A 223,672-nucleotide genomic window follows, 5' to 3' on the forward strand; every position below is an offset into this window, starting at 1 on the left:
TTCAAAAAATTAAAATTGAACGGTTTAGTTAAGTAATGCTTATTTTATTTGTAAATGCTTGACTAATCGTAGGAAAATGGGAGTAGGACAGAAATAATATTTTCTCAAAATTTATTTCGTTGTAACCCCAACTTGCATTGCTTGTAGAATTTCTTTAAAAAATTCTCTTTGTTGGGGCCCCGAACCCCAACTTGCTTTGCTTGTAGAATTTCTTTAAGGAATTCTCTTTGTTGGGGCCCCGCCTACCCCGGCAAGGATGACTAGGTTTGAAAAAAGCTTGATTCAATCGCATTTTCAAATCAGTCAGCTACTGACAAAATGATAAAGTAGGCTGAGACATTTTATTTTGTCCCAGCCTCTAGATAAAAATATTATTTATTTTTTAGCTTGGTAACTATGATATATATGCCTATCATCACTAAAATCACTTGGAAAAAGTTACCAATTAACAAGACGACAATGTAAAACGGGATGATAAAAAGCAGTGCTCCAAAGAATATAGAGAAAAATAGTATAACAAAAGACATGTTCTCAGAAACGTTGATATTCAAATTGTTCCCCAACAACCACCTGATTAAATCATTTACAAACCACACACATTTCCATATACAATACATAAACACTGCCAGCAAAAATATAGAATAAGGTACTACTACTAACATTTGAATAAATGCAATGATACCGTCCATCGATTATCTCCAATTACATATAATATTTTTATTACTGTATAGCGTAGGTTGAGTATTTATTCATGCACTATCTCATTAAAATAAGCACACTGCCATGCTTGTGTCTTAGCTGCAGTGTTATTTAATCCCGTCTCCCAAGGTGGATACACTCTCAATGCCATTTTCCCTTTAGAATCATCACTTTTTAAAATACCTTTCTTGATCAATATATCCTTTGGAAATATAAACTGGCCTCTCCGATTATCATCAACAATATTCACTATTAATTGATTCTCTAAATCATCCTCATTAAAAGGCACATTCGTATTATTTTCATCTTTCTTCCACATAGCGAAAAAGTAACCCTTTTTATTAGGTGTCCTTTGAGCAAATCTACTTTTGAATAGGCCATTTCGAGTTTTTATTTCTACCGCTTCATATTGTTGATTCCATTCTTCTAATACATAAGAAACATCAGAATTTGAAAATAACAATTCTAACAAATGGTAAGATTGCATCGTCTCAATGGATTTCATAAATATCTCCTTTTATGATATTAATTTCACTTACAGCCAATATTATTTGCATTAAATATACTCTGATTTATTAAAATTAATATATAGAACTGTAGTTAAAATTACTAAGTAGACAACCATCCATATATTAATTATAAGAAAATCCTTATTTAAGATAAGCATTATATCTTCATTTAACATCATCATAAAATCACTTATCGGTGGGAAGATCCAAAGAACATAGCTTGAAATAGAAAAAGCTTCAATTATAACAACTCTTAATATTGAAAACAGAAAAATCAACATCATTATTAACCAAACAAATTTATAAGATAGTTTTGGAATTGTTTTTAATAAGGTTGTAATAAGAACGCCCACGATTATTGTAATTATATGACTATAAATACCAATTACAATTTCTATTAGATTAGGTATATGCTCAAATCTAAAAGTAATTATAGGATAAATAATTGCGACTATACCCAACGGTAAAATAAGTAATATTGAAAATATTAATTTATTAGTCAAATATGTACTTTTAGATTTTAGTTGAGTAAATAATAATTGTTTTTTTTTGGAGAGATTCTGCGTCAATAATTGTTACAGTTATCCAACCAGTTACAAATAAAAGAACCATTGATGTGCTAGCAAAACTAGACATGATTGGTTGACCAGAATAAAAATATATAATAATTAGTAACGTAAAAAATGTCACAAAAGGTGCTATTAGCTTATAAGTTCTAATATAGTTTTTAAATTGATACTTAATTAACGCCATTTTTTGTATACCTTCTTACTTCTTCAATAAAATATCCATTATGGATTAATAATGCTATCACTTGATTACTTTGAGATGAATTTACAATAATACTTCCATCTTTGCTCATTTGAAAGTCATGTTCTTTTAAAATAATAGATAATTCTTTTTCTGACACTTGTATAATTTTAATCAACATCTTCATATCCGCATTAGTTGAACTATTATCTATTAGATGATTTTGTTCAATATTATATCGATGGGTAACAAACGTATAATCTACTATTTGTTCATGTGAAGTTAGTACGATTGTTGCAAATTGTTTGAATTGAATTAATAACGACTTTAACTCTGCGATGGCATTTTTATCAAGACCAGAAAATGGTTCATCCATAATATAAATATCTGCTTTTTTAATTAAACACTGGATTAGATTCACCTTTTGTTGAGTACCTTTAGAACATTCATGAATTCTTTTTTGCAAAAATAGTTCTAAGTTAAACAGATGCGTCAATTGACTTAATTTAATGTCAGATTGATTTTTAATACTTATACTATCAATAAAATCTAGATATTCTTTAACAGTTAAATTAATAGTCATTGGCAAATGATCTGGTGCGTAACTTATGTTACCTTTAACACTCATCAATCTACTAGAAGGTTTCATTATATTGGCTAGCATTTTTAAAGTAACACTTTTCCCTGAACCATTCTTACCTTCAATTAAAATAATAGAGTTATTTGGAAAGTTCATACTCATATTTTTAATAATTGCTTGATGATTAATTTCTTTTGAAATGTTCTTACCTTCTACAGAAAATGTTTGCATTTCAATACTCCTAAATCTAAAAGACGTTATGTTTATTGTATCTTTCTTACTTATAAAAACAAAATTTTACTATTCAAATACATTATATAATTATTCTACAATTTTCATATTTACATTTAATATCTAGACATTAAAAAGCCTATCAAAGTGTTCATACTCTGATAGGCTGCATTGTACTCACGCTATACCTCTATACTAATAACGCTTTACTTTCAATTTCATGTTTTAACTTTTCAATAAATGCTTGAATATCCATTGTTTCATTATCATCATGTGCATATTTTCTAACTGAAACAGTGTGATGTTGTTGTTCATCGTCTCCTAATACTAATGTGTATGGGATTTTATTCAACTGGCTTTCTCTAATTTTTTTGCCAAGCTTTTCTTCTCTATCATCTATAGCAACACGGATATTCTCATCTCTTAGTGCTTCTGCAACTGTACGGACGTATCCGTCATTATTATCTGATACGCCAATTAAATTCACTTGTACAGGTGCCATCCATAGTGGGAATGCACCTTTGAAGTGTTCAATTAAAATACCGAAGAAGCGGTCTAGTGAACCGAATACTGCTCTATGCAATACAACTGGTCGTTCTTTTTCATTTTGTTCGTTAATGTAAGTTAATTCGAATTTCTCTGGCATTTGGAAATCTAATTGCACTGTAGCACATTGATGGCTTCGATTTAATGCGTCTTTAATATGCACATCAATCTTAGGACCATAGAAGACTCCGTCCCCTTCATTAACAGAATAGTCTAATCCAAGGTCATCCAATACATGTGCCAATGATTGCTCCGCTTCATTCCATAAGTCTAATTCTCCTAAGTAATCATCAGGACGTGTTAATAATTCAATACTATATTCAAAGCCAAATACTGAATAAATATAATCAATTAATTTCAGAATTTCTTGCACTTCTGATTTGATTTGAGATTTCATAATAAAGATATGCGCGTCATCTTGGCAGAACGTTCTCACGCGTAGTAAACCATTCAACGCACCACTAAATTCATGACGGTGCACTTGACCAAATTCAGCAATTCGAAGCGGTAAATCTTTATAAGATCTAAGTTCATTTTTGAAAATTAACATATGTCCCGGGCAATTCATTGGTTTCAACGCGTAATCATTTTCATCCACTTTAGTGAAATACATATTCTCATGATAATGGTCCCAATGTCCTGATTCTTCCCAAAGTCGTTTGTTCATCATCAATGGTGTTCTTACTTCATCATAATCGTGTTTCAATTGAACTTCTCTCAAGAAACTTTCCATTTGATTGCGAATGAACTGACCATTAGATAGGTAGAATGGCATACCTGGTGCTTCTTCAGAGAACATGAATAATTTCAACTGTTTACCTAAGCGTCTATGATTTCGCTCTTCCGCTTCTCGTAAGAATTCAAAATAGTCATCAAGTTGATCTTTAGAACTAAACGCTACGCCGTAAATACGTTGCAACATCTTGTTATCACTATTTCCTCGCCAATAAGCACCTGATACTTTAGTTAATTTAAAGTGATTTACAAATTTAGTACTTGGTACATGTGGACCAACACATTCACGCGTTCATAAATATACAAAAGGACAGCTAGTAGAATTTAATCTGCTAGCTGCCTATTTTTAATAAATATTAATGATTATTTAGATTTACTATCTTTTTGTTTTCTTTTTTGCAAATAAACGCCAAATACAGGTGCCATTCCGACTATTATAAAGAATAGCGTATAAAATATAATATGAACCAATGTACTTAAAGACATTTGCAATGGCCTCCTCTAATGCTACATTTCATTATCACCATAACATTAATCCCTGCCTAATTCTATCTATTATCCATAGGGAGGTAAGACTTACCTCTTCCTCTAATAAATCAAGACCTCATGACTATCATCACGAGGCCTTGATATGAAACATTAATACCTTTTTTATTATATCGTATTATTCATTCTTAAGGGCTTTTTCAATCGCTTTAACGTTCTCTTTCATAAATGATTGATACGTATTTTTGTCATCATCTTGTTGTTTCGTATGTGAGCCCATATTATAGAATTTAATTGTTTTTGCGTCAGTTTCTTTTCTAACTGTGTCGGCAACTTTGTTAGATACATTTTCTTCAGCTAAGATATATTTCACTTTATCTTCTTTAATTTGTTTAACAATATTTGTTAAATCTTTTTGGCTAGGTTCTTCAGCATTCATATTTTCAATACCTTCTTGTTTGAAGTTATATCTATCAGCTAAGTAACCAATAGAGTCATGTGAAATATAAACCGTTTTACCTTCATTACCTTTAACTGCTTCTTTCATATCTTTATCGATGCCTTTTAAGTCTTTAACTAATTTATTATAGTTATCTTCATAGTAATCTTTATGTTTACTATCTTTCTTAACTAATTCATCTTTAATTTCTTTAGCGAATTTTTGACTAATCACAGGATCTAACCAGATATGAGGATCATATTTGCCATGGTGATGGTGCTCATGTTCTTCGCCGTGTTCATGCTCTTCACCATGTTCATGCTCATGTTCATGTTCTTCGCCTTTTAATAAGTCACTATTTTTATCTAATGTTGATTCTAAAGATAATGTTTTATCTTTATCATTAATGGCTTTGGCAATTTTCTTAGCTACGGGGTCTAAATTATCACCTGTGTATACGAATAAATCTGATTTGCCAATATCAACCATTTGTTTCTGACTTGGGTCATATGTATGTGGGTCTACTCCGTTTGGATAAACTGATTCAACATCAACATATTTACCACCGATTTGTTGCGCAAATGATTTAAGTGGATAAACTGTCGTCTTAACTTCTAACTTACCTTTATGATCAGATGATTTATCACTATCACCTTTGCCACATGCTGCAAGTGATAATGCTAAAACAGCTACAAATAATAAAATAATACTTCTCTTAAACATGTACACATCTCCTAAATCAAAATCATTACGTTTTATTATTTACATTAATCCGTCTAATTGTCAATGCTAATTTTTAAAATTATTAATGTTAGACATCAGAAATGCATTTAATCTCTCTTGATTTATTCATTTTTTGAAAATGTGTATCAATTTAGGTATACTTTTTTAAATAGTAATAATTACGATTTGTTTTTTGGTTTATTTCGCTACCTCAATAACACTGTAAAATCGTAACGTTGGTATCTCATTCAAAGTTAGGAGTTTATTATGGAAATCATTATTGTTGGAGGTTTCTTAGGCAGTGGCAAGACAACAACATTGAACCACCTAATTAAAGACGCATTGAATCATGATATAAAAACCGCATTAATTATAAATGAATTTGGAAAAATGAGTGTCGATAGTCATCTCATTGAGCCAACTATTCCTATCAGTGAGATTGTAGAAGGCTGCATTTGTTGTGCTATGAAATCAAACGTTTCACAACAATTGCATGAATTATATTTAGAACATCAACCAGATCTTGTGTTTATAGAATGTAGTGGTATAGCTGAACCATTGGCTGTTGTTGACGCCTGTCTAACACCTGTCCTAGCTCCAATTACCACTATTAGAAGTATGCTTGGCATCATTGATGCAAAGTTGTACGAGAAGATAGAAACATACCCTAGAGATATTCAAGCGTTATTTTATGAACAATTAAGTCATTGCTCTACGCTATTTGTAAATAAAATTGATATTGCTGATTTTAATCAAGTCGCTCGCTTATTAAGGCATCTAGAGGTCATTAATGGAGACGCAAACATACAAGTAGGACAATGGGGAGAATTAACGTTAAACACATTGTTAAACGTGAAACATTTAGATGCTAAACAAAGAGGTACACTCCATCACGCCATCAATCATCAGTTGATAGACACGCCTCGCTCACAACCAAAAGCAGCGTTCATTGAAAGGTTAACCCAACTCCCACAACAAGTTTACCGTGTAAAAGGATTTGTTCGTTTTACAGATAATGAATTGATACATCTAGTTCAGTATGCTGGAGGAGAAATCGAATTAACACCGATTCAATTCAAATCAGATGTTCCTTTATATTTGGTAGCTATTGGGAAACATTTAGATGATATCGAGTTAGACTTATAACAATAAAAAATCCAACACGAGATCGTGTTGGATTGTCATATAAGCTTTTACTAAACAAAAGTAAAGTAAGCACTATTGAATGATAATGCCTTTATCGGTTGTTTCAATGGTTGCGTCTTTCGGGGCTTTAATCATTTTACAAACCCAATAGAAATCACCAGCACAACATCCTGCATGAAATGTTGCAAAGAAGAAAAAGAGCCCCCGTGGAAACCATCCTAAAAATAACGTCACTATAAATAGCGTTGTAATAATGACAAACGGTGCGATACTACTAATTAAAAACGTAAGCGGTGTGAACGTCCCACCTGGTATCGCACAATAAATCATACCGCTGGCTGCCCCAAAGTAGACTTTATTCTTAGGTGAAAATAGTTTGAAAAATATCCCGTGAATACACTCATGAACAACAAACATAAGTACAATAAGAATAATCACGAATAATGCGTTAACTAACAAAGAATCAAAAAATTTAGGTGCATCCGAAAACTTCATAATAATATAAAAAATAATGCCGAAAACAACAAAGCTAATATAAGAATATATAGCTAACTTATTCGCCAATTTTTTATCTTCTAACAAGTTAATTTCTTCCAAACATAACGCTCCTTTTGAAAGTTTTGTTACTACAATCGTAATATGATTTCGTGAAGTTCACAATGCATCGTTGTTTCATTTTTGATTTATTTTACTTTTAACTTTAAAGAAGCACTCTTATTATTCGCTTTATCTTTGGCATACATAACGAGTGTTGTTCCTTTTTTCTGTGGTCTTATATTAATCGTATATGTTCCTTTAGAATTAACAGTAGCACTTCCTAATTTAGTAGAACCTTTGTAAATATAAACGATTGACCCTTTTTCACCTTTTCCAGAAATCGTTCTTGGTGCCATCTTGCTGACTGTCGGCTTTTTAGGTGCTGTTCTATCTAATACAGTTATTGTTACAACTTTACTTTTATTTTTATATTTATTAACTGTATAAAGTTGTATTTGGCTATTCGCCAATTGTTTAGGTATTTTCATAAAATATTTGCCATCTATTACGGACGCTTGCCCTATCTTTTTACCATTCACATAAGCATACATCGTCATTCCCGAAGATGCTTTACCTCTTATTTCAGTTGAAAAGTCTGCAACAGGATCTACTGAAAATGTTTGTACATTCTCCGTTCTTTCAACTTTAAACTGACAATTAAGTTGATTGTTAGCATACACAGGATCATATCTCATTTCATTACCATATTTATCAGCAGCTAATATTTGATCAATATTCACAACACCTGTCTTAATATAATCCGGAAGTTTAAACTGGAATTTAACTTGCCAGTTACCATTGTCCAATAATGTCAGTGTTCTTGTAGAATGTGTAAACTGCATTGGAATGTATTGGTGTGTGCCTCTTTCATAACCATCTGGTTCAACTGTAGACATATCCGCACTTGCAAACATCAAATCACTTTCATCTTCAATCTCAGCCGTAAGCGTCACAATATCATTAGGATTATACACTTTCTTATCTAAGCTAATGTTCACCACTTTCGGATCATCATATTCTGCTTTACGTGTTGATGAAGCATCAAATGCTGAACCATCATAACCACCTAACGGATCTGCTGTACTATCATTGATTACTTTAATTACAATATTATTGAAGTTACTTTCACAGTTACTATCATAATTATCATTCCAACACTTTATATCTAAATCAAATGCCTCATCCACCATTTTATCTGGTAACTTAATTTCGATTAATGATTCCCAGTTACCATTGGGTTTCTTGTAGAATCGAGTTGTACGTCCAATATAAGCAGTTCTATCGAAATAATAAGGCGGATCACTTATATACCAACCACCATAACGATGAGAAAAAAGTTTAGCTTCATTGTAGATTGGTTTAACAAAATCTTTATTATGTTCAGTATATATTCTTACTGTTTCGCCCGGTTTATATGTTACTTTATCTGTTTCAATACCTAATATACCTTGATAAGTGGTATCGTCACGACCATATTTGTATGTGCTATTTCCTCGTATATCACTCATTCTCTCATCATTATATTCTTTAATTCTTCTAATTTCTTTTTCTTGGTCACTTGTAGCATTAGATGAAACTGTATATTTTCTATTCACTTTAATTTGTGGTGTCGTCGCTTTTGGTGCAATAGTGTTGTGAAGTGTTTTGTTTGAATGACTACTATATTTAACTGCTGTGTTTACATGTTTAGTATTATTTGATGCAGTATTTAATTGTTCTTGCTTAACTAATTTTTTGTCATTTATTTCCTTAGTAGGTGCGGTTGTAACCTTTGTTGATTGTAAATTACTAGTGCTTTTTTGTATTTTTGAAGTGTTGACTTGTGGTGCATCACTCTTAGGAATGATTGATTGTTTTGAAGTCCCCACATCCGACTTAGTTAATGGTATATGCTGTTTTTGTTGTGTTGCATTTACATTTGTATATGTTTGTTGCTTATTTTTAACATTATTTAGACTGCCAGTAGTCTTATTAATGTTATTTTGAACTTTACTATTCGTTTGATTTTGTTGAACTGATTCTTTTGACGTCGCTTGTTGATTATTTATTTTATTCTCAGCTGCAAAAGCTTTCGCTTGATTACCGCTTAAATGATGTGAGAGTACGCCTACTGCAATCATTCCTTGGCAAGCAATGATTGTTTTAATTGTCATTTTAATTAGTCGTTTTTGAGTATTTTCTTTCATCTATCTATCCCCTTAAATTTTTATGTTGCCTTTAATAATCCCACTCTTCTCCATCCCATTCAGAGGTGCTACCATCACTTTTCTCTACTATAATTGCTCGATGGGCTTTATCTTCATTTTCTTTACCATAATTAACTCTATAACTGAATTCACCTTCATCGACTGAGTGTATCCAATCACTACTATCTAACACATCATTCGCAATGGCTCTTGCTTCACTTGTGCTTGCTACTTCATCGCTATCGCTATCATCTGAATTATTACTTGGCAATTGATCGACATTCTCTATAGCTAATACCATGCCATCTTTAATTGTTACTAAGACACTAAAATCATTATCTTTATACGTATCATAAATGAGCGTATTGCCTTCTCTATCGTCAGGTTCACCGTAATGTTCAATGTAGTCGTCTTCCGTTATATTACTTGGTGTGACGATGACTTGACTTACATCATCGTGCTCATCATATAAAACAGCTATATCCCCATACTTTTCATATGTACTACCTTGTAAATAGACTGTGCCATTCGATTGTCCGTATCTCGTTTCAACACCTGAGCGGCTCATACCGTTGTATATTTCTGCATATCCATCCGTTGAAGGAGACTTAGTATATGCCTGGTCAAATTCATCACTAAAAATATCAATTTGCGCTCCTTCAGAACTACTATCTGAAGTATCTGAACTTTGACTTTGTGTCGTATCATTAGAACTGTTATGACCAGTAAATTGGTTATAAGCAAAATAAAGACCATATAAGAGTAAGCTTAGAATGGCGACTATAAGTATTGCTAACAACACTTTCCCAAAACCAGAGCTTTTATGATGGTCATTATCTTGATAATGATATGTATATCGATCATTTACTTCTTTATCTCTGGCAATTCTATTGTGATTACTGTATTGGTTATTTGGTTGATTACTTTGTTGGTTACCTTGTTGATTACTTTGTGTATTACTTTGAGATTCATGTAGCTTAGTTCCACAGTTATTACAAAATGATTGATTGTCATTGATTTTACGCCCACAATTTGTACAATATCTCATTTAACGCTGTCTTCCTTCCATTTCTAGATAATCATTTTGAATTTGGTTTACTTGATTAAGCCCAGATTTCATTAATATAAACACAAAAATCCATGCAATAATAATTAAGAAAACCATTTTCAAATTACTACTTCCTAAAACTGTTATATCTGTATCCCAAATACAATGGAGAATCACAGATACAAAGAAGAAAAATAGAAAGCGCTTATCTAAAATATTAGCCCAGGTAAAATGACGCGCATCTTTAACAATAACTGCTGCTGCACCAATGATAGACGCCCATACTAAATGTCCACCAATTGCTGACCAACCTCTTAAAATAGTAATATCCATAATTTCAGTTAAATCTGGTGTACCAGTACTCAAAATCCCATAATTCAAGATATATCCTGCTGTTTCAAATACAGCAAAACCTGCACCTATAGAGGCACCAATCAATAGACCATTTAGTATCTTGTTTGTTTTAAGATAGTTAATAAATAAGATAACTATTATGGCTTTACCAAGTTCTTCAACTAATCCTATTAAGAACGCGTCAGTAATCGTCATGATTCCATAAGTTTCTAATTCATCACTAAAAGAGACAAAATTATACAAAATGATCGTACTTAGTAGCGAAAATACGCCACCTATAAAAAACATTTTCAATACTTCAAAGAAACTAATATTCTGAAACGCATTAGATTCATAAAAAAATATCAGACCAGAAATAGGAACAATGAGTGCACCTATAAAAATCAATCCAGGTAACGCATTCGTATTCGCAAATGTATTAACTAAAATTAATAAGACCATAAAAGTGATACCTAAAGCTAAAAACACACGTGAAAAGACCCATGGCTTAGCCCATTCTTGTGACACATCTTTAATGTGTGGTGTCGTATTTTTCGTACCAGCAATAAAAATGTCATCAGATTCATGCTTAGCATGAGATTTAAATACTTCTGAAAACATATCCTTCAAATTTAAGTTCAACACTTCCTCATTACCAGCAAGTCTACCAATTGATTTGGTTGTGTTATTGAATAAATTTTTCGCCTCATATGCTAAATTCATATTTTCAGTGATTTCTACTTGTTGATTATTATGAACAAAAGCACCTGGAATCGCTTGAGTATCAGTATTCGTTAAATCATAGCCACAATTAGTACAAAACTTGTCACTCTCATCTACAATTTCATGACAACTAGGACACGTTAAATTAGGTGAAATCTCCTCTTTGTCCACTGTTTTCAAATTATCAGCCATTAAGTCATGACCACAATATTGGCAGAATTTATCATCCCTCTTTACATTGCCACCACAAGCTAAACACTCCATTTAGTTGCACTCCTTATTTTTAATTATTACTAATACAAATATTTTAATTTATTTCAAGTAAAAATACTATTTAAATTTAAAGGATTTTTAAAAATTTTAAATAATTAATTAATAGGCGTTGCTATATAGAATTATTATTTATAATAACTAAATGAAGATGCTGCAACTACTTAATAAACCCTCTGAGTAATGATGCTATTTTTATTACAATAATTACTAGATTGTGACCTTTTCTAACTATTCTCTCACAATTTTTATTATTTCTATTGTTTGGAAATTCTACAATAATATTTCATATATTTGAGATTCAGAAAAAAATTGACATTGTAAACGATTAATAGTGCAAATATCGGTACTTTACTTTTAAATTAAAGCGAATTATTAGAAATCCCCATGTTCGTTAATCAGTGCTCGTTTTTATAGCTCTTATCGGCGTGTCATTATTATATATTTGTTATTTAATAGCCCTATCATACACCATTAAAATAGTTTTACAATTTGAGATAATCGATTTTTTTGAGATTTTTTATAAATACACATCGCTTCCCTAGATAATGATAAATTTTCAATTTAAAAAAACTCTATACTATCTAATTTTTCTATTAGCAACTCCGAAACAATCGACACACCTTGCTCATATTTAACACTTTCTAAAATATTTTTTTGGGGCCCTATTTCTAATATTTCTTCAAATTCAAAAGCACTTTGAATTTGTTTTAGTTCTTTTAAAATAAAGTGATATAAAGAAGATTGTTCTAATTTTATTTTAAAGGTTTCTTTAAGTCATTCCATGCAATGGGTGATTGTGACCAATATGCTTTTGATGCAACGAGTTGTAATTGATCTTTATAAATGACTTTCTTCATGAAATTGTGAGCATCGATTTTAATGTAGTTAGAAACAAAAGCAATATCTATTTGGTCTGATGCTAACTTACTCATAATTTCACTTGAACTTCCCATGATCAATTTAATTTTAAAATTATTATTTTTTTGATAAATATCATTAGTCAACTTTGGTAATAACCTTTTTCCGTACAATGGTGTTGCCCCAATAATAACTTTTGTAGTTTATTGTGTTTCATTTTGGTCTAGTACTTCAATTGCTTGATTATACAAAGTAACGATTTCTTTTGCATATTTATAAAACAACTCACCATCATGCGGGCACTGAACCCCTAAAGTGGGAACTTAATAAAAAAACAATATTCTAGGCTGCTAATTCCCTGTATTTTACAGGGGCTAAGTAGCCTAGCTTTTGTTGAATTCGATTATTATTATAGTTTTTAATGTAATTTTCAACAATATCAATTACAATTTGATTCAATGTATCATTTACTAAGCTTTGATCCTGTTTGTTATCTATTTTATATGCAACAATTTCTCCGTTATAAAGATCCATAATTGAAGATAAATACAACATGGGGTTACCGAAAGATAAATAAGTAATATTTGTTGTTAATACTTCCATTGGTTGACTTGCTTTAAATTGTCTTTGTAGTAAATTATCTGTTTTATAACAAGGTTTACCAATGCTTTTAGTCTTTTTAGGTCTAACTCGACAATTTAAATCATTCTTCTGCATGATTCTCTGAATTCTTTTATGATTAACTGCTACTGAAGACAATTGATTAATCAAGGTTGTAATTTTTCGATAACCATAGATGTATTGGTTGTCTTTACACAATTGAATGATTTTTTGCTTCAAGTCATCATTTTTATAGTTCTTGTGTTCCCATCTATAATATGTCAGTTCAGGTATTTCTAAAACATCAAGTATTATTTTTACTGAATACTTATGCTTTAATTGATCAACTAATTTTACGATTACTTTTGGTACCCCTTCCTTTCCAATTCTTTTTACTTTTTTAAAATATCTATTTCAATATCTTTTCTATTATTCTCTAATTTTAATTCTTCAACTTCTGAGAGCTCTTCAGGTTCTTTACCATAAGTATATTGCTTACCGACTTGTTGAGAAAATCTATAAGTTTCCCCATTTCGATACCATCTCCACCATGTTTCCACCTGTGTTCTATTTCTAATATTTAATGTTTCTATAATTTCTTTTATCGAATAACCAGATTTTTTCATCTCAATAGTTTTATACTTGTTTTTAATGAATAAGACACTCTTTTCATAGAAAAAACACCTCCGTATGATTCATTTTAAATGAATTCAACGAAAGTGTTTTTATATTATTCCCATTATTTGAGGGTCAGTGTCATATAATTAAAAATTATTTTTCCTTATTTGTAAGTGCCTAAGTATTCATAATAGGCACTAAACGAACTTCAATGTTTTGTTGTAAATTCTTTTTCATGGCTTGGTGGACAATATAAACGCCATTATCTCTTAACAATAAAAGTAGTAATTCTCCTTCATTAATCCAAGAGTTTAACGCGTGTTCAAAGAATTGACGTCGTTCCTCAAATTGAATTTGTGTCAATTGACGCTTCCCTTTTTTCATCATGACTTTTTGATATTGAAATAAAAAGTCATCTTTATCTCTATAGTGTTGATAAAATGTTCCCCTACTAATGCCACTTTCATCACAAATATCTTTAATACTAATGTCATCATAAGATTTAACATTTAGTAGTGTAATCATACTTTTTTTCAATTTTGGTTAATATTTTATACACACGTTTATCCATGGTTTCTTCGTTCATTTGTGTCGCCCCCATAACATTATTGAACATTTATATCTCATGTGTCTGATTATTTCAATTGATGCATGCAATTGTCGAAAATTGATTTATATTGAATATACAGTAATTAAACAGAGTGTCAAATAAGGAGGTACACAGCATGATGCAGACGATTGCTTCACTTAAAGACGCAGTAAAATCCTATGATAAACATAAAGTTTTAGACCAAATCAGTCTAGACATTAACGAAGGCGAACTTTTGGGACTAATAGGACCTAGTGGTTCAGGTAAGATGTTCTTATTCTTCTTATCTTTATTATTTTATTTATCATTTTAAATATCATCGGACTTAAGCGTTATCGCAAAGTTTAACAATCTATCATATGACTTATAAAAATTGTAGCCTGGGACATAAATTAATATCTCAGGCTACAATAAATTTTAAGGGGCTATTTAATGAACTAGTGTTTATTTACATTTACTCCTTTCTTAATTCTGTCCAACTTTCAAGCTATTATCTATCCTATAAATATATCTAATAGTCTACTTAAAAATTGGTCTTTTGTCAGTTGTTGATCGTGTTTGGCAAAGTAATAGAAATCTGATGAAAATGAGTTTAGCATCAACTTAATCTTAAACTCTAAATCTTGGGTCTGTTGTTGACTAGTGAACTGGTCTTTAATCAAATCTTTCAGTTGTTCATAAAATGGAATATTAATCATTGACTGATGTTGAGAATTTGATTTCTCAATAAAGTTTAGGACATTAAAGTTTGCCTCTTTTAAATCTAAATAAATAGATAAAATACCATATATTTTATCTCTCACAGTCGCATCTTGATGCTGATGTAGGAACGTATCCATTTCATCAAACATATCATGAACCTTTTCATCCATCATCGCTTGGCATAGTAACGATTTACTTTCAAAGTGACGATATAAAGTGCCTACACCCACACCCGCTTTCTTCGCGATTTCCGCCATATTCATCTCACTAATATCTTCACCCTGTGCTAATAGTTGAGTCGTTGTCTGTAAGATGATTGCTTTATTATGCGTTGCATCACTACGTTTTTTCCGTTGATTGATCATCTTATCCCCTTCCAAATGATGTGCTCTCTTTTATGGTTCTAGTCTATTAATTTTAACATCTAAATTGAATTCTTCTTTTAAAAATTGACGATAATTTTCACTTGTCATATCATATTTTTCTTTATCTCGTTGTTTCGTTAACGTTAAATTATTTTGAGACATTGTCGCACGACCATATGATTTAGGCATTGTAACTAGAAGACGTTTAACGAATGTAGAGTTAGGATTAATTTGATTGTATTCAATATTGTAATCAAAATCATGAATGTCTCTAGGTTCTAATTCCGCTTCGTATTCTGTATCCCACTCATTATCTTTCCATTTTTGAATGTAGAATAAGTGATCGTCTACATAAATCGCACGATATTCGCCGTTAATATCTTCAATGATAGCATCACTATCTTGATCAATAATTGGCATAGCACTGATTGGCAAGTCACCATAACCTACATCTGCGACATAATTGACACCATCAATCGGCACGATTAATGACATATGAGATCCTTTAAGACTACGTCCACCACCCGGTGTATGAATAGTTGCAGATACCATATTCGCTGTAAAGCCTTTTGCTTCTAAGTACGCTTTGAAGAAGTGATTCATTTCATAACAGAAACCACCTCGTTGATGATTAACGATTTTTTCATAAATATCGTCTACTTCTACTGATATTCTTACACCATTTTGAACATCGATATTTTCAAAAGGTACTGTTAACATATATCGTTTTAAATAATAATTTAATGCTTCTAAGCTTGGTTCATTATATTTATTTGAATCTATATTTAAATAATTTTCAAGATCTTCAATATTCATTACTAAGTATCTCCTTTTTCCTTTTTTCGTTTTTTAACACTATCTATATTATATTGAATTCATAAATTTGACAAACGGAACACATTCCGAATAAAATAAGTGATAGTTGATTCCACTTGAGAAAAGAGGTGAACTTATGACTCAGACACAACCAACACATTTAAATATAAAACAACGTAATTTAATGATAGCGGGCATGATGATTGGTGCTTTTATCGGCGTCTTAAACCAAACGTTACTTACGACGATATTGCCAGAGATTATGAAGGACTTTGCGATATCTAGTAGTACAGCACAGTGGTTAACGACCATCTTTATGTTAGTGAACGGTATTATGATTCCTGTCACAGCCTACTTAATAGAGAAGTTTTCATTACGTACATTATTCTTTACGGCTGCGACCTGTTTAATACTTGGTTCTTTAATCTGTATGTTAGGGGTTACATTCCCATTATTATTAGTTGGGCGTAGTATTCAAGCGTTAGGTGCAGGTATTTTAATGCCACTGTCTCAAACACTATTATTCATTATTTTTCCTGTTGAAAAGCGTGGTATGGCAATGGGAATCTTTGGACTTGTCATCGGCTTTGCACCTGCGATTGGTCCTACAGCAGCAGGTTGGTTCATCCATCTATTCGATTGGCGCTATCTATTTTTAGTCGTGCTCTTAATTAGTGTGGTTGACGCTATTTTCGGTTTCTTATATTTGAAAAATATTACCGAGACACAACAACCTTCGTTAGATATCTTGTCAGTCATCATGTCTACGTTAGGATTTGGTGGTTTACTTTATGGCTTTAGTTCAGCCGGTAATCTTGGTTGGTCGCATCCATCCGTTTACATGACGATTATCATTTCCATCATTATACTTGCGTTATTTATATGTCGTCAGTTGAAACTATCTTCACCGTTACTCGAATTTAGAGTATTTAAATACCGTAGTTTCACCATTTCGATGACTTTAATTGTATTAATGTTTGTACTCTTTATCGGTAATTTGACTATTTTACCTATTTACATGCAAACCATGATGCATTGGTCACCTTTAGAATCTGGTCTCATCTTATTACCCGGTGGACTCGTCATGGGCTTGTTGTCGCCTGTTACTGGTAGATTATATGACCGTGTTGGCGGCCGAAGTTTAAGTATCACTGGCATGTTATTAATTATGATAGGTGCCTTATTCATGGCACAGTTCAATCCACAGACATCCGCATGGTATGTCATTGTGACATTCTCCATCTTGATGTTAGGTAATTCCATGATTATGACACCAATGACTACACAAGCATTAAACGCTTTACCTGTATCATTGATTGCACATGGAACGGCAATGAATAATACAATTCGCCAAATTTCAGCAGCTATTGGTACGGGTATACTTGTAACACTGATGACTGGTTTCGGTCACCTTTCACCATTACACGGTGCAGCCGGCCTTATCCATGGTCTAGATATGACATTTTATATCGTTGCCTTTGTAGCACTGATAGGTGCATTCATTGCACTCTTCTCAGAAAAAAGACAATCAAATACAACTCACTAATCTTTAATATTATTTAATAGGAGGTGTTAAGCATGTTACTAAGACATGTTATTAACGCATATGTAGGAAAAGAAATTTTTAAAAGTAGTTTACCAAAAGTAAAAAATGACGATGCTATGGCACAACAATTTAAAGAAGGATTCGGATTATCACGTCGTTCAATGCGATTAGCAGGATTATTCGAATTTGTAGGTTCTATCTTTTTATTTAGTTCAATTTTAGGCAAACTTGGCCAAAAATTAGTCGTTGTGGGCACTCTAATGATTAACATAGTGATGGGTACAGCAATCTACAATCACTATAAAGCAGGACATGGTCACCAAGGTGCCAAAGCCGCTTCTAAATTCTTTATGTTAAATGTTCTTAGCTTAATCGAAGTTTTAAGTTTAAATCGTCGTCAATAAAAGATTATATTTTTTAAAACTGGATAAATATTTAATATAGTCATTTAATGAAAGGAGGACAATCATATGTCAAATGCAAAAGCGATTGATACACATGCACATTTATGGAGCGAAGACTATTTAGAGAAATTAGGCAAATTAGGTAGTCAAGGTACAGAGGTTGCTAAAGGAATTAATCAATCTGCCTCTAAAGAAGATCTAGACAAGCGCTTTAAAATGATGGACGATGCTGGCGTTGATATGCAAATCATCTCTGCCACACCACAATCACCACAATGGGGTACAAAAGAAGAAGCACATCAAAGTGCACAAGAGATTAACGATTTATATGAATCATTGATTCAACAATATCCAGACCGTTTCTTAGCATATGGTGCAGTATCTCTTCCATATGTCGATCAAGCTATTAAAGAAGCGCAAGAACTACTTAAAAAAGATGCCTTTGTAGGTATTGCGATTCCAACTATTGTGAAAGATAAAGTGTCAGTTGCCGACAAACAATTCGAACCTTTCTTCGAAGCTATGAACGAATTAAATGCAACACTTTATATTCATCCAACTGGTTGTGGTGCCCAAAGTCCACTCGTGAACGACTATCAATTAGAATGGGTGATTGGCGCACCATTAGAATCTACATTCATTACGTTACAATTAATTAAAAACGAGATTCCACAAAAATATCCAAATATCAAATTCCATATTTCACATTTAGGTGGTGCTTTACCATTCTTCATGACTCGTATTAAAGACAATTACGAAGACTGGAACGCCTTTAACATTGATCCATATGAAGTATTAAATCGTCAATTTTGGTATGATACTGCTAATTTCCATGAACCTTCTTTAATCAATACCATTGATACATTCGGTAAGGATAAGCTCATGATGGGGTCAGACTTCCCTTACTTCCAAGATGAGAAATATACACGTGGTGTAGACTATATTAAAAACAGTGATATTGATCCAGACACAATTGACGGTATTTTAAGAGGTAATGCAATTCAGCTCTTTAATATTTAATTTTATATTTCTACTACTACTTATTCATGTTAGCAATTTATAAGAAATGAAATTATTATTTGAGCTGTGTTAATTGTAGTTATGAGATTAAAAATGCTTGTTTTAATCTTATATACTTGATTAACAATAAAGGCTGTTGAAAAGACATATAGAACATAAACAATCTTTAAATTCCATGTAAATTAACTACGAAAATATACGAAAGTAAGTTCATAGAAAGTTGGGCTCATAAGAGGTAAAGATATATATAAGAGCAGAACGGATAACTAGTAATTAGCTATCTGTTCTGCTCTTTTTTGTAATCTTTAAATGCTTTTTATTTAGAAATCACATATAAAATTGAGAATCTAAGTATTGAATTTAAAAAGTTGGAATTACTTTGGATATAGATATTAATAATACCGGTTTAATAACTTTTCCAGAATTTGAATCTAAAATTGCTTGGTTAATATATTCGAAGTCATAAAATTTAACTAATTTATTAAAATCAAATTGTCCTTGCTTATATAATTCAATTAATTGAGATATTTCAAATTGAGCAATCGCATCACTCATCAATACACCTTAATGGACTTATTTTGGAGTACTAAATCTGTAAAGCTATTCATTTCTAATTTATTTTATGTTACAGCTATAGAGGCCATTACTCCTTGCGTACCAAGAACATCTATAGCAGACTACATAACAGTTGAAACTCCTATTTTGTCAACAGAAAAACTCACCCCTTTGCCATTAGTTATTTTATTTACTTCTTCAATTAAATCTTCATTAGAAATATTAATCACATGCGTGGCACCTAATTCCTTTGCAGTACTTAATCTGCGACCATGAATCTCTACAGCAATAACTTTTGTACAGCCTTGTGCTTTTGCTAACATTAATGCTGCTGAACTTACCGCACCAGTACCAAATACAACTATACTATCTCCAACTTTAGGTTTTAAGCCATTTACAATTGTTCAAGCTCCAGTTAAGAATCCACATCCTAAAGGGGCAACTAATCTTAAATCAATATCATTATCTATTTTAACTAAGTTTCTATAATTTGTAATTGTATGTGTAGAAAAAGAGCTTTACGTAAAGAAATTAGATACTGCTGTTCCATCTTGCTTTTTGAATGTGTATGATCCGTCTATTCTAGCCCCACTCATATTTAATGTAGTCCAATTTATACAAGAAGAAGGATTCTCTGAATTGCAGTTTTCACATTCTCCCCAAGTATTGTAAGCCATTAAAACTTGATCTCCAACTTTAAAATTTGTAGCTTGCTCACCTACCTTTTCGATAATTCCTGCTCCTTCATGTCCTAATAGTGCTGGAAAAGAAAATTCTGCATCACCAATTCTCATTGCTTCGTCAGAGTGACAAATATATGAAACTACCACTTTAACAATAACTTACTCACTTTGTATATCTTGAAGTTCTAAATCTCCGAATTCATAATCCCCTTTAACTTTGTTAATAACTGCTGATTGTATTAACATAATATCATCGCTTTATCAATTAATATACATATTTTTAGGTTCTATACTTAATTGGACTGATGAAAATCAGTTCAATTTTTTTATGTCTTTAAGAATATAAAAATGGCGCAAATATCTCTATAATTGTAAGTGCCTTAAACCAACAATGAGGAGAGATATTGCGCCTATGACTGATTGTATATCAAAAATACTTGGAATTAAAGATAAAAATATTAAATTTGAAGACACATTAGATGAAAAAGTCTATAAAGGAATGACCTGTTTATTCTTTTACGGTGAACTATCCTATACACCTCCAAGGTGGGCATTATGTGGGTATAAAAATAAGGATTATTCAATCGTTAAAAATGGCAAGAAACAATCATGCATTACGCTTAATAAAATGAATGAAAGACCAGCTTATTTAGTATTAGCGAAGCAACGCTTTTATTGTAAATGTTGTGAGTCTCACTTTACTGCTAAAACAAATGTTGTTGATATGTACTGCTATATTGCTAACTCGACCAAGCTAGCGATTGTCGATAAAGCCACAGAAGTCCGTTCAGAGAAAGCCATCGCCCGTGATACATCTGTATCACCTACCACGGTCTCTAGATACATTGATATGATTGCGAATCAAATACATCAAACGCCTTAATCAATCCTCGCCCGAACACCTTATGATGGATGAATTTAAAAGAGTTAAAAATGTATCAGGGAGTATGAATTTTATTTACGCCGATGCGTTGACGCATCCTATTGTAGATATCGTAGAAGATCACCGTTTATTTTCGTTAAAACGATATTTTAATCGGTTTCCTTTAAAAGAACGTCAAAAAGTAAAAACCATTACGATTGATATATATCCACCTTATATAAATTTGATTCGTAATATGTTTCCTAATGCACATATTATTATTGATCGCTTCCATATTGTACAATCTATTCATCGTGCGCTTAATATGGCACGTGTCAGTGCCATGAATGACCTAAAAAACGCACATCGCCCAGATTACAATAAGTGTAAACGTTATTGGAAACTGGTCTTAAAACCTACGGAAAACTTAGAATCCTTTGAATATAAAAAAATGAGATTGTTTAAAGAATGGAAGACCGAAAAAGGTGTCGTCAAGCATATTTTAGCTTTAAACTCAACATTAGAACGTACTTACCACTATGTAAATCAACTACGCACCTGTATTAAAACGAATGACTTCTCGGCATTAGTGACAACTTTATCTATGATTGACTTATCACTGACTCATAAAAAATTTAAGCCAGTTGTAGAGACTTTACTCAAGTACACTGATTTCATCAAAAACACCCTCACTTATACTAATCTGACCAACGGTCCAATTGAAGGCATTAACAATAAAATTAAATTAATTAAACGGGTATCTTATGGTTATAGAAATTACAATCACCTGCGCAATCGCATAATTTTGTGTTCTAAACTTTACGCATATAGACCAAAAAAGAGATTAAGCAATGTTTCGTTGCTTAATCTCTATAATTGAGGCCATCAGTCCAATTTGACAGAGAGCCATATTTTATCGCTTTTGTAATCGTTTTCGTAATTTTACTTCTTACTAAAAGTATTGTATTAGAAGAAATGAATAAAGCTAGTAATTATAACTTAGCAAAAATTGTTTTGTTTTAATAGATGATACTAATATCAAAGTAAATTAAAGAATAGTAATTGATTCACCCACTATCTTTAAAACCCACTTTTTTAAAAGTATATTAGAATAAATATTTTTTAGATTAAACGCTTGAAACGGGGACTCGTCTCACTTATAATGATTTTATTAAATATGTATGAAACAAATAATTTGAAGGTAAGGTTTATATGTCAAAGCGAAGTGATGCTATTAAAAATGAAAAGCTTATTATAAAAACAGCTAATGAACTTTTCAATATGTATGGTGTAGATTCGATAAGTATGAAAAAAATAGCGGAAGCCGCTCAAATTGGTAAAGGAACATTATATCGTCACTTTTCCAATAAGTCCGATATTTGTTCTGCACTGTTGAGTCAAGAAATTGAACACATGTTTAATCAGATTGATTATAAAAAGAAAATTCAAACTGATCAGCAAGAATTACTTCGTTTTATATTTTTATCTCTTATTGAAATTATGGAGAAAAATGTAAGTTTAATTAAAGAAATTGAACGTTCAGACAAAAAAAATCGTGTACTTATGCAGACACCCTTCTATGTAAAACTTAAATCAGAAGTTATGTCATGTATAACAAAAATGGATATTGTCAATGATCCTGATTTTCATGCTGATATTTTACTGAATTCTTTTTCAGCAGATGTATTTGAGTATCAACATTATGTTAAAAAGATTCCCTCCAAACAATTTGTAGATCGTATTTTGAAAATTTTTGTTCGAGGTATTCAGTCCTCAAAACTTTGATAACGAAAGGAAGATAAAAATGGATTTCAAGAATACAGCTTTAGTTTTAGTTGACTTACAAAAAGGTATTGCGAATACTGTTGAAACAGCTCCACATAGTGTCTCAACAATATTAAATAATGCTGCAAAAATGGTGGAATTATTTAGAAAGAATGAAGGTTTTATAGCATTTATTAGGGTTGATTTTATTGACGGTAAAGATGCTCTAAAGCCTAATGCGATGAAATCCTTGCCAGGAGGTAGTCCGAATCCTGATTTTGCTGAAATAGTTGATGAACTTGGGGTAAAATCAACGGATTATGTTGTAAGTAAACGAGGATTTAGTGGCTTTTTTGGCACAGACTTAGATTTACAACTACGACGTCGAGGTATTCAAAATATCGTCATTGGTGGCATTTCTACACATATGGGTGTTGACACTACTGCGCGTGATGCTTATCAAAATGCATATAATCAATATTTTGTTTCTGACATGATGTCTGCACCTGAAGCATCATTACATCAATTTTCAATTGAACAAACATTTCCATTTATGGGACAAGTTGTTACAACAGAAGATATGATTAAAATTTTAGACTCTAAAAAGTAGTAATCTTTAAAAGAACACGAAAGTCTTTATTTTGACTTTCGTGTTCTTTTATTGACAAATTCTTAAAATAGAACCAGAAAGGAAATTTATAATGAAGAAAAAAAATATATCCCCTTTATTTATTCTAATTATGGCTGGTCTGGCTGCGTTTGGTCCACTATCAATTGATATGTATCTACCAGCATTGCCTGAAGTTAAATCTATGCTAAATACAAGTACTGCTCAAGTTCAAATGACACTTACATTTTTTATGATTGGCCTGGCTTTTGGTAATATTACTATTGGAACACTATCTGATACGTTTGGTCGAAAAAATCCTTTAATATTTAGTTTAATTGTTTATATTTTATCTTCAATCGTTATTGCAATTGCACCGAATATTACAATCGTTCTTATATTTCGTTTCATACAAGGATTTGCTGGTGGAGCTGGTATCGTCTTATCAAGAGCTATTGCCACAGATTTATATAAAGGGAAAGAGCTCACGCAGTTTTTAGCAATGTTAATGCTTGTCAATGGAGCAGCACCAGTGTTAGCACCAATGTTTGGTGGTATAATTTTAAATTTTTTAAATTTCCGTATACTTTTCTGGATTTTAGCATTACTTAGTAGTTTAATGCTTATAGGTACACATTTAAAAATCAATGAAACTTTACCTCCTCAAAATCGTAGACAGGCTCATTTTAAAATTATAGCTGAAGATTTTAAATTATTATTAACACGTCAATCATTTGTCATTCCAATGATTATTCAAGGTTTTACATTTGCTATGTTCTTTGGATATATGGCAGCTTCTCCGTTTATTATGCAAAATATATACGGTCTCAGTGCCCAACAATATAGCTACATTTTTGCTTTGACGGGTCTAGGATTAATTTTCACTGCCCAAATAACAGGGCGTCTCGTTGAACACATGAATCAACATACACTCTTTCGTATATATTCAGCTATCCAATTAGTAGGGACAGTTATTACGATAATTGCGTTAACCAATCACCTTACTTTATGGATTTTATTACCATCATTTATTCTTATAGTTGCACCAGTCGCCGGTATAGGTACTTTAGGATACGCAATAGCAATAGAAGGTCAAACGAGAGGTATCGGAAGTGCTTCTAGCTTAGTAGGTTTAATGCAATATTTAATTGGTGCTATTACAACACCACTTGTAGGATTACAAGGAGAAAATAGTTATACACCGTATATCATTGTCATTTCAATTACAATGATAATTATTGTAATTTTTCAAATTTATCATAAAGTATTTATTGAAATACATTAGTATAATATATGATAATTTAGCACTAAGGTAATCAAGTATCTATAATTGTCTATTAGTTTTACTAAATTAATTTTTGTTTTTTCTCATTGTATACATTTTAATTCATTTGTATCGCTATTGTCTTTTCTAATTGGAGGAATTTCATTAATCGTCATTTTTTATATACTCTAAACGAAACATTGAAGTTTCTATTATATTATATATATATATATTAATTTAGGATCTCAGATTCAGAGCTTATTGAAAATTTTTTAAAATTATGATTATAATAAAAATTTAGAGGATGTTAGATAATAATCATTTGATTTTTCTAAAGGAGATATTTATTATTTTAAAATTAAAGTAAATAAACATTAATCCTGAACACCGTGAGACGTGTTCAAGATATTATTATGGCAAAGCAATAAAGCGCAGTCCGCCGCACCAGAGATCATCATATCACCTAACGTCAAAAAAAGAATACTGGGGCTATGATGATCCATCAAGAAAAGAATGGTCAGAATTCTAACGTGTTAGAGATGAAATTGGAAAAAGAATACAAGAATTCAAAGAAACGCTCGTTTAATGTGAGCGTTTCTTTATATTTAAGTCATACTTTTTATTAATAATGATTTCATTTCTATATCTTTGATATAATAGTATACCATTTTCCCATCCTTGTAAAAATTCAGCACGTCTCTTTTATAAAGGGCTCTCAAATGATACGATGTTGAAGCTATACTTAAACCTAATGTTATAGATAAGTCACAAACACATAATTCTTTCTCTTTAATTAGAGCTAATATAATTTTCAGCTTATTTTCATCACTTATCTTTAATAATGTATTGATAAGTCGTTGAGTTTTTTCTTCATTTAAAAATCTTAAAGCATAATTCACTTTTTCCTCATGAACACAAATAACGTCACAAATTTTATTGTTACTCATATTAAGTCACACCTTAATTTATAATATAAATCCTAATATTGTTTGTATGGTTTCATTTTCAATAATAATAAATAAGCCCAATGCTATGTATATAACAGCCATAATCCAACGACTGAATCTCTCAACAACCTCACCCACACTAGGAATTCTAGCTAGTTTTTGTGCTGTGAATACTAAAATGAAAAGTAAATGTCTGATATGAGCTTATTTAAACAAAGCGCACATAAGCGTTATCAAGAGAATCATTTGATATACGTCGATTTTAAGTGTAAATATTAAAAAATCGCCTGGAACAAAAGTAATGTTCCAGGCGTGGCTATGATAAGTCTTATAATAGTTTCGCAAGTGCGACCATGACAAATTGTAATGGTAAACGAATGACATGCTGCTTAACACTATCTGTTCCATCTCTTTCATCTTTATAAGAGATGTTCTTGCGTGCAGCGTAAATATTTGCAGGAAATACGAGCCAAAGGAATCCTTGTACTACTTTTCTTACGCGTGATCTATTTTTAGCACCGAGTACATAAAAAACAATTATAAATTCTAATATGCCCGAATACTTAACTATTGCGTGTTTGAAAGGTAAATAGGACGGCACGATTTTTAAAAACATATCTTTATTTTTAAAGTGTGCAACACCACTTTTATAAAACAGTAAACTAAATATGAATCTTACGATGATATTTTTCATAGTCTTCTCTATTCTTCAGCGACTTTGACAACTTGTTTACCAAAATTCTCTCCTGTGAATAACTTTCTAAATGCAGAAGGTAAATTGTCAAAACCTTCATCTATCGTCACTTCAAATTTAATTTTACCTTCAGACACCCATTGTGCGAGTTGTTCGCTTGCTTCTTTAAAATGATCAGCGAATTGTGCTACTACAAAACCTTGCATCAATGCTTGATTTTTAATCAACGTTCCTTGGATACGTGGTCCAATATCGTCTTTTTCATTATTATATGCTGAAATTGCACCACATACCGGAACGCGTGCAAATCGATTTAAGTATTTAAACACTTCATCAGAAATTGCGCCGCCAACATTTTCAAAATACACATCAATACCATCTGGTACAGCCGCTTCGAGTTGCTGTGCGAAATCATCTTGTTTATAGTCAATGGCCGCATCAAATCCTAATTCATCTGTTAAATATGTTGTTTTCTGCTTACCACCAGCAATACCGACAACTTTTGCGCCTTTAATCTTAGCAATTTGTCCTACGACAGAGCCTACTGCACCTGATGCAGCTGACACGACAACCGTCTCGCCAGATTGTGGCTGACCAATTTGAAGCAATCCTGTATAGGCTGTCATTCCCGGCATGCCTAAAACACCCAAATATAAATGTAATGGTACATCTTTTGATGGCACAGGGGTCACATCGTCTCCATTCACTGTATTTATCTTTTTCCATGGTAATATGCCTGTGACATAATCGCCGACAGATAGACGTTCATCGTTCGATTGTGTGACTTTTCCAACAATATGACCTTGTAATGGCTCATTCACTTGGAAAGGTTGAACATAACTTTTTGTATCATTCATTCTGCCTCTCATGTAAGGATCTACAGATACATAAATGGATTCTATTTGAACCTCACCTGCATGTGGTTCTCGAGTTTCTATTGTTTCAAATCTAAATACATCGTCTTGAGGGATACTTTGTGGTCGTTTTGCAAGTACAACTTGTTGATTATTCATTTATTATTCCTCCAGATATTTAGTCGTTGCGTCTAATAATGACAAATCACCATTGATGATTTGGAATTCGTGACCTTGTAATACTTCATCAGTTAATACAGAAACAAGCACTTCTGCTACATCTTCTCTTGTAATAGACGGATTTTGTACATTTTCAAATTGCGCACTCATATTGAATTGTTGCGTTTCATGTTCGTTTGTTAAAGCGCCTGGATGCACGATGGTATATTTTAAATTTGCATGTCTTAAGTAGTCATCCGCATAATGTTTAGCAATGGTGTATGGTTTCAAGTCGCCTGACGCATCAAACGCTTCTCGGCGTGAGTCGTACGTTGATACCATAATAAAGTGTTGATGATCGATCTGTTCACTTGCTTTAATTGCTTTCACTGCACCGTCTAAATCTACAATGATTGTTTGATCGTCACCTGTGCTCCCACCAGAACCGACGGAAAAAAGGATTTGATCATACGATTTAAATAATTCTATTAATTCATCAATAGATTGTTTTGCGACATCAATGTAAGTTGCATCGATACCATCTGCTTTTAAAGCTTCAACTTGTTCTTCTTTCCTAACACCGGCAGTAAAATCAACATCTCTTGCTTTCAGTTTACGTACGAGATGTTGACCGACGCCACCATTAGCACCGATAATTAATGATTTCATGTGTATCGCTCCTTTATAAAATTATTGATTAGCTAAGATTTTTAAAGCATTTTCAGCAACTGCATGTCCTGATTGGGGATTTTGACCAGTGACAATGCGACCATCTACGACTGCAAAATTACTCCAGTCAGCCTCTTTTTTAAAATGTGCACCGTTACTAATAAATTCGTCTTCTAATAAATATGGCATGTATTCAATTGTACCATTTGCTTGTTCTTCACTATTTGTAAAACCAGTCACATCTTTATGACGAACGAGATAATCGCCATTTTCTTTAATATCGAGTAGACCAGCCGCACCATGACATACAGAAGAGAGAACGCCTTGGTTATTGTAAATACTTAGCGCAATGTCGTTTAGTTCTTTGTTATTTCTTAAATCCCAAATCGCACCATGTCCACCTGCAAAGTAAATGGCTTGATAGTCGCTAGGATTAACCTCTTTTGGAGATAATGTTTGTCCAAATTTATTCATATAATCATGATCCGTGTAGTATTCCCAGTCCTCGGCTCCCATCATTTCAGGGCTAAGACTGATAGGATCAAGAGGCACATACCCACCGTTCGGACTTACAAAATCAACATCATAACCTGCGTCATAGAAATCTTTCGCAAAGTGCGTAACCTCTGAGAACCACGCACCTGTAGGTCTTTCTAAATTATCGTATTTCGCAATGTTTGTTACAACAATTAAAGCCTTTTTCATTGTCTTTCCTCCTCATTCATGTTTATATAGAATACAATATCAGTTAAACCTTGGTTTAAGATAAAGGATATGCTTACATGAAACAATATTACATTGAATACGTTTCAGATTATTGCAATATACCTAAAAGCAAACTGCGTTATTACGAGAAAAAGAATATCTTAAAACACATCGACAGAGATAGCAATAACAAGCGTTTATACACAGACGACGATATCGAAATGATTAAATTTATCCAGTGCTTAAGCAATTTGAATATGCCATTAAAAGAAATCCGAAAAAACACAGACATGCTTTATCAAAACCAAATAGATGTCCCAAGCGTGTTACGCGCACACCTAGAATTCTTGAATGAACAACGGAATTTGATCAGTACACATATCGACTTAATTGAACAAAAATTACAAACTGCCATGACTGAGTGACGAGGGAAAAGGGAGTGTGTGAATTAAAAGAACGATGAGAAGAGTATGGAGGAATAGTTAATGAATAAGCATAAGGAAATTTTAGATTTTAAAGATGAAGTGTGTATGTAAAGGCGATAGGTGGATAGGCAAAGCTGGAATGAGTCAGAAAATTGCGTCGGGTGGATAAGCTAGAATAGAATGAGTGGGCGATGGATGGATAGGCTAAAACGGTTATAATATACCTTATACCTAAAATTACAGAGTACTAAAACTATCTTATCTGACATCTCTTGACGAGTTCTGCTTATCGGTTGTTGATGGGGTTTTTTGTAATTGATTTTTCGTACAGCTAGATAAAACGATATATTACTACTATAAATACTTTACATCTAATATCAACTAGTAGCATAAATGCTTAATATATACAAAAAGCTCTCTCAAGTTGTGGGACTTGATAGAGTATATTATTTGTTATCTTTTTACATAAAATTACTTATTGGTACTTTTGTAATTTCAATTACTATCCCATTTCATAAAATATTCATATTCTTGAGTTTCTGCTTCAAATTTCTTAGATCGTATTTCAAATTGATGTTTTGTATAAAAACGAATGGCTCCTTCATTCTTCTCATTTACATGTAAATTAAGTACATTATAATCGCTTTTTAATCTTTCCAATAAAAACCTTCCTATACCTTTATTACGGTAATTATCTGTAATAAAAAGACCTGCAATATATTGTTCAATCCACTTTATAACGAAATTACTTAATACAAATAATTATAACAAATCAAGAACCTATGTTCTCTCTATATATTCACAATTCTTAAGATATAATTATTTAAAAATTAGAAATGAGTGATTTAATGTATAGCAATTGGGGACATGAGTTACAATCAATAATTGAAAATATGGATACAAAGGAAGTAAAAGAAGCGATGAGTCAAACAAGTAAATCTTATGAGGAATTAAATAATAATCGCAACACTCGTAACAAGGTAAAATATCCAATGATTTTAACTGACATAGTTAAATATGAATTATATCTTCTTGATGGATGCAATAATGCAAATGAAGAAAATAAGCAAAAAAAGTGAGAAGATCATGATTTATTTGTGCCAACTAAAACTAACTTTTCAGCAAATTTCAAAAAGTTTTGCCTTGCACTTGGTATTGATTCTGAAAATTTTAAAATTGGAAAATTCTATGCATTTAAATGTGATAGTAAATTTGTTATACATGATATATTGTCGAATAACTCTGATTATATCCATTTTTTAAAAAATGGCGTTAATAAAAAAGATATAGAATAGACAAATAAAATTAATGATAACTTATATTATTTTATAAAAAATGAAATTACTAATCCTATTGATTATAAAACTGCTATGACAAATTACTATTTATATTTCTTAATCGATTCAAATATCGAAGTTGGTATAAAATCTAAGGTTATAGATATAATAACAGCTCCAAATGTTAGCAGTGCTCAAAAAATAGATATAATTAATTACTATATGGATGAATTAGATGAACTCAAGGACGAAGTTAATGCAAAATTAGCTGCAACCCAATCTTATAGCTATAGTGACTATTTAGAACAAGAATGCCGTGTTCAAATTGACGTAAACCTTGCAAAGTATTTAACTAAAAAAGAAACTCAAGCATCTGCCCCTAAATCCTTAGTAACTAGATTATTAAGTCAAAGCGAGCTAGTAGATCCACCAGAGTACACCAAAGAAAATCGCAATAAACTTATCTCTGAATTAAAAAAAACTTTAAATTATCATTTAAAGAAGAACATCAACGATAAAAATAACCTTGATGATTCTGAATATTTTTATATCACGTCAAAATAGTAACCATCATTATAGAAGTGCCGATGAAAAATCGGCACTTCTTTTTGTCAATATATTTCTTCATAATTTTTGTCTGGAATTTTAAAGGTTATTTTACAGACTTACTCTTCACACTATTACCTATATAGTTATATATGTATTCGGCCGATACACAAATTAATACATTCGGAGGTAAATAATTGTGAAGTACGAAGGTGAATATTTTGTAAAGCACGCACCAAGTGTTCCATTTATGATTATTGGTGAGAATAGTAAAGGGAACTTAGTTTATCTGAAAACAGGCCCGAATCCAAAGCGTCAAAAGCGTAATTGGAAAGGAGGTAACAACTAATGCCTAACAACATCTTCGAGCAATATCCACACTGGTTAGATTCAACTGCATGGTATGAACTTATTCGAGCAAAAAACAAAAATGACGAAGATAAGATAATTCGTTTATCTAGTCCCATCATCATAGAAAACAAATTTCTCGACCCTACTACAGGAGTTGAGAAATTGACTATCACGGATGGCAAAAATATTGAACGTATTGAAACGTCAGATATTCTAACGACACAAAAGTTACCTAGACTGGTTATGTTTGGGTTCAGCATCAATGAAAAGTACATTAAATCGCTAGGTAATGCACTACAATTAATGCGTCAATCACTACCCATTTCTACATTGTATACAGGTGTAGGTGTCTTAAGTACTGATGAAGGTACTGTCATTTCATTAGATGAACCATATCTTTCAAAAGACATCGAGCAGTCTCAGGCTGATGAAATTATTTGTGAAACAAAGTATGACTTACAACCTAAAGGTACATTTGAAGGTTGGTGGCAAATGTATCTTGATGAAGTAAAAGGAAACTTGTTACTGGAGCTTGCTGTGATATTTGGTGTTTCTTCATTAGTGACTGCGTTTTTAAAAACAAAGCATGAAGTCGAATATTTCGGCACGATATTTTCATTTATGGGGAACTCTAGTACGGGTAAATCGACTGCAGCGGCATTAGCAGTTTCAATAGCAGGTAATCCATCTAAAGGTGACCAAACATTATTCAGAGGTTGGAACGGCACCCGTAATGCAATTGAAGGATACTTAAGTAACAACTTTGGTGTTCCTATTGCCTTAGATGAATTATCAGCAGCTACCTTTAAAGATACAAATGGTTTACTTTATTCCCTAGCAGAGGGGCAAGGTCGTCTACGTGCTAATCGAGAAGGAAATGTAAAAAATCCTCACCACTTTGGATCTAGTGTGATTAGTACAGCAGAACACACAATATTCAAAGATGCTAGTGCAAATGACGGTCTGAGAGCAAGATGCATAGAAATTTCTGATGTCTTTACAACAAGTGCTGACAATGCAGACGCCATTAAAAAAGGAACATCCAAAAACTATGGACACGTAATGCCGTTAGTAGCTGAATATCTTCTAAATCGTGAATCTAAAGTAGTCAAGTGGTTTCATAGAGAACACGATTGGTTCAAAACGCAGCTTAACAATGAAACAAACAATGTAGGCATACGTATGTTTAAGCGCTACGCCACTATTACGACATCAGCAAGAATATTGGCACGTGTAATTGCGACACCCATAGATTTGGATGCAGTAAGAGAGTACCTAATTAATTATCACGCTGATTCCGTAAGTGAAAGGTCCCTGGGGGATAAGGCCATCGATGTAATTGTGCAGTTCGTTATGAGAAATCGTGGGAAATTTGCTGAAAATGGAAAACTCTCAACAATGTTTGAAAATTATGGCCTTATTGAGCTGAAAGACGACCACATTCAAGTCAAAATGCTTAAAGATGTTTTTAAACACATGTTAGAAGAAAACCAATACCAAGATGTACAAAATGTCGTCAATGCGCTACGAGATAAAGGACATATTCAATCCGACCGAGGTCGTCAGACAACAAAGCGAAGTGTAAAAAATGCCCAAGGAAAATCCAAGACGATAGTATTCTATGTTCTTCAATTAAGTACTGAGCTTGCCCCTATTTTCGGCTTAAGCTCTAATACTGAAACTTTAATACCACCGCAATTTGATGGTAATACAAATCCAGATTTGCTTAATAACTTTATGAAACAAGCGAAAGAAAAAGAAGCAAATGATGATTTAGACCTATAAATTTGAATATTATACCGCTACAACGCGCTATGCGTTGTAGCTCATTAAATTAATCGGAGGCATAAAAATGAAAATAAACGTCAACTTATTAAATTACACAATTGATTCAGTAGAAGTCGATGATCATCAAAAACCTATTGTCGTTAATTATATCGACAGATACTACCATGTGCAACAATATGTATTAACTGAAACGGAACAGAAGCTACTAAAATTTTATCACTTGTCCCCTGAATTCATAAATGAAAAAGAGATAACAGAACATTTTGTCCCAAGTACACGGATAGAACGAATAACAATGCAACATGTTATCAATTCAATATAATTTGATATTTGGAGGTTGAACCATATGGACGAATTAATCACATTACTCGCTGATTTAGTGATTGAAGAAATTAATCATGCTGATGACTAATAATAACGCCCAACACCTGATTGGTGTTGGGGTTATGTGTAAATTCATTCATAAATATATATTATCAATTTGGAAGGAGGAAACAGAATGAAACAAGCCATTGGTTACTTACGACAGAGCACTACAAAGCAACAATCCTTAGCAGCACAAAAACAAACCATCAAAGCATTAGCCGAAAAGCATAATATTCAACACATTACCTTTTATAGCGATAAACAATCAGGTAGAACTGAAAATCGAACAGGCTACCAACAAATTACTGAACTGATTCAACAGGGACAATGTGACGTATTATGTTGCTACAGACTGAATCGACTTCATCGTAATCTAAAAAATGCATTAAAACTCATGAAATTGTGTCAAAAATACCATGTTCATATCTTAAGCGTTCATGATGGCTACTTCGACATGAATAAATCATTCGATCGGCTCAAACTCAATATTTTCATCAGCTTGGCCGAACTAGAATCTGATAATATCAGTGAACAGGTCAAAAATGGACTACGCGAAAAAGCACGCCAAGGTAAAATCATTACAACTCACGCCCCTTTTGGCTATCACTATCACGATGGGACATTTACTATAAATAAGGATGAAGCACCTACTGTAAAAGCCATATTCGACGACTACGTGGAAGGTTACGGATACAAGAAAATTTCTCAACGCTTAGAAAAATCCAATCACCTCATCAACCGAAAACCTTTCCAAGTGCGTTGTATTATCCTAAATCCTAATTACTGTGGCCGAGTGCTAAATCAATATGGCCAATACGATAATATGTTCCCCCCTATTGTTTCAGTCAGCTTGTATGAATACGCTCAAAAAGTCAGAAACCAAAGACAAGTTAATCGTAGATCTTCAGACAACCAACTCAAACAAAAAATCAAATGCCCTTGTTGTGGTTCAACGCTCACCAATCTGACCATTAGGAAAAAGAAGCACGCATTGCGTTATTATGTTTGTCCAAGAAATATGAATGCTTCACGTTTTGTCTGTGATTTCAAGGGCATCAATGCACAAATGCTAGAAACAAGGGTCTTAACAACTTGTAAGGACTTTTTTCAAAATCAACAGCTCTATTCAAAAATTAATCAAACAATCCAACAACAACTAAAAAACCAAAGAACTTTGGAAACGAAACATATACTCACCCAAGAACAACTAATAGAAAAGCTCGCTCAAGGGACGATTACTGCAGATACATTCAGAGAAAAATCTCTACTGTTACACCAACAATCAAAAACCAATTCATCCATTAGCTCGACTCAAATTCAAAGGGCTTTTCAAAATGTCATTCAACAATGTTTCACGTTAAACATGTTATACCCCTATATTGATGAAATTCATATTACAGAAAACAAAACGCTTACAGGAATCTATTTCAAAAATGAACCCTTAAACATCGTCAATCAAGATATGCAATCATCGATTGCTTAATCAGAAAGGATGAAAAATCATGCAACAACTCAAACAAAAACGTGTCGGTATCTATGTTCGTGTATCAACGGAGATGCAAAGTACAGAAGGTTATAGTATTGATGGCCAAATCAATCAGATTAGAGAATACTGTCAATTTCATCATTTTGAAGTCACAGATATTTACGCTGATCGTGGTATCTCAGGAAAATCTATGAACCGCCCTGAGCTCCAACGTATGTTGAAGGATGCGAATGAAGGCCATATCGATTGTGTGATGGTGTATAAAACAAATCGACTTGCACGTAACACCTCTGATTTATTAAAAATAGTCGAAGACTTACATCGCCAAAATGTCGAATTTTTCAGCCTATCTGAGCGGATGGAAGTCAATACGAGTAGTGGAAAATTAATGCTTCAAATCCTTGCGAGTTTTTCTGAATTCGAGCGTAATAACATTGTTGAGAACGTCTTCATGGGCCAAACCCGACGTGCCCAAGAAGGCTATTATCAAGGCAATTTGCCGTTAGGTTATGAAAAAATACCCGATAGTAAACATGAACTGATGATTAATCAACATGAAGCCAATATTGTGAAATATATATTTGAAGCTTACGCTAAAGGTCATGGTTACCGTAAAATTGCTAATGCGTTGAATCATAAAGGTTATGTCACTAAAAAAGGCAAACCCTTTAGTGTGAGTTCTATAACCTATATCCTGTCTAACCCCTTCTAAATTGGACAAATTCAGTTTGCGAAATACAAAGACTGGAATGAAAAGCGTCGTAAGGGGCTAAACGATAAACCTGTCATCGCTCAAGGAAAGCATTCTCCTATTATAAGCCAAGATTTGTGGGACAAAGTCCAAATGCGTAAGAAACAAATCAAAGAAAAGCCGCAAGTACATGGTAAAGGGACTAACCTACTCACGGGTATTATACGTTGTCCCCAGTGTGGCGCAGCCATGGCCGCTAGCAATACAACGAATACACTCAAAGATGGCACTAAGAAACGTATCCGTTACTATTCCTGTAGCAACTTTCGCAATAAAGGATCAAAGGTATGTTCAGCCAATAGTGTTAGAGCTGATGTTATCGAAAAGTATGTTATGGATCAAATACTCGAAATAGTCAAAAGTGATAAAGTTATCAAACAAGTTGTCGAACGTGTCAATCAAGAGAATAGAGTCGATGTAGCTGCGCTCAATCATGATATTGCTTATAAACAACAACAATTTGATGAAATTAACACTAAACTTAAAAATCTAGTTCAAACCATCGAAGACAATCCAGACTTAACATCTGCACTCAAACCAACCATTCATCAATATGAAACACAACTCAATGACATTACAAACCAAATGAATCAACTAAAGCAGCAACAAAATCAAGAGAAACCATCTTATGATACGAAACAAATCGCTGCCCTATTACAACAAATATTTCAAAACGTAGAATCAATGGATAAAGCACAACTCAAAGCATTATACCTTACGGTCATTGATCGTATCGATATTCGTAAAGACGGTAATCATAAAAAACAATTCTACGTTACACTCAAACTCAATAATGAAATTATTAAACAACTTTTCAATGATACCCCGCTCGACGAAGTGCTCCTCAGCACTTCGTCTTTATTTTTGCCTCAAACGCTCTTTCTTCAAATCTAATACAAATGTACTGTCCTTTCGTCATTCAATAACACCTATCTAACAAATATGTTCAACACGCTAACTACTCATGACTCAATGTGAAGCTTATATTGATATGACGAAAGAACATCCCAAAATAAAATACAAGCGGGATAGTAACGGGATTGGATAACTACATGTATAAGAAGGATTACGAAAGCGTAATCCCAAAATCCCGTTATTATTTATAAATAAATAATATAAAAAGAAAAAAGTAAATCGTAACCACACCTACAAATCCAAATGATATATAAATATATCGCTATATTTCTCGTAAAACGAGCGGGATAACGGGATTTCCTTGTCATACCAACAATTGTCATGACTTTCGATTGGGATATTTTCTATATTTCGGTGGGATTTCTAAGCGAAACAAATGGTATTTTAAACTTATATTATCAATAAGATGTATCACATGCACACATCCATCAAATACATTAGGAGGTCATAATAATGACACTAGAACAACAACTCAAGCACTATATAACCAACTTATTCAACCTGCCAAAGGACGAAGTGTGGCACTGCGAATCTATCGAGGAAATCGCTGATGATATCTTACCCAATCAATATGTAAGACTTGGCCCACTCAGTAATAAAATACTTCAGACTAATACCTACTACTCTGACACACTTCACGAAAGTAATATCTATCCTTTCATTCTCTACTATCAGAAACAACTCATAGCCATCGGTTATATCGACGAAAATCACGATATGGATTTCTTATACCTACACAACACTATCAAGCCTCGTTTGGATCAACGATACTTACTAACAGGAGGAGAATAATATGCATAAATACATCAAAATTACACAATTAGTCATTACAATACTAAGTGAAATCATCATTTGGATGAAAGAGTCAGAACGAAAGGAAGTCTCTTATGAATAGATATATCACCCGGGGTATCGCCAACAACTTACCTAATATCTTACAACACCAATTATGGCAACTCGTATCTGAGCGAGAACAAGAACAAACCAAAGATAATACTTCAGTAGATTATTTTCATATATTCCAGTTCAATAAACATCGCAATCAATTATATATCAAACACAAACAAGAACGACCAGCGTATGTGAAAACTCAAAAGGCAAATATCAATCAACCTATCAATATCAATAAGGTCTACATTATCCGTGAAGATGATGTAGGCCTTTCTTATTATGTCATGTTATTACCAAATGAATATTAAGGAGATAAAATCAATGGAAAATATCACAAATACACTTGTCACTACTGCAATATTTGACGAAAAGAGAACTCACCGCTACTTACTAACAAAGACATGGGACAGTGAAAAACAAACACTTACAATCATCACGATGTATCCGCACTATGATGGCATTATCAATATTGACCTAACAACCCAACTCATTATGAACAAAATTTCAGAAATGGATGCATTTGGGTCCATCTATTTTGTGAATCTATACTCTAATATTACAACACCTATCAATCTCAAACATTTAGAAGAAAATGCTTATGATAATCATACAAATATTCAAATTATGAAAACAGTGAAAGAATCAGATGAAGTGATATTAGCATGGGGTGCTTACGCTAAAAAGCCCGTTGTTGAAGCACGTGTTAATGAAGTATTAGAAATGTTAAAACCTCATAAAAAGAAAGTCAAAAAGCTCATAAATCCAGCAACAAATGAAATCATGCATCCACTCAATCCTAAAGCACGTCAAAAATGGACATTAAAATAAAAGGAGGATTATCTATGAACCATGAAACTAGACAATCAGATTGGCGAACAATTGCTAGTTGCTTAAAATCGCAAGATTACGTTTCAATAGTAAAAGGGTTAGTATATCATTTCACAGTAATTGAAGATGAAGAAATACTTGATAAAATCTATGAAGATTTTATGAATGATGACTCTATAACAACGGTACTTAACAATGATTTACAGATGATTATTAACCAATACCTATCAAAATGAATATCATACTACTTACAATAAAACTAGAGCATCCTTCACTTTTACGGTGAGGGATGCTCTTATTACTATTTTTTTCTATTTTCAATTAACATAATAGGTCGTTATCAGAATTACACAAACATCTTCTGTAAGAATCCTTGTTTGCGTTGTTTTAAAAATTCGACTTTTGAAGACTGTTTTTCAATTAATTTATCAAAACTATTCAAGAATCCTCCTATTTTCAGTTGCTCTACATATTTGAGCATTAATAGTTCAATTGAATTCATATTTTTTCTAGTAATTTGTGGCTGGCCTGAACCACTTATCACATTATTATAATTGATAATACGCAAATATTGGTATAAAAAATAAAACTCAGTTTCCTTTTTGTCTAATATATTAACTACCATAGCATTACTAGTGATCCATGATTTAGTCTCACTTACATTTAAACCTGATGATGAGGAAGAAGCGTTAAATCCATTAATTTTCAATGTTAAAGTAAGCGACTTTGACACTGTCGCATCTGCAACAACAACGTATCGTCCTGATGATGTGAAAAAAGTAGTTACTTTGAACACTGGTGCAGATGATTTAGAAGTTGAAAATATACATGGGTTTGTTTATGAAAGTGATCGCGGAATCGACAAACCTGTAGAAGGCGGTCAAGGCACTAGAATCATCAAAGGTAAAACTAAGTTTGCGAATGCAGTCGTAAACGTCACTTCAAGTCTCGGTGAAGGTAATGAATTCCCAGACTTACAAGTGAATGATAGAGGAGAATTTTCATTCAATGCATCTGAAGCAAGTTATCGCTTAAATAATGGAGAAAAACTTCATTTTACAGTTGTAAACCCATTGAATGGGAACATTTTAAGTAAATTAGTCACTAAAGAAGTTCAAGTCGCTGAGTCTGAAGAACAAAAGAAAGAAAGATTGTTCGATGAGTTACTTGAAGTGACACCCGCTTATTATCAGCTAGTAGGCGATGAAATCAGAGGCTATGACACCTTGGGCAATGTCCTCACATATTTCAATGCTTATGATAAAAAAGAACTAGCGCACAATATTTACAAAGGTCACTAAAGGCAACAACAGATGGCAGAATGATGGACCAATGAAAAAATGTATTTCACTACACTCCTTTATTTATAAATAAAAAACAGCGCGAGGGTTATTTCAGTTTCTCCCTTCTGAAATAACCCTCCGCTGTCTATATTTAATGGTTAAAGTTATAAAATTGAATAGCGTTACCTCTCAGTACACCTTCAACCGCTTCCATATCTAATCCGCTCTCTTTAATGTACTGTACCCCACGTGTATATTTTTCATCTTGGAAATATGGGAAATCAGAGCCCATCATAAATTTGTCTTCTCCGAACGTTTCAATCGCATTCACTAACGAAGACCCTTGGAAGTTCGCGGTATCGAACCAAAATTGACGATTTAAAAGTTCATATGGATCGGCATTAAACGCATGCCAATCTTCATAATTGTCTTTAATACGGGTCATGAAAAATGGAAGCGCACCTCCTAGATGAGAAATGTGAAATTGAATGTTTGGATATTTTTGAGGAATTTCATTTTTTATTAAATGTAATGTGATAAATGTGGATTCTAACGGTGCACCAATGACCCACTCTAGACCGTAGTCATTGATTAATGAACTTTGCGCACCACAACCGGTCGGATGAATGTACAATGTTGCGTGTAGCGCATTCATGGCTTTGAAAAAGTCTTCAAATTGATGGTCAGCAATGGACGCTTTATCTTTCACAAGCGTTGGAATCGCAATCCCTACAAAAGCTTCTTTATTCAATAGGGCTTTTGCTTCTTCAATCGCTTGATCCACGTAAGGAAGTGAGACTGCCCCGTAGGCTAAAAAGCGGTCAGGATGTTTTTCCACTAATGCTTCGTATAATGTATTAATCTCATTGGCGCTTTGATGCGCTTCTTCTTTTGTACCCCATTGTGGCGATTGCGGGGTTGCTGAAAGAATTTGTAAATCGACCCCGGCATCATCCATCATTTTAAATCGTTTGTTTAAGTCATCGTCACTTTCAGATTGATGTATCCCTTTGGCCACCTCTGTCCCTTGACTTCCTAACGCTCCTAGCTTTTCTAAATAAGCTTTACTCCATAAGTGCGCATGTGTATCAATCGCTTTAACTTCACTCATTACAACAACCTCCCACTATTTATTACATCTCATATATTAGTAGTATCACTCGTCGTTATTTTCAAACGTTGTTTCACAGTTATTTCGTTGATGGAACCTCGTTTTTTACAAAAAAGGCAAGTCCAACACCGATGAGTGCCACGAGCGCCACGATGTAATAGGTCATATTCAATCCAAACACCACACTTGCTGTTCCGCTTCGAGACGTTCCTTGCGCGAGGCTGGTCATCGCTGTCACAAGCAATCCTGTACCTATAGCCGCAGAAATTTGGCGCATCGTATTATTCATCGCTGTACCATGTGCAATATATTTCATCGGTAACGCATTGAGAGCTGCCGTCGTCATCGGTGTCATAATCATGGCGTTTCCTAGCATCATGACAGAAAAACTAAAGATGATGTAGAGTATCGGCGTTGACACATGAATTTGAGCCAACAATAAAGCGCCAATCAAAATAATACTCATCCCTAAAATACTCAAACTGCGACCGCCCATTTTATCAAAAACTTTTCCCATTACAGGAGAAAGCAAGCCCATGACAAGTCCCCCTGGTAAAAGAATTAAACCTGATAATAATGGCGACCAGTGAAGCGTATTTTGCATAAATATCGGTAAAATCGTCATACTGCCGATAAATAACATAAACATTAAAATAATCAACATCATAGAAATGGTGAAATTACGATATTTGAACACTCTAAATTCTAATAAAGGTGTTTCAAGACGCAGTTGTCGTAGCACAAATAATATTAAAATCACGATAGAAAGGATGAGCGTCACATAGACGACGGGGTGTGTCCATCCAAGTTGACCTGCCACACTAAATCCATATAACAATCCCCCAAATCCAAGCGTCGTTTCGATCACCGAGATGACATCGAAGTTCGGATGCGTTAGTTGTGTCATATTTTGAAGTGTGACATAACCGAAAATAAAATCAGCGACTGCGATAAGCAACACAATTAAGAATAAGTAACGCCAGTCGAAAAAGTTAACAAACCACCCTGACGCTGTCGGCCCTATCGCTGGGGCAAAACCGATGACCAACCCAAACATGCCCATCGCTAACCCACGTTTTTCTGGGGGGAAAATAATGAAAAGAAGCGTTTGTGTGAGTGGCATCAACATGCCTGCGCCTAACGCTTGAACCGCTCTACCGACTAATAATATTGAAAAGTTTGGCCCAATAAAACATAAAAAAGAACCGACTACTACAAACCCGGTTGCTGTAAAAAATAATTGTCGTAACGTAAAACGTTCTATTAAAAAGGCCGTGACAGGAATCATAATCCCATTCACTAACATAAAAATAGTCGTAAGCCATTGGACGGTATTACTTGAAATTTGAAAATCGTGCATTATTTCAGGCAAAATGGTCGCAAGCAACGTTTGATTGAGCACCCCAATAAACGCGCCAATCATCATGACGGCAACGACACGTTGACTGCCCTTTTTATCCATCACTGTCTGTTGTATACCTGATTCCACTTTGAATAACCTCTTTTCTATAAACGGAATCAACTCTCTTTTATTTTATTCGGAATCAATTCCGCTTGTCAACCAACTGAATTCCATAAAAAACACCCACTGTCCTCCGGGTTTTCCACCGAGTGACAGCGGGTGGTCTTTAGCATATTGGTGGTGCACTTATTTTCTTGTGAACTTTATTCAATGTAACTCAACGGCAAACCGCTTTCCAATGACTGTGGCACATCAATGACCCGTTGATTCAAAGAACCTTTGTAGGCTAAATTCGGCTGATACAAGGGCTGAATAAAAGGACCATCTACTAGTACATCAATCAGAGATAACAATTGATAGCGGAGACCTGTATCACGCGCCAAATATTCAAATAAAAATCCTGTCCAGACCCACAACGTTTTGCGAGGACCAAATCGTTTACGAAAGGCTTATGCCAATTTTAATGTGATATCAACATTACAAAAAGGTTCCCCACCTAAAATGCTTAACCCCGCAATATAGTCAGGTTCACATGCCTTTAAGATTTCAGAAAGGACCTCATCCGTGAACGGCTCCCCCAATGACCGGTCTTTGAACTGAATTTCCTAAATAGCCACACGTCCGCTTCACCACATCAATCGTTTTCGGATCATGATTCCCGCAATGTGGACACATATAGCCTTGCGCCGTCGTTTCAAAATCCCCTTCAAATCCACATTCATAACAGCGGTCTATCGGGAGATTTGTCCCTAAGTAGCCGACTTTGTCATAAGCATAATCCCATACCGCTTCAAGCGCCTTTAAATTATGATTTAATTTAGGATACTCACAATAATGAATAAATCCACCACTCGCGTAATGCGCATAGTCTTTTTCAAAATCAATCTTTTCAAAAGGCGTCACATCTTTACGGACGTCATAATGAAACGAATTAGTATAATACCCTTTATCTGTAATGTTTGGAATAGCTCCAAATTTTTCATAATCTAAACGGCAAAAACGATCCGTCAATGATTCACTCGATGTACTATAAATGCTAAACCAAATCTCCGTTTCTTCTGTCCATTGCTCTTGATAATCTTTCATTTCTTTTAATATCTCTAATGTGAACGCTTTGGCTTCATCATTCGTTTCCCAGGTAGGTCCATAAAATACAGTGGCAACTTCATATAAACCAATGTATCCCATAGACACTGTCGCCCGTTGGTGTTTAAACAGTTTAGCAACGGCCTCCTCAGCTTGAAGTTTATATTTAAATGCGCCGCTTTTATATAAAATCGGGGCGTTTTGAGGCGTCGCTTGAAGCACACGTTCTATTCGATACAGGAGCGCTTCATGTAGAATGTCCATACGTTCATGGAACAATTGCCAAAACGCGTGTTTGTCCCCGTGAGATTCAATCGCGATTCGAGGCAGATTGAGCGTGACCACACCTAAATTACAACGTCCATTGTTTTCAAAATGCCCCTCTACATCACGCCAAGCCGGCAAGAAAGAACGACATCCCATCGGCGCTTTAAAATCCCCTAAAATGTCTACGAGTGCATCATAATTTAGAATATCTGGATACATGCGTTTCGTCGAACATTCGAGTGCCAATTGCTTAATATCATAATTCGGATCATCTTTACTAAAATTAACGCCTTTTTTAATCGAAAAGACCAATTTTGGAAAAATGGCAGTCATCCGATTTTTACCGAGCCCTTTAATCCGTGTTTTTAAAATCGCCGTTTGAATTTTTCGGCTCAATGCATCAGTTCCGAGTCCGAAACCAAGAGTGACAAATGGCGTTTGTCCATTTGAAGTGTATAATGTGTTAATTTCATATTCTAAACTTTCAATCGCATCATGGATATCTTGAGTCACTTGTTGATCGATATAGGCTTCTTGCGCCTCAGCTTTCACAAATTGTTCAGCGACTTCACAGTGATGCGCCTCATTATGACGGGCATATGTACTCAGCAATTCGTCAACACGGTCTACTGTACATCCCCCGTATTGACTGCTAGATACGTTCGCAATAATTTGAACAAGTTGCGCCGTCGCCGTTTGAATCGATTTAGGGGAAGTCACATTCGCATTTCCAATTTCAAATCCATGGGAAAGCATGGACTCCGCATCAATGAGATAACAATTCGTCAACGGTTGAAACGGATGATAATCTAAATCGTGAAAGTGAATGTCACCATTTATATGCGCTTCTGCCACGCGTTGAGGTAATAAATGTTCTAACGCATAGGACTTTGAAACCACCCCTGCGGTTAAATCTCGCATTGTTGAAAACGTGTTGCTATCTTATTTGCATTCTCATTCACTACCGTTGGATCTTTTGTGATGAGACCTTGTAAGGCAACCTCAAGTTGTTTCATTTCACCACTCCATTCTATATATAGTATCTATCGTTAATTTAAAATACTATATATAGTAGTTCAAACAAAAATAGAAGTGTTAACATAACTGTCATAGCATTGTTGAGAAATTTTGAACTTTGAAGCGTAAACAATTCTAAAATGAATGAGATTATAAAAATTTCAAAAATCAACTCCACCGTTGGAGATATGAAAAAACAACGAACAAAGCCTCACGCAATGTTCGTTGTTCAATAGGAGAAAATTACTTATCAATTATTGATTTTTCACGTCAATCGTTGCTTTAATATACTTTTCTGGGTTCTGTTGCAAAGTTAGAAAGATAAGTATCTAACCTTATGTTTAAAATAATACTTCGTATTAACTAGCTAGCATGATGCTAATTACACGGCATGGCGAAAACCCGTAGATCTGAAGAGATCTGCGGTTCTTTTTATATAGTCCATAAATACATTCAATGCCTTTGATCGTATTCTTTGCCGTATTGATACTTTGATAACTTATTTTCTTTGATTTGATATGACGATGATCTTGTTCAATGAGATTATTTAAATATTTAGAGGTACAATGACAGTTGGGGGTAAGTTTAAAATCTTTAATCACTTTGGACATCGCCACCTTCGTTGAAGGTGCTTGGTCTGTAATTATCATTTGAGGTTTGCCAAATTGTTGAATAAGACGTTTAATAAACGTATATGCTGAGTGATTATCTCGTTTCTTACGTAACGAAATATCTAGTGTATGGCCATCTGCATCAATAGCGCGATATAAATAATGCCATTGCCCTTTAATTTTGATATACGTCTCGTCTATATGCCATTTATAATAGGCTTGCTTATTCTTTTTCTTCCAAATTTGATACAAAATAGGAGCATATTACTGTACCCATCGATAAATTGTTGAATGATGAACATAGATGCCTCGTTCTCTCAATATTTCAGATATATTTCGATAACTTAATGCATATCTTAGATAGTAGCCAACGGCTACAGTAATGACATCTTTGTCAAATTGTTTATATCTGAAATAATTCATCCTCTGCACCTCATTTTTGTTTACTATTTATTATACTATATTTCTAACTTTGCAACAGAACCTAACATATTCATAAATATTCCAACAAATCCTAGAAAAATGAATTTAACAGTACCATGAGTATGTGGAACGACGCACTGTTGTATCAAAAAAAGTACTATAAATGTGATGACACATTTTATAAATATACTTCTTTTATTTATACTTAATAGCAATAATAGAGAAAATAAAGTTAAACTTATCCTTAAAATACTTTGTGAACTTCCACTAGAAATTAGTATCGTACTAATTGTGATGGTTAATAATATCTTTGTTCTAGGATCTAATTTTGCAAATACGTTTCTATCATCATTCAAAGAATTGGCAACTAGCTTCACACTAGCCCCGCCTTTTTGAAATGTTTGCTAAACATTTTTTTACCTAACCATGCTCCTACGAGACCACCTAATATCGTTAGAATAAACATAACCGGCAAAGTCCATAGCGGTGTAATAGATTCTAAAACGTTAACATAATCTTGGCCATAAGACTGTCCTACTTCTTTGAAATACTGATCTCTAGCGATAAACATTCTTAATACAAATCCCATTATCCATAAAGAGAAACCAGCATATCCCCATGCAATATACTTCCAATTTTTATAGTTTCCAGCTTTCATTATGAGGTCTCCAAGTAAACCGCCGATAATTCCAGCAGGCAACATAATCAAACCACTACCCATAACTGTGAAAGCAAGTCCTAAGATAGTACCCGTTAGTGTTATCATGCCAAATTTTTCTATTTTCATTACGTATAAAATAAATGGAATACCGCACACAATTGGACAAATAAAGCCTAAAAAAGGTATTAAAAATGGAATGTAACCAATCATAAATGTTACAAAAGAGACTACTAAATAAATCGCTGTAAAAATACCGACATTAATTAAATCTTTAACTGATAATTTTTTCATACTCTATATCTCCTTTGAAAATTCTATTTCATATTATAAAGCGAAATAATTCCGTTTTAATATGTAAAATCTATTACCCTTTATGATGCTTAACGCTAAATAAACCTTATATTATGAAAATAGTTATTACTTCTCATATAGATTACACCTATCGCCAATGTTAATTTTCAAAAATAATAAAATATTACATCATTATAACAAACTATATGATAATGATTATCAATATCATATATATTGAAATAAGAAACTACGTTTACTAAGCAACGTTTTTAAATATACTTATATACTCATTTATTCATTGAAATGTCTCTTAAGAAGGATTATAATATTTAAATCGTAATGATTACGTTTTAAATACAGAACTTATAGAAAGGCAGTGTTAAGATGACTAACCATCATCGCGTTATTATTATTGGAGCTGGAGCGGCTGGTATTGGGATGGCAGTGACATTTAAGGATTTTAACATGAAAGACGTACTCGTCATCGAAAGTGGTACAATCGGTCAATCATTTAAACAATGGCCTAAATCTACTAAGACCATAACACCTTCCTTTACAACTAATGGTTTTGGGATGCCAGATATCAATGCGATTGCTAAGGAAACGTCTCCCGCGTTCACCTTCAATGAAGAACATGTATCTGGAGACACTTATGCAGAGTATTTATGTATTGTCGCTCAACACTACGATATCGAAGTTGCTACACAAACTAAGGTTTCAGACGTCGCCTACGTAGACGGTAAATATAAATTAACGACAAATAAAGGCGTCTATTCAGCCGATTATATCTATGTAGCTACCGGCGATTATGCATTTCCTAACCAACCTTTCGCCTATGGTCAGCATTATAGTGAGGTTGATGATTTTAACAATCTAAACGGTAATGACTTCGTTATTATCGGAGGCAATGAAAGTGCATTTGATGCAGCTATAAATCTCGGTAGTCGTGGTGCTTCTGTGTCAATTTACACAACATCTACAGGCTTTGATCATGATGATGCAGACCCTAGTGTTCGATTATCACCTTATACACATCAACGTCTACGTGAAGCCGTACGTCAAGGCGCTCATATAGAATTGAATGTAGGTTATAAGGCAACAGAAATTAATCTTCACAATGGTGTATATCAAGTTCAATTTGAAAATGGTCATACTGCAACTTCATCATGCGAACCTATCATTGCGACAGGTTTTGACGTCACACGTAATCCTTTAATCCAACAATTATTTACCGTTAAAGACAATGATGTACGATTAACCGAATTAGACGAGTCCACACGTTACCCTAACGTCTTCTTAATTGGAGCAACCGTACGTCATGAAGAAGCGGTACTATGCTATATTTACAAATTCAGAGTACGTTTTGCAGTATTAGCTAACATTTTAATGAGCCGGGAAGACTTACCCGTTGATGCATCGCTCATCGACACTTACAAGAAGAACAATATGTACCTAGACGATTACAGTTGCTGCGAAGTGGATTGCTCATGTTAGATGTGGCTTTTAATTTAAGAGATGGTAGTTATACTCCAATTCCTGATGAGCCACATACGTTATCTCTTGAAAATTATTCAAAATTAACAACACGACAACAACAATTACTCCGAAGCTATATCGTAAAACATCAACTAGAAGTTTCTTTAAACGAAAGTGTACCATCTTCACCACACCATAGCTCACAAATAATCGAACGACTAGAAGATTTCGTGAAGGAGAGTAAAGACTATCAACCTAAGAGCTACGAGACATTACTAGGATGGTTTATTATTCTAATGATGTTTGCCTTTCCCGTCTATCTGGCCTATCACTTTTCAGATTGGTTACAAACCAATTATGTTTCAGAGTGGATTACCATACTTTCTCAATATCCCGTCTTCCAAATTGAGTGGCTAAACAACATCTTATTTGGTGATTATGGTGTCTTATCTCTAGGAACATACTCACTCGTCTGGGCATTACCAGTCGTTATTATGATTAGCTTATCGACGGCCACAATCAATCAAAGTGGCTTAAAACAATATGTCATGTGGTCTATTGAACCCACGATGACACGTATTGGTTTGAATGGATCTGACATCGTTCCATTGCTAGAAGGATTTGGCTGTAACGCCGCAGCAATTACGCAAGCCGGTCATCAATGTAGCGTATGTACTAAAACTCAATGTATGAGTTTAATTAGCTTCGGGTCATCATGTAGCTATCAAATTGGCGCTACACTATCCGTGTTTAGCATTGCACACCAAACATGGTTATTTATACCTTATTTAGCTATGGTCTTTATCGGCGGTGTTTTACATAATAAACTGTGGATGAAGCAAGGGAGTTTAATGCCTACGCAAGTCGTCTATCAATCAACGGGGCTACACTGGCCCAAACTAAAAGCATTAGGCGCTCAAATGTGGGGCAATGTTCAAATGTTTGTAGTTCAAGCGTTACCTATTTTTATCGCTATTTGTCTAGTTGTCAGTATTTTATCTTTAACACCTATATTACATATCATTTCGTATGTTTTTACGCCGATGTTAGCTTTATTAGATATTCCAACACAACTATCGCCAGGGGTTTTATTTTCAATGATTAGAAAAGACGGCATGTTGTTATTTAACATGCATGACGGTCAATTGATTCAACAACTCTCTGCTTGGAAATTATTATTACTTGTATTCTTTAGTTCAACCTTTACGGCCTGTTCAGTAACTATCACGATGTTGATTCGCCAACTAGGCTGGCGGGAAGGTCTAAGAATCACTGTAAAACAAATGATTACATCCGTTTGTTGTGTCGGTTTACTAGGTGTCGTTACTATAGCCGTTAACTTGATGATTAGATAAGGAGGTTAACTATGCAAATTGTTATTATTGGAGGCTTTTTAAGCGGTGGAAAAACAACTACATTAAATCACTTAATTACCGACGCACTTGATAATAACTTGAAACCTGCCGTATTAATGAATGAATTTGGAAAAATGAGCGTCGATGGCCAGTTGATTAAACAAGACGTACCCATGGAAGAAATAGTAGATGGTTGTATCTGTTGTGCAATGAAAGCCGACGTCTCTGAACAATTACATCAACTGTATTTAGATTATCAACCTGATATCGTCTTTATTGAATGTAGTGGCGTAGCCGAACCATTAGCTGTTGTCGATGCATGCTTAACACCTGTCTTAGCACCTATTATTCAAATTAGAAGCATTGTAGGCATTGTTGATGCGACGATATATGAGCGATTTGATGCCTACCCTGAAGATATTCAGAAATTATTTCTAGAACAACTTCGTCATTGTTCGACACTTAATAAAATAGATTTGGTGGCCGTAGATAGTACGGCGGAACTTTTAAGAAAGCTTGAATCGATGAATAGCAATGCCAATATCCTGGTAGGTAGTTACGGTTCACTCTCTTTAAAATCATTGTTAGAAGTTATAAATGTTGGAGGTCACAAGAGTAAAATATTACATGGTGACATTGGGCATTGCTATATAGAACGTCCTCAGATGAAATCTAAATCTGAGTTTATTGATGAATTAAGTGCCTTACCTAACGACGTCTATCGCGTTAAAGGTTTTATACGTTTCATAGATGAACAACATATCTATCTCGTCCAATACGCTCAAGGAGAAATCGAACTCTCCCCCATCCAATTAACAGCAGACGTGCCTTTATATCTAGTAATTATTGGTAAAAACTTAGACAACATCGATATCCCATTGTAGTTTCATATTATAACTTAGTATTGTAAGGAGAAGACTCCTAAAAGAATCGGTGGAGCACCAAACCTAGAGCCGCATTAATATGAAAAAGCACTTTCTATTTTGAAATTTCAATAGAAAGTGCTTTTTATTTGCTAGAAAAGGTTATATTTTAGACTGCCTTCCCACTACTTTTATCTTTATCTGTTCCAATATCTGAAGCGTTCGAATGCATCTACAATCGCATCTGGTTTATCCGAAACAATCACACCTGGTGCATCAAATTGAATCTTACTATGATTTAATAATTTAGACGCTACTTCAGATACTACAACTGGTTTTTTATGTTTATAACTTAATTCAGCAAAATCAATCGCTTCTTCTAATAATTCATTGCCATCTGATAAGATAACCACACTATCAAAGATAGTTGAACTTGCTGTACTGTATGTTTCAGTAATACCCACTTCTTCAGTTAAATCTTTCGCATGCTGTCCTACGAAAGCGAAGTTCAGACGATTGTTTGAGAAGACTTCGGCATAGTCTTTCAATGTTTTTGCATCGATGTCACCATTAATTAATACGGCTACAGAGTGACCTAATAATGGGATATCGAATTTTTCTAATGTTAATTGGCTATCACTAGCGTCAGATTGTACTTCTTCATTATTTTCAGGAACATCAACACCAACGTTTTGGGCAACATATTCGGCTAATTGACGATCGACTTTGTTTAATTGATTGACGGCGTTTTGTTTTACCATCACTGATTTACATTTACCAATTTCAAATGAGAACCCATCAGCCATATGTTGTTGTTCCGCTTCAGTTAAGCTATTTTTATAAAGCTTAGCTTGAGAATAATAGTCTTTGAAACTTTCACTACGTTGACGTACTTTATGACCTTCAACTTTTTCTTGATAATGTTCATAGCCACCTTCTTCTTTAGGTGTGGTATGAGGTTCATTATTATTCAGACCATTTTTATGATAAGACGTTTGACCTTGGTGGATACTCATTTGATGCATCGCGTCACGTTGGTTATTGTGTACACCACTAACTGGTCTATTAATTGGAATTTGGTTAAAGTTTGGTCCACCCAATCTTGAAATTTGTGTATCTGTATATGAGAATAAACGACCTTGTAATAATGGGTCATTTGTAAAATCAATACCAGGTACGACATGTCCTGTATGGAAGGCTACTTGTTCAGTTTCCGCAAAGACATTATCCACGTTACGGTTTAACGTCATTTTACCTACACGTTTGACTGGAATTTGGTCTTCTGGCCAAATTTTCGTAGGATCTAAAATATCGAAATCAAAGTCAAATTCTTGATCAGGCGTAATCATTTGGAAACCTAATTCCCATTCAGGATAATCGCCTTTTTCAATTGATTCGTATAAATCTTTTCTATGGAAGTCGACATCTTTACCATGTAAGATTTGGGCTTCGTCCCATACTAAACTTTCTAAACCATGCAATGGCTTCCAGTGGAATTTAACAAAGTAAGATTGACCTTCTTTATTTACCAATCTAAATGTATGCACACCGAAACCTTCCATTTGACGATAGTTCTTTGGAATACCTCTATCGCTCATAGCCCAGAATACTGCGTGGGTAGATTCAGGATTTTGCACAAAGAAGTCCCAAAATGTGTCATGTGCTGAACCACCTTGGGGCATTTCATTATGAGGTTCTGGTTTTAATGCATGCACGAAGTCAGGGAATTTAATCGCATCTTGAATAAAGAATACTGGAGCATTATTACCCACTAAATCGAAATTACCTTCATCAGTGTAGAATTTAGTTGCGAAACCACGGATATCTCTTACTGTATCAGGAGATCCTTTTGATCCTTGTACTGTAGAGAAACGAACGAATACTGGCGTTGTCTTTTCAGGGTGAGTTAAAAAGTCTGCTTGTGTATACTCGCTCATATCTTCATATACTTTAAATTCACCATGTGCACCAAATCCACGCGCATGTACGACACGCTCAGGAATACGCTCATGGTCGAAGTGCATCATTTTTTCACGAAAATGGAAATCCTCTAGAAGTGTTGGACCTCTATCGCCCGCTGTAAGAGAATTCTCGTCTTCACTTACTTTCACACCATGGTTAGTTGTGATTGCTTGATTATCATTATTTTTCTTTTGTTCTTCTAATTGTTCAAGCTTTTTATTATTTGATTCTGTCATCTTTATCTCCCCCGATAAAATTATATTTTCCTGTGTCATCATTAAGTTTTTGCGTATGCCCTACGATTACTATCAAACATTTATACTATTCCCTTTACTCATTTTTTTAATCACACTTTAAACTTTATAATTTTAATATATTTTTTATTCGTATTTTTTGTTTTGTAAATTAATTTTCCTGAAAAGTGGATTACATATAGGTTAGCGAGGGAGATATTACGAATGCATGTCAGAAAAATGTAGTATATAATAGAGGTATCTTTAAAAAATAATAAAGCTACTAACTTGTATAGATAGACTCTTCTGTGAGCATTTCTCACTGTTACTTACATCCACAACGTTACACTGCATCATTATTTTTTTATCCAGTTTCACCGGTTCATATTAAACCCCTTATTACTATCGTCATATGAAATATAAAGAAAGGGATGAACGACTTTGAGTTTTTTATGGACTAAAAGAGTCAAACTGTTAGAGTTATTCGTGTTAAGCGTCTTAACCGTTTTAGGTATTGGCTCACAGTTTTTCTCCAATTTAGCATATAGTCTTAATCAAGGACTATTACAGACTGCATTTGGCTTAGGTTCCAAGCAGCTCATTATACCCTCTATTATAGGGAATTTTTCTTTTGCCCTAGGCATACCGTTGGGCCATGTCTTTACCCATAAGTTGGGTACCAAAAAGACATTTATCTTTTTCACCTCATGCTTCTTAGTAAGCTCGATTATCGGAATTGTCTCATTTGATATTTATTCACTATCTATTTCGAAAACAATCCAAGGATTTAGTACAGGAATCTTATTCTTTACGTTATTACCTAAACTATTCCAAGCATTTCCTAAACGCTATAAGAATGTATTCTTATTATTAGTTATAGTGGGATTATTTGGTGCGAATGCATTAGGTGGCATATCAGGTAGCTACTCATTAGAATTAGATAGATGGAAATGGATATTTGTCATTAACATTGTTTCAAGTATCTTATGTCTTATTCTTGGCCCAAGATTCTTAAATAATGCGGATAAAGCACCGGAGAAAGAAGAAAAAGGTATACCTTGGCATATCGTATTTTTAGTGCTAACTACAATCACCATTAGCGTACCGATGATTATGTTAACACAACAAAGCCATATCACGTTTCTAAGTTATATTTTCTTATTAATTGCCGTATTGTTTTTCGTTAATTTCGTGTACTTCAATATGAAATCTGATGCACCAATTATGTATTTTTCAACGCTATTTAAGAAGAAACCTATTGTCGGTTCAGTCATGGCAATTTCATCTCATTTAACACTCTTAGTGGGTATTGCCGGCATTAATGTTTTCCTTTTAAAAGCATTAAAATTACCGTTCGAAGTAACAGAGAAATTCTATCTTTACTTCTTTATCGGGGTTATCGTCACAGGATTTATTAAAATGTTGTTCTACAGTTCCATAGGTGCCGGTATATTAGGTACAGTCGGTGCTACTTCATTGATGTATGTCAGCATACACTGGATTGTATTAGAACATTCAGTCAACGTTAATCTACTCTACCTACACGGTTTCTTATTGGGCTTTGGGACAAGCATGACGTTACTTAGTGGCGCCATGGCAACGTTACTTGATGGCGATTTAAAATACGCCTCAAACCGTTCCGTGACGATGCATAGCATTAGAAACTTTTTATCAGCGTTATTAGTGCCAATCGTGACGTATATTTTAAAAGATGATATCCAAAAAGGCCTGCAAACATTGTATTCAGGTTATACCACACATATCACGAACAAGTTCGTCTTAACGCAAAAAATTCAAGACGTCATTATCCATTCGAATCAGAAGATATTTACGTTAATGCTTATTTTTAACATCGTAATGTTAATCTCATCTATCATTCAAATCTTCTTAGGAAAAGGACGCAGAATCACACCTAAATCTTAGAGAAGAATTAAAAATGGCACCATAACTTATATCAAAAGACCTTTATCGAGAGCAATATACTCTCCATAAAGGTCTTTATTTTAATTCTATACTTGCATAATGTTGAATTTTTTGTAGGGCATACTTAATATTTTCTTTATTTTCAAATGCGTATGATAGTCGAACGGTGTTAGCTTTACCCCCATAAATAAAACCTGGATTAAGCAATATTTTTTCTTTATTAATCAGTTCAGCAAAGAGCTTTTTAATATTAATATCTCCTCTAAAAGTTACCCAGATAAAGAAACCACCTTTAGGTATATCCCATGTCACAATATCGCTAAAAGTGTCATTTAAAATGCTTAACATATAATCACGCTTATCTTTTAAAATTGTCCTTAGTCTACTTACATGATCATCATACTCTCCAGACGTTAGTAATTCATAAACTACCATTTGCGATAATATGCTAGAACCATAATCAATTTGCATTCTAATGTCGGCTAATTGTTCAATTACTTTTTCAGAAGCAATCAACCATCCAATCCTAATAGCTGGAGCAATTGACTTTGAAAAACTACTTATATGAAGGACATTACCCGTGTTATCTAGAGATTTAATCGGTTTAAGGGGCGGTTCATCAAACCAGATGTCTCTATAAATATCATCTTCAATAATTGGCATATTATGTCGTCTACTATAAGTAATAATCTCTTCTCTACTTCTACGTGACAACGATTGACCAGTTGGGTTATTAAACGTTGGATCGATATAGAACGCTTTTTCTTTATTACTGATAGCTTGATTCATGGTATATAATACTACTCGTTTAGCTAGAAATACCTCAGATTTATTAAATATTGTCGAAGAATTGTATGAGATTAATGTTGAATTTTTTAGTCTAACTGAAAAAATAGAAATTGCGAGCTCCACAGGTAAGTTGATGCTCCAAATCTTAGCGAGTTTCGCAGAATTTGAAAGAAACGTTATTGTAGAAAACGTGTTCAATGGCCAAAGACAACGTGCTATTGAAGGTTATTACCAGGGTAATTTACCTTTAGGCTATGATAAAGTACCTGACAGTAAAAAAGAGCTCATGATCAATCAACATGAAGCGAATATTGTTAAATATATTTTTGAGTCATACGCTAAAGGTCATGGTTATCGTAAGATTGCGAACGCATTAAATCATAAAGGTTATGTGACTAAGAAAGGGAAACCGTTTAGTATTTCGTCCATTACTTATATCATCTCAAACCCTTTTTACATTGGAAAGATACAGTTTGCGAAGTATAGACACTGGAGCGATAAGAGGCGAAAAGGACTCAATGAGGAACCAATTATCGCTGATGGTAAGCATGCACCTATTATTGATAGAAACTTATGGGATAAAGTGCAATTTAAACGCAAAGAGAGTCGTAAAAAACCACAAGTTCACGGTAAAGGGACAAACCTACTGACTGGCATTGTAAAATGTCCGAAATGTGGCGCAGCAATGGCCGCAAGTAATACAACCAATACGTTAAAAGATGGCACTAAGAAAAGAATCAGATATTACTCATGTAGTAATTTTAGAAACAAAGGTTCAAAAGTTTGTTCTGCGAATAGTGTTAGAGCCGATGTCATTGAAAAATATGTTATGGACCAAATACTTGAAATTGTCAAAAGCGATAAAGTTCTCAAACAAGTTGTCGAACGTGTTAATCAAGATAGTCAAATTGATATGGCTGCACTTAACCATGATATTGCTTATAAACAACAACAATTTGATGAAATTAACACTAAACTTAAAAATCTAATTCAAACCATCGAAGACAATCCAGACTTAACATCTGCACTCAAACCAACCATTCATCAATATGAAACACAACTCAATGACATTACAAACCAAATGAATCAACTCAAGCAGCAACAAAACCAAGAAAAACCATCTTACGATACGAAGCAAATATCCAACATCTTACGTCATATATTTCAAAACATAGAATCAATGGATAAAGCACAACTCAAAGCATTATACCTTACGGTCATTGAACGTATTGATATTCGTAAAGATGGAAGTCATAAAAAACAATTCTTTGTCACACTCAAGCTCAATAATGAGATTATTAACCAACTTTTCAATAATACCTCTCTCGACGAAGTGCTCATCAGCACTTCGTCTTTATTTTTGCCTCAAACACTTTTTCTTCAAATCTAATAACTATGTACTGTCCTTTCGTCATTCAATAACACTCATCTAACAAATATCTTCAACATGATACCAAGTCATGGTTCAATGTGAAGCTTATATTGATATGACGAAAGAACATCCCAAAATAAAATATGGGTGGGATAGTAAAGGGATTGGATAACTTCATGTAGGAGAAGGATTACGCAAGCGTAATCCCGAAATCCCATTATTATTTATAAATAAATAATATAAAAAGAAAAAATAAGTCGTAATTACATCTACATATCCAAATGATCTATAAATATATAGCTATATTTCTCGAAAAATGAGTGGGATAATGGGATTTCCTTGTCATACCAACAATTGTGACGACTTTCGATTGGGATACTTTCTATATTTCGGTGGGATTTCTAAGCGAAACAAATGGTATTTCAAACTTATATTATCAATAAGATGTATCACATGCACACATCCATCAAATACATTAGGAGGTCATAATAATGACACTAGAACAACAACTCAAGCACTATATAACCAACTTATTCAACCTGCCAAAGGACGAAGTGTGGCACTGCGAATCTATCGAGGAAATCGCTGATGATATCTTACCCAATCAATATGTAAGACTTGGCCCACTCAGTAACAAAATACTTCAGACTAATACCTACTACTCTGACACACTTGACGAAAGTAATATCTATCCTTTCATTCTCTACTATCAGAAACAACTCATAGCCATCGGTTATATCGACGAAAATCACGATATGGATTTCTTATACCTACACAACACTATCATGCCTCTTTTGGATCAACGATACTTACTAACAGGAGGACAATAAAATGCATAAATATATCAAACTAACACAATTAGTCATCACTATCCTAAGCGAAATCATTACATGGATGAAAGAATCAGAACGAAAGGAAAACGCTTATGAATAAATATATAACACGGGGGATTGCCAATAGATTACCTATCTCCTTACAAAAACAATTATGGCAACTCGTCTCTGAACGTGAAAACGAACAGTCCAAGGAACTAGAAGCAATAGATTACTTTCATATCTTCCAGTTCAACATGCATAATGATCAATTATATATCAAACACAAACAAGAACGTCCTGAGTACATCAAAACACATAAAGCTAATTATTCAAAAGCTATCAATTTATCTAAAAATGTTTTTAATTAAACTTTTATATAGATTAATTATAAATGCACACTTTTGATTACAACAGAAACAATTCAGTAAAACAGTATATATAAGCTATAATTTTAAAGTTTCATATCCATTTCTAAGTGTTCTATTTTTATTTTTTACATAATTAAATTTTTAAAATATCATATTAGCCTGATGTAATTTATTAAAAAGCATCACTATGATAAAAATATAACTTTACTTCTTATCAATCTCATATAGTATGAGATGTTCAAAATTCCTTTAAGTAGCGGCTGAAAAACCGCATCATTTATGATACGCTTCCCCTTATTAGTGGTTTTACTAAAAAATTATTTTTACGTCATTTTAAGTAATATTATACATTCTTTTACTTTAAGTAATAAACGATTACAATTATATTACTTAATACAATTTGTTATTAATTAAAGGAGGATTACTAATTTGAGTATAATTAAATCGTATTCAGTAGGAAATGGTGATATGTTTTACATTAAACACGGTACAGATAATTTCTCTATTATAGATTGCTGTTTATATAATGATAAAAAAGATATTATAATAAAAGAAATATTAGAGATAGCTTCTACAAAAGAAATTGTTAGATTTATATCTACTCATCCAGATGAAGATCACATTCATGGACTTGAGTTATTAAATAAAAATTTAAATATCACTAATTTTTATTGCGTAAAAAATAATGCTAAAAAAAATGATTTTAGTCAAAGTTTTGAAGAATATAAAAAATTGAGAGATTCTAACAAAAGTTTTTACATACATAAAGATAGTCAAAGAAAATGGATGAATATTAGCGATGAATCACGAGGTAGTTCCGGTATTAATATATTATGGCCTGATACAGACAATGAGTATTTTAAAAATGAATTACAAAAAGCAGCAGAAAAAATCAGTTTTAATGATATATCTCCTATCATTCAGTATAAATTAGATAAAGGAGTGACTGCTTTGTGGATGGGAGACTTGACTACTGATTTTATGGAAAAAATCGAAAATGAAGTTAACTGGGAAAAAGTGGATATATTATTTGCACCTCACCATTCTAGAAAAAGTGGAAGAGTACCGAGTAATATCTTAAATAAATTAAACCCTAAGCTTATTGTTGTAGGAGAAGCTAACTCAAAAGATTTATACTATTATAGTAATTATACTACAATTACTCAAAGAAAAGCAGGCGATATAGTATTTGACTGTCAAACTGGTACTATCAATATATATGTGAGTAATTTAAACTATGAGGCTAAAAATCTTGAAAAAGACTCTAAAATTCCCACAATTTATGATAATTTAAAATATATTGGAAGTGTAACTACATACAATTAACTTTTAAAATCACAATTAGCTAATAAAGATTGAGCATAACGTTTTGCAGATTTTCTAGTCTGTGTTTTAGTAACTTTAAAAATCCAAAAATACAAAAAAAACACGTTAATAATACTAGAAAGTACTAGTTGAATCGTAACATTTTCTTGAGATAGTATAAAAACAACAATACTGAATACTATAGATATTAAAACAATTATAATACCGATATATTTAATTCCTAATAAATTACGATAGAAGCCATATTCCATATTATGTTGAGCAGTCATATAATCTTCTCTTGTATTTTTTAATAACCAATCAATTGCTGAGTCGTACTCATCATCAAAATAATTCTCTTTTTTGTCTCTAGCATCTTCATAGCTAGGAAGTTCTATACAAGGAACGTTTTCTTGTAAAAAAGAGTGATATCTTTCTTTGGTTTTTATATTTAAAGTGTCGTCTGAATATCTTAAAATTTGTGTAGTGGGATAAACATTTGATGATTGAGAAAACAACTTTTTTTCAACCATTTTACCATTTTCTCTTGCTATGATTGAAAATAAATAGATATAAAAAATCAATAGAATTATTACAATTAGACTAGAACCTAAATTTAAACTATCAGGAAAATATATTATCAAGGTAGTAAAGAAAGACATGATACTTATCATTCCTGGAGCTATAATAGCTTTTAATTCATATTTATTAAAAAATATCATTAAAAATTCCTTCATAATATTTTTCTCTCCCATTATTAAATATTGTTTAAAGTTAAAAGGAGGTACCTCTCCTTTTTCTATTTGTTTTCAATAAATATTTATTATTTACCATGGTGCTTTTGATACAGAAAAATTTTGACCTAATATTCATAAAAAATTTTTCAATTAACAATGGCAACAGTATCTTCAATAATCACAGTCTTCACAAAGGTAATAATATGAATCTTCACATTTGTAACACCAACCACCTCTAAATCTTTTATCATATCGTTTCAGTTTGTATTTTTTATTCATTTTAATTCACTCCTTTTTACCAGTTTAAAATAATAATAATCTATATCTTTTTGATAGTCTAGATAAGTTAAATATTAATAAAATACTACGCAATCACCTTCTATTTTTTGCTATAGTTGGTTTAACATTATATTTAAGAGGTGTTATTAATGGCAACTATAGGTTTTGAAGAAAAATTATGGCAAGCTGCCGATAAATTGAGAGGAAGCATGGATGCTGCTGAGTATAAAAATGTAGCATTAGGTTTAATCTTTTTAAAATATGTATCGGATTCTTTTGAAGAAAAGTATGAAGAATTGAAGCAAGATCCTTATGCTGATGAAGAGGATCAAGATGAATATTTAGCAGAAAACATTTTCTGGGTTCCAAAAGAAGCAAGATGGCAATATATCAATGATAATGCTAAGAAACCTGAAATTGGACAATTGATTGATAAAGCAATGATTGCGATTGAAAAAGAAAATGAATCATTAAAAGGTGTGTTACCTAAAGAATATGCGCGTCCTGCGTTAGATAAAGAAAAATTAGGCGATATTATTGATTTATTTACATTTAAAGTTGGCGATACAGAGAGTCGTAAACAAGATGTACTAGGTCGCGTGTATGAGTACTTTATTGCTAAGTTTGCAAGTGCTGAAGGTAAAAATGCTGGAGAATTCTATACACCGTCGTCAATTGTAAAATTATTAGTTGAGATGATTGAGCCTTATAAAGGCCGTATTTACGATCCATGTTGTGGTTCAGGTGGGATGTTTGTACAAAGTGAACGCTTTGTTGAAAAACATCAAGGTCGATTAGACGATATTGCAATTTACGGACAAGAGTCTAATCCTACCACTTGGAAATTAGCTAAAATGAACTTAGCGATTCGTGGAATTGATAATAATTTAGGTGAACGAAATGCTGATACATTCCATAATGATCTACATAAAGGATTAAAGGCAGATTACATATTAGCCAATCCTCCTTTTAATGCAAGTGATTGGGGACAAGAACGATTACTTGATGATTACCGTTGGCAATTTGGTATTCCGCCAAAAGGTAATGCCAACTATGCATGGATTGAACATATGATTTCAAAATTAGCACCTAACGGTACAGCAGGGTTTGTATTAGCTAACGGCTCAATGTCTACAAGCGGAAAAGACGAATTAGAAATTCGTAAAAATTTGATTGAACAAGATTTAGTGGAATGTATTGTTACTTTACCTGGACAACTCTTTTATTCAACACAAATACCTGTATGTCTTTGGTTCATTAGTAATAATAAAGGTCAAAATGGTAAAAAAGAACGTAAAAATGGAATTTTATTTATTGATGCTCGTGAAATCGGTCATATGGTATCTAGAACATTAAAAGAATTTTCAGATGAAGATATTCAAAAAGTAGCACAAACATATCATGCTTGGAGAGGTACAAACGATAAATCATATGAAGATATAGCTGGTTTTTGTAAAGTAGCTAATTTAGAAGAAGTTAAGAATAATGAATACATTTTAACACCTGGACGATATGTTGGTTTAGCTGACATTGAAGAAGATGAAGAACCTTTTGAACAAAAAATGGAACGTATTACTTCTGAATTAAGTGAACAATTCGCAAAATCAAAAGAACTTGAAGACCAAATCCGTAAATCATTGGAGGGACTAGGTTATGGAGTTTAATGGAATTTTAGAAGATTATGCTACTTATATTTACAGAGGAAAGCAACCCAAGTATTCGACTAATGGAATACCAGTTATCAATCAAAAAGCAATTCAATGGAGTGGATTAAATAAAGAATTTTTAAAATTTCATAATAATGAAATAAAAGTTGATTCAAGACACTTTGTTAAAAAAAATGACTTACTAATTAATTCGACTGGTACTGGCACCGTTGGACGAGTTTATCATTTCAAATTTCAACCCGAAAAGATGTTTGTTGACTCTCATATAACTATTATAAGAACTGATGAAAATAAATTAAGAAGTCGTTTTTTATATTATCAAATGAGAACAAATAAATTTCAAAATATGATCTTAAATGAGTTTTTAGCTGGGTCTACTGGACAAGTAGAATTTAATAAATCGATGGTAAAAAAATTACCAATCTCTATTCCAGAAGTTAACTATCAAGATGTAGTTATCAAAGTTTTAGATGAACTAGAAGATAAAATAGAAATAAATAAAAAAATCATAGCAAACCTAGAGGAACTATCACAAACATTGTTTAAACGTTGGTTTGTAGATTTTGAATTTCCAAATGAAGAGGGTAATCCCTATAAATCTAGTGGTGGAGAAATGATTGATAGTGAGTTAGGTAAGATACCAAGTAATTGGAAAATCTATAAATTAAAAGATATAGCAAGTCATAAAAAGGAAACTTTTAATCCTAAAAAGAGTGAAGAAGTAACAGTTAAACATTTTAGTTTACCTGCTTATGATAATGAAGAACAAGCTATAGAGGAAGAAGTCAATAAAATAAAAAGTAATAAATGGATTATTAATAACAATTGCGTATTATTTTCAAAAATGAATCCTGATACTAAAAGGATTTGGTTACCTGTAATAGATAATAAAAAATTAAATGTTGCTTCATCAGAATTTGTTGTAATGGAATCTCCTAATAATAAAATTAATTCATTCATATATAATATATGTCTTAATTCTCAATTTATAGATTATTTAAAAGCTAATACTACCGGTTCAACAAATAGTAGACAAAGAGTAAAACCAACAATAGCTGTTAATTATAAATTAGCAATTGAAGATAGTATTGTAAAAAAATATTCTGAAATAATCACTCCATATATGGAAGAAATGAAAATATTAAGATCAGAAATTGGTAAATTAACTCAATTACGAGATACTCTTCTTCCTAAACTAATGTCTGGAGAACTAGAAATATCTGATGATATTGAGGTGAATAGTGATGAACTTTCAATTTAATGAAGATGATTTAGAACAAGTCGCATTAGAATGGTTACAATCACTAGGCTATGACTATAAAAAAGGTAATGAGATTAGTATGACAGGTCTAACGCCAGAACGTAAAAGTGATAAAGACGTTGTCCTTCATGAACGATTAGAAAAGGCGTTAAGAAAAATTAATTCAGATATTCATCCTCGTTTTATTGAAAAAGCGATACATGAACTAACTTTAGAGAAGTCGCCCAATCTTTTAGAAAATAACCTTACTTTTCATGAAAATTTGATCAATGGTATTGAAATCGAAGACTATGATGACGAAGGACAATCGGTAGTAGAAATTGTTAAAATCGTTGATTTTGAATATCCACAAAACAATGATTTTTTAGCAGTCAAACAATTCACGGTCGTTAATGGAGACTATACAAAACGTCCCGATATTGTACTCTTTATCAATGGCTTCCCTATCGTTGTGATTGAACTTAAAAATTCAACCATTGAAACCGTAGGCGTCGAAGACGGCTATCGTCAATTAGAAACATATAAAATGCGTATTCCACAATTATTTACATTTAATGAAGTTCTTGTTACAAGTGATGGTATTAATACAAAGGCGGGCTCCCTAACCGCAAATTATGATCGTTTTATGACTTGGCGTTCTAAAGATGGAGAAACGGAATCATCATCAAGTTTAGCTAGTTTAGATGTGCTGATTCATGGGATGCTAAATCCAGAAACCTTACTTGATTTAATTCGATATTTTGTCTTATTCCAAGATGATGGTAAAGGACATATCAGTAAAATTCTAGCAGCGTATCATCAATACTATGCTGTTAATAAAGCTGTTGATAGAGCTTTATTAGCTTCATCTGGGCAGGGTGATGGTAAAGGCGGCGTTATTTGGCATACTCAAGGGTCTGGTAAAAGTTTAACCATGGTCTTTTTCTCTGGAAAATTAATTCAAATGCTTAATAATCCTACCTTAGTTGTCATAACAGATCGTAATGATTTAGATAACCAACTATACAGTACGTTTGTTAAATCAAAAGGTCGCTCTGGTAAAGGATTATTAAGACAAACACCAAAACAAGCTGAAACACGTAAAGAATTAAAATCATTATTATCTGTTGAGTCGGGCGGTATTGTATTTACAACGATGCAAAAATTTGAACCTGAACAAAATGAAACGACCATGGCTGCCCTAACAGAACGTAAAAATGTGATTGTTATGGCAGATGAAGCGCATCGTACACAATATGGTTTTAATGCAAAATACGATGATAAAGGGGAAGGCATTAAATATGGTTATGCGAAGTATTTAAGAGATGCTTTACCGAATGCGACGTTTGTAGGATTTACGGGTACGCCCGTAGCTTCAACGGATAAAAATACGCAAATGGTTTTCGGAAACTATATCGATGTTTATGATATGACACAAGCCGTCGCTGATGGAAGCACCGTTAAAATTTACTATGAAAGTCGTGTAATTCCATTAAATCTACCTCAAAGTTTAGATTTAGATGAAGCGTATAATGACATTACTGAAGATCAAGAAGAGGATGTAAAACAGCGTTTAAAATCAAAATGGTCCCGTATTGAAGCTTTAGCAGGCGCAAAACCTCGTGTAGAAGCCCTAGCCAAAGATATCATCCAACACTTTGAAACACGTCAACAAGCGATGAAAGGCAAAGGAATGATTGTAACGATGAGTCGTCGAATTGCTGTTGATTTATATGATGAAATCATTCGTCTAAAACCAGAATGGCATTCAGATGATGATGATAAAGGAGTCATTAAAGTGGTAATGACGGGTTCATCTAGTGATCCAGCTTCTTTCCAAAGACATATTGGTCCTAAAAAACGTCGCAATTTATTAGAAAAACGTATGAAAGATGTGAATGATGAATTACAACTTGTGATTGTTCGAGATATGTGGCTGACAGGGTTTGATGTCCCTTCTATGCATACGATGTATATTGATAAACCGATGAAAGGACATAATTTGATGCAAGCAATTGCTCGAGTTAATCGAGTGTTTAAAGATAAGCCGGGTGGTTTAATTGTCGATTATGTAGGTATCGCTGAAAGCTTAAAAGAGGCACTTAAAGAATATACAGAATCTGATCAAGCTCAAACAGCGATAGATACAGATAAAGCGGTTGAATTGATGTTATTGAAATATGATGTAATTCAAGATATGTTATATAATCTTGATTATTCTAAATTTAATTCAGATAAAAAATCTGAACGTTATTATACAATATCGAATACGATGGATTATGTAATTGATTTAGGTGAAGATGAACGTCAACGTTTTATTAAAACGGTCACAGAGTTAGGCAAAGCCTTTGCGCTTTGTGCGACTGAACCTACAGCCCAAGAACTCAACGATGAAATTGCCTTCTTTAAAGCGGTTAAAGCAGGACTTGTTAAATTGTTACAACCATCAAAAGAAGGAAAAACACGTAAAACGCCTGCAGAAGTTGAAGCAGAGATTAATCAACTTGTGTCACAATCTGTTGTGACTGAAGATGTCATTGACGTTTATCAAACGCTAGGTCTTGAACAACCCGATTTATCAATCCTATCAGATGATTTCTTAAAAAATGTCGAAGGATTGAAACAAAAAAATGTAGCGGTAGAATTATTAAATCGATTACTCAAGGGTCAAGTCAAATCATTAATGAAAACGAACGCGACAGTATCTAAGCGTTTCTCTGAAATGTTAGGAAACTCGATTAATAAATATAATAGTCGTTCCATTGAAACATCTAAAGTGATTGAAGAACTCATTCAACTCGCTAAAGATATTAAACAAGAACAACAACGAGGAAATGAATTAGGTTTAAATTCAGATGAAATCGCATTTTATGATGCTTTAGTTTCACATGAAACAGCGAAAAAAGCGATGGAAGACAAAGAACTACGTGCGATTGCTCATGAATTAACTAAAACAGTGAAAGAAAATATGGGAGTTGATTGGTCTAAACGTGATAGCGCAAAAGCTAAAATGCGCGTAGCTGTTAGACGATTGCTTAAAAAATATGGCTATCCACCAGATTTACAAAAAATGGCTGTAGAGCAAGTCGTAGAACAAGCAGAGCTTATGGCGAGTAACCAATAAAAAAATAAACTAATAGAGCATCCCTCACCGCAAAGTGAAGGATGCTCTATTTTTATTGAAATATACATTTCATTTTGTTAAATAGCGATTAATAATATTTTGAAAATCATTGTTAAGTACCGTTGTTATAGAGTCATCATTCATAAAATCATCATAGATTTTATCAAGTATTTCCTCGTCCTCGATCGCTGCGAAATGATATACTAAACCTTTTACTATTGATACATAATTTTGTGATGCTAAACAACTAGCAATCGTTTTCCAATCTGACTGTGTAATGTCATCGTTCATAGATAATCCTCCTTTATTTTAGTGTCCATTTTTGACGTGCTTTAGGGTTGAGTGGATGCATGACTTCATCTGTTACTGGATTAATGAGCTTTTTTACTTTCTTTTTATGAGGTTTTAACATTTCCATCACTTGCTTAACACGTTCGACGACAACGGGTCGCTTTGTATAAGCTCCATAAGCTAGAATCACTGTTTCACTTTCACTAATTGCTTTCATCAAATGGATGTCTGTATGCTTATTATAGGGTTCTTTGATATGTTTAAGGTTCTCAGGGGTTTTGATATTAGAGAATAAATTTACAGGGTATACATCGCCATATTGTTCAGAATTCGCTAATTGATCGAGAATAAGAACAGTTGTGAGATCAAGTGATAATACACCATCTAATTGAGGATACATCGTTATTATTGTACAAAATTATTGTACAAACAGGCTTCTTTTCATCTCATATCTTTTTGAGTAAAGAATTTGATTATCGTGACTAAATATTTCTTCAGTTAGTAAAATGACATAATAAGAAAGGTCTACATCATCCTAATGTACGATGTAGACCTATTAATCCACTTGTTTATAAATTAATTTTAGTTTCGTGATCCATAGCTGTTTTAGGTCCATTCCAAATTTGAACTGTTTCATCATCTTTAACTACTATGGTATTAGCGCCAGCCCCTGATTTATTATTTGCATTAATTGTCCATTCTGAACCATTGTATTCCGGTTCTTGGAATTTTAATAAGTCTGCATCTCCTACTTCGTTTACAGCTGCAATAGCATAATCAAAAACATTATCTCTAGTTACTTGTTGGTCATCACTTGTATCTTCTTCTGTTGTAGATTGCTCTTGACTATTATTTTGACTTTCATTCGATTGATTCTCATTATTAGATATTTCACTAATATTTTGTGAATTATTGTCGTCATATTCTTTTTGCTGAGCTTGTAATTTATTTTTTTCTAACTCTACTTCCTGATATTTGTTGTATCCAAAAAATCCAACAGCTGCTAATATGCCAATGATGGCAATTACTGTTATTGTACTTAATAATTTTTTCATGATTTCTTCATCCTTAAATTTAATAATTGCCGCCTTGACCATTGGCGCGTGCTTCAACTTGTCCTCTTAAATAACCAATATAATCTCCAGAACCTTCAGCTCTACTATCAACAGCGGCAGCTTCCTCTTCACTCATGCCTTCTTTATATGCATCTAAGAATTCATCATCAGACATGTTTTTAGCATCTTCTGCTGTATATTTAGGTTGATTGTCTTCGTTTTTCTCATCATTCGTATCAATGCCTTTGGTAGCTACTTGGAATTTACCTTCTTTTTCTAGTTTCTCTAGTTCAGGTGTCATTTCATCTCTAGTAATAACTCCATCACCATTTGCATCATTTTTCATAATGTTATTTGGGTCATCTGAATTGTCTATATTTTGTTCATTTGTAGATGTTATTTGTTCTTGATTTGTATTAGTTTGATTATCTTTATTCTTTTCTTTTTTATTTGTAGTACTTTGCTTTTTGTCAGCTAATTTAGACTCTTCTTTTTTAAGTTCTAAATCTTTATAACTCCCATATGCAAATACAACTGTAACTCCCAATACTGCAACTAATAAAATAACGCCTAAACTGGCGAAAACTTTCTTCACATCATTATCCCCATTCTATATTTATTTTAATTTTATATTAATCTATTTTGCTACGCTTTTCTATATTTATTGTTAAAATAATTTAAAAAAAGAACACATTTTGAAATCAATGCGCTTTTAAAAATAGTAACTTCTGTATTATGCTTTAATTTCTACAGGTTCACCAAAGTAATTTTCTATAATTCTTGCTATTTCTTTACCTAGTGGTCCTTTTATTGTGAATGTTCTTTTGAAATAAGAACCTATAATACCTAGACCTGCTGCGGCAAGTAGTAGACTACCTCCAGACATAGCAGTTAATCCTATTAAGGTTCCTAATGCAGCTTTACCCATTTGTTTAAAAGGTTTTTTATCAAAAATAACTGTTAAGCCTATGACATTAGGTGTCTTTGTTTCTCCAATAATAATTAAGTAATTACTTTTATGACTCTTAAAATGATACGTTGTTATTTGCGCATTATCTGTAAATACTTTTAATAGTTCGCGTTCGTGGCTACTCGATTTTTCTAGAATTTCATCCTCTTTAAGGACTTCAATATCCTTACTGAATGTATATTTTTTATTTAAAGCAAGTGTTTTCAATTCATTTTCAAAATCGTTTAAAGATTTCGCTTCATAATATACAAATTCCATTTATTTCACTCCCTGTTATTTTTCCCATTTGTTCGTTTCGTGATTATAAGTGAATCCTCTCTCTTGTAATAAGGATTTAGCTGCAATATAAGTATCGTAATCACCATCATCTTTCTTCTGTATATCATATATTTCCATTAAGTCTTGGTTTGAACTATCACTTAAAGCGTCTCTCATCAAACCTCTATCGCCTGTTGTTTCCCAAATCGCACCGATGGCTGCGCCAACGGTCGCAACTGAATAATATGCTGCTGCACCGACACCTTTCCCAATGCCTTTGCCTATCGTTTTTATGATGTTACTCATGATTACCATTCCTTTCATTATTATTAATATTATTTGTAAAGCATTGTCTGCTTTGTTTACTCTTGAATCTGTTGTTTTAAATAAGTTGATTGTAATAAAAGTAATTCATCAATCACTTGCTCTCTTAAATCAGGGGGTGAAATGATACGTATATTGGATCGATACATAAAACAGAGTTGAATCGCTTCGAGTTTTGTCATTTTGAAAGTGACAATAAGATAATGCGTATCATATTTTTCTATTACATGAATTTGATAATATCGATGCATTTTTAACCACACATCTTTAGAAATTTCAAACGTGATATAGGTTTGTAACTTTAATTTTTCATGTGTATCTACAGATTTTTCAGACAAACTCAGATTTATTTGATTAATATCATCGATATAAATTTCATCGTCCATTCGATATACTAAGTGAAAAGCATGCATTTGATAGTACATCGATAAAGGTAATAATAATTTTTGATTGTATTGAAGATATTTATTTTCGTTCATTGCTTGAACAGCTAATGATGATGACGAAATACCTGCTTGATTTTCATCAATTTCAAAGCGGTTAAGATTTTTTAATAATGTAGTTCGATGACCTGAATGATGTCTGATGATTAATGATTTAAGATATTGATAAAAGTAATGACTTAATTTGGGTGTAGTTAGGTACAAAGCAGTCAAAATATCATACATAAAATACATATTTTCATCTTTATCTTGTTCGAGCTTATAACTTTCTGACTTATAATCGTACGTAATTTCTTTGGTTGTACTGATCCATGATTTACTTTCATATAAAAAATTTCTGATATCGTCGATATCTCTTTGTATCGTCCGAGGGCTTGTCTCAAGTTCTAATGTAAGTGATTGTTTGTTGACAGATTTATTTTGTAGTAACCGATGGTATATTGTTAATATTCGAAATGCACGATCCAATATGTCACCTCCTTTAAGTTATATATTACAAAATAGGATTGTCACAATAAGTCAATTCTCCGTATATTTAATAAAAGTTGTGAAAAATATTTTTTAGATGAAGACATTGATATAAAGGGATTTTATAAATATTGGAAAGTGACGAAATAATGGTAGTGACAAAATACGGCTATACCTCTACCTTTAAATCATGTTGTCTAATGGAATAGGTGTTACTATCGGAGAAAATAATATGGTCATAAAATAAAATGCCCATCATTTCACTGATGAGCATTAACCGTTCGGTTACATTGATATCTTCAGGAGAGGGCGTTACATCTCCACTTGGATGATTATGGCCTAAAATAATACTGTTTGCGTTACTGAGTATCGCTGTTTTGAATATTTCCCTGGGATGAATCACTGTTTGGTTAATAGATCCAATCGATAATGTTTGAATGTGTGTAGGTTCATTTTTACTATTCATACATATGAGAATGAGATGTTCTCAGTCACTGTTTCCAATGAATGAACGCAAGATTTCTGCCGCATCCTCAGGGTTTGAAATACGATTTTTTTAGGTAACTTAATCTATCTGATTTTATCATTTGTAGTGAAACAATATTGATTTCCTTCATCGTTTACATCCATATATAAGTTATACTTTCAAAGTCCATTTCTGTCTCGCTTTCGGATTAAGGGGATGCATGATTTCTTTGGTTACGGGGTTCACGAGTTGTTTTACTTTCTTCTTATGTGGTTTCAACATTTCTAATACTTCATTGACACGCGTTTCAACAATGGGTTTTTTAGCGTAAGCACCCCATGCTAATATCACTTCATCTGATTCTTTCACTGCCTTCATAATCTGAATGCCTGTATGATTATCATAGGCATTTTCTAAATGTTTGAGATTGATAGGGGTTGTAATATTAGAGTATAGATTCACAAAATTGATTGAGCCAAATGCATCCATTTCTGAAACTTTGTTCATAATGAGTTGTGTGGTTAGGTCAATATTGAGAATGCCATCATAATGCGGATACATTGTGATGATTGTGATTGTTTGTTTTTCACTGTCCCATGTTTTCTTAAGTAGATAACGATGTTGTTGGTCATCACTGAATATGGCTTCAGTTTGTAATGTGCTTTTGATTGTTTTCATATGTTTTTTCTCCTTAATTAGTATTCTTCGGGTAGTAACATGACGTAATAAGAAAGGTCTACATCATCTTCTCGGATAATGTAGACCTTATTCATATTGATAGCTTTTGAATAATTCGCTTTATGAGTTTTGACGTACTCAGGACGTTCTTGTTTGTGTTTGATATATAGTTGGTTATTGTGCATATTTAATTGGAATATATGAAAATAATCCAATGATTCCTTGCCTTTTGATTGTTTTTGTTCTCGCTCAGATACGAGTTCCCATAATTGATGTTGTAATGTGATAGGTAAGTTGTTGGCGATACCACGGGTGATATATCTATTCATAAGATATCTCCTTTCGTTCTGATTCTTTCATCCATGTAATGATTTCGCTTAGGATAGTGATTGCTAGCTGTGTGATTTTGATATATTTATGCATATTATTATCCTCCTGTTAGTAAGTATCGTTGGTCCAAAAGGGGCATGATAGTGTTGTGTAGAAATAAGAAATCCATATCATGATTTTCATCGATATAGCCGATGGCTATGAGCTGTTTCTGATAATAGAGAATGAACGGATAGAGATTACTTTCGTGAAGTGTATCAGAGTAGTAGGTATAGGTTTGAAGTATTTTATTACAGAGTGGACCAAGTCGTACATATTTGTCAGGTAGGATATCATCAGCGATTTCTTCGATAGATTCACATTCCCACTTTTCATCTTTTGGCAGTTTGAATAAGTTGGTTATATAGTGCTTGAGTTGTTGTTCCAATGTCATTGTTATGACCTCCTAATGTATTTGGTTGATGTATACATGTGATACATCATTTAGATAATATATATTTGATTTTTATTTCATTTCTCTCACTTTTGTCACTAAGAACTAAGTGGTAAAAGTGGTAATTTGGTCGATGAAATAATTCTTTCGACCGTCTATCTCGAATTGGAATTTAGGCATAAAAAAAGACCCCCAATCTTTTTTCAAAGATTGAGGGATAAGACTTTCATCAATTTTATACCTTACAAGTTTTACTTGTTTATCTGTCGTAATTTCAATAGAGTCAATCAACATCTTCATAAGTTGATTTTTTGCTTCTGGTGTAGCTTCTCTTAAATAGACACTAAATCGGCTAATCATCATGGTTAAGTGGCTCTTAAGTTTATCATAATTTGGTACTTCAGCTTGTGATTCCGTAGCTTGTTGTGCTTCTTTAATTTGCTTATCTAGCATCTCTAGTTGTCCATTCATCTGACTTTGTTTTGCTTTTAACATTTCGCTATCCATTTGATCATCTAAGAACAATTCTAACAATCGTTCTTGTTGTGTTTTAACTTTTGCTTTTTGTTTTTCTAGACTATCAATATCATATTTTATTTCTGTTTGTTTACTATGCTTTTGTTTCAGTTCTTCTATCACATTTGACGCAATCTGCTTAATAACATCAGGTTGTGAAAGAATACGATTCAAATGAACATTGATTACGCGTTCGACGACTTCAGCATTAATCGCATTACTATGACAGGCAGAACTCCCAGAACGGTTAAATAATGAACAAATGTAATAACGCTTGATTGTTCGTTCTTTTGACTTTTTGGTTTTATAATAAGTCCGTCGACATACCATATTATTGCCGCACTCTGGGCATTTAATAAGGCCACGTAAGTAGAAATCTCCACCAATAGGTCGACCCGGTTTAAAACTTTTAGAAGCTAGTTTCTCATGAACTTGATCAAATACATCTTCACTTATAATGGCTTCATGCTTACCTTTGACCAATATCACATCATTTTTATCACTTTTACCACTTCTTCGCTGAACAGCCCAATTTTGATGGTTATTGAATCTGACATACCCTTTATAGACTGGATTATTCAAAATATATTTCACGCCAAACACTGAAAATGGTTTTTGATTAATGGTGCGATATCCTTTTTGATTTAGAATTGTCGTGATTGCTTTAAGTCCTTTATTGTGATTCAAATATAAATCAAAGATTTCCCGTACAATATTAGCTTCATTTTCATCGATAACCAAATCATTTTTCTGTGTCAATGGATTAAGTGATAATTTGTAGCCTAAAACACGACCGGTGATTGCCTCTCCACTACGCGCCTTAGCATTCATAGACATCTTGACATTACTGATCAGTGTTGAACGTTCGATTGATCCTATTAACCCAAACATTGTAACTAAAACTTCACCAGATGCATTGGATGTATCAATATTCTCAGAAATCGATTTATAACCTACGCCATGCTCTTTGAATTCATGAATTATATTAAAAACGTCTCTCATTGAGCGAGAAATACGATTCAATTTCCAACTTAATACCATTTCGATTTTATTATCCTTAACATCTTGTAATAGACGTTTCATTGCTGGTCGACCTTCAATATTTTTACCTGATATACCAGAATCGATATAAGTTTCATAGTCATAACCTGGATAGTTTTTCACAACCTCTTTGATGAGTACTTGTTCTTGCTCATGGATTGAGTACCCATGCTCCGACTGCTCTGACGTACTAACGCGCGAATAAAGTGCAATTTTACCCTTCATATCATACCGCTCCTTTTATTAGATTATTGCTACAGACCATCGGTCTTGTAACATCATATGGATAATATATATTTATAATTTCGTTTCATTTTTATCACTTTTACCACTTAATTATATGAGTACTACAGGCAACTGCCTGTAGTACGTAATTAAATTACTTACCTTTATTGATACGTTCTTCTATGATAGGCACAAGTACTTCTACAAATGCTTCAATTTGTTCATTATTCATCGTCAAAGTCCTCCCAATCAAAGTCTAAATTCTCTTCATCTAATGCCTCATCGTCTGTTATATTTTCATTTTTATCTAATGAAATAATATTATCTTTTTCCGAAATATCATGAATCTCTTTTTTATCGGCTTCTTTCCAACCTAAATCAATCCAATAATCGTAGCCATTGTATAGTTTGGTTTGAGTATCAAAGTTTGCTTGAATTAACTGTTTAATAACCTGAGAACTCACCTTTATTTCTTCATTAATAACTTTATTTAACTCAGATACTTTGATTCGTGATCCTGGTTTGATTTCTATAAGTTTTCTGAGTAAATTAATACACGCTTTCTGATGTGCAATACTTGCTGATTTACTAGAAACAAATTCATATCCAAAATTTAACCAATCATGAGAAATTTCAGTAACACGATCATTTTGGAGGTACTCGATATCATTTTTTACAATTTGCTTATACACATACATCAAGTAAAGAAAGATTTCTTTCTTTTCATCCTGTAACTTTTTAATTAAGTCAGGGTCAGCTTTTTCAACATAATATTCACATGGAATAACAGCAATTCTACGCTCTAGAGCTTTTGCATGTGTCGATGGAAAATTAAGTATAGCATTCGTATTAAAAATGAGTTTTAAATCTAACGTAACTTCTACTTGCATTCTTCCTTTACGGTCAGCATGAATTGGTTCAACAGATAGTAATTTTTTGAAATCATTCACAGTTGCTTCATCAACATTTGCTTTCCCCACTTCATCACTTGCCATAATTCGTTTACCAATTAGGCTTTCCTTATCGAAACGCCCCCCAAGTTCATTAAGTGTTTTAGATACGATATCATTACTATAAAAGAATGACTTAACTAATTTGATATAGACCGATTTCCCATTTTTTGCAGTTCCATATAAAATAAGTCCACGACGTAGTTTAGTATCTGCAGTGAGTAACACTGCTGTATGTTGAAAAAGAAAGTATTGTAAATCATCGTCATAATTCGCAAGTTCTAACATATATTGATTGAAATGTTTGGGTATCTGGTCAGTAATCTCATCATTTTTATCTAACGCTAAATTTAATCGCGTTTTTGGAAAAATGTCGATTGAATTTTTAACGACTTTGAATGTATTAAGATCGAACATATTTTCACCACAACCAATATAGTGCTCGTTCTCGACAAGTTCTTCTACATCTGTTGATTTTTGCAGACCTTCAACCACATTATTCAGTGCACTTTGCGTAGGCGTATAACCGATTAACAGTACTTGTATCATTTTTGATACAAATCCTTTTAACTCGTCTTCACTTATCTTTTGCCAACCGTTAATTTTGAATATATACAGTTCCGAATTGAAGCGTTTGATATGAAAAACTTTTATCATCATGTCTATTAATATTGTGTCACTTGGTTTCTTCTTAATACCGAAATAGCTATAGATGTTAGGTCGATAATCCGTATCTTTTGGGATATTAAGTCGTAACTGATCGATAAGTTCGTTATACACTGTTTCACCTTGTACCGTTTCTTCTATTTCATCATCATTGCCAATACTCATGGTTAGGATAGCAATCAGACCTTGACGGTCGACTGCCTCCTTAGCCACACTTATTATTTTTGTTAACATATCGAATATATGTTTCATTATAATATGCCTCCAGTTTCATTTAATGGTGCTACATCGTGTACATAATAGTTACCGTTAAAGCAACCTACATGGATTAAATGCTTTCTATCAATGTAAGGGTCATAATTCTTATGAGTGGAGCTATAATTACTATGACGTTTAAGCCAATCATTGATTGACAACTGCTTAGCTGTCTTTTGTGTTGAAATATTACGATTCACATATACAATCTGATTATTCACTTCAATTTCATATGTGAATTGGTGTTTCACATCACCTGAGAAATTTGTTTCCCTTACAGAATGTAACGTAGCTACATATATATAATTTTCTTTGAGTGGTGTGCTACTGGGTATTTGTAAACTTTGTCCCCTATCATTATTCATGGCCTTCACCTCCCAGTTCTTCCACTGTCACATGTGCAAATTCATCATTGAACAACTGGTTAGCTGTACTTTTCATTAGCTGAGCAACATCACGTGCAGTTACTTCATCATCACATTCAATCATAATCGCATCGTGTATGGGTACAATAATTTTAAACGTTTTTTGTTCGCATTGTGCTCTGTACACTTCCAATAGAATATGTTTGAAAATATAACTCGCTACCGTTTGGACATAAAATGCCATAATACTGCTACCTTGAAATGCGCTCATATCATGTTCAATGCCGTAAGGCATAGGCATGGTTTTATGCTCTTCGATTTGTTTCTTAAGTTCAATGACTTTTGTAAATTGGCTGACCGCATCCAACCATTGCACTTCACTTACATATTGTTTCAACTTGAATTTAGGGCTATCGAAGTTGCCGCCAAATAGAAACGAACCAATAAATGCACGTTTAACGAACTTTTTCTCCTTTTTGGACAGTGATAAATCTTCTAGTAATGCGTCATATAAACCTTCTTTATGATTCAAATAGTCAATCAGTTTAGAATCTTTCGTCATGTATCCAACAACCGAAGGGTCAAATGAGTTGAAATCGATTGTATATACCTTTTTGAATTGTGAAGGTAAAATCATACGTTGGACCGATTTTGGTAAGCCTTGGATATTAAAATTTTTAGTTGTGATTCGATGTGTCCGTGTACCAATCAACGATAATTGCGTATATAATCGATTCGTACCATTTAATGCCTGTTCTAACCTATCAAATAGCTTTTCGATCTTATCAGAATGTTCATCATTCTTAGCCTTTTCAAGCATTTTTGATTTTATATCGGGTAATTTATCGATATTAAGCATAATGGGTTCCGATTCAATCTCTTTCTTTAATACCTCTAAATTATGATGTACTTCCACATATTGGTCTAACTTAACTTGTTCATCAGCTAAAAGTGCATTATATTTTTGATCTAGCAGTTGGCTGAATTGTTGTTGCAGCTGCTGAACTTCATCTTGATTTGAAAATTTGTTCATTAAAAAGTGTTCTGTTTTATTGCTTTGAGGCAATTTTGTAATTAAATCACGTATATTTGTTTGATACATGGTGCTTTGCTCCTTCTATAAGTTATTACACAACAATCTCCCGGGCTGATTATCATGTGAACATCACAACGTTGTATCTATACTATAAATGACTCAAATTAATTACTTAATGGCTTCCATAACATTGATTCCTGTAATGGAAGCGTAAAATTACAATTAAAAAGCCAACTCATTTTTGAGTTGGCTCATTATAGTTATTGTTTTTTTGTATTTGGACTAATATCATACAAATTGCTCCTAATTTTAACCGACAATAAATTATCGATAGAAACATTTATTTTATTCTTTAATTTGGAGTTAATATCATTTTTATCATCAAAAGCATGATATGTTTCTTCTTTATTTTTTCTTCTCTCATCTTTATCATCAGCAACATCATCAGGATAATGTTGCTCTCTTCCGCTAGAGTTACTTATTTCAAGAGAAAATGGCGTTAATTTACTTTTTATTCTACTAAGTTCCTTTAAAAACGATCTATAGTATCTTGCATTTTCATAATTCGAATTTATACCATTATTTAGTAAGTAAATACCTAATCTGTCTATTGAATTTTCAACATCATTGAAAAGTTGTTTGAATAAATCTGAATCATCTTTTTCATACTTAAATTTGCTTGTTGCTACTAATTTTTCAATGGTACTACTTCTATCGTATCTTTCTTTTTCAAACATTGTTTGCATATTGTAGTTAATACTTTCCTGACCTATTTCTTGATTCAAACAATTTATTAATAATTGATCCAAAAATGGTGTCTTTATTTTATATTTATCTACAAAAAACAAGATATAATTTTTACTTTCATTATCTTTTGCTTTTACTACGTTATTACTAAACTCAAAGCAATGATATAAATAAACAAAGTTTAGTTTCTGATTTTGATTTGTATTCTTGGACTGTAGCTTATTATATTCATGTTGGATATCGTTAATAACTTTACCATTGAATTCAGTAATATTCTCACTAATTTGCTTCCAATTCTTCACTCCACCATCTGTCAAAAAGTAATCTTTAAAATAATTGAAACGTGACTTATCTTCATTAGCCTCATTGATTGTTTCTTCAATTGCGTTAGACATCATTCTCAATATTTTGTTGCCCTCATAATAATTACTCTCTAAAACTTTATGCATAAAACTTTCAAGTTGCAATTTTAATTTTTTATTTTCAGAGTACCATCTACATTGGGATTGATATGTAAAATCAGTCAATAATTTTTCCTGTAAGGGAGAATTATCCATATTCATAATTTCTTTCATTATATCTTCAAAATACTCATAAAAATTATGGGAATCATCTCTTAATATTGCTTTTTCAATAGTAGGAGTATGTTTATAATTATTATCTGACTTTGGTAATGGATGCTTATCGAGAACTTTCGATAAAATTTCTATAACTTGATATTGGAGTCTATTAAACTCATAGTTGGATCTTTGAGTAATATACCTTCCATCAAATTCATCAATTTCATATTCAGGATTATTAGAATTATAAAATGGCTGATATTTTGCAACATCTACACCATACATTTTGTTCAATAATTTTAATTTGTTCGTGAAAGTTGTACCCTTGACCCCTTGTTTCTCTTGTAAATGTCTTTTTTTATAAGTTATTTTAGGATTTTCTTTTACAAGATTGAAATAACTAGATGCTTGATACTTATATTCAGATTTTTCTTTATTGTAGAGATAAATATCAATATGAACCTTAAACACCTCTTGAAAAGCTTGCTTTTTATTTTTAGAATCATTCATGAGTTGCTTTAAAGCATTATACAATTGATTTTTATCCTCTTCTAATGTTTGATTTGAAAATTTGCATAAATACCATTCTTTAGTCACATCAATGTCATTTGTTCGCTTATTTAAGTAACAATGTTCTTGAATGCCTCGTTGAATACTACTTAGTGATTCACTTTCAAACTGTATTTTTATGCCTTGACTATCCAATATTACTTTACCAAAATTAATCATAAACTGCCTATATGTACTAATAAAATCTTGTACCTCTCCTGCATATTCTGGTTGTAACATCGGTGATAATGGAATTTTATTTTCCATAGGCAAAATTTTAAACTTTTTGGTACACTCTTTTATATTATTTATAATTTGATCATCAATATGAACCGTATACTGCATATATATAGTATTTTCAGTAGATTTTAGAGTTGTAATATTTTTATTCACTTAATTCACCTTCATTGACCCATCTTTATTTAATTATAACTATTTATGTATGCTGTAGCACTACCACCTTTTTTCATCAAAATTAAGATTAATTTGCTATTAGTACATACTTATTATTTTGGTTAATTCAGTTTTAACAGCATATTTCAAACTAATAGGAGATTCTACTTTGACATTGGCACCACATGTGACTATTAATTTAGCTATAAAATCTATATCTTTCGTGTTCACTTTTGATTTAAACAAATATGTCTCTTCTTTAATATTTTCAATCATATAGTCACTCCATAGGTATCCTTTCAAGATATTTAATCCAATAATATTACTTCTAATTTGTATATCAATCGTATTTTCGTTTTCAATCATGAACTGTTGAAAATTCTGCATAGTTATTTCATTACATTCTTGAGTTTCTCCTATTTCATATACTTCTTTTATTTTAGAAATATTTAACAACTTCACTAATTTTGATCCTATATTAACAACAACGAAGTACCACTTTTGATTTTTATATAAGATACCAATACCTTTATATTGACCATTCAAGTAGTTTTGTGAATAACAGATTTTAAATGACTTACTACCAATTGTTAATCTAATGATTTCATTAAATATCTTATAACTTTTGAACTGATATGTATCTTCATTAAAATATTGAAATATCTCATTATACTGGTTTATCAATTCTTTTTTATTCGAATTATTATATAACTTTTTTAATATTTCTTGATATTCTGTTTGAAAAGGTAACTTACTAACATTGGAGATACTTGAAAGTGTAAATACTAAAGCTTTCAATTCTTCGTCTGTGATTGCTATTTTCGTTTGGTTTCGATTACCTATGGTCATATAACCGCCATTTTTCCCTGTACTACTATATAAAGGCACTCCTAATGCTTCAATTTCCTTTATATCCCTTAAAGCAGTACTACGAGAAATATTAAATTCTGACATTAAATCATTTAACTTGAAATTCCTTTTTTTATTACAGTATTCAATCATATGATATAATCTAACAGATTTTTTCATTATTATTCCCCTTTTAGTATCAATAGGTGACACTAATACAGTATATACTTATTTATAACAAATTTAAGGAGGAAAAACTATGAATTTTCAAGTAAGTCCCTATTTTTTAATTATAGAAAATGCAGATGGTTTGAAAAGGTTGTATGAAGAGCTGTTTGGCGCTAAAACACTGTATATCCAACGTATCAAGGATAGACCGACAGATAAGCAACTTAATATCGATAAAAAAGATTTAAATAAAATTGATCAATGTGTACTTCAATTTGGAGATATAAAAATTATGATTGCGGATGATACCGAAGGTTTACCTATAACCCAAGGTAATAATATATCGCTTTGTATTACTTTTGACCATGTAGAAGAAACTAAGTGTGTGTATGACCAGTTAATAGAAAAAGGCAGTGAAGTATTAAAAGCATTCAGCCCAGAGTTCTATACTGAAGGTTATGGTTATGTAAGAGATCCTTATGGTATATCTTTACATTTATTTACGAAAAGGAAAGGTTAAACCAAGTTTCTAGTGTTCTATTACAGATATTGGTACAACTATAAGGACATTTGGGAACAAATTATCGCATGTTTTTTCAATATAAAAAGCCATGACATTATTGGACTGACCCCAATTAGTGGGAATTATATAAAACACTTTCGTTGAATTCATATTAAAATGAATCATGCGGAGGTGTTTTTTCTATGAAAAGAGTTGCTTATTCAGTAGAAACAAAGTATAAAGCTGTTGAAATGAAAACAGCAGGATTTTCAACAAAAGAAATTATGGAAGAATTAAATATTAGAAATAGAACACAAGTGAAAACTTGGTGTCGATGGTATCAAAATGGGGAAAGTTATAGATTTTCACAACACGTTGGTAAACAATATACCTACGGTAAAGGATTAGAAGAGCTGTCAGAAGTAGAACAATTAAAATTAGAAAATAAGAGAAAAGATATAGAATTGGATATTTAAAAAAAGTACAAGGCATTGGAAAGGAAGTGGTACCAACAGTAGTCATAGATTTAGTGGATCAATTAAAAGGAAACTATTCAATCAAATTGATACTAGAAGTATTAAACATACCTAAATCAACATATTACCGATGGAAAAACAAAACCTATAAAAATGATACTGTAACACAAAAAGTCATTGAATTATGTGAAGCTAGCCATTATACCTACGGTTATCGTAAGATTACAGCACTGATTAATCAATGTTATACATCACCAATTAATCATAAGAGAGTATAGAGAATTATGCAGAAGCATCATTTGAACTGCCGAGTTAGACCTAAAAAGACGACAAGGATAGGTAAACCGTATTATAAAACAGACAATTTAAAGCGAGTTGTCCCATGGAAGTATTAACAACCGATATTACTTATTTACCATTTGGTCATTCTATGTTGTATTTATCTTCGATAATGGACATTTATAACGGAGAAATTGTGGCGTATAAAATAGATGATAAACAAGACCAACGTTTAGTTAATGATACATTAAATCAAATCGATATACCTGAGGGGTGTATATTACATAGTGATCAAGGCAGCGTTTATACATCTTATGCTTATTATCAATTATGCGAAGAAAAAGGCATTATCAGAAGTATGTCCCGAAAGGGAACACCTGCCGATAACGCCCCGATAGAAAGTTTCCATTCCTCGCTAAAGTCTGAAACTTTTTACATCAATAATCAGCTTAATAACTCTAATCATATTGTTATAGATATTGTCGAAAAATACATTAAAAACTATAATAATAATCGAATTCAACAAAAACTAGGCTACTTATCCCTTGTAAAATACAGAGAATTAGCAGCCTTGAACATAGTGTTTTTATTAAGTTCCTATTTTAAGGGTTCAGTGCCCAATTTCTAAGGTAGCTTCCCTTTCAATAATTTTTGAATTCAAAATTTTAATATAAATCCCTTCCTTTTATATTATACACAATCTATTTTTTAGTTTTATTTGTGATACGCTTCTGCGTATCGGTTAATGATGCGGTTTTTAATTAACGTCTTTTTGTTATAAGTCTTAAAGAATATTAAATAAACAACATCATTTTCCTTAATTGAAACGAAAGAACGACAAATTCCATACTATTACATTGGAATTTGTCGTTCATTTATTAGAAGCATATATTTTACAGACTTCTAAATTAATTGTTACAACAACAATTATTATCCTGTTGCTCTTTTTCATTTTTCTCTTTTTTTTCTTCAATTTCTACAGAACAACAAGATTGTTCCTGAGGTTTTAATTTTTTTAATACGTCTTTGACTCCCATTATCTCACCTCCTTTAAATAACAATGTTCACCATCAAACCTGTAGAAATAGCTACAACTAAAATGGCGATAACGAATGAGATTACAAATTTTTTCTTGAATAATTTCGATAATAATACAACTTCTGGAATACTTGCACCAGCACCACCAATGATCAAAGCAACAACTGTCCCAAGCGACATTCCTTTTGAAGCTAATGCTTCAGCTATAGGTAACATTGTTTCAGGTCTAATATACATAGGAATACCTATAATAGAAGCAATAAATACGGATATAATGCCACCTCCACTCGCATATTTAGTAATAAATGTTTCGGGTACAAAGCCATATATAAAAGCACCAATAAATACACCGATAAATAAGTAAGGAAGCATTGGATATAAGAATGCCCAAGCATCATTTAATGCTTGTTTAAAACGAGATCCATTTTTATTAGCGAAAAACCCATCGCCTTTAACATTTACACCTTTATAACTTTTAGATAAATTCATTTTTGAAAATACTAGACCCGTTAAGACACTAAAGATTGCTAGTACAATAAAATAAACAACAGCAACTTTCCAACCTAATAAGGCCCATAACATAAATATCATTAATGGATTCATTAAAGGTGACGCAATTAAAAAACTCATTGCAGGGCCAAATGGAACTTTAGAATTTAATAAACCTGCAAGTATAGGAATTGTAGAACAAGAACAAAATGGTGTCATCGCACCAAAAGCCATTCCCAAAATATAATTAATAGCTTGATTAGGTTTACTTAAAAAGTATTTTATTTTTTCTTCTGAAACTATCTGTTGGATGATACTTACAATAAAGCTCACGATGATAAATAGTATGAATAGTTCAAAAAACAACATCACAAATGTTTTTATAAATTCCATAATTGAATCTAACATGAGTATAATGCCTCCAAATTTAATTAATCAATATTTCTTGATGTATTAATCAAAAAAAATTGATTAATACATCATTAAAAAAGATACTTAAAGTATCTTACAACAAGTATCTTCATTTAAAACAACCTGTATTTGCTGCTCATTAATTTTATAATAATTCCATGTGCCATGCTTTTCAGCAATAAGAACATTTGCATCTACTAATTTTTTTAAATGATAAGAAAGTTTAGATTGTTTTATATCTAATAACGCTTCTAAATCACATACACATAATGATTTATTGAAGCTTTGGCTAATTTGATTTAGTATTTTTAATCTGATTTTATCGGCAAGTGCATTAAACATATTTTCATAAAAGTCAAATTGTTGATCTTCACTCATATCAGTCTTTGCTTTAATAACTTCCATAAAAGATCATCCTTTTTATAATATTTCATTGAGTTTATATTATCTTTATTTCAATTCTTGAATTGCTTGTTTATAGTTATTTTTTGTTGATTCGCCATACTGATTAATGTTCCCTTTAAAGAACTCCTTTTCCATATATATTGTAGCTTCTTTTAAATTGATTTCTCTTGATAGCATAACAAGATTTAAATAACTTACAAAATAACCAACAGTTAAAGTACTTGCATGGTTTACTCGCAATCAAGCACGCCTCCTTATTGTCAACGTAGTTTTATATCATTTAATACATCAATTTTTTTTGATGTATTAAATATAAATCAATATCCATATTATCGCAAGAAAAAAACTATAATTTTTACATAAACTTAGGTATTGCTCACAGAAATATTAAAATAATTTTTTTATAAATTATATTATTAAGAATTAAATTTAATGAGGTTTTTAAAGCTCAAATAAGAACATAGACATTAATCTATATAGATGTTAATCTATAATCGTAAATTAATTAATGAGGTGAGTATAATGTTAAATATTGAAATATACGAAGAAGCTATGTGCTGTTCTACTGGCGTATGTGGTCCAGAACCGGATGAAACACTAATAAAAGCGAACCAAATCAATGAATATTTAAAACAAAATCAAATAGAAGTTCAACGTTATAATATGAACAATAATCCGAATGAATTTATTAAAAATAAAGAAGTTATTCATTTAATTCAAGAAAAAGGTAATGAAGTTTTACCAATCACTTTTATAGAAGGAAATATAGCTAAAACGGGCGCTTATATTACTCAAGAAGAAGCAGATGAAATTATTACAGTTAATCAAATGAGAAATGGAGAATGCTGTGGTGGAGATGGATGCTGTTAAATACTTAAATAAATTGAACTTAGATAACATTGAGTTAACAAAATATTTGTTTTTTACTGGTAAAGGCGGCGTAGGCAAAACGACGATATCAAGTTTTATTGCTTTAAACTTAGCAGAGAATGGAAAAAAAGTAGCTTTAGTAAGTACTGATCCAGCTAGTAATTTACAAGATGTATTTCAAATGGAATTATCTAATAAATTAACTAAATATCAACCTATACCTAATCTCTCTATAGCCAATTTTGATCCGATTGTTGCTGCAGACAATTATAAAGCACAATCTATAGAACCTTATGAGGGTATTCTACCAGAAGATGTGCTTTCTGAGATGAAAGAACAGTTAAGTGGTTCGTGTACAGTTGAAGTAGCAGCATTTAATGAATTTACAAATTTTTTATCTGATAAAACTTTAGAACAAGAATTTGATTTCATTATATTTGATACAGCTCCAACAGGTCACACCTTGAGAATGCTTGAATTACCTTCTGCATGGACAGATTATTTAAATACAACGAGTAATGACGCTTCTTGCCTAGGGCAATTATCAGGATTGGATGAAAATAGAGATAAGTATAACTTAGCATTGGAAAAATTACGCAATCCAAAAGATACGACAATGATGTTAATTGCTAGACCTAGTCACTCTTCTATATATGAAATTCAAAGAGCGCAAAAAGAATTACAACAACTGTCAATTTCTAAATTCAAAGTAATCATTAACAACTATATAGAAGAAAGTTACGGTTTAATTTCAAGTCAGATGAAATTAGAACAAGATAAAAATATTAATCATTTTACTGAATGGTTAAATAACAATCATGCTTATTACGTTCCATATAAAAAGCAGAAGGAAGAAGGTATAGAAAGTTTAACTAATCTATTAAATGATGATAACTTAATTGAAAATGATGACTTTATTGTTGAAGATCATCCGCAATTCAATAAATTAATCGATGAAATTGAAAATAGTAAAGTTCAATATTTATTTACAATGGGAAAAGGTGGCGTTGGTAAAACGACAGTAGCAACGCAATTAGCTACAACGTTATCTAATAAAGGATATCGTGTTCTTTTAGCAACTACTGACCCTACTAAAGAAATTAATGTTGAAACTACAAGTAATTTAAATACTGCTTATATTGATGAAGAACAAGCATTAGAAAAGTATAAAAAAGAAGTACTAGCCACAGTGAATGATGATACACCACAAGACGATATTGATTATATTATGGAAGATTTAAAATCACCTTGTACAGAAGAAATAGCATTTTTCAAAGCCTTTAGTGACATTATGGAGAATCAAGACGACATGGATTACGTCATTGTAGATACAGCTCCTACAGGCCATACCTTGCTGTTACTTGATTCTAGTGAAAATCATCATAGAGAATTAAAGAAAAAATCAACTCAAACTACCAGTAATGTTGAAACATTATTACCTAAGATTCAAAATAAAAATTTAACACAGATGATAATCGTAACACTAGCAGAAAAAACACCTTATTTAGAATCTAAACGTTTAGTAGAAGATTTAAATAGAGCTAATATAGGCCATAATTGGTGGGTCGTTAATCAATCGTTAGTTACGCTAAATCAACGTGATGACCTTTTTAGTAACAAAAAAGAAGATGAATCATTTTGGATAAACAAAATTAAAAATGAAAGTTTTGATAATTACTTTGTCATACCTTATCGAATATCAGAATATTAATGTTATTGATTATAATAAGACCTAGAGTGTACTTTAAACCAGTTAATAATTTAGGAGTTAAGCAAGTATATAATTTATCAAGTGACAATAAAAATTATTAACGAAATAAAAGATTTCAAGTAGAAAGGGAGAAAAAATTGAATTATAGTGAAATATCGCAATACTTGAAAGTGATGGCTGATAGTAGCCGTCTTGAAATATTAGATTTGTTATCTTGTGGTGAATTATGCGCTTGTGATTTATTAGAGCATTTTTCTTTTTCTCAACCCACATTAAGTCATCATATGAAAGTATTAAAAGACAATAATTTAATTACATCCAGAAAAGATGGTAATAAAATTTTCTACAAATTGAATCATGACGTATTGGATAACGTTACATCACGACTCACTCTATTGAGTTCCTGTACTGTCCCATGTATATGTGAAACAGTAGAGAAAGGTGAGTGTTAACAATGACGATATTAGCAATCACTATTTTTATATTAACGTTAATTTTTATCATATGGCAACCTAAAGGTTTGGATATTGGAGTTACAGCTTTAATCGGTGCTGTTATTGCTATGATTACAGGTGTCGTTAGCTTTTCAGACGTACTAGAAGTTACTGGAATTGTTTGGAATGCGACGTTAACCTTTGTCGCTGTTATACTCATTTCATTAATTTTAGATGAAATTGGATTTTTCGAATGGGCGGCTATACATATGGTCAGAGCTTCAAATGGTCATGGGTTTAAGATGTTTGTCTACATTATGTTGTTAGGCGCTATTGTAGCAGCTTTCTTTGCGAATGATGGAGCTGCATTAATTCTCACTCCAATCGTGCTCGCTATGGTAAGAAATCTTGGGTTTAATCAAAAAGTCATTTTTCCTTTTATCATTGCAAGTGGATTCATTGCAGATACTACGTCTCTTCCATTAATTGTAAGTAATTTGGTTAATATCGTTTCTGCTGACTACTTCCATATTGGATTTATTGAATATGTAAGTCGCATGATGATTCCCAATCTATTCTCTTTACTTGCAAGTATTGTTGTATTATGGCTATATTTCAGAAAAGTTATTCCTAACCATTTTGAAATTAAAAACCTTAAAACACCTGATCAAGCCATTAAAGATCCAAAATTATTCAAGTTTTCATGGATTGTTTTATCAATCTTACTCATTGGTTATATAGTTAGTGAATTTATTCAAATTCCAGTATCGATCATTGCTTGTTCAATTGCGTTTATATTTACTGTATTGGCCTATCAATCAAGCGTTGTAAACACGAAACAAGTGATCAAAGGTGCACCTTGGAATATTGTGCTCTTTTCTATAGGTATGTATTTAGTTGTATTTGGTCTGAAAAATGTGGGTATTACTGCATTATTAGCTAATATTCTATCAAGCATATCAAACTATGGATTGTTTAGTAGTGTGATAGGTATGGGCTTTATATCCGCATTTCTTTCAGCCATTATGAATAATATGCCTACCGTATTAATTGATGCCATTGCTATTGGACAATCTGCAACTACCGGTTTAATTAAAGAAGGCATGATTTATGCCAATATCATTGGTGCAGATTTAGGACCTAAAATCACACCTATCGGCTCCTTAGCAACATTACTATGGTTGCACGTTTTAACACAAAAGGGAGTAAAAATTTCGTGGGGCACATATTTTAAAACGGGTATTGTTATTACGATTCCTGTTCTGTTTATCACATTAGTTGGTTTATACGTTACACTTATTATATTTTAAAAAAGAGGTGTCAATGATGACAAAGAAAATAATTTATTTTATATGTACAGGTAATTCATGCCGTAGCCAAATGGCTGAAGGTTGGGCTAAGAACATCTTAGGTGATGAATGGCAAGTATATTCTGGCGGTATTGAGGCACACGGTGTCAATCCGAAAGCAATCGAAGCGATGAAAGAAGTTGGAATTGATATCTCAAACCATACTTCTAATTTAATTGACAACACTATACTAAACCAATCCGATTTAGTAGTAACTCTATGTAGTGATGCTGATCAAAACTGTCCTGTTTTGCCGCCTAATGTAAAGAAGGAACATTGGGGATTTGACGATCCTGCTGGCAAACCTTGGTCAGAATTCCAGCGTGTTAGAGATGAAATCCAAGCAGCCATTGAATCATTTAATGCTAGATAAACTTTAAGCGTCTCAATATAATTGGGACGCTTTTTTTAATATGTCATTTTAGACTATTACAGAGTTTAAAATGATGAACAAACTTTACTAAAACTCCCTTCTATTAAGAACGTTGGACTACTCAATGTGAGTTATTGTAATGCACTATTTTTAATTTTCACTTTCTCACCGTTTTTAATTTCATCGTATTGCTTTTTCGGGACAACAACTAAACGTTTGCCTTTATTAGTTTGAACGGTAATGGTATATAATTTCTCATGCGCTTTCATTTGTTGTTTCAACATGTTTTTTTGGTATTCAACATGATTGGTTTTATTTTTATACATACCGGATGTAATAAAATAAAAATATAACCAATTATTATAATATGAAGTAGCCATAAATTGTGACGCATATGAGGCCCCTGGTCTATATCTATGTCTTGTAGAAACCATTGATCGTGCTTGTTGAGATTGAATTTTACCAGTGTCTTGTTTAAATTTTGATGCCTTATTATTATATGTAATACTGTTTGTTCGACTAGCTTGTTGAGCTGCACGCTGACTTGATTGTTTTGCAACTCGTGAAGCATTCATCGTACTTGAACGACTCATTGACGAACTTGAAGACGTTGAACTTCTAACCGCAGAAGATGACGAACTACTACTCGAACTTGAGCTACTAGTGCTTGAGGTTACAGCTTCTAAGTTTGTAGACAATATACAAAGCGAGGTCACATTAAAGATTATCATTATACTTATCATTTTTAATACTTTATGCTTCACCAACTCACCTCTTACTCTTTAGACACTTCATCTTTAGCAGTAACTTGTCCTTCAATATCGTCATCGCCATAAATCATATATGGTGGACGATAGACATGAATCTTTTTGCCATCTTTAATTATATAAGGCTTTTTATTTCCATCATTTAAAATATGTTCATAAACGTGTTCTAAATCCGTCTTTTGTAAATGTGATTTACCATTTTTATCTTTATATTTTATTTCCACATTGGGTGTATCTTCTGAACCATTATTTAGCACTTCATAATACTCATATGTATATTTCTCTGACTTTTGACTATCTTTAGAAGGTTCTTTCTGTTCTCCCGATGTTCCACAAGCTACTAACATAAAAGACAAACCCAATAGACTAGCTAATAATATTATCTTTTTCATAAACACTCTCCTCTACTCATTTGCATTGTAACATTCTTAGTCAATTCATTTCCAAGTGAGTGATATATAACTTACTTTATCTTTAAACCTTTTATACAAATTTTAATATATCAATTGTGAGTTATTTCATTTTAAATTATTTTTGTTAAACTGTATTTAAAATCATCTAGCACTTTTAATCATATGTTTAGATTTTAAATAAAAAACATGGTGAGTAAGGAGAGAGATGTATGTCAATATGGTTTGTTTTGTTGCCTTCACTATCTTTTTTAGCAGTTATGATAATAGGGTATATTTGTACTAAAATCTTTATTCGTTAATGGTTAAATCAATTATTATTTTGATTCATTTATACTACACCTATACTTCATTTATTGTGTTTGCTTGTTTATCATGCATTGTAAGTAAATGGCTATTAATATTTCTTTCTCTACTCTAGTACTGTGAATGTGTATATTGTGTTTTTCCCCACGTTTTTTAGTCAGTTTACTTTTTGAAATATCTAAAAAACTACGCTTTGCGGTTAATAATACTTCATTCTCAAATGTAATTTTGGTTTCATTACTAAAAAACGGATTGCTTACATCAAATAACTCAGATTTGTAATTAAACGTATAAGGAATTTGTTGCTTTCCCCCACTTTTGAAGAACTGTTTCATCTCAAGTATGCCTACTTCTTCATCATTCAAATACATCGTATATTGATGTTTATTCGCTACCACATGTTTACGAATTACTTTTACATTGTTCTCACTAGAATTCATATATACACTATATTTTGTTTGAACACCAAAGAGACTCAATAATTTATGAAATATATTAACAAAAACAGGTTTATACGTTATTGTCTCGTTACCGTATATAACATTGCTTTGATTCTCAATGATGTATAAAGGGATTTGTACAAAGAACTCACCGTCTTTAAACTTTTTATCGGAATTTATATTAGTTAGAGAATACGTTTTTTGTAGATATTTTCTAAAGAATAAAATACCTAGTATAATGATCGTAATAATTCCCCATAATAGCCACGTACTCCATAGTGGAACTTTAAATAATTGTGTTTTCCCTATAATAACTAAGAACGTGTTTATTAAATTAAATACTAGGAGTACTAGCCATATTAATGCCTCACGAAACATGGTCATTAACAATTTCTCCTTTATCTAATGAATTATTTCATAATATGTACTACGCAACCTATTTTTTAGTTTTATTTATGGTACGCTTCGCCTCGCATAATCTTAAATGCTCTGTATACTTGTTCGATTAAGACGACGCGCATCATTTGATGTGGGAAAGTCATTTTGCTGAATGAAAGTGCGTAGTTGCTGCGTTTTAAGACGTCTTCATGTAATCCGTTTGATCCGCCAATCACAAAGACGAAGTCACTTTGTCCTTGTGTCATGCGTCGTTGCATTTCCTCAGCTAAACCTTCTGAGGACAACATTTTACCTTGTATTTCTAAAGTGATGACTGTGGCTTGCGGCTTTATTTTAGCTAATAAGCGTTGACCTTCTTTTTCTTTCACTTGTTCTATTTCTTTATCACTCATATTTTCAGGTGCTTTTTCATCGGGTACTTCAATAATTTCAATTTTGGAATATGCACCTAATCTTTTTTCATATTCTGATATAGCCTGTTTCCAATATTTTTCTTTTAATTTACCCACAGCTAAGATTGTTATCTTCATAAAATCCTCCATAGATGTTAATAGTTATCCTACTTATCCACAAGTTATCAACTTGTTAACAGAATTCCCTCTAATTATAACAGTAATGTATACGAATTACGGTAAAATCTTTTAAAATATCCCCATTTCATGTGATTATCCTTGTATATATGTGGATAAGTCTGTGAATAATGTGAGTATTTCTGTGTGTATTATACACAAAAGTGGATAACTTCCCTCAATTTTGGGGATAACTTTAAGTAAGTCTTAAATATTTATTCACAGATTTAGGCTAAATCTTGTTATTATAAGGTTCCTTTTGAATAATCATGTATAGTCCAAATTATTAGATAATTAACTCAATAAATAAAAAAACAACCTACTCACAAATACTAATTTTGTAAGTAGGTCGTTCGTCTAAATAATTACAATGTATATATCGGTGTAGCTTGTGCTTTATCTGTATCACATAATAGCACTTCTTTTTCAGTATCTATATCATGTTCATTTAGAACCTGACTAACGCTCATACGTGCTAAATCTTTCATGTTGTTATCCTGTGATAAATGTGAAAGATAAATGCGCTTCGTATTACCTGTAATAACATCAGTCATCGCTAGTCCTGCATCTTCATTAGACACATGTCCCATATCGCTTAAAATACGTTGCTTCGTCTTCCAAGGATAACGACACATGCGTAACATATCCACATCATGATTACTCTCAAACATAAAGGCATCACTGCCTTGAATCATACCTTTCATTCTATCTGACACATAGCCTGTATCTGTAATCATCGTAAATTTCTTATAATTATTATGGAAAATATAAAACTGTGGATCAATTGCGTCATGAGATACATTAAATGATTCAATATCAAAACCTGCAATAGATTTTGTTTCATAAGGATTAAATATGAATTTTTGATCCATTGGAATTTTACTATCTTTCTTCTCAATTGCTTTCCAAGTGTTCTCATTCGCATAAATCGGCAAACCATATTTACGCGCAAGCACACCTAATCCTTTAATATGGTCACTATGTTCATGAGTAACTAGAATGCCGTTTAAATCTTTTATATTTCTATCAATTTGGCTAAATAAATCTTCCATTTTCTTGCCAGTGAGTCCAACATCTACTAATAGACTGCCCTTATCACTTTCAACATAAGTGGCATTCCCCGTACTACCACTCGCCAATACACTCATTCGTATCAAGCGACTCATCCTTTCTACTTCCGACAACTTACTCTATATTTTAGAGTGCCTTCAGTCTAATTCCTTATATTTTGCACTCTTTAATTAAAAAAATGAAGTTTCGAACAATCCACATCATTCGAAACAATCCAGTCCTCTAAAATACCTTTATATTATACTATACCAATCCAAAAATTAAAGTTCCAATTCCATGTTTATGTACAACACTAACATAGATAAATAAAATAAGTGCATGAGACCATCGTAGCCTCACACACTTACTATACTTTCCACACCAAATATCATTTCTTTCTAATTAAGAACAGAGAAGGTACAGAGAAGGGTAATCTATTGAAAATAACCATACACACACTTACATACGCAGTTCTAAGATAGATAACGAAACATAGTTGCGGAGACTCCTAGGGGAGCAGTAATTTTAATGAACCTAAGTGCAATAGCACTTAGGTAAGTAGCTCTAAAGATGGATAATAAATGGCGTTGCGCGACTCCTAGTGGAAAAGAAAGTGTCGAGTGACTACAGGCACGAGCCTTTCCCACAGGAAAGCGTCGCAACAAAAGAATATTATCCATCTAAGAGCTGCTTTAGAGACGGCACCCCAGGAACGCGAAGCAACTTATGTGAGTGATTATCTATCTAAGAACTATTTTACAAGACCGCGGCTCGACCCATCCCCCCTAGGCAAGCATCACAACAGAATGAGTAAATATTCATCTAAGAATTTCTTTACAACCCTGCTCCCTAGTTATCAATCACTTTAGGATTTGATGATGTCGCTTCAACATAATACGTTTTCACGTCTTCTTTACCTTTATGCTTCACTTTAATTTCCCAGTTCGCCTGCAATAATTGCACATTCGTTTCTCTCACAACCGAGTAATATCCTAGTCTTGCATCCATCACTTCATCGCCTGATTTCAAGTAACGATTAAAGTATAATGTTTCTACTGCTTTACGTGGTGTAATAACCTGTTTCTTAGGATTATTATCACTCTTCGCAGGTTCAATATTATTCATTACCGATTGTTCATAACTTGTCGCTTTACCATCATTGATATTAAAGCGTAGACGCGCTTTATTATTGTTCATCAATGGATACCCTTCATAAGTCTGTTCATATGTCACAGTATCAGATGTAACATCACCAAGTTGATACATCTTACCATTGTAAACATTGCTCATGATGTAATCTTTTAAATCGCTTAAATTACTATCACTCACATTAACTGTGCTATTAATCTCACCTGTTAACGTATTACCAGAATCTTCCGCTTCTAATGATGACTTACCCTTCGCATAACTTTCGAAGTCTTTAGACTTAGCAGTAATCATCTGCATCTTCGTCCCGCTTACATCTTTATTTAAAATATCCTTCGAAATTTTAATTTCTTCTTGCTGGAATTTAACCTCATTATCACTTTCAGATTCGTTAATTTGAGACTTCGTCACCTTATTCACGTAAATCAATACGAGTAGGATATTAACTAGAATAAATACGAAAATAAACAATGTCTTCGTTCGTTTCCAATTCATTTATTCAAGCCTCCCATCCTCATAAGCGTACCAATCGCCGTCGTATTGAACATACCATGTTGGCACAAACTCACTATTACGTTGCACTTCTATATCATCTTTATCAGGTTGATCATCTTCTTTATAACCAATGACCATATTCGTTACCTTTTCAAAATCAATCGTATGATTATTTGCGAGTGAAGAACGAACACTTTCAACACTATCTAGCGACTTCGTTTTACCTTCTAAAGGTACACTAGAACGCAATAGCGCACGTTTGTAGTCATAAATGCCTTTATCTCCCCATGTGACCTCTATATCATTTAATTGCTGATCATTGAATGTTGGGTGCCCATTGAGGAAGAGTTGGTACGTTAATTCACCCGATGAATTATCTGTATTGAAAAGACGGAAGTCATCATTGAAGAATCCACCATGTCCATTTATATATTCAAATGTACTTGGAATCGTTGAATCCATATCACTTGAGCTAGATTCATCTTCAGATAAATTTTTATAATGGTATTTCTTACTTTCATCATTATAGTTCGCTACGCCAGTGTTATTATTGTACGTTGTCGAACCACTCTTACCGCTTCGAATAATCACTGAGTCGTCAAATAGAATCGCATTCATCGTTTCGACTGGAATCGTATCATAAACCATACGGTAAGAACGCATGTCTTTCGGACGATTTGGCGCAAATATATGCGTTGCTTTATCAATCGTATCTTTATTTGTGATTACCTCTGAATATTTCTGCATTTCTTTATTCAAATGATCCATCACTTTAATAAAATGATTAGCTTTCGTAGTCAATGTTACTTTCATGACTTCATGACGATCTTCACTAATCGCATACAACTCTAGATTCTCTTTAGGATTTTGACTTACGATAATACGATTAAATTTGAAATTTTTAGGTAACTTCGCTGATGAATTCAATACTTGACCTAAATATGTCGTTAGCGGCATATCATAAGTAAAATCTAGCACAGTAAAGTGGTCATTTAACATGGGAATATTTAAATTATAGTCTCGATGAATATGTTCCACTTTACTGACTTCATGATTCTTCAATGTACCTGTTACTTGAGACAATTGAGCACGAGATGGTGCCAGCCCTTTAACCTTATCGCCTTTAACTTCTACAATTTGATACGGAGATATCACATTCTCAATATTGGCAGACATGGGCTTACCAATCGTCTTAGTATTGCTCTTTTTACTATCTGTGCTATCAATATTATTTAAATCTGGTGAGAAATTCCACACCATAAACGTAAGCACAACACTCATCATGACTAATAGGAAAAGAATAATGGATTTAATATGCTCTTTACTCTTCATCCCAATCACCGTCGTCTATAACTTCACATGGAAGTGTAATAAATATCGATGTGCCTTGTCCTTCAACGCTATTCGCCCAAATTCTTCCATTATGCGCTTCTACAATCTCTTTCGAAATGGCTAGTCCTAAACCAGTACCACCCATTTTACGTGTACGCGCTTTATCTACACGATAGAAACGATCAAAGATTTTATCCACTTTGTTAATAGGGATACCTATACCATTATCTTTAATACGAATCGTCATACGATTGTATAAAGCATTTTGTTTCACGTGGAACTCGACGCGTTTTTCACCACGAGAATATTTCATCGCGTTAGTAATAACGTTATCAAACACTTGTGTCATCTTATCTGGATCAATTTCAGTAAAGATGGTTTCAGAAGGAATTTCACGTACAAACGTCGTGTCTTTCGCTGCCATTTCATGACGATTAATAATCTTATTAATGAACATGTTGAAGTCGACAATTTCCTTCGTAATTTGTTCGGATTCGTTATCCATTTTCGATAATTGCAGTAAATCATTAACAAGACGAATCATTCGTTCTGTCTCTTCACGTGTTACCGATAAGAAAGACGGTGCTAAATTATCATCTTTCCAAGCACCTTCTTCAAGTGCCTCTATGTAACTGTTCATCGATGTTAAAGGCGTACGTAATTCGTGTGATACGTTCGCAACGAATTCACGACGTTCACGTTCAACTTGTTGTTGTTCAGTAACGTCATGTAATACGGCGATGTAACCTGTCACAAATCCAGTTTCTTGAACAATCGTACTGAAATTCACACGTGCGATAATACCTTCATCTTCATTCATATCTAGTAAGAAGCTATCGTTATTCTCTTGAATTTCATCTAATGAGAATTCGTCTTCTAAATTCAATACACTTAGCATGTAATAACCGATTAAGTCTTCCTTAGACATACCTAACATTTTTATCGCCATATCATTGACGATACGCACACGACCACGTCGGTCTGTTGCGATAATACCGTCACTCATATGCGTGATAACTGAGTCTAAACGACGTTTCTCACTCTCAGTATTCGCTTGTGCCTCTTGAACTCGCTTAGACAAGTTGTTGAAGGCTAAAGCTAATTCACCGATTTCGTCATTACCATATATCTTAACGCGTTGCGTATAATTACCTTTAGACATCTCTACCGTCTGATTACGCATGTCCGTAATCGGCCTTGTAATCGTCCTTGCGATAAAGAAACCGAGTATAACGGTAATGAAGAGGGAAATCGCAGTACCGATAATGAATATTTGGTTAATATTATTCAACTGATTATATACATCATTAATATTCGATTCTATGTAAATATTACCAATCGTCTCGTTGCCATTCTTTACGGGTAAGTTGTAAATCCAAATTCGCTCTTTACCGCTACCATAGTCTTTTAAAACATTGTGACTATTAGATTCACCTAGCGATAAGGCTTTTTGAACGGAGTTATCATTAACTTTCTGATTAATCATATTATGTGATGATATCTTCGCTGTAGCCATGATAATTTGATCTTTATCAATAAAACGAATTTCTTCAATTTCTTGACGGTTGGCATACTCGTTTAATAAACTTTGAACTTCTTTTTGAGCGTTAGAGGGATCATCTCTGTATATCCGCTCAATGTTAACTTCAAGCTGTGTCGCATACTGTTTAATATTCTTCATGAAGTTATTTGTCAGTTCTTTTTCTAAACTATTAGTGAAATACAGACCGATGATCTGCATTCCAATAATAATCAATAACACATAAACAATAACAAGCTTGGTGTGAAGGGATTGTAACTGTTTCAGCCACTTCATAGTTGCAAGCCCCTAATCATGTTGTTGGAGGAAGTATCCAACGCCTCTACGTGTCACAATATATTCAGGGTGTGATGGATCATCTTCAATCTTCTCACGTAAACGACGAATCGTTACGTCTACTGTACGCACGTCGCCGAAGTAATCATAACCCCATACAGTTTGTAGTAAATGTTCACGTGTCATGACTTGACCCATATGTTTAGAAAGGTAGTGGAAGAGTTCAAACTCTCTGTGTGTTAATTCAATATCTTCCCCACGTTTTTTAATTGAGTAAGCATCTGGGTAAATGACAATATCTTTAATTGTAATTTCATTTGTCGTACCACTTACTTCTTGAGCTGGTTGTGAATAATGTCGACGTAAGTTCGCTTTCACACGTGCGATTAATTCACGTGTGCTGAACGGTTTCGTAACATAGTCATCCGCACCAAGTTCAAGACCTAAGACCTTATCGATTTCAGAGTCTTTCGCAGTTAACATAATAATCGGCATTTCGAATTTCTTACGTACTTCACGGCACACTTCCATACCGTCACGACCAGGTAACATGATATCTAATAATACAATGTCTGGTTCTTCCTCGTAGATTAAATCTACTGCATCATTACCATCATAGGCACAGTAAACATCATATCCTTCTTTTTTCAAATTAAATTCTAAGATGTCCGCAATTGGCTTTTCGTCATCTACAACAACAACTTTTCTTGCCATATCTATAAACCTCATTTCTCAAATTGTAGTTCTATATTTTATTATTCGTTCTTATGAATTAGTAAAGATTAAACTGTGATTTGATGCGTTTTTAATAAGTTTATAGCGCATATTAATCTACTATATAATTTACCATTAATATTCATGTAATTCTATTTTCATATTTAAAATTATAGAATAATATTCGTTTAAAGTTTACCACTCTAATTTAATATTACAAATAAGTTGAACCCTTTGAATACGGGACCAAAGTCGTAGTGATGCCTATTCAACCCATTATTACAGAATGATGATACGGCTCAATGGTTTAGTAGCAAGCTTTCTATTTTAAACATAAGAATAATATTAAGATTCTGTTGCGACGTCATACTTTTGTAATGCTAAAGAATGTATTACGATATTTAGCTTTTAGTATATTTTTTGATTTTTTGAAAAGGATATCTAAAAAGTTTAAAATGTGGATTTTCATGAGTAGTAAAATGAAGGCAAAAAAAATGCCTATCCTTTTGGATAAGCAATACGGTCTCGACGGGAATCGAACCCGCGATCTCCTGCGTGACAGGCAGGCGTGTTAACCGCTACACTACGAGACCTAAAAAATGGTGACTCCTACGGGACTCGAACCCGTGTTACCGCCGTGAAAGGGCGGTGTCTTAACCGCTTGACCAAGGAGCCGTTCTTAAGCACAAGATAGATTATAGCACAGGCTTTATTTTGAAGACAAGACATTTTTTACATAATTTTAATATTTTTTTATAATTCCTTAATTTTTTGGATAAACGTTGTAATAACAATGGTTTTAAGGTTACAAATGCTATATTTATCGCTCTTTTTACACTCATGTTTCTAAAAAAATAGGCATTGAACGAATCAATGCCTACAAATAAATGATATTGCCGGAATGATAGACGGGCTACAGTGAGCAGATTTTTCGGCAGAAATACTCAAAGCTCGACAAAACTTGAGAAACAATTTTGCTCACTTTTCGATTCTGCTCAAAACCTAAACGCTCACTTTCGCACCTTTCTTTTACCACAATTGTTCTAATAGGTTTGTTTGGTCACGATCTGGGCCGACAGAGAAGATTGAAATACGTACATTACATAATTCAGAGATGCGTTCTAAGTATTTACGTGCATTATCTGGTAATTCTTCTAATGTACGGCAACCAGTGATATCTTCTTCCCATCCTGGTAACTCTTCAAAGATTGGTTTACAACGACGTAATTGATCTAAGTTAGCAGGATATTCTGTAATTTCTTCTCCATCTAATTCGTAAGCAGTACAAATCTTCACTGTATCAAGACCAGTAAGTACGTCGATAGAGTTAATAGATAAGTCTGTAATACCACTAACACGACGAGAGTGACGTAATACAACTGAGTCAAACCAACCTACACGACGTGGACGTCCTGTTGTTGTACCGTATTCACGACCAACTTCTCTAATATGATGTCCATCTTCATCAAATAATTCTGTAGGGAATGGACCATCGCCTACACGAGATGTATATGCTTTACATACACCAATCACTTTAGATACGAAAGTTGGGCCTACACCTGTACCAACTGTTACATTACCTGCAACAGGGTTACTTGAAGTTACGAAAGGATATGTACCATGGTCAATATCTAACATGACACCTTGTGCACCTTCAAATAAAACTTTTTCTTCAGCTACAAATGCATCGTCTAAGATTTTAGAAGTATCTGTAACAAACTCTTTTAAACGTTGACCTGCAGCATAGTATTCATCAAAGATTTCATCGAAACGTGGGCAAGTTTCATTAAACATGCCTTTGAAGTATGCATTTTTAACTTCAATGTTTTCTTTTAAACGTCTTTCAAATGTTTCTTTTTCTAATAAGTCAGCCATACGGATACCAATACGTTGTGCTTTATCCACATAAGCTGGTCCGATACCTTTCTTAGTAGTACCGATTTTATTATCACCACGACGACGTTCTTCATACTCATCTTGTGCTAAGTGATATGGAAGAATGACTTGCGCACGGTTAGAAATACGTAAGTTTGAAGTTGATACACCACGTTCATTTAAACCGTCTAATTCTTTTAATAATGCAACTGGATCTACAACTACACCGTTACCTATAACTGCAAGTTTATCTTTATAAAATATACCTGATGGCACTAAATGTAATTTATAAGTTTCTCCACCAAATTGAATCGTATGACCTGCGTTATTACCTCCTGAAAAACGTGCAATAACATCTGCTTGTTCCGCTAAGAAATCTGTAATTTTACCTTTACCTTCGTCTCCCCATTGTGTCCCAACAACTACGATTGATGACATGTGAGCACCTCCAAAGTTTTCTCAATTAACCATTAAGTATTCTATCAATACGAACCTCATAATGCAAATAAAAATCGAACATTAATTTTAGCGTATATTAGTTCTACACTCTAAAGTCAATTTATTTAACAAAACTGTTAAAACCTTGATAATACAACGATTTAAACTCATTTATCAAAAAATCATTACACATACTTACGCTCGAAATCTATCATCAAAACAAAACAAAAACCGTACATTAAATAAACAACGCAATTTAATGTACGGTAAAATATTTTTTATGACATTTCTGCATGTGCATAATCAATGTCTGTAAATTTATTATATTGTTTCATGAAGTGTAACTTCACAGTACCAGTCGGACCATTACGTTGTTTAGCGATAATGATTTCAATTTCACCATTTTCATCATTCGATTGTGGTTCGAAATTTCCACCGTCATCGTCATCATCGCCTTCACCGCGATTATAATAATCATCACGGTATAAGAAGGCAACGATATCTGCATCTTGCTCGATAGAACCTGATTCACGAATATCACTCATCATTGGTCGTTTATCTTGACGTTGTTCCACGCCACGAGATAACTGACTTAATGCAATAACTGGACATTCTAATTCACGAGCAATCGCTTTTAAAGTACGTGAAATTTCAGATACTTCTTGTTGTCTGTTATCAGAAGCACGTGAACCACTACCTTGAATTAACTGTAAATAGTCAATCACAATCATGTCTAAACCATGTTCTTGTTTTAAACGACGGCATTTAGAACGTAAGTCTGTAATTCGAATACCAGGTGTATCATCAATGAAGATCTTGGTACGTGATAATTTACCGACTGCTATTGTAAATCGATTCCAGTCTTCTTCTGTCATCGTACCTGTACGTAGTCGATTGGAATCCACATTACCTGAACTACAAATCATACGTGTTGCTAATTGGTCTGCCCCCATCTCAAGTGAGAAAATGCCGACAGTATAATTACCTTCATGTGTCGCTACCTTTTGAGCAATGTTAAGAGCGAAGGCAGTCTTACCTACTGAAGGACGGGCAGCTAAGATAATTAAGTCATTTCTGTTAAATCCAGCTGTCATTTGGTCTAAATCACGATAACCCGTAGGAATACCCGGAGTTTGACCACTATTTTGGTCGAGCTCTTCAGCTGTTTCATAAACTTGTCCTAATACATCTCTAATATCCTTAAATCCATCACTCTGACGATTAGAGGATAATTCAAGAATACGTCGCTCGGCATCACTTAATATCGCATCTAATTCAAGTTCATTATCATAACCATCGTTGGCAATACTATCCGCAGTTTGAATTAATCTGCGCTTCAATGCATGGTTTGCGACGATATTTGTATAATACTGAATGTTACGTGTCGTTGGTACATTATTTGAGAGTTCCGCTAAATATTGAGGACCACCAGCCTCGCTTAATGTACCTTCTTTCGTTAATTGATCCATTAACGTTACGACATCAATTTCATCACCATCTTCATTTAAGTTCATCATCGCTCTGAAGATGTGTTGGTGGGCACCTCTATAAAAGGACTCAGGAAGGAGCACTTCCTGAGTCGAATTAATCAATTGTGGATCTAAAATAATTGCACCTAAGACAGATTGTTCAGCTTCATTATTATGTGGCATTTGCTTTTGCTCATACATATTATCCATTAATCATTACACCTCTAAATCCATCTTAATTTTCACAAATCATAGTGCAACATTGTTATTTGAAAATTTTTAGTCATTAGTTCACGCAGCGTAGTTGAATGACGCTCAAATACATAGTTTTTAATGAACTTAAGTGCTTCAGCACTTACGTAAGTAGTTCTAATGAACTTAAGTGCTTCAGCACTTACGTAAGTAGTTCTAATGATTAGAAACAAAGAACTACTTTACCCGCTTCTTACTTCTCTACAGTGTGAACACGAATTTTACCTTCAACTTCTTTGTCTAATTTAACAGGTACATTTGTATAACCTAATGCATGGATACCTTGAGGTAAATCCATTTTACGTTTATCAATTTTAATATCATGTTGTGTTTTAAGTGCTTCAGCAATTTGCTTAGTACTTACAGAACCAAACAATTTGCCTCCTTCACCAGTTTTAGCACTCACTTCAACTTCAATTTCTTCTAATTTTGATTTTAAGGCTTTAGCGTCATCAATTTCTTTTTGTCTATCCGCTTCAGCACGTTTATTTTGTTGTTCCAATTGTTTCAAATTACCTGGAGTTGCTTCAACAGCATAATTATTTTTAATTAAAAAGTTATTTGCATACCCTACTGGTACATCTTTAATTTCGCCTTTTTTACCTTTACCTTTAACATCTTGTGTGAAAATTACTTTCATGCGTCTTCACTCCTACTCATTTGTTCTGTAATTGCTTGTTGTAATTGTTCAATCGCTTCTTCAATTGATAATCCTTTCAATTGTGTTGCAGCGTTAGTTAAGTGACCACCGCCACCTAAGGCTTCCATCGTTAATTGAACATTAATAGAGCCTAATGAACGTGCTGAAATACCGATTAAGTTATCTTCACGTTTAGCTACTACATAAGAAGCTTCTATACCTTCTAAACTTAACAACTCATCCGCAGCTTGTGCAACTGTAACAGGATGATAAATTTTTTCGTTAGAACCATGTGCAATTGCAATGCCATTATCTTGAACTTCAACCGTTCGAATAAGTTCTGAACGATTAATATACGTATCGACGTCATCTTTTAAGAAGTGTTGCGTTAATATCGTATCTGCACCATGGGCACGTAAATAGCTTGCCGCGTCAAACGTTCTAGAACCTGTACGCAATGTGAAGTTACGTGTATCAACAATGATACCTGCATACATAACAGTAGATTCTAAACGTGTTAAACGTTGTTCTGTTGGTTGATATTCTAATAACTCTGTTACAAGTTCTGCAGTCGAGCTTGCATAAGGTTCCATATATACTAATAATGGGTTAGAAATAAAGCTTTCTCCTCGTCTATGATGGTCAATCACGACTTTACGATTAGCTTTATTTAGAATGTTCTCATCTAATACCATTTCTGGTTTATGCGTATCCACAACGACAATTGTAGATTTAGATGTCATCATATCCCATGCTTCATCTGATGTAACAAATCGTTCTTTCAACTCAGGTTTCTTATCGATTTCATCCATCACTCGGCGTAACGTTGGATCAATATCTTCCTCGTTTAAGACAACATAGGCCTCTAAATTATTCATTAATGCGAATCTTGAAACCCCAATTGCCGCACCTATAGCATCTAAGTCAGGACGTTTATGTCCCATAATGATAACTTTATCGCCTTCAGTTAATATATCCTTTAATGCGTGAGAAATAACACGCGCTCTTACACGTGTACGTTTTTCCATCGGGTCAGTCTTACCGCCATAGAATCGCACGTTTCCGTTCATATTCTTGATAGCTACTTGGTCACCACCACGACCTAATGCTAAATCTAGACCAGATTGTGATAATTCACCAAGATCGATTAAGTTCTCTGTACCTTCTCCGACACCGATACTTAATGTTAATTGAGCACGGTAACCGACACTCTTTTCACGTAATTGGCTAAGAATTTCAAAGTTAGATTCTTCGATTTCGGCTAATATCTTTTGATTTAAATACGCTACGAACTGGTCAGAATTATATCGTTTAAAGTAAATGTTGTATTCTGATGCCCAACGACTAATCACTCGTGTTACCATTGAGTTGATTTCAGAACGTTGCGTGTCGTTCATATTTTGCGTAATTTCATCGTAGTTATCTAAGAATAACGTTGCGATGATTGGTTTCGATTCTTCATATAACTCATTAGTTTGTACTTCATCTGTAATATCGAAGAAATATAAACAACTTTCTTCTTCTGAATGTCGAACGTGGTAATGATATTGACCATGTTCGATTTCAACTTCTTGTACCTTTTCAAGCTGCTTTAAAATATTCGGAAAAACTTCATTGACTGGTTCTGAGATGACATTCGTTTCTAAGTGTTCAGACATGTACTGGTTAATCCATTCAATATGGTCATCAGCATCAAGCACGACCATACCAATAGGTAATCGTTTAATTGCTCTGTTACTTCCAGCCGAGATGTGACCACTTAAGTTATCCACATAATTATCCATTTTCAATAAGGCTTGTCTGACTAACACGATGCTAATAATAATCATCACGACTAAAATAGCTGCTGAAATTGTAGCGACTAATGGTTTAAAGATAAACCATACAACTACAAGTGCAATCGAAGTGAGTACCATTAAAATAAATGGTATCAGTAGAGCCTTCTTAGTGGATTGACGGTTCATTATTCCACCTCTATTCACTTTTTAAAGTCATTTTTTAATCATTCGTTTTAAATTAATTCCTAAATCAAGTACGCCAAGTAATGCAATGATATGTGTTGCTGGTGTAATAATTGTCCCCACAACCATCAGCAATATCGTTACAGCGTTTGGTATACGTTTTGCTTTACCAAAGAAATGAATTACACTCAATCCTTGGATATACATCAGTAATGATAACACAACTTCGAAATTTAACACGATACTTTGGAAAGTACTTGGTTCAGTAGCGAACATTACACAAAGTAAAACAACCATATATACCCATAGTAATGAACGGTTAAGCTGCCAAGCAAATAAAGGTTTAAAAATTGGTGTAGCTACTTTAAATTTACGAAGAATTGGAAATGTAATAATTAAATTAATTAAGACTAAAATAAAGACCGTAATGATAATAAAACTCGGAAGTTGAACTGCCGTTTGACGGAAACCTTCTTCTAAGATTGTTTTATAATCTGCTTCAACACCTGTTGTTACAACAGCATTATGCATTGTATCTTTAAAAGGCTTAATTAATGTCGTAGCGCTAGGTATCTTTTTAAACGTTTGTAATAACATAAATGCGACTAAAGTAAATATACTTAAATATGTTGTAGCTATAAATAAGATGCGTTCTTTAGAGGCACGTTCTTTCAATAATTGGCCAATAATAAAGCTAAGTATTAAAACTAAAATCATGGCACTTAATACAAATGTATTACCCAACAATGTGGTAAGAATAACTGTGATCAAAGCTCCAATTCCAAATGATGGAATAGACTTATTCCATAAAATAATACCTGGAATTGTAGCGAATAAACATAGAATTAATCCAAGTACTGGTAATACATACGTAACTAAAGCAACCATAACAAGTGCAATTGTTCCTATAATTGTTGCTTTAGGATGTACTTTTGAAAACAAATTCGCCACTCCTATACTATTTTGACTATAACTTCTATTTTAACCTCTAAGCAAAATTAAAACAAATTGTGAAGATTGAGGTATAGCATAAGACTATAACAATGTGTTTTTACTTCCATAGCGACCTACCCGCTTCGTCTATTTCCGCTTAAATTTCGTCACTTTAAGAAAATGATACAAGTTAGGTGCCCAATCATTAAAATTTAATAAAAAGCCATCATGACCTACATTATCTGGAACAAAGAAATGACGATGATATTTAAATCGCTCCCCTACTGCCCTCACTTGATCATCTGGATATAATAAATCATCCGTAAATCCCATTGTTAAGACCTTAGTATCTAGAGATTGATAAACATCATCTACATTCGTACGTCCGCGATCAACATTATGGCTATCTAAAACATTTAGCATTGTTAAATAACATGACAAATCATACGTTTCTTTAAATTTATTACCTTGATGTCGTTGATAACTCACCACTTCATCTGGTGAAAAGCGTTGGTCGTAACTTTTAGATGAACGATACGTTAGAAAGCCTAATTGTCGCGCAATACTAAGACCTTCTTTGCCACCAAGATGAATCGCTTCTCGTGCAATTTCATTGAAAGCACGACTATATGACGACGTCTTATCAGTTGCTGCTAGAATAACCGCCTTATCCACTTCGAATTGGTGATTATATAGAAGCTCCATGACTTGCATACCACCTAGACTACCACCAATTAAAATATTAATCTTGTTGAAGCCAAGTGCGCGTATGCCCAATTCAATAGCTTTTACAATATCTCTCAAAGTTAAATGCTTTGGAAAATTTGGATTAGTTAAAGGAGAACTTGAACCAAAAGGACTACCAATAACATTAAACGTTAGAAATTGATAATCATAAATCGGCATATAACCACCGTCTATAATTTCACGCCACCAACCAGGCTCTTCATCTGTGCCATATGTTAGATGATTACCAGTAAGTGCGTGACACACTACAACAAGCGGTTGACCAGCATAGCCTACATGTTCATAACGCAATTGTAAATTATCAATCATTTCACCTGATTCAGTTGTAAAGGGTCCTAGATTTAATGTTTCTACTGTGTAATTGGTCATGCGGTTACCTCCTTTTAAATAAAAAAATCGCCTATACTCTATTCTTAAAGTATGAGGCGATTTGTCTCCATTACTTATCATTCGAGTATCTCGTTGGTAGTAGCACCGTGCGTATGCATCGTCGGTTGCTGAAGTTTCTTAGGGCCGTGTCCCTCCACTTCTCTTAATAAGTTTTTTATCTCTATTCATTTACTGCGTATTTATAAAATAGTATCAATGTACCATTTATGTTCTAGACTTTTATTGTATCTAATTGTATAACCAACTTCAATTGTTAGTTGTTGGGTTCTGCCTTTTCTAAAAGAAGAAACGTAAACCTGCTATAAGAACAATACCCACTAATATTGTTGTCGTAAGACTTCGTGTAAAAAGCGCAACAAAAACAGTTGGAATTGTTACTAAAACAAATGGGATATTGAGTGTATATCCTGCTACGCCCTCTTGTTGCTCGATAATGCCATCTAATATAAGGGCTGTAAATAATGTAATTGGTATAAACGATAACCATTTAATTACCGTTTCTGAAAGTTGAATACGTGAAATCATTAAGAATGGGACTACTCGAATAATTAAAGTTACAAGTCCACACAACACGATTAATATAAACATGTGCCAAGATGTTGTCATTTATCCATCACCACCCCTAATGTTGCTGCTAACATAGATGCAATTAAAATTGCGACGTATGACGGCATGAACCAGCTTAAACTGAGCATCATCACGATGACAAATACGATAAGTACTATGTAAATTCTAAGTTTAGATGAAGTAATTGATTCAAATTGTGCCATTGTTAAAAAGATAAACATCGCGGTAATCGCAAAATCAAGACCTAACATATCTGGATTAGATATGTATTTACCGAGTAACGCACCAACAATACTTGCTAGTGCCCAAAATGAATATGCAGTTAGATTCAATCCATGTAACCAACGATCGTTTATCTTCTCCCCTTTTAAATGAGGCGTGATTGCAACACCAAAGGTTTCATCTGTCAAAATTGAAGACAAGCCTAGTCGATTCCAAATACCATAATCTTTATAATTAGGTGCTAACGTCATTGAAAGTAGGAAGAAACGTGAATTGACAATCAATGTTGTAAGGACAATGGCAGAAATCGGTGTTCCAGTAGCCACAAGTGCACATATAATAAATTGTGCTGCACCAGCATAAACAAGCAAACATAATAATAGTATCTCGATGATACTAAAGTGTTGTGAAGCCGCCACTATTCCAAATGATAGTCCAATTCCAACGTAGCCTAATAAAGTAGGTATACATTCTTTAACGCCCTGTTTAAATGTCACATGTGATGTCATCTTTGTAACCTCCTTTATTCTTTTTATTTTTATAAAGTAATATACTAATAATTTTAGTCTAATATACGGATGCTAGAGTGGCAACAACATTAGACGCAGGGTTGTGTGATGTTAGACTGAAAGACCACTTAGAAGTATTGATTTGAAAGGATTTTAAATGTGTCTGTTTTTTGTCGACAACGGTTGATTTACCTCTTAAAAAGTAGTCTAAATTAGCCCTTTTCACTTCATCCCTTTATTAAGAAAAAGTGGAATTTTATGCAATTAATTATTAGAAATATACTAAGAGAATATGGACTAAATTTAATATAATAGAATCTCATATGTAAGGACGAAAAAAAACTGAGAAAAGCTCGGTAAGAGCATTTTCTCAGTTTAGTCGACTACCGCGAATTTGCAATGTAGCCTTAACATATTCATTTTAATCTGTACTTCTTACTAACTAATGAATTAGCCATTAACTGGACGGATTTCAGTTTTACCACCCATGAATGGTACTAATGCTTCTGGAATTGTGATTGAACCATCTGCATTTTGATAGTTTTCAACGATAGCTGCAAATGTACGTCCTACAGCAAGTCCACTACCGTTTAAAGTATGTGCTAATTCTGGTTTAGAAGCGGCATCACGTTTGAAGCGGATGTTAGCACGACGCGCTTGGAAATCAGTACAGTTTGAGCAAGAACTAATTTCTTTATAGTTGTCATAACTTGGTAACCATACTTCTAAGTCGTATGTTTTGCTAGCACTGAAACCGATGTCGCCAGTACATAAGATAACACGACGATATGGTAAACCTAATTCTTCAAGAATTGCTTCAGCATTTTGTGTCATATCTTCTAAAGCGTCCCAAGAATCTTCAGGTTTTTCGATACGAACCATTTCAACTTTGTCGAATTGGTGTAAACGGATTAAACCTCTTGTATCTCTACCAGCTGATCCTGCTTCACTACGGAAACAAGCTGTTTGAGCAGTGAATTTTTCTGGTAATACGCCTGGTTGGATGATTTCATCTCTGTAGAAGTTTGTTAATGGAACTTCTGCAGTTGGAATTGTGTATAAACCTTCTTTTTCAACTTTGAATAAATCTTCTTCAAATTTAGGTAATTGACCAGTACCAAACATTGTATCTGCGTTAACTAATTGAGGTGTCATCATTTCAATATAACCATGTTGCGTTGTATGTTTAGTAAGCATGTAGTTCATTAATGCACGTTCTAATAATGCACCATCTTTAGTTAAGTATACGAAACGCGCACCTGAAATTTTTGCAGCACGTTCAAAGTCTGCCATTTTTAATTCTTCTACTAAGTCCCAGTGTGCTTTTGGTTCAAAGTCAAATTCACGAGGTGTACCCCATTTTTTAACTTCAACGTTTTCTTCATCAGAATCCCCTTGTGGTACATCTTCAGCAATTAGATTAGGGATACGGATTAAGATATCTCTAACTTTATTATCCACTTCGTTAAGTTTAGCGTCGTTTTCTTTGATTTCGTCACCAAGTTCACGCATTTCTTTGATTACGTCGTCTGCATTTTCTTTGTTACGTTTCTTTTCAGCGATTTCTTCACTTACTTTGTTACGACGTGCTTTCATTTCTTCAGTTTTACCGATTAATTGACGACGTTCGTTATCTAATTCTAATACTTCGTCAACTACTTTAGGATCATCTCCACGTAATTCAATTTTGCTCTTGACTGTGTCTGCTTGTTCTCTAAATAGTCTAATGTCTAACATGTAATACTCATCCTTCCCAATTTTTGAAAAATTTAATTTCGGATAACATGCATATTTTCAATAAAAAAAGACCACATCCCCTTTACAAGGGACGTGGTCTACGCGTTGCCACCCTATTTAACAATTTAACACTACATATGTATCAAATTGCACTTTCCTTAAAATAACGGTTATTACCGATTGTTCACAATTGTAGGTAGATTCGCATAACAATCAATTACTTGTTCACACTCAACACAAGCTCTCTGAAATTAATTGATTATGTTACTTGTCCCACGAACAATAACTTATTAAGTTATTTTTAATATAGCAAACTCCTTTATAATTAGCAAGTAAATGGTAAATAATATTATATTCATGCTAGTCGTAAACACCCTCTATTAACCAACATAATCACTTCCCATCATTCATTACAAAATAATCTTCATAATAGTGTTGACGAAAGTCATTCACAGGTATAATATTTTCTATTGTATTTAAAAAGGTCATAAACAAACATTCAAATTTAAAACTCAACAAGCGAGTTAGTTGTTGATGCTTTCGCTACGCATCTCATCGTCACTTAAAATTTGAGTTATATATAGAATTGACAATAATCACATTTTTACAATTTAGTATTATACGTTCGAAACGTCTTCAAGGGAGGGTTTAATTCATGGAAACATTAACAACAGTTAATATTCCGAAAAGAAAAGAAGAGACACATAAAGGTGACTATGGAAAGATTCTACTGATAGGTGGAAGTGCCAATTTAGGGGGCGCAATCATGTTGGCTGCGCGTGCGTGTGTTTATAGTGGAAGTGGATTAATTACAGTAGCTACACATCCTACAAATCATGCTGCACTTCATTCTCGTTGCCCAGAAGCGATGGTTATCGATATTAACGACACTAAAATGTTAACTAAAATGATTGAGAACACAGATAGTATTTTAATTGGACCAGGCTTAGGTGTCGATTTCAAAGGTAATAACGCAATTACGTTTTTACTACAAAATATTCAGCCACATCAAAACTTAATTGTTGATGGTGATGCTATAACGATATTTAGTAAATTAAAACCTGATATCCCAACTTGCCGTGTTATCTTCACGCCACATCAAAAGGAATGGGAACGTTTGAGTGGCATCCCTATTGAAGAACAAACTTATGAACGTAATAGAGAAGCTGTAGATAAGTTAGGTGCTGCAGTTGTACTGAAAAAACACGGTACTGAAATATTCTTCAAAGACAAAGAATATAGACTTACCATTGGTACACCGGCAATGGCGACTGGTGGCATGGGAGATACCTTAGCTGGTATGATTACAAGCTTTGTTGGACAATTTGATGATTTTAGAGATGCGATCACAAGCGCAACTTATACACATAGTTATATTGGAGAGAAATTATCTGAATCTATGTATGTCGTACCACCTTCACGTCTAATTAGTGAAATTCCATACGTTATGAAAGAATTAGAAAACTAAATTAAATATAACAAATAAGACTTCCCTGGTATTAGGGAAGTCTTATTTGTTGAAGAAATCAATATTGTTGTAGCTTTCTATAATTGATTAGCCTTCTATTCTTTAGTTTTCGTCATCTTCATCATTGTTTGATGCATTTTCAATGTCTTCATTTACACGATCCATGAAGTCTTGTCTAACTTCAATACGTTCATCTGTTGCATCTTCATCAGATGAAACTGTAGTTTCTTCGTCCGCTTCAGTATGAAGTGCGTTACCTGGTGTATCATCATCAATTACTTCTTCACTAGGACTTTCAGTACTTTCTGCATTTGATTCACCATTTTCAGTTTGGGCAGCCTCAGTCGCATCTTCATCTTCTGTTTTATCAATAACTTTAGCAACTGTTGATACAAATTGATCATCGCCTAATTTCATTAAGCGAACACCTTGAGTTGCACGACCATTTTGAGAAATATCTTCTACTTCTAAACGAATGATAACACCACTATTTGTAACAATCATTAAGTCTTCTTCGCCATTAACAGTTGTGATACAAACGATATTACCATTACGTTCAGTAATCTTCGCAGTCTTGATACCTTTACCACCACGATTTGATAAGCGATATTCGCTCACTGGCGTACGTTTACCATAACCATTTTCAGTGACGACTAACACTTCATCTTCGCTATCGGCATGTGCAACATCTAGACCTACAACGACATCATCTTCACGTAATGAGATACCTCTTACACCTGCAGCAGTACGACCTAATGGACGTAAACTTGTTTCTGCAAATCTAATTAATGAAGCATGAGATGTTCCAATCAAGATATCTTGGTTACCATCTGTAAGACGTACTGCAATTAATTCATCGTCTTCTTTGAATCCAATCGCAATCTTACCGTTCTTATTGATATGTGAGAAATTGCTTAAAGCAGAACGTTTCACAATACCATTTTTAGTTGCAAATACTAAGTAACTATCTTCATCTTCAAGGTTTCTAACAGCAATCATCGTACTGATTGTTTCATCATTATCTAATTCAATCGCATTGATAACTGGAATACCTTTAGATTGGCGAGATAATTCTGGAACTTCGTATCCTTTAAGTTTATAAACACGACCTTTATTCGTGAAGAATAGAACGTGGTCATGTGTACTTAACGTTACAAGTTGGCTTACGAAATCTTCTTCCAATGTATTCATACCTTGAACGCCGCGTCCGCCACGGTGTTGTGAACGATACGTTGAAACTGGTAAACGTTTAATATAGTTATTATGGCTTAATGTGATGACGATTTGTTCTTCAGGAATTAAATCTTCATCTTCTAAATCATCTAAGCCACCTAATTGAATTTCTGTACGACGTTCGTCACCAAAACGTTCTTTAATATCAGTTAACTCATCACGAACTAATTGAAGTAAAACTTCGTCGTCGGCTAAGATTTCTTCAAGTTCAGAAATATAACCGAGTAATTCGTTGTATTCATTTTCAATTTTATCTCGTTCTAAACCAGTTAAACGTCTCAAACGCATATCTAAAATAGCTTGCGCTTGACGTTCAGACAATTTAAAACGCTCTTGCAATGTTTCCATAGCGACTTTATCTGTTTCTGATTCACGAATTGTCGTAATAATCTCATCGATATGATCTAACGCTATACGTAAACCTTCTAAGATATGTGCTCGGTCTTTCGCCTTTTTCAAGTTGTATTCAGTACGACGACGTACAACTGTCTTTTGATGTTCTAAATATTCAACTAAAGCTTGTTTTAAATTGATTAATTTTGGACGTCCATTAACAAGTGCAATCATATTAACACCAAATGAAGTTTGTAATGGTGTCTGTTTATATAAATTGTTTAAAATAACATTGGCATTTGCATCTTTACGAACATCGATTACTACTCTAACGCCAGTACGTAAACTTGTTTCATCACGTAAATCAGTAATACCTTCAATTTTCTTTTCACGAACAAGTTCTGCAATCTTCTCAATCATACGCGCTTTATTAACTTGATACGGGATTTGAGTCACTACGATACGTTGGCGACCGCCACCTCGCTCTTCAATTTCCGCACGTGCACGCATTTGAATTGATCCTCGACCTGTTTCATAAGCACGTCGGATGCCACTTTTCCCTAGAATTAAACCAGCTGTTGGAAAATCAGGGCCTTGAATATCTTCCATAAGTTCTGCAATCGTTACATCTGGATTCTTACTTAAATGTAAAACACCGTTGATGACTTCAGTTAAATTGTGAGGAGGAATATTTGTTGCCATACCTACAGCGATACCTGATGCACCATTAACTAATAAGTTAGGGAAACGAGAAGGTAAGACTTCCGGCTCTCTTTCAGTACCATCATAGTTATCTAGAAAATCGATTGTATCTTTGTTAATATCACGCAGTAATTCTAACGTAATCTTAGTCATCTTCGCTTCAGTATAACGCATGGCAGCGGCACCATCGCCGTCCATTGAACCAAAGTTACCTTGACCATCGACAAGTGGATAACGATAACTGAATGTTTGTGCCATTCTGACCATGGCATCATAGATTGATGAGTCTCCGTGAGGGTGATATTTACCCATTACATCCCCAACAATACGTGCTGATTTTTTATATGGTTTATCAGGTGTCATACCTTGTTCATTTAAGCCATATAAGATACGACGGTGTACAGGTTTTAAACCATCACGTACATCAGGTAACGCACGTGAAACGATAACGCTCATTGCATAGTCTAAGAATGATTCGCGCATCTCGCTGGTTATATTTCGTTCATTTATTCTTGATTGAGGTAAGTCAGCCATCAAGATATCCTCCTTCTATAATCAATTCACTTAAAATAGCAAGACTGCAAGCCATTATGCTGTACAGTCTTCAAGATTTTCAATACTAGACGTTAACTTAGAAATCTAAGTTCGCATATACTGCATTGTCTTCGATAAATTGTCTACGATTTTCAACTACATCACCCATTAACATTTCAAATGTTTGGTCTGCTTCAATCGCATCTTCTAATTTAACTTGTAACATCATACGGTTTTCAGGATTCATAGTCGTTTCCCATAATTGATCCGCATTCATTTCTCCTAAACCTTTATAACGTGATATTTGCCATTTAGGTGTAGGGCTTAATTCTGATTTCAATTTATCAAGTTCACGATCATTAAATACATAATATTTTTGTTTGCCTTGAGCTAATTTATACAATGGCGGTTGTGCAATATATACATATCCCGCTTCGATTAGTGGTCTCATGAAACGATAGAAGAACGTTAGTAATAAAGTTCTAATATGCGCGCCATCCACATCAGCATCTGTCATGATTACAATTTTATGATAACGTGTTTTAGAGATATCGAACTCGCCACCAATACCAGTACCAAAAGCTGTAATCATTTGACGTATTTCATTATTGTTAAGAATACGGTCTAAACGTGCTTTTTCAACGTTTAAGATTTTACCTCTTAATGGCAAGATAGCTTGTGTTTTAGAGTCACGACCTTCTTTTGTAGACCCCCCGGCAGAGTCACCCTCTACTAGGAAGATTTCACTTTCTTCAGGTTTCTTACTTGAACAGTCTGCAAGTTTACCTGGTAAGCTTGAAATTTCTAAAGCTGATTTACGACGTGTCACTTCACGTGCTTTCTTAGCTGCGACACGTGCGCGTGATGCCATAATTCCTTTTTCCACAACGATACGTGCAACATTTGGATGTTCATATAAGAAACGTTCAAAATGCTCGGCAAACAATCTATCAACAATTTGACGTACTTCAGAGTTACCTAATTTCGTTTTAGTTTGTCCTTCGAATTGAGGATCACCGTGTTTAATTGATACGACGGCTGTTAAACCTTCACGTGTATCTTCACCAGACAATCTTTCTTTATCGTCTTTGATAATCTTACTTTGTGTTCCATAGCTATTTAATATACGCGTTAAGGCACGTTTGAAACCATCTTCATGCGTACCACCTTCATAAGTATGGATATTATTCGCATAAGATAATAAGTTCGTTGCATAACCGCTGTTATATTGCATAGCGATTTCTATTTCTACATCATCTTTAGTTTGATGAATATAAATAGGTTCTTCATGAATAGGCTCTTTATTTTCGTTTAATAGTTCAACGTAAGATTTAATACCGCCTTCATAGTGATATGTATCTTCGCGTTGCTCTACATCTTCACGCTCATCTCTTAAAGTGATTGAAATACCTTTGTTCAAGAATGCAAGCTCTCTAATACGCTTTTGTAGCGTTTCATAGTTATAAACAGTTGTTTCAGTGAATATCTCACCATCTGCTTTAAAGCGAATGACTGTGCCTGTTTTATCAGTGCTACCTACTTCTTTAAGATCAAATTGAGGTACACCTTTTTTATATGCTTGATGATAGATTGTATCGTTACGATGAACGTATACCTCTAAATCTTCAGACAATGCGTTAACAACTGAAGAACCTACACCATGTAGACCACCAGATACTTTATAACCGCCACCGCCAAATTTACCACCAGCATGCAGTACAGTTAAGATAACTTCAACTGCTGGACGACCCATTTTTTCTTGAATATCAACAGGAATGCCTCGACCATTGTCAGTTACTTTAATCCAATTGTCTTTTTCAATAATAACTTCGATTTGATTTGCATAACCAGCAAGTGCCTCGTCGATACTGTTATCCACGATTTCCCATACTAAGTGGTGCAAACCTCTTTCTGAAGTTGACCCTATATACATACCAGGTCTTTTACGAACGGCTTCTAACCCTTCTAATACCTGTATCTGTCCAGCACCATAGTTATCTGTGTTGTTTACATCTGACAATGTATTCACCATCACTTTCTATTACTTTATAATTTCACCTTGATTGATTCGATAAAGCTTAGCATTATTCATAATTTCATGATCTATGCCGTCTACAGATGTTGTTGTTACAAAGGTTTGTACTTTATGTTGAATCGTGCTTAATAGATGTGTTTGTCGAGAATCATCTAATTCGCTTAACACATCATCCAATAATAAGATTGGATATTCTCCAACTTCAATATTCATTAACTCTATTTCTGCTAATTTAATGGATAATGCAGTCGTACGTTGTTGCCCTTGAGATCCATATGTTTGTGCATCCATATCATTTACATTAAAGCCCAAATCATCTCTATGTGGTCCAAATAAACAGACGCCTCTATCCATTTCTCGCTTAATATTGTCATTCAATAGCGTAATCACTTCGTCCAATAACGTCTGTTCATCTTCGCTCATATCACTGAGTTTAATACTTGGTAAATAAGTTAATGACAACGTTTCTCTCTCATTCGTGATACCCGCATGAATCGGTTTAGCCAATGATTCTAATTCTTTGATGAAATGCTCTCGTCTCAACGTTACATTTAAAGCATATTGTGCAAATTGTTGGTTTAAGACTTCTAACATTGTAGTGTCTTGCTTCTGGCCCAATTGCAGTTGCTTTAAGTAATTATTCTTCTGTTTGAGAATACGCTGGTATTGAGCCAAATCATTTAAATATACTGCAGATATCTGACCTAATTCCATATCAATAAAGCGTCTTCGTATCTGAGGGGAGCCTTTGACAATATTTAAATCTTCTGGCGCAAAAAGAACCACGTTAAGATGTCCAACATACTGAGTTAGTCGACTTTGTTCTAAGTGGTTCACTTTTACTTGTTTACCTTTTTTAGTTATAAACATCGTTAGTGGCATCGTTCCATGTCTATAATTTAGTACACCCTCTATTTTAGCATACTCTGAGTTAAACCGTATAAGCTCCTTATCATTCGATGTACGATGACTTTTGGCTAAAGCTAATGTGTAAATTGATTCAAGCAAATTCGTCTTCCCTTGTGCATTTTCTCCGATCAGAATATTCACATCAGGATGACATTCGAGCGTAACTTCTTCATAGTTACGATAATTTTCTAATTGGAGTGTTTTAAGTTTCATTGTTCACCTTGATGAATAATGATTACAGAATCAATTTCAGGGATATCTGGGAAATCAATTCGATCTTGGTTAGCTAGTTTTTTACCACGACGTGTTTCGCGCTCGCCATTAATTAGAACTTCAACATCTTGTAAGAACCATTTAGCTTGTCCACCTGATTCAATAATGCCTTCCGTTTTAAGAAATTGGCCTAACGTAATATCGCCTTCAACTACTACTTCTTGAACCAAAATAATCACTCCGTTTCTTTATGTGTCATTAATATATTATACCTTTTTTAGGTTTAAATTTCATTTAAAATGGAATGTGAAACCGTTTACTTCACAATATCTTTTTACATATTTAATTTTAGTAGGAAAATTAGTTATATTTTTCAATTTGAAGCGGCTTTTTTTAAGAAAATTGAAGATTACAATTGAGGTTGTATAGAGAATAGCCTGATTTTTAATTTTAAGGGCCATTTTAGCTTGATGATATATTATTTAGAGTTATACACTAGTGAATAACTTTTGTGTCTATATTAAAGGCTGAATGAGCTTAAATTAAATAAAAGGAGTTACGACAGAATTTCTTTTGAATTCGTCGTAACTCCAAATTAAAAGCTTTTAAAACTAATACGTTCTTATTGGTAAAATTAATTGTGTAACAGAATCATCTTCTTTTGGTTTAAGGATGAATGGTTTCATCGTACCAAAGAATTCAACTTCAACTTCATCATTATCTATCGCTTTTAACGCATCCATCATATAACGAGAGTTGAAAGAAATCTTCAAGTTGCCACCCTCTACATCCGTTGCTGTAACTTCTTCTTTTACAGTACCAATCTCAGGTGACGTAGATGATAATTCTACAACATCATTACCCGTACTTAACTTAATAACATTGTTGCCACCTTCTCGTGCCAATAAAGAGGCACGATCAATTGCGTGATAGAATTCACCGTTGTCTAAGCCTAATTTAATTTCGTAATTCTCAGGGAATAAACGTGTTGTATCAGGATAATGTCCTTCTAATAAGCGAGAAATAAAGTTTACATTTCCAACTTTAAATAAAACTTGATTTGAAGCAAAGAAAATATCAATCTCTTCATCGCTATCACTCATAATTTTATTTAATTCTGATAAAGCTTTACCTGGAATGATGACATTTTTGTTTTCAGAGTCATCTTCTAATTTTAACTTTCTTACAGCCAAGCGGTGTGAATCGGTCGCAGTGCATATTAATTCATTATCTTGTATAAGCCAGTTAACACCAGTAAGTACTGGGCGTGTTTCTGAGGTGGACACTGCGAAATTTGTTTGTGCAATGATATTTTTTAATACTTTTACTGATAATTGGATTGCATCATCACGTGATACTTGAGGTAATAATGGATATTGATCAGGATCTAAACCACTTAAGTTAAATTCAGAATGTCCTGAAGTAATCAGTGTTTGAAATTGTTCATTTGTTGATAATTTAACATCTTTACCTGGTAGTTTTTTAATAATATCTACGAAGAAACGACCAGGAAGTACAACTGAACCTGTTTCAGAAATAGTGACAATATCCTCACCATCTACTTGTTTAGGGATTGTAATTTCAATAGATATCTCAGAATCTGAACCAGTAAGAATGACTTCGTTATCTTTAGCATCGATTTTGATACCCGTTAAAATTGGTAATGTTGTTCTTGGTGAGATGGCTTTTAATGTGTCATTTAATTGATTAATAAAATAATCTCTTCTAATTGTGAATTCCATCATTAATTTAAACTCCTTCCAGTCGTTTATATATAATTATATAGGTTTTAAATTCATAGTAATAGTAGTAGGGCTTGTGGATTAGTGGATATGTTAAGAAAATCCTTTTGTGCCAAAGTTATACACATGTGGATAAACTGTTGATGCTGTGTATTACTTTTAAACATTATCCACAATTACGAATAAAATGTTTATGACGTTTATTATTAATTAATGCTTTTTATACCATAATAACTTGTCACTATTTTTATTTCCCACTTTATCATTTCATAATCTGTTGTATAACAGTTTTCAACTTTTATCTTATTGGTTGCGAATTTCTTTTTCTAAATCTTCAACTTCTTGTTTAAAAATTGTATCGGCTTTAATATCTTTAGCGATTTTTTCGTGCGCGTGAATCACTGTCGTATGATCTCGACCACCGAATTCTTCACCAATCTTAGGTAATGAAAAATCAGTAAGTTCTCTTGATAAATACATCGCGATTTGACGTGGATAAGCAATTGATTTTGTACGTTTTTTTGCGCTGAAATCTTCGATGCGAACGTTGTAGTAGTGTCCAACGACTTTTTGAATATCTTGAATTGTAATTTTTTTAGATTTAGGAACTTGAATAATATCTTTGAGCGCTTCTGCTGCTAATTCAGTCGTTATAGGTCTTCCTTGAAGTTTAGAATAGGCAAGCAAACGTGTGAGTGCGCCTTCTAATTCACGGATGTTTGATTGAATTTGATTAGCAATATAATTTAAAGCTTCAGCAGGAATTTCTAAATTCTCTTCTTCGATTTTTTTCTGAAGAATCGCCATACGTGTTTCATAATCAGGGGGAGTAATATCAACGATTAATCCCCATTCGAAACGTGAACGTAAACGGTCTTCTAATTTTGCAATTTCTTTAGGTGGACGGTCACTTGAAATGACAATTTGCTTCTTATTTTGATGTAATTCATTAAATGTATGGAAGAACTCTTCTTGCGTTTGTTCTTTATTCTGAATAAATTGAATGTCATCAATCAGTAACACGTCGATATTTCTATACTTCTCTCTAAAGGCTTCAGGTTCATTGTTACGAATTGATTTGATGAAGTCATTTGTGAATTTTTCACTTGAAGTATATAGTACTTTAGCATTTGGTTGATTGCTAAGAACATGATGACCGATCGCATGCATAAGATGTGTCTTACCAAGACCAACGCCACCATATATAAATAGAGGGTTATATGCTTGTGCTGGTGCTTCAGCAACTGCAAGACTTGCTGCATGTGGAAATCTATTGCCAGGTCCAATGACGAAAGTATCAAATGTATTGTGAGTATTGAATTGATCTGTGCCTTCATGACCATCTTCAATGATTTGACGTTGAGGTTCGCTTGGCGTGTTAGATTTACGACTTGTCTCATCAAGTTCAGCTAATTGTTCAGCAGTGAAAAATTTGGGTTCAACTTCATAACCAATAATATCTTTCATAATTGTTTGGATTACTTCTTTGTAGTTTGAATTTAACCATTCTGCGTAAAATTCATGAATTACAAAGATGATTGCAACATTATCACGTATTTCTTTGAGTTCTGTATCTTTCAAAAAAGTATTAAATGTCGATTTAGATATTTCTGATTCAGCAACTTCTAATACTTTTTTCCAAATTTCTTGTTCTGACATAAAATAAACTCCATCTTCTTTTAAATTTAGGACTTATACACAGATATTTAGATAAGTGGATAAAAATAATCACAGCATGTTAATAATTATCCACAAGTTAATAACATTCAGTGGATAACTTTATGTATGCTATGATTTATTCACACTAAATACGTATATAAAATCAATAAATAAATCCTTTAAAAATAATGAGTTAGACGACTTATCCACATAATTATACTTTTTAACTTAGAGAGATGTCAAATAGGTGTGAATATGTTGTTAAACTTGGTATAAATCTGTTAATAGTGAATATATTATCCACAGAAATTTGAATCTCGTATGTGTATAAGTGGATAATTTTAAAAACTCAACTTTATGTACTACAACAGCTTTGGGAAATAATTTATAAAGATGAATTTAAAATGAATAAAGTGTGTAAGACGCACGTATAGCGAAATGTATAAATATTAAAAAAATGGATGTTGACGAGTGGTTAAAAAAATAACATCTTAATGCAAATGCTGCTTGCTTTATAAATAGTAATTTGTTATATTGTAGTAGTTGCTTGAATTATGACTAGATAAAATTGAATTAAAACAAGAATTCTGATATCAGAAATTATAATTTATCTATTAAAATAATCAGGATCACTACAAGAGCGAGTGAGCTGGATAAATATGTAGATGGAGGTGTTTTGCATGGTAAAACGTACTTATCAACCAAATAAACGTAAACATAGTAAAGTTCATGGTTTCAGAAAACGCATGAGCACTAAAAATGGCCGTAAAGTTTTAGCACGTCGTCGTCGTAAAGGCCGTAAAGTTTTATCAGCATAAGATCACTGACTTCTCAGTGGTCTTTTTTTTCGTTTGAATAGGTATAAATTGAGATACGCTATATCAAAACTAACTTAACTAAGATGGCAAAGAATAAAATAAGCGAGTGATGTGAACGTGGAGAAAGCTTACCGTATAAAAAAGAACACTGATTTTCAAACGATTTATAAAAGAGGAAAATCGGTAGCAAATAGACAGTTTGTTGTTTATACCTATAATAGTAATAAAGATCATTTTCGATTAGGTATTAGTGTATCTAAAAAATTAGGCAATGCAGTGACTCGAAATAGAATTAAACGTGCGATAAGGGAGAATTTCAAAATTCATAAAGAAGATATTATTGCACGTGATATTATCGTTATTGCTAGGCAACCAGCTAAGGATATGACTACACTTGAAATCCAGGGTAGCTTAGAACATGTATTAAAAATTGCAAAGGTCTTTAATAAAAAGATTAAATAAGAGGGTAGGGGAGTTTTAGACGCCCGTTAGTCTGAGGTTAGACAAACCGAAGTCTTACCTTATGAGTGAAAAATCAACTTATTAGCAATTTTTATAGAAGCAAATTACAATGTTATAATGAAATTTTACTTGAATAAGGAGGCGAGGATAATCATGGATTTTGATACGATAACAAGTATTTCAACACCTATGGGTGAAGGAGCAATCGGTATTGTCCGTTTATCTGGACCACAAGCCGTTGAAATTGGAGATAAGCTATATAAAGGAAAGAAAAAGTTAGAAGACGTAGATTCACATACGATTAATTATGGTCATATCGTAGATCCTGAAACAAATGAAGTTGTTGAAGAAGTTATGATATCTGTACTAAGAGCACCAAGAACATTTACACGCGAGGACATTATTGAAATTAATTGTCACGGTGGTATTTTAACAATTAATCGAATATTAGAACTTACAATGACGCATGGTGCAAGAATGGCAGAGCCAGGCGAATATACAAAGCGTGCATTCTTGAACGGGCGTATCGATTTATCACAAGCTGAAGCTGTTATGGACTTTATTCGTTCTAAAACAGATCGTGCTTCTAAAGTTGCCATGAACCAAATCGAAGGGCGACTAAGTGATTTAATTAAGCGACAACGTCAATCCATTTTAGAAATTCTCGCGCAAGTAGAAGTGAACATTGATTATCCCGAATACGACGATGTTGAAGATGCTACAACTGAGTTCCTATTAGAGCAATCTAAAAAGATTAAAAACGAAATTAATCTATTATTAGAAACTGGAACACAAGGTAAAATTATGAGAGAGGGTCTTTCAACCGTTATCGTTGGTAAACCAAATGTAGGGAAATCGTCAATGTTAAATAACCTTATTCAAGATAATAAAGCCATCGTAACTGAAGTTGCAGGTACAACTCGTGACGTTTTAGAAGAATACGTCAATGTTAGAGGTGTACCATTAAGATTGGTAGATACTGCAGGTATTCGTGACACTGAAGATATCGTTGAAAAAATTGGTGTCGAACGTTCACGCAAAGCCTTAAGTGAAGCAGATCTAATCTTATTTGTATTAAATAACAATGAGCCATTGACACAAGAAGATCGTACATTATATGAAGTTATTAAAAATGAAGATGCCATTGTAATTGTTAACAAAACTGATTTAGAACAAAACTTAGATATAAATGAAGTAAAAGAAATGATTGGTGATACACCACTTATCCAAACATCTATGCTTAAACAAGAAGGTATTGATCAACTAGAATTACAAATACGAGATTTATTCTTTGGTGGCGATGTTCAAAACCAAGATATGACGTATGTATCTAATTCAAGACATATCTCTTTATTAAAGCAAGCTAGAAATGCTATTCAAGATGCGATTGATGCAGCTGAATCAGGTATTCCTATGGATATGGTTCAAATTGACTTAACGCGTACTTGGGAATTATTAGGTGAAATTATTGGTGAATCTGCTAGTGATGAATTGATTGATCAACTATTTAGTCAATTCTGCTTAGGAAAATAATAGTTTCTACCTTATAGCTATGTAACGTTTAAGAAATGATAAATATTAAAGAAACTGAGACGGTAGGAAGTCTTATTTATAAAAATAAAGACAAAGGAAATTTAAAGGAGGTCAATTAGGTGGTTCAAGAATATGATGTAATCGTCATTGGTGCTGGACATGCAGGTATTGAAGCAGGTTTGGCATCTGCAAGACGTGGCGCAAAAACACTAATGCTAACAATTAATCTAGATAATATTGCATTCATGCCATGTAACCCATCAGTAGGTGGTCCAGCGAAAGGTATTGTCGTTCGAGAAATTGACGCATTAGGTGGACAAATGGCTAAAGCGATTGATAAAACACATATCCAAATGCGTATGTTAAATACTGGTAAAGGACCAGCAGTACGTGCGTTACGTGCTCAAGCAGACAAAGTGTTATATCAACAAGAAATGAAACGTGTCATTGAAGATGAAGATAATTTAGACATCATGCAAGGTATGGTGGATGAATTAATTATTGAAGACAATGAAGTAAAAGGTGTCCGCACAAATATCGGTACTGAATATCGTGCTCAAGCGGTTGTTATTACGACAGGTACATTCTTACGTGGTGAAATAATCTTAGGTAACATGAAATATTCAAGTGGTCCAAATCATCAACTTCCATCTATCACGCTAGCTGATAATTTAAGAGAATTAGGGTTTGAAGTTGTGCGCTTTAAAACGGGTACACCTCCACGTGTAAACGCGAAAACAATTGACTATTCTAAGACGGAAATTCAACCTGGTGATGATGTAGGTCGTGCATTTAGTTTTGAAACTACAGAATATATCCTAGACCAATTACCTTGTTGGTTAACATATACCAATGATCGTACACATAAAGTCATCGATGATAATCTACATTTATCAGCTATGTATTCAGGTATGATTAAAGGAACAGGTCCTCGTTATTGTCCATCAATTGAAGATAAATTTGTACGTTTCAATGATAAACCTAGACATCAACTTTTCCTAGAGCCTGAAGGTCGTAATACAAATGAAGTTTACGTTCAAGGACTTTCAACAAGCTTACCAGAACACGTACAACGTCAAATGTTAGAAACGATTCCTGGTCTTGAAAAGGCAGACATGATGCGTGCAGGTTATGCCATTGAATATGATGCGATTGTGCCAACGCAATTATGGCCAACATTGGAAACTAAAATGATTAAAAATTTATATACGGCTGGACAAATCAATGGTACTTCAGGATATGAGGAAGCGGCTGGTCAAGGTATTATGGCTGGAATCAATGCTGCAGGTAAAGTGCTTGGTACCGGAGAGAAAATCTTAAGTCGTTCAGATGCATATATCGGTGTTTTAATTGATGACTTAGTTACAAAAGGGACGAATGAACCTTACCGCTTATTAACATCTCGTGCAGAATATAGATTATTACTACGTCATGATAATGCTGACTTGCGTTTGACAGATGTAGGTTATGAATTAGGTATGATTTCAGAAGAACGTTACGCGCGTTTTAATGAAAAGCGTCAACAAATTCAAGATGAAATCCAACGTTTAACTGATATTCGTATTAAACCAAATGAACACACACAATCTGTCATTGAGGCAAATGGTGGTTCACGTCTAAAAGATGGCATTCTAGCAATTGATCTATTACGACGTCCTGAAATGACATACAATACAATCTTAGAAATTCTAGAAGAAAGTCATCAATTACCTGAAGCGGTTGAAGAACAAGTTGAAATTCAAACGAAATACGAAGGCTATATCAATAAATCATTGCAACAAGTTGAAAAAGTTAAACGCATGGAAGAGAAAAAAATTCCGGAAGACTTAGATTATAGTAAAGTGGATAGTTTAGCGACTGAAGCTCGTGAAAAATTAGCTGAAGTTAAACCATTAAATATTGCACAAGCATCACGAATCTCTGGTGTTAACCCAGCAGACATCTCAATCTTACTTGTTTATTTAGAGCAAGGTAAATTGCAAAGGGTGAAAAATTAATGAATGGCGTAGAATGGCTAGCTAAAGAATTAAGTGAACATGGAATTGAATTGTCAGATAAACAAAAAGAACAATTTCAAATATATTATCGTTTACTTGTAGAATGGAATGAGAAAATGAATCTCACAAGTATTACAGATGAACATGAAGTTTATTTGAAACATTTCTATGATTCAATTACACCAAGCTTTTATTATGATTTCAATCAGCCTTTAACCATCTGTGATGTTGGTGCAGGTGCAGGTTTCCCAAGTATTCCATTGAAGATTGTTTACCCTGAATTGAAAGTAACCATTGTAGATTCTTTAAATAAACGTATTCAATTTTTAAATCATCTAGCTGCTGAACTTGGCTTAACACAAGTTAGCTTTGTACATGATCGCGCTGAAACATTTGGTAAAGGCGTAAACAGAGAAACGTATGACGTAGTTACAGCACGTGCAGTAGCCAGACTTACAGTGTTAAGTGAATTGTGCCTTCCTTTAGTTAAAAAGGGTGGCCAGTTCATCGCATTGAAGTCTTCTAAAGGAGAAGAAGAATTAGAAGAAGCACAATTTGGGATTAGTATATTAGGTGGCGTCTTTAGTGACTCTTATACATTTGATTTACCAGAAGATGCTGGTGAACGACAAATGATTATTATAGATAAACGTCGTCAAACATCTAAAAAATATCCTAGAAAACCTGGTACGCCTAATAAATCTCCTTTACTAGAAAATTAATAGCACCTACATGTTAAAATTAATTTTAAGAGGAGTGAATGGATAATGAAAAAGCCTTTTTCAAAATTATTTGGATTGAAAAATAAAGATGACATCGTTGGATACATTGAAGAAGATCGCAATTCTAGCGTCGAATCCATTCAAATTGAGCGTATTGTACCTAACCGTTATCAACCAAGACAGGTGTTTGACTCAAGTAAGATTACTGAACTTGCTGAATCTATTGACGAGCATGGTTTATTACAACCCATCGTTGTAAGACCGATTGAAGAGAATATGTACGAAATTATTGCGGGTGAACGACGTTTCAGAGCACTACAGTCACTGCATAAATCTCAAGCAGATGTCATTATACGTCATATGAATGATGAAGAAACAGCAGTTGTAGCATTAATTGAGAATATTCAACGTGAAAATTTATCTGCTGTTGAAGAAGCGGAAGCTTATAAAAAGCTTCTTGAGATTGGTGGCACAACGCAAAGTGAATTAGCTAAAAGTTTAGGTAAAAGTCAAAGTTTTATCGCAAATAAATTGCGACTATTGAAATTAGCACCTAAAGTGATTAGTCGTTTAAGAGAAGGCAAGATTACTGAGCGTCATGCTCGTGCTGTCTTATCTCTTAAAGAGGACGATCAAGAAAAGCTAATTGAACAAGTGATTAGCCAAAAATTAAATGTTAAACAAACAGAGGCACGTGTTAAACAGAAAATTGGACCAGAAAAAGTAAAAGCGCAATCTTTCCAATTCTCCAAAGATTTAACACAAGCACGTGACGAAGTTGGAAAAAGCATTCAAGCTATTGAACAAACTGGTATACGTGTAGAACAACGTGATAAAGAACATGATGATTATTACGAAATTAAAATAAAAATTTATAAAAAATAAGTAACTAAGTGTATGACTTATCATTTCTTAAAAAATAAATATAAAGAAATAAATTGAATTAATATTTTAGGTTTTAGGGCTAATTTCATGAAGTGATCTATTAGCCCTATTTTTTTGTATTTGGGATTAGTGTTTATCAAATATAGTTGAAAAAAGGGGGGTGCTACGACCTCCCTTTTTTCATTTAGACATAACTATGTTATCAATTTTTAAAAAATTAGAACATAAGAGGAAACACGCATTTATACTAAGAAAAATTATTGATGTTGTGAAGAATACTTAACCAAACTTGAAGACGAATGTTAGCATAGCGTGAACTATTAAGCCAAATATTTGATAAGTTTAGTTTTGGTATTGTTAAGATTTCCTAAGTTCAACATATACAAAGTAAAAACTACTTATAACTTTTTCCAAAGGTTTCATAAGTTAGCCAGCTTATTAGTAGAAATATGATTGCTATAGTTGTAACTAGATTACTTTGTAAAAATGGGAAGATATCTTGATGTGTAGCTAATCGAATACCTCTTAGTACAAAATTGAAAATTAAAATAATTAAGCCTAATAATCCTATGACTTCTCCAATACTAAAAAGTAGTGGGTGTTTTAGTTTCTTACTGTCTTCAACGATTTTATCTTTCAAAAAATCATCTCCTTTTAGAAGTTCATCTACAGTAATATCAAATACTTCACTTAATTCTATAAGCGTTTCGATATTTGGATAACCTTTTTCAAGCTCCCATTTTGATATAGATTGTCTACTGATATTAATTTTATTTGCTAGATCCTCTTGAGATAAATTAAGCCTTTTTCTTTCCTGTTTAAGTTTTTCGTGAAATTTCATTAAGTTATCCTCCTGTGTTTTAAATTTAAAACTTTTTAGAGTTGATTATAAGAATGTCATGGTTGCACTATGTAACCGTATAGTTGCATTAGGTAAATTTAAAGATATTACTACATATATTTATAAATAAATAACTTAAAGAGATGGAAATAATGAGATTTTACAAATGCCAATCTTTAAAAAGGTATTAGTCAAAGATATGATAAAAACTCTAATTGATTAACAAAATTGTTAGCTATTTTTCTATTTAGTATTTAAAAAATGTTCATTTTTCCAACCATTCCGTATTCTATTTTTTGTTCAATTCCTTGTGGTTCTAAGGATTTAAATTTTAAGACAACGGGAGTTGAAAATGGCGTTCGGTGTATTATTACAATACCCTTTTCTGTACTTATATATGTCTCTATATCAACGTTTTAGGGGTTAGAGAAGAGGCTTAACTATGCTAAGTGCCATCTATGACATCGTTCTCTCTTATACTGTTGTCGTGGAATACGAAATATCCTTTGAAAATAAAATGAGAGAATTGCTTATGCTAAATTTCTATCACTTCGAATAGTATTCTGCATAACCTAAGTATTTGCACAAATGCTTAAAGTAAATATTATTATTTTTATCTACCCATTCATTTTGGATGGATAATTCAAAACGATCTTTTAATAATACATACATAATTTTGGTTTCTGCTGACATTTTCTTAAAATATGCATCTTCAAATAAATATTTTGTTTGATACGACAATCATTTTTATTACAAAGTGCTGTTTACATAGCTAATAAATAGATTTACAATATTATTAAACGAAACGTATCGTTTAATAATTAAAGAAGAAGGGTTTATTGTGTTCGGAATATCCATTTCTAGTGCTATTCTTCATTTTGTTATTGGAGGTCTTGCAGTGGCAATTGCATCTATAATGGCTGAGAAGGTCGGTGGTAAAATGGGTGGCATTATCGCTACTATGCCGGCAGTCTACTTAGCAGCAATTATAGCCCTTGCGATAGATCATCGTGGCAATCAATTAGTTCAAATGTCAATTCATCTTAGTTCTGGTGCAATTATTGGGATTATATCGTGCATCATAACAGTCTTTCTAACGTCTCTTTATATTAGTAAAAGAGATTATAAAAGAGGTACAGGATTTGCATTAATATGTTGGCTTGTAATTTCTCTAGGTATATTTGTTGTTAGACATATGAATTAATCATTGGAGGCTTTTGTAATGAAATTAGCATTAATTAAATTCTTGGTTGGAGGATTAGCTGTTACACTTAGTTATATTATTTCTGTTATTTTACCTTGGAAAGAGCTCGGTGGCGTCTTTGCTACATTACCTGCAGTATTCTTAGTTTCATTGTTTATAACAGGAATGCAACATGGCGATGTCATTGCTAAGCACGTAAGTAGAGGTGCAGTGTTTGGCATGACGGGCGTACTTATTAGTATATTAGCAACATGGGCGATGCTTTATTTTACAAATCATTGGCTACTTAGTATTGTTATTGGATTTATTGCATGGTTTGTAAGTGCAGTAATTATTTTTGAAGCGGTTGAATTTATTTCGCATTTAAGAAGGGGAAAACATGGCTGGAAGACCGAAAGATCCGACAATCAATCATAAAATTTTTAATGAATTAGATCGAATGTTGGCTACGACACATTTTAGAGACATCACCATCGATCAAATTTCTGAAAACACAGGTGTGTCTAAAGCTACAATATATCGACGTTGGAAAGATAAATCTTCAATTATTGTAGATATGTTCGTGAGTAGAACACAGATTTTTGAAAATGAAAATAAAGATCTATACACAGGATTGTACCAATATTTAGTAAAGATAATGGATATTTATAAAACCAATCTTGGACGAGCGGTTATTGAAATATTGATTAGTAATCAACAAAACGACGCTCGTGAATTATTTATGCAAGGTTATTTTAAAAATAACCGTAAGATATTAAAATCTATCATAGCACATCACATAAAAGAAGAGGATCAAGATTTATTTATAGATATGATTTTCTCACCAATTTATTTCAATATTTTAATTAAACCGGAAACACTTGATGAAGCATATATTGAAAAAATGCTAGACGTTATCTTAAAATCTTTTAATCAATAATATCTTAATTAACAAAAGGAACTGCGTTTAAATAAATAGCGCAGTTCCTTTTTTAGACGTCGGGAAGTCTTATAAATACTGATAAATCAGCATGCAAAAGGACTTTGACAATGAAAAAGATGCGAATGACAAAGAAATTTGGTAGTTTTTTATATGAAGAAACGTTTCTATGGAGTTGAAGTGAGATACAACTATTAATGTCTATCTTGCTTCTAATCTAGGCAAGATTAATCTAAATGGTTAAGGAGTTATGGGTGATGGAAATCGGTCAACAAATTCGTAAATATAGAGGAAAAGAAAATTATTCCCAAGAGTACCTAGCTGAGAAATTATACGTTTCAAGACAAACGATTTCTAATTGGGAGAATGAAAGAAGTTATCCAGATATCCATAATTTATTAATGATGTGTACATTATTTAATGTTTCATTAGATGATCTTGTCAAAGGAGACGTGAAACGTATGGAACATGAAGAAATTAAAAAAGACATGGATTTTTGGACGTGGATGATGCTAATTTGGATGTTATTAGCATGTGTTTTAATAGGACCGCTTTTATTTTATTTAAGTTGGTGGGGTGTTGCGATTACCTATGTCATTTTTTCTATAGGTTTTTATAGTTCAACAAGGATAGATAAAATTAAATATAAACACGGCATGGATAATTACGATCGAATCGTAGCTTTTATGAATGGTCAAGATCCTAATGAAGTTCAGACTACTAAAACACGCAATTTCATTACGAGTATCTTATCATTTATCTTTGTAGTAGGGGCATTTGTAATCATATGCTGGTTGAGTATTTATCTATCATTTAAATTTTTACCATAACAAGTTAAATGGCCTATGAAACGCAATGCTTCATAGGCCTTTAGTAATTATAAGTGATTATTTATTACGTAATCTTCTTCTACCAATTAATAATACACTACCTAAACCTGCAAACATTGTTGCTAATAATGATTTATTCATATTAGCGTCGTCGCTACCAGTATTTGGTAGGTGTTTCGGTTGATTTGGTTGTTTAGGTGTTGGTGGCACATGATGTATCGGTGGCACACCTGGTTTTTCAGGTGGGTTGCCTGGCGGGTTAACTGGAGGTTGACCCGGTGTTTTAGGCGGATTATGTGATGGCTTGTTTGGCGTTGGTGGTACGGGAGGTTTAACAGTGTTGTTAAACTCAGTATCATTTACTCCAACGGATTTACCGCCTGAACTGTTGTAAGTTACAGTTGCTTGTAAATTACCTGTTTCTGGATTTTCAGTAACTACCACTGTTGCCGTAATTACCATTGTATCGTAAGCAATATTTGTGTCTGTTCCCACTTTTTCAGAGATTTGGTAAACGTAAGTGCCCACTTTATTGAATTTAATTGGTAAGAAATTCACTTTACCATTCGCATCATTTGTTGCTGATTGTACTGGATGATCAGGATTGTTTAAATCCGTTAAGATGAATGTGTAATCTCCACCTTTAAGTTGACCACCTTCTAATTTCTTAGTCACTTTGAATTCAAAGTTTACTGGTACTGATTTTACTTTGTTTACACGTTTTTCTGATGATTTAGGAGGTGGTACTTCATTGCCACCTTTGGCTGGGTTAAAGAACTGAACAGATTGGTTCGCTACGTTAGTGATGTCCTTGTTTGCTTTGGCACTGTCTTTAATGACCCCGACAATATCTAATTTGTAGTAACGCCCAAATGGAATTTGCGCATTATCTAACACATGATCTTTAACTAGACTTTCTTTAGATGTAGCTGTGATGACACCATTCTCATCTATAATATCAAATAAGTTTGTAACGTCTTGTCCAGTAATACCGTCATATACCTTAATACTTTGAACATCTACGCTTGTTTCATCATAGTCATCAGTAATGCCTAATTTATTAATTTTGTTCTCTGATGTTAAGTGCGTTGTATCTAACCAAACTTGATACACAATTTTATCGCCACGATTAAGTGTTTTAGTATTGATGTTTTCTGGTTCGTTATTAGTTGTTTGATCCGCGTAAGGATTCACATTAGTATCTGCATATTTATTAGATAATTCACTATCATCATCTAATAATTTGCTTCCTGTAATATCATATTTCTCCACTGATAAATCAAATTTTTCAGGTTGGAATACCGGTGTTGGTGGTGTTGGCGGAACAAATGTATTGTTAAATTCAGTATCTGCTGGCGCAATGGATGTTGCTGTAAGTACATGTAAATCTTTAGTGATATTCACAGTTACAATTGCTTTCATAGCATCACTATTTATATTCGGTAAGTTACTAGGAACTTCTTCAACAGTATACGTGAAGGTCTTACCGGCATCGGCATTTGTATAAGTTGGACGTTTACCTTCAATAAAGTTGAAATTAATTTGACCTGTCGCATTATTTGTACCAGTAGCGATAACTTCGCCGTCAGCATTTTTCATAGTGAATTGAAACTCTTCATTATTCAACGGACGACCAACTAAAGATTTTGTAAAATGAACATCAAAGTCTAATTGCTTCGGTGCTACGTAATAGTTAGTGAATGCCTGATTATTATCATCATCTGAATCATATGCATAACTTACATTGGCATTTAAGATGCCATTTTCTTCAGTTACTATAACAGTCGCTGTAATCGTTAATGGTTCAGCATCGAAATTTGGGTTGAGATTTGCTTTATTTTCAGTAATTGTATAGGTATAAGTGCCTGGTTTTGTAAATGAAATCTTATCAAATGTAACTGAACCATCTGCTGCGTTCGTTTTTGATTGTGAAGCCTCTGGAATAGCAGGCGAATTAGGTCCTGCTACGATATTGAAAGTGAATTCTCCTTCAGCTAGCGTGTGTTCGCCTTTAACTACTTTATTTGCTTTTAAAGTGACTTCAACAGGGTCAATTGCTGTGTAGTAATAAATAATTGGATGCGCTTTAGCTAATAAGTTTTGTAAACGGAAGTTACTTCCACGTCCTACCTGTACACCGTTTATTGATTGATTAGGCGCAAATATATTACCTACAGTACCTTCGCCAGCACTAGCTGCTTGAATAAGAAATGGTAAATCGTATCCAGGTATATAGATTTGTTTACCTAAATCATTTTTATTTCTTTCACCAGGTCTTAACGTTGCTTCATACACTTTGACATAATTTGTTGTATCGATGCCTGTGTTTTTCGCAGATTCAGACATGTGATCCGCTGATAATGTCCAAATTTCAATACGTGTTGTACCATCTTCTCCGATAATTTCTTTGATACGTTTGACGCCACCATTATTCGTTTCAGCATCCACGTATCTTAATCCGACTTGATATGGACGAGCCATTGGACCAGTCATATGATTAGGCTCAGCACTTTGATATAATTTGTAACCTTCAAATTCTCGTGAGTTTGAAGCGGTATAGATTTGTCCATCCAATCCTTTAATCGTGTAGTGAGCTAGTTCTTTTTCAGTGAAATCTGGTTGATATGTTTGAGCGTTTATATCGGTTTTATTTGCTTGATAAGTAGGGTTATTCTTATTAACAACACGATAATAAGTCGTTTCAGGAACAATGTGCGGTACATAATATTGTGGGTCAGTAATTGTTGTTCCTTCGTTCGCTTGGTTAAATAAATCGTAAATTTGTATACCACTTCGTTTATCTTCTAAGCTACCATTAGCATCTATTTCAAAACGTGCTCTAATTGTTGAAACCGTGTTTTTGAATGAGTCTAACGTATTTAAAAAAGTAAAATTAATATGGCCATATTTAGCTTTTTGAGGGTCGCGAGCAGCTACTGCTCTTTCTAAAGAATTTTCACCAATGGATACAGTACCAGGTGAATTGATTTGTTTCGTTTCCACTACAGAATTTGTCTCACCGTTAACTAACTCAATCGTTACGTCATTAGAGTCGTCGTAGGGTTTAGATAAACGATAGTAATATTTAGTTTGATATGCAGCATTAAATTCTTTAAGATCTGTTATCGCAAATGTAAATTGATTTGGATCAGGACTTTTTTCAAATACGACGTTTGGTGTTGGGATAGTATTTGAATCTTTAGGTTGTGGAGTGACAACATCTCTACTTTTAACAGATGCGCCATTGGCATCATCCATATTAGGTGTTGCAGTTGTCGTTGTGTCCTCTAGAACGCCTTCTGAAGCAATTGGTGACGTTGCAGAACGACGTGACCGCGTATGTGTTGTTGTCTTCTCTACTTGAGATGAAGCGGCAATGATTTGTGCCTTTGCTTTTTCTTTAACTGAGTTAGTCGTCTTACTAGTTGTTTGTGGTTGCGTTTCTGTTTTTGTTGTATTTTCTATATTTTTCAGGGGAATAGATTGAGATGGTGAAGCTGTATTTTGTACGTCTTCATGCGTTGAATTATTGACTTTCTTTTCAAAAGATTGTTGATTGGAAGCTGTGTCCGTTGTTGACGTACTATTATGTAATTCACTTGCATGAGCTACATCTTGAAAGCCAATAAATAAAAAGGCACCTAATAATACGGAGCCTGTTCCTATTGAAAACTTTCGAATAGAGAAGCGATACTTTGTTTTTTGTTGCATAACTTGATGTCCTTTCTTAGATGAATAAAATATTTCTGTCAATTTAATTATAAAATATATAAAATAAAAAACAATATTAATATATAATAATCATAATTATTAAAATAAAATGAAAAAGGGTAGGGAGTGGGACAGAATTCTTTTTAAATTCGTCGTCCCACCCCCGCAAGGATGACTAGAACTGAAAAAAGCTTGATTTAAGCGCATTTTCAGTTCAGTCAGCTACTGCGAATTTGCAAAATAGCTTCATCATATTATTTATGTCCCAGGCTCTACCCCAACTTGCTTAGCTTGTAGAATTTCTTTATGAAATTCTTTGTGTTGGGGCCCCGAACTTGCTTAGCTTGTAGAATTTCTTTATGAAATTCTTTGTGTTGGGGCCCCGAACTTGCTTAGCTTGTAGAATTTCTTCTTTGTGAAATTCTTTGTGTTGGGGCCCCGAACCCCGTATATATGACTAGAGCTGAGAAACGCTTGATTTAAAGCACTTTCTCAGCTCAGTCAACTACATTCTATTTGCAATGTAGCCATTTAATATATATTTGTTCAAAACACTTTGTTTTTTAATATTAGTTATTATTCTTTTCTTCATAACGCTTTAGAATATAACCACCACCAAGTAAGCCTACTGGCACTCCAATAAAGGGTGTCGCAATGCCACTTAAGATGAAGACGATAAGTACTAGCATAAGACCGTTAAACCAATTGACTTTCAAACTTAATAAATCCTCGTAAGATTTGCGAATTAATTCTTTAATATTCATTTAAACAACGTCCTTTCTTTTCAATTATTAAATAGAGTGTTTTACAATTCGATTTGCATGGATAAATGAGATTGCTGCAAAGATAAGGTAAACAAGTGAATAAACAATCATCACAATGATAATCGGTGTTGGAGAGTATTCTCCCATTAGTTTCATAAATACCATTGCAGCAAATAGTGCGTGTAATAATGCGATGATTAAAGGTAAACCGAAGTTGAATAGAATCTTTAATGCTAGACCTTTCGTCATATCCGTGTGTGTGAAGCCGATACGTCTTAATATGCGATAATTGTTAATTTCATCTTCAGTTTCATCCATTTGTTTAATATAGATAATACATCCCGCTGCGATGAGAAACGCTAATCCTAAGAATGATGTGACAAACATTAGAATACCGTTACTTTCATCTAGCATTTTCTTCGTGTCATTTTTTAATTCAACATTTGCACTTACTTTCTGAGCTAGTTTTTCCGCTTTAGAGAGGTCTTTATGATCTTTGATATTAAAACCGTAATGATGCATTAGTTGGTCCTTCATTTTCAATTTATTGAAATTATCTGGACTTACTTTTAAGACAGGACCACCTATAGAAACGGTCGACGGAATTACCTCATTGTCATTCTTTTTATTCACGTTTAATGTCATTTTTTGTTGACCTTGAAGTGTCATATCTTCATTCGTATGAACACTTACAATGCCAGAAAGCGGTCCTTGTAGGTTAGTAATGGTAGCATGGTTACCTTTAATATTTTTATCTGGCATAACAACGATACCCGTATTTTGCATACCTTCATTTGTTTTACTTTTTAAGGCATCATTTTTAAATAATTTCGAATTACTACCTTCAAAAGTTTTCGTGTCATATTGAATATGATTTTGTTTTAATAGTTTTTCATACTTTTGAGCTGATTGCGCTTTAGTAAAGTTAACATCTTGAGGTGAGGATACTTGAATCATATAATCTGTATTTGCTTTGCTAATTGCACCAAAACATAGAATAGTTACTGTCACTGCTGAAATAATAGCAATAATTGTTAGTGACATCGCATTTTTCTTCATGCGATGCATAATTGATGAAGTAAATACGACATCTGTAATTGAAATGCGTCCATGTTTAGACTTTTTCAGTGATTTAAATATGATAGATACTGAACTTCTAAAGAATAGATAAGCCCCCACAACGGTTAGAAACAGAATTAAGAAAGGTGTGATTAAGACCATTGTTAAAGCTTCGAACTTACCAAACATCTCAGTAGAAATATAATATCCAAAGATGATCATGATAATGCCTAGAATACCGGCAATAAGTTCAGGGACGGTAATTTTAGCTTTAGTAGCTTCTGATTTAGTACTATCTTTCATCATTGACAAAATGGTTCTTCTTTTTAGGAAAAGAAAGTTTTGGAACATAATCAAGATAAATGCTAGTACGAGCATCACAATTGTTTGTATCAATGCAGGAAATTCAAATCCGATTGAGACACCTACTTTCAAATGCATCATCTTCACTAAAATATTGAGTAGAATTTCAGAGCCTACAATACCAATTAAAATACCTATGATGCCAGTAATAACAAAGAATGTGAACTGTTCAATAGCTAGCATTCTTAAAATATTTTGTCGTGTTAGTCCGATAAGTTGAAATAGCGCAAATTCTCGTGTTCTACGTTTAATAAATAATTGGTTCGCATACATTAAGAAAATAATAATTGTAATAAATAGGAAAACTGCGCCTACTTTAGCACCTTCTTGGATTACTTTTGGAGAACCACCATTATTAATACTATGTGTGTACTGTAAAGTGACAAAGCTAAAGTATAAAATAATACTAAAAATGAGTGAAAAGAGATACAGTGCATAATTTTTAAAATTACTTTTTAAGTTTTTGAGTGTAATTTGATTAAACGTCATTTGCGACACCACCTAAGGCTGACTGTAATTGAATGATTTCATCATAAAATTCACGTTTAGATTTATCTTCTTGATGGATTTCTGAATGAATATTGCCATCTTTTAACATAATGACACGCTGTGCGAAACTCGCTGCAGATGGGTCATGAGTTACCATGATGATCGTGCTATTGAATCGCTCGTTCATATCTTCTAGACGGTTGAGTAAGTCTTGCGCACTTTTCGAATCAAGTGCTCCTGTCGGTTCATCGGCAAAGATAATAGACGGTTTATGAACGAAAGCACGTGCGGCAGCGGTACGTTGTTGCTGACCACCTGATATTTCGCTTGGATATTTATCGCTTAACTCATAAATACCGAGTGCTTCAGTGACTTCTTTATAATTTTGTTCCATCTCATCTTTACTTACTTTTTGAACGGATAGTGGCAACATAATATTTTCTTTAACGGTTAAGGTAGGTAACACGCTATAATCTTGGAAGATAAATCCAAGTTCTTTCTTACGAAATTGTGCTAACTGCTTATCTTTGAGTTGATTAATTTCATTGCCACTTACTTCTACAGTTCCTCCAGAAATACTATCGATGGAACTAATGACATTGAGGAGGGTAGTCTTACCTGAACCTGAAGGTCCCATAATAGCGACGAATTCTCCTTTATCCACTGAAAAGTTGATGTCGTTTAGGGCTTTATACTTTTGCTTATTTCCATATACTTTTGATAAATGATTGACGTTTAAAATTGGCATGTCGATCGCACTCCTTGTTTGATTTATAATTTTTCTTTTGCTTTAGTTGGAATTTCTGATTTTTTAACTTCTTCGTATGACAGAATTGTGTGAGATTTTTCGCGTACAATTAAGTAATGATTTTGTTTTAATTTTTTTGATGCTGTGTATTCAATTTTTTTAGATTTACCATCTTTCGTGTAACCAGTTTGATTGTAATGATAGATATAGAAGTCTTTTTCTTTATCAACGACTTCCACTTTAGATGGTTTCTGAGTCTTAACGTAATATTCATATGTTGGGGCTAAAGGATTGAGTTTGTTCCAGTCATTGATTGAATGATTGTTAGGGTGTTGATTGGAATAAGCATTTAATCCAAACAATCCTCCGATAACGATAATTGCAATGACAGCAATTGCAATGAATATATTTCTTAAGGTTTTCAATATCATCACTCCTTGTTTCTATTACACTTATAATTGTAGAAGGGTTGCGTCGCTACTGCCTTTATCTAACCTTACAAAGTCGATGTCATTTCTTACGAATATGAAAGATTGGGTTATTTTTTGAAAATGTAAGTAAGAAGGCATTCTTAAATGTGATAACTTGAATAGTAATCTTGTGAGAGGTTTGTTACGATGAAGCTATCAATAAGCACATTGAGGATGATTTTCTTGATGAGCTTAATTTTCAAAACGAAGTAAATTGACTAGCGTTACGGTTTTTAAAGATGAGTGAAACGACTTTGCAATATATTTGTGATAAAGTAAGTTGTGTTTATAAAAGATGATAGGCGGGGTTTAATTGAAAAAAGAGATAATTGAATGGATTGTAGCCATTGGTGGCGCACTCTTAATTGTAGGTATTGTATTAAAGTTTATTGGAACATCATACACAGTATCAGGTTCTTCGATGTATCCAACTTTCCAAGATAGAAATAAAGTGATAGTTAGTAAGATTTCGAAAACATTGAACCACATTGATAATGGTGATGTCGTTGTCTTCCATGAAGATGCACAACGTGATTTTATTAAGCGTGTGATTGGTACGCCAGGTGATAAAGTTGAGTATAAAGGTGATCAATTATATGTTAATGATAAAAAGGTATCAGAGCCTTATTTAGATTATAATAAGAAGCATAAACAAGGTAAGTATTTAACAGGTACATTAAAAACTAGTCAATTTAATGGCGCAAATGGTAAAAATAAAATTCCTAAAGATAAGTATTTAGTTTTAGGTGACAACAGACAAAATAGTGTAGATAGCCGTTTTGCTGAAGTTGGTTTAGTAGATAAGGATCAACTTGTAGGTAAAGTTGTTTTAAGATATTGGCCATTTAATAAATGGGAAGCTGGTTTTAACCCAGGCACATTTTAGAAAAAGCGATTAAATAATTAAAATTTTATTGGCGGTGGAGTCTTAGACTTCATCGCTTTTTTATTTCAGTTTAGCCAAGGCAATATTTAGATTATTATATTAAATACGCATATCTAAATAATGCTTTTTAAAATATATAATTATTTTGATAAAAAGTTTAAAATAATGTAGAAAGCAACACAAAATAAATGATATACTTTTTGAAGATTTAAAAAATAATAAAATTGGAGGGATTCCTATGCAATGTCCAAATTGTGGAAATGCTATCGAACCTAACGATTTATTTTGTGGTGAGTGTGGCCATAAAATAGATAGACAGTCTCAGACTATTAATTCTGCTGAAAAAGATATCTCTAATGCTGAAGCTAATGGCAGACGACACGATTCAACTGAATCATTAGGTGAAGGTAACGAAACGACATTAAATCAAAGTAATCATTTATCAAGAACAAACGAATCGAAACAGGATAAACATTCTAATGAAGAAGGTAAAGTGCGAGATCATCAGCATGTACCTGAACATACTACATCGACACAACAACATCAAATGCATCAACCTCAATCAAATCAGCACCAACAACCTCACAACAATGCATCACATACATATCACAATCAACAACAATACGATCAGTCATATTCAAACCATCAACAACCACAACAATCAAGCCAATTTAGTGACCATGCAAAAGAAGTGACAGAAGAAAGTAAAGGTTTCTTTAAAAGTGCTTTCGCTTCACCTGATCAAGTACTAAAAAGCCAACAAGCATTTAGTTTTAAATTGTTATTTTCTTTAATCATTGTCGGTTTATTAGTCGTAGCACTGTTACTTGCTATTGTAATTCCTTCATCAGTTGGAATGTTTGAAACACCGAAAAGCCAAATTATCTTTTCTGTTATTTTAGGTGTCATTTTATTCCTAGCAGTGATAGTGGGAGCAACATATGGTATTACGCGCTTAGTAGTTAGACAGCCAATTACATTTAAAAAAGTACTGTCAGATTTTGTACTTATTAATAGTGTTTCAGTCGCAGTACTATTGATTGCACTTATTTTAATGTTCGCTAATTCTTTTAGCTTTGGTGGCGCATTATTTATGTTATCCATTTTATTAATCGTTGTTTCAGGTGTTTACATGATTGCCAAATATAGTGCAAATCATCATACTCGCTTTTCAAGTTTTTACGGTGTGATTATTTACATTATTGTCTTCTTCTTGTTTGTGACTATTTTCGGTGAATCTTTATTTAACCAAATTTTTGGAAACTTAATCAGTGAGTTCAATAATCTATTTGATGGGAGTTCGATTTACTAATGAAATATTGTAGTAATTGCGGTCAACCTCTTCGCGAAGGTGTGAAGGTATGTACAAATTGTGGGAAACCCGTTCAACAATCTAAAACAAATCACTCTAACACACAGCAAGATCATCACAACCAAAGTCGACAAGATAAGCATGAGCAGCATCAATATCAAGGGTATAATAACCATAATCAAAACGGTTATGCCGACAGACATGATCAACAACCGCGTAAAGGCGATAATAAAAAGACTTGGATTATTATTGCAGTTATAGCTGTATTGCTAATTGCTTTGATCGTTGCATTTTCAGTATTAAAAAATCAATTTTCTCCGGAAAAGCAAGCATCTAATATTGCACAAGCAATCAAGAAAGATGACGAAAAGGCATTAGCCAAAGAAGTTACAACTCAAAATGACCAAAAATTAAGCAAACAAGAAGCACGCGCATATTTAAACTACATCAAAACAGAAGATGACTCAAATAATGTCGGTAGTAATGTAGAACAAAGCGCGAAAGAAATTAAAGATAATCGTTATAATAATTTATCTGTAGATACTAATGAAAATAGTGTGTTAAATATTTCAAAGGATGGCAAGAAATTCCTATTTTTTGATAATTATTCATTCAATGTTCCACAAAAATCAGTGAGCATTTATCCAAGTAGTAGTGGAGATATTACTTACGAATACAATGGTAAGAAGCGTACGACAACGGTTACAGAGGATGATGAAAAAACGTTAGGTACGTTCCCAATTGGTGATTACAATTTAAAAGCAACAAAAGACATCGATGGTAAGAAATTCAAAGGTGCGTTAATGATTAACATGAGTGATGATGCTACCGCTTATGAATCATTTAAACAAAAACGTTTCACAGTTAGCGTTGATGGCGGCTATATGTTAAACAATGTGAAAATATACGCGAATGATAAAGAAATCGGAAGTGAATCATCTTCTGAAACATTTGGACCATATGACCCTGATGAAGAAGTAACCGTTTATGCACAAGGTACTTATGAAGGTAAAACGTTCAAATCAGATTCTGTTAATGTGACTAGTTCTGGGGAAGACGATGATGACGTAACAGATGTCACAGTTACGTTTGATGATGATGAGATTGATAAGTATATCGATGACAAAATGGATGCTGAGTCTGATAGTGATAGCGATGATTCTGATTCAAGTTCAGGCGAAGTGACACGTGATAACGTCATTGATAAAGTAGAATCATACGAAGGTCATACGTTAGATACGGATACTTACACATACAAAGAACCAGAAAAAACAGATGATGGTAAATGGGGCTTCTCATTTACTGACAAAGACGGAGATTTAGCCGGATCATATACCGTTGACACTGACGATGGTTATGTAACTGAATACGATGAAGATGGTGAAGAAGTCGGTTCAGGTTATTAATAAATTAATAGCGATTATGATAATGAGGTTTAGCGATTAAATTTAATTGCTCAGCCTTTTTTATAAAGTTTTAAATCAATTTATGTTACTATATATTTAATTTACCGAATAATTTGAAAATTTAAACTGGAGGCGATAGATATGATGTTTGGTTATCAAGTGAATGAACATGTGACGTTGAAGATATTAGAAGAACGTGAAGCGGAGCAACTTTTCAAATTAGTTGATGCGAATCGGGATTATTTAGGCGAGTTCTTGCCGTTTGTAGAATATACAACGGAAGTTGCGCACAGTAAGAAGTTTATTCAGTCGGCACTAGAACAGTTCACTCGTGGTGATGGCTTTCATTGCGGCATATGGTATGACAAGGAACTTGTAGGGGTCATCGGCTTGCATTATTTAGATCTTGTTAACAAACGGACATCTATCGGTTACTATTTGGCAGAGCATTTTCAGAAAAAAGGGATTATGACAGCATGCACAAAGGCGTTGATTCGCTATGTGTACGAAGAATTTGATGTAAATCGTGTGGAAATTCAAATGTCGACGCGCAATCCGAAAAGCAGGGCCATACCTGAGCGACTTGGTTTTACGCAAGAGGGCGTGTTGAGAGATAGTGAACGTCTACGTGGAGCGTTCTCGGATAGTTACGTGTATAGTCTATTAAGAGAAGAATATTATAAATAAGCATCTTATACTTATCAGTTCGATTTGATGTTGGATTTAGGTTATTCTGTATTTGAACCAATCTATTAATCAAAAATTGATAAGGAGTTTAGACGAATGAATAAAAAGAGTATGAATGAAGAACCTAAATGGTGTATAGTTTTTAATTATACTTCAACTATATTTCTTTTATTGGGCATTATAAGTGTCATTATTATTCCTTTCTCGGATATTATGAAAAATCTTGTCCCACTATTTTTCATGATGGGATTTTTAATTAACATTATTCCAAATATTTATAAGAGGAAACTTTTCATTGTGTATGTAGACATATTTCTCTTCATATTAGTAATAATAATTAGAATCATTTTATGATTATCGACATAAAGTCATAAAAAATATTTGGTTGATATACATTATCTTGAACATAGAAAATAACGCTAAGGTACGCTCACCTTTGAATAAGAGCGTATCTTAGCGTTCGTTTTTGTTTAATTTAAATATTATATGATTATAATTTAGCTTGCCATTTATCTGTCCAAACTAAATCATTTGGCTCACCTTTAAATTCTGACTCGCCCATAATTTTATCTACAACGGTTTCTAATGTTGTTTTGTTTGAATGATAAGCGTTAATGTATGCTTTTACCATTGTTACATCATGTAAGTGTGTTGTGAAATTAAGTGATGTGAAGACGGTAGGTACTTCATGAACGTACCATGGGATTTCGTTACTCATTGCTGTTGACCATCGAATTCGATAGTTATTTTCAGCGGCGTATCCAACAATATTAGCGAATACGAGTGCGGCATCTACATTATCACGGTATTCTAACGTCTTACCTTTAATACGGGTAGAACCATCATTGACCGTCACATTAAATCCACGCTCTTCTAAAATAGAAACTAAGTTCTTTTCGACACTATCATCTGATTTATAAATGCCATTTTTCTCTCCTTCAATGATATATAGACGTATGTTTTTATGTGTTTCTGGGCGAATTGGTAGTTGATCTAATGTATTCTTAATAAGTGTGATACCTAAATCAGCAGCTTCTTGTTGCATAGTTAAGTGTTCATCACAACCGATGACGCTAAGTTCTTCTTCATTTCTTTGTAGTGTGCCCTGTGATTGGCGTTGAGGTAAGTGTATTTTGGCTTTTAACCCTAAGATACGTCTCACTGCATCATTTAGACGGTCGTCAGTGATCACGCCGTCTTGGTAGCCTTTTAACATGAAGTGGAAATCTTCTTCTAAGTCGTTGAAGAATAGGAACATATCGCAACCGGCAGCAATCGCTTGAGGTACATAATCTTCACGTTTCATAGCTGCTGTCATACCTAACATATGACTTGCATCTGTAACGACTAAACCGTTAAATGCTAATTCATCTTTTAATAAATCGGTAATCAGTTCTTTAGATAGCGTCGCTGGTAAAATATCTTTATCTGCTAAATTTGGATTTAATTTTTTAGAATAATGAGGTAGTGCAATATGACCAGACATAATCATTTCAACCCCATTATTAATATGATTCTCATAGACTTTTCGGAAACTATTATCCCATTCATCTGTTGTCATTTCATTCACACCCAATACAAGGTGTTGATCTCGTTCTTCAGTGCCGTCACCGGGGAAGTGTTTAATGCACGTAATCATATCCTGTGTTTCATTAAAGCCATTGATAAAGGCATTTGTATATTTAATCACTGTTTCAGCATTGGTACCGTATGCACGTGTATTAACGATTGTATTACGCCAGTTTTTCAGAATATCAACGCATGGATCAAAGTTAATATTCACGCCGAGTGCTTGTGATTCACGCCCAGATACGTAACCGGCATTGTAAGCGACTTTGCTATCTTGAGCAGCTTCACATTGTGCTGCAGAAGCGATATACGTACCATCTTTACAAGCCCCATTACCACCAGAGTCACAGTTGGCAGCAACAAGTAATGGCACTTTACTGTTTTGTTGTAAGTCATTTAATAATGATTGAACTTGCTGTTTGTTTCCCCCTTGATAGCGCGCACCACCGATATGATATTTTTCTAAAATATCTTTATTTGAATCGTCTCCATTATTAAAGTCCCCGTCTTCTTCTAATGAGAATAAGTTAAAGAATAGTTGACCAATTTTTTCTTCATCAGTTAAATGTGACAAAGTATCTTCAACCCATTGAATTTGTTCGTCGTTTAAAAAGTAAGGTTTAGCTTTCAAATCTACTAATTTCATGATTATCGTGCTCCTTTTCTAGTCAAAATTATTATAAAATTGTTGAATTACATGTTCTTGAATAGTATTATCAAACTGATTATTAATGAACAAATTTAAATATTTGTCTTTAAATTCGAGCCAAGACGTCGCTTCGTTTCCGGCTAATATTGGATAAAACAATACATGATTATCTTGTGCAGCTTGCATATCACCTTTGGCATCGCCGAGAACGAGTACATGATTAGCATCATATAACCCTTTGAGTTGATTAATGCAATGCTTTTTAGTCCCAGCTTCTTGAGCGAAGATGCTCGTAATAAATGGTGTGAGTTGGTGTTCAGTCCATTCAGTCTCAACTGCAGCTAGGTTCGCAGATGAAACAATAACAATATCCGCGTTTTTATAGGCAAGTCTTAAAGCGTCCTCTACATATTCAAAAGGGCCGACGCTAGGTAGTCTTTGAATGAGTTGGTTAACGCGGTTAGACCAGTCTAACGCTAGACGTAATCCTTTCTTATCAGGATTTGATTCAATATCTTGTTGTAGTTGCGGATTTGAGAATGTTGCAGTCGTATCTACCCATTCTTTAATATCATGGTAGCCATCAACTGTACGTCTTTGTTGATGTAATTCGGTTAATATTTTTTCAAGACCTTGAAATCGATTAATGCCTCGCGTAATTTCATATAAATTAAATTGATTCCAACGGTTTAATACGTCTTCTCTAATATCGTCTAGGTTCCAAATATCGAGTAAAGCAGGACCAAATGCGCGTTCATGTTTAATTGTCATCGTATCCATGCCACAGCCATCTGAGTCCACGCAGATAAGGTGTTTATGTTGTGGTTGAAAATGTTCTAGTGAGTAGTTCAATGTTTTCAATCCTTTCTTGTAATAGTCATAAATGAGGGTGATTAATATGTTAAATCGAGAAGTTTTTGGTATTTTACAAACGCATGCTTTTGAACTTTTAATGGTATCTTTAGAACGATATGATTTGGAAGACATTAAGCACATAAGTAATCACTTGAAATCTCCTTTTACAAATACAAAGAGCAAACGCTATAAAGCTGAATTACAAAAACTTTTAGAAAATATGAAAAGTAATATGATTTACCATTACGTGAATCAATTCGATGCGCATTTTTTGATGTTTAAGTATAGAAAGTCGCATCAAGTTATTATATTAGGTCCGTTTTTGCTACACAGACCGAGTGAAAATAAATGTCTTGAAATGCTTCAAGAAGTACAAATTAAACATTCTAAACTTACCATCCTAAAACAATATCTTCTGCAAATACCAGTTTGTCAGTATAGCCAAGCGTTGAACATGACCCATTTGGCTGTTAGGTATTTGAAAAATAAAAATATACATTATAACGTTGAAGACATTGATTTTAGCTTTCACCGTAACCCAGAATCACATGCCAAAGATAAGGCGCAATATGAATTTACGTTTAATAAGATTAAAGAGCGATACGATATTGAAAACCGTATGCTAACGGCTATTCAGAATGGTAATTCTGATGAAGCACTTAATATATTTAAATTAATGAAAGTTTCAGTATCTGGTATAAGACGTGTTACTGACGACTTGTTAAACCATAAGTACAGAGGCTTTCTAGTTAACACCTTGTGCCGTAAAGCGATTGAAAAAGCTAACGTCAATTTGCTAACAATCAATGATATTTCAGGTAAATACGCTGCAGAAATAGACGATGCTAATACTGTCGAAGCGTTAGATCATGTGATGGAAAATCTCATTTATGATTATGCTCAGGCCGCTTTAAAAGTTAAATCTCTTAAGTATAGTTCCAACATTAATACGGTTATTCAACACATTAAAATTAATTTAGATCGTCCGCTTTGCCTTAATGAGTTGGCTGAATTAGTTGGGTTGGCGCCATCATATCTTTCTAGATTATTTAATCAAGAAACTGGACAATCTATATCACAATACATTATGGATTTGCGTGTTGAAAAAGGTCGAGATTTATTAATTCAAACGCCTATGAAAATTGATGAAATTTCAAATTACATAGGTTTTAAACAGCAAAGTTACTTTACTAAATGTTTTAAAGCTAAATATCAGTTATCGCCATTAGCGTATCGAAAACAATATAGTTCCATGAAGTAAAGAGATAGATAAAAAATTTCCAACTTTGCTTGCAATTTAAAATTATCACTCATTTGAATTAATCACTAGTTCAAGTAATAGAAAATTTAGAAAATTTGCTACTTTTTTAAATTTAAGGTCAATATTTTACTAAAATAATTAAAAATTTATAAAAAAATTAGAAATTTACACCGTTTTTTTGCTACTTATTTTAATAAAAAGCAGTTGGAATAACTGTCTATAAATAAAATAAAAATATGCTTTAAACCCTTTTATATCAAGCTTTTTAAGAGTTTGGGAAAAAGGGTTTATTTTTGTGTGAAAGCGATTTCTACCTCCGCTAAATTGACGATTTTTCAATTGCAAATATAATGAAGTTGGGTTGGCAAAGAAATTAGAAATAAGGAGCTTTGCAAAATGAAAAAAATAAAAATCTTAAATCAATTGCATGAAAATTATCTAGTAGCAGTTGTAAGAGGTAAAAGCAAAGATGATGCAATCGCTGCAGTTCAACAAATGATAGCAGGCGGTATATATAACATCGAAATTACCTTTACAACACCTCAAGCAGAAGAAGTCATTCGACATTTAAGTGAGACAAGTGATGATCACATTATCGTTGGTGCTGGTACGGTTTTAGATAGTGCAACAGCACGAATCGCTATTTTAAATGGTGCAGAATATATAGTAAGTCCTCATCTTGATGTCGAAATTGCTAAAATGTGCAATCGATATGCGATACCTTACTTACCTGGCTGTGGATCGGTGACAGAAATCGTACAGGCTATGGAAGCAGGTGTTGATTTAGTGAAATTATTCCCAGGAGACTTACTTGGAGCTAATTTCATTAAAAATGTACATGGACCAATACCACATATAGAATTAATGCCTTCAGGTGGCGTGTCTTTAGACAATTTAGAAGATTGGTATAACAAAGGTGCTTATGCGGTAGGAATTGGTAGTGCATTAATGAAAAATGCAAAAAATGGTAATGACTCAATAATTAAAGAAAATACAGAAAAATTTGTTAGAAAATATGAAATAGTAAGCGGGTGATTGTATGTCATTCATTACTTTTGGCGAGATATTAATGCGCTTAAGCACACCTCATCATCAAACCTTTGAACAATCACAAGCTTTTGATGTGCATTATGGCGGTGCAGAGATGAATGTTGCTATAGGTTTATCAGGATTAGGTATTAACACCACAATGATAACTGCATTACCTAATAATGACCTAGGCGAAAGTATCGTACAAAATATAAGACGCTATAACGTGAATGCTGATCATATTAAAAAGGCTAGTGGTAGATTAGGTCTTTATTTTACTGAAAGTGGTTATGCACAAAGATCAAATCGTCTTATTTACGATAGAAACATGAGTGTATTTAGTCAATTTAATAACGAAGATTATCAGATAGAACAATTATTAAAACATCATGAGTGGTTCCATATCACCGGTATTACCGCAGCATTGAATGATGAACTGTTCACATTTTTGAAAAAAGCAGTCAAAAAAGCTAAAGAATTAGACTTATTTGTAAGTTGTGATTTGAACTTTAGAGATGCGTTATGGGATTTTCAAACTGCTAGAAGAAAAATGTCTGAACTGTTATATGATGTGGATCTAATCTTTGGCTATGAACCGTTATCACTACCAGATGGTTCAGGTAATGATGAGAAAGATGGCTTAGATCGAGTCGCAGATATTGAAGAAATTAAACCATTTTTAGCAAAAATACATCAAACATACGACATTAGTTATATTGCATTTACACAGAGAAAAATTTTTAACCATAAAAGAAACCGCTTACAAGGATTTCTATCTACACCAAATCAACTCGCACAAACTGAAAAAGTCGATGTCGATATTCTTGATAGATTGGGTACAGGAGATGCATTTAGTGTCGGTATCATTTATGGAATTATGAAGCAATGGCATTTAGAAGATACTGTTCAATTTGGGATCAATAACATGATTTATAAGCACAACGTCATTGGTGATTATAGTTATGCCAATATTGAAAAAATAAATACGTCTATTGAAAGTAATAAAGACATCAATAGATAGAAAGAAGGCAGTATTATGGGAGATACAGTTGAAACAAGAGAGAAACAAAAAGTACAAAGTCTCAATAATATTCAAAAATCAACGTTAGGGTTTAAAGAAAAGTTATCTTATGGTTTTGGGGATTTAGGTAACGGCATGATGTTTGATATGGGACAAATTTACTTAATGATGTTCTTCACAGACATTTTAGGCATCTCAGCCTTCTACGGTGGTCTTGTATTTTTAGTCGCTAAAATCTTTGATGCGTTTGTTGATACAGGTGTAGGTACTATCGTGGATTCAAGAACGAATATTGGTCCTAAAGGTAAATTTAGACCATTTATTTTATATGGCACGGTTCCACTAGCAATATTAACGGTATTATCATTTACCGCGCCCAATTTTAGTGATACTGGTAAAGTCATTTGGGCTTTCGCCACATATTTAATGTTTAACGCAGCATATTCTGTCGTTAATATTCCGTATGGTTCATTATCAGCTGCAATGACTATGAATGCTGATGATAGAACACAATTATCTGTATTTAGAAACTTAGGCTCACAAAGTGCTTTGTTTATTGCGGGTATTGCCGTTGTACCATTAGTATCAAAATTTGATAATCATGCAATCGGTTATCCGGTAGTTGTTGGTTTGTTAGCAATCTTCGGTGTGATATTCCATTTCATTTGCTACAAAGGTGTTAAAGAACGTCACGTTATCGAACGTCCAAAAGAAAAAGGTGTGAATAAAAAAGCATTCTTTAATTTAGTGAAAAATGAAGCCTTTGCAGTCTTAGCTATCTTCACTTTATTAACAATTATGTCTATGTTCTTAGTGCAATCAACACAACTTTATTATTTCAAATATGTGTTAGATAAACCGAATCTTGTTGGATTAGTTAGTACACTGAACTTTATCGTCTTATTACCAGCGTTATTTGCAACGACATTTATTAGTAAAAAACTAGGCAAAAAATATACAGCACTTATAGGAATTGCGGGATTTGTGATATTCGAAGTTTTAAACTTCTTATTCTTTGGAGAAAACTATGTAATGTTCTTAGTCATGAATACGATAGCACAATTCTTCTTAGTCATTCCTAACACAGTTGTATGGGCATTCATTGCAGACGTTGTGGAATATGGACAATGGAAATTTAGATTACGTTCAGAAGGAATCACATATTCAAGTTATAGCTTTACTAGAAAAGTATCACAAGCACTTGCAGGATTCGTACCTGGATTAGCCTTAACTTTTATCGGTTATCAACCTAATGTGAATCAATCAGCTGGCACAATCTTTGGTCTTAAAGTCCTATTCTTTGCAGTACCAGCCGTGGCGTGTACCATCGCATTTATTATCTTCTTCATATGGTACCCACTTACAGATAAACGACATAAACAAATTGTTAAAGAACTTGCATTGAGAGAAGAAATTTAAAGGAGCGATTAATGTATGGCTTTTATAAATGAGAATTTTATGTTGAATAATGAAACAGGTAAACATCTATATCATGATTTCGCCAAAGATATGCCAATTTATGACTACCATTGTCACTTAGATCCTAAGCAAATTAGCGAAAATGTAAAATGTGAAGATATTACAGAGTTATGGCTTAGTGGGGATCATTACAAATGGCGTGCGATGCGTGCACAAGGTATTGAAGAACGCTACATTACTGGAGATGCTGCACCACTTGATAAATTTAAAAAATGGGCTGAAACATTAGAAAATTCAGTGGGTAACCCTTTATATCACTGGTCACAACTTGAGTTGAAAATGTACTTTAACATTGAAGATTTACTCACAAGTGATAACGCTGAAGAAATTTATCATCGTGCTAATGATTATTTAAAACAACATAAAGTAACAACGCAATCATTGATTACTGATTCAAATGTCAACTTAATTTGTACTACAGATAATCCAACTGATGATCTAAACTATCATGATGAAATTAAAGCACAGGATGGTTTTCATACAACGGTACTTCCTGCATTTAGACCAGATGATGTATTCAAAATTGGAGACCAAGCCTTTTCAGATTTACTAGAAAAATTAGAAAAGCTTACGCATAAAATTACATCACCTTCAGACTTCGTGGAGGCATTATATAAACGTATTCAATATTTCCATGATAAAGGTGGTCGATTAGCCGATCATGGTTTAGAAGAAATTCACTTTGAAGATTATACTGACAAAGACATCCAAGACATTTTCACTAAAGCCCTAAATCATTCAGGCATTTCATCATATGAACAATTCCAGTTCCAAAGCTACATGTTAAATGAATTAAGTAAGGCTTATCATCAACATGGTTGGGTTATGCAAATCCACTTTGGCGCAATTCGAAATAACAATTCTAAAATGTTTGAAAAAGTCGGCAAAGATGCTGGTTTCGATTCAATTAGAGACCAAGAGAATCTCGCTTATCATTTAAACGCAACACTAGACATGATGGAACAAGAAAGTCACTTACCTAAGACGATTCTGTATAATTTAAATCCAATTTATAATGACATCGTGGGGTCAACGATTGCGAATTTCCAAACTGAACCAGGCATTAAAAGTAAAGTGCAACATGGTGCCGGTTGGTGGTTCAATGATACTAAGAGAGGTATGTTAAGACAAATGTCATCATTAGCTGATCAAGGATTACTAATGCATTTCGTTGGTATGTTAACAGATTCAAGAAGTTTCGTTTCATATTCAAGACATGATTACTTTAGACGTATATTATCTTCATTCATTGGGGACTTAGTTGAAAAAGGTGAGATCCCTAATGATGACAAACTATTAAAACGCATGATTGAAAATATTTGCTATAACAACGCTTATAACTACTTCAAATTAATATAGGGGGGTAAAACAATGAAAATGACATTTAGATGGTACGGCAAAGATGATCCAATCAGTTTGGAATATATTAAGCAAATACCTGGAATGAAAGGTATTGTAAGTGCAATTTATGATGTGCCGGTTGGTGACGTTTGGCCATTAGATAAAATTAAAGATTTAAAACAAGAAATTGAAGATGCAGGTATGGAATTATCAGTCATTGAGAGTGTACCTGTACATGAAGATATTAAATTAGGTAAACCAACACGAGATAAATATATTGAAAATTATTGTGAAACACTTCGTAATTTAGGGCAAGCAGGTATTAAAATTGTGTGTTACAACTTCATGCCAGTATTTGATTGGACGCGTTCACAATTAGACTACCGCTTAGATGATGGCTCTACTTGCTTAATCTATGATGAAAATGACGTCGAAAAAATGAATCCATTAAGTGGTGAATTATCATTACCAGGTTGGGATTCAAGTTATACGAAAGAAGATTTAAATCAATTATTTGAAGATTACAAAGAAGTAGATGAAGAAACATTGTGGGAAAACTTAAACTACTTCATACAAAAAGTAATACCGGTTGCTGAAGAGGAAGATGTTCTGATGGCTATACATCCGGATGATCCACCATGGAATATCTTTGGCTTACCACGTATCATCACTAATAAAGAGAATTTAGAGCGCTTCATTAACTTATATGACTCTAAATACAATGGTTTAACAATGTGCTCTGGTTCACTCGGTGCCGACCGACGAAATGACTTTGTCGACATGTTACGTTATTTCGGTGAGAAAGATCGCGTCAACTTTGTACATGCCCGTAATGTTAAGTTGATAGGTGATAAATCTTTCCAAGAATCTGCACACCTTTCTGAAAAGGGCTCAATCGACATGTACGAAGTCGTTAAAGCATTGCACAGCTTCGACTATCATGGACCGATTAGACCTGACCATGGACGTATGATTTGGGGCGAGACAGGTAAATCAGGATATGGGTTGTATGATCGTGCATTAGGAGCAACATATTTAAATGGTTTATACGAAGCGGTTAGTAAAAACAACAAATAAATAAAGGAGAAATGAACTTATGAAATTACCATTCGATATTGATTTAAAAGATAAAGTCGTAGTCATTACAGGTGGAACGGGTGTCATTGGTAGTGCAATGTCTACTGCCTTAGCACAAAGTGGCGCTAAAGTTGCGATGGTTGGTCTTAGAGAAGACGCGAGTGGCTTAGTTGAAGCAATTAAAGAATTAGGTGGCGAATCTCGCGTATTTCTAGGTGATGTGACGAATAAAGAAGACATGAAACGAATTAAACAGGAAGTTAATGATACGTTCGGTAGTGTCGATATTTTGATTAATGGTGCAGGGGGTAATGCACCTAAAGGCACTACAGATGACGAACACTTTGAGGGTAATTTAGATCAAGATAAACAAACATTCTTCAACTTAGATGAAGAAAGCGTTGGATTCGTAATGGATCTTAATTTCCTAGGTACATTTATTCCATCACAAGTCTTCGCAACTGACATGTTAGATAAAGAAGACGCAACTATTATTAACATTTCATCAATGAATGCATTTACACCACTTACAAAAATTCCAGCCTATAGTGGTGCAAAAGCAGCAATTAGTAATTTCACACAGTGGTTAAGTGTGTACTTCTCTAAAACAAATATTCGAGTGAATGCGATAGCGCCTGGCTTTTTACTAACTAAGCAAAACGAAGCATTGCTGTTGAATGAAGATGGCAGTTATACAGATCGCTCTAAAAAAATTATTAATGCTACACCAATGGAACGTTTTGGAAAGCCGGAAGAATTAGTAGGTGCACTACTATTCCTAGTTAGCAAAGAGGCTTCAAGCTTTGTTAATGGCGTAGTATTACCAGTTGATGGTGGATTCAACGCATATTCAGGTGTGTAAATATAGGAGGGATAAAGTTGCTATATCCAATTAATACAGAAACAAGACAACTATTCGATTTGTCTGGTATATGGAAATTTAAATTAGTAGGGTATAAAGAAGACGTAGACGTAAGTAAAGCGTTAGATACAGATGATGTTATGGCTGTACCTGGTTCTTATAATGATCAAGGTGTCATTCAAAGTATTCGACAACATGTTGGTGACGTCTACTATGAAAGAGAAATTATGATTCCAAAGCATCTTGATGGTGAAAGAATTGTATTAAGATTCGGTTCAGTCACGCATCATGCTACGGTTTACTTGGATGGTAAGGAAATCGTGACACATTCAGGTGGTTTCCTACCATTTGAAGTTAATATCACTGAAATTGCTACTATTGGAAGTCATCGATTAACTGTAAAGGTTAACAACGTACTGACACATAGCACATTACCAGTAGGCAATTATAGTGAACACGTTGCTGAAGACGGCACCGTTACACCAGTCAATGAACCTAACTTCGACTTTTTTAATTACGCAGGCATTCATCGTCCCGTAAAAATATATACAACTCCACATAGTTATGTTGAAGATATCGTTATTAATCCGGAGGTTAAAACGAGTGGAGAAAGTGTCGTCAATTATAAAGTAGCTGTACACGAAGGTAGTTCTAATATTAATCAAGTTAGGGTAACGATTATAGATGAAGAAGGACAAGTGGTTACGAAGCATGATGAATTTGAAGGTGCAATGTCTATTGATAATCCTCATTTATGGCAACCGCTTAATGCGTATCTTTATCATATGAAAGTTGAATTATTAAATGATGGTGAGATTATTGATGTGTACACAGAACGATTTGGTATTCGCTCTGTAGAAGTAAAAAATGGTCAATTCCTTATTAATAATAAGCCATTTTATTTCAAAGGTTTCGGTAAACATGAAGATACATTTTATAATGGCCGCGGTTTAAATGAAGCAGCTAATGTGATGGATATCAATTTGATGAAATGGATTGGCGCCAATTCTTTCAGAACATCGCATTATCCATACTCAGAAGAAATGATGCGACTCGCAGATGAACAAGGTATCGTTGTGATTGATGAAACGACAGCAGTAGGTGTACATCTTAACTTTATGGTCGCTTTAGGTGGTCAGTTAGAGCACGATACTTGGAAAGAGATTGATACGCATCAAGCCCATACAGAAGTCATAGAAGGTTTGATTGAAAGAGATAAGAACTATGCATGTGTCGTTATGTGGTCAATTGCTAATGAACCTGCTTCTAATGAAAAAGGCGCGAAAGCTTATTTTAAACCATTAGTAGAATTAGCTAGAAGTAAGGATCCACAGAAACGACCAGTGACTATTGTCACAATTCTTACTTCCCAACCGGATGTATGTGAAGTTCAAGACTTAGTTGATGTGCTATGCTTAAATCGTTATTACGGTTGGTACACTCAATCTGCAGATTTAGAAGGTGCGAAAAAAGCATTAGATAAAGAATTAGCACAATGGTCTGAACGACAACCGAATAAACCTATCATGTTTACAGAGTATGGTGCAGATACCGTAGCTGGAATGCATGCGATTGATGACCAAATGTTTACGGAAGAATATCAATTGAATTATTATAAAGCGAATCATGAAATAGTCGATAAATACCCACAATTTATTGGCGAACAAACATGGAATTTCGCAGATTTTGAAACGTCAAATGGCATTATCCGAGTTCAAGGTAATAAGAAAGGTATCTTCACTCGTGCTCGTAAACCTAAAGCTATTGCACATTATTTTAAAGAACGCTGGCATAATATCCCTAATTTCAACTATAAATCATAGATAGAAAGTAAGAGTGGCGTATTTCATTAAAATAGACCTCATAAGATGAACGTTAATTTCATCTTATGAGGTCTAATTCTTTATTGTTCTACTATTTGAATTAAATTACCGCAAGTATCGTTGAAAATGGCCATTTTAGCACTACCCATTGTAGTCGGTTCAACGGTAAAGTGAACGCCTTTTTGCGTCAATGCATCATAGGTTTGTTGTACATTTTCTACGCCGAACATCGTAATAGGTATGTTAGCTTCGAATAGACGTTGTTGATAGTCGCCTGCAATAGGGTTGCCATTTGGTTCTAAGACCAATTGAGCACCATCTGGTTGATTCGGAGATACTAAAGTAAGCCATCTAAATCCTTCGCCTACAGGTTCATCTATTTTCTTTTCAAAACCTAAAATGTCTGTATAAAATTGTAAAGCTTCTTCTTGATTATCTACAAAGATACTATTCGCAATAATATTCATATTTATCCCCTCAAAGTATTTATTATGAAACTTGGATTACTAGGCCTGTTTAAGCACACGAGCCATTTCTTCAATTTTACCTGCATGTAATGGGACGTGAATGGCATTTAACACTAATAATTCGTTAAGTGTTTTGCAGCCAGCAATCGGTTGTTCAAGTTCCTGTGATAGTTGTTCATCAGTAAGTTGACGAGCACGATCTGGAATTGTTTTTAAGTCCTCCCTAATCGATTCAATTGATGGTATGTCTTGTCCCTCCCAGTTTGCAGGACTAGAACCGTAACCAAATAATTTAGTATACGTTTCAATATCAACGACATTTTGACCACCCATTGATAAAGCAGAATCGAAAATAGTTAAAACATGTCCAAATTGCCAATGTAAAGTATTTGGAAAAACATCATTCTCTTTATCTAATACTTTCTCAACGTTCCAACTATCATAAACAGATAGTAAGTAGTTCACACCAGTATCAATCACATCATAGACTGTTTTAGTACTCATTTGCGTTTCCTCCCACATGTTTAAAGAATTGACTATTAAGCGTTTACCCGTTAAATAGGAGTTATAAGCATTACGATTAAAGTGCTAGTTTTATTTAGCGAATAGCGCATATTGGTTTCATGGATTTGATATGCAAAGTTTTAAAATATAGGAAAAAAGATAGCTGATTATCAACTATCCCTTTAATCGTATGAATGATGAGTTATTTATAAATATTCTTTTTCTTTAATATAGTTATAATTACCTTCGAATTTCTTTAAAGATTTGTTTTTTAATAAATAAGTAGTGTTAAATAATTTATTGAGAAAATAGATGTCATGTGAAACCGTAATAATTGAACCTTCATAATTTAATAGTGCGTCTTCAATGATTTCTTTTGCTTCTATATCTAAATGATTAGTGGGTTCATCCAAAATGAGTAAGTTATAATCAGTGTGTACAATTTGAGCCCATCTCAGTCTTATTTTTTCGCCACCACTTAGATCACCAACTTTTTTAAAAACATCTTTCCCATAAAACATAAAGTCAGCTAAAATATGTCGGGCTTCCGCCTCTGACACATTTACCTCTTCACGAAACTTATTTAATACGGTGTTGTTATCAGCATCATTCTCAAATTCATGTTGTGAAAGATAACCTATTTTTAAGTTGTTTGCCGTTTTAATAGTACCGTTATCAATTGAAACGACTCCTAAAATAATTTTCAATAAGGTAGATTTTCCAGTACCATTATCTCCAATTATAGCTATATGCTCGCCTCTTCTAACCAACATATTCACATTTTCAAATAATAACTTATTATACGTTTTAGTGACATCTTCCATCTCTATGACTCTGTTAGAAACGCGTGTAGCATCTTCTAATTCCATCTTCATATTTTTTGAGTTGAGAATTGGTTTATCCAAACGTTTGATGCGATTTAATGATTTTTCCATGCTTTTAGCTCGACGATACATGCCAGCATTGGGAGGGTTAGATTGGCTGGCCCACATTCTTAATTGTTTTATAGACGCTTTCATTTTTTTAATTTTCTTTTGCTGTGTTTTATATGCTTCGAATTCAATTAATAATCTTTTTTCACGCTCTTCTACAAAATATGAGTAGTTGCCATTATATGGATATAGATTTTTTTGATCGATTTCTATAATTTGATTTACTGTTTCATCTAAAAAATAGCGATCGTGTGAGACAACTACTGTAGCGCCGTGATAATTTTTTATATAATTGGTTAACCATTCAATAGATTTGAAATCAAGATGATTCGTTGGTTCGTCTAAGAGTAATAAATCTGTCGGCTTAATTAATATCTGAGCGATACCTACTTTTGTTCGTTCTCCACCAGATAAATCTTTCCACTGTGATTCAAGTAAATGCGTTATATTTAAGCCACTGGCTACTCTACGTATTTTAGCATCTATTTCATAGCCGCCATGTTCCTCATAATATGACTGCAAATTCCCATAGCGAAGCATTAATTCATCTATATCATTCACATCCATACTCATTTTTTCTTCTAATAATTTAAGTTGCTCAGAGATGATGTTTAATTCGCCGAATACTGATTTTAAACAAGTATAAACTCTTTCATTATCAGCATGATTAGGAATTTGATCTAAATAACCAATTTTTATATTTTTTTTCCAGCTTATAATACCTGTCGTGGGAGATTCTGACCTACATAGAAGTCTTAATAATGTTGTTTTTCCTTCACCATTTCGACCGACTAAGCCAATAGTGTCACCAGAATTGAGGGTTAGCTTAACATTGTCGAATAATGTTTCGTCAAGAAACTTTTTAGTAACATCCGTAGCATTTAATATATTCAATTTCCTTCCTCCATATTACCTATAAGGAAGGGAATGTTAGTGTCCGTTCCTTATAGAGCGATTAATAACTTCAAAAAAGATATACTCCACCAATTTTGAAATTACAATCGAAAATTTGTTGCGAATGATTTGTAGAAATCTGCAACAAAATGCTATAAGAAACATTTCGACACCTCCTAAAATACAAGTTATAGTCATTTTACATTAAACAACTGATTTCATAAAGCGGAACTCAAATAAAGTCATTTTACTTACTTAATATTGTTATGTATGATTAAAGTGTTCAAATTGCGGTAGTATAGACTTTCTGACATATAGATAGTGGAGAATGCCAATCAGATAAGTTTTTTAAAATTGAGAGGTGAGAAGGGCGTGTACTCAATTCAAGATATTGATCATCGTATTGAAGCATGGATAGCACAGATTGCACGTAAGGTTGATATGATGTTGAATGATGTGGCGGTTGAAACAAAAAAGCATGATTTGGATTTAGTGACGAATATCGACAAAGAAGTTCAAGCTGATTTCACTAAGTTTATCGAAGAAAATTATCCAGAACATCAGATTATGGGTGAAGAAAAAAGCAATCATGAGATTGATATGTATCGTGGCTATGCTTGGGCGATAGATCCCATTGATGGTACAACGAATCTTGTTAAACAACATAAAGATTATTGTTTAATAGTAAGTTTATTCTACAATGGAGAGCCATTATTAGCTTATACATATGAATTTTATCAACAGAAGTTATATAAAGCTGTAAAGGGTCAAGGTGTATCGATTAATGGCGTGCCACTTCATGTAGACATGTATCATCACCTCAAAGATGCGTTGATTTCTATTGATCCGAAACGTGCGAGTTCCGAATTACTAAAAGCGTTGATTTCACATGCGCATGGCTTTCGATTTATTGGTGCTGGTGGCATTGGTGCGTTGCGAACAATTACAGGGGATTTCGGAGCAAGTATTGATATGGGAGCAAACCTGTGGGATATGAGTGCACAAATATTATATGCGAAAGAGTTAGGGTTAGTTGTAACAGATATTCAAGGCAACTCTATCGATTTAAATCATGTTAAAGGTGCGATTATCGCGCATCCGGATATTCACGAAGACATCATTAATATTATAAAAACGTATCAATAAAATATCCTGCCACATCCTGATACTAGAATGTAATGGGAGATGTGACAGGATTTTATATAATATTAGGAAAGGTTTGGCTTTGATCGCTCGTTATCAAGCCTTCAAGTGTCATTATTTAAGGTTTAATCGCAAATGCACGTACTGGGAACCCAGGTGCGTCTTTCGGTTTCGGACTAATCGCGTAAATGACTGCACCACGCGTTGGCAATTGGTCTAAATTCGTTAACAATTCAAGCTGGAACGTATCTTGTCCAAGAATGTAACGTTCTCCAACAATGTCACCATTTTTAGCAGTATCTACCGACGCATCTGTGTCGAATGTTTCGTGGCCAATTGATTTTACGCCACGTTCTTCGATTAAGAACTTCAAGGCGTCTAATCCCCAACCCGGTAAATGTTGATTACCATCAGAATCTTTATTTTCAAATTGTTCAATGTCTGGCCAACGTTTCGACCAGTCAGTACGTAATGCTACAAACGTGCCTTCTTCAATACGTCCGTTTTTAGCTTCCCATTGCTCTAAATGGTCACGTGTGACGATAAAATCAGCATTTTCTGCAACTTCTTTTGAAAAGTCTAAAACGATAAGGGGTAATACTAACTCTTTTAAGTCTAGCTCTTCTAAGTAACGTTTATTCTCTACAAAGTGAATAGGTGCATCGATGTGTGTACCATATTGAGTGACGATATTCCAACGTTGCACGTAAAAGCCGTGCTCTTTGACTGTGAAAAGAGTGGAAACTTCACCTTTTTCAAATTCACTAAATCGAGGTATTTCAGGGTCAAAGGTATGTGTTAAATCAACCCATTCAGCTTCTTTCAGTTGATTTAGTTGATCCCATAATGGATAGTTTGGCATATACAACACCTCCAATTGTAATTGTTATTCTATGTTGATTTTGGCAGTGGCTGACTGAACTGGCCCATCGCTTTGGAAAAGCTCGCTTCAGTTCTAGTCATCTGTGCCGGGGCCGACCAAGTATTCAAAGTCACAATAGTTCAATAAAATGAGGCAGTGGCTGACTGAACTGACTCATCGCTTTAGGAAAAGCTTGCTTCAGTTCTAGTCATCTGTGCCGGGGCTGTACGACGAAATCACAAGTGATTTCTGTACAGCTCCCTCCCTACGCGGGTTTATTTTGATTATTTGATTCACGTTTTTTACGAACTGTATTTACAAGTACAGTTAGAGCGTCTTTTACTTCATCTTCTTTACGTGTTTTTAAGCCACAGTCTGGGTTAACCCAGAATAGTGAACGGTCAATTTGTTGTAAAGAACGATCAATCGCTGTAGCGATTTCATCTTCTGTAGGGATACGTGGACTATGAATATCATAAACACCTAAGCCAATACCTAAATCGTAGTTAATATCTTCAAAGTCTTTGATTAAATCACCATGGCTACGTGATGTTTCAATTGAGATAACATCAGCATCTAATTCATGGATAGCATGGATGATTTGACCAAATTGAGAATAACACATATGCGTATGAATTTGCGTTTCATCTTGTACTGAAGATGTTGCTAATTTGAATGAATTTACTGCATCTGCAAGATATTGTTCATGGTATTCAGAACGTAATGGTAAACCTTCACGTAAAGCTGGTTCATCTACTTGGATTACTTTTATACCCGCTTCTTCTAGCGCTAATACTTCTTCGTCAATGGCTAAAGCGATTTGGTCTTGAACGACTTTACGTGGTACATCTACGCGTTCGAATGACCAGTTTAAGATAGTTACAGGGCCAGTTAGCATACCTTTAACTGGTTTTTCAGTTAAACTTTGCGCATATACAGTTTCTTTGACTGTTAGTGGTTCAGTCCATTTTACATCTCCGTAAATTACTGGTGGTTTAACTGCGCGTGAACCATATGATTGTACCCATCCAAATTTTGTTACTAAGAAACCTTGAAGTTTTTCTCCAAAGAATTCAACCATATCATTACGTTCGAATTCACCATGCACTAATACATCTAAACCGATATCTTCTTGAATTTTAATCCAACGTGCAATTTCACTTTCTAAGAAGTTATTATAGGCTTCATCTGAGATACGTTTGTTTTTCCAATCGGCACGATATTTACGTACTTCTTGTGTTTGAGGGAATGAACCGATTGTAGTTGTTGGTAAGTCAGGTAAGTGTAAGCGTGCGTCTTGTGCTTTTTTACGCTCAGGGAAAGGTGACTTACGACTTGTTGGTACACTATCGAAGTCGTATTCTAGATTTTTGAATGATTGACTTTGGAAACGTTCATAACGTGCTTTCAATTTGTCATATTTTGCGCTATCGTTCTGGTTAAATAGTCGACGTAGCGCGTCTAATTCATCTAACTTTTCAGTGGCGAAACTTAAACCTTCTTCGACTGATTGCTCTAAAGTTTCATCATCTAATGATACTGGAACGTGTAATAAAGATGATGAAGGTTGGATAACGATATGTTTTGCGTGTCCTTGTAACGTTTCGATTAATTTTTTCTTAGCTTCGATATCTGCAGCCCACACGTTACGGCCATCAATAATACCTGCATATAATGTTTTAGATGAATCGAAGTCACCTGATTCAATTTGTTTTAAGTTATAACCGTTGTCGTGTACAAAGTCTAATCCTAAACCACCAACTGGTAATGAACTTAAGAATTTAACATTGGCACGTTCGAAGTAAGTTTGAATGACTAATTTGTCAGCTAAACCTGCTTTATCAAAGTAGTCATAAGCTTCTCTAGTAATAGCTTCATAAGCTTCGCTTTCATCAGTAACTAATACTGGTTCATCAACTTGGATATAGGCTGCACCAGCGTCAATTAATGATTGAAGCACTTCTTTATATAAAGGTAATAGTGTTTGAACTTTCTCTTCGAATGATTGATGTCCACCTTTAGATAATTTTACAAACGTAATAGGACCTACAATCACAGGGTGAGCGTTAACGTTAAGAGATTTCGCATAGTTAAAGCGATTTAATAAAATGTTGTGGTTCACTTTAGGTTCAACATTATCCCATTCAGGAACAATATAGTGGTAATTCGTGTTGAACCATTTAATGAGTGCACTCGCGACATGTTCTTTATTACCGCGTGCAATATCGAATAATAAATCATCGTTAACTTCGCGACCTTGGAAACGTTCAGGGATGATGTTGAATAATAATGATGTATCGAGAATATGATCATACAATGAGAAGTCGCCGACAGGTACACTGTCTAAATTATAATTTTTTTGTAATAGTAAATTTTCTCTATGTAGGTCACTTAACTTTTGATCCAATTCTGTTTTATCGATTTTTTTAGCCCAATAGCTCTCGATGGCTTTTTTCCATTCTCTTTTTCTACCTAATCTTGGGAATCCTAAATTTGAAGTTGTAATTGTTGTCATGATATTGCCTCCTTGTTTTGGGTAATTGCTTTAGAATATGCTGCGAGTTCTAATGAATAATCGATACGTTGGAATGGTGTGATAATGTATAAACCATTGAAATACTCATGCACTGTATCAATCAATTCTTTAGAAAGTCTCAAACTTAATGCTTTTGTTTTTTCTTTATCATCTTTTACTGCTTTAAATTGGCTTAATACGTCTTCAGACATTTTAATACCAGGCACTTCGTTATGTAGGAAAAGTGCATTGTTATAGCTTGCAATAGGCATGATACCTATAAATAGAGGGACGTTAAGGTGTTTCGTCGCCTCATATACTTCTTTAATTTTTTCTTTGCTATACACAGGTTGTGTAATGAAGTAATTCATACCGGCAGCTACTTTTTTCTCAAGGCGTTTTACTGCACCGTCAAGTTTGCGTACATTAGGGTCAAATGCACCAGCGATGTTGAAGTTTGTATGTTTCTTCAGCGCATCACCATCCGTGTTAATACCTTGATTGAATCTTAATGCTAATTCGGTTAATCCTTTTGAATTTACGTCGTAGACATTCGTGGCACCGGGTAGGTGGCCTACTTTTGAAGGGTCACCTGTAATCGCTAAAATTTCATTAACGCCAATAAGTGATAAGCCAAGTAAGTGTGATTGCAAGCCAATCAAATTACGATCTCGACATGTAATATGCACGAGGGGATCAATGTTATAACGTTGGCGTATGATGCTCGCTGCAGCGATATTGCTAACACGAACAGTAGCAAGTGAATTGTCAGCGAGGGTAACAGCATCAATGTTCGCTTCGTCAAGTTTGCCAATATTCTCAAAGAAGAGATCTGTATCTAAATGTTTAGGTGTATCGAGTTCGACAATAACTGTTGGTCCGTTTTTAACTTTTGTTGTTAAATTATGTTTATACGTATGTGTGACTGCTCGATTTGTCTGACGATTGATCGGAATGATGTTTTTATTTTTAACAGGCTTTAAATCTTTTACAGATGATTTGATATATGCAATGTGTTGTGGTGTTGTGCCACAACATCCTCCAATTAATCTCACACCCTCATTAATAAGTTCTTGTGCGACATCTCCGAAATATTGTGCATTATCGCTATACTTAAATTCGCTATTCTCAATATCCAGTAAACTTGCGTTTGGATAGCATGATAAGTAAGCCGTTTCTGGTAACTCAATATGTGAAAATGAGCGTTGCATGTGGTGTGGACCGTGATGGCAATTTAATCCAACAACATTGGCGCCACAGGCAACTAGTTGTTGTAAAGCTTTATTGATTTCAGTGCCATCGACTAAGTAATTCGTATTTGAAGCGGTCAATTGCGCGATGATAGGGATATCGTACTTTCGACGTGTTGTTGTAACAATATTTGTCAGTTCTTCTAAGTCGTAGTAAGTTTCGAATAATAACCCATCAACACCTTCTTCAACGAGTGTATCGATTTGATTTTCAGCGTGATACTGAATGGTGGACAAAGGCAATTCCTCTTGCTGTAAACTTCTGAAACCACCTACTGTGCCAAGTATGAAAGTATCAGGTCGTGCGGCACGTTTTGCGATGGCTACAGCTGCCTTATGAATGTCCTTTACTTTATGTTCCAAGCCAAAGCGTCTAAGCTTTTCAAAGTTAGCACCATACGTGTTGGTCTGGATAATATCGGCCCCGGCCTCTATATAAGAACGATGTATAGACTCTACTTTTTCTGGGTGTGTTAAGTTATAAGCTTCTGGACATGTATCTAAACCCTCTGAATAGAGAATTGTTCCCATTGCACCGTCAGCTACTAAAACGTTGTTCTGTAATTGATTCAATAATCGACTCATTGAAAGCCTCCTTTAATGCGTAGTTGAGGTCAGCAATTAATTCTTGAGGTTGTTCTAGACCTACGCTTAATCGGAATAAGCCAAAGGTAATGCCACGTTCATTTCGAACATCTTCAGGAACAGCAGCATGTGACATTGTGGCTGGATGAGATAATATCGTTTCTACACCCCCAAGACTTACTGAAACTAGGGGTAAAGTTAAAGCATCTACAAAGTGTTGTGCTTTCGTTTCATCTTTTAATCGGAATCCAATCACGGCACCGCCGCTATTTGCTTGTGATAAGTGTAATGAACTGTTTCCTGGATAATATACTTCGGCAATTTCTTCTCTTTCTTTTAAAAAAGCTACAAGTTTCTCCGCATTTGATGTTGATTGTTTAAACCGTACAGGTAATGTTTTTAAGTGTTTGGCTAATGTCCAACTATCATGCGCTGACAATGCAGTGCCCGTACCATTCTGTAAAAGATATAATGCATCAGCGACGTCTTTACGATTTGTAATGGCAGCGCCTGCGATAATATCGCTGTGGCCACCTAAAAATTTAGTAGCTGAATGAACCACAATATCAGCGCCAAGTGCAAGTGGTGATTGACCCAACGGTGTCATAAATGTGTTATCTACTGCTAAAAGTAAGTGATGACGTTTAGCAATCGCTGCTACTGCACGTATATCTGTAATTTTGAAACAAGGATTGGATGGTGTTTCTACGTAGATGAGTTTGGTATTCGGCTGAATCGCACGCTCAATTTCTTCAGGTTGTGTAGCATTAACAGTCGTAAATTGAATATCAAAGCGATTTAAAATTTGTTCTGTAAGTCTGAATGTGCCACCGTATACATCATCAGGAAGAATGACGTGATCATTTGCTTTTAATGTTAGTAATACCGCTGAAATTGCTGCGATACCTGAGGCGTACGCAAATGCATATTGTCCTCCTTCAAGTTTCGCTAATTTCTCTTCAAGAAGTTGGCGGTTTGGATTGCCACTTCTGGCATAATCAAATTTTGCATTGCCACCAAGCACTTTTTGATGAAATGTTGAAGAGTCATAAAGTGGTGGGTTAGCTGAATCGTAATCTACACCTCTGTGTTCATCAAAAATAACTTCGGTTTCTTTTGATAAGCTCATGAAATCACTCCTACTTTAGAATTCTCCAATGCTCGTAAAATATCTGACTCAATGTCGTTATAATCTTCAACACCAATGGATAAGCGTATAAGGTGTTCATCTATGCCACGTTTATCTTTTTCTTCATCCGGCATATCGACATGCGTTTGTGTGTATGGGAAAGTAATGAATGTTTCTGTTCCACCTAGACTTTCTGCGAAGATGCAGATTTCTAAATTTTCTAAAAATTCAGCAACGCTAAAGTCTTTATTTAGACGTAAACTCAGCATGCCCGTTTTACCACTGTATAGCACTTCGTCTATAGCACTAGAAACTTTACATCGCTCGGCTAACTTCTTAGCGTTTGCCTCTGACCGTTCAATACGTAAATGTAATGTTTTTAAGCCACGTTGTAATAAATAACTATCGATAGGAGACAATGTTGCTCCAATCATGTTATGCAATTGCCCAAGTTGCTCAGCTAATGATTCATCTTTAACAGTTACAACCCCAGCCAATACATCATTGTGACCGCCAATATATTTAGTTGCTGAATGGAGTACAATGTCTGCACCGTCTTCTAAAGGCGTGGATAAATAAGGTGTTAAAAACGTGTTGTCGATAATTGTTAGTAGATTATGCTGTTGACTTAAGATGTAATAAGGTTCAACGTCAATTTCGATCATTTGTGGATTCGAAATAGGTTCTATGAAAAGTGCCTTTGTATTGGGCGTAATAGCGTTAACAACTTCTTCATAATTCAGGAAATCAACATATTTAAATTTGATACCATATTGTTTTTCATAAAAGTCAAATAATCTAAATGTACCACCATATAAGTCGAAAGCGACTAATATTTCATCACCTGGTTGAAACAAGTTACATATGAGTTGTACTGCAGCCATGCCACTTGAAGTGGCAAATGAAGCAATGCCTCCTTCTAATTTCGCAAAGGATTCTTCAAATGCAGAACGTGTTGGATTCTTTGTTCTTGTATAATCATAGCCTGTTGTCTGACCAAGGTGAGGATGTTGATATGCAGTAGACAAATAGATAGGATTGGCTATTGCGCCAGTAATATCTTTAGTTAATGATATTTGTGCTAAATGAGTATCTTTCATGTCAAATCCTCCATTCAATTTTTTATCCAATAAAAAAAGCTTCCGTCCTTTAAACCCGATATGCATCGGATGTAAAGGACGAAAGCCTGTTTCGCGGTACCACCTTTATTTATTACTTTATTGCTAAAGTAACCTCAAACAGTACGCCATTTTGTGAATAAAAGTGTACTGAGATAGTGGACGCTAATTTAATCGTTATGTGACACTTTAGTCGAATGAAGGGGACACATTAAAAAACTCATTTAACTTGATTATAAGTAAATGAGTATTAACGATGATTAGCGACGTCTAGAATTCCAGTACGCCATTAAACAATAAATGTTAATACTGTATCGCTATAACGGGCGAACCCGTTGACACCTCGTATTGGCATCAACACTCAAAGGCCATTTTCAAACTTTCTTTCAATGTCTCTTCTCAGCTTTGGAGACTCTCTGTATTAGCAGTGTAAGTTCTACTTTCCTTATTGCAGTGTGTAATTTGTGTTTTTTTAAGTTAATTCATAGCTTACAGACCTAAATTACATTTGTCAATAACTTTTCTGAAAATTAAGATTATAAAGGTAATTCAGAAAACGCTTTAAGTATTGATAGCATAGTGATAATTGTATATAAAAAAATTTAATTTTTTCATTTCATTTGTCTAATCTACTTGTTAAACCTATTCTATATTTTTTAAAATAAATAAGTACTAAAAAATGCGCGCCATTGAATTTATAGTGTAAAAGTAAGTTTGTTGTGATTGTAAAAGACTAGTTCTTAGATAATGCTTCAAATATGATACCAATAATGGCTTAGAGAGGTGAAAATAGTGGGTCAAAAGCAAGATGAGCGATTGGCGATAAGTCAAAATGAACAAATTCAAAAAATTGATCTTTCTAAAATTAAAGCCAATCCATATCAACCTCGTAAAACATTTGACGATGATAGATTAAGTGATTTAGCAACGTCAATACAAACTCATGGTGTATTACAGCCCATTGTATTGCGTCAGACTGTACAGGGCTACTATATAGTAGTTGGCGAAAGACGATTTAGAGCATCTCAATTAGCAGGGTTAAACGAGATACCTGCCATTATTAAAGAATTGTCCGATTCTGACATGATGGAATTAGCAATTATCGAGAATTTACAACGAGAAGATCTCAATGCCATTGAAGAAGCTGAAAGTTACCAGCGCCTCATGAATGATTTAGGATTAACACAACAAAAAGTAGCGGAACGACTAGGCAAATCACGACCATATATCGCAAATATGCTAAGATTGCTAAATTTACCCAAAGATATTTCGAATCAAGTCAAAGAAGGTGCGTTATCTAGTGCACATGGACGCACGTTGTTAGGCATTAAAGATGTCACTATGATGAAAAAGATAAGTCAACAAGCCATACGTGAAAATTGGAGTGTTAGATATCTTGAACAGGTTGTAAATGAATTACAAGACGGTGGGCAGTCTAAAAAAAGCAAAGCAACAACGCAAATAAAACCTAAATTTATTCAAAAGCAAGAACGTCGACTAAAAGAAAAGTTTGGGTCTAAAGTAGACATTTCAACTAGCAAGAATATAGGTAAAATAACATTTGAATTTAAAACAGAAGAAGAATTTAAACGACTCATTCAAAAACTCAATGACGAAGTATGATACGTAATCAATCGTATTGATAGAGTGATACTCTATGAAAGAGTGAGTTAAGATGTGTTACATCTTAGGCTTTGCCAAGGAAATAAGTAATAAAATAAAGCTTAAGACGGATACATATTGCGCAATAAATGAGTATAATAATTTAATTATAAAAAAGTTTAATAGGGAGGTTACTATTACATGAATCAGGTCAAAAATGTATTGTCTTCATTATTTGAACCTTTAACTAAAATAGAAACATATGAAAATTTAGCTATTAAAATAGCATTAATTATCATATATATTATTGTTGCACTTATCGTCATAGCAATATTAAACAAAGTAATTGAACAAGCATTTAAAATTCAGAATCGCAGTAGCAAAGGCAATAAGAAACGTTCTCGAACGCTTATTTCTCTAGTGCAAAACGTAGTTAGCTACATTGTTTGGTTCATAGTGATTACTACTATCTTAAGTAAATTTGGAATTAGTGTTGAAGGTATCATCGCCAGTGCCGGTGTTGTAGGTTTAGCTGTTGGTTTCGGTGCTCAAACGATTGTTAAAGATATCATCACTGGTTTCTTTATTATATTTGAAAATCAATTTGACGTTGGTGATTATGTTAAAATCAATAGCGGTGGTACAACAGTAGCAGAAGGAACAGTAAAATCTATTGGCTTAAGATCAACGCGAATTAACACAATCACAGGTGAATTAACGATTTTACCGAATGGTAGTATGGGAGAAATTACTAATTTCTCTATTACTAATGGTTTCTCTATAGTAGAAATTCCGGTTTCTGTAGAAGAAAACTTAGACAAGGTAGAAAAGCGTCTAAATAAACTATTTACTGCAATGCGTAGCAAATATTACTTATTTATCACTGATCCAGTCGTAGAAGGTATTGATTCGTTGGATGAAACTAAAGTAACGTTTAGAATATCTGCTGAAACCATTCCAGGTGAAGGTGCATCCGGCTCAAGAATATTACGTAAAGAAATTCAAAGAGTATTTGTTCAAGAAGGTATTAAATTACCACAACCAATTTATATTAAAAATAATAATCAACAAGGCAAATCTTAATTATTATTGAGGGGTAATTTCATGACGTCAAATTATGGAATAAATGATATAGTAGAGATGAAAAAGCAACATGCATGTGGAACTAATCGATTTAAAATTATTCGTATGGGTGCTGATATTCGCATCAAATGTGAGAATTGCCAACGAAGTATTATGATTCCACGTCAAACGTTCAATAAAAAATTAAAGAAAATATTAGTATCAAATCAAGATACTGAAGGTTAGGAGAATGATTAATGGCTTTAACAGCAGGAATCGTAGGATTACCGAACGTAGGTAAATCTACCTTATTTAATGCAATAACAAAAGCGGGAGCATTGGCCGCTAACTATCCATTCGCAACAATTGATCCAAACGTAGGTATCGTAGAGGTGCCAGATTCACGTTTAAATAAATTAACAGAAATGGTTGAACCTAAAAAAACTATTCCTACAACTTTTGAGTTTACTGATATTGCAGGTATTGTAAAAGGTGCTTCTAAAGGTGAAGGTTTAGGAAACAAATTCCTTTCACATATTCGTGAAGTAGATGCAATTTGCCAAGTTGTACGTGCATTTGATGATGAAAATGTAACGCACGTATCAGGACGCGTAAATCCTTTAGATGATATTGAAGTTATTAATATGGAATTAGTATTAGCAGACTTAGAATCTGTTGAAAAACGTTTGCCTCGAATTGAAAAAATGGCGCGTCAAAAAGATAAAACTGCTGAAATGGAAATGAGAATTCTAACTAGAATCAAAGAAGCACTTGAAAATGGTGATCCTGTACGTAGCTTAGACTTCAATGAAGAAGATCAAAGATACGTTAACCAAGCACAATTACTAACGTCTAAGAAAATGTTATATATTGCCAATGTTGGTGAAGACGAAATTGGTGATGAAGATAACGATAAAGTAAAAGCAATTCGAGAATATGCAGCGAAAGAAGATTCTGAAGTTATTGTTATTAGTGCAAAAATCGAAGAAGAAATCGCTACATTAGATGACGAAGATAGAGAAATGTTCTTAGAAGATTTAGGCATTGAAGAACCAGGACTAGACGTACTTATCAGAACAACATATGATTTATTAGGTTTATCAACATACTTTACTGCAGGTGTACAAGAAGTGCGTGCTTGGACATTCAGACAAGGTATGACAGCTCCACAATGTGCTGGTATTATTCACACTGACTTTGAACGTGGATTTATCCGTGCCGAAGTGACAAGTTATGATGACTATGTTGAGCATGGTGGCGAACAAGGTGCTAAAGAAGCGGGTAAACAACGTTTAGAAGGTAAAGAATACATTATGCAAGATGGCGATATCGTTCACTTTAGATTTAACGTTTAATAATCACATCTAATTATTTATAGCGATATGCATAGTAAAAATTAAATATTTGATAAAAAAATAAAAAGCAATGTAAGTTTCGCTTGGCTTAAGTGACAGGAGACTTACATTGCTTTTTTTATATTGTTTATTTCATTATATCTTAAAAGAACGGTATAACTTTACTTGCTTCAATAATATCTTTGGTGCTAAAAAACTGTTTACCTTCTCCAGTGTAAGCAGGTTCTAGAATCATATTGGCTTTCGCACAATATAACCATTCTGGATTGATACCGCAATTTAAGACTTCTTGAAATTCTTGAAAATCTTTATTCCAATCTAAATCTAATTGCATGTTTAACACCTCGACTATATTATAGAACAAGTGTTCGTAAAAATAAAGTGTTATGTATAAAATTTTTAACTAGTAAACCAATTAGCAGTAACATTCGCATCTAAGTAATTCGCATCAACGTTTTGGTTTAGCTCAGGGGCATAGTAACTATCTGTGTATTGCCATAAAACTTTCTCTCTATTAGGTTCTTGCGTTTGATAAGCTGCTAACCAATAACCATCATAGGCACTTACAGCATTCGGAACGTTGTTGGTCATGAAGTTCTCATAAGAATAAAATAATACTTTTTTATTCCCTGCAAGTTGTTTCATTTCATCAGCCCAAGCTTTTGTAGCAGTGTCAGCATCACCAGAAGTGATTGAATTTTGTTCAAAATCATTTACATAGAATGAAGCTTTAGGTGCACGACTATAAAGCGTTTGAGCTTCATTTCGAGCATCATCAGCATTTTCATACAGGCTATATGAATAGACGCCGAATTTCATATTATTTTTATCTAATAAAGCTGAATTATTCTCCAAACATTGATCAACATATTCAGAACCATATTGACCTCTGATAATGATGAAATCATAATCTTTTTTTAGTTGTTTGACTTGCGCATCCGTTAAGTTTCCTTGCCATTCTGAAATATCTAACACACGATCGCCATTTTGTGTTGTGATTGCTTTAGATTTTGTTGAAAAGGTTGAACGGTTACTAGTAGCGTTGCTTTGTTCATTGGGATGATTTTTTAGATATTTTTGATATCCATACCCCATCGTTCCTTTTTGGCTACCTTCAGTCTGTTCAGAAGCGTTTGCATTTAACGCACCTATAGAAGTCGCCATAATAGTTAAACATGCAATTGATGATGTTGTTTTCTTGAACATTTGAGCTCTCCTTTAGATATTTTATTTTTTAAATATAATATTAATATGCAAAATGCAGTTGTGATGTTAGTACAAAAACTAATAATGATTCGCAACTTTATAATTGACACGATACATATGTAGAAAAATAAGGTTATAAACAATGTAACTTAGCGGAACTGATGCTGAATAAAATATATTGTAAAAAGTAATACTCTGTGCTATAATTCTTGATTGTGAGTAATGAAAATTATTCCTTGCTTATCGTTAGTATTCGATAGGCCGCATAGACCACAAGGAGGTGCAAGTATAAAATGAGAACATATGAAATTATGTATGTCGTACGTCCAAACATTGAAGAAGATGCTAAAAAAGCAGTTGTTGAACGCTTCAACGGTATCTTAGCTTCAGAAGGATCAGAAGTTTTAGAAGAAAAAGACTGGGGTAAACGCCGTCTTGCTTATGAAATTGAAGATTTCAAAGAAGGTTTCTATAACATCGTACGCATTAAAACTGATAACAACAGAGCTACAGACGAATTCCAACGTTTAGCTAAAATCAGTGACGATATCATTCGTTATATCGTTATCCGTGAAGACCAAGATAAGTAATAAATTAATGGGGGCGTTTTAATGATAAACAGAGTTGTATTAGTAGGTCGTTTAACTAAAGATCCAGAATACAGAACCACTCCCTCAGGCGTAAGTGTAGCGACATTTACTCTAGCAGTTAATCGTACTTTCACGAATGCTCAAGGGGAACGCGAAGCTGACTTCATCAATGTTGTTGTATTTAGAAGACAAGCAGAGAATGTGAATAATTATTTATTCAAAGGTAGTCTAGCTGGCGTTGATGGTCGCATACAATCACGCAGTTATGAAAATCAAGAAGGTCGTCGTATCTTTGTTACTGAAGTTGTAGCAGATAGTGTTCAATTCCTTGAACCTAAAAATGCTCAAGGTGGCCAACGTAATCAAAGTAATAACAATGATTTCCAAGACTACGGTCAAGGATTTGGTGGTCAACAATCAGGACAAAATACGTCTTACAATAACAATAATTCATCAAATAATAAACAATCTGATAATCCATTTGCAAACGCAAACGGACCGATTGATATTAGTGATGATGACTTACCATTCTAATAACAAAATGAACGTATAAAAAAATATTCCAAAGGAGGTAATTAACCATGGCAGGTGGACCAAGAAGAGGCGGACGTCGTCGTAAAAAAGTATGCTATTTCACAGCAAATGGTATTACACACATTGACTATAAAGACACTGAATTATTAAAACGTTTTATCTCAGAACGCGGTAAAATTTTACCACGTCGTGTAACTGGTACTTCAGCTAAATATCAACGTATGTTGACTACAGCTATCAAACGTGCTCGTCATATGGCTTTATTACCATATGTTAAAGACGAAAACTAATATATAGGTATTGGTTAAACCCCATAGGCTTAAGGCTTATGGGGTTGTTTTTTGTGCTTTTAATTTTAAGTAAAGGACATAATAATAATTTTACATTAAACACTAAGTAGTACTATATCAAGAAAATCCCCACCAATACTAAATTAATAATTTAGCTTGAAGGGGATTTAATATTATAAATACTAGTATTTTATTGTCATAAAATCATTATTTTAAATGATCAACGGCATACTGTGCTTCTTCTTCAGTAAATTTGAAACCATCTTTAGAAGACAACATATCCTTAATATCTGATTTAGAAGTATCGCCATTCTTAGATAAAGATTTGGCTCTTTCTAGTGCATTCTCTTTGTAGTCTACTTTTACATTATCGGCAGCATATTTTGCTTCATCTTCTGTGAAATCGTCGTATTCTACTAACTTATTATAAAGTTCACTTTTTTATTCGATAGAGTCTTGCATATATCGTTGGGCATTTTTTAATGCATTCTTTTTAAAATCTGTCTTCAAATGTTTCATTGCGTAATCTGCTTCATCTTTCGTAAATTGACGCCCATCTTTAGACGTAAGTTCGTCTTCAAGTTGCGATTTTGAAGAATAAGATTGGTCACTGATATGTTTTGCTGTTTCTAATGCATTTTCCTTATAGTCAATTTTTGCATGCTTCATTGCATAATCTACTTGTTCACTAGTAAATTGACCTGAATTTTCATCATTTTTAAGATAATCAGTTAGTTCTTTTTTCGAAAAATGTAAGTTATCACTACTTTCTTCTGCAGTTTTTAACGCATTTTCCTTATAATCTACATCTTTTAAATGATTAACGGCATATTTAGCTGTACTAGAATTAAATTTATCACCACTACTAGAAGTCAATTGGTTATAGATACCTTTTTTAGACATGTACATCGATTTAGCATAAGTTTCAGCACGTTGCAAAGCTTCTTCTTTATCATTCCCGCCAGCTTTACGAGAGTTACCTTCTTGTTTGGATTCATGCGTTGCATTTTCACTATCACTTGATGAAATTGAGTCTGAGACTTTCATAAAAATCACACAAGCTGCTAGTACTAATATAATTAAAATAACTAGACAGCCACAACCGGCGCCGCATCCAATAAGCCAATATTTCCCTTTATTAGAACTATTGGAATCATCGTTTTGAGTACTTTCATTATTACTCACATTTTCATTTTTATCTTGATTATGTATATTGGTTTCTTGTGATTGTTCTTGGGATGAATTGGTATTATTTGGTGGCTCTTCATTAAATGCCATTAAAATATCCTCCTTGTAGTTGGTTAACACTTATTACAATCATACATAAATTAAAAATTACATACAATAGCTATTAAATTTATTTTATGACATTAATTTAAATTCAAGTCATTATATCGTGATTAATTTTATTTAAAACGAAAAATATGATAAAAAAGCCTGTCATACACTAAATATATAGTATGACAGGCATTTAATAGAAATTATAAACGAATATCGATATCGTCAATTTGCTGTTGATATTCTTTGTATTTACTTTCGACTAACATTTGATAAGGTGTGTCAAAGAAGTCTGCGAGAATCATTGCATCTTTAAACTTAGGTTCGTGTTGATGATTTTCCCATTCCCATAATTGATGGGGTTCATAATGTGTACCATATTTTTTATTAATTAATTCTGTTAATTCGTTAATTTCAAGATTTCGTTTAGTTCTTAAATTAAAAAGTGTATGTGAACTCATGAAACATAACCTCCTAAAAAACAAGTTTGAATTTAAATTATTTTTACTTACTTTCCAATTCATTAATTATAAGTAAATAATTTGAGTCTTTTATATACAACCTAAGTTATTTAACTATACTAGTCTTGTTCACAATAATTATCAAGTCTTTTAGCTGATAAATATTAATTATGTTATCTTTATTTCAAGAAATATAAATAAAGGGGAAATTTATAATGAAACTATTTGATTCGCATTTTCGTATCATTGATTATGATTTTCCGGTGAAGAAAAATAACGACTATATGCCTCCATCATTTAAGGTTAATGACTATTTAAATCATACTCAGCAATTAAATGTTGTTGGTGGTGCAATTGTATCAGGCTCATTTCAAGGGTTTGACCAAGATTATTTAATATCGGCTTTAAATCAACTTCAGGGACAATTTGTTGGGATAACGCAGCTACCTGCATCAACATCTGACGATGAAATTCTTCGATTACATGATGAAGGAGTTAGAGGTATTCGATTTAATGTTAAACGTGGTGGGTCTGAAGATATAGCGCTTATTAAGACGTTTGCGCAAAGAGTCTATGATTTAGTTGGCTGGCATTCTGAAATATATATTGAGTCCAAACAATTAAATGACTATAAAGAAATTATAAGTTCGCTACCTAAAGTATCAATCGATCATCTTGGCTTGACCGCAGACGGTTTTGATGATTTAAAAGCATTAGTCAAACAAGGTGTTTATGTTAAAGCAACAGGATTTGGACGTATAGAAGTTGAGCTTATTGCAGCCATTAAGGAACTAATTGACATTAATCCTGATGCCATTATGTTTGGTACAGATTTACCTTCCACGCGAGCAAAGCGCCCTTTTAGTGAACAAGATATTGAGTTAATTCAAAAGCATTTTGATGAAGAGACACAAGAGAAGATCTTTTATAAAAATGCATTAAAATTTTACAGAATTTCAGAGTGAAAGTCGAATTTGTAGTAGTGTAAAACGAATATATAAATTATCCATAATTTTTATAATGAGATTTGATATAAGTTTAAATAAAAATATAATAAAATTATATACTAATGTTTATTCATGTTGATGCGTGGTATATATAAGAAGTATACAAAAATAGAAGATGTAAGGAGAGTTCTGAATATGGGCTTTATTGTTATGTTAATAGTCGGAGGATTAATCGGCTGGGTTGCCGGTATGATCATGGGTAAAGATATCCCAGGTGGTATCATCGGTAACATCATCGCTGGTTTAATCGGTTCAGCTGTAGGTAGTAAATTGTTAGGTACTTGGGGACCTGTATGGGGTGGCGTACCAATCATTCCAGCACTAATCGGTGCAATTATTGTTATTTTCGTTGTTTCTTTAATTTTAAAAGCACTTAGAAAATAATAGCAATATTAAGAGAGCTACTTTAATAGTAGCTCTCTTTTTTAGTTTAATGAAATTTTAATTAATTAGGGCCTGATGGCTATGAATATCTTCAAAATCATAGTTCTTTATAATCTCACATCCTAGTGGATGTCTACCATTATCAACGTGCTTATTAACTTCTTCTAATACTTCCAGAATTTCATACTCAGGCGTTTCAATATTAAATGAATACCTAAATACATGTCCGTGATCCGATTTAACAGTTGCCATGAGTTCGTCGTTTACCATTTTATAACCTAGTAATTCCATTATTGTTCCCCCCCAATAAGTGTGACTACTTAGTTATAATGTAGCATGTAAAAATGCATGATGACAGTAATTTTACTTAAATGTTAATGATTATCATTTCACTTATCTTTTTGAGGGGTTATAGTTTAAACGTAGTTAAAATTGGGCATAAAAAGAGGGTGACGTCGGGTTAAGGCGTCACCCAGGAGTATTATGTTCATGAATATAAAAGACTTTGTAGTTATTATTTAACTACACCCTAATACTATCATGTTACCTACCATAATGACAATAAAAAGTGCTTAAAATATTAAAAAATTTCGTTTAGTACTAATATTTGTAAAAAGTTGTATTTAAGTTATTTATTAAACTTAAAATGATTGTGTGCTTATTAATATTTAGACTACGCGTAGACTTACATATTTATATAAGTTATGGCATAATTTTTATAATATTTGATTGAAGAGGGTGTATATATGGATGGAATAATAACGTTTATTACTATTACGCTACTTATTATCATTGTGCCTGGTCCAGACTTTTTGATTGTCATGAAAAACACAATCCATTCGGGCAAACTAAATGGTTCTATGGCAGCTTTAGGTATTACTTCTGCTCATATCATTTATACATCGTTAGCTGTATTGGGAATTATATATATTCTTACAAGTTTATATTATGTATTTTTGATTATAAAAATTCTAGGTGCCTGTTATCTGATTTATTTAGGCGTACAAAGTATTCGTTCAGCTCGTCAGTCGATGAACTTTAATACGGGTGGTATTAAAGTCAATGATGTGAGTTGTTTTACCTCATATCGACAAGGCTTTCTAAGCACAATTTTGAACCCTAAAGCGTTACTTTATTATGTGAGTGTTTTACCGCAATTTTTGTCAACTGGCGGCATTGAAGTGAAATCACAAGTAGCCATTTTATCTTTAGCAGTCATTATGGTTATCTTAATTTGGTTTTTATTCTGTGTATTTGTATTTCAATATATTAAATTATTATTCAGTCAGCCTAAAGTAAAAGCTATATTTGATTATACTGTAGGTTTTATTTTAATAGGATTATCAATTAATTTATTATTAAGCAAGAGTAGTTAAATTTCAGTAAAGGATTGTAGTATATGAAATTATATTTAGTGAGACATGGAGAATCACAATCAAATTATGATAATAAACATAATCGAGCTTATTTCTGTGGCCAATTAGATGTGCCATTAACCAAGAAAGGTATTGAAGGCGCAAAAAATTTGGAAAGCTACTTTAAAGACAAACATATTGATCATGTTTATATATCTGATTTAACTCGAACACAGGAAACCTATCGTTATATCTTTCCTTATGACATACCTTCTACTATCACTTCATTGCTTCGAGAACGCTCTTTAGGAGTATTTGAAGGAGAGTATAAAGATAAGTTAATGCAAGATGCACAATATCATCGTTACTTTAACGATCCTGAATATAAAGATTTTCGTCATAGTTTCACTCAAAAAGCGCCTGAAGGTGAAAGCTATAGAGATGTACATAATAGAGTTCATCAATTCTTTGAACAAATGAATATGAGTGACGATAAAACAATTGTAATCGTAGCACATCAAGTAGTTATTCGTTGTATATTTGCATATTTCAATGTAATAGGTGAAGAAGAAGCATTAGATTACAATGTCGAAAATTGTAAACCATACTTTTTAGAAGTATAAAATGTATAATAACAATTAATTAACACGCAAAAATCCAAACCGCATATTTTAACGGTTTGGATTTTTATGTGCCTAGAAAAGTATGTCAGTCACAATATTTTATTTATCTAAAACGTCAGATTTAATATTTTTATCGTCTAGGAATTTTTGAATTTTATCTTGTTGTTTACCATTTACATCACCTGCGTAATGTGTAGGCACATCGACAACGTTAATTGTATTTTGTGGTTCATAATTAAGCTGCTCAATGCTCTTATCTACATCTGCGATTGTGCTATTTAAGGCGTGGAAATAATTAATAATACGCTCAGTGTTTTCCTTATACCCAGAAGGTAAGGTATTGTTTTTAACAAATTTTTTGAAATGTAAATCATTTTTAACAGCTAAGTTTGATAATTTGCTGAGCTTTTTAGCTTGTTTATCAGTGACTCTTGTTTGTCCTGTACTTTGTCGGTCAATTTGGCTTTGCATTACATATTTATTATCTAAAATATCACTATTTACATCTAAATATTTTTTAATGGCTTTATTCATTTCATCTTCAGTTAGTTTTTGATTCTTTTTATCGGAAGTGAAAATATCGCTCTCTTTCAACGCCTTAGCATTTTTAGGTGCATTAACGCCATTACTATGATGGTCTGTTGAATCATTATCCTCTTTAGGTGCACAAGCACTTAATGTTAGTAATAATGATAAAAAGAGACCTATTATTAAACTTTTCTTCATAGGTTTCTAAAATCTCCTTTATTAGTAACGCAACTATAATTTTACATAGTAATAGATTATCATTTATTGAAAAATAATTGAATGTTAAGTGCTTAAAATCACAATTATCTATGAACAATTTGTGGCATTTATCCATCTATATATTTTGTATTTCTTCTATTGTATTTCCTTTTGCGAACCAAAGTCTTAAATGAGTCCAAACCTGTTCTACTTGCTCGGTTAGTTTATCCTCGGGAATAGGGTACAGCATATCTCCTGCAATCATAACTTCAATAGCCATAATCGCTTCATCTAAGTCTGAAGATGAACGTAATTCATGGAATAACATAGTCATATCTGTGTGTATCTCTTCTTTATCATCAGTAGTGAAGTAGTGTTGTATGAACGTTTTAAATTCTTTAATCACTTTGTCCGCTTTATAATATTCATGGACATCGAAAGAAAGTAACTCTTTTAATGTCTTTGGTTCATAATAATCAAGGTCTAATGATTCAACATAAGTTGGGTCAATATAATTTGCCATTACTGGATGGACTAAATACCCTTGCTTAATAACTGTGAAGTGATGCATATTTAAAGATTGAATATGGAATTTAATTTCATTGATTGATTTTGATGTGTTTAATAATCGTTTTAATAATTTTGAAACGAATTGCAGTGACACGACACCATATAAATTTGTTGCTGCAGTATAAAATCTAAATAAGGTAATTTCTTTATCACTTTTATTTTGATCCTTCATTTCGCTTATTTTATATTCAACATGTACTTCTTTTAACAAATTATTAACACTATTCGTAAATGTAGAATCTAGAATTTCATCGCTTAATAATTCTTCTAAGTCACTTTCATCGATGTCCTCAACGCCAATATCTATAAGTTTGTTAATCTGATCACTATTGAAATCGAATAAAAGATTCGATTCTTCATCAATATAGTCATCTTCATCTAAGAAGGGGACGTCGTTATTAATAGTCAGTAAATCGGGCAAAAGATTATCTAACCCACCAATATCATTCACATATTGTGAAAAATGATTCATAACATCCTGTGGTATGATAATAACTTCACTACGTATATCAAATCTTAAAATAAATAGATGTCTTTCTAAGACCTGGAAATCCATACCTAAGTATGCATTTAATGCATTGAAGTCATAATTCGTATTAACATTTTTACCAGTTTTGTATGTATCTACAAAAATATCTAGGATTCTATGGGGCATTTGTGCGAGTTCCTGTTTTAAAATTGAAAAATCTTGGAAGAACGCGTCAGTTATTAAATCAATAATTAAGGATTTTTTCTTATTAGAGAAGCCTTTAATTTCATAAGAGCGACAAATATCTTTTAGACTTTCTAAATTATATTCATCTAGCTCATCTTTAAGAGAAACATTTTTATACTTTTCAATTGCTGTATATTGCCCATGAAGTTTCATAACATAATCTTCTTCTCTAACGGTTTTAGGTGGAAAATCAGGGTACTTTTTGTTTAAAACCACTTCGTTCAACATAGTCAGTATGAGATTATTTACGACGAACGTATCTTCTTTTACAAATGTAACAATGCCATATTTATAACAAATAGGTAACTTTTTTAATTTCCTCTTATTAATTAATATAAGTGACTCACCATTTTTTAAAAAAGTACTAATGTAATTTTTTTCAGTTTGGCTCATCTCATTGTAAAGTCGCGTTAATGTTTTAGGTTGTGAAGCGAGTTCAAACAACATATCGGCTTTGCTGTAATAAGATGGTGGATTTACAAGTTGCTTCAAGTTACTCGTTTGTTCCTCTGAAATTAGGGATAGCGACTCATGCATAAAGAAGACCTCCAATGTTATTTATCTGCATAAGTTTAGATTATCATAGATAATATGAAAGTCACACAAAAAACAGAGACCCTTACATGGGTCTCTGTTATATATGAAGATATTTAATAGGTTAAGTGGTTTGTAGGGATAAGAAGCAAGGTCATAAAGACCTTACACCTATCCTTAAATAGTAATTAATTTCTAATGATATAATCAAATGCATTTAATGCCGCATTGGCACCTGCACCCATAGAAATAATAATTTGTTTATTTTTCTGATCGGTAACGTCACCAGCAGCAAATATACCTGGAACGTTTGTGTTGTTATTACGGTCAATAACAACTTCGCCACGGTTATTTAGTTCAACTGCATCACCAATCCAACTTGTGTTTGGAACTAGTCCGATTTGTACGAAGATACCATCTAAGCTTAATTCTTTCATTTCGCCAGTAGTTAAATCTTCGTAACTAATACCAGTTACATGATCTTCACCTAATACTTCAGCAGTTCTTGTATTCGTGTGAATGTCTACGTTTGATAGTGAACGTAAACGATCTTGTAATACTGTGTCTGCTTTAAGTTCTGATGAATATTCAAATAAAGTAACATGTTTAACAATTCCTGCTAAGTCGATAGCAGCTTCAACACCAGAGTTTCCTCCGCCGATAACTGCAACGTCTTTGTTTTCAAATAAAGGACCATCACAGTGAGGGCAGAAAGCAACACCTTTATTGATTAAGCGATCTTCACCAGGAATGTTAAGTTTACGCCAGCTTGCACCTGTTGAAATAATAGCGGTTTTAGTTTCTAAAACTGCATTATTTTCAAGTGTTACACGAATAGCTTGGTCTGTCTTCTCGATATTAGTAGCACGGATGCCTGTCATTGTATCAATATCATATTCTTCAATATGAGCAGCTAAATTAGCTGAGAATTGAGAACCTGTTGTTTCTTTTACAGTGATAAAGTTTTCGATGCCAGCAGTATCATTAACTTGACCACCAATACGGTCAGCAATAATACCTGTACGTAGTCCTTTACGAGCCGTATAAATTGCGGCACTACCACTAGCTGGACCACCACCGATGATTAAAACATCGTATGGATTTTTACCTTCAAATTCAGAAGCATCTTGCGTACTGCCTAATTTAGTTAAGATATCTGAAATAGTCATACGTCCATTGCCAAATTCTTCACCATCTAAGAATACAGCTGGGACAGCCATGATATCTTCTGATTCTTCACGGAATACAGAACCATCAATCATTGTATGAGTGATATTAGGGTTAACAACACTCATTAGATTTAATGCTTGAACAACGTCAGGGCATTTTTGACATGTCAAACTAACGTAGGTTTCAAAGTTGTATTTACCTTCTAAACCTTTAATTTGATCAATAATTGATTGTTTCTCTTTAGGTGCACGACCACTTACTTGTAAAATTGCTAATACAAGTGAATTAAATTCATGACCTAATGGAATTCCAGCAAACGTTACGCCAGCTTCTTCATCAGGTTTGCTGACTGAGAAACTTGGTGTACGTTTTAATTCTTTTTCTACGATTGTTATATGCTCAGACATTTCAGCGATTTCATCTAAAAGTTCTTTAAGTTCTTTAGATTTGTCGTCAGAACCGATACTAGCTCTGAATTCTACATCGCCTTCCATTAGTCCTAAAAGTTGTTGTAATTGTTGTTTTAAATCAGCATTAAGCATTCTTTAATGCCTCCTTAAATTTTACCTACTAAGTCTAATCCTGGTTGTAATGATTCAGAACCTTCTTCCCATTTAGCTGGGCATACTTCACCTGGATGTTGACGTACATATTGAGCGGCTTTGATTTTATTTACTAATGTGCTTGCGTCACGGCCAATACCATCTGCATTAATTTCAGCTGCTTGAACAACGCCGTCTGGATCAATGATGAAAGTACCACGTTGAGCTAAACCAGCTTCTTCATCTAATACATCAAAATTACGAGTGATTGTTTGAGAAGGGTCACCGATCATTTGATATTGGATTTTACTGATTGCATCTGAATGATCATGCCAAGCTTTGTGTACGAAATGAGTATCAGTTGATACTGAGAATACATTTACACCTAAGTCTTGTAATTTATCATATTGGTTTTGTAAATCTTCTAATTCAGTTGGGCATACGAATGAGAAGTCAGCTGGGTAGAAACATACTACGCTCCAAGAACCTTTTAAATCATCTTGGCTTACTTCTTTGAATTCGTCTTTTTTAGGATCATAAGCTTGCGCTGTGAATGGTAGAATTTCTTTATTGATTAATGACATAACTTAAATTCCTCCTGATTATCATGGATATTAATTAGAACTACATAATAATTATTGCTTGTTTATAATAATTCTAATTTCTTAAATATTATTATTACATGCTATTTCTTATTCGTCAACTTAATGCACTTATAACCATTGAAATGTTGATTTAACATTGTTCAAATAGGTTTTTTGAATCATATGTTGAGAAAGTAAATATGTGTTAAAGTTTTAGTGTTTATTTTGGAAATGTTATTTTAAAAGTGCTTCTGAATATCAGTTAACCTTTTCCATTCTCAACTAAACATATGTTTTTGATAATAAATAATATGAATAATTAAAAAAACGGAATAGAAATCAACATTAATTATGAAGATTTCATATCCCGTTCAACTATGGCTAATGTATGGGTTAGTTCTTTATAGCTTAAATAGTCAGTTAATCAATCACTTTAACTGTGACAGATCCTACTCTATCATAGTCAGCAGTATAAGTACCTTCTTCTAAATTTAAAGGAGAAATGAAGGTTCCAGAAGAAATAAATTGTCCTCTTTTTAATGATTTACCATGAGAATGTAATTTTTTGTTTAACCATTTGACTGCTTCAATTGGATTGCCAAGCACTTCACTAGAGTGACCCGTTTCAATTTGGTTATCATCTTTGAATAACTTTAAATTAATATCAGCAAATGCCTCGTAATCAAGAGGTGTGATACGTTCACCAACCACAATAAGTCCAGTAGCTGTATTATCAGAAATTAAATCACCTAAAGTGAAATTTGGGAACCAATCTTTATAACGTGCATCTGGAATTTCGATGCCTGGTGCGACTTTTACGCTTTCTAATATCGTTTGTGTATCAGCATCTTCAGGTAAATCCGCAGTTAATTCGAAAATAATTTCAGGCTCCAATAGTGGTGCAAATAACGTTGTAAGAGACACACCATGACCATTTTCTACGACTTGATGAGATAAAATAGTGCCGTATGCTGGTTCATTAGTGTTAGCAATTGCTTGAGTTGCAGCACTCGTCATACTAACTTTATAACCTTTAATAGGTACATTCTTCTCGGCTTGAATTTGATGGATAAGATCATCTTGTGTTTTGTAAGCTTCTGGTTCAGTTAGATTATATGTTTTGCTTACAAATTCGATAGGTTCTTTTGAAATGTATGCTTGAAATAAGGCGTTTGATACTTCTTTGTTTGCTTCACTCATGATATCTCTCCTTAAATATCTGAAAATTGTTACTATTATGATAACTATAAAATTATTATCATGCAAATGTTTTACGGAAGATAGTTAAACCTTTATAAAAGCAAAATGAAATATAAATTGTTACGATGTAATAAATAGACTTGAAGGAGTAGATACCATGTCAGACTATGTTTACGATTTGATAAAAAAACACCACTCAGTGAGACAATTTAAAGATAAAGCACTAAGTGATGAAATAGTTCAAAAGTTAGTAGAAGCAGGGCAAAGCGCATCAACGTCTAGTTACTTGCAAACATACTCAATTATAGGTGTAGATGATCCTGAAATTAAAAAACAATTGAAAGAAGTATCAGGACAGCCATATGTTGTCGATAATGGCTATTTATTTGTATTTGTTTTAGATTATTATCGTCATAATTTAATAAATGAAAATGTAGACTTTGATATGCAAACGTCTTTTGAATCGGCAGAAGGATTATTGGTAGGGGCTATTGATGTGGCATTAGTTTCTGAAAATGTTGCTTTAGCTGCTGAAGATATGGGTTATGGTATTGTTTACTTAGGTTCACTACGAAATGATGTTGCGCGTGTTAAAGAAATTTTAGATTTACCTGAATATGCTTTTCCATTATTTGGAATGGCTGTTGGCGAGCCAGCAGATGATGAAAATGGTGCACCTAAGCCACGTTTACCGTTTGAGCATGTATTCCATAAAAACGTTTATAATAGCAATGCTAAAGAACAAAGAGAAGCTATTCAGAAATATGATGAGAAAATCAGTGAGTATTATAAAGAACGCACGAATGGAAAACGTCAAGAAACATGGTCACAACAAGTTGCTGGGTTCTTAAGTGGTAAAACACGTTTAGATATGTTGGAAGAGCTAAATAAATCTGGATTAATGAAAAAATAAGCTATTAATAAATAAAGCGTAGCTAATGGTTACAATTGTTCGAAATAAACATTGTAATGTTTTAGCTACGCTTTTTTTAAATATTAATTTGTTGATAAATCTCCATATTCATTTGAATTGAATTTATCTTTATCCATATTACCTGTAAGTTTTGCAGTTCCAGTACCTGCTAATATTGAATCATTAACGTTAAGGGCAGTACGTCCCATATCGATAATTGGTTCTATTGAAATAAGTACCCCTGCAAGTGCAACTGGTAGATTTAAAGTTGATAATACTAGGATAGATGCGAAAGTTGCACCACCGCCGACACCAGCTACACCAAATGAACTGATTATAACAACGCCAATTAATGTAAGAATAAATGGTAAATCAATATCTACATTTGCAACTGGTGCTACCATAATGGCTAACATAGCAGGATAAATACCCGCACAACCATTTTGACCTATTGATAAGCCGAATGATGCTGAGAAATTAGCGATACCATCTGGTACACCTAATCGTTGTGTTTGAGTTTGAATGTTTAAAGGTAATGCACCAGCGCTTGAGCGAGAAGTAAATGCAAATATAAGCACTTCTAAAGTTTTCTTAACGTAACGCACTGGATTGATTCCCATTACTGCTAATAATATTAAATGGATAATGTACATTGTGATTAATGCTGCATAAGATGCAATCATAAATTTACCTAATGTCCATATCGCTTGAAAATCACTCGTAGCGATTGTAGATGCCATAATCGCGATGATACCATATGGTGTTAGTCTTAAAACGAATGTAACGATAGACATTACTAATGCGTATATAGCATCGATACCGCGTTTTAATAAACTACCACTTTCTGGTTGTTTGCGAGCAACACGTAAATATGCAAATCCTACGAAGATTGCAAAGATAACCACTGCAATTGTAGAAGTTGTTCTCTGACCAGTGAAATCTAAGAATGGATTGCTAGGTAATAATTCAAGAATTTGCTGTGGTAACGTATTAGCAGTCAGATCTTTAGCTTGGCTACTAATTTCGCTTCCTCTTGAGTTTTCTGCACTACCTAAATCAATGCTTGAGGCATCAAGTCCAAATACAATGGCATAAAAAATCCCTACTATAGCAGCAATAGCTACAGTACCAATTAAAAACATAAAAATATAAGTACCAATTTTAGCGAATTTATCACCAATTTGTATTTTACTGAATGCTGACACAATTGAAATGAATATAAGTGGCATTACAATCATTTGTAACAAAGCCACATAGCCGTCTCCCACAATACTAAACCAGTCAGTAGTTGTTTCAAGTACTTTGGAGTTTACTCCATAAATAAGATGTAACGCTATACCAAACACAATTCCCAACCCTAATGCGGTAAATACTCTTTTAGGGAATGAGACGTGCTTTTTAGCCATTATGAATAACCCAATTAAAAACAATATCATAACGACAATATTAATAACTGTAAAAAAAGTCCCCATAATTAGTCTCCTTTGAATATTCTAATTCCGACATACTTAATAAGGGTAATACTATTTATTTTATATTTCAATAGCTTGAAATAAAAAGCATAAATTATAAGTTTTTGAAAACACACAATAGTTAATTGAATTAAAATAATTTAAAGATTTAAATTGTTAATCATATTAATACAGAAACGAAAAAAGGTGAGACAATGAATTCAAAATGAATTCTGTCTCACCTTTATATAAAGAGTTGGTATTGAGACCAAAAGGCCCTGTTACCAATCATTAAATAATTGAAATCGTTATAAATTAAATAATCTCGCAAAGAAACCTTTTTTCTCATCATTAGGTCTATTAAGAGAAGATTGCGTTTTAATATCTTCTTTTAATGTATCGATAGATTGTTGATTATTATCATTAATTTCTTTAACTAAATTATTTTTAGTGTATTCAGATTGCTCTTTTTGAGCTGTTTGGATGGCTTCTTGTGAATTTTGAATAGCTAATAATGATTGATTGTGAGTATCTAATTTTTCAGTGATTTGATTTTGAAGTTCTTTTAATTCCGTTTGTTGTTGGTGAACTTGGCTAATCATTTGACCGAGCATTTGACGTTCTTCACGCATTTTTTGAATTTCTGTGCGTAATTCTTCTACCAATTGTGTAGCACCTTGATCAGCAGGTAGTTGCTCATTATCTTCTTTGACAATCACTTGTAAGAAGTCTTTTTCTTTTTCAAGCTCTTCAAAAGCTAAATCATAGCTATTCGTTTGTTTTACTTTTTCAGCGATATCTTGGAAAAGTTCGATATCTTCTTCTTTAAAGTCAGTAGCTTCACGGCCACGATATTCTGTCTTACTAAGTTGATAGCCACGTTCTTCTAAGTGTTGGACTATCTTACGGACTTGTTTTTCACTTAGTTCGACACGCTGAGCGAATTCTTTGGTTAACATAGCTGAAAGTCCTTTCGTTCTTTGATTTATGTACACTGACGTTTGTCTTCTGTCAGTGAAACGTCAGTCTAACCTCAAATATTAGTTTAACCCTTTATATCGCTCATTTCAAGTGTTCCTAATGGGGTAGGCGTAAATTCATTTTGACTAATAAAGGATAAATAATATCTCGAGAAATGCCGTTAGCAAACACATATTTTAAAATGTAATTTGATTTAACACTTGCTGGGTAGATATCTTTTGTTAATTCTATATTTGATTTAATGAATAAGTCTACTTTAAAAGGCGAGTCAATTTTTGAATAGTTAGGATGTATATAATCAATTTCACTTTGTCGTTCAAAGCCGTTTGATAATAATAATTGTTGGCGTTGAGTTAAAGCTTGTTGATTGATGTCTTTTAATGGATGATCCGTCTTAGGAACTTCCACCATTACAAAATTAATATCACGAGAATGAACTTTATTAGAAAGTTGATTTAATTGATGTTCTATTTCTTGAAGTGTATTAATTAGGACATCTTCATAATCGGGTGTACCATTGGCAATTAAATGTATTAAAAATGCCGAATTTGTTGTTGCTTCATAATGTGCCGTTGCTAAACTAATAATCTCATCATCTTGTATGCCCACAAGAAATGCGTAATCATTTTCGGTCTTATTATTTTTCAAGGATCTTTCAATAATATAGCTATCTTCATAGAAATTCACATCTAATTGTTGATTATAAAAAGTGATTGCCTTGTCATAATATTCATCTTTTATTGATTGAATTACGTGAAAATTCATTATGTCACCCCCACGATTGTTTGTTTAAGTATAGCATATTTAAACATTTTGACGTCATTGTTAAAAAGATATTTAGATTGAAAAAAACCGTAAAATGAACTTAAAACTACGTTCATTTCACGGTCTCAAAGTTTAAAATGAATATTGATTATGATTTAGGACCTTTAGATTCATTTGCATAATGTGTAATATCAATTTCTTCATAAGCTGAGTTATTTTCCTCAACTTCGTCGTGTGAAGAGTTATCTTTATTGGCAATTACTAAAAATTTACCATCTAAAATATCTTTTTTGTATTTTTCTGTTTGCTCTTCAGATAATTCATAACGAGCTAAAACGGCTTCTTCGCCATCCTCACCAGTTAATAATTTAGACATACGGTCACTAAAAGAACCACTTGTAGCAATTAAAGTAACTTGAGAATCATGTAAATCATCTAAATGTAATTTACTTTTACTTACAACGACCAATTCATTTTCTGAGTATCCTTCAGCTTTTTTCTTATCAATAACGTTATAAATCTCATCTTGCTTGTCTAATACGGTAAAATCTGCCATATTAATCGCCCTCCATCTTTTCGTCCTACTTTTAATAAAAATATACCCTTAAGAATATTTATAAAACTCAACTATAGTTATTATATAATTAATTAAGAATGGTTTACAAATAGTGATGAACAATATTTAGTTAAACGCTTACACTTGAAAATATTATTATGAAAGGGCTTGTAACAATTTCTATCATATTGAAAATAAAGCAAAAGTTTGCTATTATCGTTAAATAATTTATATCACTCATATAATCTAAAGAATATGGCTTTAGAAGTTTCTACCATGTTGCCACAAACGACATGACTATGAGTTCAGAATCAATACATAAAAGAACAAGTTTTATTTAAATAACTATCTAAAATACTGTATAAAAGTTGTTTAGCTTTGGAGGTTGTATATTTACCCACTTCATCCTATGAGGTAAAACAAATTTAAAATTATAAAGTGTTTGAAGAAGAATACATTTAAATATACGGCTTCTTGAAATTTCAAAATACTATGTATTGCCTGTACGCTCATGGATCCTGAAACTTTTTCGCAAAGTTTGAGGCTTTTTTTGTATACAAATTTAGGAGGTTTTGACGTGGAATCGCTTAGACAGAAAGTCAAAGAAGATGGCGTAGTAATTGACGAAAAAATATTGAAAGTGGATGGTTTTTTAAATCATCAAATCGATGCAAAATTGATGCATGCAGTAGGCAAAACATTTTATGAGCAATTTAAAGATAAAGGTGTCACAAAGATCTTGACAATCGAGGCTTCAGGCATTGCTCCAGCTATTATGGCATCTTTACATTTTGATGTTCCTTGTTTATTTGCTAAAAAGGCTAAACCAAGTACGTTGAAAGATGGCTTTTATAGTACCGATATTCATTCTTTTACAAAGAATAAAACAAGTACGGTTATTGTTTCGGAAGAATTTCTAAATGAGAATGATACGGTTTTAATTATTGATGATTTCTTAGCCAATGGTGATGCTTCGCTTGGGTTATATGATATTGCGCAACAAGCTAAAGCTAAAACGGTTGGTATTGGTATTGTTGTTGAAAAGAGTTTCCAAGATGGTAGACAAAGATTAGAAGAGGCAGGTTTAAACGTTTCTTCATTATGTAAAGTGGCTTCATTAAAAGGAAACCAAGTGACACTACTAGGTGAAAATGAATGAAGACGTTCATTTTAAGTTTACAACACTTATTAGCAATGTATGCCGGAGCGATATTAGTACCAATTATTGTTGGTACCAGTCTTAAATTTACGCCGGAACAAATTGCGTATTTAGTCACAGTGGATGTTTTCATGTGTGGTGTAGCAACATTTTTACAAGCTAACAAAGTGACAGGTACAGGATTACCCATTGTACTAGGATGTACATTTACTGCGGTAGCACCTATGATTTTAATCGGTCAAACGAAGGGCTTGGATGTGCTATATGGTTCATTATTTGTATCAGGTATTTTAGTTGTTATTATTGCACCATTCTTCTCTTATTTAGTTAAGTTCTTTCCACCTGTCGTAACTGGAAGTGTGGTTACAATTATAGGAATTAATTTAATGCCAGTAGCAATGAATTATTTAGCTGGTGGAGAAGGTGCTAAAGACTATGGAAATCCTAAAAATTTAATTTTAGGAGGCGCTACTTTAGTCATTATTCTTATTTTACAAAGATTTACGAAGGGGTTCTTAAAATCCATTGCGATTTTAATCGGACTAGTTGCAGGTACAATATTGGCAAATGTGCTTGGCTTAGTAGATGTTAAGCAAGTGGGAGAAGCCCATTGGTTAGGAATACCTCAACCATTTCGTTTTTCTGGTTTTGGTTTTGATTTAGGTGCGATACTTGTATTTACGATTGTAGCTATCGTAAGTTTAATAGAATCGACAGGTGTATATCATGCACTAAGTGAAATTACTGGTAAAAAGTTGGAAAGAAAAGATTTTCGTAAAGGTTACACTGCGGAAGGTCTTGCTATTGTATTAGGATCAATTTTTAACTCATTTCCTTATACGGCATACTCTCAAAATGTTGGATTAGTATCTTTATCAGGTGCTAAGAAAAACAATGTTATTTACGGCATGGTTATTTTACTTTTAATATGTGGTTGTATTCCTAAATTAGGTGCATTAGCTAATATCATCCCATTACCTGTATTAGGCGGTGCAATGATTGCAATGTTTGGTATGGTTATGGCTTATGGTGTTAGCATTTTAGGACATATTGATTTTAAAAATCAAAATAATTTACTAATTATTGCAGTATCCGTAGGTTTAGGTACAGGCATTAGTGCAGTACCTCAAGCATTTAAAGCGTTAGGTGAGCAATTTGCTTGGCTAACTCAAAATGGCATTGTACTAGGTGCTATTTCAGCAATTATTCTTAATTTCTTTTTTAATGGTCTAAAGTATAAACAAAGCGAAGAAAATGTGAAATAATAGAAATAACTATATAAAAAATGGAGGCTGTATTATCAATGTGGGAAAATAAGTTTGCTAAAGAATCTTTAACGTTTGACGATGTTTTATTAATTCCAGCTGCATCAGATGTGTTACCTAGTGATGCGGATCTTAGTGTTGAATTATCTGAACGAATTAAATTAAATATTCCAGTTATATCAGCTGGTATGGATACAGTAACCGAGTCTAAAATGGCAATTGCAATGGCACGTCAAGGTGGTCTAGGTGTCATTCATAAGAATATGGGCATCGAAGAGCAAGCTGAAGAAGTTCAAAAAGTTAAACGCTCAGAAAACGGTGTAATTACAAATCCATTCTACTTAACCCCAGACGAAAGTGTGTATGAAGCAGAAGCTTTAATGGGTAAATATCGTATTTCAGGTGTACCAATTGTTAGTGATAAAGAGTCAAGAGAGCTAGTAGGTATTCTAACTAATCGTGATTTACGTTTTATTGAAGACTTTTCAATCAAAATTTCTGACGTTATGACTAAAGAAAATTTAATTACAGCTCCTGTAGGCACTACATTAGATGAAGCCGAAACAATTCTTCAAGAACACAAAATTGAAAAACTACCTTTAGTTGAAAATGGTCGTTTAGAAGGTTTAATTACAATTAAAGATATTGAAAAAGTGCTGGAATTCCCTCATGCAGCGAAAGATGCGCATGGACGTTTACTAGCTGCTGCAGCTATCGGTACATCTAAAGATACAGAAATTCGTGCTCAAAAATTAGTCGAAGCTGGCGTAGATGCATTAATTATCGATACAGCACATGGTCACTCTAGTGGCGTTATTCAAGAAGTTAAAAAAATGAAAGAAAAATATCCAGAGATTACAATCGTAGCTGGTAACGTAGCCACTGCTGAAGCTACACGTGCTTTGTTTGAAGCTGGTGCTGACGTCGTTAAAGTTGGTATTGGACCAGGATCAATTTGTACAACACGTGTCGTAGCTGGTGTAGGTGTGCCTCAAATTACTGCGATTTATGATTGTGCTACTGAAGCTCGTAAATTTGGTAAAGCAATCATAGCGGATGGTGGTATTAAATTCTCGGGTGACATTATTAAAGCATTAGCTGCTGGTGGACATGCAGTAATGTTAGGAAGCTTATTAGCTGGTACTGAAGAAAGCCCAGGCGCAACTGAAGTATTCCAAGGCAGACAATATAAAGTTTACCGTGGTATGGGTTCTTTAGGCGCTATGGAAAAAGGGTCAAACGACCGTTACTTCCAAGAAGACAAAACGCCTAGAAAATTTGTCCCTGAAGGTATTGAAGGACGTACTGCATATAAAGGTCCTTTACAAGATACAATTTATCAACTTATGGGTGGCGTAAGAGCTGGTATGGGTTATACAGGTTCACCTGATTTAAAAACACTACGTGAGGAAGCACAATTCACACGTATGGGCCCTGCTGGTTTAGCAGAAAGCCATCCACATAACGTACAAATTACAAAAGAATCACCAAACTATTCATTTTAATTTAAATCAAGTGTGATGAAGTCAATTTGTTAGAAAGAATGGGGAGCACTTTTCATTTTAAATGTGATTGTCATAGAGGTTGTTCACTTTTAAGAAGAATCTAAAAGCAATGCATTGTGGGAAGTGTCTCACTATTATTTACATAAAATTCAATTAAAAGGAGATTCACAATTATGGAAATGGCTCAAGAGCAAGAGTTGATTCTTGTCTTAGACTTTGGTAGTCAGTACAATCAATTGATTACGCGTCGTATTCGTGAAATGGGCGTATACAGTGAATTACATGATCACGAAATTTCGGTTGATGAAATTAAACGTATGAATCCTAAAGGTATTATTCTTTCAGGTGGTCCGAATTCAGTATATGAGGAAGGTTCATTCACTATCGACCCTGAAATTTATAATTTAGGCATTCCTGTACTAGGTATTTGTTATGGTATGCAGTTGACGACTAAACTTTTAGGCGGAAAAGTTGAGCGCGCTAATGAACGTGAGTATGGTAAAGCAATTATTAATGCAAAATCAGATGAGTTATTCTTTGGGTTACCAGCTGAACAAACTGTATGGATGAGTCATTCTGATAAAGTAATTGAAATTCCAGACGGATTTGAAGTGATTGCAGATAGTCCTAGTACAAATTATGCGGCAATTGAAGATAAGAAGCGTCGTATTTACGGTGTCCAATTCCATCCAGAAGTACGTCATACAGAATATGGTAATGATTTATTAAGAAACTTCGTACGCCGTGTGTGTAAATGCACAGGCGAATGGACAATGGAAAACTTTATCGATATCGAAGTTGAAAAAATCCGTAAACGCGTTGGAGATCGCAAAGTATTATGTGCGATGAGCGGGGGCGTAGACTCATCAGTTGTAGCTGTCTTATTACATAAAGCGATTGGCGATCAATTGACATGTATCTTTGTTGACCATGGTTTGCTTCGTAAAGGCGAAGGTGACATGGTTATGGAACAATTTGGTGAAGGTTTCGATATGAATATTATTCGTGTGAACGCACAAGAGCGTTTCATGGATAAATTAAAAGGTGTATCTGATCCAGAACAAAAACGTAAGATTATTGGTAATGAATTTGTATACGTGTTTGATGATGAAGCGGCAAAATTAACTGACGTTGATTTCTTAGCACAAGGTACGCTTTACACTGACGTCATCGAATCAGGTACTAAAACAGCGCAAACAATTAAATCTCACCATAACGTAGGTGGATTACCAGAAGATATGGAATTTGAACTTATTGAGCCTATCAATACATTATTCAAAGACGAAGTACGCGCTTTAGGTATTGAATTAGGTATTCCTGAACATTTAGTTTGGAGACAACCATTCCCAGGTCCAGGTTTAGGTATCCGTGTGTTAGGTGAAATTACAGAAGATAAATTAGAAATTGTACGTGAATCAGATGCGATTTTACGTGAAGTTGTGCGTGAAGAAGGTCTTGAAAGAGACATTTGGCAATACTTCACAGTTCTTCCTGGCATTCAATCTGTAGGTGTAATGGGAGACTATCGTACGTATGATCATACTGTAGGTATTCGTGCAGTTACATCTATTGACGGTATGACTAGTGACTTCGCCCGCATTGATTGGGAAGTCCTACAAAAAATCTCAAGTCGTATCGTAAACGAAGTAGACCACGTTAACCGCGTAGTCTATGACATCACTTCTAAGCCACCAAGCACTATAGAATGGGAATAGAGGACAATAAATAATTATAGGTTAGAAACACTTTTTGATAGGGTTTCTAACCTTTTTATTATGTGAGGTTATAAAATGAAACTAAGTAAAATCGAGCTTCAAGAAAAGGATTATCCTAAGGCATTAGCTATATGGGAACGTTCTGTCGTTGCTACACATGACTTTTTAAAAGAGAAAGATAGAGTAGAACTTAAAAAGGAAATCCCAACATACTTCCCGCATGTTGAGGCATATTTATGGTTTGATGGTGATGATGTCATTGGATTTTCTGGGACTAATGACGCTAATTTAGAAATGTTATTTTTAGATCCTAAATACTTTAAACTGGGTTATGGCACGGAAATACTACAAACTTTAATTCAAGAGCATAAGGTTCAATATGTGGATGTAAATAAAGATAATCCCAATGCCTTGTCATTTTACCTTAAAAATGGATTCAAAAAATATGATGAATCTGCAAAAGATGGACAGGGTAGGGATTATCCAATCATACATCTTAAATTGTAAACTGTCTTATTTCTTCCATTGCATTAGTGACTGTGTGTGGTTTGTTTTATCAACACTGGACTCCATTTTTATAAATCCTAAACTTTCATAAAAATGAACAGCTCTATTATTTTGTTCAAATACTTCTAAAGATAAATGATCGTATTCTGATTGTAAATGTTTGATGAGGGCATGACCTATACCTTTATTACGATATTCCTCTTTCACAAACAATCCGGCTATATAATTATCTATCAAGCCACAGAAAGCAACTATTTGTTCATTTTCCTTATACACATAAACATCGGCATCTTTAAGTGAATCAAGCACATTACTATAGTTGTCTATCCAGTAGAAACTATCAATAAAGGTATGTGTATCTAAATTTGCATTAAGCCAAATGTTTCCTAATACTTTTATAGTTTTACGATTTTTCTTTTTTAAATGTTCTATCATAGCAGACACCAACTTTGCTTGTTTAGTAGATAACTAAAGTAATAAAGAGATTAAAGCTAGAATCGGAAGGGTTCCTTGTTTAAGGAAAATACTAATATGACTCGTTAAGCCACCGTAAATAGCTACTATAATGGTGTAAATTAGAATTGGAATGCATAGTTGTTTAGGAGCACTACTGAAAAAAAGACCATAAATTAGAAGTAAACCAATCAAGCCATTATACACTCCTTGGTTCTTAAGAAGGGTATTTATGTTTTTATTATTGAGCTGACTGATAGGAATACCAAAGACTTTGCTCGTTCTATCGGATGTTGTTGCTATGGTCTCTAAATACATAATAAATAGAAATTCAATCGCTACAAGTAAAATGAGTATTATGGATAGTATATGAATTTAAATCAGTCCTTTTTTGTAAATTATAAATTGTATTTTTATGTGCGTCTCTATTACTTGTTTTATTATTACCCTAATTTTAGTAGCATTTGTGTGAAATAGAAGCTTTAATAAGAAAAATTCACTAAATATTAACTTATTTTAAGCTTTGAAGAAAATTTTCGAAATATTTTTAAGCGTTTTCACAAAATTGTTACATGCATGACCGTTAAAATATGTTACTTTATAGTTAAACAAATAAATTCATTTTATCCACTGACGTTCAATCTTTATATATAGGGATTGAGCGTTTTGTTTATAGGCACAAAAAAAGAGTGAAATCATCCGATTTCACTCTTTTTTATATGGAATGTTTATGTGCGTAATGCGAGACTTATTTTTTAGTTAAGTCGATGATGAATTTAACAAGTTCAATAATACCAGAAATGATTCCCATTTTGAGTACCTCCTTATTAAATGTTAAATAAAGTATATCGTGATTTTGAGAGGATGTGTTTGATAATTCCTAACTCAATGAAAGCGTTTCGTATTCGTTAGATTTCAGACAACTTAATACGATAAATCATGCCTATCTGAAAGATTGAAGTGTAACGTGTTATTAAATGTATGAAAGAACTTCCAATTACTATAATAGATTGACTTTTTAGCAATATTTTCATATATTGTATGTATTACGCTGATTTTTACATAGGTGTTTATCAAGCATTTGTGCAAGGATTTTCAATATCCATTGTTCATTTGAAGGATAAGGCATATGTTGAACGATACATATTAGGTAGCTTGAAAAAGCATTTATACATATTAAGTAAATGAGTTCTCATAGAAACCTACAATAGTTAGTAAATATCTGATACCTAAAGATAAAACTAGACTATTGTAGGTTTTTTCTTATATTGTTAATAGTATAAGGGAACTTTTTGTTTAAATAGATTGAAGACATGGAGGAGCGGCAATGTTAAGTTCTGGTTTTTTACTAACATTATTTTTCGTAACGCTTGTCATTGCAGTGTTAAGTGGCTTAATTTTTTTAATGCCATCGGTTCCTGTAAAATACATACGTTTACATTTAACTTTACTTCTATTACCTGTCATTGTAGGAGTAATTGGATTAATCACTATTAATGGCAGAGAAGTTATAGGTATCTTTGCTCTAGATAAACTAGCTTGGTTAGTAGGTGCCTTTGTATTAGCTTTAGGTTTTATTATTCAGAAATTTTCTGCACGTTACTTATTAGGCGATCGTAATTATCGTAAATACTTCCCGTTATACACATTTACAACAGTATTTGCGTCTATTGGTTGGTTAAGTAATGATTTACGCTTGATGGTTATTTGTTGGGGACTAACATTATTTTGTCTAACACAACTTATACGACTAAACCGTTCTTGGAAAGTGCCGGCTGAAGCAGCAAAAGTATCTGCGCGTTCATTTATCATTGGATGGGTTGCTTTATTATTAGCTGTAGTTGTATTTTTCATCGGTACTGGCGATTGGGTTATCGATCCATCACAAGATTACGATGTTTCAATAAGTTATGGACTGAAATTAATTGTAGATTTATTACTTGTTATTGCTGTTATTATTCCAGCAGCACAATATCCATTTCAAAGTTGGTTAATTGAGTCTGTTGTAGCACCAACACCCGTATCTGCAATTATGCATGCTGGTATTGTAAATGCTGGTGGTATTATTTTAACGCGTTTTTCACCAGTATTTGATAATAATATTGCATTAACGTTATTACTTATTATTTCAAGTATTTCAGTACTTATTGGATCAGGAATTAGTTTGGTGCATGTTGACTACAAAAGACAACTTGTTGGTTCAACAATGAGTCAAATGGGTTTCATGCTTGTGCAATGTGCTTTGGGTGTTTATTCTGCTGCGATTATTCACTTGATTTTACATGGCGTATTTAAAGCAACGCTATTTTTACAATCAGGGTCAATAGTTAAACGATTCAATATTCCAACACCACCAAATGTTAAGCGTTCTTATGCTTGGACAGTATTAGGAAGAACATTAGCCGTTATTATTGCTATTATCTTCTTTTTAACAAGTTCGCATACACCTTACACATTAATTAGCGCCTTTATCCTAGCATGGTCATTATCTGTATCATGGAATCAAATGGTTGCACTAAATAGAGGTATGATGGGAAGAGTAATTGGCATTGCTATGCTTATCATTGTGGCACTCGTTTATGTTGTGACACATGAAGTATTTGTTAATATTTTAAATAGTGTATATATGGTAACGCCACATCCACCATTAATTAGCGTTATCATTTGTGTGGCCATTCTAGTATTAGGTAGTATCTTTAGCATTTGGGTAGCACGTCGTCGTTCATCAACAGCTTTCGCTAAAGTATATTTATGGCTTGTAAAAATTGGAGAAGCAAAATTTAAATCGGTTGAAAGTCATCCGAACTACTTAAAGAATTATTTATAAGAGGTGAAATCTAACATGACAATAACTAAACATAACATAGAAGAAACAGTTAAATCGGCACGTCGTGTGATTACACCACTATCTCCTATATCTATCTTTGCAGCACGTAATCCATGGGAAGAAATGGAACATGAAACGTTTGATCAAGTAGCTCAATGGTTTAAACATGTTCGTGATATAGATTTATACCCAAGTCATGCGTCAGTGATGACTGCTTTAGAAAATGGAGAGATAGACCAGAAACTTGTAGAAACAGAAGTACAACAAGCTATTAAAGACTACGACACTTCAGTGCCAAAATCACATATTGATATTTATTGTAAAAATGCGATGCGCATCAAAGATTTGCCTACAAACCTAATTACTAAAGAAGCATACTTAAAGATTGAAGTATCTAAGCTCAAACGTGTATTTGAAAATGAGCCTTTTAAATATGCACGATCAAAAAGTGCGAATGCATTTAATGCTAAAGGTGAATCTTTAATGGATGAACTTAATACACATATTATTAAGTGGTCCAAATTATATTTAGATAATTTCCAATCAAGTTGGACTATGCCTAAAAGAGAAGAAGGATTCTATATTTCTTGGCTACATTTAGCACAGCATGATCCAATGCTTACTAAAACACAACGTAAAATGATTAAGACATTGCCTCAAGATTATAGAGAGGCTCTAATCATGGCATTAAATCATTTAGATATAGCTGAAGATGAACGTGAATCATATTTAACAGGTCATTTCCTATCATTACCAGGTTGGGCAGGCATGATGTACTACCGTGCTGAACAACATGAACATGAAGCGGATTTGTTAACACAGTATCTTGCTATAAGATTAACGATGGAGTGTATTTTACTAGATACTGAAAAAATGAGCCGTCCGGCAGTCTTAAATGTTGAAAGACGAATCAAAGAGCTTGTAAGTAAATGGTTATATTATGGAGAAATGTCAATTGATGATTGGGCCTCAATGTCTATAGAAGACCAACTGGAACATTTGAGATTTGCTCACGATTTTAACCCACTCTATTTCAAAAAATTATGGCTTGAAGCGTGGGAAGAAACACATGAACGTGAGTTAGTCGAAGCGATTTATGATAAATCTGTTAAACCAGTAGAGCAAGAAACTCAAGTCCAATTAGCTTTTTGCATTGATGTGCGTTCAGAGCCTTTTCGTCGTCATTTAGAGAGTGAAGGACCGTTTGAGACGATAGGTATTGCAGGATTCTTTGGTCTTCCAATTAGAAAGGAAGTGTTAGATGAACAATTTACGCATAATTCATTACCTGTCATGGTACCACCAGCTTATGTCATTAAAGAGTATGCCGATCGCCATGATTTAAACACGTATAACCAACAACAACATTCGGTTACATCCATGTTTTATACATTCAAATTGATGAAACATAATGTCTTACCGAGTTTACTCTTACCAGAATTAAGCGGACCATTTTTAAGCTTAAATACGATAGCGAGTACATTAATGCCGAAGAAGACAGGCCACTTTGTTCGTAATTTTACGAAGAATTGGTTGAAGAAACCCGAAGCTAAATTAACAATAGATCGTGAGCATGAAATTTATAGTGATTTACCAATAGGATTTACAGAAGAAGAACAAGTTGCTTTCACTAGACAGGCACTACAGTTGATGGATTTAACGACAAACTTTGCACCTTTAATTGTATTAGGCGGTCATGGAAGTGTGTCTAATAACAATCCTTATCATGCTTCGTTAGAATGTGGCGCTTGTGGAGGCGCGTCAAGTGGATTCAATGCTAAGCTATTGGCAATGATGTGTAATTTACCACATGTACGTGAAGCTTTAAAAAATGAGGGTATAGTGATTCCTGACTCAACCGTCTTTGTTGCTGCAGAGCATAAGACGTCTATCGATGAATTAGAATTTATTTATATGCCAGAATTAACTAAGGAAGCTCAAAATGCATTGGATATGTTAAATGAAGCTATGCCACGTATAAGTTATAAAGCGAATTCGGAACGTCTCGCTAATCTTCCTGGCTTAGATCAAGATGATTTGAAAGACCCGGTTGCAGAAGCGCATCGCTTTGCGAATGACTGGAGTGAAATCCGTCCAGAATGGGGCTTAGCTCGTAATGCAGAATTTATTATTGGTCAGCGTAATATTACTGCAGGTACCAATTTAGAAGGACGAGCTTTCTTACATAATTATGATTGGAAGAAAGACACTGATGGGCAATTATTAAATACAATTATTTCGGGTCCAGCTTTAGTAGCACAGTGGATTAATCTACAATATTACGCGTCGACTGTTGCACCACATTTTTATGGAAGCGGAAATAAGACTACCCAATCAGTAACATCTGGTGTTGGCGTTATGCAAGGTAATTCAAGTGACTTATTGGCTGGGTTACCTTGGCAATCGGTTATGGCTGCAGATAACAAAATTTATCATTCTCCAATTCGATTGTTAGTTGTTATTCAAGCGCCAGATCAATATATTAAAGACTTACTTGAGAATAATATTAAATTCAAACAGAAAGTTGATAATCAATGGGTACGTTTGGCTAGTATTGATGAAAATGGTAGTTGGAAAGACTGGTAGAGAGTTCGGTTTTTTCGGAAAAAGTGATAAAATAGGGTTAATCAATTAATAGGAGACAAATGATTAATCATGGCTAAATCTAAAGGTGCTTATGAGGCAGAGATTAGTAAGGCAATTACACAATGGGAAAAGGATTTTCTCGGACGTGGCTCACTTTCAGTAAAAACTGATATACTACGCGATATGATTATCGTCAACTTACAAGGCGTATTAACTCCTGCAGAATATCGAGTATGCAAGACACAAGAAGGCCTACTTAACATTAAACGTACGCGTTCGGAACTTGTGGAGTCAGGACAAGATGATTTGATGCAATTAATCTTAGATATTACTGGCGTCAGTGTGAGTAGTTTCCATAGTGATTTAAGTACGATTACAGGCGAACGAGTGATTGTATTTAAACTAGATACTAATTTGGAAAAGCAACTTTAAACTCAATGTCGTTAATGTTAATACAATTTTAAAGAGGCACCCTAAAAGTTAGATTATTATGCTGACTTTGTAGGGTGCTTTTACGTATAAACGTTTTAATTAATGAATTATCCATTTATATTTAAACATTTCTAATTAAGAGATTATTTTATTGGATTAGTGTACAATTTACACAAAGAGAATCTAGGAGTTGAACGTGATGCGCGTAAATGAGTTTAAGCAACCAATTGGAGAAGCATTAGATGACTTTGTGACGCCGTCTTTTCCTGATGCACAAACGCTAGAGGGCAGTTACGGAAGGTTAACAAAGCTAAGTATTGAACACATAAATGATTTATATGACGTTCTATGTGATGTTGAATCGAGACGCATTTGGACGTATCTTTATGAGGGCCCTTTTGATTCTAAGACCGAATTTGAACAATACATTAAACAACTTATTGATAGTAAAGATAAATATTTCTTTACGATTTTAGATAATGTGCAACAAAAACCTTTAGGTATTCTAGCATTAATGCGTATAAATCCAGAACAAGGGTCTATAGAAGTAGGCAATATTATCTACTCTAAAACGTTAAAGAAAACACGTGTGGCTACAGAAACACAATATTTGTTAGCGAAATATGTGTTCGAAACGTTAGGCTACAGACGATATGAATGGAAATGTGATAACTTAAATGCACCTTCCAAACATGCTGCGCAACGATTTGGATTTACATATGAAGGATTATTTAGACAATCTAATATTTGTAAAGGTCGTAATCGTGATACTGCTTGGTTCTCATTGTTGGATAGTGAGTGGCCAGATGTAAAAACAAGATTTGAACACTGGCTTGACCCATCTAATTTTGATCAGGAGGGACAACAAATTAAACATTTAAATGACTTTTAATAAGTAAAATACATGTTTAATTATTTTTGAAAATAATGAAATTAGGGACTGGTGAGCGTATGAATAAACAAATAAGTGGAATTTCACCTAAGATGACGGTGCCTATGTTCATGATCGGGTTAATTATTTTTGTCGTTGTTGCAATAAATGTAATTCACGATACATTATTGGTTCAAAATATCGATATAGGTTCTTTACATTGGCTGACAGATTATTTTGGTGAGCCGGAACGTAAATACGGCGATGGTATTTGGCATAATTTCATGACTTTTTGTGCTGAGATAGGAGAAGTAAAGTCAGTTATCTATATCACACTATTTTTAGCAATTGTTTTATTGTTTAAACATTATAAATTATCGATTTGGATGGTTTTAACTATAACGAGTGGTACGTTATTAAATTATTTAATTAAACAACTCATCGAGAGACAACGTCCATTTAATCATTTGATGCGAGACCACGGATATTCATTTCCAAGTGGGCATTCTAATGCAAGTACGTTACTTGCTTTAATATTGTTAATTATTTTAATTCCTTTAATAAAACTCAAAGCAATAAGGATAATAGCCAATATTATCACTATTATCATTTGGATAGGTGTGCTGTGTTGCCGACTATATTTTCATGCGCATTATATTACAGATGTAGTTGGAGGCGTTACACTAGGTATCATTTGGGTAGCATTGTTTTTAATGATATTACCATTGTTTTATCTTAATTTACGTAATAAGCCTAATAATAAATAGTTCAATATCTTTTTTACAAAGGGGAGATGGCAAAGTCAAAAGATAAGGAACGTACTTTAGTTCTTGGCGGAGGCGGAATTACAGGAATTGCTTGGGAATCTGGCGTATTAGCTGGATTGATTGAAAGTGGTGTAGGTTTAGAGTTAGCAGATAGAATCATAGGTACATCTGCAGGTTCGTTTGTAGGTGCAGTACTAGCTAACGGTTATGATATGCGTACATATTACTATGAGCTAAATGAACGAAGAGATGATAGTGATCATGCGACGCTTTTTTCAGATATTTATCGGTTATGGCAGAATGCATTTATCGTAGGACGTGATGATGCGACTAAAGTAGGTCAAATGATGGGTGATATTGTATATACGCGACCTTCACGTGTTGATTTAACTAAACGTAAACAAGCCATTCGTCAACGTTTAGGCGATGTAGGGTGGCATGATAATTTAGAAATTACTGCTATGAATGCTAAGACAGGAGAAGTCTCTACATTTCATTCACATAGCAACGTAACACTTGAGGAAGCCGTGACAGCGAGCGGTGCAGTACCTGGCATTTGGCCACATATACGTTTGAACAATCGTGATTGGATTGATGGAGGTATGGTTTCTCCGACAAATGCTATGTTAGCTAAAGGTGCAGACAGTATTATTATTTTAGCGCCGATAGCAGATGGTTTAGGTATGATGCCAGGTGCATTTGATGATGCGAAATTATTAAGCGAGCATAGTCATGTTTTAGTAATTAGTCCAGATAGTAAGAGTAGAGCTGAAATTGGAGATAACATTTATAATCCCAATAACATACTAAAAATTGGCAATGCTGGTTATGAGCAAGGAAAGTTACTTGCACAAAGTATTCATCTGGAATTTTGCGAGTGGGTTGAATGATTTGAAGGTTTTAAGACTACGCGCAGTATTAGAATATACTAATTTTAGAATAAGGAGAGAGTAAGAATGAAAGTAAAATCACCACGCCCAATTAATTTAAAGGGGACACGTAAAGAAGCGGTCTTATTGCTTCATTCATTTACTGGAACGATTCGTGATGTGAAACCCTTAGCACAAAAACTTAATCAAGAGGGTTATACATGTTACGCACCTAATTATAAAGGACATGGATTACCACTAGATCAGTTTACGCAATATACTGTTCACTATTGGTGGAATGATGTCTTAAATGGTTATCAATACTTGAAAGATGAAGGGTATGAAACCATTTATGCAACAGGGGTATCATTGGGCGGATTATTCACATTGAAATTGGCTGAAACGGTAGACGTAGCGAAAATTGCGGTTATGTCAGCACCAAGTGAAAAAGAAGAAGCTGGTATAGTATGGCGTATGGAACGCTATGGTCAGCGTATGAATGAGTTAATGAATTTAGATAGTGATGCTTCACAGGCACAGTTTAATCATATAGAAGACTATCGCCCAAGTGTTCGTGTATTCAAAGATTTCATTTCCAATATTACTGCTCATTTAGGCGATATCAAGACACCAGCGAGAATTCTTTATGGAGAAAAAGATGAACAATCTTATCAAGATAGTGCACATTATATTTATGAGCACATTAATAGTGAAGATAAAGATTTAACAAGTCATCCTTTATGCAAGCATCTCATGACGCATGGTGAAGGCAGTGATAAAGTAGAAACACAAATTGCAGAATTTTTCATGACTAATTGAGTGGAGCGAATGTGATGAAACGTACATTTTTACTAACTTATATAACAACATCTGGAAAAAATTATACTGAATTTAAAACTTTTCAAAATGGTCCTGATAAAGATGCATGTATTCAACGTCTTATTGATGAATTTGATGAACTTGCTTATTTATTTTTAAAAGATGGCCAACAATCTCATTATATCAATGTTGATCATATTGAAAGTTTGAGTATTCAAGAAGTTACTGAGGGACAAAACGTAATGTACGATTTTAATGATTAATTTAATTATTAGTGTGACTAATGTAAATAGAGGGGGCCTTGCCTGCCAGGCAATGTTGACTAGAATTAAAAAGCTTGTTACGAATGCATTTTTAATTCAGTCAACTACTGCCAATATGTAATTTTAGCCTGAACATTGATTTCTGTCCCAGGCTCTTTTTTATGCTACAAAATGTACAACGACTTGATCTATAAATTTAAATATTGTACTCCTATAGATAATTTAGTTTAACTAAGTATAAGACAATGAATATCATCATGCGCAATACGCATCACTTCATTTCGTTTAGAAATTCAATGATTTTTCCTCGTTGATTAACAACTATTTTATGAACATTTTTGTCCTTATCAATTATTTTGACACCATTTGGGACAACGAATAAAGTATTAACTTTCGAAATTTCTTGAATATGTTGATAAGGTACGAAGACTGAATCAGCTTGAATGTTAAATGAGTGAGGAGTAAATCTAAATCCATCATCCATAAATACAATATCGCCCCCTACAGCTTCTACGCCTTTCCAATAATTAGCTTTAATTCTTTCATGAAGTAAACTCATTATATTCCCCCTTAGGCCATCACTATTAGTTAAATTTTACTATAAAGATAAAAAAATAAAAAATCTATGTATATTGCACTTATAAGCAAGACGTGTTAAAGTATTACTTAAGTGCATAAACGCTTTAACGCGTTAAAGGGAGTGGATGAATTGAGCAAAGAGTCACAATGGAAGACATCAACTGGATTTATTTTAGCCAGTGCGGGATCGGCAATAGGACTAGGAGCAATGTGGAAGTTTCCGTACATGGCAGGCATTTATGGTGGTGGGGCTTTTTTACTTTTATTCTTGATATTTACTATATTTGTAGGGTTACCGCTATTAATTATGGAATTTACAGTAGGTAAGATGGGACGTACTTACACTACTCAAATATATAGCAAGTTAACTGGTAAGAAATGGCTAAATATTATTGGGTGGAATGGTAATTTAGCAGTATTTATATTATTCGGATTTTATAGTGTTATAGGTGGATGGATCATTATATATATTGGTAATGTCATTTTACAAATGTTATCCATTGAGAAAACGACACTAACAAACATTAATTTTGAAGCAATTATCAGTAATCCGTGGCTAACGGTTCTTGGTCAGGGGATTTTTATCTTTTTAACAATGATTATCGTCATGTTAGGCGTTGAAAAAGGGCTAGAGAAAGCTTCTAAAGTAATGATGCCGCTATTATTTATCTTTTTAATTATCGTGGTAGTCAAATCTTTAACTTTAGACGGCGCGATAGACGGCGTGCGTTATATTCTGCAGCCACGTCTAGAAGATATTTCAATGGAAGGTATTCTATTTGCGTTAGGTCAGTCATTCTTTACGTTATCATTGGGAACAACTGGGATGATTACTTATGCAAGTTATGCGCCAAAAGAAATGACAATAAAGTCATCAGCAATTTCAATAGTCATTATGAATATTTTAGTATCTGTATTAGCTGGTTTAGCCATATTCCCAGCTTTAAAAACGTTTGGATATGAACCTCAGGAGGGGCCAGGGCTATTATTCAAAGTTTTACCATTAGTATTTAGTCAAATGGGCTTTGGCGTTATGTTTTATTTCATATTCTTAATCCTATTCTTATTTGCTGCATTAACTTCTTCTATTTCGCTATTAGAATTAAACGTATCTAATTTCACTAAAAATGATAATTCTAAGCGTAAATCTGTAGCATTAATCGCAAGTATATTGGTATTAATTATTAGTATTCCAGCTACGCTATCATTTAGCAGTTTAAGTGCTGTTAAATTTGGTGCGGGAACTATTTTTGATAATATGGATTTCATAGTTTCAAATATTTTAATGCCTTTAGGCGCACTTGGGACAACATTAGTAGTAGGGCAATTATTAGATAAAGAAGCTTTAAAAGAAAGTTTCGGTCGCGACAAGTTTAAATTCTTTGCGCCATGGTATTTTTTAATTAAATTCGTTATGCCAGTCGTTATTATACTCGTGTTTATCGTTCAATTATTCTAAAGATTATACAATATAAAAAGGTTAGTCACACATATGTGGCTAACCTTTTTTACTACTTGAAACGAGCATTTATATAATCTCGTTCAATTTCTAATAACTCTAAATAATCTTCAGACATGATTTCTTTACCAATTTCAATATTTTTAGAAACAATAAAGTCAGCAAGTTTATGGTTTTCCTCATCAGAGTCAAAGAATGAAAGTGCTCTTTTTATTGTATCTTTTTCAGAAAAAAGGATTAACGTACGACCATACACTAAATCTTCCTTACTTCTTTGATAAGAAGCCTCTAAAAAAGCAAATATTTTTGAGCCATCAATATATTCAAAAGCTGAATCTATATCACCTTGAACTTTATCAGCAATATTAGACAATCTTGACTGTTCAGCTGGATCTTCTGGTCTATATTGATCTCGTACATACTCTTTCCACTTAATTAATTCTGAAGCAATATGTTCTTTTAATTCTGAATCATTATTATTTGTTTTAAATGCATCAACTTGTTGTCTTAACTCGCTTAAATCCATTAAATCTTCACGGTTAAGTTGACTCGATTCAAACGCTTCATAGTGATCATTTTCATGTGTAGACATCAATCATTCCCCCTTAAGATACTTTAATTCTTTATTCCTTTTAACACTACATCTAAAACATATCATTTTTTATATTAAAAAGGGATAAGTTGGAAATGATATAAATGTGGAAACAGTAGGATTACATGTTTTCAAAACGAACGTCTTGTTTGCGTAATTCTTTCATCACTTTCTCAGAAATTGCTGAATTGTTGATTGAAACATTTTTAAAAACACAATCTTTAATTTTAACATTGTCTAGGTTACATAAATCTAATGCGACATTTTCAAACACGACTTTCTTTAAAACAACATCGTTGAAAGTGACGTTGCGTAAGCTACAGTCTTTGAAGGAACTCTGTTCTATAGTTAGTGCGTTGAATTGACTATCATCGAATGTAGTTACACTGTAGTTTACTTTACTCATTAACGTTTTAAAGAAATTAATGTTTACAAAAATACTACTGCTAAAGTCACAATTAATTAATTTAGTGTTAGACACGGTATGAACATTTTTAAATATGCCCTCAGAAAAGTCACAGTTTTTAAAATAACTCTTATTAATTTCTAAATCGTCGTACATAGCGTTTCTAAAGGTACTATTGGTATATTTTTTGCTTTTATAGTGTTCATTAGTAAACACAGATAGAGATAAATCGGCTTTTGATGTCATTACGATTCTCCTTTAAGTATTATTAATACGTATAATCAATTATTGCGTTTGCATCGATATTATCGTAACACGAGTATTAAGTTGAACGATAGTTATTGAGTTCTTATATACATGTATCATTACATGGAAAAGTTTAAAATTCGCAGTTTTGCATAAATCTAAAGATTATCGTATAATTCATAGTGATTGAGTAAGGATTACAAACAAAATTTGGGATTGATGAATACTATAAACAGAAGGTAGGTTGAGTCAAAGCGAGTAAGAGCGCTTTAGATAATTAATATGATTGCATTTGACTTAATAGGACAAACACCACTCGTATTACTGGAAAGTTTTAGCGATGAGAACGTTCAGATTTATGCTAAATTAGAGCAATTCAATCCAGGTGGTAGTGTGAAAGATAGACTAGGTAAATACCTTGTTGAAACAGCCATAAATGAAGGTCGAGTTTCTTCGGGGGACACGATTGTTGAAGCTACAGCAGGAAATACTGGAATAGGACTTGTTATTGCTGCTAATCGGTATCATTTAAAATGTGTTATTTTTGCGCCAGAGGGCTTTTCTGAAGAAAAAATATCAATTATGCGTGCATTAGGCGCAGATATTAAACGTACGCCTAAAGATGAAGGCATGATTGGTGCGCAAACTAAAGCAAGAAGCTACGCCAAAGAATACGGGGCAGTATATATGAACCAATTTGAAACGGAACATAATCCAGCGGCATATACGCATACGTTAGGTAAGCAACTGACTGATACTTTGCCAAACATAGACTACTTCGTTGCTGGCGTGGGTTCAGGAGGTACGTTTACAGGCGTTGCACAACATCTTAAACAATATAATGTAAAGAATGTGATTGTTGAACCAGAAGGCTCAATATTAAATGGTGGCGAAGCACATTCACATGATATTGAAGGTATTGGTTCAGAAAAATGGCCCATCTTTTTGGAACGAAGTTTAGTAGATCAAATTATTACAGTAAGTGATAAAGATGGCTTTGACAATGTTAAACGTTTAGCACAACAAGAAGGATTATTAGTAGGTAGCTCATCAGGCGCTGCTTTACAAGGTGCTTTAGACATTAAAAATCAAATCGATAAGGGCGTTATTGTAACCATTTTTCCAGATGGAAGCGATCGTTATATGTCGAAAAAAATATTTGAATACAAAGGAGAATAATGATGAAGAAAAAAACACAAATGATTCATGGTGGACATACAACAGATGACTTTATAGGTGCAGTTACGACACCTATTTACCAAACAAGTACGTATTTACAAGACGAGATTGGTGACTTAAGACAAGGATACGAGTACTCTCGTACAGCTAACCCAACACGTACAGCGATTGAGAGTGTTATTGCTAATTTAGAAAATGGTAAACATGGTTTTGCTTTTGGCTCAGGTATGGCGGCTATCAGTGCAGTCATCATGTTGTTAGATAAAGGTGATCATCTTATTTTAAATTCTGATGTGTATGGTGGAACTTATCGTGCCTTAACTAAAGTATTTACACGTTATGGCATCGATGTTGATTTCGTAGATACAACTCATATTGAAAATGTCAAAGACTATATTAGACCAGAAACTAAAATGTTATATGTAGAAACACCATCAAATCCATTATTACGTGTAACAGATATTAAACGTACAGCAGAAATTGCAAAAGAAAATAATTTAATTTCAGTAGTAGATAATACATTTATGACACCTTACTATCAAAATCCATTAGATTTCGGCATTGATATTGTATTACACTCAGCTACTAAATATATTGGTGGCCACAGTGATGTAGTAGCTGGCTTAGTTGCTACTGCAGATGACGAACTTGGTGAACGTTTAGCCTTTATTTCAAATTCTACAGGTGGTGTTCTTGGACCACAAGATAGTTATTTATTAGTTCGTGGTATTAAAACATTAGGATTACGTATGGAACAAATTAATCGTAATGTTGAAGCTATTGTTGAAATGTTACAAAACCATCCATCAGTTCAACAAGTATTCCATCCAAGTATTAAAGACCATTTAAATCATGATATTCATGCTTCTCAAGCTAGCGGTCATACAGGCGTGGTTGCTTTTGAAGTAAAAGATACAGAAGCAGCAAAACAACTTATTCGTGAAACAAACTACTTCACATTAGCTGAAAGTTTAGGTGCAGTTGAAAGTTTAATTTCAGTACCTGCTTTAATGACACATGCATCTATCCCTGCTGATGTCCGTGCTAAAGAAGGTATCACTGATGGACTCGTACGTTTATCAATCGGTATTGAAGATACAGATGATTTAGTTGAAGACTTAAAACAAGCCATTGATACTTTGAACTAAATCAAATGAGTTAAGACAAAAATAATATTTTAATTCTACATTATAGTTAGAATTAACTGACTGAGGATAGAAGATATCTTTTCTCAGTTAGAATCAGCCATATGGGGGTGGGACAATCAATTTTGTTCCACCCTCTTAATTTTTAATAAAAGTTAAATCTCAATAGTTGAGAATGTGTTATACACTTATGAAAAGTAAATTATATTTCTATGCATATTATTTAAAAATTAAAAGTAGTGTACAAAAAATTCATAGATATGTAATCAAATTGAAATGGAATATCATGCTAAATTGTATTAATTTAGTATAAGTACACTACTTGAACGGATAAAAGAAAGAAGTATGTAATAAAGATTTAATACAGATAAGTGTCTAGTACAACTAGAAGTAAGTGGTGAGTAACCCAATGAACAAGCATAAGATTAAGGAGGCGCTTTGTATGAATAAAAAAATTCTAGCAACAGCAGTATTAGGGACAGGAGCACTTAGTACATTATTTGCTCATCAAGCTGAAGCATCAACAACGCACACAGTTCGAAGTGGTGAATCTTTATGGTCTATTTCACACCATTATGGTATCACTGTATCTAAATTAAAATCATTAAATGGCTTATCATCAAATCTTATTTTTCCAAACCAAGTATTAAAAGTTTCAGGATCTTCTAATTATTCAAGTCGTTCAAATTACGGTAATTCAAGTAGTACATATACTGTTAGAGCAGGGGATAGTTTATCATCTATCGCTAGTCGATATGGTACAACATATCGTCATATTATGAATTTAAATGGATTAAATAGCTTTTTAATTTTCCCTGGTCAACAATTAAAAGTATCTGGGTCTGTAAGTTCAAATTCACACTCAAGTTATAATTCAAATAGTGGTGGTTCATCAAGTACTTATACAGTACGTTATGGGGATTCACTGTCATCTATTGCTAGCCGATATGGTACAACATATCAACATATTATGAGATTAAATGGATTAAATAATTTCTTTATTTATCCTGGTCAAAAATTAAGAGTTAGTGGTTCAGCTTCTTCAAACACTTACTCAACGCGTTCAGCACAATCAACGTATTATTCATCACCAGTATTTAATCATAGAAATTTATATGATTGGGGACAATGTACATGGCATGTGTTTAATCGTCGTGCTGCTATTGGAAAAGGTATTAGTACTTATTGGTGGAATGCTAATAACTGGGATAATGCTGCAGCTAGAGATGGGTATCGTATTGATGGTAACCCAACAGTAGGTTCAATTGCACAATCAGATGCCGGTTATTATGGTCATGTAGCATTTGTAGAACGTGTTAATAGCAATGGTAGTATTTTAGTTTCAGAAATGAACTTTAGTGCGAGTCCAGGTATTTTAACATATCGTACAATCCCTGCTTATCAAGTACGCAATTATAAATTTATTCATTAATTTATCAAAAAAAGCTAATCAAAAGGAAGTATACTTTACTTCTTTTGATTAGCTTTTTTTATATTATTGGAAATTATAGTCTTCTTTAACTTTTCTAAAGCTTGAAGCTAAACGTGTAACATTAATAATGAATGATACGAATGATGTTAGCTTACGGAATTTGTAAGGAGATCTCATTGATACTACGAAATCTAAAAGTGTGCCTACAGTGCTTAGGCCTAAAGATAAATAAACTAGATTTTTATTTTTCGCGTCGAATTTAATACCGTTATAACCATCTACGATAAAGCCTGCTGTACTAACTAAATTTGAAACGCGCGTTAATTTTGATTTTTTTGCCATGAATAATACCCTCCGAAATATCTAAATGTCATCAAATAATCATTTAGTATATTATTATATGTTAACATCATACTAAAATAACATATATTTTTGAAGTACAAAACATTTCGTTAAAAAGGTGTGATCATATGATAAAGTGTGTTTGTTTAGTGGAGGAAACAGAGAACCAAATCTTATTAGTACAAGTAAGAAATAGAGAGAAGTATTATTTCCCGGGTGGTAAAATTGATGAAGGTGAAACGCAATTAGAAGCGATACAAAGGGAAGTAAAAGAGGAACTACAATTAGAGTTTCCACAAGAGGATTTCACATATATTGGAACGGTCATAGGCGATGCATACCCGCAAACGAACATGCTAACAGAACTAAATGGATTTAAACTTCAACAAGAAATTGACTGGAATAACGTTGAAATTGATAATGAAATTACTGATATACGTTGGTTCGATAAATCTGATACAACGTTAATAGCACCCGCTGTTATAAAGTGGATTGAAACATTTTCAGAGAGAAAGTAGGGGTATAATGGAAATTCGACCATATTCAATTCAAGATTACCCGTTATTAGATGTATTTGAAATATTACCAGAAGATAGAAAATTCACTCGGACACCTATCCATAATATTGATTTAGCTAAAGGAGACGACGAGCGTCACCCGACTCTTGTTATGAGAGATAATCAATGTGTGGGCTTCTTTACTTTACATGAAGGTCAGGGTGTTAAACCATATAGTGACAATAATAAAGCTATATTTTTCCGTTCATTTAGTGTGGATGCACGATATCGTGGTCAAGGTCTTGGAAAAGCAGTGATTCAACAACTACCAAGCTATATAAAGTCAACATTTCCTTACATTAATGAAATAATATTAACTGTGAATACTGACAACGACAAAGCCATCGGATTATATAAACAAGCCCAATATTCTATTACTGGAGATGCAATTTTAGAAGGGCGACCAGTTTACGTTATGAATTTTAAAATATAGATGCTTATAAATAAACAAGCCAGTGAATGAATTTATCAAGACTCATTTACTGGCTATTTTTGAGAGAACTGTGTCCCGGTTATTATTTTTTATAAGTTAAATTTTTAAATTTTAATCCGTAGATTGCGAAGAAATTTCAGAATGCTTTTGATTAAATTTAGGGTGTTTAATTAATAAAGCTGTAATCCATGCCGTAATCGGGATACTAATCGCTACGGCAATTCCACCTAGTAAGATTGAAATAAATTCTTGGGCAAATATTTTTGAGTTAATGATATGTCCGAAAGAATAATGTAATTGGAAAAACCAAAAGAATAATGTCAATTGACCACCAAAATAAGCTAAATATATGGTATTGGCAGAAGTTGCTAGAATTTCTCTACCTACACGCATGCCTGATTGGAACAATGCCTTACGTGAAAGGGTGGGGTTAGTTTCATTAAGTTCATACATTGGAGAACTTATAGTTATGGTTAAGTCGATGACTGCTGCAATTACTGCTAAAATGACTGTAAATACTGAGAATTGAACCATATCAATACCGATATTCATTGAAAAAATATATGTTTCGTCTTGTTGTTCCGTAGTAAAGCCTTGTAAGTGACCGATACTTATTGATAGATAAATACCAACTATTAAGAGAATGGTAGTAATTATTGTAGCAATAAAAGCTGCTTTGGTCTTAATGTTATAACTATTTAAAATAAATAAGTTACATGCGGCAATGACAATGCAAAAAACTAGTGAAACTAGGTAAATAGGTGTTCCAAATAAGATGAACACAATACTAATTAGCAAGATAATAAAATTTAAAAATAATGTTAAGTATGAGATTAAGCCTTTTTTACCGCCAAAAATGAGCATTAAAATTAATAAAATTAGTGCTAGTAGGACGACTGCATTCATCTTGTCACACCCTTCCATTTCATCCACATAACCATCAAACTAATTGTAATTGGAATCGTTAGAACGATACCAATACCACCAGTTAAAGCACGAGCAATTTCTAAAGACCAGTTCATCGAAATCGTATACGTAAATGTGTTAGCATTTTTTAAATAAATCAAGAACATCGGTAGACTTCCTGATAAGTAAGAGAAAAGTAAAATGTTCGTCATTGTACCCATAATATCCTGTCCTATATTACGACCTGCTAAAGTCCAACGTGATAAAGAAATGTTAGGCGTACGTTGTAATATTTCATACATACCGCTTGATATTGTAATAGCAACATCCATCACTGCACCTAATGATCCTATAAGTACAGAAGCTAAAAATATATCTTTAGGTGGCAGCGTTAAAAAACTCATTGTTTCATATTTAATACCAGCACCATTGGTTAACTGAATAATAATTTGAGTGATACCAATACATAAAAATGTGCCTAATAACGTACCGACTGTTGTAATCCAAGTGCGCATGTGCCAACCAGTGACGAGCAATAACGTGACAATGGTGGAGAAAATGATTGCCACACTCATCAAAATGAATAGATTAGTAGATGGATGTTTATCATGAATTGCAATAGCTATCAAGATAGCACCAGTGTTAAAGATGAGTGACAGAATAGATTGTAAGCCTACATTACGTCCTACTAGTAAGAGAGACATAATGAATATACCTGCGATTGCTACAGTTAAGCTATCGCGTTTTTTCTCTAAGATAGTTGCATCTTTAGGACTATTTTGAATATGCATTAGCACCTTGTTATTTTTGCTAAAGTGCTCTGAATCTGCTTGAGATTTAACATATGTATTGTCTATCGTAGTTGATTCACCTTTAAATTTTCCATTTAATATCTTTATTGTTAAATGCTGTTTGTATTTAAAATCTGTATTATGTTGCTCATCAACAACCTTTTGAGCGTTACTTGTTTCTACATGAGTAACTTTACCGATAGGTGTATTGTAGAAACTAGCATTGAAAAACGTAAAGATAAAAGTACCGATAATAAGTACACCAATTATAACAATGATGCGATTCATCACGCGATGACTAGAATTGTTGCGTTTTTGTGCATTCATTAATTTAACCCTCATTTATAAATCAAATTCTACTCTTAATTAAGTCAGAGTGATTATACGCCCCTCAGCATCATTATTCAAATAGTATCCATTTAATTATCGAATATCTCTTTATAACATTAGTGGTATGTAGATACTTTGCTTAAAAGTTGATGTATTAAATTCGATAAATTAAGTATATCAACTTTTTTATTATCCTTTTTAAAGACGACGCAAAATGATCGCTTTAATTCTGTATGGCCTAACGAAATATCACATAATTCACCTTTATCATTATCTAAAGATAAATAATCTGGCAAGATAACATAACCACGTTGATGTTTAAGTAAATAATTCGCTAAAGATTTAGAACCAACTATATTAACTGGCAGCTTTAAAGTGTGCTGTAAACGACTTTCAATTGTCGATGCCAAAGGTTTTAAAGTGAATAGCTGTGTTTTGGCAAATTGTGTTAGCGGAGGATTAATCGATAAAGCAATGACGTCATCTTTAGGTACATAAATATGATATGTTTCCTCAAATAATGGTTTCAATGATAGATTAGTATTCTTCTGAAGTTCTGCGTTAATTTCAACTAGGCCAATATCTATTTTGCCAGTATAAAGTGCCTCGGAAATATCAGATGATGACATAATATGAGGAACGATGATGCTATCATATTGTCGTTCAAATGCTTGGATGATCGCAGTAATCATTTGAGAGATATAGCTTTCCTCAAAACCAATATTCAGAACGTGTGCATTTTTATGATTTGTTTGTTGAAATAACGCTACCGTTTCATCTAATTGCTCTAAAATTTGAGTAGCTTGATTGAGTAGAGCTTTACCATGAGAGGTTAAATGAATATTTCTCCCTTGTCTATTGAATAACGTTACTTGCAATTCTTGTTCTAATAATGTAATTTGCCGACTTATTGCAGATTGGGCTATGTTCAACTCAAGTGCTGCTTCAGAGATGTGTTCTCTACGTGCTACTTCTACAAAATATTTTAATTGTTTAATTTCCATATACATGCCCCTTCCAACTTTTCAAATTTACCTATTAGTATTAATTGTTCTAATTATTAGAATAAAGTCATCTAATTAATATATTGTTCAGATAAATATTTTACATTATATTAATTATTATTAACAGTAAATTTTCTGAAAATTCTCAAAAGGAGTGGGCATCATGTTTGATGAAAGATTAAAAAGAGGATTATACGATTACCGTGAGGAACATGATGCATGCGGTATTGGGTTTTACGCAAACATGAATAATTTAAGGTCACACGATATCATCGAAAAATCACTTGAAATGTTACGTCGTCTTGATCATCGTGGTGGTGTTGGCGCAGATGGGATAACAGGTGATGGTGCAGGTATTATGACCGAAATACCATTTCAATTTTTTAAAGCACATGTCAATTTAGACTTACCTAACGAGGGAGATTATGCGGTAGGTCTTTTTTTCTCTAATGAAAAGATTCAAGGTACGAAACATGAAACGCAATTCAATGACTACTTTCAAAGTGAAGGTTTAAAGGTAATTGGCTATCGTGATGTGCCTGTCGATGTTAATGCAGTGGCACCTCATGTTGCGTCTACGATGCCACACATTCAACAAGTGTTTATTGATATTAGATCTATTGAAACACCGGTTAAACCATTGTATATAGCGAGAAAACAAATAGAGCAATATGCAGAACGACAAGATTTAGGGCTTTATTTCACAAGTTTATCGCATAAGACAATTGTTTATAAAGGTTGGTTACGCTCAGATCAAATTAAGAAACTATATCTAGATTTAAATCACGAAGACTATCAATCGAAACTAGGACTTGTTCATTCAAGGTTTAGTACGAATACGTTCCCGAGTTGGAAGCGTGCGCATCCAAACCGATTATTAATGCATAATGGAGAAATTAATACGATTAAAGGTAATGTGAATTGGATGAGAGCACGGCAAAGACAATTAATTCAAACATTATTTGGCGAAGAACATACTAAAATACAAAACATTGTTGATGAAGATGGTAGTGATTCAGCGATTGTAGATAATGCGTTAGAATTTTTATCATTAGCGATGGAACCCGAAGAAGCAGCGATGTTGCTTATACCTGAACCATGGTTATACAACAAAGAAAATGATGCCAATGTTCGTGCGTTCTATGAGTTTTATAGCTATTTAATGGAACCATGGGATGGACCAACGATGATTTCGTTCTGTAACGGAGATAAAATTGGTGCATTAACTGACCGAAATGGATTACGACCAGGTCGTTACACAATTACAAAAGATAATTTTATTGTTTTCTCATCTGAAGTGGGTGTAGTAGATGTACCTGAAGCCAATGTTGCTTATAAGGGACAGCTCAATCCCGGGAAGTTATTACTTGTAGACTTTGAGTCTCATAAAGTGGTTGAAAATAATGAATTGAAAGCTCGAATTGCCAATCAATATCCTTACAAAGAATGGTTGGAAAGCTACAAAGTGGACCTAAACTTAGAAGCCCAAACGTATCATCACCCTTTATTAAACAATGAGACATTATTTAAGTTGCAGCGTCAATTTGGATATACGAAAGAAGATATCTATAAATATATGTCTGAATTAGTGATAGGAAAGAAAGATCCAATTGGTGCTATGGGTTACGATGCGCCACTTGCGGTATTAAATGAAAGACCAGAGTCCCTATTTAATTACTTTAAACAATTATTTGCACAGGTAACTAACCCACCTATTGATGCTTATCGCGAAAAGATAGTAACAAGTGAGTTATCTTATTTAGGTGGAGAAGGTAATTTGTTCCATCCTGATGAAACAGTATTAGACCGTATTCAACTGGCAAAACCCGTCCTAACTTTAACGCAATTAGATAAGATTAAACAGAGTAAGTTTAACGTGAAACACTTAACTACACTATATCAAGATAACCTTAAAGAGGCATTGGAAAGACTGGGTGAAGCGGCGATACAAGCTACTCGAGATGGTCATACTATATTAGTTCTTGATGATAGTGAACTTATTGATAATGATGATGAAAGTAAAGTGAAAGAACAACGCTACGCTATGCCAATATTATTAGCTATCAGTCATATTCATCAGTTATTAATCAGAGAAGGTCTACGTATGGATACTAGCTTAGTGGCACTATCTGGAGAAACGCGTGAAGTTCATCATGTAGCATGCTTATTAGGCTATGGTGCAAATGCTGTTATTCCATATCTAGCTCAGCATACTATTGCGCATTTAACTGAAACACATCGTTTAGAAGGCGCCGTTTCCGACAACGTTGAAACTTATACACGTGTGCTATCAGAGGGTGTTATTAAAGTAATGGCGAAGATGGGTATCTCTACTGTTCAAAGTTATCAAGGGGCTCAAATCTTTGAAGCGGTTGGTCTATCTCAAGAAGTAATTGATGACTATTTCACTGGAACGCAGTCTAAGTTATCAGGGCTAAGCATTCAACAAATTGATGCTGAAAATAAAATGCGTCAACAAAGACATAATGAGTACCTAGATTCAGGAAGTGTCTTCCAATGGCGACAACAAGGTCAACATCATGTGTTTAATCCTACAACAATTCATTTGTTACAACATGCATGTCGTGAGAATGATTATAAACAGTTTAAATCTTTTTCTAATGCTGTACATGAACAAAGAAATGATCATCTACGTGATTTATTAGAATTTAAAGCACAGCAGCCGATTCATATTAGTGAGGTTGAGTCAATAGAGACCATTGTTAAACGTTTTAATACGGGGGCAATGAGCTATGGTTCTATTTCCGAAGAAGCACATCAAACACTAGCACAAGCTATGAATAAACTAGGTGGTAAAAGTAATAGTGGCGAAGGTGGAGAAAATCCTAAACGCTATGAAATCCAAGAAGACGGTAGTGTGTTATCAAGTGCTATCAAGCAAGTGGCTTCTGGTCGTTTTGGTGTAACTAGTAATTATTTACAACATGCAAAAGAGTTACAAATTAAAGTTGCTCAAGGTGCTAAGCCAGGAGAAGGAGGACAGTTACCGGGCACAAAAGTGTATCCTTGGATTGCTGAGACACGAGGTTCAACGCCAGGTATAGGATTGATTTCGCCTCCACCACATCACGATATTTACTCAATTGAAGACTTAGGACAATTAATTCATGACTTAAAGAATGCAAACAGAAGCGCTGATGTAGCAGTTAAATTAGTTTCGAAAACAGGTATCGGAACCATTGCATCGGGTGTCGCTAAAGCATTTGCAGATAAAATCGTCGTGAGTGGATATGACGGTGGTACAGGCGCATCTCCTAAGACGAGTATTCAACACGCCGGTTTACCTTGGGAACTTGGTTTAGCTGAAACGCATCAAACATTGAAATTAAATGATTTACGTAGTCGTGTTCGTTTAGAAACAGATGGTAAGTTGATGACAGGTAGAGATGTTGCATTAGCATGTGCACTAGGTGCCGAAGAATTTGGATTCGCGACTGCACCATTAGTTGTTTTAGGGTGCATCATGATGCGCGTTTGTCATAACGATACATGTCCAGTAGGTATCGCGACTCAGAACAAAGATTTAAGAGCGTTATTTAGAGGTAAAGCTGACCACGTTGTTAACTTTATGCATTTCATTGCTGAAGAGTTAAGAGAGGTCTTAGCATCGTTAGGACTACGAACAGTTGAAGAATTGGTTGGACGTACCGACTTGTTACAACGCTCAAGTCGAATTGATGAACAATCCAAAGCAGCAACACTAGATGTTGAGAAGTTATTGGATTCAGTTGATGGCCCTAACTCAAAAGAAATTAATCAAAATCATCATTTAGATATAGGTTTCGATTTAAATTATCTATATAAAGATGCTAAACAGAGTATTAAGGATGGAAAATTATTTAAAGGGAATTATGTGATTAATAATGAACAACGAGATGTAGGTGTTATCACAGGAAGTTACATTACTCAGTGTCACGGTATTAAAGGGTTACCAGAGGGGACAATTGTAGCTAAAACACATGGTCATGCTGGACAAAGTTTAGCGGCATTCGCACCATCAGGATTGTTAGTCCAACATACAGGTGATGCAAATGATTACGTTGGTAAAGGGTTATCAGGTGGTACTATTGTGATTAAGGCACCAAATAAACAACGCGAACGTGAAATTATTGCTGGGAATGTATGTTTCTATGGTGCTTCAAAAGGTAAAGCCTTTATTAATGGTAGTGCTGGCGAACGTTTTTGTATTAGAAACAGTGGTGTTGATGTAGTAGTAGAAGGTATCGGTGATCATGGTTTGGAATATATGACTGGAGGACATGTAGTCAATCTAGGAGATGTAGGTAAGAACTTCGGTCAAGGTATGAGCGGAGGCGTTTGTTACGTATTTCCAAGTAATCTCGAATTATTCAAACGTAAAAACCAATTACCAACCCTGGCTTTTGAGAGAGTGACACACAAAGAGGAGAAAGCGTTACTTAAAACAATGTTAGAGGAACATTATCGTTATACCCAAAGTACAAAAGCAGCGGCAATTTTAAATGATTTTGAACATGTGGCAGACAAAGTTATTAAAGTGATTCCAAAAGATTATGAACTAATGATGCAAAAAATTGAATTACAAAGTCGTCGTTTGCCACAACTTGATGATGCTAAACTGGCAGCATTCTATGATGAACGTACGACAATTGAACAAGAATTACAGCCAGCAGTTATTTACTAAAGAAAGGAGAGGTCTGTTATGGGTGAGTTTAAAGGATTTATGAAATATGAAAAGCAATCATTATCTGAACTGTCTTTAGTTGAACGCCTAAAACATCATGATGCGTTTCAACAACGTTTTTCACGTGATGAGGCGTCTGTTCAAGGCGCGCGATGTATGGATTGTGGGACACCATTCTGTCAAACAGGTCTTCCTTTCGGTAGAGAAACCATTGGTTGCCCTATTGGTAATTATATTCCTGAGTGGAATGATTTGGTTTATCGCCAGGATTTCAAAGCTGCATATCAACGTTTAAGTGAAACAAATAATTTTCCTGAATTTACAGGACGTGTTTGTCCTGCACCTTGCGAACAATCTTGTGTTATGAAGATTAATCGTGAATCAGTCGCAATTAAAGGGATAGAACGCACGATTATTGATGAAGCATATGATAACGGTTGGGTTAAACCTAAATATCCTAAGCAACGGTTGGAACAATCTGTAGCGATTGTTGGGAGTGGTCCTGCAGGCCTCTCTGCAGCTGAAGAGCTCAATTACATGGGTTATCAAGTGACGGTGTTTGAAAGAGCCGCAGAAGCGGGTGGTTTATTAATGTATGGAATTCCCAATATGAAATTAGATAAGGATGTTGTACGTCGCCGTATTACACTGATGACAGAAGCAGGTATTACATTTAAAACGAATACCAACATTGGTGTGGATATCTCACGCGAAGAATTAGAACAGACATATGACGCTATTATCTTATGTACAGGAGCTCAAAAAGCACGTGACTTGCCATTAGAAGGACGTATGGGTCAAGGTATTCACTTTGCTATGGATTATTTAACCGAGCAGACTCAATTACTAAATGGTGAAATTGACGAACCAACTATTACGGCTAAAGGAAAAAATGTAATCATCATAGGTGCTGGTGATACTGGCGCGGATTGTGTTGCTACTGCCTTACGTGAAAATTGTAAGTCAATTGTGCAATTTAACAAATATACGAAAGCACCTGAAGAAATTGCGTTTGAAAGTAATATGTCGTGGCCACTTGCATTACCTGTTTTCAAAATGGATTATGCTCATAAAGAATATGAAGCACGTTTCGGTAGAGAGCCTCGCGCTTATGGTGTTCAAACTATGCGATATGATGTTGATCATATTGGTAATGTGCGTGGTGTATATACACAAATCTTAGAGGAAACACCAGAAGGAATGGTTGTCGTAGATGGTACTGAAAGACATTGGCCAGCAGATCTTGTTCTTTTATCCATCGGCTTCGAAGGTACCGAACCTACAGTACCAAGCTCTTTTGATATTGCTACACAACAAAATAAAATCATCGCCAACGATAAAGATTATCGCACTAATAAAGAAAAAATATTTGCCGCTGGGGATGCGAGAAGAGGTCAAAGTCTTGTAGTTTGGGCGATTAAAGAAGGACGTGCTGTTGCTCAATCTGTCGATAAATTCTTGAAACAAAAGGTATTCGTGTAAGTTACTTTAAAAATAAGATAGTAATGAAAATAAAATGGATAATTTTACATTTTAAACTTAAAAGTAATTGACTTCCGATGAACCGTGGTATATGATATTTATTGTGTTCATTGGAGGAATACCCAAGTCCGGCTGAAGGGATCGGTCTTGAAAACCGACAGGGCCTTAACGGGCCGCGGGGGTTCGAA

Annotated in this window: 201 protein-coding genes, 2 tRNA genes, 18 pseudogenes, 2 riboswitches and 1 other annotated feature; of the genes and pseudogenes, 97 read left to right on the forward strand and 124 right to left on the reverse strand. The window is 33.5% G+C overall.

Translation table 11 applies throughout. From position 1 onward, the window contains the following. Positions 1–745 precede the first annotated feature (745 nt). From SBL16_RS06925 to SBL16_RS06950, 6 genes and pseudogenes are all read right to left on the reverse strand, one after another. A complete protein-coding gene (locus tag SBL16_RS06925) occupies positions 746–1,204 on the reverse strand; it encodes a MepB family protein (protein WP_107634678.1) in 459 nt (152 codons plus the stop codon). A gap of 517 nt (positions 1,205–1,721) precedes the next feature. Continuing rightward, on the reverse strand, positions 1,722–1,961 hold the full coding sequence (locus tag SBL16_RS06930) for a hypothetical protein (protein ID WP_233664277.1): 240 nt from the start codon (positions 1,959–1,961) through the stop codon (positions 1,722–1,724). Next, positions 1,948–2,769 (reverse strand): ATP-binding cassette domain-containing protein, encoded by an 822-nt coding sequence (locus SBL16_RS06935; protein WP_107612341.1) that lies wholly within the window; start codon positions 2,767–2,769, stop codon positions 1,948–1,950. Before SBL16_RS06935 ends, SBL16_RS06930 begins: the two co-directional genes overlap by 14 nt. Before the next feature lie 190 nt (positions 2,770–2,959). Continuing rightward, positions 2,960–4,333 (reverse strand): annotated as a pseudogene (gene thrS, locus SBL16_RS06940) (threonine--tRNA ligase); the annotation flags it as partial. Positions 4,334–4,413: 80 nt separating this feature from the next. Beyond that, positions 4,414–4,536, reverse strand: a complete 123-nt coding sequence (locus SBL16_RS06945; RefSeq protein WP_259341614.1) for a hypothetical protein — start codon at positions 4,534–4,536, stop codon at positions 4,414–4,416. 178 nt (positions 4,537–4,714) lie between these two features. Then, entirely contained in the window at positions 4,715–5,698 is a 984-nt protein-coding gene (locus tag SBL16_RS06950; RefSeq protein ID WP_107612340.1) for a metal ABC transporter solute-binding protein, Zn/Mn family, read from the reverse strand. Between the two features lie 267 nt (positions 5,699–5,965). Between SBL16_RS06950 and SBL16_RS06955 the strand changes: the two genes are divergently transcribed. Further along, a complete protein-coding gene (locus SBL16_RS06955; protein ID WP_107612339.1) occupies positions 5,966–6,844 on the forward strand; it encodes a CobW family GTP-binding protein in 879 nt (292 codons plus the stop codon). 72 nt (positions 6,845–6,916) lie between these two features. Here SBL16_RS06955 and SBL16_RS06960 read toward each other — a convergent pair whose 3' ends face one another. From SBL16_RS06960 to SBL16_RS06990, 7 genes and pseudogenes are all read right to left on the reverse strand, one after another. Beyond that, positions 6,917–7,441: a DUF3267 domain-containing protein gene (locus tag SBL16_RS06960; protein WP_107612338.1), complete on the reverse strand. Its 525-nt coding sequence runs from the start codon at positions 7,439–7,441 to the stop codon at positions 6,917–6,919. A gap of 86 nt (positions 7,442–7,527) precedes the next feature. Further along, complete coding sequence (locus SBL16_RS06965) at positions 7,528–9,567, reverse strand: Ig-like domain-containing protein (RefSeq protein ID WP_107612337.1); 2,040 nt, start codon at positions 9,565–9,567, stop codon at positions 7,528–7,530. 31 nt (positions 9,568–9,598) lie between these two features. Next, positions 9,599–10,615, reverse strand: a complete 1,017-nt coding sequence (locus SBL16_RS06970; RefSeq protein ID WP_119472263.1) for a zinc ribbon domain-containing protein — start codon at positions 10,613–10,615, stop codon at positions 9,599–9,601. Then, the gene (locus SBL16_RS06975) at positions 10,616–11,935 is read right to left on the reverse strand and encodes a PrsW family glutamic-type intramembrane protease (protein ID WP_107613552.1); all 1,320 of its coding nucleotides are present in this window, start codon (positions 11,933–11,935) and stop codon (positions 10,616–10,618) included. Between the two features lie 761 nt (positions 11,936–12,696). Beyond that, entirely contained in the window at positions 12,697–12,993 is a 297-nt protein-coding gene (locus SBL16_RS06980; RefSeq protein WP_107613553.1) for a LysR family transcriptional regulator substrate-binding protein, read from the reverse strand. A 151-nt stretch (positions 12,994–13,144) separates the two neighbouring features. Further along, positions 13,145–14,075: pseudogene (locus tag SBL16_RS06985) on the reverse strand (IS3 family transposase). Between the two features lie 122 nt (positions 14,076–14,197). Beyond that, positions 14,198–14,545 carry a TetR/AcrR family transcriptional regulator gene (locus tag SBL16_RS06990; RefSeq protein ID WP_226861110.1) on the reverse strand — a complete coding sequence of 116 codons (348 nt, stop codon included), beginning with the start codon at positions 14,543–14,545 and terminating at the stop codon, positions 14,198–14,200. A 200-nt stretch (positions 14,546–14,745) separates the two neighbouring features. On the opposite strand from SBL16_RS06990, the pseudogene SBL16_RS06995 reads away from it, so the two are divergent. Continuing rightward, a pseudogene (locus SBL16_RS06995) lies at positions 14,746–14,877 on the forward strand (ATP-binding cassette domain-containing protein); the annotation flags it as partial. 226 nt (positions 14,878–15,103) lie between these two features. On the opposite strand, the gene SBL16_RS07000 reads toward SBL16_RS06995, so the two are convergent. Together SBL16_RS07000 and SBL16_RS07005 are read right to left on the reverse strand one after the other, a co-directional pair. Then, positions 15,104–15,676 (reverse strand): TetR/AcrR family transcriptional regulator, encoded by a 573-nt coding sequence (locus SBL16_RS07000; RefSeq protein ID WP_182476494.1) that lies wholly within the window; start codon positions 15,674–15,676, stop codon positions 15,104–15,106. A gap of 30 nt (positions 15,677–15,706) precedes the next feature. Next, on the reverse strand, positions 15,707–16,492 hold the full coding sequence (locus SBL16_RS07005) for an arylamine N-acetyltransferase (protein ID WP_053016936.1): 786 nt from the start codon (positions 16,490–16,492) through the stop codon (positions 15,707–15,709). Between the two features lie 136 nt (positions 16,493–16,628). Here SBL16_RS07005 and SBL16_RS07010 point away from each other — a divergent pair, with 136 nt between their 5' ends. The 3 genes from SBL16_RS07010 (at position 16,629) to SBL16_RS07020 (ending at position 19,462) form a co-directional block, all read left to right on the forward strand. Beyond that, positions 16,629–18,038 carry a DHA2 family efflux MFS transporter permease subunit gene (locus SBL16_RS07010; RefSeq protein ID WP_107399184.1) on the forward strand — a complete coding sequence of 470 codons (1,410 nt, stop codon included), beginning with the start codon at positions 16,629–16,631 and terminating at the stop codon, positions 18,036–18,038. 32 nt (positions 18,039–18,070) lie between these two features. After that, positions 18,071–18,442 carry a DoxX family protein gene (locus SBL16_RS07015; RefSeq protein ID WP_023374382.1) on the forward strand — a complete coding sequence of 124 codons (372 nt, stop codon included), beginning with the start codon at positions 18,071–18,073 and terminating at the stop codon, positions 18,440–18,442. Between the two features lie 66 nt (positions 18,443–18,508). Beyond that, complete coding sequence (locus tag SBL16_RS07020; protein WP_053016934.1) at positions 18,509–19,462, forward strand: amidohydrolase family protein; 954 nt, start codon at positions 18,509–18,511, stop codon at positions 19,460–19,462. 360 nt (positions 19,463–19,822) lie between these two features. Here the strand turns inward: SBL16_RS07020 and SBL16_RS07025 are convergent, their stop codons facing one another. The 3 genes from SBL16_RS07025 to SBL16_RS07035 all read right to left on the reverse strand — a co-directional run bounded on the left by SBL16_RS07025 (position 19,823) and on the right by SBL16_RS07035 (position 20,847). Beyond that, complete coding sequence (locus SBL16_RS07025) at positions 19,823–20,017, reverse strand: hypothetical protein (protein WP_223197198.1); 195 nt, start codon at positions 20,015–20,017, stop codon at positions 19,823–19,825. Positions 20,018–20,139: 122 nt separating this feature from the next. Then, positions 20,140–20,340 carry a zinc-binding dehydrogenase gene (locus SBL16_RS07030; RefSeq protein WP_107366725.1) on the reverse strand — a complete coding sequence of 67 codons (201 nt, stop codon included), beginning with the start codon at positions 20,338–20,340 and terminating at the stop codon, positions 20,140–20,142. Between the two features lie 195 nt (positions 20,341–20,535). After that, on the reverse strand, positions 20,536–20,847 hold the full coding sequence (locus tag SBL16_RS07035) for an alcohol dehydrogenase catalytic domain-containing protein (protein WP_133171193.1): 312 nt from the start codon (positions 20,845–20,847) through the stop codon (positions 20,536–20,538). A 265-nt stretch (positions 20,848–21,112) separates the two neighbouring features. Between SBL16_RS07035 and SBL16_RS07040 the strand changes: the two are divergent. From SBL16_RS07040 to SBL16_RS07055, 4 genes and pseudogenes are all read left to right on the forward strand, one after another. Continuing rightward, positions 21,113–22,429: pseudogene (locus SBL16_RS07040) on the forward strand (ISL3 family transposase). A 345-nt stretch (positions 22,430–22,774) separates the two neighbouring features. After that, entirely contained in the window at positions 22,775–23,347 is a 573-nt protein-coding gene (locus SBL16_RS07045; protein WP_076690068.1) for a TetR/AcrR family transcriptional regulator, read from the forward strand. Between the two features lie 19 nt (positions 23,348–23,366). Continuing rightward, positions 23,367–23,936 (forward strand): isochorismatase family protein, encoded by a 570-nt coding sequence (locus SBL16_RS07050; RefSeq protein WP_107612334.1) that lies wholly within the window; start codon positions 23,367–23,369, stop codon positions 23,934–23,936. A gap of 91 nt (positions 23,937–24,027) precedes the next feature. Further along, positions 24,028–25,218 carry a multidrug effflux MFS transporter gene (locus SBL16_RS07055; RefSeq protein WP_107612333.1) on the forward strand — a complete coding sequence of 397 codons (1,191 nt, stop codon included), beginning with the start codon at positions 24,028–24,030 and terminating at the stop codon, positions 25,216–25,218. Positions 25,219–25,802: 584 nt separating this feature from the next. Here the strand turns inward: SBL16_RS07055 and SBL16_RS07065 are convergent. The 6 genes and pseudogenes from SBL16_RS07065 to SBL16_RS07090 all read right to left on the reverse strand — a co-directional run bounded on the left by SBL16_RS07065 (position 25,803) and on the right by SBL16_RS07090 (position 29,225). Next, positions 25,803–26,144 carry an ArsR/SmtB family transcription factor gene (locus SBL16_RS07065; protein ID WP_031919605.1) on the reverse strand — a complete coding sequence of 114 codons (342 nt, stop codon included), beginning with the start codon at positions 26,142–26,144 and terminating at the stop codon, positions 25,803–25,805. 18 nt (positions 26,145–26,162) lie between these two features. Then, positions 26,163–26,333: pseudogene (locus tag SBL16_RS07070) on the reverse strand (cadmium resistance transporter); the annotation flags it as partial. 139 nt (positions 26,334–26,472) lie between these two features. After that, complete coding sequence (locus tag SBL16_RS07075) at positions 26,473–26,838, reverse strand: hypothetical protein (RefSeq protein ID WP_107611669.1); 366 nt, start codon at positions 26,836–26,838, stop codon at positions 26,473–26,475. A gap of 8 nt (positions 26,839–26,846) precedes the next feature. Continuing rightward, entirely contained in the window at positions 26,847–27,851 is a 1,005-nt protein-coding gene (locus tag SBL16_RS07080) for an NADP-dependent oxidoreductase (RefSeq protein WP_107611668.1), read from the reverse strand. 3 nt (positions 27,852–27,854) lie between these two features. Beyond that, on the reverse strand, positions 27,855–28,520 hold the full coding sequence (locus SBL16_RS07085; protein WP_002434095.1) for an NAD(P)-binding oxidoreductase: 666 nt from the start codon (positions 28,518–28,520) through the stop codon (positions 27,855–27,857). A 21-nt stretch (positions 28,521–28,541) separates the two neighbouring features. Continuing rightward, positions 28,542–29,225, reverse strand: coding sequence for a type 1 glutamine amidotransferase domain-containing protein (locus tag SBL16_RS07090; protein ID WP_107611667.1), 684 nt, complete (start codon positions 29,223–29,225; stop codon positions 28,542–28,544). A 77-nt stretch (positions 29,226–29,302) separates the two neighbouring features. On the opposite strand from SBL16_RS07090, the gene SBL16_RS07095 reads away from it, so the two are divergent. Further along, positions 29,303–29,650, forward strand: a complete 348-nt coding sequence (locus SBL16_RS07095; protein WP_075100229.1) for a MerR family transcriptional regulator — start codon at positions 29,303–29,305, stop codon at positions 29,648–29,650. A gap of 495 nt (positions 29,651–30,145) precedes the next feature. Here the strand turns inward: SBL16_RS07095 and SBL16_RS07100 are convergent, their stop codons facing one another. Continuing rightward, positions 30,146–30,388 (reverse strand): GNAT family N-acetyltransferase, encoded by a 243-nt coding sequence (locus SBL16_RS07100; protein ID WP_313770493.1) that lies wholly within the window; start codon positions 30,386–30,388, stop codon positions 30,146–30,148. 110 nt (positions 30,389–30,498) lie between these two features. On the opposite strand from SBL16_RS07100, the gene SBL16_RS07105 reads away from it, so the two are divergent. The 11 genes and pseudogenes from SBL16_RS07105 to SBL16_RS07155 all read left to right on the forward strand — a co-directional run bounded on the left by SBL16_RS07105 (position 30,499) and on the right by SBL16_RS07155 (position 39,085). Next, positions 30,499–30,729 (forward strand): hypothetical protein, encoded by a 231-nt coding sequence (locus SBL16_RS07105; RefSeq protein ID WP_233664309.1) that lies wholly within the window; start codon positions 30,499–30,501, stop codon positions 30,727–30,729. 291 nt (positions 30,730–31,020) lie between these two features. Then, on the forward strand, positions 31,021–31,491 hold the full coding sequence (locus SBL16_RS07110; RefSeq protein WP_233664311.1) for a hypothetical protein: 471 nt from the start codon (positions 31,021–31,023) through the stop codon (positions 31,489–31,491). Between the two features lie 181 nt (positions 31,492–31,672). Then, positions 31,673–31,822: a hypothetical protein gene (locus SBL16_RS07115; RefSeq protein WP_182703541.1), complete on the forward strand. Its 150-nt coding sequence runs from the start codon at positions 31,673–31,675 to the stop codon at positions 31,820–31,822. Next, a complete protein-coding gene (cch1, locus tag SBL16_RS07120; protein ID WP_107614018.1) occupies positions 31,822–33,609 on the forward strand; it encodes a cassette chromosome replicative helicase in 1,788 nt (595 codons plus the stop codon). The genes SBL16_RS07115 and cch1 overlap by 1 nt, the downstream gene beginning before the upstream one ends. A gap of 67 nt (positions 33,610–33,676) precedes the next feature. After that, positions 33,677–33,934, forward strand: a complete 258-nt coding sequence (locus tag SBL16_RS07125; protein WP_107611664.1) for a hypothetical protein — start codon at positions 33,677–33,679, stop codon at positions 33,932–33,934. 177 nt (positions 33,935–34,111) lie between these two features. Further along, positions 34,112–35,461 carry a cassette chromosome recombinase CcrA gene (gene ccrA, locus SBL16_RS07130; protein WP_107611663.1) on the forward strand — a complete coding sequence of 450 codons (1,350 nt, stop codon included), beginning with the start codon at positions 34,112–34,114 and terminating at the stop codon, positions 35,459–35,461. Between the two features lie 19 nt (positions 35,462–35,480). After that, positions 35,481–37,109: pseudogene (gene ccrB / locus SBL16_RS07135) on the forward strand (cassette chromosome recombinase CcrB). Between the two features lie 474 nt (positions 37,110–37,583). After that, entirely contained in the window at positions 37,584–37,922 is a 339-nt protein-coding gene (locus SBL16_RS07140; protein WP_107611662.1) for an SAUGI family uracil-DNA glycosylase inhibitor, read from the forward strand. Between the two features lie 95 nt (positions 37,923–38,017). Next, positions 38,018–38,329, forward strand: coding sequence for a DUF960 family protein (locus tag SBL16_RS07145; RefSeq protein ID WP_107519034.1), 312 nt, complete (start codon positions 38,018–38,020; stop codon positions 38,327–38,329). Positions 38,330–38,342: 13 nt separating this feature from the next. After that, entirely contained in the window at positions 38,343–38,849 is a 507-nt protein-coding gene (locus tag SBL16_RS07150) for a DUF1643 domain-containing protein (RefSeq protein WP_107611661.1), read from the forward strand. Between the two features lie 14 nt (positions 38,850–38,863). Beyond that, positions 38,864–39,085 (forward strand): hypothetical protein, encoded by a 222-nt coding sequence (locus tag SBL16_RS07155; RefSeq protein ID WP_107525800.1) that lies wholly within the window; start codon positions 38,864–38,866, stop codon positions 39,083–39,085. Between the two features lie 230 nt (positions 39,086–39,315). Here the strand turns inward: SBL16_RS07155 and SBL16_RS07160 are convergent. Continuing rightward, positions 39,316–39,474: pseudogene (locus SBL16_RS07160) on the reverse strand (hypothetical protein); the annotation flags it as partial. On the opposite strand from SBL16_RS07160, the gene SBL16_RS07165 reads away from it, so the two are divergent. Next, positions 39,452–40,150: a hypothetical protein gene (locus SBL16_RS07165; protein ID WP_317953441.1), complete on the forward strand. Its 699-nt coding sequence runs from the start codon at positions 39,452–39,454 to the stop codon at positions 40,148–40,150. The pseudogene SBL16_RS07160 and the gene SBL16_RS07165 overlap by 23 nt on opposite strands. Before the next feature lie 133 nt (positions 40,151–40,283). On the opposite strand, the gene SBL16_RS07170 is transcribed toward SBL16_RS07165, so the two are convergent. The 6 genes and pseudogenes from SBL16_RS07170 to SBL16_RS07195 form a co-directional block, all read right to left on the reverse strand. Further along, on the reverse strand, positions 40,284–41,243 hold the full coding sequence (locus tag SBL16_RS07170; protein WP_107611660.1) for an amidohydrolase family protein: 960 nt from the start codon (positions 41,241–41,243) through the stop codon (positions 40,284–40,286). Between the two features lie 79 nt (positions 41,244–41,322). Then, positions 41,323–42,705 (reverse strand): MDR family MFS transporter, encoded by a 1,383-nt coding sequence (locus tag SBL16_RS07175; RefSeq protein ID WP_182703536.1) that lies wholly within the window; start codon positions 42,703–42,705, stop codon positions 41,323–41,325. A 203-nt stretch (positions 42,706–42,908) separates the two neighbouring features. After that, positions 42,909–43,283, reverse strand: a pseudogene (locus SBL16_RS07180) (4Fe-4S single cluster domain-containing protein); the annotation flags it as partial. After that, positions 43,264–45,074, reverse strand: a pseudogene (gene nrdD / locus SBL16_RS07185) (anaerobic ribonucleoside-triphosphate reductase). The pseudogenes nrdD and SBL16_RS07180, both read right to left, overlap by 20 nt. A 360-nt stretch (positions 45,075–45,434) precedes the next feature. Next, a pseudogene (locus tag SBL16_RS07190) lies at positions 45,435–46,109 on the reverse strand (IS6 family transposase). Between the two features lie 373 nt (positions 46,110–46,482). Then, complete coding sequence (locus tag SBL16_RS07195) at positions 46,483–47,061, reverse strand: MptD family putative ECF transporter S component (RefSeq protein WP_053016933.1); 579 nt, start codon at positions 47,059–47,061, stop codon at positions 46,483–46,485. A 384-nt stretch (positions 47,062–47,445) separates the two neighbouring features. Between SBL16_RS07195 and SBL16_RS07200 the strand changes: the two genes are divergently transcribed. From SBL16_RS07200 to SBL16_RS07210, 3 genes are read left to right on the forward strand one after another with little or no spacing between them, the layout of a single operon-like run. Beyond that, positions 47,446–48,555, forward strand: a complete 1,110-nt coding sequence (locus tag SBL16_RS07200; protein ID WP_317953444.1) for an NAD(P)/FAD-dependent oxidoreductase — start codon at positions 47,446–47,448, stop codon at positions 48,553–48,555. After that, positions 48,549–49,892, forward strand: a complete 1,344-nt coding sequence (locus SBL16_RS07205) for a nucleoside recognition domain-containing protein (protein ID WP_053016931.1) — start codon at positions 48,549–48,551, stop codon at positions 49,890–49,892. The genes SBL16_RS07200 and SBL16_RS07205 overlap by 7 nt, the downstream gene beginning before the upstream one ends. 11 nt (positions 49,893–49,903) lie before the next feature. Next, positions 49,904–50,776, forward strand: a complete 873-nt coding sequence (locus SBL16_RS07210; protein WP_107611659.1) for a CobW family GTP-binding protein — start codon at positions 49,904–49,906, stop codon at positions 50,774–50,776. 176 nt (positions 50,777–50,952) lie between these two features. On the opposite strand, the gene SBL16_RS07215 is transcribed toward SBL16_RS07210, so the two are convergent. Beyond that, positions 50,953–52,953: a catalase gene (locus SBL16_RS07215; protein ID WP_053016929.1), complete on the reverse strand. Its 2,001-nt coding sequence runs from the start codon at positions 52,951–52,953 to the stop codon at positions 50,953–50,955. Between the two features lie 438 nt (positions 52,954–53,391). On the opposite strand from SBL16_RS07215, the gene SBL16_RS07220 reads away from it, so the two are divergent. Next, on the forward strand, positions 53,392–54,873 hold the full coding sequence (locus SBL16_RS07220) for an MFS transporter (RefSeq protein WP_107611658.1): 1,482 nt from the start codon (positions 53,392–53,394) through the stop codon (positions 54,871–54,873). Between the two features lie 75 nt (positions 54,874–54,948). On the opposite strand, the gene SBL16_RS07225 is transcribed toward SBL16_RS07220, so the two are convergent. Then, complete coding sequence (locus SBL16_RS07225) at positions 54,949–55,662, reverse strand: PLP-dependent aminotransferase family protein (protein WP_107525795.1); 714 nt, start codon at positions 55,660–55,662, stop codon at positions 54,949–54,951. On the opposite strand from SBL16_RS07225, the pseudogene ccrB (SBL16_RS07230) reads away from it, so the two are divergent. From ccrB (SBL16_RS07230) to SBL16_RS07245, 4 genes and pseudogenes are all read left to right on the forward strand, one after another. After that, positions 55,661–57,052: pseudogene (ccrB, locus tag SBL16_RS07230) on the forward strand (cassette chromosome recombinase CcrB); the annotation flags it as partial. The gene SBL16_RS07225 and the pseudogene ccrB (SBL16_RS07230) sit on opposite strands and share 2 nt — an antisense overlap. Positions 57,053–57,525: 473 nt before the next feature. Beyond that, a complete protein-coding gene (locus tag SBL16_RS07235) occupies positions 57,526–57,864 on the forward strand; it encodes an SAUGI family uracil-DNA glycosylase inhibitor (RefSeq protein ID WP_053016926.1) in 339 nt (112 codons plus the stop codon). A 95-nt stretch (positions 57,865–57,959) separates the two neighbouring features. Further along, positions 57,960–58,202 (forward strand): annotated as a pseudogene (locus SBL16_RS07240) (DUF960 family protein); the annotation flags it as partial. A 444-nt stretch (positions 58,203–58,646) separates the two neighbouring features. Next, on the forward strand, positions 58,647–59,543 hold the full coding sequence (locus tag SBL16_RS07245) for a hypothetical protein (protein WP_145460853.1): 897 nt from the start codon (positions 58,647–58,649) through the stop codon (positions 59,541–59,543). On the opposite strand, the gene SBL16_RS07250 is transcribed toward SBL16_RS07245, so the two are convergent. After that, positions 59,540–60,259, reverse strand: coding sequence for a hypothetical protein (locus SBL16_RS07250; RefSeq protein WP_117206122.1), 720 nt, complete (start codon positions 60,257–60,259; stop codon positions 59,540–59,542). The two genes, SBL16_RS07245 and SBL16_RS07250, sit on opposite strands and share 4 nt — an antisense overlap. 428 nt (positions 60,260–60,687) lie before the next feature. Here SBL16_RS07250 and SBL16_RS07255 point away from each other — a divergent pair, with 428 nt between their 5' ends. Genes SBL16_RS07255 through SBL16_RS07265 form a run of 3 tightly spaced genes read left to right on the forward strand, consistent with a single transcriptional unit; the run spans position 60,688 to position 66,569 of the window. Beyond that, positions 60,688–62,202, forward strand: a complete 1,515-nt coding sequence (locus SBL16_RS07255; RefSeq protein WP_117206115.1) for a type I restriction-modification system subunit M — start codon at positions 60,688–60,690, stop codon at positions 62,200–62,202. Continuing rightward, entirely contained in the window at positions 62,192–63,466 is a 1,275-nt protein-coding gene (locus SBL16_RS07260) for a restriction endonuclease subunit S (RefSeq protein WP_002504701.1), read from the forward strand. Before SBL16_RS07255 ends, SBL16_RS07260 begins: the two co-directional genes overlap by 11 nt. Continuing rightward, positions 63,450–66,569 (forward strand): type I restriction endonuclease subunit R, encoded by a 3,120-nt coding sequence (locus SBL16_RS07265; protein ID WP_317953461.1) that lies wholly within the window; start codon positions 63,450–63,452, stop codon positions 66,567–66,569. Before SBL16_RS07260 ends, SBL16_RS07265 begins: the two co-directional genes overlap by 17 nt. 69 nt (positions 66,570–66,638) lie before the next feature. Here the strand turns inward: SBL16_RS07265 and SBL16_RS07270 are convergent, their stop codons facing one another. The 17 genes and pseudogenes from SBL16_RS07270 to SBL16_RS07350 form a co-directional block, all read right to left on the reverse strand. Further along, positions 66,639–66,860: a hypothetical protein gene (locus SBL16_RS07270; RefSeq protein WP_317953462.1), complete on the reverse strand. Its 222-nt coding sequence runs from the start codon at positions 66,858–66,860 to the stop codon at positions 66,639–66,641. A gap of 13 nt (positions 66,861–66,873) precedes the next feature. Further along, positions 66,874–67,275 (reverse strand): annotated as a pseudogene (locus tag SBL16_RS07275) (DUF1643 domain-containing protein); the annotation flags it as partial. Between the two features lie 154 nt (positions 67,276–67,429). Then, complete coding sequence (locus SBL16_RS07280; protein WP_317953464.1) at positions 67,430–67,915, reverse strand: hypothetical protein; 486 nt, start codon at positions 67,913–67,915, stop codon at positions 67,430–67,432. Positions 67,916–67,934: 19 nt separating this feature from the next. After that, a complete protein-coding gene (locus tag SBL16_RS07285; RefSeq protein WP_031796675.1) occupies positions 67,935–68,510 on the reverse strand; it encodes a hypothetical protein in 576 nt (191 codons plus the stop codon). Between the two features lie 138 nt (positions 68,511–68,648). After that, on the reverse strand, positions 68,649–69,143 hold the full coding sequence (locus SBL16_RS07290) for a hypothetical protein (RefSeq protein WP_237645104.1): 495 nt from the start codon (positions 69,141–69,143) through the stop codon (positions 68,649–68,651). Between the two features lie 15 nt (positions 69,144–69,158). After that, positions 69,159–69,449 carry a hypothetical protein gene (locus SBL16_RS07295; protein WP_031796673.1) on the reverse strand — a complete coding sequence of 97 codons (291 nt, stop codon included), beginning with the start codon at positions 69,447–69,449 and terminating at the stop codon, positions 69,159–69,161. 56 nt (positions 69,450–69,505) lie between these two features. Beyond that, positions 69,506–70,378: a helix-turn-helix transcriptional regulator gene (locus SBL16_RS07300; protein WP_237645102.1), complete on the reverse strand. Its 873-nt coding sequence runs from the start codon at positions 70,376–70,378 to the stop codon at positions 69,506–69,508. Between the two features lie 169 nt (positions 70,379–70,547). Further along, positions 70,548–70,995: pseudogene (locus tag SBL16_RS07305) on the reverse strand (JAB domain-containing protein). 20 nt (positions 70,996–71,015) lie between these two features. Continuing rightward, positions 71,016–71,522, reverse strand: a complete 507-nt coding sequence (locus SBL16_RS07310; RefSeq protein ID WP_031796664.1) for a DUF1643 domain-containing protein — start codon at positions 71,520–71,522, stop codon at positions 71,016–71,018. A 17-nt stretch (positions 71,523–71,539) separates the two neighbouring features. Next, positions 71,540–71,851 (reverse strand): DUF960 family protein, encoded by a 312-nt coding sequence (locus SBL16_RS07315; protein ID WP_031796663.1) that lies wholly within the window; start codon positions 71,849–71,851, stop codon positions 71,540–71,542. Between the two features lie 98 nt (positions 71,852–71,949). Continuing rightward, on the reverse strand, positions 71,950–72,285 hold the full coding sequence (locus SBL16_RS07320; RefSeq protein ID WP_117206108.1) for an SAUGI family uracil-DNA glycosylase inhibitor: 336 nt from the start codon (positions 72,283–72,285) through the stop codon (positions 71,950–71,952). A 105-nt stretch (positions 72,286–72,390) separates the two neighbouring features. After that, on the reverse strand, positions 72,391–74,067 hold the full coding sequence (gene ccrC / locus SBL16_RS07325) for a cassette chromosome recombinase CcrC (RefSeq protein ID WP_031796661.1): 1,677 nt from the start codon (positions 74,065–74,067) through the stop codon (positions 72,391–72,393). A gap of 224 nt (positions 74,068–74,291) precedes the next feature. Beyond that, complete coding sequence (locus SBL16_RS07330; RefSeq protein ID WP_117217021.1) at positions 74,292–75,935, reverse strand: DUF5906 domain-containing protein; 1,644 nt, start codon at positions 75,933–75,935, stop codon at positions 74,292–74,294. Beyond that, positions 75,935–76,303 carry a hypothetical protein gene (locus tag SBL16_RS07335; RefSeq protein WP_237645113.1) on the reverse strand — a complete coding sequence of 123 codons (369 nt, stop codon included), beginning with the start codon at positions 76,301–76,303 and terminating at the stop codon, positions 75,935–75,937. Before SBL16_RS07335 ends, SBL16_RS07330 begins: the two co-directional genes overlap by 1 nt. Beyond that, complete coding sequence (locus SBL16_RS07340; protein WP_237645114.1) at positions 76,296–77,405, reverse strand: hypothetical protein; 1,110 nt, start codon at positions 77,403–77,405, stop codon at positions 76,296–76,298. Before SBL16_RS07340 ends, SBL16_RS07335 begins: the two co-directional genes overlap by 8 nt. Positions 77,406–77,599: 194 nt before the next feature. Continuing rightward, positions 77,600–79,588: a hypothetical protein gene (locus SBL16_RS07345; protein ID WP_317953478.1), complete on the reverse strand. Its 1,989-nt coding sequence runs from the start codon at positions 79,586–79,588 to the stop codon at positions 77,600–77,602. Positions 79,589–79,687: 99 nt separating this feature from the next. Beyond that, positions 79,688–80,617 carry a helix-turn-helix transcriptional regulator gene (locus SBL16_RS07350; RefSeq protein WP_048665469.1) on the reverse strand — a complete coding sequence of 310 codons (930 nt, stop codon included), beginning with the start codon at positions 80,615–80,617 and terminating at the stop codon, positions 79,688–79,690. A 79-nt stretch (positions 80,618–80,696) separates the two neighbouring features. Between SBL16_RS07350 and SBL16_RS07355 the strand changes: the two genes are divergently transcribed. Then, positions 80,697–81,125, forward strand: a complete 429-nt coding sequence (locus tag SBL16_RS07355; protein ID WP_002490405.1) for a VOC family protein — start codon at positions 80,697–80,699, stop codon at positions 81,123–81,125. Positions 81,126–81,310: 185 nt separating this feature from the next. After that, positions 81,311–82,490: pseudogene (locus SBL16_RS07360) on the forward strand (IS3 family transposase). Between the two features lie 280 nt (positions 82,491–82,770). On the opposite strand, the gene SBL16_RS07365 reads toward SBL16_RS07360, so the two are convergent. The 4 genes from SBL16_RS07365 to SBL16_RS07380 form a co-directional block, all read right to left on the reverse strand. Next, positions 82,771–82,899, reverse strand: a complete 129-nt coding sequence (locus SBL16_RS07365) for a hypothetical protein (RefSeq protein WP_002449516.1) — start codon at positions 82,897–82,899, stop codon at positions 82,771–82,773. 13 nt (positions 82,900–82,912) lie between these two features. Further along, a complete protein-coding gene (locus SBL16_RS07370) occupies positions 82,913–83,797 on the reverse strand; it encodes a permease (protein WP_002449221.1) in 885 nt (294 codons plus the stop codon). An 87-nt stretch (positions 83,798–83,884) separates the two neighbouring features. Further along, positions 83,885–84,205 carry an ArsR/SmtB family transcription factor gene (locus tag SBL16_RS07375; protein ID WP_048665473.1) on the reverse strand — a complete coding sequence of 107 codons (321 nt, stop codon included), beginning with the start codon at positions 84,203–84,205 and terminating at the stop codon, positions 83,885–83,887. Between the two features lie 45 nt (positions 84,206–84,250). After that, the gene (locus SBL16_RS07380) at positions 84,251–84,445 is read right to left on the reverse strand and encodes a hypothetical protein (protein ID WP_002441924.1); all 195 of its coding nucleotides are present in this window, start codon (positions 84,443–84,445) and stop codon (positions 84,251–84,253) included. Positions 84,446–84,727: 282 nt separating this feature from the next. Between SBL16_RS07380 and arsD the strand changes: the two genes are divergently transcribed. The 5 genes from arsD (at position 84,728) to arsC (ending at position 88,942) form a co-directional block, all read left to right on the forward strand. Beyond that, positions 84,728–85,075, forward strand: coding sequence for an arsenite efflux transporter metallochaperone ArsD (gene arsD, locus SBL16_RS07385; RefSeq protein WP_317953490.1), 348 nt, complete (start codon positions 84,728–84,730; stop codon positions 85,073–85,075). Beyond that, on the forward strand, positions 85,062–86,786 hold the full coding sequence (gene arsA / locus SBL16_RS07390; RefSeq protein WP_317953595.1) for an arsenical pump-driving ATPase: 1,725 nt from the start codon (positions 85,062–85,064) through the stop codon (positions 86,784–86,786). Before arsD ends, arsA begins: the two co-directional genes overlap by 14 nt. 137 nt (positions 86,787–86,923) lie before the next feature. Continuing rightward, a complete protein-coding gene (locus tag SBL16_RS07395) occupies positions 86,924–87,238 on the forward strand; it encodes an ArsR/SmtB family transcription factor (protein WP_002499582.1) in 315 nt (104 codons plus the stop codon). A gap of 2 nt (positions 87,239–87,240) precedes the next feature. Further along, entirely contained in the window at positions 87,241–88,530 is a 1,290-nt protein-coding gene (gene arsB / locus SBL16_RS07400) for an arsenite efflux transporter membrane subunit ArsB (protein WP_117206101.1), read from the forward strand. A 16-nt stretch (positions 88,531–88,546) separates the two neighbouring features. Next, on the forward strand, positions 88,547–88,942 hold the full coding sequence (gene arsC / locus SBL16_RS07405; RefSeq protein WP_048665480.1) for an arsenate reductase (thioredoxin): 396 nt from the start codon (positions 88,547–88,549) through the stop codon (positions 88,940–88,942). Between the two features lie 131 nt (positions 88,943–89,073). Here arsC and SBL16_RS07410 read toward each other — a convergent pair whose 3' ends face one another. From SBL16_RS07410 to serS, 20 genes are all read right to left on the reverse strand, one after another. Continuing rightward, entirely contained in the window at positions 89,074–89,706 is a 633-nt protein-coding gene (locus SBL16_RS07410) for a hypothetical protein (RefSeq protein ID WP_031864345.1), read from the reverse strand. An 11-nt stretch (positions 89,707–89,717) separates the two neighbouring features. Further along, the gene (locus SBL16_RS07415) at positions 89,718–90,101 is read right to left on the reverse strand and encodes a hypothetical protein (RefSeq protein WP_031864346.1); all 384 of its coding nucleotides are present in this window, start codon (positions 90,099–90,101) and stop codon (positions 89,718–89,720) included. 371 nt (positions 90,102–90,472) lie between these two features. Then, on the reverse strand, positions 90,473–91,249 hold the full coding sequence (locus tag SBL16_RS07420) for a hypothetical protein (protein WP_031864347.1): 777 nt from the start codon (positions 91,247–91,249) through the stop codon (positions 90,473–90,475). 65 nt (positions 91,250–91,314) lie between these two features. Continuing rightward, the gene (gene rlmH, locus SBL16_RS07425; protein ID WP_037552500.1) at positions 91,315–91,794 is read right to left on the reverse strand and encodes a 23S rRNA (pseudouridine(1915)-N(3))-methyltransferase RlmH; all 480 of its coding nucleotides are present in this window, start codon (positions 91,792–91,794) and stop codon (positions 91,315–91,317) included. Positions 91,795–92,198: 404 nt separating this feature from the next. Further along, positions 92,199–92,999: an MBL fold metallo-hydrolase gene (locus SBL16_RS07430; protein ID WP_011274380.1), complete on the reverse strand. Its 801-nt coding sequence runs from the start codon at positions 92,997–92,999 to the stop codon at positions 92,199–92,201. A 733-nt stretch (positions 93,000–93,732) separates the two neighbouring features. Beyond that, a complete protein-coding gene (locus tag SBL16_RS07435; protein ID WP_011274378.1) occupies positions 93,733–94,524 on the reverse strand; it encodes a two-component system regulatory protein YycI in 792 nt (263 codons plus the stop codon). Continuing rightward, the gene (locus tag SBL16_RS07440) at positions 94,525–95,856 is read right to left on the reverse strand and encodes a YycH family regulatory protein (protein WP_107611656.1); all 1,332 of its coding nucleotides are present in this window, start codon (positions 95,854–95,856) and stop codon (positions 94,525–94,527) included. Then, entirely contained in the window at positions 95,846–97,672 is a 1,827-nt protein-coding gene (walK, locus tag SBL16_RS07445; RefSeq protein WP_053024884.1) for a cell wall metabolism sensor histidine kinase WalK, read from the reverse strand. Before walK ends, SBL16_RS07440 begins: the two co-directional genes overlap by 11 nt. Positions 97,673–97,684: 12 nt before the next feature. Continuing rightward, complete coding sequence (yycF, locus tag SBL16_RS07450) at positions 97,685–98,386, reverse strand: response regulator YycF (protein WP_011274375.1); 702 nt, start codon at positions 98,384–98,386, stop codon at positions 97,685–97,687. A 520-nt stretch (positions 98,387–98,906) separates the two neighbouring features. Then, positions 98,907–98,979: transfer RNA gene (locus tag SBL16_RS07455), tRNA-Asp, on the reverse strand. A 7-nt stretch (positions 98,980–98,986) separates the two neighbouring features. Continuing rightward, a tRNA-Glu gene (locus tag SBL16_RS07460) sits at positions 98,987–99,061 on the reverse strand. A gap of 354 nt (positions 99,062–99,415) precedes the next feature. Next, on the reverse strand, positions 99,416–100,699 hold the full coding sequence (locus SBL16_RS07465) for an adenylosuccinate synthase (RefSeq protein ID WP_048667871.1): 1,284 nt from the start codon (positions 100,697–100,699) through the stop codon (positions 99,416–99,418). A 278-nt stretch (positions 100,700–100,977) separates the two neighbouring features. Further along, complete coding sequence (gene dnaB / locus SBL16_RS07470; protein WP_107611654.1) at positions 100,978–102,378, reverse strand: replicative DNA helicase; 1,401 nt, start codon at positions 102,376–102,378, stop codon at positions 100,978–100,980. Between the two features lie 235 nt (positions 102,379–102,613). Beyond that, the gene (rplI, locus tag SBL16_RS07475; RefSeq protein WP_107611653.1) at positions 102,614–103,060 is read right to left on the reverse strand and encodes a 50S ribosomal protein L9; all 447 of its coding nucleotides are present in this window, start codon (positions 103,058–103,060) and stop codon (positions 102,614–102,616) included. After that, on the reverse strand, positions 103,057–105,024 hold the full coding sequence (locus tag SBL16_RS07480; protein WP_107611652.1) for a DHH family phosphoesterase: 1,968 nt from the start codon (positions 105,022–105,024) through the stop codon (positions 103,057–103,059). Before SBL16_RS07480 ends, rplI begins: the two co-directional genes overlap by 4 nt. A 27-nt stretch (positions 105,025–105,051) precedes the next feature. Then, positions 105,052–105,978 carry a YybS family protein gene (locus tag SBL16_RS07485; protein ID WP_223197227.1) on the reverse strand — a complete coding sequence of 309 codons (927 nt, stop codon included), beginning with the start codon at positions 105,976–105,978 and terminating at the stop codon, positions 105,052–105,054. Positions 105,979–106,101: 123 nt separating this feature from the next. Continuing rightward, positions 106,102–107,070 (reverse strand): homoserine O-acetyltransferase MetX, encoded by a 969-nt coding sequence (gene metX / locus SBL16_RS07490; RefSeq protein WP_107611651.1) that lies wholly within the window; start codon positions 107,068–107,070, stop codon positions 106,102–106,104. Positions 107,071–107,141: 71 nt separating this feature from the next. Then, a riboswitch (SAM riboswitch) is annotated at positions 107,142–107,243 on the reverse strand. Between the two features lie 124 nt (positions 107,244–107,367). Further along, positions 107,368–107,697: an AzlD domain-containing protein gene (locus SBL16_RS07495; RefSeq protein WP_011274368.1), complete on the reverse strand. Its 330-nt coding sequence runs from the start codon at positions 107,695–107,697 to the stop codon at positions 107,368–107,370. Then, positions 107,694–108,389, reverse strand: coding sequence for an AzlC family ABC transporter permease (locus tag SBL16_RS07500; protein WP_016930926.1), 696 nt, complete (start codon positions 108,387–108,389; stop codon positions 107,694–107,696). Before SBL16_RS07500 ends, SBL16_RS07495 begins: the two co-directional genes overlap by 4 nt. Before the next feature lie 450 nt (positions 108,390–108,839). Further along, on the reverse strand, positions 108,840–110,126 hold the full coding sequence (gene serS, locus SBL16_RS07505; protein ID WP_107611650.1) for a serine--tRNA ligase: 1,287 nt from the start codon (positions 110,124–110,126) through the stop codon (positions 108,840–108,842). 655 nt (positions 110,127–110,781) lie between these two features. Here serS and SBL16_RS07510 point away from each other — a divergent pair. After that, positions 110,782–111,594 carry an NAD(P)H-hydrate dehydratase gene (locus SBL16_RS07510; protein WP_053030330.1) on the forward strand — a complete coding sequence of 271 codons (813 nt, stop codon included), beginning with the start codon at positions 110,782–110,784 and terminating at the stop codon, positions 111,592–111,594. Between the two features lie 102 nt (positions 111,595–111,696). Here the strand turns inward: SBL16_RS07510 and gyrA are convergent, their stop codons facing one another. The 6 genes from gyrA to dnaA form a co-directional block, all read right to left on the reverse strand. Then, positions 111,697–114,396: a DNA gyrase subunit A gene (gene gyrA, locus SBL16_RS07515; protein WP_053016919.1), complete on the reverse strand. Its 2,700-nt coding sequence runs from the start codon at positions 114,394–114,396 to the stop codon at positions 111,697–111,699. Between the two features lie 97 nt (positions 114,397–114,493). After that, positions 114,494–116,428, reverse strand: coding sequence for a DNA topoisomerase (ATP-hydrolyzing) subunit B (gene gyrB / locus SBL16_RS07520; RefSeq protein WP_107611649.1), 1,935 nt, complete (start codon positions 116,426–116,428; stop codon positions 114,494–114,496). 9 nt (positions 116,429–116,437) lie between these two features. After that, entirely contained in the window at positions 116,438–117,553 is a 1,116-nt protein-coding gene (gene recF / locus SBL16_RS07525; protein WP_053018861.1) for a DNA replication/repair protein RecF, read from the reverse strand. After that, entirely contained in the window at positions 117,550–117,792 is a 243-nt protein-coding gene (gene yaaA / locus SBL16_RS07530; RefSeq protein WP_172458781.1) for a S4 domain-containing protein YaaA, read from the reverse strand. The genes recF and yaaA overlap by 4 nt, the downstream gene beginning before the upstream one ends. Before the next feature lie 372 nt (positions 117,793–118,164). Then, on the reverse strand, positions 118,165–119,298 hold the full coding sequence (gene dnaN / locus SBL16_RS07535; protein ID WP_011274360.1) for a DNA polymerase III subunit beta: 1,134 nt from the start codon (positions 119,296–119,298) through the stop codon (positions 118,165–118,167). Positions 119,299–119,598: 300 nt separating this feature from the next. Further along, positions 119,599–120,954 carry a chromosomal replication initiator protein DnaA gene (gene dnaA / locus SBL16_RS07540; protein ID WP_107611648.1) on the reverse strand — a complete coding sequence of 452 codons (1,356 nt, stop codon included), beginning with the start codon at positions 120,952–120,954 and terminating at the stop codon, positions 119,599–119,601. A gap of 680 nt (positions 120,955–121,634) precedes the next feature. Between dnaA and rpmH the strand changes: the two genes are divergently transcribed. The 6 genes from rpmH (at position 121,635) to noc (ending at position 127,371) form a co-directional block, all read left to right on the forward strand. After that, positions 121,635–121,772: a 50S ribosomal protein L34 gene (rpmH, locus tag SBL16_RS07545; protein ID WP_000240855.1), complete on the forward strand. Its 138-nt coding sequence runs from the start codon at positions 121,635–121,637 to the stop codon at positions 121,770–121,772. A gap of 111 nt (positions 121,773–121,883) precedes the next feature. Continuing rightward, the gene (gene rnpA, locus SBL16_RS07550; protein ID WP_160380507.1) at positions 121,884–122,234 is read left to right on the forward strand and encodes a ribonuclease P protein component; all 351 of its coding nucleotides are present in this window, start codon (positions 121,884–121,886) and stop codon (positions 122,232–122,234) included. 153 nt (positions 122,235–122,387) lie between these two features. After that, on the forward strand, positions 122,388–123,767 hold the full coding sequence (gene mnmE, locus SBL16_RS07555) for a tRNA uridine-5-carboxymethylaminomethyl(34) synthesis GTPase MnmE (RefSeq protein ID WP_053016916.1): 1,380 nt from the start codon (positions 122,388–122,390) through the stop codon (positions 123,765–123,767). A gap of 119 nt (positions 123,768–123,886) precedes the next feature. Further along, complete coding sequence (mnmG, locus tag SBL16_RS07560) at positions 123,887–125,764, forward strand: tRNA uridine-5-carboxymethylaminomethyl(34) synthesis enzyme MnmG (protein ID WP_011276914.1); 1,878 nt, start codon at positions 123,887–123,889, stop codon at positions 125,762–125,764. Next, complete coding sequence (gene rsmG / locus SBL16_RS07565) at positions 125,764–126,486, forward strand: 16S rRNA (guanine(527)-N(7))-methyltransferase RsmG (protein WP_107611647.1); 723 nt, start codon at positions 125,764–125,766, stop codon at positions 126,484–126,486. The genes mnmG and rsmG overlap by 1 nt, the downstream gene beginning before the upstream one ends. Before the next feature lie 45 nt (positions 126,487–126,531). Continuing rightward, entirely contained in the window at positions 126,532–127,371 is an 840-nt protein-coding gene (gene noc / locus SBL16_RS07570) for a nucleoid occlusion protein (protein WP_053041805.1), read from the forward strand. A gap of 394 nt (positions 127,372–127,765) precedes the next feature. On the opposite strand, the gene SBL16_RS07575 is transcribed toward noc, so the two are convergent. Both SBL16_RS07575 and SBL16_RS07580 read right to left on the reverse strand, forming a co-directional pair. Next, a complete protein-coding gene (locus tag SBL16_RS07575) occupies positions 127,766–128,212 on the reverse strand; it encodes a helix-turn-helix domain-containing protein (protein ID WP_107611646.1) in 447 nt (148 codons plus the stop codon). A 561-nt stretch (positions 128,213–128,773) separates the two neighbouring features. Further along, positions 128,774–128,938 (reverse strand): annotated as a pseudogene (locus tag SBL16_RS07580) (replication initiator protein A); the annotation flags it as partial. Positions 128,939–129,053: 115 nt separating this feature from the next. On the opposite strand from SBL16_RS07580, the gene SBL16_RS07585 reads away from it, so the two are divergent. The 4 genes from SBL16_RS07585 (at position 129,054) to SBL16_RS07600 (ending at position 131,165) form a co-directional block, all read left to right on the forward strand. Further along, the gene (locus SBL16_RS07585) at positions 129,054–129,416 is read left to right on the forward strand and encodes a DUF3147 family protein (RefSeq protein WP_016930935.1); all 363 of its coding nucleotides are present in this window, start codon (positions 129,054–129,056) and stop codon (positions 129,414–129,416) included. Between the two features lie 18 nt (positions 129,417–129,434). Then, on the forward strand, positions 129,435–129,833 hold the full coding sequence (locus tag SBL16_RS07590; RefSeq protein ID WP_053016914.1) for a DUF3147 family protein: 399 nt from the start codon (positions 129,435–129,437) through the stop codon (positions 129,831–129,833). Beyond that, complete coding sequence (locus SBL16_RS07595) at positions 129,796–130,335, forward strand: TetR/AcrR family transcriptional regulator (protein WP_107611931.1); 540 nt, start codon at positions 129,796–129,798, stop codon at positions 130,333–130,335. Before SBL16_RS07590 ends, SBL16_RS07595 begins: the two co-directional genes overlap by 38 nt. Positions 130,336–130,592: 257 nt before the next feature. Next, on the forward strand, positions 130,593–131,165 hold the full coding sequence (locus SBL16_RS07600; protein ID WP_107611930.1) for a helix-turn-helix domain-containing protein: 573 nt from the start codon (positions 130,593–130,595) through the stop codon (positions 131,163–131,165). A 57-nt stretch (positions 131,166–131,222) separates the two neighbouring features. Here SBL16_RS07600 and SBL16_RS07605 read toward each other — a convergent pair whose 3' ends face one another. The 5 genes from SBL16_RS07605 to SBL16_RS07625 all read right to left on the reverse strand — a co-directional run bounded on the left by SBL16_RS07605 (position 131,223) and on the right by SBL16_RS07625 (position 138,730). Next, the gene (locus tag SBL16_RS07605; protein WP_317953531.1) at positions 131,223–134,876 is read right to left on the reverse strand and encodes a Spy0128 family protein; all 3,654 of its coding nucleotides are present in this window, start codon (positions 134,874–134,876) and stop codon (positions 131,223–131,225) included. A gap of 569 nt (positions 134,877–135,445) precedes the next feature. Then, the gene (locus tag SBL16_RS07610; protein ID WP_053041810.1) at positions 135,446–135,640 is read right to left on the reverse strand and encodes a VraH family peptide resistance protein; all 195 of its coding nucleotides are present in this window, start codon (positions 135,638–135,640) and stop codon (positions 135,446–135,448) included. Positions 135,641–135,667: 27 nt separating this feature from the next. Beyond that, the gene (locus SBL16_RS07615) at positions 135,668–137,551 is read right to left on the reverse strand and encodes an FtsX-like permease family protein (RefSeq protein ID WP_107611928.1); all 1,884 of its coding nucleotides are present in this window, start codon (positions 137,549–137,551) and stop codon (positions 135,668–135,670) included. Beyond that, positions 137,541–138,299: an ABC transporter ATP-binding protein gene (locus SBL16_RS07620; RefSeq protein WP_053016909.1), complete on the reverse strand. Its 759-nt coding sequence runs from the start codon at positions 138,297–138,299 to the stop codon at positions 137,541–137,543. The genes SBL16_RS07615 and SBL16_RS07620 overlap by 11 nt, the downstream gene beginning before the upstream one ends. Positions 138,300–138,322: 23 nt before the next feature. After that, positions 138,323–138,730, reverse strand: a complete 408-nt coding sequence (locus SBL16_RS07625) for a YxeA family protein (protein WP_107611927.1) — start codon at positions 138,728–138,730, stop codon at positions 138,323–138,325. A 352-nt stretch (positions 138,731–139,082) separates the two neighbouring features. On the opposite strand from SBL16_RS07625, the gene lepB reads away from it, so the two are divergent. The 4 genes from lepB (at position 139,083) to SBL16_RS07645 (ending at position 143,060) form a co-directional block, all read left to right on the forward strand. Next, entirely contained in the window at positions 139,083–139,655 is a 573-nt protein-coding gene (lepB, locus tag SBL16_RS07630) for a signal peptidase I (protein ID WP_053018869.1), read from the forward strand. 238 nt (positions 139,656–139,893) lie between these two features. Continuing rightward, positions 139,894–140,967: a zinc-ribbon domain-containing protein gene (locus SBL16_RS07635; protein ID WP_107611926.1), complete on the forward strand. Its 1,074-nt coding sequence runs from the start codon at positions 139,894–139,896 to the stop codon at positions 140,965–140,967. Continuing rightward, positions 140,967–142,373, forward strand: a complete 1,407-nt coding sequence (locus tag SBL16_RS07640) for a zinc ribbon domain-containing protein (RefSeq protein ID WP_107611925.1) — start codon at positions 140,967–140,969, stop codon at positions 142,371–142,373. The genes SBL16_RS07635 and SBL16_RS07640 overlap by 1 nt, the downstream gene beginning before the upstream one ends. Positions 142,374–142,517: 144 nt before the next feature. Further along, positions 142,518–143,060, forward strand: a complete 543-nt coding sequence (locus SBL16_RS07645) for a GNAT family N-acetyltransferase (protein WP_107609725.1) — start codon at positions 142,518–142,520, stop codon at positions 143,058–143,060. Between the two features lie 490 nt (positions 143,061–143,550). Here the strand turns inward: SBL16_RS07645 and SBL16_RS07650 are convergent, their stop codons facing one another. Both SBL16_RS07650 and SBL16_RS07655 read right to left on the reverse strand, forming a co-directional pair. Further along, on the reverse strand, positions 143,551–145,275 hold the full coding sequence (locus SBL16_RS07650) for a glycoside hydrolase family 3 protein (RefSeq protein ID WP_107611923.1): 1,725 nt from the start codon (positions 145,273–145,275) through the stop codon (positions 143,551–143,553). A gap of 18 nt (positions 145,276–145,293) precedes the next feature. Next, positions 145,294–146,130 (reverse strand): HAD family hydrolase, encoded by an 837-nt coding sequence (locus tag SBL16_RS07655; RefSeq protein ID WP_107611922.1) that lies wholly within the window; start codon positions 146,128–146,130, stop codon positions 145,294–145,296. 46 nt (positions 146,131–146,176) lie between these two features. Between SBL16_RS07655 and SBL16_RS07660 the strand changes: the two genes are divergently transcribed. The 8 genes from SBL16_RS07660 to uidA all read left to right on the forward strand — a co-directional run bounded on the left by SBL16_RS07660 (position 146,177) and on the right by uidA (position 156,026). Next, the gene (locus SBL16_RS07660) at positions 146,177–147,394 is read left to right on the forward strand and encodes a helix-turn-helix domain-containing protein (protein ID WP_107611921.1); all 1,218 of its coding nucleotides are present in this window, start codon (positions 146,177–146,179) and stop codon (positions 147,392–147,394) included. Positions 147,395–147,790: 396 nt separating this feature from the next. Continuing rightward, a complete protein-coding gene (locus SBL16_RS07665; RefSeq protein ID WP_107611920.1) occupies positions 147,791–148,429 on the forward strand; it encodes a bifunctional 2-keto-4-hydroxyglutarate aldolase/2-keto-3-deoxy-6-phosphogluconate aldolase in 639 nt (212 codons plus the stop codon). 4 nt (positions 148,430–148,433) lie between these two features. Next, positions 148,434–149,444, forward strand: a complete 1,011-nt coding sequence (locus SBL16_RS07670; RefSeq protein WP_107611919.1) for a sugar kinase — start codon at positions 148,434–148,436, stop codon at positions 149,442–149,444. A gap of 15 nt (positions 149,445–149,459) precedes the next feature. Then, positions 149,460–150,863, forward strand: a complete 1,404-nt coding sequence (locus SBL16_RS07675) for a glycoside-pentoside-hexuronide (GPH):cation symporter (protein ID WP_317953542.1) — start codon at positions 149,460–149,462, stop codon at positions 150,861–150,863. Between the two features lie 15 nt (positions 150,864–150,878). Beyond that, positions 150,879–152,282: a glucuronate isomerase gene (gene uxaC / locus SBL16_RS07680; RefSeq protein WP_107611917.1), complete on the forward strand. Its 1,404-nt coding sequence runs from the start codon at positions 150,879–150,881 to the stop codon at positions 152,280–152,282. Between the two features lie 12 nt (positions 152,283–152,294). After that, positions 152,295–153,341: a mannonate dehydratase gene (gene uxuA, locus SBL16_RS07685; RefSeq protein ID WP_107611916.1), complete on the forward strand. Its 1,047-nt coding sequence runs from the start codon at positions 152,295–152,297 to the stop codon at positions 153,339–153,341. 19 nt (positions 153,342–153,360) lie between these two features. Then, on the forward strand, positions 153,361–154,203 hold the full coding sequence (locus SBL16_RS07690) for an SDR family oxidoreductase (RefSeq protein WP_053016890.1): 843 nt from the start codon (positions 153,361–153,363) through the stop codon (positions 154,201–154,203). Between the two features lie 17 nt (positions 154,204–154,220). Continuing rightward, the gene (gene uidA, locus SBL16_RS07695) at positions 154,221–156,026 is read left to right on the forward strand and encodes a beta-glucuronidase (RefSeq protein WP_107611915.1); all 1,806 of its coding nucleotides are present in this window, start codon (positions 154,221–154,223) and stop codon (positions 156,024–156,026) included. An 80-nt stretch (positions 156,027–156,106) separates the two neighbouring features. Here uidA and SBL16_RS07700 read toward each other — a convergent pair whose 3' ends face one another. From SBL16_RS07700 to abc-f, 3 genes are all read right to left on the reverse strand, one after another. Further along, positions 156,107–156,493, reverse strand: coding sequence for a VOC family protein (locus SBL16_RS07700; protein WP_104948244.1), 387 nt, complete (start codon positions 156,491–156,493; stop codon positions 156,107–156,109). A gap of 39 nt (positions 156,494–156,532) precedes the next feature. Further along, entirely contained in the window at positions 156,533–156,997 is a 465-nt protein-coding gene (locus SBL16_RS07705; RefSeq protein WP_107611914.1) for a bacillithiol transferase BstA, read from the reverse strand. Between the two features lie 206 nt (positions 156,998–157,203). Next, positions 157,204–158,823, reverse strand: coding sequence for a ribosomal protection-like ABC-F family protein (gene abc-f, locus SBL16_RS07710; protein ID WP_107611913.1), 1,620 nt, complete (start codon positions 158,821–158,823; stop codon positions 157,204–157,206). Between the two features lie 372 nt (positions 158,824–159,195). On the opposite strand from abc-f, the gene SBL16_RS07715 reads away from it, so the two are divergent. Further along, on the forward strand, positions 159,196–159,969 hold the full coding sequence (locus SBL16_RS07715) for an inositol monophosphatase family protein (RefSeq protein WP_107611912.1): 774 nt from the start codon (positions 159,196–159,198) through the stop codon (positions 159,967–159,969). Positions 159,970–160,084: 115 nt separating this feature from the next. Here SBL16_RS07715 and SBL16_RS07720 read toward each other — a convergent pair whose 3' ends face one another. The 5 genes from SBL16_RS07720 to SBL16_RS07740 all read right to left on the reverse strand — a co-directional run bounded on the left by SBL16_RS07720 (position 160,085) and on the right by SBL16_RS07740 (position 167,407). Then, a complete protein-coding gene (locus SBL16_RS07720; protein WP_107613207.1) occupies positions 160,085–160,828 on the reverse strand; it encodes a cyclase family protein in 744 nt (247 codons plus the stop codon). A gap of 265 nt (positions 160,829–161,093) precedes the next feature. Beyond that, the gene (metE, locus tag SBL16_RS07725) at positions 161,094–163,343 is read right to left on the reverse strand and encodes a 5-methyltetrahydropteroyltriglutamate--homocysteine S-methyltransferase (protein WP_107611910.1); all 2,250 of its coding nucleotides are present in this window, start codon (positions 163,341–163,343) and stop codon (positions 161,094–161,096) included. Next, positions 163,340–165,178, reverse strand: coding sequence for a bifunctional homocysteine S-methyltransferase/methylenetetrahydrofolate reductase (locus SBL16_RS07730; protein ID WP_107611909.1), 1,839 nt, complete (start codon positions 165,176–165,178; stop codon positions 163,340–163,342). The genes metE and SBL16_RS07730 overlap by 4 nt, the downstream gene beginning before the upstream one ends. After that, the gene (gene metC, locus SBL16_RS07735) at positions 165,132–166,307 is read right to left on the reverse strand and encodes a cystathionine beta-lyase MetC (RefSeq protein WP_107611908.1); all 1,176 of its coding nucleotides are present in this window, start codon (positions 166,305–166,307) and stop codon (positions 165,132–165,134) included. The genes SBL16_RS07730 and metC overlap by 47 nt, the downstream gene beginning before the upstream one ends. Then, entirely contained in the window at positions 166,304–167,407 is a 1,104-nt protein-coding gene (locus SBL16_RS07740; RefSeq protein WP_107611907.1) for a PLP-dependent transferase, read from the reverse strand. Before SBL16_RS07740 ends, metC begins: the two co-directional genes overlap by 4 nt. A 71-nt stretch (positions 167,408–167,478) precedes the next feature. Then, positions 167,479–167,886, reverse strand: a binding site (T-box leader). Between the two features lie 331 nt (positions 167,887–168,217). On the opposite strand from SBL16_RS07740, the gene SBL16_RS07745 reads away from it, so the two are divergent. The 4 genes from SBL16_RS07745 to ychF all read left to right on the forward strand — a co-directional run bounded on the left by SBL16_RS07745 (position 168,218) and on the right by ychF (position 171,444). Continuing rightward, a complete protein-coding gene (locus tag SBL16_RS07745; protein WP_037537772.1) occupies positions 168,218–169,048 on the forward strand; it encodes a ParB/RepB/Spo0J family partition protein in 831 nt (276 codons plus the stop codon). 180 nt (positions 169,049–169,228) lie between these two features. Beyond that, on the forward strand, positions 169,229–170,110 hold the full coding sequence (locus SBL16_RS07750) for a mechanosensitive ion channel family protein (RefSeq protein ID WP_011276872.1): 882 nt from the start codon (positions 169,229–169,231) through the stop codon (positions 170,108–170,110). Positions 170,111–170,131: 21 nt separating this feature from the next. Further along, complete coding sequence (locus SBL16_RS07755) at positions 170,132–170,335, forward strand: DUF951 domain-containing protein (protein WP_011276871.1); 204 nt, start codon at positions 170,132–170,134, stop codon at positions 170,333–170,335. 11 nt (positions 170,336–170,346) lie between these two features. Further along, positions 170,347–171,444 carry a redox-regulated ATPase YchF gene (gene ychF, locus SBL16_RS07760; protein ID WP_037537775.1) on the forward strand — a complete coding sequence of 366 codons (1,098 nt, stop codon included), beginning with the start codon at positions 170,347–170,349 and terminating at the stop codon, positions 171,442–171,444. Positions 171,445–171,586: 142 nt separating this feature from the next. Here ychF and SBL16_RS07765 read toward each other — a convergent pair whose 3' ends face one another. Then, complete coding sequence (locus SBL16_RS07765) at positions 171,587–171,778, reverse strand: hypothetical protein (RefSeq protein ID WP_011276869.1); 192 nt, start codon at positions 171,776–171,778, stop codon at positions 171,587–171,589. A gap of 65 nt (positions 171,779–171,843) precedes the next feature. Then, positions 171,844–172,650 (reverse strand): glycoside hydrolase family 25 protein, encoded by an 807-nt coding sequence (locus SBL16_RS07770; protein WP_107611906.1) that lies wholly within the window; start codon positions 172,648–172,650, stop codon positions 171,844–171,846. A gap of 293 nt (positions 172,651–172,943) precedes the next feature. On the opposite strand from SBL16_RS07770, the gene rpsF reads away from it, so the two are divergent. Genes rpsF through rpsR form a run of 3 tightly spaced genes read left to right on the forward strand, consistent with a single transcriptional unit; the run spans position 172,944 to position 174,064 of the window. Beyond that, positions 172,944–173,240: a 30S ribosomal protein S6 gene (gene rpsF / locus SBL16_RS07775; RefSeq protein WP_011276867.1), complete on the forward strand. Its 297-nt coding sequence runs from the start codon at positions 172,944–172,946 to the stop codon at positions 173,238–173,240. A 21-nt stretch (positions 173,241–173,261) separates the two neighbouring features. Further along, positions 173,262–173,774, forward strand: coding sequence for a single-stranded DNA-binding protein (gene ssb / locus SBL16_RS07780; RefSeq protein ID WP_011276866.1), 513 nt, complete (start codon positions 173,262–173,264; stop codon positions 173,772–173,774). Positions 173,775–173,821: 47 nt separating this feature from the next. Continuing rightward, complete coding sequence (gene rpsR / locus SBL16_RS07785; RefSeq protein WP_002447994.1) at positions 173,822–174,064, forward strand: 30S ribosomal protein S18; 243 nt, start codon at positions 173,822–173,824, stop codon at positions 174,062–174,064. A 207-nt stretch (positions 174,065–174,271) separates the two neighbouring features. On the opposite strand, the pseudogene SBL16_RS07790 reads toward rpsR, so the two are convergent. The 3 genes and pseudogenes from SBL16_RS07790 to SBL16_RS07800 form a co-directional block, all read right to left on the reverse strand. Next, a pseudogene (locus tag SBL16_RS07790) lies at positions 174,272–174,409 on the reverse strand (Ltp family lipoprotein); the annotation flags it as partial. 96 nt (positions 174,410–174,505) lie between these two features. Then, complete coding sequence (locus tag SBL16_RS07795) at positions 174,506–175,342, reverse strand: Ltp family lipoprotein (RefSeq protein ID WP_107611904.1); 837 nt, start codon at positions 175,340–175,342, stop codon at positions 174,506–174,508. A gap of 203 nt (positions 175,343–175,545) precedes the next feature. Continuing rightward, the gene (locus tag SBL16_RS07800) at positions 175,546–175,803 is read right to left on the reverse strand and encodes a hypothetical protein (RefSeq protein ID WP_011276864.1); all 258 of its coding nucleotides are present in this window, start codon (positions 175,801–175,803) and stop codon (positions 175,546–175,548) included. 215 nt (positions 175,804–176,018) lie between these two features. Here SBL16_RS07800 and SBL16_RS07805 point away from each other — a divergent pair, with 215 nt between their 5' ends. Both SBL16_RS07805 and SBL16_RS07810 read left to right on the forward strand, forming a co-directional pair. Beyond that, on the forward strand, positions 176,019–176,768 hold the full coding sequence (locus SBL16_RS07805) for an amidohydrolase family protein (RefSeq protein WP_107611903.1): 750 nt from the start codon (positions 176,019–176,021) through the stop codon (positions 176,766–176,768). Between the two features lie 177 nt (positions 176,769–176,945). Then, on the forward strand, positions 176,946–177,194 hold the full coding sequence (locus tag SBL16_RS07810) for a GlsB/YeaQ/YmgE family stress response membrane protein (RefSeq protein ID WP_011276862.1): 249 nt from the start codon (positions 176,946–176,948) through the stop codon (positions 177,192–177,194). Between the two features lie 57 nt (positions 177,195–177,251). Here the strand turns inward: SBL16_RS07810 and SBL16_RS07815 are convergent, their stop codons facing one another. After that, positions 177,252–177,485, reverse strand: coding sequence for a hypothetical protein (locus SBL16_RS07815; protein WP_107611902.1), 234 nt, complete (start codon positions 177,483–177,485; stop codon positions 177,252–177,254). A 455-nt stretch (positions 177,486–177,940) separates the two neighbouring features. Between SBL16_RS07815 and SBL16_RS07820 the strand changes: the two genes are divergently transcribed. Both SBL16_RS07820 and SBL16_RS07825 read left to right on the forward strand, forming a co-directional pair. Then, entirely contained in the window at positions 177,941–178,570 is a 630-nt protein-coding gene (locus SBL16_RS07820; RefSeq protein WP_107611901.1) for a LysE family translocator, read from the forward strand. A 23-nt stretch (positions 178,571–178,593) separates the two neighbouring features. Beyond that, positions 178,594–179,172, forward strand: a complete 579-nt coding sequence (locus SBL16_RS07825) for a histidine phosphatase family protein (RefSeq protein ID WP_037537786.1) — start codon at positions 178,594–178,596, stop codon at positions 179,170–179,172. A 99-nt stretch (positions 179,173–179,271) separates the two neighbouring features. Here the strand turns inward: SBL16_RS07825 and SBL16_RS07830 are convergent, their stop codons facing one another. The 5 genes from SBL16_RS07830 to SBL16_RS07850 form a co-directional block, all read right to left on the reverse strand. Continuing rightward, positions 179,272–179,898, reverse strand: a complete 627-nt coding sequence (locus SBL16_RS07830) for an NDxxF motif lipoprotein (protein WP_107611900.1) — start codon at positions 179,896–179,898, stop codon at positions 179,272–179,274. Between the two features lie 136 nt (positions 179,899–180,034). After that, a complete protein-coding gene (locus SBL16_RS07835) occupies positions 180,035–181,720 on the reverse strand; it encodes a hypothetical protein (protein ID WP_107614296.1) in 1,686 nt (561 codons plus the stop codon). A gap of 185 nt (positions 181,721–181,905) precedes the next feature. Next, the gene (ahpF, locus tag SBL16_RS07840) at positions 181,906–183,429 is read right to left on the reverse strand and encodes an alkyl hydroperoxide reductase subunit F (RefSeq protein ID WP_107612723.1); all 1,524 of its coding nucleotides are present in this window, start codon (positions 183,427–183,429) and stop codon (positions 181,906–181,908) included. A gap of 14 nt (positions 183,430–183,443) precedes the next feature. After that, positions 183,444–184,013, reverse strand: coding sequence for an alkyl hydroperoxide reductase subunit C (gene ahpC, locus SBL16_RS07845; protein ID WP_037538531.1), 570 nt, complete (start codon positions 184,011–184,013; stop codon positions 183,444–183,446). 420 nt (positions 184,014–184,433) lie between these two features. Beyond that, positions 184,434–185,213 (reverse strand): 2-keto-4-pentenoate hydratase, encoded by a 780-nt coding sequence (locus tag SBL16_RS07850; RefSeq protein WP_317953566.1) that lies wholly within the window; start codon positions 185,211–185,213, stop codon positions 184,434–184,436. Positions 185,214–185,370: 157 nt separating this feature from the next. On the opposite strand from SBL16_RS07850, the gene nfsA reads away from it, so the two are divergent. Continuing rightward, on the forward strand, positions 185,371–186,126 hold the full coding sequence (nfsA, locus tag SBL16_RS07855) for an oxygen-insensitive NADPH nitroreductase (protein WP_107612684.1): 756 nt from the start codon (positions 185,371–185,373) through the stop codon (positions 186,124–186,126). An 83-nt stretch (positions 186,127–186,209) separates the two neighbouring features. On the opposite strand, the gene SBL16_RS07860 is transcribed toward nfsA, so the two are convergent. From SBL16_RS07860 to SBL16_RS07875, 4 genes and pseudogenes are all read right to left on the reverse strand, one after another. Further along, a complete protein-coding gene (locus SBL16_RS07860; protein ID WP_053041835.1) occupies positions 186,210–187,598 on the reverse strand; it encodes an L-cystine transporter in 1,389 nt (462 codons plus the stop codon). Between the two features lie 439 nt (positions 187,599–188,037). After that, a pseudogene (locus SBL16_RS07865) lies at positions 188,038–188,536 on the reverse strand (DNA-binding protein); the annotation flags it as partial. A 118-nt stretch (positions 188,537–188,654) separates the two neighbouring features. Then, positions 188,655–189,323: a hypothetical protein gene (locus SBL16_RS07870; protein ID WP_037538517.1), complete on the reverse strand. Its 669-nt coding sequence runs from the start codon at positions 189,321–189,323 to the stop codon at positions 188,655–188,657. A gap of 148 nt (positions 189,324–189,471) precedes the next feature. After that, positions 189,472–189,879 (reverse strand): general stress protein, encoded by a 408-nt coding sequence (locus SBL16_RS07875; protein WP_037538514.1) that lies wholly within the window; start codon positions 189,877–189,879, stop codon positions 189,472–189,474. A 217-nt stretch (positions 189,880–190,096) separates the two neighbouring features. Beyond that, a riboswitch (purine riboswitch) is annotated at positions 190,097–190,199 on the forward strand. A gap of 257 nt (positions 190,200–190,456) precedes the next feature. Between SBL16_RS07875 and xpt the strand changes: the two genes are divergently transcribed. The 5 genes from xpt to SBL16_RS07900 all read left to right on the forward strand — a co-directional run bounded on the left by xpt (position 190,457) and on the right by SBL16_RS07900 (position 196,030). Then, complete coding sequence (gene xpt, locus SBL16_RS07880) at positions 190,457–191,038, forward strand: xanthine phosphoribosyltransferase (protein WP_107612092.1); 582 nt, start codon at positions 190,457–190,459, stop codon at positions 191,036–191,038. After that, on the forward strand, positions 191,035–192,303 hold the full coding sequence (gene pbuX / locus SBL16_RS07885; RefSeq protein ID WP_016931192.1) for a xanthine permease PbuX: 1,269 nt from the start codon (positions 191,035–191,037) through the stop codon (positions 192,301–192,303). The genes xpt and pbuX overlap by 4 nt, the downstream gene beginning before the upstream one ends. 38 nt (positions 192,304–192,341) lie before the next feature. Continuing rightward, entirely contained in the window at positions 192,342–193,808 is a 1,467-nt protein-coding gene (gene guaB, locus SBL16_RS07890; RefSeq protein WP_037538509.1) for an IMP dehydrogenase, read from the forward strand. A 173-nt stretch (positions 193,809–193,981) separates the two neighbouring features. Continuing rightward, complete coding sequence (guaA, locus tag SBL16_RS07895) at positions 193,982–195,523, forward strand: glutamine-hydrolyzing GMP synthase (RefSeq protein ID WP_107612093.1); 1,542 nt, start codon at positions 193,982–193,984, stop codon at positions 195,521–195,523. 75 nt (positions 195,524–195,598) lie between these two features. Next, positions 195,599–196,030: a GNAT family N-acetyltransferase gene (locus SBL16_RS07900; protein ID WP_182477457.1), complete on the forward strand. Its 432-nt coding sequence runs from the start codon at positions 195,599–195,601 to the stop codon at positions 196,028–196,030. Positions 196,031–196,036: 6 nt separating this feature from the next. On the opposite strand, the gene SBL16_RS07905 is transcribed toward SBL16_RS07900, so the two are convergent. The 3 genes from SBL16_RS07905 to SBL16_RS12205 all read right to left on the reverse strand — a co-directional run bounded on the left by SBL16_RS07905 (position 196,037) and on the right by SBL16_RS12205 (position 197,294). Then, entirely contained in the window at positions 196,037–196,465 is a 429-nt protein-coding gene (locus SBL16_RS07905; RefSeq protein WP_107612094.1) for a GNAT family N-acetyltransferase, read from the reverse strand. 33 nt (positions 196,466–196,498) lie between these two features. Further along, positions 196,499–196,858, reverse strand: a complete 360-nt coding sequence (locus tag SBL16_RS07910) for a DUF1304 domain-containing protein (RefSeq protein ID WP_037538457.1) — start codon at positions 196,856–196,858, stop codon at positions 196,499–196,501. Between the two features lie 373 nt (positions 196,859–197,231). Continuing rightward, entirely contained in the window at positions 197,232–197,294 is a 63-nt protein-coding gene (locus tag SBL16_RS12205) for an alpha family phenol-soluble modulin (RefSeq protein WP_089046351.1), read from the reverse strand. A gap of 516 nt (positions 197,295–197,810) precedes the next feature. Here SBL16_RS12205 and SBL16_RS07915 point away from each other — a divergent pair. The 8 genes from SBL16_RS07915 to SBL16_RS07950 all read left to right on the forward strand — a co-directional run bounded on the left by SBL16_RS07915 (position 197,811) and on the right by SBL16_RS07950 (position 205,917). Then, a complete protein-coding gene (locus SBL16_RS07915; RefSeq protein WP_107612095.1) occupies positions 197,811–199,310 on the forward strand; it encodes an NADH dehydrogenase subunit 5 in 1,500 nt (499 codons plus the stop codon). A gap of 15 nt (positions 199,311–199,325) precedes the next feature. Next, the gene (locus SBL16_RS07920) at positions 199,326–201,896 is read left to right on the forward strand and encodes a DUF2309 domain-containing protein (RefSeq protein ID WP_107612096.1); all 2,571 of its coding nucleotides are present in this window, start codon (positions 199,326–199,328) and stop codon (positions 201,894–201,896) included. Positions 201,897–201,965: 69 nt separating this feature from the next. Further along, a complete protein-coding gene (locus SBL16_RS07925) occupies positions 201,966–202,328 on the forward strand; it encodes a DUF2294 domain-containing protein (RefSeq protein ID WP_011276808.1) in 363 nt (120 codons plus the stop codon). A 199-nt stretch (positions 202,329–202,527) separates the two neighbouring features. Further along, positions 202,528–203,220 (forward strand): GNAT family N-acetyltransferase, encoded by a 693-nt coding sequence (locus tag SBL16_RS07930; protein WP_107612097.1) that lies wholly within the window; start codon positions 202,528–202,530, stop codon positions 203,218–203,220. Positions 203,221–203,279: 59 nt separating this feature from the next. Beyond that, on the forward strand, positions 203,280–203,966 hold the full coding sequence (locus tag SBL16_RS07935) for a phosphatase PAP2 family protein (RefSeq protein ID WP_053019049.1): 687 nt from the start codon (positions 203,280–203,282) through the stop codon (positions 203,964–203,966). 26 nt (positions 203,967–203,992) lie between these two features. Then, positions 203,993–204,856, forward strand: a complete 864-nt coding sequence (locus tag SBL16_RS07940; RefSeq protein WP_317953577.1) for a patatin-like phospholipase family protein — start codon at positions 203,993–203,995, stop codon at positions 204,854–204,856. A 66-nt stretch (positions 204,857–204,922) separates the two neighbouring features. Further along, the gene (locus tag SBL16_RS07945; RefSeq protein ID WP_107612099.1) at positions 204,923–205,654 is read left to right on the forward strand and encodes an alpha/beta hydrolase; all 732 of its coding nucleotides are present in this window, start codon (positions 204,923–204,925) and stop codon (positions 205,652–205,654) included. Positions 205,655–205,668: 14 nt separating this feature from the next. Continuing rightward, entirely contained in the window at positions 205,669–205,917 is a 249-nt protein-coding gene (locus tag SBL16_RS07950; protein WP_107612100.1) for a hypothetical protein, read from the forward strand. A gap of 271 nt (positions 205,918–206,188) precedes the next feature. Here SBL16_RS07950 and SBL16_RS07955 read toward each other — a convergent pair whose 3' ends face one another. After that, positions 206,189–206,476 (reverse strand): hypothetical protein, encoded by a 288-nt coding sequence (locus tag SBL16_RS07955; RefSeq protein WP_107612101.1) that lies wholly within the window; start codon positions 206,474–206,476, stop codon positions 206,189–206,191. A gap of 150 nt (positions 206,477–206,626) precedes the next feature. Between SBL16_RS07955 and SBL16_RS07960 the strand changes: the two genes are divergently transcribed. Continuing rightward, positions 206,627–207,955: a sodium-dependent transporter gene (locus SBL16_RS07960; protein WP_107612102.1), complete on the forward strand. Its 1,329-nt coding sequence runs from the start codon at positions 206,627–206,629 to the stop codon at positions 207,953–207,955. A gap of 52 nt (positions 207,956–208,007) precedes the next feature. Here the strand turns inward: SBL16_RS07960 and SBL16_RS07965 are convergent, their stop codons facing one another. Together SBL16_RS07965 and SBL16_RS07970 are read right to left on the reverse strand one after the other, a co-directional pair. After that, positions 208,008–208,547 (reverse strand): hypothetical protein, encoded by a 540-nt coding sequence (locus SBL16_RS07965; RefSeq protein ID WP_317953580.1) that lies wholly within the window; start codon positions 208,545–208,547, stop codon positions 208,008–208,010. 121 nt (positions 208,548–208,668) lie between these two features. Further along, positions 208,669–209,199 carry a pentapeptide repeat-containing protein gene (locus SBL16_RS07970; protein WP_037538432.1) on the reverse strand — a complete coding sequence of 177 codons (531 nt, stop codon included), beginning with the start codon at positions 209,197–209,199 and terminating at the stop codon, positions 208,669–208,671. Between the two features lie 282 nt (positions 209,200–209,481). Between SBL16_RS07970 and SBL16_RS07975 the strand changes: the two genes are divergently transcribed. From SBL16_RS07975 to SBL16_RS07985, 3 genes are all read left to right on the forward strand, one after another. Continuing rightward, the gene (locus SBL16_RS07975; RefSeq protein ID WP_037538431.1) at positions 209,482–210,378 is read left to right on the forward strand and encodes a PLP-dependent cysteine synthase family protein; all 897 of its coding nucleotides are present in this window, start codon (positions 209,482–209,484) and stop codon (positions 210,376–210,378) included. A 2-nt stretch (positions 210,379–210,380) separates the two neighbouring features. Then, positions 210,381–211,526, forward strand: coding sequence for a bifunctional cystathionine gamma-lyase/homocysteine desulfhydrase (locus SBL16_RS07980; RefSeq protein WP_107612103.1), 1,146 nt, complete (start codon positions 210,381–210,383; stop codon positions 211,524–211,526). Positions 211,527–211,965: 439 nt separating this feature from the next. After that, the gene (locus SBL16_RS07985; protein WP_011276796.1) at positions 211,966–212,955 is read left to right on the forward strand and encodes a LysM peptidoglycan-binding domain-containing protein; all 990 of its coding nucleotides are present in this window, start codon (positions 211,966–211,968) and stop codon (positions 212,953–212,955) included. Between the two features lie 63 nt (positions 212,956–213,018). On the opposite strand, the gene SBL16_RS07990 is transcribed toward SBL16_RS07985, so the two are convergent. Then, on the reverse strand, positions 213,019–213,297 hold the full coding sequence (locus SBL16_RS07990; RefSeq protein WP_053016841.1) for a hypothetical protein: 279 nt from the start codon (positions 213,295–213,297) through the stop codon (positions 213,019–213,021). A gap of 128 nt (positions 213,298–213,425) precedes the next feature. On the opposite strand from SBL16_RS07990, the gene SBL16_RS07995 reads away from it, so the two are divergent. Beyond that, positions 213,426–213,815 carry an NUDIX hydrolase gene (locus SBL16_RS07995; RefSeq protein ID WP_011276794.1) on the forward strand — a complete coding sequence of 130 codons (390 nt, stop codon included), beginning with the start codon at positions 213,426–213,428 and terminating at the stop codon, positions 213,813–213,815. 7 nt (positions 213,816–213,822) lie between these two features. Beyond that, positions 213,823–214,287 carry a GNAT family N-acetyltransferase gene (locus SBL16_RS08000; protein WP_053041841.1) on the forward strand — a complete coding sequence of 155 codons (465 nt, stop codon included), beginning with the start codon at positions 213,823–213,825 and terminating at the stop codon, positions 214,285–214,287. Positions 214,288–214,398: 111 nt separating this feature from the next. Here the strand turns inward: SBL16_RS08000 and SBL16_RS08005 are convergent, their stop codons facing one another. The 3 genes from SBL16_RS08005 to gltC all read right to left on the reverse strand — a co-directional run bounded on the left by SBL16_RS08005 (position 214,399) and on the right by gltC (position 217,318). Beyond that, positions 214,399–215,193 (reverse strand): YibE/F family protein, encoded by a 795-nt coding sequence (locus SBL16_RS08005; protein WP_011276792.1) that lies wholly within the window; start codon positions 215,191–215,193, stop codon positions 214,399–214,401. Beyond that, positions 215,190–216,311, reverse strand: coding sequence for a YibE/F family protein (locus SBL16_RS08010; RefSeq protein ID WP_119472175.1), 1,122 nt, complete (start codon positions 216,309–216,311; stop codon positions 215,190–215,192). Before SBL16_RS08010 ends, SBL16_RS08005 begins: the two co-directional genes overlap by 4 nt. A 119-nt stretch (positions 216,312–216,430) precedes the next feature. Then, on the reverse strand, positions 216,431–217,318 hold the full coding sequence (gltC, locus tag SBL16_RS08015; protein WP_182703532.1) for a glutamate biosynthesis transcriptional regulator GltC: 888 nt from the start codon (positions 217,316–217,318) through the stop codon (positions 216,431–216,433). 163 nt (positions 217,319–217,481) lie between these two features. Between gltC and gltB the strand changes: the two genes are divergently transcribed. Further along, positions 217,482–222,002: a glutamate synthase large subunit gene (gene gltB, locus SBL16_RS08020; RefSeq protein WP_317953588.1), complete on the forward strand. Its 4,521-nt coding sequence runs from the start codon at positions 217,482–217,484 to the stop codon at positions 222,000–222,002. Between the two features lie 18 nt (positions 222,003–222,020). Next, positions 222,021–223,484, forward strand: a complete 1,464-nt coding sequence (locus SBL16_RS08025; RefSeq protein ID WP_107612107.1) for a glutamate synthase subunit beta — start codon at positions 222,021–222,023, stop codon at positions 223,482–223,484. Positions 223,485–223,672 lie beyond the last annotated feature (188 nt).

The sequence above is a fragment of the Staphylococcus sp. NWU MK-U1 genome (genome assembly GCF_033283505.1).
GTDB lineage: Bacteria > Bacillota > Bacilli > Staphylococcales > Staphylococcaceae > Staphylococcus > Staphylococcus haemolyticus.

Excerpts from the sequence above, each read along its gene's own strand:
- SBL16_RS07435 (WP_011274378.1), bottom strand. The coding sequence starts at position 94,524 with ATGAATTGGAAACGAACGAAGACATTGTTTATTTTCGTATTTATTCTA.
- SBL16_RS07250 (WP_117206122.1), bottom strand. The coding sequence starts at position 60,259 with ATGAAGGAATTTTTAATGATATTTTTTAATAAATATGAATTAAAAGCT.
- SBL16_RS07225 (WP_107525795.1), bottom strand. The coding sequence starts at position 55,662 with ATGAATCAAGCTATCAGTAATAAAGAAAAAGCGTTCTATATCGATCCA.
- SBL16_RS07110 (WP_233664311.1), top strand. The coding sequence starts at position 31,021 with ATGACAAATTACTATTTATATTTCTTAATCGATTCAAATATCGAAGTT.
- SBL16_RS07930 (WP_107612097.1), top strand. The coding sequence starts at position 202,528 with ATGCGCGTAAATGAGTTTAAGCAACCAATTGGAGAAGCATTAGATGAC.
- SBL16_RS07690 (WP_053016890.1), top strand. The coding sequence starts at position 153,361 with ATGAAATTACCATTCGATATTGATTTAAAAGATAAAGTCGTAGTCATT.
- SBL16_RS07500 (WP_016930926.1), bottom strand. The coding sequence starts at position 108,389 with ATGACATCACATGTGACATTTAAACAGGGCGTTAAAGAATGTATACCT.
- SBL16_RS07355 (WP_002490405.1), top strand. The coding sequence starts at position 80,697 with ATGAATTTTCAAGTAAGTCCCTATTTTTTAATTATAGAAAATGCAGAT.
- ahpC (WP_037538531.1), bottom strand. The coding sequence starts at position 184,013 with ATGTCATTAATCAATAAAGAAATTCTACCATTCACAGCGCAAGCTTAT.
- SBL16_RS07920 (WP_107612096.1), top strand. The coding sequence starts at position 199,326 with ATGACAATAACTAAACATAACATAGAAGAAACAGTTAAATCGGCACGT.
- SBL16_RS07065 (WP_031919605.1), bottom strand. The coding sequence starts at position 26,144 with ATGAGTAACAATAAAATTTGTGACGTTATTTGTGTTCATGAGGAAAAA.
- SBL16_RS07215 (WP_053016929.1), bottom strand. The coding sequence starts at position 52,953 with ATGACAGAATCAAATAATAAAAAGCTTGAACAATTAGAAGAACAAAAG.
- SBL16_RS07095 (WP_075100229.1), top strand. The coding sequence starts at position 29,303 with ATGAAACAATATTACATTGAATACGTTTCAGATTATTGCAATATACCT.
- SBL16_RS07150 (WP_107611661.1), top strand. The coding sequence starts at position 38,343 with ATGGAAAATATCACAAATACACTTGTCACTACTGCAATATTTGACGAA.
- SBL16_RS07965 (WP_317953580.1), bottom strand. The coding sequence starts at position 208,547 with ATGTCTACACATGAAAATGATCACTATGAAGCGTTTGAATCGAGTCAA.
- recF (WP_053018861.1), bottom strand. The coding sequence starts at position 117,553 with ATGAAACTTAAAACACTCCAATTAGAAAATTATCGTAACTATGAAGAA.
- metC (WP_107611908.1), bottom strand. The coding sequence starts at position 166,307 with ATGAGCTTATCAAAAGAAACCGAAGTTATTTTTGATGAACACAGAGGT.
- rpmH (WP_000240855.1), top strand. The coding sequence starts at position 121,635 with ATGGTAAAACGTACTTATCAACCAAATAAACGTAAACATAGTAAAGTT.
- SBL16_RS07590 (WP_053016914.1), top strand. The coding sequence starts at position 129,435 with ATGAAATTAGCATTAATTAAATTCTTGGTTGGAGGATTAGCTGTTACA.
- SBL16_RS07645 (WP_107609725.1), top strand. The coding sequence starts at position 142,518 with ATGTTTGGTTATCAAGTGAATGAACATGTGACGTTGAAGATATTAGAA.
- SBL16_RS07155 (WP_107525800.1), top strand. The coding sequence starts at position 38,864 with ATGAACCATGAAACTAGACAATCAGATTGGCGAACAATTGCTAGTTGC.
- rpsF (WP_011276867.1), top strand. The coding sequence starts at position 172,944 with ATGAGAACATATGAAATTATGTATGTCGTACGTCCAAACATTGAAGAA.
- guaB (WP_037538509.1), top strand. The coding sequence starts at position 192,342 with ATGTGGGAAAATAAGTTTGCTAAAGAATCTTTAACGTTTGACGATGTT.
- SBL16_RS07335 (WP_237645113.1), bottom strand. The coding sequence starts at position 76,303 with ATGAATAATGATAGGGGACAAAGTTTACAAATACCCAGTAGCACACCA.
- SBL16_RS06970 (WP_119472263.1), bottom strand. The coding sequence starts at position 10,615 with ATGAGATATTGTACAAATTGTGGGCGTAAAATCAATGACAATCAATCA.
- walK (WP_053024884.1), bottom strand. The coding sequence starts at position 97,672 with ATGAAGTGGCTGAAACAGTTACAATCCCTTCACACCAAGCTTGTTATT.
- SBL16_RS07945 (WP_107612099.1), top strand. The coding sequence starts at position 204,923 with ATGAAAGTAAAATCACCACGCCCAATTAATTTAAAGGGGACACGTAAA.
- SBL16_RS07210 (WP_107611659.1), top strand. The coding sequence starts at position 49,904 with ATGCAAATTGTTATTATTGGAGGCTTTTTAAGCGGTGGAAAAACAACT.
- SBL16_RS07805 (WP_107611903.1), top strand. The coding sequence starts at position 176,019 with ATGAAACTATTTGATTCGCATTTTCGTATCATTGATTATGATTTTCCG.
- SBL16_RS07900 (WP_182477457.1), top strand. The coding sequence starts at position 195,599 with ATGAAACTAAGTAAAATCGAGCTTCAAGAAAAGGATTATCCTAAGGCA.
- yycF (WP_011274375.1), bottom strand. The coding sequence starts at position 98,386 with ATGGCAAGAAAAGTTGTTGTTGTAGATGACGAAAAGCCAATTGCGGAC.
- SBL16_RS07850 (WP_317953566.1), bottom strand. The coding sequence starts at position 185,213 with ATGAGTGAAGCAAACAAAGAAGTATCAAACGCCTTATTTCAAGCATAC.
- SBL16_RS07280 (WP_317953464.1), bottom strand. The coding sequence starts at position 67,915 with ATGAAAAAATTATTAAGTACAATAACAGTAATTGCCATCATTGGCATA.
- SBL16_RS07205 (WP_053016931.1), top strand. The coding sequence starts at position 48,549 with ATGTTAGATGTGGCTTTTAATTTAAGAGATGGTAGTTATACTCCAATT.
- SBL16_RS07050 (WP_107612334.1), top strand. The coding sequence starts at position 23,367 with ATGGATTTCAAGAATACAGCTTTAGTTTTAGTTGACTTACAAAAAGGT.
- SBL16_RS07600 (WP_107611930.1), top strand. The coding sequence starts at position 130,593 with ATGGAAATCGGTCAACAAATTCGTAAATATAGAGGAAAAGAAAATTAT.
- SBL16_RS07105 (WP_233664309.1), top strand. The coding sequence starts at position 30,499 with ATGTATAGCAATTGGGGACATGAGTTACAATCAATAATTGAAAATATG.
- gyrB (WP_107611649.1), bottom strand. The coding sequence starts at position 116,428 with ATGGTGAATACATTGTCAGATGTAAACAACACAGATAACTATGGTGCT.
- SBL16_RS07045 (WP_076690068.1), top strand. The coding sequence starts at position 22,775 with ATGTCAAAGCGAAGTGATGCTATTAAAAATGAAAAGCTTATTATAAAA.
- SBL16_RS08000 (WP_053041841.1), top strand. The coding sequence starts at position 213,823 with ATGGAAATTCGACCATATTCAATTCAAGATTACCCGTTATTAGATGTA.
- SBL16_RS07090 (WP_107611667.1), bottom strand. The coding sequence starts at position 29,225 with ATGAAAAAGGCTTTAATTGTTGTAACAAACATTGCGAAATACGATAAT.
- SBL16_RS07085 (WP_002434095.1), bottom strand. The coding sequence starts at position 28,520 with ATGAAATCATTAATTATCGGTGCTAATGGTGGCGTCGGTCAACATCTC.
- uxaC (WP_107611917.1), top strand. The coding sequence starts at position 150,879 with ATGGCTTTTATAAATGAGAATTTTATGTTGAATAATGAAACAGGTAAA.
- ccrC (WP_031796661.1), bottom strand. The coding sequence starts at position 74,067 with ATGAAGGGTAAAATTGCACTTTATTCGCGCGTTAGTACGTCAGAGCAG.
- SBL16_RS07340 (WP_237645114.1), bottom strand. The coding sequence starts at position 77,405 with ATGTATCAAACAAATATACGTGATTTAATTACAAAATTGCCTCAAAGC.
- ychF (WP_037537775.1), top strand. The coding sequence starts at position 170,347 with ATGGCTTTAACAGCAGGAATCGTAGGATTACCGAACGTAGGTAAATCT.
- SBL16_RS07730 (WP_107611909.1), bottom strand. The coding sequence starts at position 165,178 with ATGAGTCGATTATTGAATCAATTACAGAACAACGTTTTAGTAGCTGAC.
- SBL16_RS07005 (WP_053016936.1), bottom strand. The coding sequence starts at position 16,492 with ATGAATATTGAAGATCTTGAAAATTATTTAAATATAGATTCAAATAAA.
- SBL16_RS07080 (WP_107611668.1), bottom strand. The coding sequence starts at position 27,851 with ATGAATAATCAACAAGTTGTACTTGCAAAACGACCACAAAGTATCCCT.
- SBL16_RS07145 (WP_107519034.1), top strand. The coding sequence starts at position 38,018 with ATGAATAGATATATCACCCGGGGTATCGCCAACAACTTACCTAATATC.
- SBL16_RS07795 (WP_107611904.1), bottom strand. The coding sequence starts at position 175,342 with ATGGCATTTAATGAAGAGCCACCAAATAATACCAATTCATCCCAAGAA.
- SBL16_RS07800 (WP_011276864.1), bottom strand. The coding sequence starts at position 175,803 with ATGAGTTCACATACACTTTTTAATTTAAGAACTAAACGAAATCTTGAA.
- SBL16_RS07720 (WP_107613207.1), bottom strand. The coding sequence starts at position 160,828 with ATGCCAAACTATCCATTATGGGATCAACTAAATCAACTGAAAGAAGCT.
- rlmH (WP_037552500.1), bottom strand. The coding sequence starts at position 91,794 with ATGAAGATAACAATCTTAGCTGTGGGTAAATTAAAAGAAAAATATTGG.
- SBL16_RS07140 (WP_107611662.1), top strand. The coding sequence starts at position 37,584 with ATGACACTAGAACAACAACTCAAGCACTATATAACCAACTTATTCAAC.
- ccrA (WP_107611663.1), top strand. The coding sequence starts at position 34,112 with ATGAAACAAGCCATTGGTTACTTACGACAGAGCACTACAAAGCAACAA.
- SBL16_RS08005 (WP_011276792.1), bottom strand. The coding sequence starts at position 215,193 with ATGAATGCAGTCGTCCTACTAGCACTAATTTTATTAATTTTAATGCTC.
- SBL16_RS07635 (WP_107611926.1), top strand. The coding sequence starts at position 139,894 with ATGCAATGTCCAAATTGTGGAAATGCTATCGAACCTAACGATTTATTT.
- SBL16_RS06925 (WP_107634678.1), bottom strand. The coding sequence starts at position 1,204 with ATGAAATCCATTGAGACGATGCAATCTTACCATTTGTTAGAATTGTTA.
- SBL16_RS07605 (WP_317953531.1), bottom strand. The coding sequence starts at position 134,876 with ATGCAACAAAAAACAAAGTATCGCTTCTCTATTCGAAAGTTTTCAATA.
- SBL16_RS08025 (WP_107612107.1), top strand. The coding sequence starts at position 222,021 with ATGGGTGAGTTTAAAGGATTTATGAAATATGAAAAGCAATCATTATCT.
- SBL16_RS07290 (WP_237645104.1), bottom strand. The coding sequence starts at position 69,143 with ATGGAATTTGTATATTATGAAGCGAAATCTTTAAACGATTTTGAAAAT.
- SBL16_RS07595 (WP_107611931.1), top strand. The coding sequence starts at position 129,796 with ATGGCTGGAAGACCGAAAGATCCGACAATCAATCATAAAATTTTTAAT.
- SBL16_RS07315 (WP_031796663.1), bottom strand. The coding sequence starts at position 71,851 with ATGAATAGATATATCACCCGTGGTATCGCCAACAACTTACCTATCACA.
- SBL16_RS07270 (WP_317953462.1), bottom strand. The coding sequence starts at position 66,860 with ATGAACGATGACATTACACAGTCAGATTGGAAAACGATTGCTAGTTGT.
- SBL16_RS07510 (WP_053030330.1), top strand. The coding sequence starts at position 110,782 with ATGGAAACATTAACAACAGTTAATATTCCGAAAAGAAAAGAAGAGACA.
- dnaN (WP_011274360.1), bottom strand. The coding sequence starts at position 119,298 with ATGATGGAATTCACAATTAGAAGAGATTATTTTATTAATCAATTAAAT.
- arsA (WP_317953595.1), top strand. The coding sequence starts at position 85,062 with ATGGATGCTGTTAAATACTTAAATAAATTGAACTTAGATAACATTGAG.
- arsC (WP_048665480.1), top strand. The coding sequence starts at position 88,547 with ATGACAAAGAAAATAATTTATTTTATATGTACAGGTAATTCATGCCGT.
- SBL16_RS07025 (WP_223197198.1), bottom strand. The coding sequence starts at position 20,017 with ATGAGTGATGCGATTGCTCAATTTGAAATATCTCAATTAATTGAATTA.
- SBL16_RS07750 (WP_011276872.1), top strand. The coding sequence starts at position 169,229 with ATGAATCAGGTCAAAAATGTATTGTCTTCATTATTTGAACCTTTAACT.
- SBL16_RS07195 (WP_053016933.1), bottom strand. The coding sequence starts at position 47,061 with ATGAAAAAATTATCAGTTAAAGATTTAATTAATGTCGGTATTTTTACA.
- SBL16_RS07825 (WP_037537786.1), top strand. The coding sequence starts at position 178,594 with ATGAAATTATATTTAGTGAGACATGGAGAATCACAATCAAATTATGAT.
- SBL16_RS07440 (WP_107611656.1), bottom strand. The coding sequence starts at position 95,856 with ATGAAGAGTAAAGAGCATATTAAATCCATTATTCTTTTCCTATTAGTC.
- SBL16_RS07015 (WP_023374382.1), top strand. The coding sequence starts at position 18,071 with ATGTTACTAAGACATGTTATTAACGCATATGTAGGAAAAGAAATTTTT.
- SBL16_RS07465 (WP_048667871.1), bottom strand. The coding sequence starts at position 100,699 with ATGTCATCAATCGTAGTTGTTGGGACACAATGGGGAGACGAAGGTAAA.
- SBL16_RS07875 (WP_037538514.1), bottom strand. The coding sequence starts at position 189,879 with ATGGCAGATTTTACCGTATTAGACAAGCAAGATGAGATTTATAACGTT.
- SBL16_RS07010 (WP_107399184.1), top strand. The coding sequence starts at position 16,629 with ATGACTCAGACACAACCAACACATTTAAATATAAAACAACGTAATTTA.
- SBL16_RS07755 (WP_011276871.1), top strand. The coding sequence starts at position 170,132 with ATGACGTCAAATTATGGAATAAATGATATAGTAGAGATGAAAAAGCAA.
- arsD (WP_317953490.1), top strand. The coding sequence starts at position 84,728 with ATGTTAAATATTGAAATATACGAAGAAGCTATGTGCTGTTCTACTGGC.
- SBL16_RS06965 (WP_107612337.1), bottom strand. The coding sequence starts at position 9,567 with ATGAAAGAAAATACTCAAAAACGACTAATTAAAATGACAATTAAAACA.
- SBL16_RS07935 (WP_053019049.1), top strand. The coding sequence starts at position 203,280 with ATGAATAAACAAATAAGTGGAATTTCACCTAAGATGACGGTGCCTATG.
- SBL16_RS07815 (WP_107611902.1), bottom strand. The coding sequence starts at position 177,485 with ATGGAATTACTAGGTTATAAAATGGTAAACGACGAACTCATGGCAACT.
- gltB (WP_317953588.1), top strand. The coding sequence starts at position 217,482 with ATGTTTGATGAAAGATTAAAAAGAGGATTATACGATTACCGTGAGGAA.
- SBL16_RS07995 (WP_011276794.1), top strand. The coding sequence starts at position 213,426 with ATGATAAAGTGTGTTTGTTTAGTGGAGGAAACAGAGAACCAAATCTTA.
- SBL16_RS07375 (WP_048665473.1), bottom strand. The coding sequence starts at position 84,205 with ATGGAAGTTATTAAAGCAAAGACTGATATGAGTGAAGATCAACAATTT.
- SBL16_RS07430 (WP_011274380.1), bottom strand. The coding sequence starts at position 92,999 with ATGAGTCGCTTGATACGAATGAGTGTATTGGCGAGTGGTAGTACGGGG.
- SBL16_RS07020 (WP_053016934.1), top strand. The coding sequence starts at position 18,509 with ATGTCAAATGCAAAAGCGATTGATACACATGCACATTTATGGAGCGAA.
- ahpF (WP_107612723.1), bottom strand. The coding sequence starts at position 183,429 with ATGCTTAATGCTGATTTAAAACAACAATTACAACAACTTTTAGGACTA.
- SBL16_RS07295 (WP_031796673.1), bottom strand. The coding sequence starts at position 69,449 with ATGAGTAACATCATAAAAACGATAGGCAAAGGCATTGGGAAAGGTGTC.
- SBL16_RS07260 (WP_002504701.1), top strand. The coding sequence starts at position 62,192 with ATGGAGTTTAATGGAATTTTAGAAGATTATGCTACTTATATTTACAGA.
- SBL16_RS07940 (WP_317953577.1), top strand. The coding sequence starts at position 203,993 with ATGGCAAAGTCAAAAGATAAGGAACGTACTTTAGTTCTTGGCGGAGGC.
- SBL16_RS07610 (WP_053041810.1), bottom strand. The coding sequence starts at position 135,640 with ATGAATATTAAAGAATTAATTCGCAAATCTTACGAGGATTTATTAAGT.
- SBL16_RS07955 (WP_107612101.1), bottom strand. The coding sequence starts at position 206,476 with ATGAGTTTACTTCATGAAAGAATTAAAGCTAATTATTGGAAAGGCGTA.
- uxuA (WP_107611916.1), top strand. The coding sequence starts at position 152,295 with ATGAAAATGACATTTAGATGGTACGGCAAAGATGATCCAATCAGTTTG.
- nfsA (WP_107612684.1), top strand. The coding sequence starts at position 185,371 with ATGTCAGACTATGTTTACGATTTGATAAAAAAACACCACTCAGTGAGA.
- SBL16_RS07625 (WP_107611927.1), bottom strand. The coding sequence starts at position 138,730 with ATGATATTGAAAACCTTAAGAAATATATTCATTGCAATTGCTGTCATT.
- serS (WP_107611650.1), bottom strand. The coding sequence starts at position 110,126 with ATGTTAGACATTAGACTATTTAGAGAACAAGCAGACACAGTCAAGAGC.
- SBL16_RS07175 (WP_182703536.1), bottom strand. The coding sequence starts at position 42,705 with ATGGATAAAAAGGGCAGTCAACGTGTCGTTGCCGTCATGATGATTGGC.
- SBL16_RS07820 (WP_107611901.1), top strand. The coding sequence starts at position 177,941 with ATGGATGGAATAATAACGTTTATTACTATTACGCTACTTATTATCATT.
- SBL16_RS06930 (WP_233664277.1), bottom strand. The coding sequence starts at position 1,961 with ATGGCGTTAATTAAGTATCAATTTAAAAACTATATTAGAACTTATAAG.
- SBL16_RS07125 (WP_107611664.1), top strand. The coding sequence starts at position 33,677 with ATGAAAATAAACGTCAACTTATTAAATTACACAATTGATTCAGTAGAA.
- pbuX (WP_016931192.1), top strand. The coding sequence starts at position 191,035 with ATGAAGACGTTCATTTTAAGTTTACAACACTTATTAGCAATGTATGCC.
- SBL16_RS07365 (WP_002449516.1), bottom strand. The coding sequence starts at position 82,899 with ATGGGAGTCAAAGACGTATTAAAAAAATTAAAACCTCAGGAACAATCT.
- rplI (WP_107611653.1), bottom strand. The coding sequence starts at position 103,060 with ATGAAAGTAATTTTCACACAAGATGTTAAAGGTAAAGGTAAAAAAGGC.
- SBL16_RS07975 (WP_037538431.1), top strand. The coding sequence starts at position 209,482 with ATGATTGCATTTGACTTAATAGGACAAACACCACTCGTATTACTGGAA.
- SBL16_RS07665 (WP_107611920.1), top strand. The coding sequence starts at position 147,791 with ATGAAAAAAATAAAAATCTTAAATCAATTGCATGAAAATTATCTAGTA.
- SBL16_RS07265 (WP_317953461.1), top strand. The coding sequence starts at position 63,450 with ATGAACTTTCAATTTAATGAAGATGATTTAGAACAAGTCGCATTAGAA.
- SBL16_RS07915 (WP_107612095.1), top strand. The coding sequence starts at position 197,811 with ATGTTAAGTTCTGGTTTTTTACTAACATTATTTTTCGTAACGCTTGTC.
- SBL16_RS07980 (WP_107612103.1), top strand. The coding sequence starts at position 210,381 with ATGAAGAAAAAAACACAAATGATTCATGGTGGACATACAACAGATGAC.
- SBL16_RS07495 (WP_011274368.1), bottom strand. The coding sequence starts at position 107,697 with ATGACAACATCTTGGCACATGTTTATATTAATCGTGTTGTGTGGACTT.
- SBL16_RS07985 (WP_011276796.1), top strand. The coding sequence starts at position 211,966 with ATGAATAAAAAAATTCTAGCAACAGCAGTATTAGGGACAGGAGCACTT.
- SBL16_RS07950 (WP_107612100.1), top strand. The coding sequence starts at position 205,669 with ATGAAACGTACATTTTTACTAACTTATATAACAACATCTGGAAAAAAT.
- SBL16_RS07480 (WP_107611652.1), bottom strand. The coding sequence starts at position 105,024 with ATGAACCGTCAATCCACTAAGAAGGCTCTACTGATACCATTTATTTTA.
- SBL16_RS06945 (WP_259341614.1), bottom strand. The coding sequence starts at position 4,536 with ATGTCTTTAAGTACATTGGTTCATATTATATTTTATACGCTATTCTTT.
- rpsR (WP_002447994.1), top strand. The coding sequence starts at position 173,822 with ATGGCAGGTGGACCAAGAAGAGGCGGACGTCGTCGTAAAAAAGTATGC.
- guaA (WP_107612093.1), top strand. The coding sequence starts at position 193,982 with ATGGAAATGGCTCAAGAGCAAGAGTTGATTCTTGTCTTAGACTTTGGT.
- rsmG (WP_107611647.1), top strand. The coding sequence starts at position 125,764 with ATGAATGGCGTAGAATGGCTAGCTAAAGAATTAAGTGAACATGGAATT.
- metX (WP_107611651.1), bottom strand. The coding sequence starts at position 107,070 with ATGACCAATTACACAGTAGAAACATTAAATCTAGGACCCTTTACAACT.
- gyrA (WP_053016919.1), bottom strand. The coding sequence starts at position 114,396 with ATGGCTGACTTACCTCAATCAAGAATAAATGAACGAAATATAACCAGC.
- SBL16_RS07075 (WP_107611669.1), bottom strand. The coding sequence starts at position 26,838 with ATGAAAAATATCATCGTAAGATTCATATTTAGTTTACTGTTTTATAAA.
- ssb (WP_011276866.1), top strand. The coding sequence starts at position 173,262 with ATGATAAACAGAGTTGTATTAGTAGGTCGTTTAACTAAAGATCCAGAA.
- SBL16_RS07830 (WP_107611900.1), bottom strand. The coding sequence starts at position 179,898 with ATGAAGAAAAGTTTAATAATAGGTCTCTTTTTATCATTATTACTAACA.
- SBL16_RS07765 (WP_011276869.1), bottom strand. The coding sequence starts at position 171,778 with ATGCAATTAGATTTAGATTGGAATAAAGATTTTCAAGAATTTCAAGAA.
- SBL16_RS08010 (WP_119472175.1), bottom strand. The coding sequence starts at position 216,311 with ATGAATGCACAAAAACGCAACAATTCTAGTCATCGCGTGATGAATCGC.
- arsB (WP_117206101.1), top strand. The coding sequence starts at position 87,241 with ATGACGATATTAGCAATCACTATTTTTATATTAACGTTAATTTTTATC.
- SBL16_RS07320 (WP_117206108.1), bottom strand. The coding sequence starts at position 72,285 with ATGACATTGGAACAACAACTCAAGCACTATATAACCAACTTATTCAAA.
- SBL16_RS07235 (WP_053016926.1), top strand. The coding sequence starts at position 57,526 with ATGACACTAGAACAACAACTCAAGCACTATATAACCAACTTATTCAAC.
- SBL16_RS07370 (WP_002449221.1), bottom strand. The coding sequence starts at position 83,797 with ATGTTAGATTCAATTATGGAATTTATAAAAACATTTGTGATGTTGTTT.
- SBL16_RS07810 (WP_011276862.1), top strand. The coding sequence starts at position 176,946 with ATGGGCTTTATTGTTATGTTAATAGTCGGAGGATTAATCGGCTGGGTT.
- SBL16_RS07200 (WP_317953444.1), top strand. The coding sequence starts at position 47,446 with ATGACTAACCATCATCGCGTTATTATTATTGGAGCTGGAGCGGCTGGT.
- SBL16_RS07705 (WP_107611914.1), bottom strand. The coding sequence starts at position 156,997 with ATGAGTACTAAAACAGTCTATGATGTGATTGATACTGGTGTGAACTAC.
- SBL16_RS07740 (WP_107611907.1), bottom strand. The coding sequence starts at position 167,407 with ATGAAAGATACTCATTTAGCACAAATATCATTAACTAAAGATATTACT.
- SBL16_RS07870 (WP_037538517.1), bottom strand. The coding sequence starts at position 189,323 with ATGAATTTTCACGTAATTCAATCAATAAAAGATGAATATTATGACAAG.
- SBL16_RS06990 (WP_226861110.1), bottom strand. The coding sequence starts at position 14,545 with ATGATTACACTACTAAATGTTAAATCTTATGATGACATTAGTATTAAA.
- SBL16_RS07330 (WP_117217021.1), bottom strand. The coding sequence starts at position 75,935 with ATGAAACATATATTCGATATGTTAACAAAAATAATAAGTGTGGCTAAG.
- SBL16_RS07860 (WP_053041835.1), bottom strand. The coding sequence starts at position 187,598 with ATGGGGACTTTTTTTACAGTTATTAATATTGTCGTTATGATATTGTTT.
- SBL16_RS07970 (WP_037538432.1), bottom strand. The coding sequence starts at position 209,199 with ATGACATCAAAAGCCGATTTATCTCTATCTGTGTTTACTAATGAACAC.
- metE (WP_107611910.1), bottom strand. The coding sequence starts at position 163,343 with ATGACAACAATTACAACTTCAAATTTAGGATTCCCAAGATTAGGTAGA.
- SBL16_RS07030 (WP_107366725.1), bottom strand. The coding sequence starts at position 20,340 with ATGTTAGCAAAAGCACAAGGCTGTACAAAAGTTATTGCTGTAGAGATT.
- mnmE (WP_053016916.1), top strand. The coding sequence starts at position 122,388 with ATGGATTTTGATACGATAACAAGTATTTCAACACCTATGGGTGAAGGA.
- SBL16_RS07675 (WP_317953542.1), top strand. The coding sequence starts at position 149,460 with ATGGGAGATACAGTTGAAACAAGAGAGAAACAAAAAGTACAAAGTCTC.
- SBL16_RS07700 (WP_104948244.1), bottom strand. The coding sequence starts at position 156,493 with ATGAATATTATTGCGAATAGTATCTTTGTAGATAATCAAGAAGAAGCT.
- SBL16_RS07055 (WP_107612333.1), top strand. The coding sequence starts at position 24,028 with ATGAAGAAAAAAAATATATCCCCTTTATTTATTCTAATTATGGCTGGT.
- dnaB (WP_107611654.1), bottom strand. The coding sequence starts at position 102,378 with ATGGATAATATGTATGAGCAAAAGCAAATGCCACATAATAATGAAGCT.
- SBL16_RS07255 (WP_117206115.1), top strand. The coding sequence starts at position 60,688 with ATGGCAACTATAGGTTTTGAAGAAAAATTATGGCAAGCTGCCGATAAA.
- SBL16_RS06950 (WP_107612340.1), bottom strand. The coding sequence starts at position 5,698 with ATGTTTAAGAGAAGTATTATTTTATTATTTGTAGCTGTTTTAGCATTA.
- SBL16_RS07660 (WP_107611921.1), top strand. The coding sequence starts at position 146,177 with ATGTTAAATCGAGAAGTTTTTGGTATTTTACAAACGCATGCTTTTGAA.
- SBL16_RS06975 (WP_107613552.1), bottom strand. The coding sequence starts at position 11,935 with ATGGAGTGTTTAGCTTGTGGTGGCAATGTAAAGAGGGATGATAAATTC.
- SBL16_RS07310 (WP_031796664.1), bottom strand. The coding sequence starts at position 71,522 with ATGAAAACAATCAAAAGCACATTACAAACTGAAGCCATATTCAGTGAT.
- SBL16_RS07000 (WP_182476494.1), bottom strand. The coding sequence starts at position 15,676 with ATGATCAATCAACGGAAAAAACGTAGTGATGCAACGCATAATAAAGCA.
- cch1 (WP_107614018.1), top strand. The coding sequence starts at position 31,822 with ATGCCTAACAACATCTTCGAGCAATATCCACACTGGTTAGATTCAACT.
- SBL16_RS07905 (WP_107612094.1), bottom strand. The coding sequence starts at position 196,465 with ATGATAGAACATTTAAAAAAGAAAAATCGTAAAACTATAAAAGTATTA.
- SBL16_RS07420 (WP_031864347.1), bottom strand. The coding sequence starts at position 91,249 with ATGACCATGTTTCGTGAGGCATTAATATGGCTAGTACTCCTAGTATTT.
- SBL16_RS07835 (WP_107614296.1), bottom strand. The coding sequence starts at position 181,720 with ATGCATGAGTCGCTATCCCTAATTTCAGAGGAACAAACGAGTAACTTG.
- gltC (WP_182703532.1), bottom strand. The coding sequence starts at position 217,318 with ATGGAAATTAAACAATTAAAATATTTTGTAGAAGTAGCACGTAGAGAA.
- SBL16_RS07770 (WP_107611906.1), bottom strand. The coding sequence starts at position 172,650 with ATGTTCAAGAAAACAACATCATCAATTGCATGTTTAACTATTATGGCG.
- SBL16_RS06955 (WP_107612339.1), top strand. The coding sequence starts at position 5,966 with ATGGAAATCATTATTGTTGGAGGTTTCTTAGGCAGTGGCAAGACAACA.
- SBL16_RS07170 (WP_107611660.1), bottom strand. The coding sequence starts at position 41,243 with ATGAGTGAAGTTAAAGCGATTGATACACATGCGCACTTATGGAGTAAA.
- SBL16_RS06935 (WP_107612341.1), bottom strand. The coding sequence starts at position 2,769 with ATGCAAACATTTTCTGTAGAAGGTAAGAACATTTCAAAAGAAATTAAT.
- SBL16_RS07990 (WP_053016841.1), bottom strand. The coding sequence starts at position 213,297 with ATGGCAAAAAAATCAAAATTAACGCGCGTTTCAAATTTAGTTAGTACA.
- SBL16_RS07620 (WP_053016909.1), bottom strand. The coding sequence starts at position 138,299 with ATGCCAATTTTAAACGTCAATCATTTATCAAAAGTATATGGAAATAAG.
- SBL16_RS07670 (WP_107611919.1), top strand. The coding sequence starts at position 148,434 with ATGTCATTCATTACTTTTGGCGAGATATTAATGCGCTTAAGCACACCT.
- dnaA (WP_107611648.1), bottom strand. The coding sequence starts at position 120,954 with ATGTCAGAACAAGAAATTTGGAAAAAAGTATTAGAAGTTGCTGAATCA.
- SBL16_RS07350 (WP_048665469.1), bottom strand. The coding sequence starts at position 80,617 with ATGAAAAAATCTGTTAGATTATATCATATGATTGAATACTGTAATAAA.
- SBL16_RS07615 (WP_107611928.1), bottom strand. The coding sequence starts at position 137,551 with ATGACGTTTAATCAAATTACACTCAAAAACTTAAAAAGTAATTTTAAA.
- SBL16_RS07650 (WP_107611923.1), bottom strand. The coding sequence starts at position 145,275 with ATGAAATTAGTAGATTTGAAAGCTAAACCTTACTTTTTAAACGACGAA.
- noc (WP_053041805.1), top strand. The coding sequence starts at position 126,532 with ATGAAAAAGCCTTTTTCAAAATTATTTGGATTGAAAAATAAAGATGAC.
- SBL16_RS07575 (WP_107611646.1), bottom strand. The coding sequence starts at position 128,212 with ATGAAATTTCACGAAAAACTTAAACAGGAAAGAAAAAGGCTTAATTTA.
- SBL16_RS07925 (WP_011276808.1), top strand. The coding sequence starts at position 201,966 with ATGGCTAAATCTAAAGGTGCTTATGAGGCAGAGATTAGTAAGGCAATT.
- SBL16_RS07640 (WP_107611925.1), top strand. The coding sequence starts at position 140,967 with ATGAAATATTGTAGTAATTGCGGTCAACCTCTTCGCGAAGGTGTGAAG.
- SBL16_RS07415 (WP_031864346.1), bottom strand. The coding sequence starts at position 90,101 with ATGAAAAAGATAATATTATTAGCTAGTCTATTGGGTTTGTCTTTTATG.